Source organism: Clostridium gelidum, assembly GCF_019977655.1.
Lineage (GTDB): Bacteria > Bacillota > Clostridia > Clostridiales > Clostridiaceae > Clostridium > Clostridium gelidum.
Genome location: NZ_AP024849.1, coordinates 2,084,730 through 2,315,415, shown reverse-complemented (window position 1 = coordinate 2,315,415; position 230,686 = coordinate 2,084,730). Strand labels below are relative to the sequence as shown.

Annotated in this window: 198 protein-coding genes and 9 pseudogenes (1 of these 207 running past the window's edge); 45 read left to right on the top strand and 162 right to left on the bottom strand. The window is 28.7% G+C overall.

What is annotated here, in order from left to right:
- From sstT to psyc5s11_RS10200, 4 genes are all read left to right on the top strand, one after another.
- Positions 1 to 741 carry the 3' portion of a serine/threonine transporter SstT gene (sstT, locus tag psyc5s11_RS10215; protein WP_224037477.1) on the top strand. Its footprint begins 492 nt before the window's first position, so 741 of the gene's 1,233 nt are visible here — the last part of the coding sequence; its start codon lies off the left edge, out of view; the stop codon is at positions 739 to 741.
- 275 nt (positions 742 to 1,016) lie between these two features.
- Entirely contained in the window at positions 1,017 to 1,931 is a 915-nt protein-coding gene (locus tag psyc5s11_RS10210; protein WP_224037476.1) for an ABC transporter ATP-binding protein, read from the top strand.
- 13 nt (positions 1,932 to 1,944) lie between these two features.
- A complete protein-coding gene (locus tag psyc5s11_RS10205) occupies positions 1,945 to 2,949 on the top strand; it encodes an ABC transporter permease (protein WP_224038172.1) in 1,005 nt (334 codons plus the stop codon).
- 15 nt (positions 2,950 to 2,964) lie between these two features.
- A complete protein-coding gene (locus psyc5s11_RS10200; protein WP_224037475.1) occupies positions 2,965 to 3,753 on the top strand; it encodes a GDSL-type esterase/lipase family protein in 789 nt (262 codons plus the stop codon).
- 164 nt (positions 3,754 to 3,917) lie between these two features.
- Here the strand turns inward: psyc5s11_RS10200 and psyc5s11_RS10195 are convergent, their stop codons facing one another.
- The 17 genes from psyc5s11_RS10195 to psyc5s11_RS10115 form a co-directional block, all read right to left on the bottom strand.
- Positions 3,918 to 4,328, bottom strand: a complete 411-nt coding sequence (locus tag psyc5s11_RS10195) for a universal stress protein (protein ID WP_224037474.1) — start codon at positions 4,326 to 4,328, stop codon at positions 3,918 to 3,920.
- Positions 4,329 to 4,843: 515 nt separating this feature from the next.
- Complete coding sequence (locus psyc5s11_RS10190; RefSeq protein WP_224037473.1) at positions 4,844 to 5,887, bottom strand: cadherin-like beta sandwich domain-containing protein; 1,044 nt, start codon at positions 5,885 to 5,887, stop codon at positions 4,844 to 4,846.
- A gap of 861 nt (positions 5,888 to 6,748) precedes the next feature.
- Complete coding sequence (locus psyc5s11_RS10185; protein ID WP_224037472.1) at positions 6,749 to 7,579, bottom strand: hypothetical protein; 831 nt, start codon at positions 7,577 to 7,579, stop codon at positions 6,749 to 6,751.
- A 166-nt stretch (positions 7,580 to 7,745) separates the two neighbouring features.
- Entirely contained in the window at positions 7,746 to 9,212 is a 1,467-nt protein-coding gene (locus psyc5s11_RS10180) for a sensor histidine kinase (RefSeq protein ID WP_224037471.1), read from the bottom strand.
- A gap of 5 nt (positions 9,213 to 9,217) precedes the next feature.
- Positions 9,218 to 9,874 (bottom strand): response regulator transcription factor, encoded by a 657-nt coding sequence (locus psyc5s11_RS10175; protein WP_224037470.1) that lies wholly within the window; start codon positions 9,872 to 9,874, stop codon positions 9,218 to 9,220.
- Positions 9,875 to 10,130: 256 nt separating this feature from the next.
- Positions 10,131 to 10,709 carry a type 1 glutamine amidotransferase family protein gene (locus psyc5s11_RS10170; RefSeq protein WP_224037469.1) on the bottom strand — a complete coding sequence of 193 codons (579 nt, stop codon included), beginning with the start codon at positions 10,707 to 10,709 and terminating at the stop codon, positions 10,131 to 10,133.
- 46 nt (positions 10,710 to 10,755) lie between these two features.
- Positions 10,756 to 11,733, bottom strand: coding sequence for a helix-turn-helix transcriptional regulator (locus psyc5s11_RS10165; RefSeq protein ID WP_224037468.1), 978 nt, complete (start codon positions 11,731 to 11,733; stop codon positions 10,756 to 10,758).
- Between the two features lie 658 nt (positions 11,734 to 12,391).
- Entirely contained in the window at positions 12,392 to 13,465 is a 1,074-nt protein-coding gene (locus psyc5s11_RS10160; protein WP_224037467.1) for a galactose ABC transporter substrate-binding protein, read from the bottom strand.
- A gap of 68 nt (positions 13,466 to 13,533) precedes the next feature.
- The gene (locus psyc5s11_RS10155) at positions 13,534 to 13,767 is read right to left on the bottom strand and encodes a hypothetical protein (RefSeq protein ID WP_224037466.1); all 234 of its coding nucleotides are present in this window, start codon (positions 13,765 to 13,767) and stop codon (positions 13,534 to 13,536) included.
- Between the two features lie 185 nt (positions 13,768 to 13,952).
- A complete protein-coding gene (locus psyc5s11_RS10150) occupies positions 13,953 to 15,203 on the bottom strand; it encodes an efflux RND transporter periplasmic adaptor subunit (RefSeq protein WP_224037465.1) in 1,251 nt (416 codons plus the stop codon).
- On the bottom strand, positions 15,193 to 18,321 hold the full coding sequence (locus psyc5s11_RS10145; RefSeq protein WP_224037464.1) for an efflux RND transporter permease subunit: 3,129 nt from the start codon (positions 18,319 to 18,321) through the stop codon (positions 15,193 to 15,195). The genes psyc5s11_RS10150 and psyc5s11_RS10145 overlap by 11 nt, the downstream gene beginning before the upstream one ends.
- 424 nt (positions 18,322 to 18,745) lie before the next feature.
- A complete protein-coding gene (locus psyc5s11_RS10140) occupies positions 18,746 to 20,224 on the bottom strand; it encodes an ISLre2 family transposase (protein ID WP_224033258.1) in 1,479 nt (492 codons plus the stop codon).
- Between the two features lie 360 nt (positions 20,225 to 20,584).
- Positions 20,585 to 20,884 (bottom strand): hypothetical protein, encoded by a 300-nt coding sequence (locus psyc5s11_RS10135; RefSeq protein WP_224037463.1) that lies wholly within the window; start codon positions 20,882 to 20,884, stop codon positions 20,585 to 20,587.
- 241 nt (positions 20,885 to 21,125) lie between these two features.
- On the bottom strand, positions 21,126 to 21,497 hold the full coding sequence (locus tag psyc5s11_RS10130) for a carboxymuconolactone decarboxylase family protein (RefSeq protein WP_224037462.1): 372 nt from the start codon (positions 21,495 to 21,497) through the stop codon (positions 21,126 to 21,128).
- A 4-nt stretch (positions 21,498 to 21,501) separates the two neighbouring features.
- Positions 21,502 to 23,133: a thiamine pyrophosphate-binding protein gene (locus tag psyc5s11_RS10125; protein ID WP_224037461.1), complete on the bottom strand. Its 1,632-nt coding sequence runs from the start codon at positions 23,131 to 23,133 to the stop codon at positions 21,502 to 21,504.
- Between the two features lie 64 nt (positions 23,134 to 23,197).
- Complete coding sequence (locus psyc5s11_RS10120) at positions 23,198 to 25,138, bottom strand: NAD(P)/FAD-dependent oxidoreductase (protein WP_224037460.1); 1,941 nt, start codon at positions 25,136 to 25,138, stop codon at positions 23,198 to 23,200.
- A gap of 123 nt (positions 25,139 to 25,261) precedes the next feature.
- The gene (locus psyc5s11_RS10115) at positions 25,262 to 26,704 is read right to left on the bottom strand and encodes an ATP-binding protein (RefSeq protein ID WP_224037459.1); all 1,443 of its coding nucleotides are present in this window, start codon (positions 26,702 to 26,704) and stop codon (positions 25,262 to 25,264) included.
- Positions 26,705 to 27,183: 479 nt separating this feature from the next.
- Here psyc5s11_RS10115 and psyc5s11_RS10110 point away from each other — a divergent pair, with 479 nt between their 5' ends.
- Positions 27,184 to 28,923 (top strand): ATP-binding cassette domain-containing protein, encoded by a 1,740-nt coding sequence (locus tag psyc5s11_RS10110; protein WP_224037458.1) that lies wholly within the window; start codon positions 27,184 to 27,186, stop codon positions 28,921 to 28,923.
- Between the two features lie 152 nt (positions 28,924 to 29,075).
- Here psyc5s11_RS10110 and psyc5s11_RS10105 read toward each other — a convergent pair whose 3' ends face one another.
- From psyc5s11_RS10105 to psyc5s11_RS10075, 7 genes are all read right to left on the bottom strand, one after another.
- Positions 29,076 to 30,314: a GNAT family N-acetyltransferase gene (locus psyc5s11_RS10105; RefSeq protein WP_224037457.1), complete on the bottom strand. Its 1,239-nt coding sequence runs from the start codon at positions 30,312 to 30,314 to the stop codon at positions 29,076 to 29,078.
- 156 nt (positions 30,315 to 30,470) lie between these two features.
- Positions 30,471 to 31,589, bottom strand: coding sequence for a hypothetical protein (locus psyc5s11_RS10100; protein WP_224037456.1), 1,119 nt, complete (start codon positions 31,587 to 31,589; stop codon positions 30,471 to 30,473).
- A complete protein-coding gene (locus psyc5s11_RS10095; RefSeq protein ID WP_224037455.1) occupies positions 31,576 to 32,067 on the bottom strand; it encodes an RNA polymerase sigma factor in 492 nt (163 codons plus the stop codon). The genes psyc5s11_RS10100 and psyc5s11_RS10095 overlap by 14 nt, the downstream gene beginning before the upstream one ends.
- 163 nt (positions 32,068 to 32,230) lie before the next feature.
- Positions 32,231 to 33,394 carry a stalk domain-containing protein gene (locus psyc5s11_RS10090; protein WP_224037454.1) on the bottom strand — a complete coding sequence of 388 codons (1,164 nt, stop codon included), beginning with the start codon at positions 33,392 to 33,394 and terminating at the stop codon, positions 32,231 to 32,233.
- A 211-nt stretch (positions 33,395 to 33,605) separates the two neighbouring features.
- The gene (locus tag psyc5s11_RS10085) at positions 33,606 to 33,971 is read right to left on the bottom strand and encodes a hypothetical protein (protein ID WP_224037453.1); all 366 of its coding nucleotides are present in this window, start codon (positions 33,969 to 33,971) and stop codon (positions 33,606 to 33,608) included.
- Positions 33,972 to 34,115: 144 nt separating this feature from the next.
- Positions 34,116 to 35,894: an ABC transporter ATP-binding protein gene (locus psyc5s11_RS10080; protein ID WP_224037452.1), complete on the bottom strand. Its 1,779-nt coding sequence runs from the start codon at positions 35,892 to 35,894 to the stop codon at positions 34,116 to 34,118.
- Entirely contained in the window at positions 35,891 to 37,621 is a 1,731-nt protein-coding gene (locus tag psyc5s11_RS10075; RefSeq protein WP_224037451.1) for an ABC transporter ATP-binding protein, read from the bottom strand. Before psyc5s11_RS10075 ends, psyc5s11_RS10080 begins: the two co-directional genes overlap by 4 nt.
- 178 nt (positions 37,622 to 37,799) lie before the next feature.
- Here psyc5s11_RS10075 and psyc5s11_RS10070 point away from each other — a divergent pair, with 178 nt between their 5' ends.
- The 3 genes from psyc5s11_RS10070 (at position 37,800) to bcp (ending at position 40,182) form a co-directional block, all read left to right on the top strand.
- On the top strand, positions 37,800 to 38,627 hold the full coding sequence (locus psyc5s11_RS10070) for a MerR family transcriptional regulator (protein WP_224037450.1): 828 nt from the start codon (positions 37,800 to 37,802) through the stop codon (positions 38,625 to 38,627).
- A 344-nt stretch (positions 38,628 to 38,971) separates the two neighbouring features.
- Entirely contained in the window at positions 38,972 to 39,715 is a 744-nt protein-coding gene (gene yaaA / locus psyc5s11_RS10065; protein WP_224037449.1) for a peroxide stress protein YaaA, read from the top strand.
- Between the two features lie 14 nt (positions 39,716 to 39,729).
- On the top strand, positions 39,730 to 40,182 hold the full coding sequence (bcp, locus tag psyc5s11_RS10060; protein WP_224037448.1) for a thioredoxin-dependent thiol peroxidase: 453 nt from the start codon (positions 39,730 to 39,732) through the stop codon (positions 40,180 to 40,182).
- 196 nt (positions 40,183 to 40,378) lie between these two features.
- Here bcp and psyc5s11_RS10055 read toward each other — a convergent pair whose 3' ends face one another.
- The 3 genes from psyc5s11_RS10055 to psyc5s11_RS10045 form a co-directional block, all read right to left on the bottom strand.
- Positions 40,379 to 40,846, bottom strand: coding sequence for a hypothetical protein (locus tag psyc5s11_RS10055; RefSeq protein WP_224037447.1), 468 nt, complete (start codon positions 40,844 to 40,846; stop codon positions 40,379 to 40,381).
- Positions 40,847 to 40,869: 23 nt separating this feature from the next.
- Complete coding sequence (locus psyc5s11_RS10050; RefSeq protein ID WP_224037446.1) at positions 40,870 to 42,705, bottom strand: PAS domain-containing sensor histidine kinase; 1,836 nt, start codon at positions 42,703 to 42,705, stop codon at positions 40,870 to 40,872.
- A gap of 262 nt (positions 42,706 to 42,967) precedes the next feature.
- Positions 42,968 to 43,123, bottom strand: coding sequence for a hypothetical protein (locus psyc5s11_RS10045; RefSeq protein WP_224037445.1), 156 nt, complete (start codon positions 43,121 to 43,123; stop codon positions 42,968 to 42,970).
- A 194-nt stretch (positions 43,124 to 43,317) separates the two neighbouring features.
- Between psyc5s11_RS10045 and psyc5s11_RS10040 the strand changes: the two genes are divergently transcribed.
- The 3 genes from psyc5s11_RS10040 (at position 43,318) to psyc5s11_RS10030 (ending at position 45,657) form a co-directional block, all read left to right on the top strand.
- A complete protein-coding gene (locus tag psyc5s11_RS10040) occupies positions 43,318 to 43,764 on the top strand; it encodes a hypothetical protein (protein WP_224037444.1) in 447 nt (148 codons plus the stop codon).
- A gap of 242 nt (positions 43,765 to 44,006) precedes the next feature.
- On the top strand, positions 44,007 to 44,855 hold the full coding sequence (gene ablB / locus psyc5s11_RS10035) for a putative beta-lysine N-acetyltransferase (RefSeq protein ID WP_224037443.1): 849 nt from the start codon (positions 44,007 to 44,009) through the stop codon (positions 44,853 to 44,855).
- A gap of 85 nt (positions 44,856 to 44,940) precedes the next feature.
- Positions 44,941 to 45,657 carry a VCBS repeat-containing protein gene (locus psyc5s11_RS10030; RefSeq protein WP_224037442.1) on the top strand — a complete coding sequence of 239 codons (717 nt, stop codon included), beginning with the start codon at positions 44,941 to 44,943 and terminating at the stop codon, positions 45,655 to 45,657.
- Positions 45,658 to 45,828: 171 nt separating this feature from the next.
- On the opposite strand, the gene psyc5s11_RS10025 is transcribed toward psyc5s11_RS10030, so the two are convergent.
- A complete protein-coding gene (locus psyc5s11_RS10025) occupies positions 45,829 to 47,829 on the bottom strand; it encodes a 2-isopropylmalate synthase (protein ID WP_224037441.1) in 2,001 nt (666 codons plus the stop codon).
- 327 nt (positions 47,830 to 48,156) lie between these two features.
- Positions 48,157 to 49,890 carry a DEAD/DEAH box helicase family protein gene (locus psyc5s11_RS10020; protein ID WP_224037440.1) on the bottom strand — a complete coding sequence of 578 codons (1,734 nt, stop codon included), beginning with the start codon at positions 49,888 to 49,890 and terminating at the stop codon, positions 48,157 to 48,159.
- 500 nt (positions 49,891 to 50,390) lie between these two features.
- On the opposite strand from psyc5s11_RS10020, the gene psyc5s11_RS10015 reads away from it, so the two are divergent.
- Positions 50,391 to 51,590 carry an MFS transporter gene (locus tag psyc5s11_RS10015; RefSeq protein ID WP_224037439.1) on the top strand — a complete coding sequence of 400 codons (1,200 nt, stop codon included), beginning with the start codon at positions 50,391 to 50,393 and terminating at the stop codon, positions 51,588 to 51,590.
- Here the strand turns inward: psyc5s11_RS10015 and psyc5s11_RS10010 are convergent.
- The 5 genes from psyc5s11_RS10010 to psyc5s11_RS09990 form a co-directional block, all read right to left on the bottom strand.
- Positions 51,587 to 53,761 (bottom strand): methyl-accepting chemotaxis protein, encoded by a 2,175-nt coding sequence (locus psyc5s11_RS10010; RefSeq protein WP_224038171.1) that lies wholly within the window; start codon positions 53,759 to 53,761, stop codon positions 51,587 to 51,589. The genes psyc5s11_RS10015 and psyc5s11_RS10010 overlap by 4 nt on opposite strands.
- 314 nt (positions 53,762 to 54,075) lie before the next feature.
- The gene (locus psyc5s11_RS10005) at positions 54,076 to 55,002 is read right to left on the bottom strand and encodes a transglutaminase domain-containing protein (RefSeq protein WP_224037438.1); all 927 of its coding nucleotides are present in this window, start codon (positions 55,000 to 55,002) and stop codon (positions 54,076 to 54,078) included.
- Between the two features lie 241 nt (positions 55,003 to 55,243).
- A complete protein-coding gene (locus psyc5s11_RS10000; RefSeq protein ID WP_224037437.1) occupies positions 55,244 to 55,456 on the bottom strand; it encodes a 2-dehydropantoate 2-reductase in 213 nt (70 codons plus the stop codon).
- Positions 55,457 to 55,494: 38 nt separating this feature from the next.
- On the bottom strand, positions 55,495 to 55,758 hold the full coding sequence (locus psyc5s11_RS09995; protein WP_224037436.1) for a hypothetical protein: 264 nt from the start codon (positions 55,756 to 55,758) through the stop codon (positions 55,495 to 55,497).
- A gap of 78 nt (positions 55,759 to 55,836) precedes the next feature.
- The gene (locus tag psyc5s11_RS09990) at positions 55,837 to 56,187 is read right to left on the bottom strand and encodes a DUF5050 domain-containing protein (RefSeq protein WP_258712463.1); all 351 of its coding nucleotides are present in this window, start codon (positions 56,185 to 56,187) and stop codon (positions 55,837 to 55,839) included.
- A 166-nt stretch (positions 56,188 to 56,353) separates the two neighbouring features.
- Between psyc5s11_RS09990 and psyc5s11_RS09985 the strand changes: the two genes are divergently transcribed.
- Positions 56,354 to 56,533, top strand: coding sequence for a hypothetical protein (locus psyc5s11_RS09985; protein WP_224037435.1), 180 nt, complete (start codon positions 56,354 to 56,356; stop codon positions 56,531 to 56,533).
- 300 nt (positions 56,534 to 56,833) lie between these two features.
- Here the strand turns inward: psyc5s11_RS09985 and psyc5s11_RS09980 are convergent, their stop codons facing one another.
- Positions 56,834 to 58,279, bottom strand: coding sequence for a DEAD/DEAH box helicase (locus psyc5s11_RS09980; RefSeq protein ID WP_224037434.1), 1,446 nt, complete (start codon positions 58,277 to 58,279; stop codon positions 56,834 to 56,836).
- Positions 58,280 to 58,442: 163 nt separating this feature from the next.
- Here psyc5s11_RS09980 and psyc5s11_RS09975 point away from each other — a divergent pair, with 163 nt between their 5' ends.
- Both psyc5s11_RS09975 and psyc5s11_RS09970 read left to right on the top strand, forming a co-directional pair.
- Positions 58,443 to 58,625, top strand: coding sequence for a hypothetical protein (locus tag psyc5s11_RS09975; RefSeq protein ID WP_224037433.1), 183 nt, complete (start codon positions 58,443 to 58,445; stop codon positions 58,623 to 58,625).
- 93 nt (positions 58,626 to 58,718) lie between these two features.
- On the top strand, positions 58,719 to 59,009 hold the full coding sequence (locus psyc5s11_RS09970) for a hypothetical protein (protein ID WP_224037432.1): 291 nt from the start codon (positions 58,719 to 58,721) through the stop codon (positions 59,007 to 59,009).
- 165 nt (positions 59,010 to 59,174) lie between these two features.
- Here psyc5s11_RS09970 and psyc5s11_RS09965 read toward each other — a convergent pair whose 3' ends face one another.
- The gene (locus tag psyc5s11_RS09965) at positions 59,175 to 59,804 is read right to left on the bottom strand and encodes a histidine phosphatase family protein (protein WP_224037431.1); all 630 of its coding nucleotides are present in this window, start codon (positions 59,802 to 59,804) and stop codon (positions 59,175 to 59,177) included.
- Between the two features lie 55 nt (positions 59,805 to 59,859).
- Positions 59,860 to 59,940, bottom strand: a pseudogene (locus psyc5s11_RS09960) (transcriptional regulator); the annotation flags it as partial.
- A gap of 810 nt (positions 59,941 to 60,750) precedes the next feature.
- On the opposite strand from psyc5s11_RS09960, the gene psyc5s11_RS09955 reads away from it, so the two are divergent.
- Positions 60,751 to 61,149 (top strand): hypothetical protein, encoded by a 399-nt coding sequence (locus psyc5s11_RS09955; protein ID WP_224037430.1) that lies wholly within the window; start codon positions 60,751 to 60,753, stop codon positions 61,147 to 61,149.
- Positions 61,150 to 61,340: 191 nt separating this feature from the next.
- Here the strand turns inward: psyc5s11_RS09955 and psyc5s11_RS09950 are convergent.
- A pseudogene (locus psyc5s11_RS09950) lies at positions 61,341 to 61,493 on the bottom strand (DEAD/DEAH box helicase); the annotation flags it as partial.
- 376 nt (positions 61,494 to 61,869) lie between these two features.
- Between psyc5s11_RS09950 and psyc5s11_RS09945 the strand changes: the two are divergent.
- Entirely contained in the window at positions 61,870 to 62,763 is an 894-nt protein-coding gene (locus tag psyc5s11_RS09945; RefSeq protein WP_224037429.1) for a hypothetical protein, read from the top strand.
- 288 nt (positions 62,764 to 63,051) lie between these two features.
- Here psyc5s11_RS09945 and psyc5s11_RS09940 read toward each other — a convergent pair whose 3' ends face one another.
- From psyc5s11_RS09940 to psyc5s11_RS09925, 4 genes are all read right to left on the bottom strand, one after another.
- Entirely contained in the window at positions 63,052 to 64,464 is a 1,413-nt protein-coding gene (locus tag psyc5s11_RS09940; protein WP_224037428.1) for a DUF5050 domain-containing protein, read from the bottom strand.
- Between the two features lie 23 nt (positions 64,465 to 64,487).
- Positions 64,488 to 65,579: an N-acetylmuramoyl-L-alanine amidase family protein gene (locus psyc5s11_RS09935; RefSeq protein ID WP_224037427.1), complete on the bottom strand. Its 1,092-nt coding sequence runs from the start codon at positions 65,577 to 65,579 to the stop codon at positions 64,488 to 64,490.
- A gap of 184 nt (positions 65,580 to 65,763) precedes the next feature.
- Positions 65,764 to 66,600 carry a DUF4163 domain-containing protein gene (locus psyc5s11_RS09930; RefSeq protein WP_224037426.1) on the bottom strand — a complete coding sequence of 279 codons (837 nt, stop codon included), beginning with the start codon at positions 66,598 to 66,600 and terminating at the stop codon, positions 65,764 to 65,766.
- Positions 66,601 to 66,686: 86 nt separating this feature from the next.
- Positions 66,687 to 67,427 carry a hypothetical protein gene (locus tag psyc5s11_RS09925; RefSeq protein WP_224037425.1) on the bottom strand — a complete coding sequence of 247 codons (741 nt, stop codon included), beginning with the start codon at positions 67,425 to 67,427 and terminating at the stop codon, positions 66,687 to 66,689.
- A gap of 174 nt (positions 67,428 to 67,601) precedes the next feature.
- On the opposite strand from psyc5s11_RS09925, the pseudogene psyc5s11_RS09920 reads away from it, so the two are divergent.
- Positions 67,602 to 67,781, top strand: a pseudogene (locus psyc5s11_RS09920) (GIY-YIG nuclease family protein); the annotation flags it as partial.
- Between the two features lie 4 nt (positions 67,782 to 67,785).
- Here the strand turns inward: psyc5s11_RS09920 and psyc5s11_RS09915 are convergent.
- From psyc5s11_RS09915 to psyc5s11_RS09865, 11 genes are all read right to left on the bottom strand, one after another.
- The gene (locus psyc5s11_RS09915; protein ID WP_224037424.1) at positions 67,786 to 68,019 is read right to left on the bottom strand and encodes a hypothetical protein; all 234 of its coding nucleotides are present in this window, start codon (positions 68,017 to 68,019) and stop codon (positions 67,786 to 67,788) included.
- A 248-nt stretch (positions 68,020 to 68,267) separates the two neighbouring features.
- On the bottom strand, positions 68,268 to 69,815 hold the full coding sequence (locus psyc5s11_RS09910; RefSeq protein ID WP_224037423.1) for a rhomboid family protein: 1,548 nt from the start codon (positions 69,813 to 69,815) through the stop codon (positions 68,268 to 68,270).
- A gap of 265 nt (positions 69,816 to 70,080) precedes the next feature.
- Entirely contained in the window at positions 70,081 to 70,398 is a 318-nt protein-coding gene (locus tag psyc5s11_RS09905; RefSeq protein WP_224037422.1) for a nucleotide pyrophosphohydrolase, read from the bottom strand.
- Between the two features lie 508 nt (positions 70,399 to 70,906).
- The gene (locus psyc5s11_RS09900; protein WP_224037421.1) at positions 70,907 to 71,134 is read right to left on the bottom strand and encodes an acyl carrier protein; all 228 of its coding nucleotides are present in this window, start codon (positions 71,132 to 71,134) and stop codon (positions 70,907 to 70,909) included.
- A gap of 87 nt (positions 71,135 to 71,221) precedes the next feature.
- On the bottom strand, positions 71,222 to 72,727 hold the full coding sequence (locus tag psyc5s11_RS09895; RefSeq protein ID WP_224037420.1) for an amino acid adenylation domain-containing protein: 1,506 nt from the start codon (positions 72,725 to 72,727) through the stop codon (positions 71,222 to 71,224).
- Positions 72,728 to 72,802: 75 nt separating this feature from the next.
- Positions 72,803 to 74,152 (bottom strand): lipolytic protein G-D-S-L family, encoded by a 1,350-nt coding sequence (locus psyc5s11_RS09890; protein WP_224037419.1) that lies wholly within the window; start codon positions 74,150 to 74,152, stop codon positions 72,803 to 72,805.
- Positions 74,139 to 75,737 carry an MBOAT family O-acyltransferase gene (locus tag psyc5s11_RS09885; protein WP_224037418.1) on the bottom strand — a complete coding sequence of 533 codons (1,599 nt, stop codon included), beginning with the start codon at positions 75,735 to 75,737 and terminating at the stop codon, positions 74,139 to 74,141. The genes psyc5s11_RS09890 and psyc5s11_RS09885 overlap by 14 nt, the downstream gene beginning before the upstream one ends.
- A gap of 155 nt (positions 75,738 to 75,892) precedes the next feature.
- Complete coding sequence (locus psyc5s11_RS09880; RefSeq protein WP_224037417.1) at positions 75,893 to 77,149, bottom strand: right-handed parallel beta-helix repeat-containing protein; 1,257 nt, start codon at positions 77,147 to 77,149, stop codon at positions 75,893 to 75,895.
- A 773-nt stretch (positions 77,150 to 77,922) separates the two neighbouring features.
- Positions 77,923 to 78,675, bottom strand: a complete 753-nt coding sequence (locus tag psyc5s11_RS09875; RefSeq protein ID WP_224037416.1) for a C39 family peptidase — start codon at positions 78,673 to 78,675, stop codon at positions 77,923 to 77,925.
- A 436-nt stretch (positions 78,676 to 79,111) separates the two neighbouring features.
- The gene (locus psyc5s11_RS09870) at positions 79,112 to 79,804 is read right to left on the bottom strand and encodes a phosphoribosylanthranilate isomerase (RefSeq protein WP_224037415.1); all 693 of its coding nucleotides are present in this window, start codon (positions 79,802 to 79,804) and stop codon (positions 79,112 to 79,114) included.
- A gap of 4 nt (positions 79,805 to 79,808) precedes the next feature.
- The gene (locus tag psyc5s11_RS09865; protein ID WP_224037414.1) at positions 79,809 to 80,753 is read right to left on the bottom strand and encodes a PfkB family carbohydrate kinase; all 945 of its coding nucleotides are present in this window, start codon (positions 80,751 to 80,753) and stop codon (positions 79,809 to 79,811) included.
- Between the two features lie 317 nt (positions 80,754 to 81,070).
- Here psyc5s11_RS09865 and psyc5s11_RS09860 point away from each other — a divergent pair, with 317 nt between their 5' ends.
- The gene (locus tag psyc5s11_RS09860) at positions 81,071 to 83,224 is read left to right on the top strand and encodes a M6 family metalloprotease domain-containing protein (protein ID WP_224037413.1); all 2,154 of its coding nucleotides are present in this window, start codon (positions 81,071 to 81,073) and stop codon (positions 83,222 to 83,224) included.
- 193 nt (positions 83,225 to 83,417) lie between these two features.
- Here psyc5s11_RS09860 and psyc5s11_RS09855 read toward each other — a convergent pair whose 3' ends face one another.
- Both psyc5s11_RS09855 and psyc5s11_RS09850 read right to left on the bottom strand, forming a co-directional pair.
- On the bottom strand, positions 83,418 to 84,218 hold the full coding sequence (locus psyc5s11_RS09855; RefSeq protein ID WP_224037412.1) for a GH12 family glycosyl hydrolase domain-containing protein: 801 nt from the start codon (positions 84,216 to 84,218) through the stop codon (positions 83,418 to 83,420).
- 89 nt (positions 84,219 to 84,307) lie between these two features.
- Complete coding sequence (locus psyc5s11_RS09850) at positions 84,308 to 85,024, bottom strand: expansin EXLX1 family cellulose-binding protein (protein ID WP_224037411.1); 717 nt, start codon at positions 85,022 to 85,024, stop codon at positions 84,308 to 84,310.
- Between the two features lie 545 nt (positions 85,025 to 85,569).
- On the opposite strand from psyc5s11_RS09850, the gene psyc5s11_RS09845 reads away from it, so the two are divergent.
- Positions 85,570 to 88,749 carry a non-ribosomal peptide synthetase gene (locus psyc5s11_RS09845; protein WP_224037410.1) on the top strand — a complete coding sequence of 1,060 codons (3,180 nt, stop codon included), beginning with the start codon at positions 85,570 to 85,572 and terminating at the stop codon, positions 88,747 to 88,749.
- Positions 88,750 to 88,774: 25 nt separating this feature from the next.
- Here psyc5s11_RS09845 and psyc5s11_RS09840 read toward each other — a convergent pair whose 3' ends face one another.
- Positions 88,775 to 88,963 (bottom strand): hypothetical protein, encoded by a 189-nt coding sequence (locus tag psyc5s11_RS09840; protein ID WP_224037409.1) that lies wholly within the window; start codon positions 88,961 to 88,963, stop codon positions 88,775 to 88,777.
- Positions 88,964 to 89,491: 528 nt separating this feature from the next.
- Here psyc5s11_RS09840 and psyc5s11_RS09835 point away from each other — a divergent pair.
- Complete coding sequence (locus psyc5s11_RS09835) at positions 89,492 to 90,136, top strand: hypothetical protein (RefSeq protein WP_224037408.1); 645 nt, start codon at positions 89,492 to 89,494, stop codon at positions 90,134 to 90,136.
- A 105-nt stretch (positions 90,137 to 90,241) separates the two neighbouring features.
- Here the strand turns inward: psyc5s11_RS09835 and psyc5s11_RS09830 are convergent, their stop codons facing one another.
- Complete coding sequence (locus psyc5s11_RS09830; protein WP_224037407.1) at positions 90,242 to 91,120, bottom strand: C40 family peptidase; 879 nt, start codon at positions 91,118 to 91,120, stop codon at positions 90,242 to 90,244.
- A 351-nt stretch (positions 91,121 to 91,471) separates the two neighbouring features.
- Here psyc5s11_RS09830 and psyc5s11_RS09825 point away from each other — a divergent pair, with 351 nt between their 5' ends.
- Positions 91,472 to 92,077, top strand: coding sequence for a phage tail tip lysozyme (locus psyc5s11_RS09825; RefSeq protein WP_311196424.1), 606 nt, complete (start codon positions 91,472 to 91,474; stop codon positions 92,075 to 92,077).
- 252 nt (positions 92,078 to 92,329) lie between these two features.
- On the opposite strand, the gene psyc5s11_RS09815 is transcribed toward psyc5s11_RS09825, so the two are convergent.
- Together psyc5s11_RS09815 and psyc5s11_RS09810 are read right to left on the bottom strand one after the other, a co-directional pair.
- A complete protein-coding gene (locus tag psyc5s11_RS09815) occupies positions 92,330 to 92,896 on the bottom strand; it encodes a hypothetical protein (RefSeq protein ID WP_224037406.1) in 567 nt (188 codons plus the stop codon).
- A gap of 214 nt (positions 92,897 to 93,110) precedes the next feature.
- Positions 93,111 to 93,650, bottom strand: a complete 540-nt coding sequence (locus psyc5s11_RS09810) for a sigma-70 family RNA polymerase sigma factor (protein WP_224037405.1) — start codon at positions 93,648 to 93,650, stop codon at positions 93,111 to 93,113.
- Between the two features lie 795 nt (positions 93,651 to 94,445).
- Here psyc5s11_RS09810 and psyc5s11_RS09805 point away from each other — a divergent pair.
- Positions 94,446 to 94,979: a sigma-70 family RNA polymerase sigma factor gene (locus psyc5s11_RS09805; RefSeq protein WP_224037404.1), complete on the top strand. Its 534-nt coding sequence runs from the start codon at positions 94,446 to 94,448 to the stop codon at positions 94,977 to 94,979.
- A gap of 12 nt (positions 94,980 to 94,991) precedes the next feature.
- Positions 94,992 to 95,213, top strand: a complete 222-nt coding sequence (locus psyc5s11_RS09800) for a BhlA/UviB family holin-like peptide (protein ID WP_224038169.1) — start codon at positions 94,992 to 94,994, stop codon at positions 95,211 to 95,213.
- Between the two features lie 349 nt (positions 95,214 to 95,562).
- Here the strand turns inward: psyc5s11_RS09800 and psyc5s11_RS09795 are convergent, their stop codons facing one another.
- From psyc5s11_RS09795 to psyc5s11_RS09750, 10 genes are all read right to left on the bottom strand, one after another.
- The gene (locus tag psyc5s11_RS09795; RefSeq protein ID WP_224037403.1) at positions 95,563 to 95,943 is read right to left on the bottom strand and encodes a hypothetical protein; all 381 of its coding nucleotides are present in this window, start codon (positions 95,941 to 95,943) and stop codon (positions 95,563 to 95,565) included.
- A gap of 207 nt (positions 95,944 to 96,150) precedes the next feature.
- Positions 96,151 to 97,032 (bottom strand): DUF1002 domain-containing protein, encoded by an 882-nt coding sequence (locus psyc5s11_RS09790; protein WP_224037402.1) that lies wholly within the window; start codon positions 97,030 to 97,032, stop codon positions 96,151 to 96,153.
- Between the two features lie 308 nt (positions 97,033 to 97,340).
- Entirely contained in the window at positions 97,341 to 97,589 is a 249-nt protein-coding gene (locus tag psyc5s11_RS09785) for a hypothetical protein (RefSeq protein ID WP_224037401.1), read from the bottom strand.
- Between the two features lie 169 nt (positions 97,590 to 97,758).
- Positions 97,759 to 97,941 (bottom strand): hypothetical protein, encoded by a 183-nt coding sequence (locus psyc5s11_RS09780; protein ID WP_224037400.1) that lies wholly within the window; start codon positions 97,939 to 97,941, stop codon positions 97,759 to 97,761.
- Positions 97,942 to 97,957: 16 nt separating this feature from the next.
- Positions 97,958 to 98,302: a hypothetical protein gene (locus tag psyc5s11_RS09775; protein ID WP_224037399.1), complete on the bottom strand. Its 345-nt coding sequence runs from the start codon at positions 98,300 to 98,302 to the stop codon at positions 97,958 to 97,960.
- Between the two features lie 56 nt (positions 98,303 to 98,358).
- Positions 98,359 to 98,544 (bottom strand): hypothetical protein, encoded by a 186-nt coding sequence (locus tag psyc5s11_RS09770; protein ID WP_224037398.1) that lies wholly within the window; start codon positions 98,542 to 98,544, stop codon positions 98,359 to 98,361.
- Positions 98,545 to 98,802: 258 nt separating this feature from the next.
- Complete coding sequence (locus tag psyc5s11_RS09765; RefSeq protein WP_224037397.1) at positions 98,803 to 100,605, bottom strand: ABC transporter permease; 1,803 nt, start codon at positions 100,603 to 100,605, stop codon at positions 98,803 to 98,805.
- Positions 100,602 to 101,285, bottom strand: a complete 684-nt coding sequence (locus tag psyc5s11_RS09760) for an ABC transporter ATP-binding protein (protein ID WP_224037396.1) — start codon at positions 101,283 to 101,285, stop codon at positions 100,602 to 100,604. Before psyc5s11_RS09760 ends, psyc5s11_RS09765 begins: the two co-directional genes overlap by 4 nt.
- Positions 101,286 to 101,357: 72 nt before the next feature.
- Positions 101,358 to 102,395, bottom strand: a complete 1,038-nt coding sequence (locus psyc5s11_RS09755; protein WP_224037395.1) for a sensor histidine kinase — start codon at positions 102,393 to 102,395, stop codon at positions 101,358 to 101,360.
- Complete coding sequence (locus psyc5s11_RS09750) at positions 102,392 to 103,090, bottom strand: response regulator transcription factor (protein WP_224037394.1); 699 nt, start codon at positions 103,088 to 103,090, stop codon at positions 102,392 to 102,394. Before psyc5s11_RS09750 ends, psyc5s11_RS09755 begins: the two co-directional genes overlap by 4 nt.
- 210 nt (positions 103,091 to 103,300) lie before the next feature.
- On the opposite strand from psyc5s11_RS09750, the pseudogene psyc5s11_RS28290 reads away from it, so the two are divergent.
- Positions 103,301 to 103,444: pseudogene (locus tag psyc5s11_RS28290) on the top strand (IS3 family transposase); the annotation flags it as partial.
- Between the two features lie 334 nt (positions 103,445 to 103,778).
- Here the strand turns inward: psyc5s11_RS28290 and psyc5s11_RS09745 are convergent.
- The 6 genes from psyc5s11_RS09745 to psyc5s11_RS09720 all read right to left on the bottom strand — a co-directional run bounded on the left by psyc5s11_RS09745 (position 103,779) and on the right by psyc5s11_RS09720 (position 112,058).
- The gene (locus psyc5s11_RS09745) at positions 103,779 to 105,542 is read right to left on the bottom strand and encodes a glycosyl hydrolase family 28 protein (protein WP_224037393.1); all 1,764 of its coding nucleotides are present in this window, start codon (positions 105,540 to 105,542) and stop codon (positions 103,779 to 103,781) included.
- Positions 105,543 to 105,957: 415 nt separating this feature from the next.
- On the bottom strand, positions 105,958 to 106,308 hold the full coding sequence (locus psyc5s11_RS09740) for a PqqD family protein (protein ID WP_224038168.1): 351 nt from the start codon (positions 106,306 to 106,308) through the stop codon (positions 105,958 to 105,960).
- Complete coding sequence (locus psyc5s11_RS09735) at positions 106,295 to 108,211, bottom strand: OPT family oligopeptide transporter (protein WP_224037392.1); 1,917 nt, start codon at positions 108,209 to 108,211, stop codon at positions 106,295 to 106,297. Before psyc5s11_RS09735 ends, psyc5s11_RS09740 begins: the two co-directional genes overlap by 14 nt.
- 73 nt (positions 108,212 to 108,284) lie before the next feature.
- On the bottom strand, positions 108,285 to 109,742 hold the full coding sequence (locus tag psyc5s11_RS09730) for an aminoacyl-histidine dipeptidase (protein ID WP_224037391.1): 1,458 nt from the start codon (positions 109,740 to 109,742) through the stop codon (positions 108,285 to 108,287).
- A gap of 728 nt (positions 109,743 to 110,470) precedes the next feature.
- Positions 110,471 to 111,520 carry a hypothetical protein gene (locus tag psyc5s11_RS09725; protein ID WP_224037390.1) on the bottom strand — a complete coding sequence of 350 codons (1,050 nt, stop codon included), beginning with the start codon at positions 111,518 to 111,520 and terminating at the stop codon, positions 110,471 to 110,473.
- 262 nt (positions 111,521 to 111,782) lie between these two features.
- Entirely contained in the window at positions 111,783 to 112,058 is a 276-nt protein-coding gene (locus psyc5s11_RS09720; protein ID WP_224037389.1) for a transposase, read from the bottom strand.
- A gap of 608 nt (positions 112,059 to 112,666) precedes the next feature.
- Here psyc5s11_RS09720 and psyc5s11_RS09715 point away from each other — a divergent pair.
- Both psyc5s11_RS09715 and psyc5s11_RS09710 read left to right on the top strand, forming a co-directional pair.
- Positions 112,667 to 115,600 carry a bifunctional diguanylate cyclase/phosphodiesterase gene (locus psyc5s11_RS09715; protein ID WP_224037388.1) on the top strand — a complete coding sequence of 978 codons (2,934 nt, stop codon included), beginning with the start codon at positions 112,667 to 112,669 and terminating at the stop codon, positions 115,598 to 115,600.
- Positions 115,601 to 115,649: 49 nt separating this feature from the next.
- On the top strand, positions 115,650 to 117,377 hold the full coding sequence (locus psyc5s11_RS09710) for a sensor domain-containing diguanylate cyclase (protein ID WP_224037387.1): 1,728 nt from the start codon (positions 115,650 to 115,652) through the stop codon (positions 117,375 to 117,377).
- 238 nt (positions 117,378 to 117,615) lie between these two features.
- On the opposite strand, the gene psyc5s11_RS09705 is transcribed toward psyc5s11_RS09710, so the two are convergent.
- The 23 genes and pseudogenes from psyc5s11_RS09705 to psyc5s11_RS09595 all read right to left on the bottom strand — a co-directional run bounded on the left by psyc5s11_RS09705 (position 117,616) and on the right by psyc5s11_RS09595 (position 151,157).
- A complete protein-coding gene (locus psyc5s11_RS09705; RefSeq protein ID WP_224037386.1) occupies positions 117,616 to 118,578 on the bottom strand; it encodes an Rpn family recombination-promoting nuclease/putative transposase in 963 nt (320 codons plus the stop codon).
- 536 nt (positions 118,579 to 119,114) lie between these two features.
- Positions 119,115 to 120,242 carry a hypothetical protein gene (locus tag psyc5s11_RS09700; RefSeq protein WP_224037385.1) on the bottom strand — a complete coding sequence of 376 codons (1,128 nt, stop codon included), beginning with the start codon at positions 120,240 to 120,242 and terminating at the stop codon, positions 119,115 to 119,117.
- 221 nt (positions 120,243 to 120,463) lie between these two features.
- Positions 120,464 to 121,342 carry an AbaSI family restriction endonuclease gene (locus psyc5s11_RS09695; protein WP_224037384.1) on the bottom strand — a complete coding sequence of 293 codons (879 nt, stop codon included), beginning with the start codon at positions 121,340 to 121,342 and terminating at the stop codon, positions 120,464 to 120,466.
- A gap of 243 nt (positions 121,343 to 121,585) precedes the next feature.
- The gene (locus tag psyc5s11_RS09690; RefSeq protein ID WP_224037383.1) at positions 121,586 to 122,572 is read right to left on the bottom strand and encodes an RpnC/YadD family protein; all 987 of its coding nucleotides are present in this window, start codon (positions 122,570 to 122,572) and stop codon (positions 121,586 to 121,588) included.
- A 390-nt stretch (positions 122,573 to 122,962) separates the two neighbouring features.
- Positions 122,963 to 124,357 carry a hypothetical protein gene (locus psyc5s11_RS09685; RefSeq protein WP_224037382.1) on the bottom strand — a complete coding sequence of 465 codons (1,395 nt, stop codon included), beginning with the start codon at positions 124,355 to 124,357 and terminating at the stop codon, positions 122,963 to 122,965.
- 663 nt (positions 124,358 to 125,020) lie between these two features.
- The gene (locus psyc5s11_RS09680) at positions 125,021 to 126,271 is read right to left on the bottom strand and encodes a PDDEXK-like family protein (RefSeq protein ID WP_224037381.1); all 1,251 of its coding nucleotides are present in this window, start codon (positions 126,269 to 126,271) and stop codon (positions 125,021 to 125,023) included.
- 47 nt (positions 126,272 to 126,318) lie between these two features.
- Complete coding sequence (locus tag psyc5s11_RS09675; protein WP_224037380.1) at positions 126,319 to 127,254, bottom strand: hypothetical protein; 936 nt, start codon at positions 127,252 to 127,254, stop codon at positions 126,319 to 126,321.
- 83 nt (positions 127,255 to 127,337) lie between these two features.
- Positions 127,338 to 129,290 carry a DUF2075 domain-containing protein gene (locus tag psyc5s11_RS09670; RefSeq protein WP_224037379.1) on the bottom strand — a complete coding sequence of 651 codons (1,953 nt, stop codon included), beginning with the start codon at positions 129,288 to 129,290 and terminating at the stop codon, positions 127,338 to 127,340.
- Positions 129,291 to 129,427: 137 nt separating this feature from the next.
- Positions 129,428 to 129,745, bottom strand: a complete 318-nt coding sequence (locus psyc5s11_RS09665) for a nucleotide pyrophosphohydrolase (RefSeq protein WP_224038167.1) — start codon at positions 129,743 to 129,745, stop codon at positions 129,428 to 129,430.
- Positions 129,746 to 129,991: 246 nt separating this feature from the next.
- Positions 129,992 to 130,417, bottom strand: coding sequence for a DUF6892 domain-containing protein (locus tag psyc5s11_RS09660; RefSeq protein WP_224037378.1), 426 nt, complete (start codon positions 130,415 to 130,417; stop codon positions 129,992 to 129,994).
- A 40-nt stretch (positions 130,418 to 130,457) separates the two neighbouring features.
- Positions 130,458 to 130,811 carry a hypothetical protein gene (locus psyc5s11_RS09655; protein WP_224037377.1) on the bottom strand — a complete coding sequence of 118 codons (354 nt, stop codon included), beginning with the start codon at positions 130,809 to 130,811 and terminating at the stop codon, positions 130,458 to 130,460.
- 455 nt (positions 130,812 to 131,266) lie between these two features.
- Entirely contained in the window at positions 131,267 to 132,061 is a 795-nt protein-coding gene (locus tag psyc5s11_RS09650) for an Rpn family recombination-promoting nuclease/putative transposase (protein ID WP_224038166.1), read from the bottom strand.
- A gap of 348 nt (positions 132,062 to 132,409) precedes the next feature.
- Complete coding sequence (locus psyc5s11_RS09645) at positions 132,410 to 134,836, bottom strand: restriction endonuclease-like protein (RefSeq protein WP_224037376.1); 2,427 nt, start codon at positions 134,834 to 134,836, stop codon at positions 132,410 to 132,412.
- Positions 134,811 to 136,481 (bottom strand): McrB family protein, encoded by a 1,671-nt coding sequence (locus psyc5s11_RS09640; RefSeq protein ID WP_224037375.1) that lies wholly within the window; start codon positions 136,479 to 136,481, stop codon positions 134,811 to 134,813. Before psyc5s11_RS09640 ends, psyc5s11_RS09645 begins: the two co-directional genes overlap by 26 nt.
- A gap of 22 nt (positions 136,482 to 136,503) precedes the next feature.
- Entirely contained in the window at positions 136,504 to 137,139 is a 636-nt protein-coding gene (locus psyc5s11_RS09635; RefSeq protein ID WP_224037374.1) for a hypothetical protein, read from the bottom strand.
- Positions 137,140 to 137,285: 146 nt separating this feature from the next.
- Positions 137,286 to 138,464 carry a Wadjet anti-phage system protein JetD domain-containing protein gene (locus psyc5s11_RS09630; RefSeq protein ID WP_224037373.1) on the bottom strand — a complete coding sequence of 393 codons (1,179 nt, stop codon included), beginning with the start codon at positions 138,462 to 138,464 and terminating at the stop codon, positions 137,286 to 137,288.
- A complete protein-coding gene (locus psyc5s11_RS09625) occupies positions 138,451 to 141,717 on the bottom strand; it encodes an ATP-binding protein (RefSeq protein ID WP_224037372.1) in 3,267 nt (1,088 codons plus the stop codon). Before psyc5s11_RS09625 ends, psyc5s11_RS09630 begins: the two co-directional genes overlap by 14 nt.
- Positions 141,695 to 142,300: a DUF4194 domain-containing protein gene (locus psyc5s11_RS09620; protein WP_224037371.1), complete on the bottom strand. Its 606-nt coding sequence runs from the start codon at positions 142,298 to 142,300 to the stop codon at positions 141,695 to 141,697. Before psyc5s11_RS09620 ends, psyc5s11_RS09625 begins: the two co-directional genes overlap by 23 nt.
- A gap of 3 nt (positions 142,301 to 142,303) precedes the next feature.
- Positions 142,304 to 143,695 carry a Wadjet anti-phage system protein JetA family protein gene (locus tag psyc5s11_RS09615; protein ID WP_224037370.1) on the bottom strand — a complete coding sequence of 464 codons (1,392 nt, stop codon included), beginning with the start codon at positions 143,693 to 143,695 and terminating at the stop codon, positions 142,304 to 142,306.
- Positions 143,696 to 144,209: 514 nt separating this feature from the next.
- Positions 144,210 to 145,373 (bottom strand): annotated as a pseudogene (locus psyc5s11_RS09610) (IS4 family transposase).
- Between the two features lie 564 nt (positions 145,374 to 145,937).
- Entirely contained in the window at positions 145,938 to 148,115 is a 2,178-nt protein-coding gene (locus psyc5s11_RS09605) for a ComEC/Rec2 family competence protein (RefSeq protein WP_224037369.1), read from the bottom strand.
- A 345-nt stretch (positions 148,116 to 148,460) separates the two neighbouring features.
- Positions 148,461 to 150,446: an ATP-dependent nuclease gene (locus tag psyc5s11_RS09600; RefSeq protein ID WP_224037368.1), complete on the bottom strand. Its 1,986-nt coding sequence runs from the start codon at positions 150,444 to 150,446 to the stop codon at positions 148,461 to 148,463.
- Between the two features lie 540 nt (positions 150,447 to 150,986).
- Positions 150,987 to 151,157: a hypothetical protein gene (locus tag psyc5s11_RS09595; protein WP_224037367.1), complete on the bottom strand. Its 171-nt coding sequence runs from the start codon at positions 151,155 to 151,157 to the stop codon at positions 150,987 to 150,989.
- A gap of 8 nt (positions 151,158 to 151,165) precedes the next feature.
- On the opposite strand from psyc5s11_RS09595, the gene psyc5s11_RS09590 reads away from it, so the two are divergent.
- A complete protein-coding gene (locus tag psyc5s11_RS09590) occupies positions 151,166 to 151,399 on the top strand; it encodes a DDE-type integrase/transposase/recombinase (RefSeq protein WP_224037366.1) in 234 nt (77 codons plus the stop codon).
- The gene (locus psyc5s11_RS09585) at positions 151,386 to 151,808 is read left to right on the top strand and encodes an integrase core domain-containing protein (protein ID WP_224037365.1); all 423 of its coding nucleotides are present in this window, start codon (positions 151,386 to 151,388) and stop codon (positions 151,806 to 151,808) included. Before psyc5s11_RS09590 ends, psyc5s11_RS09585 begins: the two co-directional genes overlap by 14 nt.
- Positions 151,809 to 152,035: 227 nt before the next feature.
- Here psyc5s11_RS09585 and psyc5s11_RS09580 read toward each other — a convergent pair whose 3' ends face one another.
- The 10 genes from psyc5s11_RS09580 to psyc5s11_RS09535 all read right to left on the bottom strand — a co-directional run bounded on the left by psyc5s11_RS09580 (position 152,036) and on the right by psyc5s11_RS09535 (position 166,520).
- Positions 152,036 to 153,370: a hypothetical protein gene (locus tag psyc5s11_RS09580; protein ID WP_224037364.1), complete on the bottom strand. Its 1,335-nt coding sequence runs from the start codon at positions 153,368 to 153,370 to the stop codon at positions 152,036 to 152,038.
- 13 nt (positions 153,371 to 153,383) lie between these two features.
- On the bottom strand, positions 153,384 to 155,609 hold the full coding sequence (locus psyc5s11_RS09575; RefSeq protein ID WP_224037363.1) for an AAA family ATPase: 2,226 nt from the start codon (positions 155,607 to 155,609) through the stop codon (positions 153,384 to 153,386).
- A 260-nt stretch (positions 155,610 to 155,869) separates the two neighbouring features.
- Positions 155,870 to 157,699 (bottom strand): HNH endonuclease family protein, encoded by a 1,830-nt coding sequence (locus psyc5s11_RS09570; protein ID WP_224037362.1) that lies wholly within the window; start codon positions 157,697 to 157,699, stop codon positions 155,870 to 155,872.
- 390 nt (positions 157,700 to 158,089) lie between these two features.
- Entirely contained in the window at positions 158,090 to 158,911 is an 822-nt protein-coding gene (locus psyc5s11_RS09565; RefSeq protein ID WP_224037361.1) for a hypothetical protein, read from the bottom strand.
- Between the two features lie 4 nt (positions 158,912 to 158,915).
- On the bottom strand, positions 158,916 to 159,470 hold the full coding sequence (locus psyc5s11_RS09560; protein ID WP_224037360.1) for a hypothetical protein: 555 nt from the start codon (positions 159,468 to 159,470) through the stop codon (positions 158,916 to 158,918).
- A gap of 389 nt (positions 159,471 to 159,859) precedes the next feature.
- Positions 159,860 to 161,809 (bottom strand): DUF3732 domain-containing protein, encoded by a 1,950-nt coding sequence (locus tag psyc5s11_RS09555; RefSeq protein WP_224037359.1) that lies wholly within the window; start codon positions 161,807 to 161,809, stop codon positions 159,860 to 159,862.
- 10 nt (positions 161,810 to 161,819) lie between these two features.
- Positions 161,820 to 162,317 (bottom strand): three component ABC system middle component, encoded by a 498-nt coding sequence (locus psyc5s11_RS09550; RefSeq protein WP_224037358.1) that lies wholly within the window; start codon positions 162,315 to 162,317, stop codon positions 161,820 to 161,822.
- Complete coding sequence (locus psyc5s11_RS09545) at positions 162,314 to 163,450, bottom strand: ABC-three component system protein (protein ID WP_224037357.1); 1,137 nt, start codon at positions 163,448 to 163,450, stop codon at positions 162,314 to 162,316. The genes psyc5s11_RS09550 and psyc5s11_RS09545 overlap by 4 nt, the downstream gene beginning before the upstream one ends.
- Before the next feature lie 237 nt (positions 163,451 to 163,687).
- The gene (locus psyc5s11_RS09540; RefSeq protein WP_224037356.1) at positions 163,688 to 163,999 is read right to left on the bottom strand and encodes a nucleoside triphosphate pyrophosphohydrolase; all 312 of its coding nucleotides are present in this window, start codon (positions 163,997 to 163,999) and stop codon (positions 163,688 to 163,690) included.
- Positions 163,986 to 166,520: a DEAD/DEAH box helicase family protein gene (locus psyc5s11_RS09535; RefSeq protein ID WP_224037355.1), complete on the bottom strand. Its 2,535-nt coding sequence runs from the start codon at positions 166,518 to 166,520 to the stop codon at positions 163,986 to 163,988. Before psyc5s11_RS09535 ends, psyc5s11_RS09540 begins: the two co-directional genes overlap by 14 nt.
- A gap of 568 nt (positions 166,521 to 167,088) precedes the next feature.
- On the opposite strand from psyc5s11_RS09535, the gene psyc5s11_RS09530 reads away from it, so the two are divergent.
- Entirely contained in the window at positions 167,089 to 167,784 is a 696-nt protein-coding gene (locus psyc5s11_RS09530; RefSeq protein ID WP_224037354.1) for a M23 family metallopeptidase, read from the top strand.
- Positions 167,785 to 167,873: 89 nt separating this feature from the next.
- On the opposite strand, the gene psyc5s11_RS09525 is transcribed toward psyc5s11_RS09530, so the two are convergent.
- From psyc5s11_RS09525 to psyc5s11_RS09520, 3 genes and pseudogenes are all read right to left on the bottom strand, one after another.
- Positions 167,874 to 168,698 carry an EFR1 family ferrodoxin gene (locus psyc5s11_RS09525; RefSeq protein WP_224037353.1) on the bottom strand — a complete coding sequence of 275 codons (825 nt, stop codon included), beginning with the start codon at positions 168,696 to 168,698 and terminating at the stop codon, positions 167,874 to 167,876.
- A 306-nt stretch (positions 168,699 to 169,004) separates the two neighbouring features.
- The gene (locus psyc5s11_RS27850) at positions 169,005 to 169,190 is read right to left on the bottom strand and encodes a DUF4351 domain-containing protein (RefSeq protein WP_258712462.1); all 186 of its coding nucleotides are present in this window, start codon (positions 169,188 to 169,190) and stop codon (positions 169,005 to 169,007) included.
- Positions 169,170 to 169,928: pseudogene (locus psyc5s11_RS09520) on the bottom strand (Rpn family recombination-promoting nuclease/putative transposase); the annotation flags it as partial. The gene psyc5s11_RS27850 and the pseudogene psyc5s11_RS09520, both read right to left, overlap by 21 nt.
- Before the next feature lie 91 nt (positions 169,929 to 170,019).
- Here psyc5s11_RS09520 and psyc5s11_RS09515 point away from each other — a divergent pair.
- A complete protein-coding gene (locus psyc5s11_RS09515; protein WP_224037352.1) occupies positions 170,020 to 170,592 on the top strand; it encodes a Uma2 family endonuclease in 573 nt (190 codons plus the stop codon).
- Between the two features lie 489 nt (positions 170,593 to 171,081).
- Positions 171,082 to 171,561 carry a hypothetical protein gene (locus psyc5s11_RS09510; RefSeq protein WP_224037351.1) on the top strand — a complete coding sequence of 160 codons (480 nt, stop codon included), beginning with the start codon at positions 171,082 to 171,084 and terminating at the stop codon, positions 171,559 to 171,561.
- A gap of 189 nt (positions 171,562 to 171,750) precedes the next feature.
- On the opposite strand, the gene psyc5s11_RS09505 is transcribed toward psyc5s11_RS09510, so the two are convergent.
- The 5 genes from psyc5s11_RS09505 to psyc5s11_RS09485 all read right to left on the bottom strand — a co-directional run bounded on the left by psyc5s11_RS09505 (position 171,751) and on the right by psyc5s11_RS09485 (position 176,486).
- Positions 171,751 to 172,497, bottom strand: coding sequence for a GH25 family lysozyme (locus psyc5s11_RS09505; protein WP_311196422.1), 747 nt, complete (start codon positions 172,495 to 172,497; stop codon positions 171,751 to 171,753).
- A 282-nt stretch (positions 172,498 to 172,779) separates the two neighbouring features.
- A complete protein-coding gene (locus psyc5s11_RS09500; RefSeq protein ID WP_224037350.1) occupies positions 172,780 to 173,568 on the bottom strand; it encodes a tetratricopeptide repeat protein in 789 nt (262 codons plus the stop codon).
- 487 nt (positions 173,569 to 174,055) lie between these two features.
- On the bottom strand, positions 174,056 to 174,667 hold the full coding sequence (locus psyc5s11_RS09495) for a superoxide dismutase (protein WP_224037349.1): 612 nt from the start codon (positions 174,665 to 174,667) through the stop codon (positions 174,056 to 174,058).
- 290 nt (positions 174,668 to 174,957) lie between these two features.
- Positions 174,958 to 175,374, bottom strand: coding sequence for an acyl-CoA thioesterase (locus psyc5s11_RS09490; RefSeq protein WP_224037348.1), 417 nt, complete (start codon positions 175,372 to 175,374; stop codon positions 174,958 to 174,960).
- 98 nt (positions 175,375 to 175,472) lie between these two features.
- Positions 175,473 to 176,486 (bottom strand): pirin family protein, encoded by a 1,014-nt coding sequence (locus psyc5s11_RS09485; RefSeq protein ID WP_224037347.1) that lies wholly within the window; start codon positions 176,484 to 176,486, stop codon positions 175,473 to 175,475.
- 773 nt (positions 176,487 to 177,259) lie between these two features.
- On the opposite strand from psyc5s11_RS09485, the gene psyc5s11_RS09480 reads away from it, so the two are divergent.
- Entirely contained in the window at positions 177,260 to 177,787 is a 528-nt protein-coding gene (locus psyc5s11_RS09480; protein WP_224037346.1) for a hypothetical protein, read from the top strand.
- Between the two features lie 97 nt (positions 177,788 to 177,884).
- Here the strand turns inward: psyc5s11_RS09480 and psyc5s11_RS09475 are convergent, their stop codons facing one another.
- On the bottom strand, positions 177,885 to 179,261 hold the full coding sequence (locus psyc5s11_RS09475; protein WP_224037345.1) for an ATP-binding protein: 1,377 nt from the start codon (positions 179,259 to 179,261) through the stop codon (positions 177,885 to 177,887).
- 287 nt (positions 179,262 to 179,548) lie between these two features.
- Here psyc5s11_RS09475 and psyc5s11_RS09470 point away from each other — a divergent pair, with 287 nt between their 5' ends.
- The gene (locus tag psyc5s11_RS09470; RefSeq protein WP_224037344.1) at positions 179,549 to 179,761 is read left to right on the top strand and encodes a hypothetical protein; all 213 of its coding nucleotides are present in this window, start codon (positions 179,549 to 179,551) and stop codon (positions 179,759 to 179,761) included.
- A gap of 37 nt (positions 179,762 to 179,798) precedes the next feature.
- On the opposite strand, the gene psyc5s11_RS09465 is transcribed toward psyc5s11_RS09470, so the two are convergent.
- The 3 genes from psyc5s11_RS09465 to psyc5s11_RS09455 all read right to left on the bottom strand — a co-directional run bounded on the left by psyc5s11_RS09465 (position 179,799) and on the right by psyc5s11_RS09455 (position 182,611).
- Positions 179,799 to 180,380, bottom strand: a complete 582-nt coding sequence (locus tag psyc5s11_RS09465; RefSeq protein WP_224037343.1) for a retron system putative HNH endonuclease — start codon at positions 180,378 to 180,380, stop codon at positions 179,799 to 179,801.
- A complete protein-coding gene (locus psyc5s11_RS09460) occupies positions 180,367 to 181,524 on the bottom strand; it encodes an AAA family ATPase (RefSeq protein WP_224037342.1) in 1,158 nt (385 codons plus the stop codon). Before psyc5s11_RS09460 ends, psyc5s11_RS09465 begins: the two co-directional genes overlap by 14 nt.
- Before the next feature lie 376 nt (positions 181,525 to 181,900).
- A complete protein-coding gene (locus tag psyc5s11_RS09455) occupies positions 181,901 to 182,611 on the bottom strand; it encodes a hypothetical protein (RefSeq protein ID WP_224037341.1) in 711 nt (236 codons plus the stop codon).
- Between psyc5s11_RS09455 and psyc5s11_RS09450 the strand changes: the two genes are divergently transcribed.
- On the top strand, positions 182,596 to 182,811 hold the full coding sequence (locus psyc5s11_RS09450) for a DUF2922 domain-containing protein (protein WP_224037340.1): 216 nt from the start codon (positions 182,596 to 182,598) through the stop codon (positions 182,809 to 182,811). The two genes, psyc5s11_RS09455 and psyc5s11_RS09450, sit on opposite strands and share 16 nt — an antisense overlap.
- Positions 182,812 to 183,127: 316 nt before the next feature.
- On the opposite strand, the gene glgD is transcribed toward psyc5s11_RS09450, so the two are convergent.
- The 9 genes from glgD to psyc5s11_RS09405 all read right to left on the bottom strand — a co-directional run bounded on the left by glgD (position 183,128) and on the right by psyc5s11_RS09405 (position 189,184).
- Positions 183,128 to 184,273 carry a glucose-1-phosphate adenylyltransferase subunit GlgD gene (gene glgD / locus psyc5s11_RS09445; protein WP_224037339.1) on the bottom strand — a complete coding sequence of 382 codons (1,146 nt, stop codon included), beginning with the start codon at positions 184,271 to 184,273 and terminating at the stop codon, positions 183,128 to 183,130.
- On the bottom strand, positions 184,263 to 185,408 hold the full coding sequence (locus tag psyc5s11_RS09440) for a glucose-1-phosphate adenylyltransferase (RefSeq protein ID WP_224037338.1): 1,146 nt from the start codon (positions 185,406 to 185,408) through the stop codon (positions 184,263 to 184,265). Before psyc5s11_RS09440 ends, glgD begins: the two co-directional genes overlap by 11 nt.
- A 647-nt stretch (positions 185,409 to 186,055) precedes the next feature.
- Positions 186,056 to 186,187 (bottom strand): PDDEXK nuclease domain-containing protein, encoded by a 132-nt coding sequence (locus tag psyc5s11_RS09435; protein WP_375542007.1) that lies wholly within the window; start codon positions 186,185 to 186,187, stop codon positions 186,056 to 186,058.
- 108 nt (positions 186,188 to 186,295) lie between these two features.
- Positions 186,296 to 186,379, bottom strand: a complete 84-nt coding sequence (locus psyc5s11_RS09430) for a hypothetical protein (RefSeq protein WP_224038165.1) — start codon at positions 186,377 to 186,379, stop codon at positions 186,296 to 186,298.
- Positions 186,380 to 186,413: 34 nt separating this feature from the next.
- The gene (locus psyc5s11_RS09425; protein WP_224037337.1) at positions 186,414 to 186,575 is read right to left on the bottom strand and encodes a hypothetical protein; all 162 of its coding nucleotides are present in this window, start codon (positions 186,573 to 186,575) and stop codon (positions 186,414 to 186,416) included.
- Positions 186,576 to 186,590: 15 nt separating this feature from the next.
- Positions 186,591 to 186,836: a hypothetical protein gene (locus psyc5s11_RS09420; protein ID WP_224037336.1), complete on the bottom strand. Its 246-nt coding sequence runs from the start codon at positions 186,834 to 186,836 to the stop codon at positions 186,591 to 186,593.
- 238 nt (positions 186,837 to 187,074) lie between these two features.
- Positions 187,075 to 187,698: a class I SAM-dependent methyltransferase gene (locus psyc5s11_RS09415; protein WP_224037335.1), complete on the bottom strand. Its 624-nt coding sequence runs from the start codon at positions 187,696 to 187,698 to the stop codon at positions 187,075 to 187,077.
- 222 nt (positions 187,699 to 187,920) lie between these two features.
- The gene (locus psyc5s11_RS09410) at positions 187,921 to 188,469 is read right to left on the bottom strand and encodes a hypothetical protein (protein WP_224037334.1); all 549 of its coding nucleotides are present in this window, start codon (positions 188,467 to 188,469) and stop codon (positions 187,921 to 187,923) included.
- A 37-nt stretch (positions 188,470 to 188,506) separates the two neighbouring features.
- A complete protein-coding gene (locus psyc5s11_RS09405) occupies positions 188,507 to 189,184 on the bottom strand; it encodes a nuclease-related domain-containing protein (RefSeq protein ID WP_224037333.1) in 678 nt (225 codons plus the stop codon).
- 412 nt (positions 189,185 to 189,596) lie between these two features.
- On the opposite strand from psyc5s11_RS09405, the gene psyc5s11_RS09400 reads away from it, so the two are divergent.
- Positions 189,597 to 189,854 (top strand): hypothetical protein, encoded by a 258-nt coding sequence (locus psyc5s11_RS09400; protein ID WP_224037332.1) that lies wholly within the window; start codon positions 189,597 to 189,599, stop codon positions 189,852 to 189,854.
- 330 nt (positions 189,855 to 190,184) lie between these two features.
- Here psyc5s11_RS09400 and psyc5s11_RS09395 read toward each other — a convergent pair whose 3' ends face one another.
- From psyc5s11_RS09395 to psyc5s11_RS09340, 12 genes and pseudogenes are all read right to left on the bottom strand, one after another.
- Positions 190,185 to 190,409 carry a hypothetical protein gene (locus psyc5s11_RS09395; protein ID WP_224037331.1) on the bottom strand — a complete coding sequence of 75 codons (225 nt, stop codon included), beginning with the start codon at positions 190,407 to 190,409 and terminating at the stop codon, positions 190,185 to 190,187.
- Positions 190,410 to 191,028: 619 nt separating this feature from the next.
- Positions 191,029 to 191,376 (bottom strand): hypothetical protein, encoded by a 348-nt coding sequence (locus psyc5s11_RS09390; RefSeq protein ID WP_224037330.1) that lies wholly within the window; start codon positions 191,374 to 191,376, stop codon positions 191,029 to 191,031.
- Between the two features lie 85 nt (positions 191,377 to 191,461).
- Positions 191,462 to 192,070: a uridine kinase family protein gene (locus psyc5s11_RS09385; RefSeq protein ID WP_224037329.1), complete on the bottom strand. Its 609-nt coding sequence runs from the start codon at positions 192,068 to 192,070 to the stop codon at positions 191,462 to 191,464.
- A 167-nt stretch (positions 192,071 to 192,237) separates the two neighbouring features.
- Positions 192,238 to 192,789 (bottom strand): GNAT family N-acetyltransferase, encoded by a 552-nt coding sequence (locus psyc5s11_RS09380; protein WP_224037328.1) that lies wholly within the window; start codon positions 192,787 to 192,789, stop codon positions 192,238 to 192,240.
- 163 nt (positions 192,790 to 192,952) lie between these two features.
- Positions 192,953 to 193,846 carry an AraC family transcriptional regulator gene (locus psyc5s11_RS09375; RefSeq protein WP_224037327.1) on the bottom strand — a complete coding sequence of 298 codons (894 nt, stop codon included), beginning with the start codon at positions 193,844 to 193,846 and terminating at the stop codon, positions 192,953 to 192,955.
- A gap of 235 nt (positions 193,847 to 194,081) precedes the next feature.
- Positions 194,082 to 195,158, bottom strand: coding sequence for a HAMP domain-containing sensor histidine kinase (locus psyc5s11_RS09370; protein WP_224037326.1), 1,077 nt, complete (start codon positions 195,156 to 195,158; stop codon positions 194,082 to 194,084).
- A gap of 47 nt (positions 195,159 to 195,205) precedes the next feature.
- Complete coding sequence (locus psyc5s11_RS09365; protein WP_224038164.1) at positions 195,206 to 195,874, bottom strand: response regulator transcription factor; 669 nt, start codon at positions 195,872 to 195,874, stop codon at positions 195,206 to 195,208.
- A 39-nt stretch (positions 195,875 to 195,913) separates the two neighbouring features.
- The gene (locus psyc5s11_RS09360; RefSeq protein WP_224037325.1) at positions 195,914 to 196,282 is read right to left on the bottom strand and encodes an HsmA family protein; all 369 of its coding nucleotides are present in this window, start codon (positions 196,280 to 196,282) and stop codon (positions 195,914 to 195,916) included.
- Between the two features lie 382 nt (positions 196,283 to 196,664).
- A complete protein-coding gene (locus psyc5s11_RS09355) occupies positions 196,665 to 196,907 on the bottom strand; it encodes a hypothetical protein (protein WP_224037324.1) in 243 nt (80 codons plus the stop codon).
- A gap of 106 nt (positions 196,908 to 197,013) precedes the next feature.
- Entirely contained in the window at positions 197,014 to 197,250 is a 237-nt protein-coding gene (locus psyc5s11_RS09350; protein ID WP_224037323.1) for a peptide-methionine (R)-S-oxide reductase, read from the bottom strand.
- Between the two features lie 328 nt (positions 197,251 to 197,578).
- Positions 197,579 to 198,268: pseudogene (locus tag psyc5s11_RS09345) on the bottom strand (methyl-accepting chemotaxis protein); the annotation flags it as partial.
- Between the two features lies 1 nt (position 198,269).
- Entirely contained in the window at positions 198,270 to 200,303 is a 2,034-nt protein-coding gene (locus tag psyc5s11_RS09340; RefSeq protein ID WP_224037322.1) for a M13 family metallopeptidase, read from the bottom strand.
- Positions 200,304 to 200,595: 292 nt separating this feature from the next.
- Here psyc5s11_RS09340 and psyc5s11_RS09335 point away from each other — a divergent pair.
- Positions 200,596 to 200,904 (top strand): annotated as a pseudogene (locus psyc5s11_RS09335) (CAP domain-containing protein); the annotation flags it as partial.
- A 105-nt stretch (positions 200,905 to 201,009) separates the two neighbouring features.
- Here psyc5s11_RS09335 and psyc5s11_RS09330 read toward each other — a convergent pair.
- Both psyc5s11_RS09330 and psyc5s11_RS09325 read right to left on the bottom strand, forming a co-directional pair.
- Complete coding sequence (locus psyc5s11_RS09330; protein ID WP_224037321.1) at positions 201,010 to 201,747, bottom strand: MBL fold metallo-hydrolase; 738 nt, start codon at positions 201,745 to 201,747, stop codon at positions 201,010 to 201,012.
- A 153-nt stretch (positions 201,748 to 201,900) separates the two neighbouring features.
- Positions 201,901 to 202,764 (bottom strand): LysR family transcriptional regulator, encoded by an 864-nt coding sequence (locus psyc5s11_RS09325; protein ID WP_375541996.1) that lies wholly within the window; start codon positions 202,762 to 202,764, stop codon positions 201,901 to 201,903.
- A 181-nt stretch (positions 202,765 to 202,945) separates the two neighbouring features.
- On the opposite strand from psyc5s11_RS09325, the gene psyc5s11_RS09320 reads away from it, so the two are divergent.
- Positions 202,946 to 203,623: a DUF6198 family protein gene (locus psyc5s11_RS09320; protein ID WP_311196420.1), complete on the top strand. Its 678-nt coding sequence runs from the start codon at positions 202,946 to 202,948 to the stop codon at positions 203,621 to 203,623.
- A 388-nt stretch (positions 203,624 to 204,011) separates the two neighbouring features.
- Here psyc5s11_RS09320 and psyc5s11_RS09315 read toward each other — a convergent pair whose 3' ends face one another.
- The 3 genes from psyc5s11_RS09315 to psyc5s11_RS09305 all read right to left on the bottom strand — a co-directional run bounded on the left by psyc5s11_RS09315 (position 204,012) and on the right by psyc5s11_RS09305 (position 206,349).
- Positions 204,012 to 204,623, bottom strand: coding sequence for a hypothetical protein (locus psyc5s11_RS09315; protein WP_224037319.1), 612 nt, complete (start codon positions 204,621 to 204,623; stop codon positions 204,012 to 204,014).
- A gap of 105 nt (positions 204,624 to 204,728) precedes the next feature.
- Positions 204,729 to 205,181, bottom strand: a complete 453-nt coding sequence (gene msrB / locus psyc5s11_RS09310; RefSeq protein ID WP_224037318.1) for a peptide-methionine (R)-S-oxide reductase MsrB — start codon at positions 205,179 to 205,181, stop codon at positions 204,729 to 204,731.
- Between the two features lie 52 nt (positions 205,182 to 205,233).
- On the bottom strand, positions 205,234 to 206,349 hold the full coding sequence (locus psyc5s11_RS09305; protein WP_224037317.1) for a cation diffusion facilitator family transporter: 1,116 nt from the start codon (positions 206,347 to 206,349) through the stop codon (positions 205,234 to 205,236).
- 928 nt (positions 206,350 to 207,277) lie between these two features.
- Between psyc5s11_RS09305 and psyc5s11_RS09300 the strand changes: the two genes are divergently transcribed.
- Positions 207,278 to 207,928: a hypothetical protein gene (locus psyc5s11_RS09300; protein WP_224037316.1), complete on the top strand. Its 651-nt coding sequence runs from the start codon at positions 207,278 to 207,280 to the stop codon at positions 207,926 to 207,928.
- 101 nt (positions 207,929 to 208,029) lie between these two features.
- Here psyc5s11_RS09300 and psyc5s11_RS09295 read toward each other — a convergent pair whose 3' ends face one another.
- Positions 208,030 to 209,826 (bottom strand): J domain-containing protein, encoded by a 1,797-nt coding sequence (locus tag psyc5s11_RS09295; RefSeq protein ID WP_224037315.1) that lies wholly within the window; start codon positions 209,824 to 209,826, stop codon positions 208,030 to 208,032.
- Positions 209,826 to 211,520 (bottom strand): Hsp70 family protein, encoded by a 1,695-nt coding sequence (locus psyc5s11_RS09290; RefSeq protein ID WP_224037314.1) that lies wholly within the window; start codon positions 211,518 to 211,520, stop codon positions 209,826 to 209,828. Before psyc5s11_RS09290 ends, psyc5s11_RS09295 begins: the two co-directional genes overlap by 1 nt.
- Positions 211,521 to 211,684: 164 nt before the next feature.
- Here psyc5s11_RS09290 and psyc5s11_RS09285 point away from each other — a divergent pair, with 164 nt between their 5' ends.
- Positions 211,685 to 211,912, top strand: a complete 228-nt coding sequence (locus tag psyc5s11_RS09285; protein WP_311196444.1) for a Uma2 family endonuclease — start codon at positions 211,685 to 211,687, stop codon at positions 211,910 to 211,912.
- Positions 211,913 to 212,204: 292 nt separating this feature from the next.
- Here the strand turns inward: psyc5s11_RS09285 and psyc5s11_RS09280 are convergent, their stop codons facing one another.
- Both psyc5s11_RS09280 and psyc5s11_RS09275 read right to left on the bottom strand, forming a co-directional pair.
- On the bottom strand, positions 212,205 to 212,456 hold the full coding sequence (locus psyc5s11_RS09280; protein ID WP_224037313.1) for a type II toxin-antitoxin system RelE family toxin: 252 nt from the start codon (positions 212,454 to 212,456) through the stop codon (positions 212,205 to 212,207).
- Positions 212,449 to 212,700, bottom strand: a complete 252-nt coding sequence (locus psyc5s11_RS09275) for a hypothetical protein (RefSeq protein ID WP_224037312.1) — start codon at positions 212,698 to 212,700, stop codon at positions 212,449 to 212,451. The genes psyc5s11_RS09280 and psyc5s11_RS09275 overlap by 8 nt, the downstream gene beginning before the upstream one ends.
- A 219-nt stretch (positions 212,701 to 212,919) precedes the next feature.
- Here psyc5s11_RS09275 and psyc5s11_RS09270 point away from each other — a divergent pair, with 219 nt between their 5' ends.
- Positions 212,920 to 213,501 carry a Uma2 family endonuclease gene (locus tag psyc5s11_RS09270; protein WP_224037311.1) on the top strand — a complete coding sequence of 194 codons (582 nt, stop codon included), beginning with the start codon at positions 212,920 to 212,922 and terminating at the stop codon, positions 213,499 to 213,501.
- Positions 213,502 to 213,900: 399 nt separating this feature from the next.
- Here the strand turns inward: psyc5s11_RS09270 and pepF are convergent, their stop codons facing one another.
- The 7 genes from pepF to psyc5s11_RS09235 form a co-directional block, all read right to left on the bottom strand.
- Positions 213,901 to 215,709 carry an oligoendopeptidase F gene (pepF, locus tag psyc5s11_RS09265; RefSeq protein WP_224037310.1) on the bottom strand — a complete coding sequence of 603 codons (1,809 nt, stop codon included), beginning with the start codon at positions 215,707 to 215,709 and terminating at the stop codon, positions 213,901 to 213,903.
- A 28-nt stretch (positions 215,710 to 215,737) separates the two neighbouring features.
- Complete coding sequence (locus psyc5s11_RS09260; RefSeq protein ID WP_224037309.1) at positions 215,738 to 216,283, bottom strand: uroporphyrinogen decarboxylase/cobalamine-independent methonine synthase family protein; 546 nt, start codon at positions 216,281 to 216,283, stop codon at positions 215,738 to 215,740.
- A gap of 416 nt (positions 216,284 to 216,699) precedes the next feature.
- Positions 216,700 to 217,236, bottom strand: coding sequence for a VanZ family protein (locus tag psyc5s11_RS09255; RefSeq protein WP_224037308.1), 537 nt, complete (start codon positions 217,234 to 217,236; stop codon positions 216,700 to 216,702).
- A 280-nt stretch (positions 217,237 to 217,516) separates the two neighbouring features.
- Positions 217,517 to 218,620: a sensor histidine kinase gene (locus psyc5s11_RS09250; protein WP_224037307.1), complete on the bottom strand. Its 1,104-nt coding sequence runs from the start codon at positions 218,618 to 218,620 to the stop codon at positions 217,517 to 217,519.
- A complete protein-coding gene (locus psyc5s11_RS09245; protein ID WP_224037306.1) occupies positions 218,610 to 219,302 on the bottom strand; it encodes a response regulator transcription factor in 693 nt (230 codons plus the stop codon). The genes psyc5s11_RS09250 and psyc5s11_RS09245 overlap by 11 nt, the downstream gene beginning before the upstream one ends.
- Positions 219,303 to 219,473: 171 nt before the next feature.
- Positions 219,474 to 220,178, bottom strand: a complete 705-nt coding sequence (locus psyc5s11_RS09240; protein WP_224037305.1) for a M15 family metallopeptidase — start codon at positions 220,176 to 220,178, stop codon at positions 219,474 to 219,476.
- 310 nt (positions 220,179 to 220,488) lie between these two features.
- Complete coding sequence (locus psyc5s11_RS09235) at positions 220,489 to 221,076, bottom strand: acyl carrier protein phosphodiesterase (protein WP_224037304.1); 588 nt, start codon at positions 221,074 to 221,076, stop codon at positions 220,489 to 220,491.
- 217 nt (positions 221,077 to 221,293) lie between these two features.
- Here psyc5s11_RS09235 and psyc5s11_RS09230 point away from each other — a divergent pair, with 217 nt between their 5' ends.
- Complete coding sequence (locus psyc5s11_RS09230; RefSeq protein ID WP_224037303.1) at positions 221,294 to 221,869, top strand: hypothetical protein; 576 nt, start codon at positions 221,294 to 221,296, stop codon at positions 221,867 to 221,869.
- 268 nt (positions 221,870 to 222,137) lie between these two features.
- On the opposite strand, the gene psyc5s11_RS09225 is transcribed toward psyc5s11_RS09230, so the two are convergent.
- Both psyc5s11_RS09225 and psyc5s11_RS09220 read right to left on the bottom strand, forming a co-directional pair.
- Entirely contained in the window at positions 222,138 to 223,874 is a 1,737-nt protein-coding gene (locus psyc5s11_RS09225; RefSeq protein ID WP_224037302.1) for a methyl-accepting chemotaxis protein, read from the bottom strand.
- Between the two features lie 314 nt (positions 223,875 to 224,188).
- Positions 224,189 to 225,145 carry a ketopantoate reductase family protein gene (locus tag psyc5s11_RS09220; protein WP_224037301.1) on the bottom strand — a complete coding sequence of 319 codons (957 nt, stop codon included), beginning with the start codon at positions 225,143 to 225,145 and terminating at the stop codon, positions 224,189 to 224,191.
- Positions 225,146 to 225,305: 160 nt separating this feature from the next.
- Between psyc5s11_RS09220 and psyc5s11_RS09215 the strand changes: the two genes are divergently transcribed.
- Complete coding sequence (locus tag psyc5s11_RS09215; RefSeq protein ID WP_224037300.1) at positions 225,306 to 225,869, top strand: TetR/AcrR family transcriptional regulator; 564 nt, start codon at positions 225,306 to 225,308, stop codon at positions 225,867 to 225,869.
- A gap of 824 nt (positions 225,870 to 226,693) precedes the next feature.
- Here psyc5s11_RS09215 and psyc5s11_RS09210 read toward each other — a convergent pair.
- Positions 226,694 to 226,912 (bottom strand): hypothetical protein, encoded by a 219-nt coding sequence (locus psyc5s11_RS09210; protein WP_224037299.1) that lies wholly within the window; start codon positions 226,910 to 226,912, stop codon positions 226,694 to 226,696.
- Between the two features lie 280 nt (positions 226,913 to 227,192).
- Between psyc5s11_RS09210 and psyc5s11_RS09205 the strand changes: the two genes are divergently transcribed.
- Both psyc5s11_RS09205 and psyc5s11_RS09200 read left to right on the top strand, forming a co-directional pair.
- Positions 227,193 to 227,834 (top strand): MarR family winged helix-turn-helix transcriptional regulator, encoded by a 642-nt coding sequence (locus psyc5s11_RS09205; protein WP_224037298.1) that lies wholly within the window; start codon positions 227,193 to 227,195, stop codon positions 227,832 to 227,834.
- Positions 227,835 to 228,001: 167 nt separating this feature from the next.
- Entirely contained in the window at positions 228,002 to 229,384 is a 1,383-nt protein-coding gene (locus psyc5s11_RS09200; protein WP_224037297.1) for an MATE family efflux transporter, read from the top strand.
- A gap of 577 nt (positions 229,385 to 229,961) precedes the next feature.
- Here the strand turns inward: psyc5s11_RS09200 and psyc5s11_RS09195 are convergent.
- The gene (locus tag psyc5s11_RS09195) at positions 229,962 to 230,132 is read right to left on the bottom strand and encodes a hypothetical protein (RefSeq protein ID WP_224037296.1); all 171 of its coding nucleotides are present in this window, start codon (positions 230,130 to 230,132) and stop codon (positions 229,962 to 229,964) included.
- Positions 230,133 to 230,578: 446 nt separating this feature from the next.
- Positions 230,579 to 230,680, bottom strand: a pseudogene (locus psyc5s11_RS09190) (ClbS/DfsB family four-helix bundle protein); the annotation flags it as partial.
- Between the last annotated feature and the right edge of the window lie 6 nt (positions 230,681 to 230,686).

Here is a 230,686-nt window from a genome sequence, read left to right as displayed (position 1 = left end):
ACGAAAACAATGATTTCTAATTTTTCAGATGCAGTATCCCAAATAGTTAGATGGGTCATAAATTTTGCACCACTTGGAATCATGGGCCTTGTATTTGATGCTATTGCTACAAATGGGATTGGATCACTACTTAGTTATGGACAATTACTTGCAGTTTTGATTGGTTGCATGGTCTTTGTTGCTATTGTTGTCAATCCAATTATTGTGTTCTTAACTATTCGTCAAAACCCATTTCCACTTGTGTTTAAGTGTTTAAGAGAAAGTGGTATTACAGCATTCTTTACACGTAGCTCTGCTGCAAACATTCCAGTGAATATGAGTTTATGTGAAAAACTAGGTTTAGATAAGGATACATATTCAGTATCAATTCCATTAGGTTCTACAATCAATATGGCTGGTGCAGCTGTTACGATTTCTGTTTTGACTCTTGCAGCAGTTCATACACTTGGTATTCAAGTGGATATAGCTACAGCAATAATCCTTAGTGTATTATCAGCTGTATGTGCTTGTGGTGCTTCTGGTGTAGCTGGTGGTTCTCTATTACTAATTCCTCTAGCATGTAGTTTATTTGGTATCCCAAATGAAATTGCTATGAAGATAGTTGGTGTAGGATTTATAGTAGGTGTCCTGCAAGATTCTTGCGAAACAGCACTTAACTCATCAACAGACGTACTTTTCACAGCATCAGCTGAATTTGCTCAGTGGCGTAAAGAAGGAAAAGAAATCATCATTAATAAATAGCAAAATCAGCAAAAAGATTGAATGAAGGTTAAATCCTATCTTTCAATCTTTTTTTATTTACAATTTTTCTTTAGTTACCTATCATATTTGCATTAATAGATTAACTATTAGTCTTCTATTACATAATTAATTTTGCTCTCTTGAACATAATTCTCTATAAATGAAAGAAACTCATCTTTTGCCCTAGCATTAATAATATATTCATTCATATGAATATTATTTCCAGTATGTGTTATAATTCCAATATGAATTTTAAAATAAAAAGAAGGTGTATTATGGAAAATCAAGTACTGTTATTAGATAATGTTCATAAAACTATAAAAAATAAAGAGATTGTTAAAGGTATTAGCTTTTCAATAAACGCAGGTGAAATTTTAGGTTTTCTTGGCCCCAATGGTGCTGGAAAATCAACCACTTTAAGAATGATAGTTGGCCTTTCCTCTCCAACGCGTGGAATCATTACAATTGATGGTTATTCAATTACCAAAGACTATGTTAAAGCTATGTCTAAAGTTGGTTGTATTATAGAAGGACCAGATTTATACAATTATTTAAGTGGACTAGAAAATTTAAAAATGCTTTCTTCTATGAATAAAAATGTTACAAATGAAGATATTATGAAAGCAATAAAGCTTGTAGGAATGCAAAATAGAATAAATGATAAAGTCTCAACTTATTCTTTAGGGATGAAACAAAGGCTTGGACTTGCGCAAGCTCTTATACATAAACCAAAACTTCTTATATTGGATGAACCCACAAATGGCCTTGATCCTTCAGGGATTAATGAGTTTAGGCATATTATTCATAACCTTGCTAAAAAAGAAAATATTGCTGTTCTTATTTCTAGTCACTTGATATCTGAAGTTGAACTAATGTGTGATACAGTTGCAATAATAAAAAATGGTACTCTGCTTAAATATTCTTCAGTATCTGAACTTTTAAATAATCAAGACGTTTTCTTTGTATTAAGCGATAACCAAAGAGGCATTGAGATATTAAAAAACAAGTGGAATATCGATAGTTCCCTTAAAGATGATAAAATTATAGCAAAAGTTGATATATCTAAACTTGAAGAAATTAATTCTTCCTTTATAGAAGAAGGATTAATGATAAAATTCGTAAATACCAATCAAAAGACTTTAGAAGATTTATTTTTAACTCTTACGGAAGGAAATGATATTATCAGCTAAGGAGGCATACATGTTGTTAGATTTAGTAAAGAATGAAGTAAATAAAATCTTATCCAAAAGGAAAATGTTACTTGTTACTGTTATCATGTTAATTTTAGTTTTTTTATTTGCATATGGGCAAAATTATCAATACAAAAATACTTTAGATAAATATTTGAAAACTACTACTGAAAGCGGAGATATTCCTTGGCAATCGCTTCAAAAGCAACAAATACAAGATTTAAAAACTAGACTCAGTAGAATTGATACGCCTGAATCAAGTAAGGATTCTATTAATATTAGAATTCAACAAAATCAATATTATTTAGATAATAATATAAATCCAATTACTCCAAGTGCAACAAAATTTTCAATAAAATTAATGGAACAATCTATATCTGTTTTGCTTCCCTTATTGATAATTCTGTTGGCTAGTGATAGTGTGTGCGGAGAATTTTCTGCAAAAACTATAAAAGTACTATTAACTAGAGCTGTTCCCAGATGGAAGGTATTACTTAGTAAATATCTAGCACTTTTAATTTTATTTTCTATAGTAATTTTAGAAATGGCTGTACTTTCTATTTTTATTTCAGGATTATTTTTTAACAATTGGGGGTTTTACGAACCTGTAGCTACAGGGTTTAGCTCAGCTTCTGGAACCTTAGATATTTCAAATGTAATCAAAGTAACACAAATACAATACTTAGTTCTTGTATATTCCCTTGGATGGTTTGTATCAATTGTTGTTGGAACAATTTCATTTATGGTTTCTGTTTTAGCTCAAAATACAGCCACATCTATTGGAATAATGATGGCTACACTAGTTGGCGGTGGCTTCCTTAGATTGTTTTTAGCCGATTGGCCTGCAATAAAATACTTTTTTGCTATTAACTTAAGCTTACCTCAATATCTTACAGGTTCATACACACCTATAAGTGGAATGTCCTTAAATTTCAGTACTTTAGTACTTTTAACTTGGGGCATAGGTGCTTTTATTGTCAGTTTTGTTGTATTTATAAAGCGAGATATATTAGTTTAAAAGGAGGTAATTAAAATGTTCAAAAACCTAAAATGGAAATTGATTTTATTATTATCTATAGTTTCTACTATAACCTTAATTACTGGTTTTGTAGCAGCATTAAAAGTAAGCTCTCGCCCTCCCAAAGAGATAATAAATACTGAAACTGAAAAACCTAAAAGTGAAGAATTAGACCAAAATTATTACAATATATTAGTTCTTGGTGATTCTCTTGCCAAAGGAACTGGCGATGAAAAAGGCCTTGGGTTTTCAGGTTACTTCTCAGATTACTGGAAGACTAAAATTTCAAAGGAAATTAAAATAAATAACCTTGCAATAAACGGAGATGTATCTACTGGACTTGTTAGTGTAGTACAAGAACCTCAAACCTTAGCTAATATTAAAGGTTCAGATATGATATTTATATCTATAGGCGGTAATGAATTAAGCAAACTTAGAAATATTGATATAATTTCATCCACAATTAAAATAAAGGATATTGAAGATACCTATTTAACTAACTTAAAATCCATATTTAATGTAATTAGAACTAATAATCCATCAGCTATGGTGATTTTCATTGGATTATACAACCCTTTTGGGAATGCACTTACATCTGATAAGGTAAGTATTTTAAATGAATGGAATTTCCAAAGTCAGCAGCTTGTGTCACTAGATTCAAATGCACTTTTTATTCCAACTTATGATCTTTTCAAGTATAATGCAGAAAATTATTTAGCACCAGATAATTTTCATCCAAATAGTACTGGATATGAATCCATTTCGGGTAGAATAGTTGAAGCCTTAAAAAATTATAAACAATAAGTTTGTAATATATTTTTACATAAAAAAATAACCAAGTAAAAATCCACTTGGTTATTTTTGATATTCTAATATTCTTCTAATACTTTGTCTAGACGTATTATGAAGCTACTTATTTTTATATGTTTAAGTTGATTTATTTTTTGCGAAATTTTAAACCGTTTTTACTATTTAGGTAGAACTATTACGGTTGCTTTAGCATTTTTAATAACTTTACTTGTTACAGATCCAATCATTCTGACTAGTCCCTTTTTTGTAGATTTTGTCATTATTATTAGATCACAGTTTTCTTCTTCTGCCTTTTTTAATATCTGATCTGAAGCGTATCCAAAAATAGCAAATTTTTCAACTGTATATCCTTCTAATTCCATTGCTGCTTCATCTAAAACTAAGTTACTTTCTTCTCTCATATCCCACAAGTTTTCTTGCTTTAATAAGTCCTCAGCTACAATTACCTCTCTTACATTCATTAGTATAATTTCAATATCATTCTTATTAAAGTATTTTTTTATCCAATTAATAGAATGCGTGCTTCTTTCAGTAGTATCTAATGGAACTAAAATTTTTATTTTTTTCATCTTAAGCACATCCTTTCATAATTATAATTATGATTATAATTTATATATTCTATATATTATAACATGTTCCTGCTTTTTTTATTGAATTTTTGTTCTCCCAGTGGGTACTTCTGAAACACGAAGCAGACTAGGAGGATTGACAATTATGCTATAACCAGGAACAAAAGCCTCCAAGCATAACACTTTCAAAGGTCTACGGCGTGAAATTCGAACGCTTATTTTTCTCTTAATTAACATTATTATCCCTATGATATAAAAAGTTATTTTAGACAAAAAGAAAGAATGATCTATTATGGGAGTAATAAATCATTCTAATACTGGTTAATAATTATATTTAATAAGGGGTAAATAATATTTTAACTATCTTACAATCTATATATTACAGTATAAATATGTCATTATTATGACAAACTAAGAAATTTTAATACCTGCATTTTGAACCATTGATATTGAAAAGCTTACCCCCATGACAATCCAATTTTTGATTTTTACGAGAGGTAAGTTATATCCATAAATCACTTAATTTGTAATAGAGATCCTTTGAATCCATTAGATATTGTATTTAGATAATATGATTTTCCATTAGAATCATTCTTTATCCAACCTACTTGCATTGTTCCATTCTCATTCATGTAATACCATCTTCCATCTATCTTTTGCCAACCTGTTTGCTTTGATCCATCTGGGCCTATAAAATACCAGTCTGCTCCTATTAACTGCCAGCCTTCACTTAATGATGTATTGAGACTACTTGTAGTACCTGATGATGATATTGTACCGCTTGATTCTCTAGTAATCTTTAAATTATATTCTCTGTTATTACTATCATCATCTTTAATCTTAACTGTAATGGTATTTACACCTTCTGATAACGAAACTTTATCAGTCCAATCATCATTATCATATACTTCGTTTCCATTAATTTTAACAGTATAATCTGAATCTCCTGGCTTTGCTTCCACTTTTACACTACTTACTTTATTTTTAACATTTATATCATATGATGATTTCTTTTTATCAAAATTAAAATTAATGTCATCACCATCATATGATAATGACAAATCATCTAAGTAAATATCATCATTACTGTCATTACTGTCATTACTATCTTCCTTTTCTACCTTAAGGGTATATGTTTCCTTAAGAGTTGATCCATTATATGCTTTAAGTTTAAGTGTTACACTGCTTGAAATACTAATTTCTTCATCTAAATTTATTTTTGTACTTCCCTTGTAAATTTCAACTTTATCACAATCAGTTCCTAAATCAATATCATTAACCTTGATCTTTCTTACGTTGCTTCTAACTTTAGCATATAAGCTTGTTGGAGCTTTATCACTTATTTCACTTAACTTATACCGACTGTTATAACTGCTTTTAGTATATACTTTTACTGTATCGTCTTTATTTGTTTCCAAATTTACATCAGTAATATATCCTGAAGAACTAGCTGCATAAACAGTTGTTGTTCCAAAATTAAAAATGTTTGGCATCACTGTAGATGTTAAACCTAATACTAAAGCAATGGATACTGTTCTTTTAATATTTTTTTTATTCATTTTTACCCGTCCCCACTATTATTAATTTTATTTTTCTACTTCCAGACTCGTTAACTTTAATATATAGAATATTACATTAATTTCACTTATTAAAAAATCCTATTCCATTTTTACATATTCTCTCATTTCATTATACAGGAAAACATTCATTTGCATCTTAATTTAACCTTAATTTTAGCTATTATTATTCTTAATTTTAGTTTTAATTAAGGTTATTCTATTATATGATAGCCAAGTTTTATTATTCTTTCAATTACAGATAAAATTAAAGTACTTATTCCTATTTAAACTCTAGCTGGCATGAAATTCTATGAAGATTTGTCAACAAAAAAGAAGGAGAACCTCCCATATCTGGACTTGGTTCTCCATTATTACTTAAATGAATTATTAAGTTATTATTTTTTAAAGAAGTTAACTCATATACATGAGTTAACTAAGTTCTGTTAAATTTCATGTGCCTTATTTTATATTAATTGCGTTATCATAATACAAATCCGCAGATGATTTTGTTGCAAAGCTGCTTACTTTACCTGTATAACTATCAATATATACCCCTACTTTTTTATTGCCTCTGAAGATTTTTCTTTAATTTCCTTCTTGTCAGCATCACTTAATTTAGATGTCCCAGAAGTTTATTCCAATTGTAAAATAGTTGCAAACTTTAATTAATTTTAGTATATAATTTAAGTTTTTTATTTACAGTAGTAACAATAGAACTAAAAGTGATATTCTAAATTTTATATTCAGTGGCTTTTTTCATAAAAATGCTGAAAGTCTGGTTAGACAATCTCATAATACTTATAACTAAAGGAGAACCGCCCCTCTTATATTTGATTCTCCTACATTAATTAAATACATGCATTATTTTTTTAGATTAATCATGTTATCATAAATCAAACTCGCAGTTGATTTTGTTAAAAATTCGGTTACTTTACCTGTATGACTATCAATATATATCGCTACTTTTTTACTTGAATCACTTTCTTCTTGATAGAAAACTTGATAGAACTCATCATTATCTTCAACAAGTATACATTTAGGCTTTTGTAAATCACCTAGTTTATGTTCTTTAATGAAATTTTCTGCTGTATTTTTTAATTTTTCTTCACTAAGTGTTAACTTAGCTTTTGGTCTACTAGCATCATCCATATTAAGAGCTTTCTGAACAGATTCTATTTCCTTTGTGTTTTCATTGAACTCTACTGTATACATATTACCATCTTTATGAATCCATTTAGCTGTAATAACTCCATGTTTCAATTTTGCCACCTGATTTTTAAGTTCATTTACAACTTGGGGAATGTATGCTTTTTCTTCATTATACTCTTCAACAGAAATTTCCTTCTTATCATATTGCTCCTGTAATGATTTTTGTTCCTTTGCTTCTTCATCAATTAAAGTTGTTTCATTCATTATTGATGAACTATATTTAAGATCTTTATCTGCATCAACTGATATAGATAAATACTTCTTTAATGCTTCTAAAGATTTTTCTTTAATTTCTTTATTATCAGCATCACTTAATTTAGCATTATCTTGAGAAACTGCTGTAGCAGTTTCTTTGGAATAAACAACATTCTGTTTTATAGTATCTGCAAAAGCTCCTTTTATATTAATTTGATTAAATAAAGCACTGGTAGATGCTACTACTCCTACTGCTACCAATACTGCTGTTAATTTTTTTGAAAACATAATAATTCCTCCAATATTTTTATTTTATTAATTTTTAGTCTACATATATTTATATTTTTTTGATTGGCCTTAATTGTGTGTAAGTACTTACCACTCTTTAAGTATATAATTTAGATGTCCCAGAAGTTTATTCCAATTGTAAAATAGTTGTAAACTTTCATATATTTTAGTATATAGCTTTAATTTTTTTATTTACAGATGCAATAGAATTATTAAAAGTTATGGTTACTTCTGTCCCCTTGCCTAATTCACTATTTATTTTAATATCTGCATTATGAACTTCAGCTATTTTTTTACAGATCGATAGTCCAATACCTGCACCATTACTTTTTCTGGTCCTTGCTTTATCTACAACGTAGAAAGCCTGCCATATCTTATCCAAATGTTCTTTAGCCATACCTGAACCTGAATCAATTATTGATATAGAAGTTTTATTATTTAAATCACATACCTTTAAGTATATTTTAGAATTATTTCCAGATGCTTTTATAGCATTTTCCACTAAATTGCAGAGTGCCATCTCAATTAAATCTTTTTCTAAATCTAATATGCATTCCTCACCATCAATAATTAAATCTATATTCTTATCCTTAAGTTTAACAATCAGAGACTTTTGAACTTCATATATTATTCTCATTATCTTTTCAGGTGTTAATTTAAATTCCTGATTCTTTGTATAAATTAAATCCATCATTTTAAAGGCAATCTGTTCAAGTCTTTTACCTTCTTTGTAAATATAATCTGCCGCTTCGAAAAATAGTTTTTCATTATATTTCGATCCTCTTATTAAATTTGCATATCCAATTATTGAAGTTAAAGGAGTTTTAAGTTCATGGGTCAGATTATTTATAAAGGTTTCCTTTTCAACATTGGATAATTCCAACTCATTTATCTTATCTTCTACTGTCTGTGCCATAAGGTTAAAGTGATTTGAAAGAACATAAAATTCATCCTTTGATTTTATTCTTACCCGTTCAGAATACTGACCCAAAGATATTTTCTGAGTTGAGTCTATTAACGTATCTATTGGTTTTGTTATCAATCTACTAATAAAAAACATAAAAACAGCAAAAAGAGAGCAAATTAGAATATCTAATTTCATAAAAAGAGTATAATACTTCATCTTTTCAGTATATATGCTTGAAATATCTTTAGTATAATATATTTTTACTGGAACATTATAAACTTTAAGTAAACTGCTTACATATAAATACTGCTTGTTATCTAGTGTCCGGATAATGTACTTGATTGTTCCTAGAGAAAGATCTTCTAATTCCGCCTTTTCATCAGAATTAGGAAAATTCACATCTGAATATAGTATTTTATCTTGCTGATTTAAAATTTCTATCTCTCCCTGATATCCATCTTCATGGTCAATGGTGCTGTTATATTCACACATCAAAGTACTGATTGGCATATTTATGTCTGGAGAATAATCTGAATTAATCTTCTGCATAGATATAGAATTTATTCTCAATTGTGAAGAAATAAATCTTTGCTGTGCAATGCACTTATTAACTTCCTTTTCCATTACATCATTATGAAGTTTTTGTATCAATATAAATCCCGCAATATTTAATGTAAATATAAGCAATAGTAAAGAGAAAAGGTATATTTTCAGCCATAACTTCATATAATTTACTCCTCCAATCTGTATCCAATTTTATATACAGTTTTAATGTTATCTGAAATATCTAGCTTCTTTCTTATTTTTTGAATATGAGTATCTATTGTTCTTGTTTCTCCCATATATTCATATCCCCATATTTTTTCTAGTAAATATTCCCTTGATATAGCCATATTCTTATTTTTCACAAGCAAAACCATAAGTTCAAATTCCTTTAAAGTAAGCTCAATTGCCTCATCTTCCTTTTTTATAATCCTTTCTTCTTCATATATTTTCAAGTTCTTAAATTCTATACAATTACTATTTTTAGAATACCTCCTTAAAACTATTTCAATTCTTGCCAGTAGTTCAATTGTTTCAAAGGGCTTTACAATATAGTCCTCTGCACCAGATTTAAGCCCTGTTACCTTATCAGCTAGTCCATTTTTAGCTGTCAGAAATATTACTGGTATATTTAAATCCTTTATTTTTTCCATCAATTCAAAACCATCCATACTTGGCAACATAATATCCATAAGTACTAAATCAAAAGTTTCTTTTTTAAGCAAATCAAAAGCTTCCAATCCATCAAATACCTGCTTACTTTCATAACCAACCATGTTCAGGTTTATTTTTATCAAATTAGAAATAGCTTCATCATCTTCTACAATTAAAATATTTGTTTTCAATTATATTATCCTCCTACTGCATAACTTAATATCTTTAAGTAAATGTTTAATTTATATCTCCATTATATAACACAATTCCCAAATAAATTGCAAAATAGCTGTAAAATAGTTGTAAAATAGTTCTGCATCTAACTTTTGGCAAACAAAAAAAATTTACCCACTCTAAATTAGATAGGCAAATTTTTATTAATTATTATTTATTTTTATATTCCTTAACTAATTTATAAAAAGTTATTTTCAACGAAATTATATTGATTTATTTCTGATAGAACCCTACCTTGTTAAATTTATACCATTCATCAATTTTATCTACAGGTTTAACATTCAAATACAACATAATTTCCCTAGCGAATTCTAAAGCAGCCGTACCATTTGCAGTTATGATATCAGAACACTCCACTGCTTGTTTTTCAACAAAATTGCAATCGCCCTTGTAGTTTGGTGATTGTGACTTCATAAACTCTAAAGTGTTGCCTGAATGTTTTATATTATCCAAATATCCGTTCTCTGCCATAAAATTGGCAGCATTGCAGATTGCACCTACCGGAATATTATGTTTAGCGGCATACTCAACCACAGGCAAAATGGCATTGTTTTTCTGTTCCATCCAAGCGGATCCGCCAATCAAAAGCAACATAGCGAAATTTTTGTGGTAATCACTGACCGAATAATCAGGAAGGATTCGAAAACCTCCCATAGAAATTTTAGGTTCTTTGTCCAGACTTAAAGTTTTTACAATATAATCTGTTTCTGATTCATTGAGTTCTGAACAAATATAAGCACTTTCCCAATCTGCATATCCATCGAAAATAAACACAAGTATTTCTTTTTTCATTGTAACACGTCCTTTCTTAAGTATTGTACAACGAAAAAGATGACACCTATATGTCATCTTTATAGAGTTCATTTATTCTTTTTATTCTGGTTTTTATTGCGTCTTTTAGTTCAAGTGGTGCTATAACTTTAGCTTTGTCTTGTAGACTAAAAACTAAATTAGTAGTCCACTCTAAGTCAGAAACAGGAAATATAATCTGCCCCTTCTCTTCTTCACTGCTGCTCCTATGAAAAAACTTAGCATCTATCTTATCTGTTAAAAAGAATTCATTAGTAACATCATATTCTAGTATAACTTCAAACAATGATGCTTTGTCTTGTGGCGAAAACAAACCAATACCAAAATCTTTTCTAAAATCTATTTTTTCAACTGCCTTACAATTGAAACTTGCATCCATAATTTTAAAGTCAGCAATTCGATTTGCCTTAAACAAACGAAACTCCTGCTTATCCTCGCAAAAGGCGTATAAATACCAGTATGATTGCTTAAAAACAAGTTTATGAGGGTGAATAATTCTTGTTGAACGTGACCTCTTGGAGATATATTCTAGACAAACACAGTTTCGATTTTTAATTGCCTTATGCAAAACGGATACCTTTTCTTGTGTAATGCTGTCTTGAAACCAAGAGGACAAATCAATTACATAATCACTTTCTGAAAATACCGTACTTGTTTCTTCTGGAATTAGTTTCGCTATTAGATTTGTTAAATCGGTGCTTTCATCAATACTCATAAGTCCATTAAGTGCAGTAAAAACATTTTTCATATCAGTCTTGGAAAGAATATTACTTTTGAGTTTATAACCCTCAACGATGGCTACCCCTCCACCAATTCCTGAATATGTAACAATGGGAACTCCCGACGCGTTTAAAGTATCCAAATCCCGAAAAATTGTACGTTTGGAAACTTCAAACCTTTCCGCTAATTCTTGTATTGTAATCCTAGGCCTATTGGCAAGAACACTTAAAATTCCTAATAATCTATCAATTTTCAAGATAACACCCTTTCGCCATTCTACTACCACAACCTAAAGTAGCCAACAGATACATATAATTCTGCTATTGCATTTTTCGGATTTAATATTTATTCCTAATAAATGGACGCCTTTATCTCTTTGACCAGTTATAAAATGAAAAAAACACCTGCTTTATTTTGCAGATGCTTAAACCTTGATAATAATAATTCAACTATAGTGCTTAATTTTTATTAATAATTAAATTTCAAGCAATATACATAAAAGTTCTTCTACACAATTTCATAACCCTAATAGGTTTTTTTTGTCTTTTTTTCTGGTTCTGCTACTGAAGAAGCTATTGGACTCGTAACCTTCACTTCAGACTTTTTCTTCTTTTTTTCTTTATTTCTAGGACTTTTATCTCCCATAGTGACTACCTCCAATCTCTTTAGTATTATTATACTCTCTAATTTATATTACCGCTATCAGCCTTATAGCTGAAAAAACTCTTAAATCAGATTACAATCATTCTAAGGGTTCATTACATAACCCTACCTTACTTTTGCTAACCATAGAGACATATTTCTAGCACAAACGAGCCTATATGTTTAAACTTCCCACAAACTCTTTAGTCTGTATATGTTAATTTCACACAAGTATCTGATCTTTTATAAGGGAAACATTCTCGAACTTGCTACTATTTTTTATAAGAACATGAATCTGATTTTTATTGATTATTTAACTTACCTGTATATACATCATAAGGATATGGAATAATAATTTCTCTATTTTCAATCTGATAGTTTGTATTTTCTATGGGATTTAAATTATTATATAAGTTCATTCCAACATTATATAACACTTCAGCTAAAACATTCGAATCTTGAATAACAGTTCCGCTCATAGAACCTTTATCAATTAAATCAATAGCTTCTTGTAATCCATCAATTCCAACAACTGCTATATTTCTTGATTTGTCTCCTGTATTGTATCCATATTTTTGTAATGCTTCAATTGCACCTATTGCCATTGCATCGTTATTTGAAATTATTGCTTCAATTTGATCACTATATTTAAGAAACAAGCTCTCAATAGAATCTTTAGCTAAATCTTTATACCAACCAGCATTTATCGCTATAAGCTGCTCTGTTTTTATTCCCGAATCATTAATTGTTGAAATTGCATATTTACTTCTATCAACTACCTGTGGATCATTAGTGGGACCCTGCAGTAAAACATATTGCAGTACATTATCACGATTTTTATCTATATCCATCTTATTACTATTCCATAAATCAGCAATAATTTTACCTTCCGCTACGCCTGCTTTCTTAGAATCTGGTGTTACAAATGCTATCTTATTGTAGAGATTATATACATTTGATATTACATCTGTAGGAATATTCATTAATATTAATGGTTTGTTTTTGGTTTTAACTCTATTAATAACATCTGCTACAACATCTTGTTTATTATTTGATAAATATAATATAATCAGATCATAATTACTTTTGACAACAGAATCTAACATTTCATTTTGTACAGCTATATTATTTTTAGGATCAAAGAAAGTAAATTTAATGTTATTCTTATTATCTTTTGCAATATTTTCTAAACTTTCTGCAGTCTTCATGGTAAATGGATCATCCATTCTAAAAAATATTACTGCAGCATTTACTACATTTCTATTATTTGAGCTTAAATTCAGGCAAGCATATGTATTAATATTAGTAGTGCTTATTGATATAAAAATAATTAAAGTAACCATAGCCAATGAAACTGCTTTACTTACTATTTTCATTCTAACCTCCACTCTTATCCTTGTGTTAAATTATATTACTAATATTATATTGCCTAAATAGATAAAATTTATTCTATTCCTAATATACCATTTATCTCAAAGTTATAATCCATAACTCCTACATCTATCTTAAAACTATCAAGCTTGACTTCAGGTTCACTAGTACATATTGGTGCATTGTCTTCTCGCTTATTTAATTCAGTTTCTAATTGTCTAGTAAAATATAATTTCTTGTTAAAGAAAATTTTTATAATACTGTATTCATCATTCCAGAGATTATCTATATCTAATGAGAAAAGCACCTGCTTTATTCAGCAGATGCTTAAACCTTGATAAAAATAATTCAACTATAGTGCTTAATTTTTATTAGTAATTAAATTTCAAGCAATATACATAAAAGTTCTTCAACACAATTTCATAACCTTAATAGTTTTTTTGGTCTTTATTAATGGTTCTGCTGTTGAAGATATTGGCTTAGTTTAAATCCTTACTCCACCAAATTTACTTTTTCTCCATCACTTAATAAATTTTGTCCTTCTGTAATGACATCCAAACCTTCTTCTATACTGCTTGTTATTTCTGTAAATTTCTCATTTGAAATTCCAGTTTCAATAGATATTTTTTTAACCTGGCCATTATCCACTGTATAAAGATAATTCACACCATTTTCCATTTTAATTGTTTCATTTGGAACCATCAAAATGTTGCTTTTATTTTCAGCTGACAAAGATATTTTTGCAAACATACCTGATTTTATATCATCATTAGAATTATCAATTTTAACTTTGACAACATAGAAGTTGTTTTTAGAACTTGTATTTGGACTTATATTATCTATTACCCCGACTATTTTTTTATCTGGTAATGCATTTATATCAACTTGTACAGATTGCCCCACTTGAATCTGTGCAAGCATTTTGTCAGGAATATTTATTTCTGCTGTTAAATTACTATAATCTATAACAGTAACTGAACCTGACTGCCCACTAGCAAGTTGTCCTACTTCTACAGCTTTTTCTGACACAACCCCAGCTATTGGCGCAGTAATGGTAGCATTATTTATCTGATTTTGCACCGAATTAACTCCTGCTTGAGCTTGTTCTACTGCAGCTTCTGCAGCTTTTGTAGCTTGAGGTCCTGATTTACTCTTTAGCAGATTTAAGTTATCTTCAGCATTTTTCAAGTCTATAGTTATAGCATCATACTGTGCTTTTGAATCATCTAGCTCCTTTTTAGGTACTGCTTCTGCTGAATATAAAGTTTGTGTTCTGTCATAACTGTCTTTTACAGTATTATATTGAATTTGTAACTTTCCTACTAACTGTTCTGCTTGCAATAATTGCTGAGTGAATCCCGAGTCGCTTGTTCTTTCTAAGTTAGCACTAGCTGCACTCACTCCTGCTTGTGCCTGCTCCAGTTGTGCTGCATAATCTGTTGTCTCCAATGTAAATAATGTTTGACCTACACTAACCTTATCTCCAACATTTACATTTACAGTTGCAACTTTCCCTCCTGCTTTTGGTAAAACTATCACCTCTTTTGCAGGTTTTAGGTTACTTGCATATTCTATATTTGTTGAAATTGTTCCCGTTGTAACTTTTTGTGTTTTTACATTTTTAACATCTAGTTTTACTTCTACTTTATTGTTTTTACTAAAGATAGAAATACTACCCACAACAACAACTGCTAAAACTATCCCCACTATAATAAGCTTTTTCTTTGAAATCTTAAACTTCATTTGTGGTACCCCCTTCTAGACTTTGAACTTTTTTCTTTTTAAAAGAGATAACTCTTTTTAAATCATCCATTAATGTATAAATAACTGGTAATATAATCGGAGAAAGTACAGTTGACGTAACCATACCTCCAATAATTACTATAGCCATGCTCTTTTTCATTTCAGTTCCTTCACCAATAGATAGCGCAACAGGTAACATCGAAACAATCATCGTTGCGCTAGTCATTATAATTGGTCTTAACCTAGTGACACCAGATTCTATAAGAGCATCCCTTAAATTATGGCCTCTCTTCATAAGAGTATTTGTATAATCTATAAGTAATGTACCATTTTTTGATGCTAGACCTTCGAGCATAATTAATCCAATCATTGACATCAAGTTTAAAGTTTGTCCAGTTAAAGCTAATAAACCAAAGGCTCCTATAATAGCACAAGGTAGTGCCATCATTCTTATAAATGGAGTTAAAAATGATTCATAAAGTACTACTAAAATCATATAAACAAGGGCTAAAGATGCAATTAAAGCAAGTCCAAGAGAAGAAAAGCTCTCTGCCATTTGTTTTTGATTTCCGCCGAAGCTTATACTATAGCCACTGGGAATTGAAAGGGATTTTAATTTAGCATTAATATCATTTGTGACTTCTCCAAGAACTCTTCCTTGCAAGTTGGCTTCTACAGTGACCATATCCTGCTTATCTTCTCTCGATATAGAAGGATCACTATCTATTTTTTGAATTGACGCAACTTGACTTAGAGGAATTTGTTGTCCAAGTGTATTTGTAATTTTCAAAGACTTAAGGTCTTCTGCACTCTTTATTTGTCCATTTTCAAACTTAAGGGTTATATCATTTTCTTCATTATTTGATCTATAAACTCCCACATTGGTTCCTGCAAGTGCCATTCTAACAACACTACCTACATTTGCAGTAGAAAGATTATACTGAGTAGCTGCAAGACTGTCTATATTTACCCTAAGTTCGCTACTTCTTGCACTTGAAGAATTACTTATATCAATAACTCCTGGAACTGTATTTACTAACTTTTCAACTTCATTTGATAGTTCTTTTATAGTATCTGAATCATTTCCTTTTATCTTAATTGACACAGGCTTACTACTGCCACCAGATGAATTTGACTCTGATACATTAAAATCTACTCCAGACATCTTTGTCCCAAAAGCACGAACCTGACTTGCAAGTTCACTTTGACTTTTTTTACGTTCACCCTTAGGTACCAAGTTAACATAAATTTGAGCAGTAGCTTTATCTGTGCTCTGTTCCCCACTTTGTCCAATCATTGAAAAATAATTTTTTACTTCTTTCATTTCTTGTAAATATTTTTCTATCTCCAAAACTTTCTCATCTGTTTGTTTTAAGGTAGATCCTGGAGTAAGCTTCATATTAATGGTAACACTACTTTGGTCTGCAATAGGTATAAACTCTGATTTTATTAATCCCATTGGAATGAGTGCTACACTAAGCACAATCCCCGCAATAACAATGGCTAAAACTTTTTTCCTGTTATCTAAGAACCATATTAGAGATTTTTTATATGTTTCTATAAATTTTTCAAAAGAACCTTCCGTTTTAGCATTTATTCTAGTGAAAAAGTTATCTTTCACTTTTTTCACTTTCTTCTCTTTATTGTTTACATTTTTTAATAACCTTGAAGAAAGCATTGGTGTAATTGTAAAAGATACAATTAGCGAGAACATTGTAGCCGCAACAATTGTCAACCCAAATTCTCTAAACATCTGACCTATCATACCAGATACAAATGAAATAGGCGCAAATACAACAATATCACATAATGTGATTGCTACTGCTGCCATTCCTACTTCCCTGCGGCCTTCAATGGCTGCGTCTATTGGATTTTTCCCCATATCCATATGCCGCTGTATATTTTCTATAACAACGATAGAATCATCTACCAGTGTACCTACAACTAGAGATAAACCCATCAAGGATAACATATTCAATGTAAAGTGCATTTGATACATCATAAAAAATGTAGCAACCAGTGAAGTTGGAATCGCAACTAAAACCACTAAAGAAGAACGAAAACTACGGAAAAATAAATAAAGAACAATTGCAGTTATTATAATTCCTTCCATAAGGTTAGTCTTTATTTCAGTAAGAGAGGAAGTAATAAACGTAGTTGTATCCATTAGAATATTTACATCTGTACCCTTTGGAAGTGTTTTTTTAATATCTTGTAATTCTTTTTTTACAGAATCGGCAACTTCTACGACATTTGCATCACTTTGTTTTCCAATTATCATTGCCATAGTCTTTTCGCCACTAAATCTTGTTAATGTGGTTGCATCTGGAACTTCCAAATCAATCTTAGCAATATCACCAAGACGAATTGTTACTCCATTACCAGTAGGTATTAACAGATTTCTTGCAGCATCAATGGTGCTAAACTGGCCAACAATTCTAACAGATTGATCTAAGTTATCCTGTTTAATTACTCCACCTGGTATATTGACGTTTGCTCCTTGTAGTGTTCCCGTCAAAGCATCAATATTCACTCCATAATACTCCATAGCCGCCTTATCAATCTTTATCATCAATTGCTTTTTATCACTACCCATTAAGGAAATGCTTCCTACTCCAGGTATTTTTTCTAATCTTTGTTTTAAAATATCTGATTGATTGTAAAGCTCCTCATAACTGGCATTTCCATTTATTGAAACTGCCAGAATAGGTATGGCACTCATATCCATCTTAAACAAAGTAGGTTTATTTGCAGCTTTAGGAAGTGCAGCTGATGCATTTTCAACTGCTTTCTGAACATCTAAATATGCGGTGTTTATATTTGCACTCATTTTAAAAGTTATTGTAACTGTCCCATATCCTTCTCCTGCGCTGGAATTAAGAACATCAACACCGCTTATTCCTGATACCGCATCTTCAATTGGTTTTACAATATCTTTTTTAATATCTTCGGCACTAGCACCATTATATGTTGTCATTATGGATATGACAGGAATATTCATAGAAGGCATTAAATCTGCCCCCATGCTTTTATACCCCATAATACCAAGTCCAATGAATAAAATCACTGCCATCCACATGGCTGCTGGTCTTTTTACCGATATCTCAGTTATACTCATTTCTCTCCTCCTTTTTCCATGTCCTATAATTCTCTCTTGTTAACTAATTGATTCTTAATATTTAATTATATGAAAAGGAAACTACTTAGATAAATTTATAATTTATCTATATGCGTGATGTACCCAAATTAGGGTAAACCTTTATGTTCTATAAGGGTTATTCATCGTTGTCCATAAATATACATAAAAACTAATTTCCAATCACACTTCTCACACATTTCTTAAAGTTGTTCACATGAATAAAGACTATCCCTTAAACGTAGTTAATTAGGCATTTTAATTAATTATATCATAAATAATTATATTCTTGGATGTTATTAATCTGAAATGGTTGAGTCAAGTAAAAGTTGGCAAGAATTTTATTTAAATTATTATCCATTATTTTACATTGCATTTTTAAAATTTCCCTACCCATACTGTATATTTAACTATAACTAATATCACTAAATGATTTTAATCCACATAAATCACGTACTATTTTTCTACCTAACGTTGCGGCAGCTCCGCTATACGGAATTTGTGCACTATTGCACTTATATGCCTTACACTTATTAGATTCTTTATTCGCTTGAAATACTGTTAATGGTAGTTTTGCAACTACTGTATCAATAACATCATCAGAAATAATATTTCTGTAGATTTTATCTACAGTATCAAACAACCTATTACTAAATTTTTCAGATAATATTTTAGATAAATTATCTGCACCATTAATAGACCAGCTCATTTTTCTGCCCTTCATTCTTTGAGCTAATACATCACAAATATTATGTTCCATTGTGCCTAGATTCTTGTATTCCATGCCTTCCGGCGCCGTAGGCATGTTTATGTCACTTCTTAATTTATACGGTATTAATCCATCTCTATTGTGAACAAAGTAATCATATAATTCAGTAAGCTTCTTAAATGCAATATCTTTTTCGTTTGTAAGTATCATCATATTTACAATAGTTTCTAGACCTTCATCAATTTTACCTTCTCTAAATAGTTTTAGTAATTGCTTTTGAGCTCTTTTATCACTTACCTTACGTATAATCGCTTGGCCTACATGAAATGGATCTAGCTGAAAATGAATGTCTTCATCCTCACAAGTTGCTTTAATCCAATTTGCTCCATCACCGTTTAATATTCTAGTTTGAATTTCATCTACATTGTATTTTTCTGAAATTGTTGCGCTAGCAAGCTTTTTAAAGTGATTGGAATTGCTAAAGCTTGCACAAACAGTTTTATCAACAACCACATATTCTTTTTTGCTCCCTGGGCGTAAAGTCCAGCCAGTATATGATACTGCTAGTTTTAACTCTTTCTTTTTATTTTTCCCTTTTGGTCTATCATTACCTTGAAGATAGAGCCAAACTCCATCTTGCTCCTGAAACAATACTGGTACTTCCTTTTCGCCTTTTAATGCACCTTTGTCATTTAACTCAATTTTACGATTTTCTATTTCTTTAATCTTTTCCCCAAGTGTTTGAACTATGTTCCAAACGCCTTGAGCACTAATATCTTGATTACACATAGTTTTAATATTCTCAGATGTCTTTCTAAAAGAAACCTCCGTCACGTTAGTTAAAATAGTTTCTACGAGATTTATAGACACATTTCCTAAAGTGTCCATCCCTAAATACTCATCCAAAAGGTACTTAGTTGCTTTCTTACCATCTTCAAGTTTAAATTCATAAATGCGCCTAGAATACTCTACGTTCCCCATAATAGTCCTCAAACAAGTTTGCTTACGACCTTTATTACGGTAAACCTTGCTATCTCTTTCATTAAGTAGTTTTTCATCTAAAAATTCTAATATACTTTTTAAAGCATTACAAGCTTCGTCACAAGCATATTTATAAATTCTTTTCTCTAACTCCTTGAAAGTCATTCCTTTATCATTTAAACTTAATTCATACATAAATATAACTCCATTCTATTTAGTCTTAGCAACTTAATTATAATGGATAATTTATGTATTTGGGAGATGCTTTCGCATCTCCTTTTACTATTTATACAGTTTTTATTACTGTTTCTGCCTACTAAAATTATACTCTAACATCTGAAATATATATTATGTTTATATGAATCGTTTCTAATTTAAATATAGAAAATTAAAAAAAGGCAGTAAATTTATTTTTTATAAATTTACTGCCTAAAATCTAAAATTGCTTTTATTTTAAAGCTTGTACCTGTAAGTTATTGTTTCATTATTGATACTTCCTATTCTCTTCACAGTAATTGAAAGTTTTTTGACAAGTTCTGTTTTTAAAACTTAATTTTAAGATTGTGACACAAGTTTTCCAGTTACGGAGAAAACTCCATATTTTGTGTTGACAGCTGCTGATAACATATCATTATTTAAAGTTCCTTTAGCAGTGTACTGTATACTAGCTATTAAATTTCTAATTTGTCCTGAAAATTCAAAGCTATTACCATTAATTTTTCCATTATTGAAATTACTTTTAGATCCCATTCCTTCAAGTGAACCAGTTAAAGATTCATCCTTTATTATAAAGGTAATTCTTCCTTGTTGAATACCAAAAGGCGTTTTCATTGTTATATTATATATTTTTATCAATTTAATTACTCCCCTTTTTTATAAAGATTATTTATTATATATTTAGAATATGATAATTGTTAATTAGATTTCCTATAATATGATTGTTAATATTTAAATTTAATTTTCTAAAGGGGTAATCTTTAAATATTAAAGCATAAAAATAAGAGCTTACATTACATAAGCCCTTGCTAAACTAATATCTTATAACTATTAAATGATCGTATAAATTCATCAATATCATCTAAATTTCCTTTTAAATTTAGATTTTGCTATTTTTAAAAATTTCACCTGCAATGCCTAATGCACTGCAAGCTTTAGGAAATCCTGCATATGCTGCACATTGCAAAATAATTTCTAATATTTCTTCGGACTTTAATCCAGCTTTAAGTCCTGCTTTTATATGAAAATCTAATTGTTCAAATGCACCTTGTGTTATAAGAGAAGTTATAGTTACAACTTCTCTTGTTTTTAAATCCAAATTTGGTCGTGCATATATTTGACCAAAACCAAAAGAAATCATCTTTTCCAAAAAGTCAGGAAATATTTCTCCTACGGCTTTCACCATTTGTTCACCATTTGTATCTGTCATTTGTTTTAAAATATTAAGCCCATTTTCATAATCTTTATTCATTTTATTATCCCCTTTTCATAGTTGGTGGTATTTCATATGGATCAACCACAACTTCTATTATAATTGCCTCATTATGTAAATTTGAAATCTCTAAAGCTTCTTTTAATTCAAATTGATTACTACACTTATATGATTTTACGCCCATAGCCTCACCTAATTTTTTAATATCTAATGGTACATTATAAGTCGTTCCTACTGTTTTCCCAAAAAACTGTATCATAGCTTTCTCTGGCATATCTAATCTTCCATTATTTAATATTATAAAAGTAACTGGAATATTATAATTTGCTGCAGTTGATATTTCGTTCCCATGCATAAAAGTACATCCATCACCGGTTAAACAAATAATTCTAGAATTATAACTTGATAGTTGTGCTCCTATTGAATAACCAATAGCATGTCCCATAGCTCCAAATATATCATCAAAAAAGAATGTGCCTGGTTTTCTGATATTAAAATATCTTATTGCATAAAATGAATGACTTCCATCATCCCCAAAAACAATAGCATCATCTGGTAACTCCTTTCTTATTATTTCCATAGCATGAGCAGCTGAAATATAAGGGCCATTTTCATTAACATTATCTTCAAATTCATAATTTTCTTCTAATAAATTATACTTTTTTCTTATTCTGGCTCCGGCTTTGTCTAATACTAATTGCAAGTTTTCTTTAATATCACCAATAATAGGTAATGTTGGAACAAACAGTGATTTTTCTATAAATGTAGCATCATAATCTAACTGAATAACTTCTCTTGGATAATTATCTGATGATATCCCAACTAAAGACATATCGGATAGTTTACTTCCAATGACAATCATTAAGTCTATATCTTTTTTAATATATGTACTTGATCTTTCTGTGCCACCTAAACCTAAGGCACCAAGTGATAATGGATGATTTTCAATAAATGTTCCTTTGCCACCTGGAGTAGTCATAACTGGTATATTCCAATTTTCCGCTAAACTTTTAACTTCTTCATAAGCTAAACTTGAATGAATACCCTTACCTGCCAAAATCACAGGTTTTTTAGCATTATTAAGTTTATTAATAAATTCATCTAATCTTGAAGATATTAATTGAGTTCTATTATTCGGTAAATTCAGCTCAAACTCTTCAATTTGTTCATCAAGTATGTCCATTGGTATAGATAAATGAACGGGGCCCTTAACTCCCCAATATGCCTTTTCTAATGCATGTTGTAAGTATATTTTAAACTGATCAGCTCTTTCAACCCTAGCACTAAATTTAGTAACTGGCTCAAACATCTTAACTAAATCAGTACCAAAAATTGTAGAATCTTGCCCTATAGCTTTTCCCGCATTGTGCATAGATTGTTGTCCAGTAATAAATAATACTGGAACATGATAAGCTTTTGCTTGTCCTGCAGCAGTTAATAAGTTTGTACCGCCAGGACCTGAAGTTACAATAGCTACACCTAGTTTCTTGTTCATTAGAGAATAGCCAGCAGCCTCATAACCAGCACCACTTTCGTGTTTGCTTAAAATAAAATTAATATCTTGTTTATCTAATTCCATAATTAAAGATGCAAGGGGCCTTCCAGGTATTCCAAAAACATGACCAATTCCCCATTTTCTAAAATTTGATACTAAAATATATGCTATGCTTTTCATATACATATCTCCTTTACGAATTATATTTACATTCTAAACGGTGGTTTGTAAAATATTAACTAATTCATTCCAAGCTAAGTGCCGCAAAAAATCCCATATGTACAGCTGTACCGACTTTTCCAACTTTTTCGCAATCTCCTACTATTCTAGTTTTTATATGATATTTTGCTTTTATTTCTTCTGCCAGCTTATTGTTTTTTCTCATACCAAAAGCAGTAACTACATTGTCAGCTTTTATAAGTTCAGATGTACCATCATCTCTTTGCAGATAAACACCTTGATTATCAATTGATGTAACTTTACTATTTGTATAAGTTTTTACTCCTGCTTTAGCAAGCATAGGTATCAATGATGCTGAATTAACAAATATAGCATCCTTTGCAATCACATCTGCCATTTCTACAATTGTAACTTTTTTACCTCCTTCTGTAGAAAGTTCTAAAGCCATATCACAACCTGACAAGCCACCACCACATATCACAATATTTTCACCTTTTAATAGTTTCTTATTCTTATGTGCCTCAATTATATTAATAACATTGGATCCATCAATACCACGAATAGACATATAATCTGGAACTGCACCTGTACCTACAATGATTTTGTCACAGCTTGCTAATATTTCATCATCAGCTGAAACTTCCCGTCCAAGTTGCACGTCAACACCTAACTTTTTAAGTTGGATATCATACCAATCTATTAATCCACGAAGCTGACTCTTAAAAGCAGGAGTTGCAACAGCTGCTAGCTGTCCACCAATTACTTTCTCTTTCTCAAACAAAGTAACTTTATGTCCTTCAATTGAAGCAACGCGCGCGGCTTCTAAACCGGCTGGTCCTGCTCCTATCACTACAACATTTTTTTGAGCTTTAGCAGGTTTAATTTGAAAACGAACTTCATTGCAAACTTGTGGATTTACTGAACAGTTTAACTTAGTCTGTCTAATTGCTACACGTCCTAAACAATCATTACAACGAATACAAGGACGAACATCTTCACCCTTACCATTCATAAGCTTATTAGGCATTTCTGGATCTGCTATAAGAGGACGACCAAACATTGCAAAATCAGTATTTCCAGATTCTATTAATCTAACTGCTGTTTCAGGTGTATGATTTCCCGAGTTAAGTATTGGAATCTTAACAGATCTTCGAGCAGGTTCGCATAAATATTCCATACATGCATCACCTAAATATGCAGATGGAGAAACATAATCAATTGCGCCATTAGATCCTGCATCTATATCTATTGCATCTATCCCCGCCTCTTCTAGTAATTTAATAAGATGCATGCTGTCTTCAACAGTACGTCCACCTTCAAAACGATGATCAAGAGAAATACGGAATAATATTGGCATATCAAGTCCGACAGCATTACGAATTGATCGAATAATTTCTCTAGGAAAGCGGGCACGTTTTTCATCTGTTCCACCATACTCATCTTCACGTTTATTCCATATTGGTGACATAAACTGATCTATTAAATCTCCTGTATGACCATGTATTTCAATTGCATCAAAACCTGCATCTTTAACTAATTTTGCAGAAAAAGCAAACCTTTCCATAACATTTTGTATATCATCATAGCTCATAGGCCTGCAATTAACTTTTGGGTTAAATGTTGATGGTATAGGTGATGCTGACATTGGTGGTTCTCCATGTATGTTTGGAAAAGCATCACGTCCTGTACCACAACATAGTTGAGCAACTATTTTTGTTCCATATCTTTGAACGACTTCACATACAGTAGTAAGCTGAGGTATTACATATGTATGTTCTAATATACCTGAAAGAGATCCATTTGCAATATCCTGTGAAATAAACTGAGCTCCCATAATTATCATTCCAGCTCCGCCTCTTGCACGTTCTTCATAATAATCGATTTCACAATTTGAAATAGTACCATCAATATTAGAGACATTAATTCCAATGGGTGAAAAGACTATACGATTCTTAATTTCCATACTACCAATTTTAAATGGTGTAAATAACTTATTGTATTGCATAATAACTATCATTCCTTTCTTTATGCTTGCGACACAAAATTTATTGAAAGTAATTATTATTTAAATAATATGCCTAGACTATACTCAACTGTTTTTTACATATAATTTTTATAAATAATAATCTTAAAAATAAATATCAGAAAATTCAACATCAACAGCATTTACTAACCTATTATCAGAGGGTAGGAATACTTTATTTTCTTCACAATCTATGTCTTCTTTAATAGGTAATGTTATAGTAAATGTACTGCCAATTCCTAATTCACTATTTACTTCTATCTTACCATCCATAATAACTACTAAAGATTTTACAAGAGCTAAACCAATGCCACTACCTTCTGCTTGCCTTGAAAGATTATTTTCAACTTGTCCAAATCGTTCAAAAATCATCTTATGTTTATCCTTTGGAATTCCTATACCAGTATCACTAACAGCAATAGCTACTGTTTTATTCTTCTTATTTTCTTTAATATCAACAGTTATGTTTCCATCCTCTGGCGTAAACTTTATGGCATTTGACAAAAGATTCAAAATTATACGTTCATATTTTTCATCATCTATTGCAGTATTTTTACTACTGACGTTAGTTTTAAAATTCAATTTAATTTTCTTCTGGTCTGGATATACCCTTATAGATTCTGTAATTAATTTTGTTAAAAATACAATATCCACATTCTTTAAATTTAATTTAAACTGCTTTGAATTTAATCTTGTAATGTCTAACAAATTATTTACAAGTCTCAATTGTCTAAATGCATTTCGTTTTATACTTCCGATGAGGTTTATAACAGGCTGAGGAGTTTCATTAATATATACCTGTTCAATCAGTTGGATAGCTGAATAAATTACATTTATTGGTGTTTTAAATTCATGAGTAATAAGTGTTATAAATTCATCCTTCATAACAAGATCCTTTTCAAGAAGTTCTCTTTGTTTTTTTTCTGATTTATATAACAATTCTTGTTGCTTATTAATTTGGCGAGCTTGTCTCCTAAGTAATAATTCACGTTCTATGGCATCAACAACCGTAGTTAATGTCATTAAGAAAAATGGATTATGAAGTATAATAGCAGTCATAATACATATACTTCCAAGTAAATTATCATCATCCGAATAATGAAATGGTACTCCATAACAAGCACTATCGTAAAAACACTTATAATAATGATTACTTCCTATTAGTTGTATTGGCTGATTTTGCTTAAGGGTCAAACTAACCACATTTGTACCCATCTCTTCTTCACGAAATTGAATACCCGGTTTAATTCCAAACTTAGACATTGTTGCACTTATAGTTTCATCTCCAAGGATCTCTAGTAAATATCCATTTTCATCTGTAATAGTTATTAGCACAGGAGTACCCTCCAATGATTTAAGCATTTTATTACTAAAAAATCTTACAACATCCAAAATTTCCTTGTAGATATCTTTTTTTCTAGCTAACTCTAATTGCGACATAATATTTGGTGACATTTTAGGTTTATTAGTATCCAGTCCTAATTCTTCACATTTCTTTTTTGATTCTGTAATATAACTTGCTTCTTGCCCATATATATATTGAAACATTTATTTTTTCCCCCTTAAAAGAAAATCATAGTCATTTATGTATAATGATTCACTTTTTTACACAATTTCACTATTTAAGTATATCACTAAGTTATCTTTGTCGGAATACTTATTTCACTAAATTTTATAAGTAAAGCAATCTGATGGGAACTAGCATTTTCATTGCAAAGAATCATTTATTAAAATAAGAGTTCCTGTTGCAATTTCATTAAATATTTATAATCTATATCCTTAATAAATTTAGAAGGCAATAACAAAAACTTCACTATATATACATTTAGTGGAGTTATTATACTTGAAATGATTGAAATTAGTCGAAAAAAGTGTTATGCTTTAAGTAATAAACCAAAACAGAATATCGTTACTACATAATCTTTCCAATTTGAAAATTATGATTGGGAATGTTATATTTGGGAATATTACATATTGAAGAGCTTATTTATATAGGCTCTTTTCAAATGATAAAGAGAGGTAATAATATGATAAAAATTGATAACTTGTCCTACTCATTTCCGCAAAAAGATCTATATAATAAGATTTCATTTACTTTAGAAGATGATCAACATTGTGCTTTTATAGGAACAAGTGGTAGTGGAAAAAGTACACTGATAGATATAATTATGGATCCAGAAAGATATATGTTCGATGGAAAGCTTGAGATAGATCCAAATTGTAGAATTGGATATGTAAGTCAATTCTCACAATTAGACAAAACAAAAGAAATTACAGTTTTCGAATATTTGGGGGAAGATTTTATTAAGCTACAAAATGAAATAACATCTATTTGTACTGAAATGGAAACATCTTCAGATATTGATCCTTTACTAATAAAGTACCAACAAGCTTTAGACTCACTTGATGCGATAGGTGGAGATGATTTCGAAAGCAACCTTATTAAGAAACTAACTCTTGCAAACCTAATCAAGCTTAAAGATTTAATGGTATCTGAACTTAGTGGTGGAGAGTTTAAACTTATTCAAGTGGTTCGCGAAATGCTTCATAGTCCAGACTTAATGATTATGGATGAACCAGATGTGTTTTTAGACTTTGAAAACCTTAATTCTCTTAAAAATCTAATTAATTCTCACAAGGGAATAATGTTAATTATTACCCATAACAGATATCTACTTAATCATTGTTTTAACAAAATTATTCACCTTGAAAACATGGAGCTCCAAGAATTTGATGGAAGATACATTGATTATAACTTCTTATTACTTCAAACTAAAATCGAAATGCAAGAACTGTCTGCAGCTGATGATGAAGAAATTGAGAGAAACGAGCACATAATCAAGAAACTAAGAGATAGAGCAGAAATTACAGGTGAAACTTCTGCTGGAAGATATCTAAAAGGTAGAATGAAACTTCAAGAAAGATTAGAAGATCGTAGAATTAAAACACCATTTGTAGAGATTAAACAACCGAATATCCGTTTAGTTACTAATAATGAAATCGAAGAAACCATCGCTTTAAAAGTTAATGATTACACTGCTAGCTTTGATGAGATGCTTTTAGAAAATGTTAACTTCGAGATTAAATCTACTGATAAAGTAGCTCTTATAGGTTCAAATGGTACCGGAAAAACGACTTTACTACGAGATATATTTAAAAATACTCGTGATTCTATTGAAATAGATTCTGACATTGAAGTAGCTTATTTATCTCAACTTCAAGGAGAAATACTAAATACGTCTAATACAATACTTGAAGAATTCTTCGATGCAGGATTTGAGACTCGTGACCAAATTAAATCATATATTTCAAGCTATGGTTTTAACGAAGAAATCATAAACCAAAAGATAGAATCTTTATCTGGTGGAGAAAAGAATATACTTCAATTGGCTAAAGTTTCCGCAAGTAACGCAAACATGTTACTTCTTGATGAACCAACAAGCCATTTAGATACCTATTCACAAATAGCACTTGAAAAAGCCATAGAAAATTATAACGGTGCGATTTTAATGATTTCTCATGATTATTATTCTATAATAAACTGTGTGGATTATGTTTTAATGATTGAAAATAAGACAATTAGAAAAATGAGTATGCGAAAATTTAGAAAGATGATTTATGCGAAGTATTTTGATAAAGACTATTTAGAAATTGAACAAAAGAAAAGATCAGTTGAAACTAAAATAGAATTGGCTCTGCAAAATACTGATTTTGAGCTTGCAAAAGTTTTATCTGAAGAGTTAGAATCGCTGATTAAATTACTTTAAATCTTATATTTTTTTACTTAGGGGATTGAAATAAAATTGTAAATAAAGCCACAATATTAATGCACAACCTAAACAAGGTTGTGCATTAATATTTAATCCTATTGATTCTGATGATAGAACCAATTTTATATTTACTACTGTCCATTGTGTAATTAAAAATAATCTGAAAAGTATGGTTTTTCTACTGGTATTAACTGTTCTAAAACTCTCAGCATATAATATTCTGTTTGTATTCTTCCACATTCATAAAGATAAGTAGGACGCTTATATCCCATGATCATAGTTGTGAAGGTCTGAATATTCATTTCTACTAGATTAGCAGCATGAATATCATCAGTTTTTTCACACACCGTTTCTTCATCAATCCAGTAAACATTGAAAACTCCACTATTCCACTGCGCTACAGGATCATTTATTTTAAAGCTAAGTTTTAACTTTGGTAATTTGACTAAAAAAGGATATTTTAAAATAAATTCTTGTACATCTATAATCCTTGCCATGTAATATGGCTCAATGTTTTCAACCATCTCACTATCTTCAAATAAAAAAGCCATTGGTTCTCCAGAGTAATTATTCCCTTTTACTTCGCTTACCATAGAATAATGTGCACTTATGTAATTCCAAATTCCATCATGTGCTTCAGTATTTAAATAAACCATTTCCTTAATATGAAATGTATCATTCTTAACGTAATAAACTAGATAGCCAAGAGGCTTATGATTTTTGCTATAATAAATTGAAGCAATAATATTATCATTATCCCAACGCCAATATTCATCCCAAGCAAGTTCATCGCGAATCATTGCTCCATGACGCTGCATAGAAAAATAATCATGTACATTTGAAATATCCTCACACTTCAAATCTACACGTTCCATCATCCCTTCTGCTTGCTTTTTTTTAGGAAGCTGAGAATCTTTTATTGTAAAAGTTATTTTATCAGAAATGATTTCCCAGCCATGTTTTCTATAAAGAGGAATTGAGTACGGATATAAAAAAGAAATAAATTGTCCTTCTTCATACATATGCATAATAACCTGCTTTATCAGTGATCGAATTAAACCTTTGCCTGTATATTCAGGATACGTAGCAACTCCAGTAACTCCACCCATCTTACAAATATTATCATGAATATTTACTTTCATTGAGTATACTACAATCATTGAAGCTAGCTTGTCGTGGTAGAACCATCCAAGAACATAGGCATTTTTAAGAATAGGCATTTTCGCATGCATAATTTGTTCTTCTGTCCAACCAGTACGTAGAAGATCTTCCATTGTTATTTGAAATGCATAGCTTAATAGTCCATTAAACTGCTCTAAATCATCCTCTGTTAACTTTCTCATTTTAAAATCGCCATTTACTTCAATAAATTTTTCTGTATCTTCCATAAATCCTCCCTACTCTATAAAAAAAATTAGCATTAATCATTCCACTCATGAAAATAAAATATGCTTTGATTTTTTTTAATATCTTTCATATATTATATCTAAATGATTAGTTCAGTAACATATTTTTTCTAAGGCACATGAAAATAAATAATAAATTCATAAGATCATATCTAATATTGTTTTTTCATCAATGCCATTTTTAGCTGAAATTGAATATGACATACCATCCTTTTCCCAAATGGCTAAATTATATTCTTTACTTTTGTTTCCTTCCAAATTTACGTTTATTCCATTTACTTTGGATGTATTCCTAACTTGGTAAACATTATAATCTCCGCTTATATTATCAATGACTTTACCTGCCCTAAAAGTTATATTGTTATTACCATCATTATACTCTACTTGTATTATTTCATTTGCTATAACACTTATGTTTTCTATTTTAAATCCTTTAGGTAATATTTTCAATGGGTTTACTTTTAAATTTAATGATTTTTCAGCTTCATCTAATGTCTTATATTCTTGATTATAATTTACGGCATCCTCTATTCCAACTGATGCGCTTAAAACACTATTATCTGTATCATTTCCAGATATCTCATTTTGCATTATATCTCCTGCTGTTGTCTTTGATTCTGTGCTTGTTAGATTTTTATTTTCCTTATTATTAATATCTTCTTTTAGCTTTGTTTTTGATGAGATATTTGAATTTTCTATAGCTTTATCATTATTATTTTGTGATGCTTGACTTTTCTCTACCTCTGAGCTTGAGTTTGATTGTAAATTATCTTTTTCTTCTTGCTCAATTTTTGGGCTGATACTACTCTCTACTTTCACATAACTATCACCATTATTATAATTGTTTTGATCTAAGTCTTGATTTTTCTTATCATTGTTGCTAGGATTTTCTTTGCTATCCTTGTTATAAACAAATTCATTATCATCACTAATTTTTAAGCCATTATTTTCATCCTCATGACTTTCTACCGTTTCTTTCTTCTCTAAATCATTAGGTACATGTTTAAAAAGCATAGGATAATTTTTAACTACATTTAAGCATAAGACTACTGCAAAACATGCTGCTACCATCTGCATATTTCTTTTAAGGTTAGTGCATTTTTTTACTTTTGGTATAGTAGTTTTAACTTTCATATTTTCTTCTGCACTATTGTAATTTTCATTTATAGCCAAAACATTTTGGAGTATTCTTTTTTTCATATCATCATTCATTACTATTTTATTTATTTCTTCTTCATATTTCTTACTCAAAATCATACTCCTCCTTTAGTTCTTTTTTTAGTATGTTCCTGCCTCTGCTAAGTAATGATCTCACTGTTGCTTCTTTTCTATCTACTATTTTTGATATTTCAACTGTAGAATATCCTTCGTAATAATATAAATGAATAATCTCCTTATATTTTAGTGGGAGTTTTATAACCTGGTTTAAAACATTGCTGTCTTTATATTCATCATAATAAGGCATGTCCGATAATTCTACATGCTTTTTAAACCAGGCAGATTTCAATTTATTTTTGCATATATTTCTGGTAACACAAATAACCCAATGCTTTTTATGGTCCTCACTTTCAAATATATCTATATTTTTAAGCAGTTGTACAAAAACGTCTTGAACAGCATCTTCTGCATCATGAATATTTTTCATGTATGAATATGCAAGCCTCAGCAGCATATTCCCATAATGATCTAAATCTTGTGAAATAATTTCATCCGTACGCAATGAAACCTCTTTCATAAAAAACTCATCCTTCCATACAGTAGAACAATATATTAATAAAAATTTTGATTTAGTCCCAAAATAAACTCGTCCTTATCATTCTTATCTCTACTTATCTTACTTATTATTCAATTTTTTTGTAATATATAAGTTCTAATTAACTTACTTCATTTAATCATAATTAAAAAGTACTTTTTATTATATTAATTATATCGTCTTGTTTCATACCATCAGTTACCAAAATAGAATATGACATATTATTTGCACTCCAAACTGCAACTTTTATAAGCTTATCATCTCCTTTTAATTTAACCTTGCTACCATTTATATCTACAATATTATTAGTCTTATAGTTATTATAGTCACCACTTATATCCTCAGTTCCCTGTGCCATTCTAAATAAAATATCACTTTGTTTATTTATATAACAAATTTGAAATAAATTTCTTGATATAGTGTTTATATATTTGATATTATATTTACCTAATAATTCTTTTGGTACTGTAACTTTAAATTTTAGTGCTTTTTGAGCTTCATCTATAGTGTCAAAGCCCTCAATAGGATTTATTATATCATTATTAACATTGGCAGTTTGAGTCACTAAAATAGATGCAGGGTTACCATCCCATTTCCCGCTTTGATCCACTTTAAAGCCATCTGGAGTTACTGTACTTGCTGCCATTTCTCCATTATTTAATAAATAGTACCAATTACCATTGGTTGGAATCCAACCTCTTTGCATTATGCCATTATTATTCATAAAATACCACTTATTATTTATTAATTTCCATCCTTCTGATAACTCTCCATTAAGTGAATATATCCATTGTCCATCTTTATTTCTTACAAAAAAACTTTCTACTGTTTTTTCATCATTGAATAGAAAATTATACATATTGATTGGAACATATATAGTGTTATTATCCATTATAGGCTCTGCACCTAATTCATGCATCATAGTTAATCCTATAGCATTACTGCTTGAATAATAATAACCATCCGTTCCTATATAAACATTTGTTTTAATTTCACCATTATCTAAACTTACAATTTTATTGTCTTTATCTGCCTCAACTTTAAAACCAAGACTTTCTGCTGTAGTAGTAAGTGGAACCATAATCTTGCCTTTATATATTAAAACTCCATTTTTCCCAAGCTCAATATTCTTTCCGCATATTACTACTTTGTTAATATCTACATCCTTAGGTGCATAGTTTGATATTAGAAAAGCATCTTCAATAACCTCTGACTTGGATTTCTGAGTTTCTAAATCTGCTGCAAATACTGAAACAGACATTCCCATAATTGTTACTGCTGTTAATAAGCCTATCATTAATTTTTTCATAATATTATCTTCTCCTTCTAAATTGCATATTAATTTTAATATGCCTTATATTAGTAATACAATCCAACTCAGCAAAGTGTTGCAAAAAATTATAAAATTTACACAAAAAAATCTTAAAGTCATAAAAAAAGCAGCAGATTATCTTGTACTTATACAAAATAATCTACTGTTTCCAATTTTATATTTTATTAACTATTTATTAGAGTGTTTTTTATTTTAATAGAAAAACAACTAGAGGTAAAAATTGAATACCAAAGGCTGTTTTACTATTTCCTTTTTTCCTTAACTTTACTGAAAGAGCAATACATATTATGCAGATCAATGCAACTAAATAATCAAAAAATCGAAAAAATGGAACCATTATTTCATCAGTATTAGTAATAATAAGCTCATTCTCTGCCATAGAATTAATAAATCCCATAACATATAAGAAAAGATAAACTACTGATAAAATAATATTAAATACTATCCCTGCTTTATCAAGCATACTGTATTCTTTTACTCCTTTAATCTGATCTTGAAGACTAGCATTAGTAACAAATATGATTCCTACAATTACGAATAGATAAATTACCATTCTTCTCACCCCTTATCCTTTAAGTATTTCTTAAAACATATCAATCATCACTACTGATAAGGTTTCTCTATACTATTATTTTAGCATATTTGGTGATCTGCAAGGTTAATTTTTGTCTTAATATTAGTTAAAAACAAGTTAAACTTAAAGGAATTCTGAAGCAAATTGACTATTATACAGTTGTTCATAGAAGCCTTTTCTTTTCATTAAATCTTCATGATTTCCCTGTTCTATAATATTCCCTTCATTTATTACTAATATTAAATCAGCACTACGAATTGTTGAAAGCCTATGAGCAATTACGAAGCTAGTTCTATCCTTCATTACATTTTTCATAGCATTTTGAAGCATTAATTCTAATCTTGTATCCACTGAGCTTGTCGCTTCATCTAATATAAGAATTGCAGGATCTTTAATTATAGCTCTTGCTATAGTTAATAGCTGCTTTTCACCTTGTGAAATATTAGAAGCTTCTTCATTTAAAAACATATTATATCCCTCTGGAAGAGTCTTTATAAAATGATGTACATTAGCTATTTTAGCCGCCTCTATAATTTCTTCTTTGGTTGCTCCAAATCTTCCATATTCTATATTATCGTAAATAGTTCCATTATATAGCCATGTATCTTGAAGAACCATTCCAAATAATGAACGTAAATCTTCTCTCTTCATGTCTCTTGTATCTATTCCATCTATTTTTATTGATCCTCCCTGAATTTCGTAAAATCTCATCAAAAGATTGATCAAAGTAGTTTTACCTGCTCCTGTTGGTCCAACTATAGCTACCATTTGTCCACTTTTCACTTCTGCACTTAAATTCTCTATTAATAGTTTTTCTTTAGAATATCCAAATTTAACATTTTCAAAAATAACATTTCCCTTTGGATTTTCTAGTTTAATTGAATTTTCTTTATCTTGAACTTGTTCATCTTCATTTAATATTTCAAATACACGTTCGATTGCTGCAAAAGCTGATTGTATGGTAGAAGATAGCTGAGTTACTTGAGAAAGAGGTTGGTTTATTTGCCAAATGTAACGCACGAACGCCTGAAGATTACCTATGGTAATTATTCCACTCATGGCATAAATTGCACCCATAATACCAGTAACTGCAATTCCAAGGTATGTTATAAGAGATATAAGTGGTGACATTATACTTGATATAAATTGAGCTTTGAATCCAGTTGTGCAAAGTTCTTCGTTTATAGTTTTAAAATCTTTTATTGCATCATCTTGATTTCCATATAATTTTATTTCATTAAATCCAGTATACATCTCTTGGACTTTACCATTCAATTTTCCTAGTGCTCTTTGCTGACCATAAAATAAACTTTGTGATTTTGAAACTATAAATTTGGATACCAAATAACTTAATGGTATTATGACTATGGCAATTAAAGTCATATTAATATTAATGGTAAACATCATGATAATCGCTAGTGTTAATAATAAAACTCCATTAACTACTTGACTAAAACTTTGTTGAAGTGCATTAGATATAGCGTCTATATCATTTGTAATCCTACTTAATATATCTCCGTAACTATTTTTGTCAAAGTAACTCACTGGCAATTTTCTAATTTTATTTTGAACTGCATTTCTTAAATCTCTCATAGTATTTTGAATAGCATTAGTTAATAAGAGACTTGCTGCATATGTTGAGCCTGCACTAAATATATAAATAATAGCCAAATCTATAAGAACTCTTATAATATAGTTAAAATTAACTGAAGCCCCTGGAATTTTGTTCATTATGCTAATTGAATCAGTTTTAAGTTGTGTCAATACTAACCCTTCAATTATAGGTGAAATTGAAGTAAATATGGCTGAAACTATTACCAATAAAACTCCACCAATAAATGGTACTTTGTATGGTTTTACAAAAGGAGTAATTTTCTTTACATTTTCTTTAAACTTTTTCATTCTGCTAATTCCTCCTCTGTAAATTGAGATGCTGCAATTTCATAGTATATATTACAGGATTTTAATAATTCTCTATGAGTTCCTTGTCCTACTACTTCACCTTCATTTAATACTATAATCTTATCTGCATCCATAATAGAGCCTATTCTTTGAGCTACTATCAATACTACAGATTCTTTTGTTTCATTTTTTAATTTACTTCTTAAGCTTGCATCTGTCTTAAAATCTAAGGCTGAAAAACTATCATCAAAAATATAAATCTCAGGTTTTCTAACTACTGCTCTTGCAATTGATAGTCTCTGTTTTTGTCCACCCGATACATTAGTTCCACCTTCACTTATTATTTCATCGAATTTCTTAGGCTTATGTGAAATAAAATCATAAGCCTCTGATATTTTAGCGGAGTGTTCAACTTCAATATTATTAGCATTCTTTTTACCAAATTTAATATTACTGCCAATAGTCCCTGTAAATAATAATGTCTTTTGAGGGATGAACCCGATTTTTTTACGCAATGATTTCAACTCATAATCCCTTACATCTACTTCATCTATTTTTATACTACCTTCTGTAACATCATAAAACCTTGGGATTAAATTAATTAATGTGGACTTTCCACTACCAGTACTTCCTATAAAAGCAACTGTTTCCCCTTTTTTAGCTTTAAATGAAATATTCTTAAGTACAGGTTCTTCACCATCTGGATATGTAAAAGTAACTTTGTCAAATTCTATTTTCCCCTTAATTTTTGTATCATTAACACCTTGTTTAGGATTCTTTATAATTGGTTCCTCATCTAATAATTCTTGAATTCTATTAGCTGAAACTTGTGCCTTTGGATACATAATAAATACCATGGAAAATAACATAATAGAAAACATTGCATGAAACAAATAATCTATAAAGGCAGCTAATTGACCAACCTTAAGAGTTCCTACATTTATCATTTCACTTGAAATCCAAAATATTGCTATTATTGCTATGTTTAATAAAAAAAAGAATAATGGTTGAGAAACTGCCATAAGTTTATACAATTTTTTAGATATATTAGTATAACTATTATTTGTATCTTTAAATCTCTTTCTTTCATGTTCATCATTACCAAATGCTCTAATTACTCGTGTTCCAGTTAAATTCTCTCTTGAAATAAGATTTAATTTGTCCAAACTTTTTTGCTGGATTTCTGACATCGGCTCAGATAATTTAGCTATAAATATTACTCCTACTATTATAAATGGTACTGTTATAGCTAATACTAAAGTTAATGATAGGCTTGTTTTTAAAATCATAACTAAACTGACAATAAACATAATTGGTGTAAGCACTGCAGTTCTAAGCAATGTATTCACAAACTGTAGTAATTGGAACGCATCATTAGTTGTCCTTGTAATCATTGATGACACTCCAAACTTATCATATTCACTATGTGAAAATTCCTGAGTCTTTATAAAAATATCATTTCTTATATCTCGGGTCATGCTTGTAGAAATCTTTGCTGAGCAATACCCAAGCAATATAGTTCCCATGACACCAATTATAGAAATTACTATCATTATAAGTCCCATTTTTCTTACATATGATATATCATTATAAGCTATACCATTATCAATAATCTTAGCCATTATTGTTGGAATTCCAAGTTCAACTAAGGCAAATCCAAAAACTGATATTACATTTAAAGCAATAAGCACTTTGTAATTTTTCAGATATTTTAATATTAATTTCATTTTATTTTTATCTCCTTCTATATTCTTTTCAAGTATAATATAAGTTCAGTCATACTAAAAATAGATATTCAATCTCTTCAAACTAAACATTTTTTATATTGAATTATTATATCTATACTGCTATTATACAATCATAAGGTATACGGTAACCGTATAGTCAATAGGAGAATTAATTTATATGAATGAAGATTTTAAAAAGTATTTTATTACTGGAGAATTTGCTAAGCTATGTAATGTAAAAAAGCAAACTCTTTTTCACTATGATGATATTGGACTTTTTTCACCTGAAATAAAAGATGAAAATGGGTATAGATATTATTCTGTGCAGCAATTTGAAGTGTTTAACGTAATTCTTATTCTTAAGGAAATTGGAATGCCTTTAAAAGAAATTAAATATTATTTAGACAATAAAACTCCAGAGGCATTGATAGACTTATTTGAAAATAAAATAACTCAAGTTAATAAAGAAATGGAAAATCTTAAAAGAATTCGTAAATTCATGAAAAACAAAATTGATATAACTAAAAAAGCTTGTGTTATTGATTATTCTAAAATCACCTTAGAAATTTTAAATGAAGAGCATTTAGTGTTAAGCAGATTAATTGAAAATCTCAGTTATAAAGATTATTTGAAAGCTGTATCAGAGCATATGGATTATTGCAATGAACATCAATTAACTGCAGGGTATTCTATCAGTTTAATTATAAACAGGGACAATATTTTTAAAGGTGTTTCTGACAACTATTCTTACATCTATACCAAACTAGAGACTAATAGCAAAATCAAATCTACTTTCACCAGATCAAAAGGCTTGTATGCTGTAGCATATCATCAAGGCAGCTATACAACAATTGATAAAACCTATAAGAAACTTATAGTTTTTTTTAATTCAGCCAACTTGAAAATTGGCAAATATGCTTATGAAGAATATATTTTAGATGAGACAACAATGAAAGGTTTTGAGAATTATTTAACTCAAATTTTAGTGGAAATTGAAGGGCATTAAACATTAAAAATCAATGAACAAAAAGCCTCAACCCCTGATGTTTAATATAAATTGTTATATTGTTATCTTTTTAAATTGTGAAACATTTATCTTTAAACCCATATTCCTTTTTTTAAATATTTATTGGAAATTTTAAAACAATATTTCTTTTTAAAAAGGTTTATGGGTATATTTAAACTAATACCTAATAAATCTACATATGGGTATGATATACTAAAAGAGTAAGCAAATAATTGCTGTATGTCATTTTCGATGAACTAGAAGACCAAGCAATCGTTGTAAAATAATAATTTCAGATTAGATATGAAATAGATGGACAAACTTATTTATCATTTGGAGGAAATATGTTAAAAATTATTGTATCGCCAGCGAAAAAGATGAAAGTAAATACAGAATTTGAGATACATAATATGCCCTGTTTTTTAGATAAAACTAAATTTTTAATGAGATATATGCAAGGACTAAGTTATGATGAGGCTAAAAGCTTATGGACATGCAATGATAAGATTGCTGAATTAAGTTTTGAATACTACTTAAATATGAGAATTACAGAAAGACTCACACCAGCAATATTGTCATATGAAGGAATTCAATATAAGTATATGGCTCCAAATGTATTTGATATTGAACAATGGGACTACATTGAAAACCATTTGTATATTCTTTCTGGATTTTATGGATTACTTAAGCCACTTGACGGCATCGTGCCTTACCGCCTTGAAATGCAGTCTGCGGTCAAGCTTTCAGGCTATGGCGATTTATATGATTATTGGGGTGATAGCTTATACAATAAATTATATGAGGATACAGATATCGTATTGAATCTTGCATCCAAAGAGTATAGTAAATGCATTGAAAATTATCTGAGTGATAAAGTACAGTTCATATCAATTACGTTTGGCGAATATAAGGAAGGTAAAATTATAACCAAGGGAACCTTAGCAAAAATGGCTAGAGGAGAGATGGTTCGATACATGGCTGATGAAAAGATTGAGAATGTATCAGAAATAAAAAACTTTAACAGGCTTGGTTATCGATACAGGCCAGAAGTATCAAACAATAAAAACATGGTTTTCATAAAAGAATAGGAGGAATTATAATTATGCTAGAATTAGGAACAAAAGCACCAGAATTTACTTTATTAAATCAAGACGGGGAGGAAGTATCTCTCTCGGACTTTAAAGGGAAAAAAATTGTACTGTATTTTTATTCTAAAGATAATACCGCTGGATGTACCAAACAAGCATGCGGATTTGCAGAAATATATCCAGACTTTCTAGAAAAAGGTGCAGAAGTTATCGGAGTAAGTAAGGATTCTGTAGAATCCCACAAAAAGTTTGCAGATAAATATAATTTGAAATTTACACTGCTTTCAGATATGGATAAAAATGTTATTCAATCATACGATGTGTGGAAAGAAAAGAATATGTATGGTAAGAAATCCATGGGTGTTGTAAGAACCACATATTTGATAGATGAAGAAGGCATGATTACGAAAGCATTTACTAAGGTGAATGCTACAAAAAATCCTGCAGATATGTTAGAAAATATCTAGAGCATATAGAATTTCAATAAAATGTATTCTTTAAATTTTAAATATTTTTGATGCTTTTTTTCTATTATTTTATCACATTTACTTATATTTGAAGTGCAAAAAGGAATTGCTTTAGATTGGCAACTCCTTTTCGCAAACAATCTAAATTTCAAAAATACTTTTCTACATACTCTAAATTTTATAGATCTAAAATATTCTATGTAGCCTTCTTAATTTCTATTTTAATTATTATAGCTTTCAATAAAATAATAATTAATACAAATAATAATAGAGACGGAAGTCCATACAAGATTTTTAATTGAGCATTACTAGCTATATATTCAGTATCAACATTAAAGAAATAGTGAAGAGTAAATAAATCAATAATTTCGCATATAAATTCTATAATAATAGTACCAAAAGTTACTGTTATTGATTTTATAGTGCTAATTTTATTTATCACTATATTAGTAATTATAATCCCTACCATTGTTAGCAAAGTATGAACCCCACAATGTATAGGTAAAAGATTTATTCCACAAGCTAAAATAACCATAATTATAACTGATAAAAAGCACCTTTTTACATGAATTTTTGTTTGCGATAAAGTATAAAATGCCCAAGCAAAAAGTAAGCTTTCAGGAATCACTCTGCCAATTAAGAATAATAGTGACATTTCAAACATATTCTATAACGCTCCTTTCTGTATCAACTATCTTTAAAGCCCTCTATATATATATCAGACAATTCCATGTTAACTCGCTCGACTATATTATCTCTGATTTCTGTTTCAAGCTTTGTTTTACTGACTTGCTTTGAAGGTAAGACAACCGTAAATTCACTTCCATGACCCAATTCACTTTCAAGTTTAATTTCACCGCCATGGAGTTCAACAAAAGATTTAACTAGTGAAAGTCCTATACCAGTGCCTTCATTATTTCTTTTCAAAGTCTTGTCCACTTGTCTAAATCGTCCAAATATAAAATCTTTTTTATCAGCAGGTATTCCTATTCCTGTATCTTTAACTGATATGTAAACTTTATCTTTATTTTCTGTTATAACCACATATATACTGCCTCCTATATCTGTAAATTTCAATGCATTTGAAATTAAATTTAAAATTATTCTTTCTATTTTATCTCCATCAAAAGCAATAATCTTTTCCTCAGTATTAGTATCAAATATCAATTCTATACCATTATTTTCAGCATAAGGCACTATAGACATAACAATGGTTTCAACTACATATACAATGTCTTCATTTTGCATATTTGGAGCAATAAAACCAGAATCATATTTTACTATGTCTAATAAATTATTTACTAATCTAATTAATCTATAGCAATTTTGCTTCATTATGTGTAAATACTTTTTTCGATTTTTTACTATTTCTTCATCATTATATGTATTCATTAATTGCAATGATGAAAATATTACATTTAGAGGAGTCTTTAATTCGTGAGATATATTTGAAAAAAACTCAGTAATGAATTTATTTTGTTCCTGAGTTTCATTTAATAATTTTATGTTTTCTTTTACCTCCTTTTTTAATTCTTGCACTTCTTTTTCAGATGTAATATCTCTTACAATAGTTAGTATTACTGGTGTTTTTCCATAAACACAATATGTAGATGTATAATGAACATTAATAATTTTTCCGTCTTTATTTATTACCTTTCCTTCAAAAGATACATTAGATTTTTTATTTTGAATTATATCTAAACATCTTTCTTCTAATTTCATTTCGTCATCCACATCATATAAAGTAAACATAGGCTCTTCATTTATTTCTTCTAATGTGTTAACTCCAAATAATTTCAAAGCATTTTCATTAATATATAATATTCTTTCAGCATCATGAATTAATATTGAATAATATGAATATTTAATCAACAAATTGTAACAATCTTCATTTTTAAGTAAAATTTCTTCTATGTAGTTATGTTGTTTTACTTGTTGTTTTACTTGTTCTTTCAATTCTGCCTCTAATATTTCTCTTTGGTCACTTTCAAACCTTTTATATTCGCCTAAAATCCATGCAACCATAATGTAACCCATAGATAGCATTAAATCATTTTCAAAATATATATTTACTGTTAAGTGTGGAGCAAAAAATAAATCTATAAATAATACAATAAATGATGATATTGAAGCAACTATTACACCATATTTTTTACCTAGTGATATTGTAGATGAAATAATGCTAAATAGAAATAAGTATTTGTATTGACTTTGGTATGTATTTGATAACAATATTAAAACAGAAAGCATAATAATAAAAATACAATCTTCTACTATTTGGACACTTTTAATATCTCTAAATTTAAACATATATATATAAGAAAATGTCCAAAATAAAAAGATAACACTCAATAATATAGGCATAAGCACTATGTTATAGCCATTTAATATTAGATTCCCTATACCTTCTTTATTATTTATTTCATTAATACTTATTATTGAAATAAATAATAAAATGCCAAATTTTACAATAGCAATAGTTCCAAGTATGTTCCTGTATCTGTTATTGTTGATATTACTCACTTAATTCTCCTTTTACTTATGGTATAAAATTTTTTCAATTTATAATAAAGTTAATATGTTTTTTTATTTTATATTTACTTTTTCCTCGTAAAACAGTTTATCTCTAAATATATACTACGCTTTACTAACATAATATAATAAATAATATTATAAATCTACATCTTTTGCATAAGTTTGTACAATTCGACAAAAGACTAGTTACTAAAGTTATAATTTGGTAACTAGTCTCTTTAAATTCTCATTTCATTTAATATTTAGGATTTTATTCCTTTCCAACTATTCCACCTTTTTTTCCTTTGCCTTTATCTTTATTATTAGGAAAACCAATTTCTGAAACACCCTCAGTATTTACCTTATTTACATCTTCTATTTTTTTAGACACTAAATTTGTATTCGTTATAGTATTATTTAAAGACATATGAATCTCACTCCCTTAATTATGATTTTGTTTTGTAATAATATATTAACCAATATCATAAATTATAATCACTAGAAATATTACCAAAATAGCATCGATAAATTTTACAAATTGATTTAGCATTTGATTAAAGTTGCTAAATTAAAGGAATTTGGTAATTTTTGTATAATTGATTATATAAAGGGGGTAAGAGCATGATGGATTGGATACAAAAGTACTGGCAATTACTATTTGTTGGTACAATAAGTTGCATAGGTGGGATTGCTACACCTACTCTAGTGAAAATAATTGATGAAGCTTTGACAAAACTATTTAGGCTAATATCTGAAAAATTTCTTAAAGAAATAATAAGTTCATTGAAAAAATTCAATAGATGGGTAAAATTAAAATCAAAAATAATAAAGTATAATTTATTAAGTAATCATAGTTTTACAGAAGATGAATATAATATTTATAAAAAATTAAAGGATAAAAAGACTTTAACAGAAAATGAAAAAGACATACTTAATTACATGGAATCCAATGATGATATTTTTATTAACATAATTATACGTGAAATTAATAATAAATCAATAAATTATGATAATCTAAATTATGATGCATCTGTTAAATGTGATAAAAACGAAAGCTTCCATATGTGAATAATAAATATAGAGCTCTAGAAATAGGGTCCTTTTTTATGTAAAAATACTATACAGCTGTTTGGTTAATTTCTCTAACAAGCATTATTCAATACTTTTACCTTTACTTAACAGAATAATTAAAATAAAAGTGCACATAAATATATTTAGGGAATTATATAATCCAATAAATTTTTTAAGTATCAAGAAAAGGTACTTATGCAATTTCTATAAGTTATAAAAAAAGTAAAGGAAGTGTCTATATGCTTTTAGATTTACCAAAAATGGAAGAAATACAAATAAAGAATGGAAGTGCTAAAATTAAGTTTGATGAGTTCAATCAAAGAGTTAAAATTCTAAGTTTTAAAGGTGATTTGGAAGATTTAATGAATCAGCTTACAGTTTATGAAAACAAATGTACTATTGGCAAAATATTTTCTATAATTCCTAAAGAAGATATAGATGTCTATAAGTCCCAAGGTTTTATAATTGAAGCAAAGATTGATCAATTCCTTAATGGGCAGCCAGCGTATTTTTTATCTAAGTTTCTTACATCTAAGCGGAAAACCAGTATGCATTTGCCAGAAGAAGAAGAAGTACTCATTAGATCAAGAGAGTATATTAGTGAAGATTATATCAATCCAACCTATGAACAATACACAATTAGAGATGTAAGAAAAGAAGATGCTGATGAATTAGCTAAGCTGTATGATGAAGTATTTGAAACTTATCCTTCACCTTTGAATAACTCAACTTATATCCAGTTTGCCATGGACCATAATGTCTTTTTTAAAGTAGCCGTTTATGAAAATAAGATAGTAAGTGCTGCTTCTGCTGATACAGACCCAATTAATCTGAATGCAGAAATTACAGATTGTGCAACGAGTAAGTCATTTACGGGACATGGTCTTATTGGACGTTTAATTTTTGAGCTTGAAAAAGATTTGAAAACAAGGAACTATAAAGTACTTTATAGTACAGCTAGAGCTATTTCAACAGGTATGAATATTGTCTTTGCCAAACATGATTATGTATATGGAGGTAGACTTATAAATCATTGTCATATTTGTGGTCAGTTGGAAAATATGAATATATGGTGTAAGGTATTTTAACCATGGCTAAGACTAAAATCTGTAGCAGATTACCGCTTAATTCATAAACTATTTATGTGAAACACTATAATGTAAAGGAACAGTTATGTATAATAGTTTTTTCAGAGATGACATGACAGTCCAAAGTATCGTTTCCTTCTCAAGCGGAGATGTAAATGGTGATGGAATACCTGATAATGTGTATTTAACAGGTATAAAAACATCAGATAGTCCATTTACTCAAAACATTACCCTTGTAATACAGGATGGGAGAACAGGCAGATTTATTAGCATTCCTCTGAGTGACAATTTAGGATATAACCCAAGGCTTTTTTTAGGAGAATTTACTGGAGATGGTATCGATGATATCTTCATAAGTATTGATTCAGGTGGAAGTGGTGCAATAATGTATCATTACATTTATTCCTTTATAAATAATACTCCACGATTGATGTTTGATTTTAATTCATACACCGAGGAATATAACTATGAAGTTACTTATAAGGATAACTACAAGGCTCAGGTTATCAGTAGAAAAAATAATAAAAACTACATTATAGATATATCTACTAGTAGAGATGATGAGTATCTACATGAAATATATTACGAGAACGGTAAGCTGAAAAGTCCCATTAGCGGATTTGTAAATCCTTTAAGTGGCTTATATCCAGTAGATTTTGATTCAAATAATGTATATGAGCTGCTAGCTTATCAAAAGATAGCTGGAAGATATAACGCAGACTCTTTAGGCTATGTTTTAAATACCTTAAAGTGGAAAGATAATATGTTTATTTTAGATAATCAGTATGTAGCAATTTTTTAAATATTATGTGTGACTCCTGAAGAATTACAAAATACCCCTCATGTTGTGTAGTAGTTTCAACGTGAGGGGTATGTATGCTATTTTTTACAGCTCTTCATAAAATCTATTATTTCTTTATCCTTAGTATTAATAATTTAGCCAATATAATTATATATTACGAAGGTAAGTGTGTTAGCTATTTTGATTAGGTATATTATTTCTAAATTCTACTGGCGTCATTCCATATGCTTTTTTAAATAATCTCAAAAAGTGTTCTACATTTTGATATCCTACTTGCTCTGCAATATTCTCTACTGTCATCCCGCTTCCTTTTAATAAACTCTTTGCCTTATCCATTCTAATTTGCTTTACTATATCTCCAAATGTAATATTTGTGCTTTCCTTAATATATTTTGATAAGTAAGGCTTAGACAAATAAAATGTTTCTGAAAGTTTTTCTAATGTGACAGTCTTATAATTAGATTGAATATAGCTTAGTACTTCTGTCATTCTTTCATCGGATCTTTTCATATTTTTAATTTCTTCTAATTGATTGACTGCTACTGCTAAGGCTGCAATAGAAGAATTAATAATATCGGTTTCTATTCCCACTCCCCAATAAAGCCTATCATGACATTTTATTCCTACATAAGTGACTGCTTTTGAAGATGAACCTCTAGATAATGAATGTTCTGCATATACTTCTAGTTCATAATCAATTTGAAAATAAAGTTTTATTGCATTACTAACCGCATCTAATCTTCCATTTCCTTGAGCTGTTACACACTCTGTTTTCCCACCGTGGCAAATTGTAGTATCTGCTGTCATTTCTGTGCCTTGTCTAAAATGACATTCTGGAACTTGAAACACATGAGAGTTACGAATATATTTCTCTTCAAAAATCTTATAAATACCTTCAGGTGTTAATTCTTTATGAGCTTTATCTGATACATCCTTAACTGTATATCCAAAATCTTCTTGCATCTCTTTTGGAAGTGAAATTCCGAAATTCTTTTGTAATATATAAGCTACGCCACCCTTTCCCGATTGACTGTTAATACGGATAACATCAGAGTCATATTGACGTCCAACATCCATTGGATCAATAGGTAAATATGGAACATCCCAATTCTTACATTCTTTATTTTCACGCCATTTCATTCCCTTTGAAATAGCATCTTGATGTGAACCTGAAAAAGCAGTGAACACCAATTCACCAGCATAAGGCTGGCGCATACTTACTTGCATTCTAGTCAACTTTTCATAAGTTTCGCATATTTCAATCATATTTCTAAAGTTTAATTTAGGATCTACTCCATGAGAATAAAGATTCATAGCAACTGTAATTATATCTACATTACCTGTTCTCTCCCCATTTCCAAATAGAGTTCCTTCTACTCTATCAGCTCCTGCAAGTATGCCAAATTCTGCATCACTTACCCCAGACCCTCTATCATTATGTGGATGCAAACATAAAGTTACAGCTTCCCTATATTTTAAATTTTTATGAATATATTCAACCTGACACGCAAATACGTGTGGCATTGCATTTTCAACCGTAGTAGGAATATTAATAATTACCTTCTTTTCTTTTGTTGGTTTCCAAACATCTAAAACTGCATTACACACTTCTAGTGCATAATCTACTTCTGTTCCCGGAAAACTTTCTGGGCTATATTGAAATGAATAATTACCATTTTCTTCTTCTGCTATTTTTTTCAAAAGCTTGGCTCCATCTACAGCAAGCTTTTTAATTTCTTCCTTAGATTTGCCAAAGACTTGCTCTCTTTGAGCAACAGATACTGAGTTATATAAATGAATCACAGCATGTGGTGCTCCTTTAACTGCTTCAAAAGTTCTTTTAATAATATGTTTTCTGGACTGAGTTAATACCTGAATTGAAACATCTTCTGGAATCATGTTTTTCTCAATCAATGTTCTTATAAACTCATATTCTGTTTCAGAAGATGCTGGAAATCCTACTTCAATTTCCTTAAAACCTATCTTTACCAACATATTAAAGAATTCTAATTTTTCTTCTAAGCTCATAGGCTCAATTAATGCTTGGTTTCCATCACGTAAATCCACGCTGCACCATCTAGGAGCCTTATCTATATAATCTTTCTTTACCCAATCATGTGTCACTACTGGTGGCATAAAATACATTTTTTTATATTTTTGAAAATTTTCCATCCCTATCACTCTCCCAATATAAATATTTCATAAATAACATTCAAATAACATTTACAAACAAGTTCTCTATTATTATCTTTCATGTACCTAAACAATAATTTTCTGTAGTTTAATTTATGAAAATATTTCCTTTTGTTTTATGTAATATAGAATAACATACTTTAAATAGGAATTTTAGTGATAAATTTAATCACTTTCATTGATCTATTTTAACATTTTTTTATTTATTATGTTATCAAATTATGTAAATATCTATAATATATTAAGTGTTTAACGGAGTTTTTGTTCTCTCCTTTGGTACTTCTAAGACAGGTCGTGTTGAAGTTGCTATAAGGGTCTGTGCTCATTAGTTAGAACTGTTTTGGGAACTTGTTCAAATAATTGGTCAAGTGAGGATATTAATGAATTGTCTATATATTTATATCCTGGATTTACTTCATTCATATCAAAAATTTCCATAAGTCCATTAGCTATAGTATCATCCAATCGGGTTTGCAGCTGGTTCAAATCATCAATTACAATAATGTTTTTTCCTCTTGCAAAAGCTAAAGCACCTGTAACTATATCCATATCTGAAGCTTCGTCAAGAATCACATAATCAAAAATACACTTATTATCAATTGAATTTATAAAGAAATCTATTGCTGAAGTTACTATAGGATAGTTTCTTTTTTTCTTTAATGGTTCGCTTTCTCCTTCTCCTTTGGAAATGTTCATTTCTTCACTATTTTTAAAGCATTCATATAGACCGCACTTTAATATTTCCATTGATTTCTCTTTGATTTTTTCTATTTCACTGTCAATTTTACTCTTATCTAAATTATTCTTTATTAATTTTATTTCATCATCTATCCCATCAATTTTTAAATCATTATAAACTTCATTTAAAGCATTTTCTAATATTTCAAATTTAATATTATAGAAACTAAAATCCAAAATATTATATTTGAATATAAATATTATTTTTCGCCAAAAGCTGATATGTCCTTGCGTTTTAATAATCAAGCTATATTCTTCCTTAAAGGCTAAAATCTTCTCTTGGCTAAAGCTAAGCAGAGAATCTGGTATTTTAACTTTTTCGGTTCCAATAGCTTTTTCGAGATTAGTTTTTTCAGTTAATGAATAGTACTTTTGTATTTCTAAACTTTCAATTTTAGTTTGATTTTCCAATTTTTCAACTAACCCATTTTGAATACTGACCAAATCTGCTTTTTTATCAGATAGATTTTCACTCTCAAACTTGCTGCCGGAATTTCTAATAATCCACTGTTCACAATTATTTTGAAAACTGTTTGTTTCATTCTCTTTTAAATGATTCACAGTAAAATCAATATCTGATTGTTTAAGTATTTCTAGATATTTTAATACTGAAAAATCATCCTTAGTTACTATTGCTACACTTTTCCCCTCTAAAACAGCAGTTGCAGTAATATTTAAAATAACCTCAGTTCTGCTTGTTACAGATGAGCTCTCTATAATGTTTATTTGACTACTAAGAGCTTTTTCTACTGCTTCTTTTTGATTTAAATCAAACCCAAAGGGATATATTGCAAAATCAAAATCATCTCTTATTTCAATTGATTTTGGATTTAAATAATTTACAAGTGCACTGTTAGGATTTATCACAGATATATCTTCAAATATTTTACTTACTCCATTATAATCATTATATAAATCAAGCTGCTTTGAAATCTCTCTAAGATACCTAAAATTATTCTCTACAACAGGTTCAAAAAGTCCATTATCCTTAATATCTAATTGATCTCTTGAGTATAACTTACTGCTTCCATTTTCGAAAATAATTCTTATTTTATCAAATTCATCAAAAATTATTACCTTTAAAATATTTGACATTTGAACTTTATTTTCATATATTACAACATTCTTAATTTCAATAGGTTCACATTTTATACTAAGCTTAACTTGGCTATTATCATAAATATTACTTTCACCATTATTTAATTCCACTTCAATTTTATCATCTTCTATTTGATAACAGCCTGCTACCTCTTCTGTTTTATCTTCATCATTTATAAAAATTATACTATTTTCAATATTCAAAATAATTACTCCTCATGTTCTATTCTATACGTCTTAATTATCTTTTAATATCTCTTCAATCCTATTTTAAGCCTCTTTAAAATTTGATTCCAAACTAAAGCTTTCTCTGTATGTTTTACTGCTATATTAAACCCTTGTAAATTATAGTAACTTAAAACTATCTCATAACTGGTTTCTGAAGAGCTTACCAATTTTCATGTTTATTATAACATAAATTTACATAAAATATTTAAAGCTTAGATTTTCTATAAGCATAAAAATCTAAGCTTTAAACCATCTACATCCATGTCTACAACTTCAAATGCATATGAATTATTTTCTAAGCATAAAATAAAAACTTACATCACAGTATTTTAATAAGAACGAATGTAATTTAAACTTATAAACGTTATCATACGTAAATATGAGATTTAAAGCCTTTTTTGTAAATTTAACACCAGGAGGATTGTGCTAAAATTATAATAATTAGTACTATAAGATGAAGTCTGGAGTGAATAATTATGAGTTATATTCAAAAAGGTACCAAGGAATTTCGTTTAACAAGTATTGCGCTATTTGCTGGTGGCTTTAATACTTTTGCAATTTTATACTGTACTCAGCCATTAATGCCTTTTTTATCTAAAGAATTTGGTGTATCACCAATGACTGCAAGTTTATCACTATCGGTTACCACCTGTACTTTAGCAATAAGTATGCTGCTTTTTGGATCCATATCAGAGGTGTTAGGACGAAAACCAATTATGTGTTTTTCTCTTTTTGCCACATCCATACTAGCAGTATTATCTGCTTTTGTTCCTAATTTTAACTGTTTATTGATTTTAAGATGTTTACAAGGATTTGTTTTAGCAGGATTGCCTGCTATTGCTATGGCTTATATTAGTGAAGAAGTTGATAAATCGAGCTTAGGAATGGTGATGGGTTTATATATAAGCGGTAATTCAATTGGGGGAATGAGCGGGCGTATTATCATAGGCGTTATTACTGATTTCTTCAACTGGAGGTTAGCATTAGGATGTATTGGGCTTTTGGGACTTATGGCTAGTTTTCTATTTTGGTCAAAACTGCCTCCATCAAGACATTTTGAAGGAAGATCCTTTGAAGTTAAAAAGCTGATAAAATCTACTGTGAATCATTTAAAAAATCCTAAATTACTTTGCTTATTTTGTATTGGATTTTTAATTATGGGAAGTTTTGTTTCTTTGTATAATTATATTGGTTACCAATTAGTTGAGTCTCCATATAATCTTAGTCAAACCTTAGTCAGTTTTATTTTTGTCATTTATATAGTAGGAACTTTTAGTTCTACTTTTATGGGACGCTTAGCTGATAAACATGGACAACATAAAATTCTCTGCATTTCCTTGTTTATAATGCTTCTTGGTATATGTACAACTTTAAATATAAATTTATTTTTTAAAATTTTAGGGATAGCTCTTTTGACCTTTGGTTTTTTTGCAAGTCACTCAATTGTCAGCAGTTGGATTGGTAAACTGACCATGCATGATAAGGCACAAGCCTCTTCTCTTTATTTATTATTTTATTATGTTGGTTCTAGCGTAGGAGGAACTGCTGGTGGAAACTTTTGGTCTTCCTATGGATGGAGCGGTGTAGTTAGTATGATTTCAGCATTCTTAATAACTGCTTTATTAGTTTTATTTATTTTATCAGCAATTATAAACCATAACTCACCCCAAAATTAAATTTTAAATTTATTAACTTCTATATCTAAAAGTTCAGCCTTTTGTTTTAAGTCTTCTGATTCTTTTGAAACATCTGCAATTGCCTCTGTTTGAGTTTGAAGTGATGCTGTAACCTCTTCTGAGCAAGCTGCTGTTTCTTCTGTTATGGCTGCAATATTATTTATTGAATTAACCACATCTTCATTGCTTTTATTCATTTCATCAACAAATTCTCCCATATAATCAACTGAATTTGTTATAATATCAGTTGATTGTGCAATTTTATTAAAGGCTTCATTAACATCATTTACTGAAGTAAATTGTTCTTCTGAAACTGTCTTTACATCTTTCATAATATCTACATTCTTTAAAATATCGTTTTGAATATCTAAAATTATTTTTGATATATTCTTAGTAGATTCTGCTGATTCTACTGATAATTTCTGAATTTCCTCTGCCACTACTCCAAAACCTCTTCCATGTTCACCTGCTCTTGCGGCTTCTATAGAGGCATTTAAAGAAAGTAAATTAGTTTGCTGAGCAATATCATCAAGAGTTTGTACTATTGTTTCTATATTTTTAGATTTATTTCTTAATTGTTCTATATTCTCTTGAGTTTTCTCTACAATACTTACAGTAGTTTGAGCTTTTGTTTTTAAATCATCTACCTTTTGAATTCCACTCGCAATTGCCTTTGATGAGTTCACAGATTCTTTAATCATTAACTCAGTTTTTTCTTCTAATTCTTTAAATTTTTGACTCATCTGTTCTCCAAGTCTAGCACTTTCTTCAGCTGCATATGCTTGATTAGTTGCTCCTTCTGCTATTTCTTGTATTGTAATATTTATTTCTTTTGCTACATTTGTAGTTTCATCAGATTTATTTGTTAAAACAATTGAACTCTCTCTTATATCCTTAGTTAACTTCTTTGTATTATTCAATAAATTAGAAACTTTACTTATCATTTCATTAAAGCTTAAACTTAAACTTCCAATTTCATTTTTAGAATTAGTTGAAGATTTCACTGTAAAGTCTCCAGCAGATGCTGTCATCAATAACTCAGATATTTCAACTATAGGTTTTGAGATCTTCTTTGATATAACTAAAATTACTATAGCTGCAATAATTAGTATAATTAATCCTGCAATCATTGTACCTTGTATTACTTTATTTATAATAGCTTTTGCACTAGATTCTTTTTGAACTGTTACAACTGACCAGTTAGAAGATTTACCATCAAGTTTTATAGGTGTATATGAAGCATAATAATTTTCACCATTATCTTTAAATTTAGTACTACCATTATTTTCTGACATTACTTGTGATACTATAGCTTTATATCCATCTGCTATTTCTATTGGTTCCTCTTTTGTTTTTCCAGTACTATTATCAATGATTGTTGTTTTAGTTAAATTTTTATAATTATATGACTCTGCTATAACTTCATCATTAGGATGGGCAACTACTACACCCTCTCCATCTATTATAAAAGAATATCTTCCAGACTTTTCATCTGAATTTTCTTTTATTAATTCTTGTAAACTACTTAAATTAATATCTCCACCCATTACTCCATTGAATTTATCTCCATCAGTTAAAGGAATAAATATTGAAGTAACCGGCCTTTTACTTGTCATTGAATAATAGGATTTTGATACAAATGGTTCTGAATCATTTTTTGCTTTAACAAACCACCATCTATCTGACCTATCTGAATTTTCTCCTACTGACCTTCCTATTTGCATTCCTGTATCATTTTGAATATATAATAATTCAAAATATGGATTCCGTTTCACAGAATCTTTAAGTACTTTTACTTTAGTATTTGAATCTGCTGAACGTATATCGGAATTAAAAGCTAACTCTTCTGTAACCTTATATGCCGTGTCCACAAATGATGAAACATTTTTAGAAATAAGATTTGATATCATTTCATTTTTGTTGTTAATTTCACTATCATAGTTTTTTGATAAAATTATGCTAACACATATGATGATTCCTAAAGTCAAGACAATTGATATTGATAACATAACAAATAGTAATTCACTTTTTATAGTTCTTTTCATCAGAATATTTTTTATATTTTCATGTTTATCATTAGTTTTTCCAATAGTTTTATTTTTCTTTTCATCTTTTTCAATGTTGTTTTTTAATTTTTTTAGCATAATTATAAATTCATCCCCTAAATTCATCTTTTTCACACAATATTCTCTTGATTTATATATAAATTATAACATATTACTACATTTTTTTCAATTTTTCAACACTTTTATGTTGATTGATAAATTATTATAAAAAAGCCAGACATTTTAATTTACGTAAATATCTAGCTTTTTATAGTTTAGTACTATTCTATTATTATATTTATCCTCTTTTTATAACACTATTAATATTGAAATATATTCCTTATACATCATCGTTTTTATTTCATAAGTATATTGACATTAAGTAATATCTTTATTTTTTCTGCATATTTTTTAAGTGCCATAAAAAACACGTAGTTAAACTATTTAGCACTTGGATATTTTGAGGTATCCCAAGTATGGTCTGCACTTAGTTTACTATCTGTTATATTGAAATAATCGTATCTTAGAATATCTTTAGACGATACTGGGTCATCCCATGTAACATCTACATTTCGCCACTTATTGTCTATATAGACCATATTCCACGCATGAGCTTGTCCTTTACCTGTGCCTTCTACAACTATTGATTTGATTCCTGCAATAGTAAACATTTTTTGAGCAAGCAGCGAATATCCCTCACAAACTCCAGTATGCTTAATTAAAGTATTATATGGATCGTATATTTTATAAGACTCATCATACCGTGTATTGTTAACTATCCAGTCATGTATAGCAAGTTCTTTTTTTGACTGACTCATACTATCTGGAGCTATACGTGTAACTATTGCTCTTGCTTTTGCATCCAAATCGGCTTCCATTTCTGCTGTCATCTTATAAACACAATTAACCCTTACTTTTATGTTAGATGAACCCACTAAAGATGACGCCTGAATATTATAGCTAGATATATTATATGCTTCATATGGATTTGTATACTTTAAATTATCTAACTTATCTTTAATAGCATTACCTGCGCTGTTTATGTCTCCTTTATAATCTAAATCAAATGATGGGTTTTCTGCGCTTACATTATCTAGTATCTTTTGACCAAGATAATCTAAACCCGAGGCTTCTTTGCTTGCTGGAATATCGCTTGTACCTACCTCACTACTGTTTGGATTATATCCATCAGAATCAAAATAATAAGAAATTTTATCAATTAACCCCTGGTCAACTTTCCATGAATGTGCTTCTGCATACAACCATCCTGTAATATTATTTTTCCATTCTGAAATTGCTCCTATTGAATTTAATGATAATATTAAAGTTAGTATTAGTAAACTAATTATTAGTTTTAACTTTTTCATCTTCTGAACCTCCCTAATACATTCATCGTATATTATTCATATCCCTCTTATAATCCATTCTATTTGCTCATTATAGGCTATAATCTAATATGTTTCAATTATTTTTCATTTAATTCTTTTTTGTCACTAACTGATATCCTTTCAGCAAAAACAATCCCCTCTTCAGAACTATTAATTTAATTTTATTATTATCAATTAATATATACAACCAATCGTTATATTAGATAACATCTCTTCTGATTCATTTATAAGCTGTTCTAACACTTGCCATTTTAGGATGTACTATCATTTCTCCATTAATATTACTACATAATTTCAGTCCATTTTTTCTTATTGATTCTAGACGTTTACCTCTTACAAAAAAGTATACATCACCCAAATGCTTTGCAAATATACAGCCAATATATCCTCCAACTCCTACCATTCCAACAACGCAAACTTTTTTATTATGCATATTTAATTCCCCCTCTTTAAAACGATATTTCTTTTTAATCACATCCTATAAAGGATCCATTCATTTGTTCTTAAATTTAACCTTAGGTCACAAAGCCTTTTCATATTATCCTTTATAATTTCACATGTAAAAGTATAGGTGTAATCTCCACCTATTTTTTCCTTATCCCTTCTAACTAATCTTTCAATATTAATTACTTCTCCACCTTCATTATCATCTGCAATAGAGAAACATAGCGGTTTTACAATGCCTGCTCCGTCAGTCTTAGTAACTACTTGAATTGATTTATCTACTATGTTCATAATCGTTCACTCCTATTTCTATTTTTATTTTTTAATGGAGCGGAACTGTCAACATCCTGAGGATAGTTTTCTTTCTTGCTATTTTCTGTAAAACATGCCATCAAAAAATATTTTATCCTTTAGAATTGTTATGTTAGTTCCATACTCATTAGTAATTTTTTCTGATTTCCCTCCAATAGCTGGAATTTCATAAAGATTTTCATTGTCTAAATAATTTATATGATAAACATAATTATGACTTGCATTTATAAATATAGCTTTGTTATTAGATAATTTTGCTTTTCCAGTGCCATCTCCATTTATTTTATATAACTTATTACTATAGTATACAGTATCTTCGCATGCAGTCATAAATAAAGTTTCATCATCACAAATTTTTGTATTTTTATTGCCATCTAATTTCATTTTGTAGATAGATCTTGATTCTATTTTTTCATAAATTGCCTTACACTATTCATTTAATTAAATTGAAGTTACTCAAATTCTATATAAAATCTGCCAACATTTTTTTATGGTAAAAATTTAAAAGATAGAATATTCAAAATATTTAAAATATGATATAATAAGTTATAATATATAAAGGTGGTGTGTTTTTATGGAGAAATACGGAGAGCATGAAATAATCGTAATACAGAATAATGAAGATCAATACCCATATAAGGCAATTGCAAAAATAGGTGATAATGAAATAAAACACAAGGGACAAAGTGCGTCTGTAGCAATTGATTTAGTTAAGCAAAGCATTAATAAGTTAAAATCAAAACACATACTTTAGCTGTAGTGCATGGCTACTCCACTAAATAAATATTGGTATATTTAAAATATTAGGTATCTTATTTACATAAGAACCCTCGACTAATGTCGAGGGTTTTACCTTTTGAATTCCATAAAAAATCTAAACTTATCCTTTGTTTTTATAAATATGGTACATAATTGGCTTCTGAAGAGTTTTACATTTTCATATCTATACAAATCACATAGCTTGTACTTAGAAAATATTAATTCACTTTGACTGTAAAAGTGTTACCATTTTTAGCTTGCGCCTGTAGAAGAAACTAGAAACAGTTTCTTCTTGTTATATATCTACTTTACTCACTGTACGAAGTCTACCTTTTATAGGTGTTTTTTGTAACTCACAGAACACCCACTCCCCTTTATTATTTAATATTTCTACAAAGGTAGATATATCAAGTATATTGATGATTCCTATATCGTCTTTTGTCATGCCTTCAATATTGCAAAGTGTGCCTACAATATCTACCGCTCTCATCTTTGTTTTCTTACCTGCATTAATATGTAATTTCATAATCTCTTTACTAAGCGCAGCACCTTTTGTTTCTTTAATTTCAGGTCTTGTATTCATTTTCAAAGCAAATTCTTGTGTAAGATTATTTACAGTTTCCACTTTAGGTCTTTCCTTCAAAAGAATCTCTTTACCGATATATTCATGTATATCATTTAAATACTTACTTTCACTTTTTGTTACAAAAGTAATTGCTCTACCTGTTTTGCCTGCGCGTCCAGTTCTTCCTATCCTATGAACATAGCTTTCCTTGTCTTCAGGTATATCATAATTAATTACATGGGTTATATTATCTATATCTATCCCTCTAGCTGCAACATCTGTAGCTATTAGATATCTAAAATAACCCAGCTTAAAATTATTCATTACTCTTAATCTATCACTTTGTTCCATTCCACCATGTATTTTTCTACAAGTATATTGGAGCTTTGATAGCTCAGTATAAACTTCATCTACCTTTTGTTTTGTATTGCAGAATATCATACAGCTATCTGGATTTTCTAATATAGTTATATCACTTAAAAGTTCTATTTTATCCAATTCATTTACGTTATATCTTTCTTGGCATATATTATCTGCAGCATTATTTTGCGCCTCTATTTCAATATGTATAGGATCTTTCATATATTTGTTGCATAAAGTCTCTATGTCTTTTGGCATTGTTGCTGACAATAACATGGTCACACGTTCTTTTGATAAGTTTGTTATTATTGTTTCTATCTGCTCTACAAATCCCATATTAAGCATTTCATCAGCTTCATCTATTATAAGATACTTTATCTTAGATGTATCAAAGGTACCTTTTTCTAAATGATCTATAATACGACCAGGTGTACCGACTACTATATGTGTTTTTTGCTTAAGTTCCTTTTCTTGATCATAAAAAGGAGACTTCCCATAAATTGCAGCTACCTTAAGTCTTTTAAATCTACCTATATTAAAAATATCTTCTTTGACTTGGATAGCAAGTTCTCGTGTTGGCGTAAGCACTAATGCTTGAGGTTTATTTTCTTCCCAATCCACTAATTGGCAAATAGGAATAGCATATGCTGCAGTCTTTCCGCTTCCAGTTTGAGACTTTACTACTATATCCTTTTCCGTTAACGCAATTGGTATAACCTGTTTCTGAACTTTTGTAAACTCTTTGAAATTTAACATACTAATTGCTTTTAATAACTCGCTGCTTAACTTATAATCATTAAAATCTGCTTTTATCATTTGATCATCTCTTTTCCTATATTTTTTTACTATTATTGTTACAAATATACTTTTTTATACGATATTTTCTTTTTATCATTACAATCCATATACTAATATGCATACTAACCTTTTTATTATAGCATACCCATGTATTTCAATTACTTTAGGTACCTTATGGGAAATGATTGAGTTTCTAGCAGATTATTTCTTTAAAGCAGATATGGTAAATGGTGGACTTGAAGACACAGCAACAGATCTTCTTATAAAAATCTTTTTTGCCTTTATTACTTCGATAATATGGTATTATCGTAAAATGAAGAAAAAAGAAAATGAGCTTTCTAGATACAAAAAGGCTCAGCTTTAAATATAATTATTTTATTTATATATTTGTTATAGTATAATTAAAATATATTATCTAATAATTATCACCAAATGCTTATTTAAAGGAGATGTTAATATGAACACTTTAGAACAATTTAAATTTTATCCTCTTTTTTCTGAATTGGAAGGCGTAAAAAATATAACTGTCCATAATATCGATAAGAATTTAAACAAAAAAATTGAGGAGAACGATATTTGTATGGGTAATAGGCAAGTAGGATCAAGAAGTTATCATATTTTTTATTTTAAAAATGATAAATTTTCTCTTTATTATCATGGTGGTGGAACTGATTCATTATATAGTTCAGAGTCACTTGATGAAATATTAGAATACGCAAATAATCTTAAACCTGAAGACTTTGAATAATATTCACTCTTTCTAGTACTTACCAATCTTTATGTTTATATAGCATAAATTTGTATAAAATCATTAAAGCTGAGATTTTCATAAACGTGAAAATCTCAGCTTATTTACTTCTTCTATACTCTTAGACACTATCAAGTCCTCTATAATACTAAATTATATATTAATTTACCATCCTAATTTTTGTCCTTTTACTGTAAAATGACTATCATCATTTTTAAATTCTATATTAAAATTATTATTCTTGTCTACAGTTATCTTTGTTAAAGTGGCTTGGCCCATAACTTCTGTATTTACTTCTTCATCTTTAAAATAATACATTAAGGCCTTTAGTGTTATTCCATGAGCTACTACAAAAATAGTTTTTCCTCTGTTTTGCTCTATCAACTTATCCATAGTTTCACTTATTCTAGTTCTAACACATCCTAATGTTTCACCATTTGGAGCACATAAATTAACATCACCATTCATAATAAAATCAATATTCCATTCTGGATTTTCTTTCATAACTTCATCTGTTCTTCTACCTTCATAATCACCAAAGCACATTTCCATTAATCCATCATTTGTTATAACTTCTATGTTCTTTTCCCCTTTAATTATCTTAGCAGTATCTAATGCTCTTTCTATTGGACTTGAATATATAACATCAATATCTATATCTTTAATCCTGTCCCGAAGCTCCATAGCTCTAGCTATTCCAGTCTGTGTTAAAGGCGAGTTTCCTCTCCCCTGTAATCTTCTTTCAATATTCCATTCTGTTTGTCCATGCCTTGTTAGATATACTACAGTATTCATTAGTTGTTTTCTCCTCATATAATTAATTTTATAGTCATCATTTAATATTATAATTTTATTCTTTATCATCTATAAATTCAAATACTTCTTCTACTGATTTCCCAAATACCTTAGCAATATCCACTGCTAATTTTAAAGGGTGCTATAATTTTAATTACATCCTATAAATGATCCATTCATTTGTGCTTAAATTTAACCTTAGGTCACAAAGCATTTTCATATTATCCTTTATAATTTCACATGTAAAAGTATAGGTGTAATCTCCACATATTTTTTCATAAATTGCCTTACACTATTCATTGAAGATGGCATAAAATAATTAAAGCCGAGGTTTCCCAAACATAGAAAATATTAGCTTGTAAATATTTCCAATATAATACAGTAAAAAATGACTTTATAGACTTTTTCTTTCCTATAAGTTATCATATAAAAATAGTATTTTCATTAAATGAGAATACTATTTTTGATATTATACGAAAGAAGGAATAAACGTTGATTTAAAGGATTTTGACTATATTATTACTGACACAGAATTTGAAGCTTTTATGCTAGAATGTACGCTAATAATAGAGCTGAAACCTAGATACAATAGACTAATGAAAAATCCATTATCTTATACATATATAAAGATTGAATTAGGTGAAAAATATCCTAGTATAGAAATTTCTATCACTAATAGTCAAAATGAACATACCTTTATTTTGGTCCATATACAAATAAGAATGCTGCAGAAAAAGCTATTCAAATCATAAAGGATTTTTATAAAATAAATTGCAACTATACTTATAAAAATGGTACTTCATGTTTGAGCTACTCCTTAGACTTGTGTATTGGTATGTGCTTAGAATTAGCAGCTACAACTAAGCAATATGAAAATATCATCTGTAAAGTTATAGCATTACTTAATGATGCTGATAATACTTTACTCAAATAAATAGAAGAAAAGATGCTTATAGCTTCAGTAACCTACCTTACAAATAATCGAAAGACTATAAAATTTTCAGAAGAAAATAAAAATATAGTTATAATTGAATCTCTAAATGAGAATTTAATAAAGCTTTTTCTTATTAAGAAAAGCAACGTTCTTTTTTCCCAAACTTATAATATAAAAGATATTAATGTTAAACAACTAAATGAAATTATAAAAATAAGTATTATTCACTACTTTAAAGCTATTACTAGCTCTCCTATAGAAGTTAATAACGATGAAATAGACAAAACTCAAATAATACATAGCTATTTTCAAAGCAGTAGCTGTAATTATATTACAATTCCTGAAAACTTGGTTAATCTGGAGCGTAATTCAGAATTAGACGCATTAATAAACAAATTGCTAATTATTTAAGGCATTTGGAAGTTCATTATATCAAAAACAAAATGTAGTATACAAAAAACAACTTATGTCCTATCTATTTTTTCTAAAACATGCCATCAAATTTTCCATTTCCATTGAAGGTGTTACCTTCAAAAGAATCTCTTTGCCTATATATTCATATATATCATTTAAAAACTTACCTTCATTTTGTGTTACAAACGTAATTGCTCTACAAATCCCATATTAAGCATTTCATCCGCTTCATCTATTATAAGATACTTTATCTTTGATGTATCAAATGTACCTTTTTCTATGTGATCTATAATACGGCCAGGCGTACCAACTACTATATGTGTTTTTTGTTTAAGATCCTTGATATCTACAATTATTATACTTCACTCATGGACGTCACAGACTTAGCGTTAGTTTTTAAAAGTTATGTTTTTACAATACCAAAAATTAATGATAATAAAAGGAATCTTAACTAAAATACACTTATTAGGTATAAAGTCAATATTATTATTGCAAAGTGTACATTTTTAGGAATAAAAAGAATATTTTTGAACAAACAAATCAAATACACAAATTATTTGCGTTTAATACAGGATTTTGTATGTTTAGAGGGAAGAGTATTTACTTAATTTAAGTATTATGATAATATATATTTGGTTATGCATACCAAATAATACAAAAAATTTATTATTTTACAATATATATTTATAAAATTAATAAAAGAGGGGGAAATTAATTATGAAAACAAAAAAAATAACAAATATAATTTTATTATGTTGTATTTTTACTTCTAGTATAATTATACCAGTTTATGCTACAGATTCAGTTGGAAGTGCTAATAATATAGCTGCAACAACTACAACGGGTTCAGCGGTAACAGTAGCAACTCAATATAACACTAAAGAAAATGCTATTGCACTTAAGAGAAATACTAAGGAAGATTCTGTTACTTGGAAATCTAATCGAGTATCATATTCAAAAGTAATTGGAGAAGCTTGGTTTAAAGTATATCTTCCACAAGGAGAACAAGCTACTACTCTTTATACGGATAAAAATGTAACTGCAACTGTTATATCTGAAAGCAATCAAGAAATATTTAATGGACAGTACGGAAAAGGACATGCAATATCACAAAAAATGAACATTGAAACTTCAGGAACATATTATATAAAATTAACACCTGAGGATAATCAAATTCCTTATGATTTTTATATAATGGCTGGTGAACCTAATTATAAGAATGCAGAATATGAATGTACTGCTAATACTACCCTTAGATTAAGCGGAAGTACTGGAAAAACAAATACAGCATATTTTAATTTAAGTTCACAATCATCTATTCCAGATGGTGCACTTGTTAGACAAATAAATATTTATCCGGGAGGAAGAATGTCGCAATGGGTAGATGTTGATTTTTACTTAAAACCAGAATCGTATGCAACAATTAAATTGCCATATACATCAATTTTCTCACAAGATAATGTAGGTCAGGATTTTGGATTAATTAATGTAAAACAAAGTTGGTCAATTTATTTTAATAGAACATCTTCATACGTTAAATCAATAAACTCAGTAAATCCAACAATAAAACTTTGGTATTGTGCACCGGATTATACTTCAATATATGAATAAATTAAGAATAGATTTTTATAGTATATTCTAGAGGACTGTAGTCTAGTAGATAGTTTTGTTTTTACATAAAACTATCTACTATATTTTATGCAATAAAATAGGTATGCAGAAAACTACGTTTTACGTAGTTTTTTTGATTATAGCAAATTTAATTAGTAGAATAAGCTAAATACACACAAGTTACTTTAATTTAAAAAAGCTAGAATAGTATTAAAATTTAAAAATTTCAGTCATTCTTCCTTCACAAAGCCCCCCAGTGGGCAATGTCATCAACGTTCACTCCTATCTCTATTTTTTATAAAACAAACCATTAAAAAATATTTTATCCTTTAGAATTGTTATATTAGTTCCATACTCATTGGTGATTTTTTCAGATTTTCCTCCACTAGCTGGAATTTTATAAAGATTTTCATTGTCTGAATAATTTACATAATAAACATAATCAAAACTTGCATTTATAAATGTAACTTTATTATTAGATAATTTCGCTTTTCCAGTCCCATCTGCATTTATTTTATATAACTTATTATCATCTGACTTATTACTATAGTATACAGTATCTTCGCACACAGTCATAAATAAAGTTTCATCATCACAAATTTTTGTATTCTCACTTCCATCTAATTTCATTCTGTAGATTTTATATCCATCAGATATATTAGTGTAATAAATCCATTCATTACTTACAGTCATATCTTCTGTGCTAGTTAAATTAAGTTTTATTCTACAAGTACCATCTAAGGATATCTTGTATATATTATTTAAGTCAATTGAATGTGAGTTAGTTCTTTTAACATAATATATCCAATATCCTGTAACAAACATATTACCTGTTGGTTCATTTGCTATACATGTGTCTTCGGTTCCATCTTTTTTAACTTTATTTATACTATGATGAAAAGGATCCTTCCAATTGCTATAATAAATCCAACCATCTACAAGATTAAGATTCCATACTCTATTTGGAATTACTTTTGTATTATAGTTTAAATCACAAAAATCCTTCCTAGGCGGATCATTTTTCTTTATTTTATATAAATAATCAGGAGCTGCTCCATAAACATCTCCAACTCTGTTTATATAATATATATAATCATCATCTTCTACAGCCATTCCGTCATTTACAATATTACCTGATGAATTTGAAACCTTTGAATCATCATTTTTAGGAGCATTTGAACTGCTATAGCAGGTAAAATTAAAATTATATATTTTATCATAAGCACCATATGAGTTTTTCTCTATTCCACTAGATGAAGATTTATTTACAAAAATCATAACTTTGTAATTACCTTCAGTTAGCGGCTGACTATCTTCTATAATAAAATCATTGTATGCAATCATATCATTTGAATATCCATTAGTTAATTCTGTATATCCTTTATCATTATCCTTAGCTATAAATACTCTATACTGAACTGGATCATAGTTACCATAGTCGGAATAACCCCCATCATACTTGGAGGTCATATTAATTTTAACTGTGTCACCACTTATAACTGGATAATGGTCAACGCCTGCATATTCAACATATGGGTTATGCTTTTCAACTGATAAGCCTGAAATAGTGCCTAAATCTGTATGGGCAAAATCTGTACCTGATGTTTCGTCAGCTTTTACACTCGTGTTACATGATATAAGAATTAATCCTGCAATAATAACAACTGAAAAAAATCTATTAACAGCCTTTTTTGACTTCATATATATCTCCACCCCCATTCAATTTATGTATTAAAATATTTATTCACTGCTCTAAGGGATGCATCTGCAACTTTTTGACTGTTAATTCTATGCATCATCATCTTTGCATCACCATCATCAGTTAGAGCAATAGTTTCCATAAGTACTGCTGGGCACCATGCTGAGGATAAAACTGCAAGACTTTGTCTATCTTGAAGTGGATATGTATTAGTTTTTACAATGCTAGATACTTCCCTCATAAGAATACTCGCAAATTCTCTTCCTGGTTTTGGTGCAGTTGAATTATATAATACTGTAGTTCCTCTAAACATATAAACACATTGCATATTAACATCCAGTGGAAGTGAATTATTGTGAACACTGAAAAATAAATCTGCATTTAAAAGATTTGCTGGATCTGTTCTATTAAGTAATCCTACATTACTATCATCATCTCTGGTTATATATATACGATATCCTGATTTTATAAGATTTTCTTTTATTCTTTTAGATATATCCAAATTTAGCTGCTTTTCATAAGTAAAATTGGCTGTTGTTCCAAGCTCTGAGCCACCATGACCAGGATCAATAATTATTATTTTAGAATTGTCTTTAACTTTTTCTTCAAAAGTAACATCTATAAAAGTTGTAAATTCATATTTATTGTCTCCTAGGGACGAATATCTTCTTTTTACTAGATTTACTTTAATATCTATTTTCCCAGAAGTCTCAATATCAACTTTTGCTGTATTATTATCAAGTTTATCTAGCTTTATGTCCTTTATATACTTATTGTCTTTCAAAATTGAACTAAAGTTATCAGTTGAACCAGTAACATTAACTTGTGAAATGGTTATTTCTATCCTATTACCATTAATAGATTCAGAGTACTTGGGCTCTACTGTATATTTTCTAATATCTCCCACTTCAGACTCTGAGCATAAACATGAAATTGGAATTCCTAGAGCTCCTTTATGATTAATTTGATAATATTTAAAAGCATTCTGCTGCAAATCATAAACTTTACTATTGCTATCTTCACTTGTAGCAGTATTTTCTGCATTACAATAAGAAACAGGTAATATGAAAATACATGCTAATAACATTCCAAAGATCATATATATAAATTTTTTCATAAATATTTATCCTCACTACTTTTTTCTCTATACTATAAATAGATTTTGATTCTATTTTTCCGCAAATTGCTTTACACTATTCATTGAAGATGTTACATAAAATAATTAAAGCTGAGATTTCCTAAACATAGAAAATCTCAGCTTATAAATATTCCCAATAACAAACCATTTTTATACTAAAATATTAATTTAATTTTGAGAAATGTGTATGATCTTTAATCTTAATATATTTCCATATATCCTTATACTTAATTTCGAATTCTGCATGATCACCAAGTGCATGCATAACCCCTATGCTAATACCTAAAGAATCTTTAGTCATATAACTGAATTCACTCCCCATCTTATCCGATGGATCTGCAGTTAAAAGTGTTTTTTTCCAATCATCAAAAGTAACCATACTTATTTCAGACTTATATTCAGATTCATACTCACTATTCACAGCCTTAAACTTTCCATTAATAAGCATATTAACAAAATCATCATTAATATCTACAATATCATTTAGTCTCAATATCTTTGTATTTGTAATATCCAAATTAGTCGTATAAAAGAGATTACTTGGATGTGCAGCTCCTGAAACATTTCCTACACCAGAATAAATTATGCTAAGAAATTCTGGTTCCTGACAAACAATTTTATAATTTATATCAATGGTTACATCACCGTCTGCATCTTTATAATAATTGTTGCCCTTCAATGCATCATTTTTAATAATTTCATTTAATTCTTTCTGTTTTTCAGCGTCACTTAAATCTGTTATTTGAGGATAGTTTATCTTAGTTCCTTTATTATTATCATAAGTTTCACTTATTATTTTGTATGAACTTTCGGGAGACACCTTCAAATTATTTTGAGTATCATTTTCATTTACCTTATTATTTTCAATTTTAGAATTATCAGCAGAAATACTGTTATTTCCCATAACTGCTTTTGTAGAATCATCAGTCTTGATACTGCATGACAATGTTATTACCATTGTTCCTACAATTATTGATAAAACGCATAAATTTCTAAACATAATTTCCTCCTCTATAACCTCGTAGCAAGTTTAATCATTCTTCCTTCATAAAGACCCCTGTAGGTTCTTCTGGTTTACTTTTTAACTTAAGACTTAATTGCCATTCCATTATCTAAAACTAAAATAAATATTTCTTCAAATGATTCACACTCATCGCCATTAAACTCATACGCCTTATAAGTATTAATCAATTTATTAATTCCTTGTTCTGTCGTGCACAGCTCATCAAGTTCACTGCTCTTTTGATACAAAGTTAATACTGTGTGAATGGTACTCAAATACTTTTCTTCAATAAAAACTACTTTTTTTATATCTTTGTTTTCCTCCTTAAATTTCTTTAGCCTCTCATCACTTATATTTTTTAATAATACCTTTTTATTCTTTGCATGACTCTCCTTTGCTAAGTCTGGTCTCTTCTGATACTTTTTATACCACTCTTTCGAACTAACTATGCCTTCCTTATTATATAAATCTTTAAGTAACTCTAATTCATTTTTATTTACCTCAATAAATCTATATCCAGGAACATTTTCTCCAAACTCTTTTAAAATCTCATACTTACCATCTATATACTTTGCTAATATCCAATTATTTTGTATTACTTTTTCTGTGTGAGCTAAAAGACAATGCTTAGTTCCATGAGATACAAAATTCCAATGGTCTGATATCCTTAAACTTCCTTCTGGCTTATAGTCCCAAGTAATTTCTGGTACATTATAATAAGTTGAGCTATATGGACTTTTATTAATATAATCAAACTTATTAATTTCCTCTAATACTTCCTTTGGTGTTATCTTCGCGCTTTGAGGTAATAATATCTTTTTCATAACTATTCTCCTAACTACTTTATGTGAATAGTATTTGCATTTACCACTTAAATATTATAATACAGTAAGAAATGACTTTATAGACTTTTTCTTTCCTATAAGTTATCATATAAAAATAGTATTCTCATTAGATGAGAATACTATTTTTGATATTATACGAAAGAAGGAATAAACGTGGATTTAAAGGAAAAAGTAAGAGCTCTCCCATCAGTTCCAGGAGTGTATCTTATGAAAGATTCCCTTGGTATCATCATCTATGTAGGAAAATCAAAGAACTTAAAAAATAGAGTTGGTTCTTATTTTCAAAATATAAAATCTAGTACTCCAAAAGTTGAAAAGCTCATAAAAAATTTAACTTTTATCTTGTACAATATTTATAAGTTGCTTTTTTTGCTAATTTTACGCCAAGTGTAGACTTAACAAAGATATCAATCATTTTTTCTTTAGTAACTTTGATTTCTATATTTACATTATACCTCTTACATAATTTAGCTAAGTCACCCTTAGTTATATTAGAATCGTTCATATAAGTAACTGCATTTTTAACACTAGGCATAACCATTATACGTTTATATAATTCATCATTTGTCATTTGAGCACCTCCATTCTATCATTTGGTAATTTATCATATATAGATTATATCATAATTTTGTATTGTAATTAATATCTTCTACAATGTAAATGTATTCTTTAATTTTTGCTTAACAAAAAAGCACTGCACCAAATATATGAATTTAGTACAATGCTTATATATGGAAAATTATGTTTCCCCCGGTGGTACTTCTGAGACAGGTGGTGTTTAAGTTCTATTTAAAAGTAATGACGTGATTTACTTGCTAATTAATTAAGTGACGCAATACTTTTTAGTATAGCATCCATATTAGTATAATTAGCACCAAGTGATTTCGCCTTAAGTATCTCTCCTTTTGCTAAATCAAATTTTTTCATATTGTAATACACTATTCCTAAGAAATAATGCCCATCTTTGGGATCTAATTCTTCTAAGTCATTGGAATATTTAACAGCATCATCATATTTCTTTAAAAAGATATCTGAATTAACAATACATTTTAAAGTATATGTTTTTATTTGCTCAGATGGATTTAATTCCAAAATTTCCTTAGCATTTTTTTCAGCCTCTTTCCAATTTTGCGCTTTATTATCTTGCTCTAGTTGAGTTACCAATCTTATTGTTTTACTTTGAGTATTATTAAAGCCCCATAAAACTGTTGATGACGTTATTATAATCGCAAGTACTAAGTAAATATATTTATTTAAATACCATAACCTCTTTTTCGATTCATTGAATATTCCTGCTAACGTAAATCCTCCTATAAGCCCTCCCAAATGTGCAAAATTATCTATTCCAGATTTAGTAAATCCATAAAATAAGTTTATGAAAATTACTGCAACTATGTTGTATCCTAATCCAGACTTAAATAATGCAGGATTCTCTATACATATAAAAAGAACGGCTCCAAATAACCCAAAAATAGCTCCTGATGCCCCTGCTCCAGGATTTGAATTAAATGTGAAACTAAATATATTACCTAAAATTCCAGCTGCAAGATATATGGCTATAAATTTAGTCTTTCCTAGAATTCTTTCAGCAAGTATGCCGATTAAATATAATGAATAACAATTTAAAGCTACATGAATTATGTTCACATGTAAAAATATTGGTGTTATAAACCTCCAATATTCCCCTTGCAATATGTGGGCATTTTCTTTACTTCCAAAATTTAATAACAGTGTATTATAATCTATATCCGACTTCCATGAATATAACCCCATTAAAGCAAAGATTAAAATATTTAAAGCAACTAATATATAAGTTATTATTGGCTTTTTAGTCTTAAATTCAATCCTAGATTCCATTTTCTTTTTTTCTACAATTTCTTCAAAGTTTACATAAGAATTATCACTTTTCTTATATTCACTAAAATATTTCTTTAAATGTCCTTTTATTCCAAACTCATCTCTTTTGGTTTTAAAATGGCTCATTACACTTTGTTCTTCAAGGTTTACAACCATACTTCTTAAGTATTTTCTTCCTGTTACTTTATTAACTTGGTTTTCATCAATAATCTTGATTTTCTCTATTTGTGGGTCCTTTTCAAAAATAAATATTTCAAAAGAATATACAACAGTATTCTTCTTAGAACTTAAAAGACTTTCCTTCACATCTATAAAATGTTGTTTTATCTCTTCTTCTGAAATCAAGTCCCCATTAATTAACTTCAAAAAAATAATTGTACCAAAATAATCTTTTATCATTATATTATTTTTCTCATCTATTTTTATTTTATTTTCTTCATCATATAATGGCATAAAATCCTTATATTTAGTAAAACTCATCATCATTGCTTCTATATTATCTTTATACATACTATTCCCCTTACCCCTTTAACTGATTTTATAACCAGAATGTCGGCTTAACTTTTTAGTAGCTTGTAATAATTATATTAGTAACATGTTTCATAAAATCTCTTTTGCTAGCCTCATATACAATCATTTTCAGTTCCCCTTTTTATAAATGTGAAATGATCTTGGTTGCAGAAAAGTTCTGCATTTTGGCATAGCCACTCTTTTCATAGGTGCATAGCTGCTTTTTATAATTGTGAAAAGTTCCGAATTGCAGCATAGCTGCTCTTTACAGTTGTGTGTATTTTTTACTATTTCCTTTAGCTTTTTCAACTGGATATTTCTTTTCGTTCTTATCCATTTTGGAATTAATTATTTCTTCTAAATCCGCGCCTAAAGAATCAGCCATCTGTATACAATAAACCATAACATCTGCAAGTTCTTCTAATACACGCTCTTTATTAAAGTTTTTTTCATCCCATAAAAATTCTTCTAAAAGCTCTCCTGCTTCAATTGAAATTGCTTTTGATAAATTAGCAGGTGTATGAAATTTATTCCAATCTCTGTCATTTCTGAATTTTCTAATTCTATCTATTGTATCTTTCATAATTACCACTCTTTCTACGTTTTTCCATTATTTTATATTTATTATACCATATATAATAACTGATTTTACTACTTTTCTGTTCATAAAATTCACTTCCATGAAACTTAGTGGAAACACTGATTCACCCTGTTAATAGCAAGTTCAGTCATTCTTCCTTCACAAAGATCCCGGGGGTGCCTCTTAGACAGGTCGTGTTTAAGTTGCTATTCTTTTTAGGTACATGAAAATAAATAACAAGTCCAAAGTTGCCATGAATATTTTTCATCAGGCAAGGAGACGAATTGCCCTCATAGCGTGCCTATTAGGTCAATTTGCCGACGCAGCATGATGGAAAATGGGCACATTAGAAAAGAGTAGCTGTGCTACAATACGGAACTTTTCTGGCAAATGGACTTGTTATTTTTTTGATTGTGCCTTATTTCTTGCAAAGTATCGACTAGGTCTTACTGGAACAGTACTTCTACTTATACATTTTAGCTCTACGGTTTATTTTATTCTTTTATAATATTCATTCTTCCTGCAATCGCTGTATCATATTTAAAATTGCCTCTGCACTATTAAAATTTTCAGGAACTATTTCAATAGCAGGAATTTCAATGTCATATTCTTCATCAATTACATTAATAATCTCAATAATATCAAAGGAATCTAAAATCCCTTCATCAACCAAAGTTGTACATTCTCTAAAATTAACATCATCTCTAACACCTTTTAATAATTCAATCAACTTTTCCATAACAATTCTCCTTTATTATAATAATTGATATTAAATATATTATGTTGCAATAATAAAACTACATTTAATAAGTCATATATCATTATTTTATATAATCATTTTTAGCTTTGCACGATCAATTTTTCCATTCATATTAAGGGGCATACTTTCTCTCTTGTGATAAATATTTGGTATCATATAGCGTGGTAACTTCTGCTTTAAAAGCTGAGATAATATTTTAAGCTCTAAATTTCCTGTGTATACAGCAACAATTTGATCACTTTCCTTATTATATAAACAACAACACATATCAACGCCATCCAATGCACTCATTGCATTTTCTATTTCACCTAATTCTATGCGATTCCCCATGTGCTTAATTTGTAAATCTTTACGTGATACATATACCAATTCGCTGTTTTCATTCCAATAAACTAAATCACCTGTGCAATAAACTATCTCTGGATAACTATCATTTAATGGGTTTTGAATAAATACTTCTTTTGTTTTTTCTGGGTTATTATAATACCCACAAGCTAAGAAAGAACCACGAATTAATAATTCACCAATCTTGTCACATTCTTTAATAAGTTTTTTATTTTCATCTATAACTAAAGCATCTACATTGTCACATGGAACTCCTATTGGAATAGGTTCATCATCACTAAATTCTCTATCTATTGTATAATAAATTCCAATGTCTGTAATCTCAGTAGGCCCAAATAAATTTGCATAAGCTGCATGTGGAACATGTTTACGCCAAATATTAAGTTGTTTAGTAGGCATTGTTTCCCCTGCAAATAGAATCTTCTTCAAATTTGGTAACTGTACAACATCTAAAGCTCCTAAATTGGCAACTATGCTTAATGCCGATGGAACCCAGTAGATTGTATTGATTTCTTTTTCTTTTAGAAATTCCAATAGCTTCACTGGGAATGAGAACAACATTTTAGGAATAATATATAATGTTGCACCACTTTTAATTGTCGCAAATATATCTAATACAGACATACTAAAATAAAAGGGTGTTTGATTTCCAAAAATAGTATTTTCACTCAACATAAATGTTTTAACAACCCAATCTGCATAATCTACTACAGAACGATGACATACAACAACACCTTTAGGAATTCCTGTTGATCCACTTGTAAAAAGAATATACAAAGGATCAGTATCTATCATTTTCCTTCGTGCCATATCTAATTTTTCTTTATCCTGAGGTAACGAATATATTTCATCATACAATACTTTCACGCAGTCTGCTTCCATGAGAGAAAGAAACTTTTCTGTTTGATCATCATAAATTACAGCGGCTGGCTGCAAGGTTTTTAATATTATGTTAATGCGTTCCATTGGCATTTGTGAATCTAATGGAACATAGAAGCATCCAGAATATGCAACCCCCATAAATGCAGCAATATTTCTTGCATTCTTTTCCATATAAACAACAACTACTCTATGGGCACCAATTTTTCCAATCAAAAAACTTCCAATGCTTCTAGCTGCTTCAGCTAACTCATGATAAGTTAATTCATATTTATTATCTGAAAAAGCTGTTTTATTTGGAAATGCCTGTTCAGATTTTTCAAGATATGATAAAATACTTTTTTCCATACTACTTCCTCCATTTTTTATAAGTGAAACTTTTCAGTTGTAGTTCTATATTTCAGCTGAATTTAGTATAAATTCTTATTTTGAAATTTCTTCTTCATGATAACGAGTCAAATCATCATTATTAGCTCCAGATACCCTTGCATTAACCCGTATTTTATATTTCTTATATGCTGATGCATCAAAAGTAAAAGTTGGATTTACATCATAATCTCTTATAATATGTTTTTTACCTGTATCCATGTCTGTTAATACAAACTGATATTCTGGCACAACCTTGGTTCCATGACAAGAATCTGCTGTTAATTTTAGCTTGCTGCCACTTTTTAGAGAATTAAACCACGTAGCTGAAACAAAATTAATAGTTGCATAATATTCTTCTGGAGTATAAAAATATTTATTCAAATCATCCCCTTTCTCCCTCAATTTCAAGAAAGAAGTTAATGATTTAGAAAATGCTTCTGCCCCTTTGATATTAAGATGTTCTTTGTCACTAAAATAATCACCTTTTAGCATAAATAATTGAGGTTTAATTAAATTATAATCATAATATTCAATATTTAAGTCCTTCGCAATTTTAGCTATCTCCTTATTAAACTCAAAATAATTTTTTACTCTTTGTACTTCAAATACAGGAAGTGGTGGAGTTAAAAGAATTAATTTACAGTCATTTGCTTTGCATAACTCTGATATCTTTTTTAAGTATCCTACGTTTTTTTCTTGTATATCCTTAATATTTATGTTTTCAAAAGAAATTTTTAAGTTATCATAATCAATATATCCTTTTGAGTTATTAGGATTAGTTTTTACAGCTCCTCGTCCTATATACCCACTTTTATTGTTTGAAAAAGCTTCTACCTGCCCAGGTTCTGGATAATTAATATAGGAATCATCTAATTTTCCATCAAAGTTCTTTACTGCTTCTTGTGGAGACTTTACATCATATCCACGCCACGGAAACAATCTATCCAAATACAAACCATCCTGTGCGGAGGAATTGAAATAATATTGTGCCATATTAAATAATGATTTCATATATGGCGCAACTGAAAGGTATACTAATGGTTTTTCTTGCTTTGCCGTAAAATTATTCTGCTCAGTAGTTAAGATAATCAATTTCGGCTTTTGATAATCAAATAACTCTTTTAAAGAATAGTATGTCCCAATAAACATTTGGGAAGAAAATGCATAATCAAATGTTTTATAGCCTAATTCTTTATCCATTATATATGGATAAGTATCTCTTTGAGATAGTGAAGCACCAGCGAAAACTACATCCATGTTTTCTTTTTGTGAATACATTTCACGCATAGTCATTCTTGTATAGTTACCTTTTGGAACAAATATAAATGTCAAAGCATAATTTATCATAATAAATAATATTACAAATATAATTGCCCTAAACCATACAGCTTTAGAATTGTGCATACATAAAACCTCCCTGTAAGTTAGTAGCTGTAGCATCAAAATAAATAATAGCAAAAATTAAAACATATAATACTATCCATCTAAAAATTAAATTTTGCTCTGATAAAAATGTTCGGATTTTTATACCCATTTCTTGCATTACACTGACTACTATTAGAACAACAGTTGCTACAAATAGAACGTTGAAATCAAATTCTTTAAGTCCAAGTTTTAAAATTGTTCCATCCATTAATTGGTTAATATTAAAGTTCATTATTGTATTATTCAGCATATAAAGTGAGGCCTTTAAGCTACTTGCTCTATCAAAATACCAACCTAAATTTACAATAAAAAATGTCCTTAATATCCTAAATAAGTGGTATGAAAAGCATTCAGTATTTACTTTTGTTATTCCTCTTAACCATAGATAGAAAGGTTCTAAAATAGCGCTAAAAGCAATTATAATACCATTATATAATCCCCATGCCACGTAATGCCAATATGGTCCATGCCAAATCCCAACTACTAAAAACACAACCATATTGGAAATAGCAACTGGAATAATTTTTCCTGCTCTTCTTCCTATATGTTTATTTGCTGCTTTCGCTATTTTTGACATTCTCTTTGTAAGTGCCAGAGGATAAAAAATATAGTCTCTCATCCATGAACCTAATGTAATATGCCATCTGCGCCAAAATTCCGATAATGAAGTTGAAAAGTACGGACGTTTAAAATTTATAGACATATTGATTCCAAACAATTCAGCAATTCCCATTGCTACATCTATTCCACCTGAAAAATCAGCATATTGCTGCAATGAGTAAAATAATACTCCAAATATTGTAATGCCACCGCCATATTTATCATAATGATTAAATACTTCATTAACTACTGCAATTGCTCTATCGGCAATTATCATTTTCTTAAAAAGTCCCCATAAAATCAATTGCAATCCATATTCAAATTTTTTCAAATCAAATTTATGAGGCTCATACAACTGATTTGCTAATTTATCAAATCTATTAATAGGTCCTTGGACAATTTGAGGAAAGAAAGAAACAAATAATGCAAATTTAAACAAGTTTTTTTCTGCCTTATATTTGCCATTATACACATCAATCAAATATCCCATGGATTGAAATGTGTAAAATGATATACCAAGTGGTAACAATAACCCTAACTTAAAAGGCTCAATTCCATTTTTTGTTGCAAAATTAAATAATCCAGTAATATTTTCTGATAAAAAATTAAAGTATTTCAAAAATCCAAGAATTCCAAAATTAATTAGTAAAACGCACCAAAAAATTATTCTCTGTTTTTTCTTTGCGATGATTTTTATGTTTTTCTTATCTTGCGGCGTCAGAGCTTCCCTTTTTTCAATTAATTCCTTTTCCTTCTTATCATTAAGTTTGCTAATGAGTACTGTGCCAATCCAAACACTAAGTGTTGTACAGATTATATACCCAGTAAGCTTTATACCAGCAAATATATAAAAGACATAGCTGCCACTCAGTAAACATACCCATTGAAGCTTTTTAGGCAAAAAATAATATGCCGAAATCAATATAAATAAAAAAAGCCAAAAATTAAATTGCAAAAACGACATTGCTTCACATCCTTATTCAAATATACCATTCACTACTAAATACAACTTCATTATAATATATTATTTTGTCATTACTATGGCATATCCAGGTATAATATGAAAATTTTATATTATAATTATCCTTTAGAACTTGCTTTATAGGAGGAAGATTTCATTTAATTAAAGCACCCAAAACCTTTAAATATGGAATTATTAGTTGGCTTCATAAACGTTATTTTAGGCAATTCACCATTAGGACCTCTGTCTTTAGTTAGCTGACTTGCATCAATGCTTTGAAAATCATTTGCTGAAAGATTTTTATCCGCTTCGTTCCATGAATTATTTGTATTATTTTCTGCTGGAAGATTAGCATTATCTAATGAATTATCTTTATAAGAAAGATTATAATGTAGCACTTCCTTTATACCCGGAATATCAGTAGGATTACTTATGCTTGCGCATTCAAGCATAGTGAAGTTTCCTCTATTGTTGTTGTATGCAGTATTATTAGTCCAAGTTGCAGATTGCCCTGGTTGATGATTAGCGTAAAATCCATGTGCTCCGTTGTTCACAGAAAGACAATTCTTAACAGTATGAACTGGAGGCACAAAATCTATTGCTTTTTTTCCCCATCCACCAATCTTAAATCCATTAGAATCTCCTCCAGCATTCATATTAAATGCCCAACATGAATCAAAAGTATTAGCTCCTTTTGAAGTAATGCAATCATAGCCATCATCACTATTGTTCCACGAACGACATTCTTTAAATGTAACACCGTCTCCGTGAGCTCCAAAGCCATCTATATTCCCAATTGATGGTCCAACTCCTATATTATTATAAGAATCACATCTAATACATGATCCTGTTGCATGACCTGTAAAATAAAAACCAATTGCTTGATTATCAGAACATGTATCTTGATTAAAAACTATATTTTGTCCTTCAATTCTAAAACATTCTGATTGTTTCTGTATACCTACCGGAACTCCTGTCACTTTAATTGATTGAAAAGTAACGTCTTTTGCATCAGATGTTATATAAAAAGCGCACACACGTTTATCTGTTCCTATTTTTGAAAAATCAAATATTGGGACTTCAGTAGCATATCCTTTATATGTAATTCCACTTTTAGTAATTTCATTTACATAATTATAATTAGTATCTGAATCAACAATAGTGAAATTTTTATAAGTGCCACCACGTATATAAACAGTATCTCCATTAGCAGCTGTATCTTGGGCTTTAGCAAGACTTGCAAATGGTTTATCAAGGGTTCCAGGATTATTATCATTTCCATCAGTTGCTACATAATAACTTTTTGTGTTACCAACTGATGATTGATATGCCGATGCTAATGCACAAGCTGTCATTTCTGTACTCAACAAAATTGTCATAAAACATACACTAAATTTTTTTAATAAATTTTTCATCAGAACCTCCTAAAAACATTTTAAGAAAAATATATACTACCATATGATCATAATATTATATAAAGATTTTATTTTCAAATTAATCCTTATATGTATTCCATATATATAAACTAGAATCCATTTCCAATTCATGATAAATGCGTTTTGTGAAATTTATGTGAAATATATTGATTTAAATATATTCTTATTTAAAAGGGTAGATTAACTACATATAGTCAAATTAATTTTATTAATTTATGATAAGGCACAAGCCTATTTTCTTTATCAGTAATTATAAAGCATAACTCGTCTGAAGATAAAAAAATACATGTAAGTATGAAAATAGAGCAGCTTTTACACCACTCCATAAAATATAACTTCTTTTCCATCAATATTAGCTTTATATACAATGTCAGATTCATTTTCTTCATAATCTAATAAAATTAACCTATCCCAATCTATATTACTATTACCTCTCTAGATTTAATTTAAAATTACTAAAGCTGAAGTTTCATATAACTAAAACTTCAGCTTGTTTTTCATTTTAAATATTCAATCTCCCTATTAATTTATCTTTAAGTTTCTTATATTCCTCACTACCATTAGTAGGTAATCTTAATATTGGTATATTATATTTTTCTAAATATAATAAAAATCAGCATAATTTAATGGATTGGTTGCATATTTTAATTCTTTTTCATCTAACTTTGAAGTATCACGAATAAGCATATATAACTTCTTTATAGGCCTTTTTTATATTTTACATAAATTTGAAACCATTTATTTTCAAATTATTACTTTGAGTGTACTATTATGGCATAATTCCAATTAGCATTTCCGGCTTTCATTAAATCACTAGCTAAATAATATCTATCTTTTCCTTTTTCTTCTCCATTTTTATAATACATTCCCCAATTATTTGAGTCATAAGATTCAAAATATGTTTTTCCATCAACTATTCTATAGCCTTTAATTACAATAAAATGTCCTCCTTTATAGTCATAAAATCTTCCAACTCTTTGCTCTGAATTTGCATTGTATGGTAAGTAAGTTGTATCAATGCAAAGTATAGCTATATTACCTTGTTGTAGCGATTTTTTTAAAGAATTTTCATTTAAGTTTATTGTATTATATTTTGCACTATATAAATCAAAATAATTGGTAATATCATATGTAGTCCACCAATTGCCATTTTCTAAATAAGTTTCTCTTGCATCTTCAGCAGTTCCAGTGAAATTAGAATTAATCCATTTTAATGCCATTGTAGTGCAGGATGGTCCGCAATTATTATCTGAATATTCCCCAGTATATCCTTGATCAATATACCAATCATATGATTTGTTGTTGCTTATATATTCAGTTTGATTTGTTCCTAATCCCAAACTTGGATTTAATGCTTGTCCAACTTTAGTTGTTGCACTGTTTTGATTTAAACTATAGTCATTAAAATTTACCGTTTTAGCATATGCGGATTGACTAGGTACTATAAGTAATATTGATAAGATTAATAATATTACTATTCTCGAATAATTTTTTTTGTTTTTCATAAAATCCTCCTAAAATTATGTTACGTTAATCCAAACTATGCACAAATAATTATAGATAAATTTACCTTTCATTTGATTATTCTATACTTTTGATATATCTATAACTATTTAATAGTTTGTACCGTTTATAATCTCATAATATTTAAATTAATTAAATTGTTTTGGCTTTAAACACACAAATTCAAGCGTCAAAAGTTATTTTTTACTTATTATGGAAACAATATTTTCAAAAAGTTTTAAACCTATATTCATATGAACATAGGTTTAATCTCTTTTATTATTCTAAATCTGCACCATTTGATTCGATAATATGTTTATTTTAGATAATCAATATGTGGCAATTTTTTAAATACAAAGTTTGAATTAGTGATGAATAACAATAAAAAAGCCATCCCTTTATTTTTTCTATCATTCAGATGATAGATTCTATCTAGGTTTATAGCCATAATTCTTTTGATATTTTATCCGCTTTTTCACAGAATTCTCTTACTTTTGAAATATCTTTTTCCATTATGCCATCATTATATTTGTAGCTGGTTTTTGTTAAGGAATCTACCCCATAAGGTCTTACTTGCCTAATACATTCTTCTACGTTGTCAGGTCCAAGTCCACCCGCCATAATAACAGGAATATTCACGGATTTTATAATTTCTGCATCAATATTCCAATCATGAGTTAATCCACTTGCTCCGATGCCAGTATCAGCAGCTAATCCTGAATCCGTTAAAATATAGTCACAAAATTTCGCAAATTCTTTCGCTCTACCTACTGCTGCTGGTCCATCTACTAAAACAGCCTGCATCAACTCTACACCTTTGCATTCTTTATGTAGTCGATCAGCAAATGCTGCATCTGCTGTGAAATCCATTCCTGCAATATGGATAATATCTGGATTTAAACGTTTTGTAATAAACATCATTTCATCTGGATCTTTATTCAGCATAATGGCAACACATTTCACGCCTCTCTTTTTAGCTTCATTAAAAATACGATCTACAACATCAAATGGTACACGATGTGCTGGAACACCTCCACTTTGCATAGGTACCAAACCAATATGATCTGCACCAGCATCCATTGTTGCTACACTTTCATTATAATTCACTAAAGAATAAATTTGTTTTATCATTATTCTACACCTCTTTCAAATATTTCTTTGCTCTTTCTTCTATATTTCTGATATTCAACTCTGGAGAAACTGATTGCGCTACTTCTACTGTTAAACTTGATGCTGCTTGTGCCAGCTGTCCAATCTTTATAAGTGGTAGTTTATTCCCATACCAAAAACGTTCCCATATAATTGTAGCCATGCTGCAATCTCCAGCTCCATTTACACTAACAATGTGAGAAGGTAAAATGGGAACACACTCAACTTCCTCCTCTGTTGAACATAATATTCCTTTTGATCCCATAGAAATGAAAACATTTTTCACACCTTTTTGATTCAATATCTTAGCCGCTTCCTTCGCAGTCTCTTCATCCACAATATCAATACTTGTCAAAAAGCCTGCCTCTAATTCATTTGGTTTAAATGTATCAATTTTGTTTAATACGTTTTCAAACCTGTCCACTTTTGTAACTGAAACAGGATCCACAAAAATAGGCACAATGCAATGACTTACTAGCCATTCTATAGATTCTTTCGGAACATTTCCATCAATTACACAAATAGAAGCTTCATTAATAAAATCAATGCGCTTTTCAAAAAATTCAGGTGTCATATATTCTGTAATCTTCATATCATTTACGGCAGTAACCATATCTCCTTGATTATCTGTCACATATAAATAAATTGAACTTTTTGCATTTGGAATACATTCTGCGTAATCAAGTTTAATATTATGGGTTTTGCACTGATCAGAAAGGATTTTACCAAAATAATCATCACCATATACTCCCACTAGATAGGTAGGCACATCTAACTTTATCAAATTTTGAGCAATGTTTTGCCCAACTCCACCAACTGTCATCTGAATATCTCCAATGTTTGAATCTTTTTCTCTATAGACCTCTCCACTTAAGCCTGCTAAATCAAGATTTAAACCTCCCACAACTACTACATAATCTTCTGTTTTCATTTCAACACCTCCTTTACTTTGTATTTGAATTATAGCACCTTCTTTTTTTTTAAACAACAAATATTTACATCACAAACATTTATTTACAAAGTCTTATTTAACATCCCTTTCTTTTTACCATATAACGGAATTAATCACACTATAATAACGTTTTATTACTAAATATGTACATTTTAAGCTAAAAGTATTTATTTTACTTAAGAAATATGAGAGTATCAAATAGTTGCGCAACTACTATATAAAGGACATTATAATTCTAGAACAATAATGTTTTTTTAAGAAAGTTATAAAAAATGAAAATATAAGGAGTATTTATAATGGGAAAAATAATGAAATGTTTAACAGCCTCAGCTGCAGTAATATCTATGCTGAGTATTATGAGCGTAGGAGCATTAGCCGCACCCTATACTAACCAAAAACATGAATTAGTTCAGCCAGATGGCAGCACCGTCCAAGTTAAAATTACAGGAGATGAATATTATCAACAGGTTGAAAGTTTGGATGGATATACACTTTGTCGTGATAAAGATGGCTGGATCAGTTATGCAAGATTAAATACAGATGGAACAGATTACGTTTCTACTGGACAAGTTTACAAAACAAATGATATGTTTTCAGATATGAAACTTGCTAATCCTACTGACACTCTTAATGAATCAAAGGATAACCTTCAAAAACACTTAACAATAAATAAAGAAGCAATAAAAAATAAGGCTGCTGCAGTAAGAAAAAAGCTTCATGCAATAGATTTTAGCAGCGCTCCAGCAGTAACAAACAGCAAAAGCACTATAAATTTTAATGGATTTTCAGAGTCGAAAGTAACCACTTCAGGTGCAGCCGTAAGTAATATCAATCCTGATGGACTGTTAGATTCTAAAATAAGCGCTTCTTCTGTAAATAATGTAAATGGGTTAACAGTTTTAGTAGACTTTCCAGGTACTCCAAGTGCTATATCAAAATCAAACATAGAACAATTTTTTAATGGAGTAGGTTATACCGGCTTTAATAATAATGGATCTGTAAGAGATTATTATTATGATGTTTCTGGTGGAAAAGTTACATATACAAATAATGTAATAGGATTCTTTACAGCGAAACATCCAAAATCTTATTATGATGATATTAATGAAGAGACAGGATCATATGCTAAGTCAGATGAACTTGCTAATGAAGCTTTTGAGTGGTTAAAAACTTCAGGTTTTGATGCATCAAAGGTAACAACAGATTCAAATGGTTATGCAAAAGCTGTTAATCTTCTTTATGCAGGTACCGCTAGTGCAGGCTGGGCAAAAGGACTATGGCCACACCAATCTTGGTATGGTGGTTCAGGTAGTATAAATGGTGTTAAAATACAAAAATATGAAATGTCTGATATAGGAACTGATTTATCTATTTTTACTGTATGCCATGAAAGTGGACATATGATTTACGGATATCCAGATTTATATGATTACGATGGAGATTCACACGGTGCTGGTGCATATAGTTTAATGAGTGGTGTTCCAAACTACAAAAATCCAGCTCCACCAGATCCATATTGCAGAAATATAATATCAGGCTGGAATGCACCAATAAACATGAATTCATATGGTGCTGGTACTACATTTACTGCAGTAACTAATGAAAACGGAAACCAGTATTCATATAAATGGTTAGGTACTAACTCAAATGAATATTACCTTATAGACAATATTCAAAAAATCGGAAGATATGCTGATGTACCAGATGCAGGATTAGCTATTTATCATGTAGATACAAAAGGAGATAATTCTAAAAATAATATGACAGCTAGTAGTCATTATCTAGTATCTCTTGAGCAGGCAGATGGAAAATTTGATTTAGAAAAAAATAAAAATGGTGGAGATAGCGGAGATTTATTCAGAGCAGGATATAAAGATTCATTTGGTGATAGTACTGCTCCAAGTTCTAAATGGTGGAATGGGTCATCCTCTGGTTTAAAAATTTCACAAATTAGTGAATCAGGAAATGAGATGACATTTGTACAAGCAAGCTCAGGTACAACTCCAGATACAAGCGCAGGTAAAAATATAGCTGGACAAGCCACTGCATCAGCTTCTTATGTATCAGATTGGGAAAAAATAAGCGCATTAAATGATGGAGTTAATCCTTCAAGCTCTATTGATAAAAGTAGTGGTGTATATGGAAATTGGCCAAAAACTGGAACACAATGGGTTCAATATATCTTTGATAAAAATTTCTCTATATCAAGTACTGATGTATATTGGTTTAAAGACGGACAAGGAGTAGATGTACCAGCTTCATATAGAATAACCTATTGGGATGGACAAGCTTGGCAAGATGTTAAAAATCCAAAAGGTTTAGGTACAGAAATTAATAAATATAATACTACTACCTTTACTCCTGTATCAACTAATGCTATTGCAATTCAAATGGATTCAAATGGAAGCAGTTCAACAGGTATAATTGAATGGAAAGTAAACGGTAAATAAGATATCTATATAATAAATTTTATATTTTATTCTATCAATACGCAATTGTGACTGTCACTTAATCAAAATAAACTCTAAGGTATTTTTATTTTACCTTAGAGTTTATTTTGTCTTTAAGTATCGTTTAGGCTAAATTGATATTTTATAGTAAAAAAGTTGTTTTGTTTGTTTTTTAACCTTTTCTTTCATTTCTCTAATTAGATGTTACAGAAAAAGTATTTGTATTAAAATTATAACCTTTACCACCATTATAACTTGATGTAATTTCATATCCAAATTGTATATTATCGAATACAATATCTCCATACCATTTTGGTGTATTCTTAATCCAGGTAGCTATTGCCTTAATATCTACAGACCCTGAACTAATATTTCCATTAGTTCTTATAAATGAATAGACCATATTTCCTGTATTATTTGCTCCATTATTTCCTATATATACATTCCATATATGACCTCCTATAGATACATTTCTATAAGCCGGAATAGGACTACCTGCTGCATCCCACTTATATGAAATTGGATTTACTGCTCCATATTGATTCATCCATAACATAATTTCATGCTTATTCTTACTAGGATGATTAGGATCATAAGCATTAGGATCAGATAACCATACATCATAAGCAGTTTCCATAGCAGTTCCACTTGTAGGTACCGTAACATTGAAGTTACTTGTTGCTGTCTTTACAGCACTCAACTTCTTGTTTATTGCTTTTTCAACATGTGGATAAGACTTTATGCCTCCCGTATTAGGCTGCGCTGACCATGTTCCCCAATTACTATATGAGTTAGCCCAAATAGTTTGAGGGCCTACTTTATCCGGTGACCATACATCATTATTCAAGGTATATCCGCCATTAGACCAGGCACCATATTTTTCTGATGATGACCATACTGCAGCAGCATTTGCTTTATCATTAGGCCCAAATGCTGTTAACACTGATGTAAATAATAAAACTGATATTCCAACTTTTATAATTTTTTTCATCATTTTACTTACCTCCATTATTGTATTACTTACTTAACTTAAATAGCTTTATGTATTCTTTTTCCTATATCCTCATTTTCTCAAATTTTAATTTAGTCTGGTAGTTGAACATGTCCAGGAATAATATAGCCTGGAGAATCTCCGTTTTTAGGTAACGCTGTTATTGTGTCTGTAACCGATATTCCACGGATATCTGTTATTTTTATCTTAATAGAGCCTGTCCCCATATTGTTACCAAGGAAATGGTTATACGGCATCTTCTCCATATTAACCCAAGTGCTACCCTTTAGAAATTCCATTTTCACAACAGGATATTTATGATTTCTTACTTGAATAGCTGCCCAATATTGACTGCTACCTTCTTTGATACGATAAGAAAACATTCCAGTTATAGGTGCTTTCACTATGTGCCAATTAATATTTATCTTTCCAGCAGACATATTACCGATTTTAGCAAAAGAAGTTGGACAAAGATCCAAAGCTCCATTAGGTGCTTTAGGATATTCATCTGTAACATATACAGTAGTCTTTTTTCCAGTTGGTCCTTGTACCTCTAAATATGCACCAGCTAAAGCTGCATTGATTCCATTATAGTTAAGGTCAGTAGTATTTAATGCAGTAATTTCCATTGCAGACGGAATAGGATCTAGAAGTACTGCACCACCTGAATATCCAGAACTAGTATATGTAGCATAACCTGAGTGATTATCATTCCAAGCAGCAAAGGCTTGAATCGAGGAACAAAATAAAACATTCATAGTAACTACGGTTGTTAGAATTAACTTTCTTTTTAAACTATTCCTTTTCATAAAAAAACCTCACTTTCAAAATTTAAATTATATCTTACAATCTAGCTAAATATTTTGTCTAATTTCATATCATAATTATCTAAAATGTTGCATATTGTAACTATTCAGGCGATTACAATTACATCTTCCCATATTACTTAAATTAAATATATACTTTTTCCTTAAAACATACAAAATCAAGCATCAATAGCAAATATGCTTTATTTTTTCTAAAATACTGCCTTTACTACTAAAAATGTACAGTTTATGATAAAAATATTAACTTTTACTGAATAACAAATTAAAATTGTAATTTTTTTGATTACTATGTTGATGACATTGCCCTCGGAGGTCTTTGCACTGCTTGGGCGTGCTCGCTAAAAATTCTATATAATTACATTAGTGTATTTAAATATATTTTTATAATTAAATTGACAATTTTAGATTTTAGTGGGATACTTTTCCTTAAAGACAAAATCCCTTATTTGCTGCAGCAATAAAAAAATCAAATTTATGAATAAAATTACAACGAAATTAATCTATTAATAATATTAGAGGTGGAAATAATGAAGTATTGTATTAAAGAACATGAAATAAATTTTGGTAAGTTATTAAGTGAAAATGCAATGAATAATGAGGATGACGTTTGTTTTAGTTTTTATGAATATTCTGGAAACGAAAAACAAGTCCTTAAATTAACAAGAGCTGACTTAATTCAAAAATCATTATCTATAGCAGCTATGTTAAAAAGAAAAAATGCACAAAAAGGAGACCGCGTAATTATTTTTTCCACACAAACAGCTGATAATATACTATCAGTTTTAGGATCAGTATTGGCAGGAACAATATTTACAATAATTCCACCACCAACAGATTCTAATAAAATGATGAGATTTTTATCAGTTTTGGAATCTTGTAATCCTAAATTTATATTATGTGGAGATTTGATTGAAAATGAGGTTTATTCAATTTTAGAAAAATATAATTTATTAGAGGACTTACAAGTGATTAATCCTAAAAAATGCAATGAAGATAAAGATTTCATACCAGAAGAATTATCCTTAAATGATATTATATATATTCAGTATTCTTCGGGTTCAACTAGCGATCCCAAAGGGGTAATGGTATCTTATGGAAATATAATAAGCCTTGCTAATTTAAGTAAGGAATCTAGGCATAGTGAAAGGCTATTTGGTTGGGTTCCTTTCTTTCATAACCTAGGTCTTGCATATTTAATTTTTATCCCTGCATTAGATAAAGAATTTTCTGTTGGAATTATGTCACCAAATGCATTTCTTGAAAAACCTTCAAGATGGTTTGAAGCAATGAGTGACTTTAAAGCAGATAGTACCATTGCACCAAACTCAGTTTATGAATCTTATCCAAAGTTAGTACCTGCTAGTAAACTAAAGGGCATTAACTTATCAAATGTAAAGACATTCTTAAATGGTTCTGAGTTAGTTAACTATTCAACTATTAAAAAGTTTGCTGATTCATATAAAGAATTAGGAGTTACTACAAATAAATTCGTAATAGGATATGGTCTAGCAGAATCTACCTGTGGAATAACATCAGGCACTTATTATTCAGAATCTCAGAAAATAGAGATTGATTTTGATGAGTATCAAAATGGGAAATTGGCTTTAGCTAGTAACAATACTGCACGTAAAATTCAATTTGTAGGTAATGGAGAGGCTATAAAGGATATAATCATAAAAGTTGTAAATCCAACTACTCTTGAAGAATGTGAAGTAGATGAGTTCGGAGAATTATGGATACAAGGACCTTGTGTAGCTCAAGGTTATTATAATAATACTACTGCAACAAATGAGACCTTTAATGCGAAATTAAAGGGTTATGATGGAAATTTTCTTCGTACAGGAGATTTAGGTATTATAAAAAATAAAACCATATACATTACAGGACGTATAAAAGAACTTATTATTATTAATGGAGTAAACATATTACCAAATGATATTGCAATAAAACTAAAGGAGGAAATACCTAATTTAAATCATTCCTCTATAATTTCATTTTCAGTACTAAAGGAGGGCAAAGAAAAATTAATTATTATTCACGAGATATCTGAAAAGATAGCAAATGATAGCAATTTGAATGAATTAGTAGATAAAATAAATTCCTGTGTATCAAAACACTTTGAAATATCACCTTACCATGTTGGATTTATAAAAGAAGAAACACTTCCAAGGTCTGATAATGGGAAAATATCAATACTGAAGTCTGCTAATTTATATAGAGAAGGAAAATTGAATTTAATAAATTTAGGTGAAAAAGATAATTCTAGTAGAAATAATGAGGTTATAGAATATAGTACAGAAACAGAAAAGAAATTAGGTGATATTATTGATAAAGAATTTTCACATAAAGCTAGAAGTAATGATAACTTATTAAATTTAGGAATGGATTCCTTAGAAGTACTAGGTCTTACAACTAATATAGAAAATGTATTTTCTATAAATATTCCAATATCATTTATATACGATAATCCCACAATAAAAAAGATAGGGGACTATATTGATATAACTCTAAGTGGAGAAGATGTAACCATATTGGAGAAAGATAAAAATTATTTATATGATGAAGTTAAGTTAGATGAAAGTGTTTATGCTAAAAAGTATGAAACTGAAAATCCTCTTATGAAGAATGTTTTTATAACTGGGACTACTGGATTTGTTGGAGCATATTTGATTAACACCTTAATAATTGAAACTAAAGCAAAACTTTATTGTCATGTAAGAGCAAAAAATCAAGAAGATGGTTTTAGAAGATTAAAGGAAAATATGGAATACTACAAATTGTGGAAAGATGAGTATAAGGAAAATATTATTCCAGTAATGGGCTCTCTTGATAAACCATTATTAGGAATAGAAGAAGGAACATACAAACATCTTACTGAAATTATAGATACCGTATATCATAATGGAGCGCTACTTAACTTTGTATATCCATATGAGAAATTAAAAGATACTAATGTATCAGGAACAGTTAAAACTATTCAATTTGCTTGTGAAGGAAAACAAAAATACTATAACTATATATCTTCATATAGCGTTTTTGATAATCCAAGTCATTTTAATAGAATAGTATCAGAAGACGATCCGCTTTCAAGTTGTATAGGATATTACTTATCATATAGTGAAACTAAATGGGTATCTGAAAATATAATTCATATTGCAAGAGAAAGAGGATTAAGAGCAGCAATATATCGTCCAGGAGAAATCACTGGAGATAATAAAACTGGTATATGGAAGTATAGTGATTCAGTTAGTAGAACAATTAAATCTATGATTCAAACAAAAACATATCCAGATATAGATATGAAAATACACATGACTCAAGTAGATTATATAGCTGAAGCCATAATATATATTTCAAAACAAGGTAAATCATATGGAAAAGCATATAACTTATTAAATAGTGTTAATATATCTGTTAAAGAATTGGGAAATATAGTTAACGAATGTGGGTATGAAACTAAAAGTATAGATTATGCTACTTGGAAAGAAAATCTATTTAAATCAGATAATGAACATCCTTTAAAATTATTAGAATCGCTATTCCAAACAGTGAAAAGTAATCCAAATGAAAACTTTCAAATTAGAACTAGTACAATGGCTCCAATTCTAGAAACTAAAAATACTGATAATGCTTTGATAGGGACAAGCATTAAATGTGAACCTATGAATGCTGAGTTGATACGTAAATATTTAAAGAATTTTGTTTAAATCAGATGGACTTGTTACTTAATTATTATTTTGTAATGAGTCCTTTTTTCACTCTCATTTTAGCTACTTCTTCTATACTTAATCCTATTAATTTACTAATAGATTCATCATCCAACCCTAAATTAATAGCATTTTTAACAATTTCAATTTTATCTTGTTTTCTTGTTTCTTTCTCAACCTTTTCTTTCATTTCTTCCATGTTTTCTTTTTTCATTTATCTTTTTCTTTTCTTTAATCAAATTTTTTCACTGGCATCTGTTTCATGAAATTATGTAAATAAACTATTTCTTGTGATATTTTGTTCATGTTATTTTATTTTTAATCATAATACTTATATTATTAGCTTGTTCATTGTTTGTCCATATTTAAATCTACTTCGCAGACTATGTGTTTCTGCTATCTCTCAGCATTATCCACATATTTGGCTTTATTATAAATTTCCTATAGAAAAAATAAGACCTTACATACGCTTTAGATGTAAGATCTAAGATTATAAACTCCTTATATATTTATACAATGACTTAAAAGTTAATCCCCGGTAATTTTTTTAACTTTTTACATGTAATATGTGTATCAAATATATAAATTTATTATAATATTATATATATGATCTAATTAATAAAATTCATAATTTACTTGATTTCTATCTTAGTTCTTTCTAAATATAGAAATCTAATTTTGATGAACTAAATTTATTAGCATATATATGATTATTAATTTTTAAATTAAAGGAGTTTGAATTATGAAAAAAAAATTAGTTTTGACATTATGTTTAAGTTTAATTCTCATTTTAGTTGGTTGTAATAGTGATAAAAAAGCAAATGAATCTATACAAACTACTAATGGTAACCAAACTTTAGAAGATAGTTCAAAAGATATTAATAATCCAATACAATCTACTAATGAGCAAAATAGTGCTCATGAAAAAGAAGAAACATTAAAGTCTACTGAAACAGATCCAAATAAACAAGTAGTAAAAGATAAAAATAATGTCTCTCAAAAAATAACTAAAGTAAATAGTAAAGTTAAATTGCATGACGGCATTTATTTTGATAATAGGAGTTTCGGAGATAATATCCTAAAAAATTATTGTGAAGTTGTAATTTCTAATATAACTAATACTTCTTTTGATTTTACTGTTTATGAAGTAAATGAGTCAGATGGAAAAAAAGAAAATAAAAAAGTTATTTTCCTTACAAATACAGCAGTTTTTACAGGCGATGGAATGAAAGCTAGTTTTTATGGAAAGAATTATACTCTTGCCTTTACATTTCCAAATAATCATAATGCATATCCTGTTGTAACCGATATAGAGATATCTGGATTCAAACCATTAGAAGGTAAGACTTATGTTAATAATGGGATACCAGGACATGAATTCGGGTAAAAATAAATATTCAGCATATTTATTTTATAAAAAAGTCATCTAGATATTTTAATGTCTAGATGACTTTTTTCATTTAATTATTAAGTTAGAAATATTTTAACTTTATTAGCTGATTAGTGAAAGGAAAGTATTTCTGCCACACATACCATCTACAGATAAGCCATTAGCACTTTGGAACGAAGTTATTGCTGATTTAAGTCCTGAACCAAATGTTCCTGGATATTCTACTCCATTTGAATTATATCCTCTTAACATTACTAGAATTTCAGCTGCAGTAACCATGTATTGAGTTTCTCCACTCTTTACATAATGACTTCCTAAGGCATTACTTGACGCAGCACCCCAAATTCCATCTACAGCAATACCTGCATTATAATCTAAATTTAAAGCATGCTGTAAAACTTTAATACCTGCTTTTTTTGTTTCAGCACCTCTAGCGCCATCAGTATCAATATTACATCCAGCAAACCTGTTTGCTTGAACTTGTCCAGATTGAATAATTGTATTAACATCTGGTGTAGGAGTATCACTACCTTCATTATATCTAAGAATATAATTCCAAGGTTTATTATAATAGCTTCTAGTACAAATTTCTTTACCTGTTTGATCTCCAGCTGTTCCTCCTGTTGTTCCACCATTTTCATTTATGCTGGCATGAACAATTTGTCCATTTCCAATATACATTGCAGTATGTGAAGATGAATTTAGTAATACATCACCACGTTGTAATCCAGATCCATTTGACAATACTATGGATGATGTTACATCAGAGAAACCGCATTTAAGAAAAACACTCCTCATATTACCAGTATAAGTTGCACCATTGCTTTTTACTGGAACACCAGCAGTCTGCCATGCAGTAATAACGGCAGAAGAGCAATCGTAATCACCACGTTCTCCCCATCTATATGTTTGATCATATCCATGGCTGTTATCGTTCGCTAAGTTAATCATCCATTGTGTTGCTTCTTGAATTTTTCCCATATTATCATATCCTTTCAATTAATAATTAAAATAAATTTGTTAGCTAACTCATTTGCTTTACAAATACTTAAACAATTTCTCGTTTAATTTTGTAAACCTAAAATTAAAGATATGATTTTTTATGTTTCAAACAACATTAAATATTTAAGAAGAAAAAACAGATAAGATTTTATTACTTAATCTTATCTGCTATTTTCATCTATATATATATTAATTTTAGTTTGTACCTGGTAATTTTTACACAAGGGTCTGACCCCTTCAAGTTTACATATTTGAAAAATAAAACGTTATTATTAGTGAAAGTTATACAGCGCTGATAATTTTACAAATTATTTAAGGAGGTCATATAAAATGGCAAATAACATGAATGACAATGCAAAATATGTATATTCATTTTTTAAAAACAAAGGGTGGACAAGTAATTCTATTTGCGGAATGCTTGGAAATATGCAAGGAGAATCTGGGATTATCCCAGATATAAATGAAACCAGTGGTGGTGGTGGATACGGCTTAGTACAATGGACTCCCAAATCTGTTCTTACTACTTGGGCGAATCAAAATGGACTAGATTACAGAACTGTTGACACACAATGTAGAAGAATACAATGGGAACTTGAAAATAGTCAACAATTTTATTCAACAAAAGCGTATCCACTGACTTTTAAACAATTCATTAAAAGTACAAGCACTCCTACTTATTTAGCAAAGGTATTTATAAACAACTATGAAAGACCTGCTAATCCTAACCAACCTAAAAGAGGTGTTTGGGCTGAACAATGGTATAGTGCCCTTAGCGGAACTACTCCATCAGGTACTACCACATATACTGTTAAATCTGGTGATACTTTAAGTGGAATTGCTGCAAAATTTGGCGTTACAGTTGCTCAACTTCAAGCATGGAATGGAATTACAAACCCTAATCTCATTAAAGTAGGACAAGTTCTACGAGTAAAATAAATGATTTGTAAATTTTCACGACGTAACTAAAGCGTATATTCTAAATTTACTCCAGTTTCTATACATCATAGATATTAGATATACAAAACCTAATCGGCAGTAGTAGCAACAGCTACTGCCGATTTTTTTGTATTTAAGAATACCACAAATTTGACTTGTTGTTCCGGGAAGCTTTTAGCTATAAGTAGAAAAAAATAAACCTCCGTTGTAAAATTATAGAAGCTAATGCATGTCTTAACTATTCTAAAATAACTACCCATGAAAATAACCGGTTCTTGCTGAAACTACAACATAAGGTATTTCTAAACCTTCTTTTACAATATATGCTTGGTATAAATCATCTTTCAGATGTTCTAATCTAACAACTTTTTCCCCATATGTGTCATATAAATCTTTGCTAAATAGATTTTTCCAATCCCTTTGAACAGGTGCATTTAGAGTCATATAACTTGCAAAGCTCTCCAAGTCGTCAATATGACCTCCATTAGCTATATATTGCTTATATAACCCTTTAATATCAACTGTATTTAGGAAAGTTTTACTCCATTTTATTTTTTGTGCTTCTGGTTTATTTTCTTGACCACTAATAATATAATTTTTAATTTTTTCGGTAATATTTTCTTCTGAAGAAACCTTATCTTTTTTGCTATCGCCAGAAGATAACTGTTTTTCTTTAGAAGTATCACCATAGTTTCTGGTGACAGTTTGACTTGACTCATTATTATTATCTTCTAATTTATTTGTACTCTTAGGAGTATTTGATGAGCATGCCATTAAAAAAATTAAGAAAAATAATAAACAAAACTTTAATCTTTTCATTATAACCTCACTTTCATATCTAATATAATATGAATACATTAACAAAATAAATACAAACTTTGAATAATATTAATATAAAAAGTAATTGCTGAAATATAAGCGTCAAATAGTCTTGATCTTTATGATTAGTGATATTATTAATATAAAAAATAGGGTGTTAATTAAAAAATCAGTAATTCTAAACGTATACAAAATACAAATCATTAACTTTCTACTAAATAACATTTAGATACTCTCTTATTTTCGAAATAGCTCTAGTCCGATTTTCACATACAGCCTGTCTGCTTATTTTTAAGTCACAAGCAATCTCTGCATCACTCTTATCTCTTAAATATCGATTAATTAGAATAACCCTTTGTTTATCTGTTATTATTTTTTTAGAAAGAATTTCTCTTACTAAAAAGTTATCAAAGTTATTATCTTCTACTCCTCTATCTGGAATAATATCAATGCATATTTCTGAGTTCTGTTTTCCATTTATAATATTCTTTTTTAATAGGTTAATACTTCTGCTAATTAAGGCTTTATTTACATAAACTACAAATGTCCCCTCTTTTTCACTATCGAATTTACTTAGATCTATCTTATCTATTAATTGTATAAATTCGATTATCAAATCAGTTCTTGCTTCAACATATCTTAACTTATATTCATATTTTAGTATTATAGGCATAAATTTATCAATTAGTGATTGCATAGCATCTTTATTATTCATCTTTGCCAATTTTATTACATCATACATCTTAGTATTCATTCTTTTACCTCCTAATCATGAAAAATATGTTATTTGAAAGTTAATAACAAAATTCAAAGAAACTTTTTAAGGCAAAAAATATTTGATTTAGTAAGTATTTTACATATGATTTCTTGATTAATCCCCATTATTTTAACGTGGAATTTACTTTATATTTCTATATATCAAATAAATCTAGCGCAAAATTAATAATAATGTGTTAAAAGATGATATTAAATTTATATCTCTTGGCAATAATTAGTGCACAATGTATAAACATTGTTTTTAAAGAGTTTAGTAATATAAAAATTAGAGAATCATAATAGATATGTTTGAGCTATATAAAGAAAATGCTTATTAAATATTATTAACTCTCCTACCTAATATGACTTCTGTAACAATATTATATCGATTTATATCCAATAAATCGATATATTTGCCTTATTTGTAGTTATTCAAGCCTAAATTAAGCATTAAATCATATTATGCTCGATTTTTATGTATTCATAAATTGATCTCACTTCTTCTCACCTACTATAAAGCAGATCTACTAAATTCAAACTTTAACTCAAGTGTCCCCTGGCTATGGGGGCTTTTTTATTTGAAAATTTTATTTACATATCCAAAAATATTTTTTTTCCCCAATAGTGTTTTGAAAAAAAGCGCACAAAGAAGTTATTAATTAGAATGACTAATGCAATATGAGATTGCATTAGTTATTTTTTTACTTTTTTTTTAAATTTAGGTTTACACATTATGTAATAAATTGGTTTTAATAGGTAATTACAACTTTTAATAAAATTTAGGAGGTGCCAAATGCTTACAAATTTATTATTATCTAATATTACAACCTTCCATAACAATCAAGAAGTTTTTGGTGATATTTTGACTCACTTTAGCTCTAAGATTAAATACCTAACCTATAAACTAAAATATCCTGAAGCAGAAACAGATCTTACCATATATTTATATGAACTTTTAAAAGTAATAGATGAGCAAAAATTTAATACGGATAAAGATATATTAATGTACATTAATATATGTCTTAACAACAAGTCTATATCCTTATTTCATAAGATATCTAAAGATAAAGAGTCACTGAGTTTTACATCAGACACAGAAATATTAGATATAATTGACTGTAATGAAAAAAATGATGAATACTCAGATATCATTTTTAATGATTTAATATCATCACTAAATCCTAGGCAAAAGGAAATTATATTTTATAAGTTTTATTTGCAATTATCAGATATAGAAATTGCAAAGCTATTTAAAATATCAAGACAAGCTGTAAATAAATCTCAAAGAGCAGCTTTAAAAATCTTAAGAGAGAACTTATTAAACTAAAACGGAGGTGAGATTATGGATGAATTAATAAAAACCGCTGCAACTCAGGGGATTTGGGTATTACTTAGTTGTGTACTTATAGTATACATACTAAAAGCACAGGAAACTAGAGATTTAAAGCAAGAACAAAGAGAAAAAAGTTATCAGGAGATAATCAAGCAGCTTACAGACAAATTAAATACTTTAGATATAATAAATTCAACTATTAATGAAATTAAAAATAAAATCAATTAGATATTAGGTTTACCACAAGAAATTTATAGAAATTTTCTTAAATTGCTGCGTTACGCACAACTAATAGTTATTTCCAATTCCTTAAATAACATACGTACATTGGTTCGTTTTAGAATTAAAAATAACCTAGCATAATATCCATTTAAAGACATATGCTAGGTTTAATTTCTTTTATTATTCTAAATCTGCACCATTTGATTCAATAAAATCATCCATATAAACACAAATGGCATTCTAGAAATTAATAATTATGTTTCCCCTGTGAGTGTTTCTGAGGCAGGTCGTGTTGAAGTTGCTATTCTTTTTATTTCTTGCAAAGTATCGACTAGGTCTTACTGGAACAGTACTTCTACTTATTAACCTTTACAGCTCCTCTTCCTATATACCCACTTTTATTGTTTGAAAAAGCTTCTACCTGCCCAGGTTCTGGATAATTAATATAGTAATCATCTAATTTTCCATCAAAGTTCTTTACTGCTTCTTGTGGAGACTTTACATCATATCCACGCCACGGAAACAATCTGTCCAAATACAAACCATCCTGTGCGGAGGAACTTAAATAATATTGTGCCATATTAAATAATGATTTCATATATGGTGCAACTGAAAGGTATACTAATGGTTTTTCTTGCTTTGCCGTAAAATTATTCTGCTCAGTAGTTAAGATAATCATTTTAGGCTTTTGATAATCAAATAACTCTTTTAAAGAATAGTATGTCCTAATAAACATTTGGGAAGAAAATGCATAATCAAATGTTTTATAGGAGGAAAATTTCCTTTAATTAAAGCATAACTCGTCTGAAGATAAAAAAATACATGTAAGTATGAAAATAGAGTAGCTTTTACACCACTCCATAAAACCATTTATTTAATTGCTGTTTATGCTTAAGAATTTAATATTTGATAACTATTTATTAAATTATTCACCTTGCTAATTTTAGAATGCACCCTTTATTTCATTCAAAAACTTAGAAAACATTTCTTCTAATTTAGCGAAGAAACCTTTAGCCTTGTCACTATTTAATTTATCTTTCAATTGATTTGTCACATCATTTAATTGGTCTTTTAGATTGTTGTAGTTAAGGTCTAAGTCGTTTATTTTGCTCATTACAGCTTTTATGTTAGCTATATCTTCAGCTGATAAATCAGTTTTATATTCTTCAGTAGCCTTATCTACTATTTTATTTATTTCTTCTTTTGTCTTCGGTTTTTCTTTTATTACATCTTTTTTTATATTATTTATTAAGTTATTAGCATCATCTTGTCCAATCTTTTTTCCAATACCTCCAGTAGTAACTAATTCTTCATTTGCAGCTTCTTTTTTATTTTCATCAATCTTTTCTCCTGCACTACTATTTTCAAAGCCTTTTAATATTCCAGTAAGAGCAGCCGTTCCAGATACTTCAAAAGGTGCAGATGCTTTAACATTAGCATTTTCAATACCAGCTGTTATTAATGCATTTTTTATCATTCCATCATTAACCCAAGTAAGATTCTCAGTAGTTACCTTTAATCCACCTTTTTTGGTTGGCTCAACATAAGAACATGATATTGCTTTATTACCCAGCTCCGATTCTGATGCAATTTTCGCTAAATATGTATGTTCTTCTTTTGAGGTAATTTCTAGTATATTCGCATTATTTTTAGTTACTTCAAAGTATTTTAGCATTTCTTCTTTTTGTACATTGCTTAAGTCAGCTCCTAGGGTAACAGACTTAAACGAATCTGCAAATGCTGGAACTCCAGGAAGAGATGTTAAAAAAATACTTAAAGATAAAGATAATATGAGTCCTTTTGATATAAATGATTTAATTTTCATAATTTCTTGTCTCCTTTATTATGCTATGAATTTAATGTCAAAAAATTAATTTCATTTTTCTCGTATATTATAGCATAAAAATAATTAAGTTTTATTTATGATTATCTTACTTTTATATTAATATTTATCACCTATTTTCACCCTAATATTTTCATTTTGCTTTTCATCATTTGCTTACCTCTAACTATTTTTATTTACAATTTAACACAATTATTCTCTAGTGCTAGATTTTGTCAACCTTTTAGGCTTCCTCAATTCTATACTTTCCTATACATTGAAGAAAAGCACCTACAACCGTAAGTGCTTAACTATTTATATTCTAATTCTATGTTAATTAATTTTATTTTCTTACTACTACCTGTCAAGTTTGGAATTTCATCTTCACCGTATTTTATCCTTACTAAATCAGCTCTATAATTATCATATGAAGAATCTCCATATTCATATAAATATAATGCCAGTTCTTCATCTAAATAATATGAAATTATATCTTCTACACTATATTGCTTGCCTTTATATTCAAATATGCACTTCACCAACGTTCCATTTTTACCCATTTTTTCATCCTCCTTCCACCAATTATATTATCGTTTAACTAAATTGTAAACTTTTTTTCATATTTTCTTTTCACTATTCTTGAAACAATCTTTAAGTATTGCTGAACTTGATACTTCTGAAACAGGTCGTGTTGAAGTTGCTATTAGAAAAGTTACTATTATTTAGAAGTTAATTTTTCACTCTCATTTTAGCCACTTCTTCAATACTTAATCCTATTAATTTACTAATAGCTTCATCATCCAACCCTAAATTAATAGCATTTTTAACAATTTCAATTCTCTCTTGGTTTTTTGTTTCTTTTTTAACTTTTTCTTTAATTTCCTCTATCATAAAAGCATTATTTGCAACCATCTTCTCCACTCCTTCTTTATCCGATAGCTAATATTTCAACTGCATTATCTGATATAGTCTCATCAACATTATTTCCAATCCAATGTTTAAGTATCATTTTTTCTGTTATTTTTACTGCATTAGAATTAGAATCATCATTATAAAAACGATCAAAGCATTCTTTTGCTATATTGCTTCCACTGTTTGCATCTCCAATTTTCTGTCCATCTTGATAGATATTATAATTTTTAATGATATCATATTTATCAGGCTTTTCCCAAATCAATGTGGCTTTTTCATTTGTTATAGATTGTGAAATTATCTTTGGGTTTTTAGGTATTGATACATTTTGTACATAAGCTAAACATTTCCTAAATGTCAATAATCCTAATATATTATCATTAGAAAGTTGCTTCTTTTATTATGAAGATCTTCTAATTATTTCAATATAGAATCAGCAACTTGATACATGCTTTCTTCTGTAAACCAACGTCCATTTCCATTAGCTTCATGTAATTGCTTCATTTTATTTATAAGCTGATCATGTTTAATTATATGATCCTGTAATTCTTTTTTAGCATATTTGCTATTAAGAACCGCTTTAGGATTCTCTAATGTAACCACATGTTGGACCATTCCATAATCATTTTTATTCAATGGGAAGAAGAAGAGATTTTTCTGTGTAATATAAGAAAGAGATATTAAAGTTAGTAACAGAACAATGAAGAAAGGCAACGTGAGCGAATCTAGTGTAATAACACATGGGAAGAATGCTATACTAAAAAATGCTATACGACGGCTTTTTTTCTTTTGCCGTCGTATAGCAGAAAGTAGAGTATTCAGTCTAGTTTAATCTCTTTTCTGTTTTCATAAATAGAACCCTTACAGTTCATTAATTGTATCAGTTACCGCCATATTCCGAATCCGTTTTGACGGAGCATAGATCGCAGCGATAGCCGTAATCGCAATAACCAAAAGCACAATAATTATAGGTATAATAGGAATACTCCAAGTAGCGTAGTTAAAATGAGCAGTAATAAGATGGTCGTATAGTAACTTGTTAATGAACAGACCAACTACAACTCCAACAATACAACCTGATATAGAATAGGTAAACGCTTCGGCGGCTATCATTTTGGTAATCTGATGTTCGTCCATACCGACCGCGCGCATGGCTCCATATTGCTTTATTTTTGCGGATACACTCATGGAAATGCTGTTCATAATATTTAATACAGTAACCAAGGTGATAATTGCCAAAAATCCATATACAAAAAACATAAATGCCATATATACGCTGGTAGTCCGTTGGTCGCGTTGGTCACTAAACTTGTACTTTTCACCTACGACATTATGGATGGCTTCAACATTTCTGTCCGTCGCATCTTTTGTCGTCTGTATAAGAATAAGTGAATAGTCGGTTACTCCGGTAAGTCGAGTAAAAGTTTCCCCAGAAGTAATGAGTGTTATTTTCCCATTTGGAGTGCCGTTATCACTAAATGGGTTACATTTTAACAGCCCTGCGATTTCTACTTCCTTATTGCCTACTTGTATTTTACCGCCTATTGCTAAAGGATTATCCTTGTCCCAGATTGTAAGTACGTAATTACTGTCCCCATACACTTTTGAAATATCGCTGCCTTTTCTAAGTTGCTTATCTTTTGTAAGACAGTCCAAATCATAATCATCGTAGGAAATCATATCAATCATGTTTGTTTGAGAATTTACTTCTGCCGGAATATCAAGACAGCTCCTTCGGCCAAAAACATGTTTTACACCTGACATACCACTTATTTTATCAAGCAGTACACTGTCTATGGAATTTGAACTGTTATTACTATCAATGTTGATATCAGAAGTATCCGATGACTGTGGCATAATATAGCTTATAAACTCTATTAAGACTGAAAAGCTCAAAAACAGGATGATGCTAAGAGCAAATGAGCTTGTCATAAGTATTAAATTTTTCTTTGCCGATACTGCATGATGAATACCGAGGGCAGTTTCAATTTTTGAAAAACGGGTATTCAACGCATGGGTTGCATTTTTTGTGTTTTCTAAATTGCCTGATACTGCCGCTACAGGCGATACCTTTGCAGCTCGTTTTGCTGGAGAACTGGCGGCAATGAGTACTGTAACAACTCCCACAATTATTCCGCTGATAATGCCGGTTGGACTGACTTCCCAAAGGGGTATATCGGAGAACTCTACCGCGACAAGAAACCGTAGCCCAGCACATAATCCCCATGTGACTACAATCCCAAGTATCACACCTATTGGAACCGCAGTTTTGCACCAATTAAGAGCTTCCAGTTTGACAAAACGGATAATCTGTTGCCTGCTCATTCCAATGCAGCGCATCATTCCGAAAAACTTTGTCCTTTGGGCAACATTACTATTTATACTGCTTGAAATCATCAGCACCCCTGCAATCAGTATAAGCACAAACAGCACAGCAGCTATGGGATATAAACTTTGTGCCATTGAACTTTTACTAAGTTCTTGTAGCGATTGACTGACATGCTTATTCAGTAATCTTGTTGCCTCCATTCTAACACCCATATCTGCCATACTAAAAACAGCAGTTACCAAAAATACGGCAAATATAATACACAGAAGCGTCATGCGGTTCTGCCGTCTGTGTACTTTTGCAGAAATCGGAATTAGACTAAGATAACTTTTCATTCGCGGCACCTACCTAAATCGGTTAGTATGCCATCGGACACTTGTAGTATTCGATCTGCGGTCTGTGCGATACTTCGGTTATGGGTAATCATAACAATGGTCTGCTGATACTTTCTTGCAGCTTCTTTTAGCAAAGTAATCACTTCACTGCTGTTTTGCGTATCTAGATTACCCGTCGGCTCATCGGCAAGGATAAGCGACGGCCGCGTAATTAGCGCACGTCCTATTGCTACACGCTGTTGCTGTCCACCTGATAATTGACTGGGTAAATGGTGACGGCGTTCTTTCAAATTAAGCACCGTAAGTAGTTCCTCAAGATACTTTTTATCGGGCTTTTGATAATCAAGCAGTACGGGAAATGTGATGTTTTGCTCAACATTCAATTCTGGAATTAGATTAAAACTCTGAAAAATAAATCCAATATTTCTGCGCCGAAAGATCGTCAATCTACTATCTTTCATGGAAAAAACATCGTTACCGTCAATAAATACCTTGCCGGAAGTGGGCATATCAAGCGCACCTACCAGATTAAGAAGTGTACTCTTGCCGGAGCCGGATTCTCCGACTATTGCGACAAATTCACCTTTCGGAACGGAAAAGCTGATATTTTTTAATGCATGTACTGCAGCTTCACCGCTGCCATAGGTTTTAGAAATTGATTTAACTTCCAATAAATTCATAGTTTATCCACCTCTTTCTATCTTGATATTGAAATATTATCATGTCAATCTTACTGTTATATGACACTTACCCTACAATTTTGTAGGAATTAAAAAATTGATTGTAAAAGTAGTGCCAATACCAAATTCGCTATCAACCTCGATTGTTCCACTGTGTGCTTCAACAATAGCTTTTGCAAGGGGTAACCCAAGTCCGATACCTTGCGTATCTTTAGAAAAACGACTGCGATAAAATCTTTTGAAAATATGATGTAAATCCTCTGGGTGAATACCGCTTCCATTGTCTTTTATGATGACTTGAATAATAGACGCAAATTGTTTCCATTCAATATGAATAGCATTTCCTTTTTGCGTATGGTCAAAAGCGTTTTTAACAATATTACTGATTGATTCAATCAGCCAAGTACAGTCACATAATAAAGTAACGTCATCATCCCCGGACAGATATATTTCCTTTTCTTCCTGCTTGGCACGAAATGAAAAGTGCCTTTCTATACTGCCCATCATTTCAGATACATTTTCTTTAGCTTTTTCAATCACGATTGTTCCGGCATCGAGTTTTGTAATTTTCAAGAGGTTTTGCACCAGTATTTCTATTCTGTCAAGCTCCTGCTCTGAAAGATCAGTAAACTCTTTGATTGTCGGTAAACTCTTTGCTTCTTCTTGCATAATGCCATTATATATATTAAGTGCAGCAAGCGGAGTTTTTAACTGGTGAGAAATATCAGAAATGGTATCTTTCAAAAATTTTTTTGCTTTTCCCTCATTTTCAGCGTGGGCATTTAAAATGGAAACTACGGAATTCACTTCATGAAATAGTCTGTATAGCTCTCCTTCATCATTACATTCAATACGTGCATTTTGATTTCCAGAAATATATTCTTTGATTTGCGTTACAGCATTCTCCATGATTATATTTTGTTCCTTGAAATACCTATAACCTATTACCAATATCCAGATGCTCATGCACAAGGAACATACCAATATATACAATGCTGCATTTTTAAATTTGAAACCTATTAATGTAGCAGAAATCAAGGTAAAGGCTACTATAAGAAGCAATACCAAACAAAAAAGTTTTTTGATTTTCCCGTTTACCAATATTTTCATCGTACACCCCCAGTAGCAGCATTCCATTTATACCCCATACGCCGAACAGTCACTATTTTTTGAGGCTCACCCGGATTATCTTCGATTTTTGTACGCAGTCTGCGTATATATACGGTAATAGTATTGTTATCTATATAGTTTTCGTTGCAATCCCATAGTTTACTTAAAATCTGTTCAGGAGAAAGAACAATATCGGGATTTTCCATAAACAGGCATAACAATTTATACTCACTTGTTGTTAAGTCAAGTTGTTCTCCATTTTTATAGACTTGTCCTTTTAGCAGTTGTACGTTTATGCCATTAGAATTTAATTCGGTATCAGCTTGAACAAAATTGTCACTTCTGCGAAGCAACGCATTTATTCTCGACATAAACACCGCCAGTTTGAACGGCTTTGTTATATAATCGTCGCCACCAATATCAAGCCCCATTATGATATCAGTTTCTTCATCAGCAGCAGTAAGAAACATAATCGGCACCTTTGATGTTTTGCGAATTTTTTTGCATAAATCATAGCCGCAGCCATCGGGAAGCGACACGTCTAAAATCACCAAATCATATTTTTTATTTGCCCATAGTGCTTCTGATTCAAGAATTGTACGGGCAACATCTATTTCGTATCCTTGCTTTTTGATTGCAAAAGATAAACCATTAATTAAACTCAAATTATCTTCAACAAAGAAAATGTCTTTCAATTGTTTTCACCGTCCTTCATTTTCTGCGTGTATGTTCCCCGTTAACAGGCTTGTCCACGTCTTTGGAATAAGCCATAAACGGCTGAAATATATTCCATAACTTTATCATCCTCTCGTTTGCAAACAATATCACCATACATTATATACGGTTACCCGAACAACTACAAGAAACAAACCATGAATAATTAGGGCAACCGCATCTTAAACATTGATGAAAAATGGTTAGCAGATGTTAGTGAATTTAAGTTACTAAATGGATAGAAAGCTTACCTAAGTGCAATATTTGATTTAGCTGATAAGAGCATCGTCTCCTATGTGGTTGGTCATTCAAATAATAACCAATTCATGATAAGGCACAAGCCTTTTTTCTTTATTTACTATTTTATTATTTGAGTTCTAGCGTAGAAGGGACAGCTGGGGGAAGATTTTGATCTTCTTATAGACAGAGCGGCGTAGTTAGCATCATTTCATTATTTTTAGTTTTATTTACTTTATCAGCAATTATAAAGCATAACTCGTCTGAAGATAAAAAAATACATGTAAGTATGAAAATAGAGCAGCTTTTACACCACTCCATAAAACTATTTAGTTAATTTATTTTAATTAGTTGCTCTTTAGTATATTCATGATTATTTAATATTCTAGATGATCTTGGTTGCACTTCGTGCTTTTTTCATAAGTGCATATTTTATTTATTAACTTTCGTTGTTCCTTCAAACTTCAAGCCCGTACTATTTGTAATCTCCCATGGGTTAATTATAGAATCATCAAACTTTACATCTTTAAATGTACAATTTTCAGCATAATCTAATATTGCAGGTTTTGTTCCTTTAAAGGTTATATTATTAAATTTAATGTTATTATGACAACCATCTTTAAGTCCTTCAATTAAAATTGCATTACCAGAAGCTCCATCAACTGAACAATTTTCAATTGTAATATCATGAAATATAGGTGAAGCACTTACAGGGTCACTAGGTGAATCCCCATTATATTGACTAGTAAATATAAATGGCTGTCCACCAAGATCGGTTAAATTCTTCATTGCAGTATCTCTGAAAGTAATATTTCTAGCTCCACCACCAGTTCCTTGGCTAGATTTACAACGAAGTCCTGTTCCTGTTCCATTTAAAATATTGTCCTCAGCTAATATATTTTCTATCCAAGCTGCAGTATAACTGCCACATACTACTGCTCCATGGCCACGTCCAAAATAATTATCAAAAATCCAGATATCACCTGTTGGATTATTTTTAGAATCTTTTTCACCTTTTCCTGCATTAAATACAATATCATCATCTCCTGTATCAAGCACACTATCAACTACTATTAATCCGCGACCGCCTCCAAGACCTGTCCCATCTCCATTATTGCAATTAAAAGTTTCCAGCTTCACACCATTTAATACAACATTATTACTACTACTATTACTTTCTGTATGTTGCGAAGGATTACGAAGTGTCAATCCATCACCTATGTATAAATTAGTTACAGCTCCCATATCTAATAGATTTGATCGGGTTGAATAAGAGTCTTTTGGTGAAAATCCATACTTTTCAATGGCTTTTTTATACTGAGCAGCAGCAAGTATTCCATTCTGTGTAACAGTTTTCAAGCTGCTTTCCTTCGATAGAAAGAAACCATTTGGATCTTTTTCTTCCTTATTTTCCTTCCATCCATTTCCATCTATAACTCCCAAGCCAACTATTCGAATATTCTTCGATCCACTTTTTGTGTTAATTAGAGAAGAAGCCTTAGTTACCTTACTAGAATCACCATAAGGATAATCATCTGCATTTTCAGATCCTAATAAAGTTCCTTCTACTTTAAGTGTCATTTCACTCTTTAAAGAAATTGAACCAGTTTTAAAAACTTTTCCTTTTGGAATTAATACTTCTCCATCCTTACTACATTCATTTATTGCTTTTTGAATTTCCTTAGTATTAATTGTAGTTCCATCACCTTTTGCTCCAAAATCTTCTATATTAAATATCTTTAGAGTATCATCTGTTTTTAGGTTCACTGTTTGACTATCTTGAGATTCTTTTCCTTCATTATCTATAGAACGGATAGTAAAATGATATTCTGTATTTGGTTTAAGGTTTTTTACTGTGTAATTATGAACACTTATTTTTACTGCATTAGAATTAGAAGCATCATTATAAAAACGATCAAAGTATTCTTTTGCTATAGTGCTTCCACTGTTTGCATCTCCAATTTTCTGTCCATCTTGATAGATATTATAATTTTTAATGTTATCATATTTATCAGGCTTTTCCCAAATCAATGTGGCTTTTTCATTTGTTATAGATTGTGAAATTATCTTTGGGTTTTTAGGTATTGATACATTTTGTGCATAAGCTGAATATTTCTTAAATGTCAATAATCCTATTAATATTAAAATTACAGTAGCACTTAAAATAATTTTACTTTTTCTAAATTTCATTTTCATAAAAATATCCTCCACCCTAAAATGAGGCCATTATATAACGGCTGAATATAAATTAGTTGTTCTACTTCTTCTGAGACACGAAGTGTTGAAGTTACTAATATTTTATATTCACTTGTTTTACTCAAACATAAACTTTGGTCAATAGTTTTTTTATTAAGTCCTCTCTAGTACACAAAAGTACTCAATGGCTACCTCCATAATTATGTATTTATATATAATTATAGCCTTAATAGGATATTTTTTAAACAATATTAAATATTTTAAAAGAAAAACAGATAAGATTTTATTAATTCATCTAAAAATATTAATATTACCTAAAAAATAATAAAAACTGAGACTCTCTTAAATATAAGATAATCTCAGCTTTCAAAATATATTTTGATATTACAATTACAATATAACGCCAGCTTTTATATTACAAATTTATTCTTTCTACATAGTGACAATTAATGTCTATATGATTTAGGAATGGCAATAATCTTTCATAAAGTGGGTGAACTTTATCACCATACTTTGCTTCTAATCGTTCTCCTATATCTTTTACATTTTTCTTGCCATCTATCTGTAAAAATATCCAACTTCCATATTCATCTAAAGAAATTTTTTTATACTCTGGAATTCTGAATTTAAGTTTTCTAAAGAACTTTTGGATCTTATGGTCTTGCTTTTCAAGTATAGTCACAATATTATCTTTATCTAATTCATATTCTAATTTCCCAGATATTTTATATATGATGCTTAAAACATCTTCATTACTTTTCAATATTTTTTGCCTTACTTCTTAATATAGGCATTATTGTAGCTATTATTAAACCAACTAATATTATGACTGCCATTCCATTAGTAGCAGAAAATCCACTTGGTTCAGATACTTTTACAATATTTTGGTATATTATTCCTATAAGTCCTATTATAGAACCTCCAGCAACAAGTCCTGAAGATAAGCTTATACCATTAGAAACTTTAACTTCTTTTTCTTTTTCAGCTTTAGAAGTTTTTTCTATAAATGCCCTAACTAATGCTCCTATTAATATTATAGAAGTTGTAGCTATTGGTAAATAGAATCCTATAGCAACTGTCATTATTGGAAGTTTTAATAGGTATAGAACAATTCCCATAACAACACCTGTAATAACCATAACCCAAGGTAATTCACCTGACATTATACCAGCAGTTAAGGTTGACATTAAGTTAGCTTGTGGCAATGCAAATGGAACATTATCACCAGTCATAGCAAGTTGATTTGAAAGTAATAATATAGTACCTACAACTACTGCAACTCCAACTACTCCTGCTATAGCAAAGTATTTTTCCATTTCATTTTTGTCACCACCTACTATGAAAGTAACTTTTTGTGATTGTGAGTAACCTCCAGCTACAGCTATTGCAGTAACAATAAATGTACCAAATAAAAGTAATGATTTGTTACTTTCAGGATTTTTCCATCCCATTACAACAAATAATAAAGTTACAATAACTATAGAAGCTATAGTCATCCCTGATACAGGAAGGTTTGAAGTTCCTATAGTACCTGTTAAACGACCAGAAACTATAACAAATAGCAATGCTAAAAATAATGATAAAATAGAAACAAGTATTGCCATTATTATATTACCATCAGATGATACAAAACCACCTATAAAACCTAGTACTATACCACCAAGTAATATTATGTTTTCAACAGATGAGCTCTTACCACCATTTGAAGACTTAGCATTAAGAGTTTCTTTTATAGAAGATATTATAGTAGGAATAAGTTTTATAGCACCTATGAAACCACCAGAAAGCATCATACCAGCACCGATATATTTTACATAACTACCAGCTATATGTTTTACTTGCATAGCGTTTATAGAGACACTTGGATTATTCCATACAGCCGTCCCATCTGTTCCAAGACTTGAGAAATAGCCTATTAAAGGTATAATACCAAAGTTTGATAATATAGAACCTGCAAACATAGTTAACGAAACATCCAAACCAACTATGAATCCTATACCTAATAATAGAGGGTTAACTTCAACTTCAAATTTCCACTTATAAAAGGTTTCATTTACATAACTTATAACGTTGTTAGCTACATTCAAAAATGGACTTGTTATAACAGTAATAATTCCTCCTATGAAAAATCCAATTCCCATGAACTTCATTGATTCCCCAGCACCTTCTGAAGCAACAAGGGTTTCAGATATAGCCATTGATTCAGGATACATTAATTTCCCATGTTCTTCAACAATTAAGTAATTATAAACAAGAGAAGCTATTCCAATACCGAATAAAACTCCAGCTGAACCAACAATAAAACCTTCTAAGAAAGTAACTTTAGAACCTATTAAAAGAACTGCCGGCAATACGAATATTACACCACTAGCAACAGATTCCCCACCACTAGCCATACCTTGAACTAAGTTTTTGCCAAGTATACCTTTTTGCTTAGCAAATACAGCTATAAATGCAGAACCTATTATAGATCCTGGTATACCTGCAGCAACTGTAAGTCCTGATTTCATGCCTGAATAGGCCGTTGATGCTGCAAATAGAATTGTCATAATAATACCGATTATTAATACTACACTGTTTCCACCTGATTTAGATCCACTAGAAACGTAGGGAACATAGTCTTTACCAACTACACCACCATAAGCATCTTTAGATAGCTTTTTATCCATTAATATATTCCTCCACTATGTTTATTACTCTCCATCTTCTATTAGAAATAGATTATAAATATTTAAAATTAAATTATTTCACATTTTTTAATACTTTCAATAAGTATTCCCACATCCTCTGAACTGAAGCGATACTCATGTGTTCATTTGGAGTATGAACATCATATAGATTTGGTCCAAAAGAAATTGCATCTAATTCTCCAAATTTTTCTGCAAACAATCCACACTCAAGTCCAGCGTGTATTGCAGTTATATGAGGTTTCTTTCCGTACATTTTTTCATATACCTCTTCAAAAATCACTCTTATTTTTGAATCAGGATTATAAGACCATTCAGGATAACCACCTTCTGACGCAACACTTCCGCCATTTAGTTTAGCAGTTACAACTAATCTATTATATAATTCATTCTTTAAGCTTCTAACAGAACTTCTGATTGAACTTATAAATTCCATAGAATCATTATGAGTAGAAATTACTCCAAGGTTCAAGGAGCTTTCTACTAAACCTTTAATATCCATACTCATTGAGGTAACTCCATTTATAACTAAGTATAAGTAGTTAACTACATTATTAGTAGATTCTTTTGAAAGCATTTCTTCAATCATAGTAGGTAAAACTTCAAATTCTACTCTTACATCAGAATCTGATGCTCTCAATTCTGTTTTAAACAATTCTCCACACTCAGATATTTTTTTCTCTGCTAAAGCTTTATCCTCAGGTCTTACTAAAATAACAGCATCTGTTTCACGTGGAATAGCATTGTGTTTTGATCCACCGTTTAATGAACTAAGTCTAAAATCTATTTCGGATAAAATACACATAAGTATACGACCCATTAATTTATTAGAGTTTCCTCTTTCTTTATCTATTTCCATTCCAGAGTGGCCACCTTTTAGACCTCTTATTTTAATTATATATGGAACAAGGTTTCCATCTATTGCTTCCCATGCTGCAGGAATTGTTGTTTTAGCAGTAATTCCACCAGCACAACTCACGAGTAGCACGCCCTCTTCTTCAGAGTCTATGTTAATAAGTGTTCTTCCCTCTATATTTTTAGGATCTAATGCCATTGCTCCATACATTCCTGTTTCTTCAGAGGTAGTAACAAGTAATTCCATTGCTGGATGCTCATATTCATTAGAAGATAAAATTGCTAATCCCATTGCAACTGCAATTCCATTATCTGCTCCTAAAGTTGTGCCTGTTGCATATACCATATCATCAATTATTCTTAACTTTAGTGGATCTTTACTAAAATCATGCTCTATATCTATGTTTTTTTCACATACCATATCCATATGTCCCTGCAAAACAACAGCTGGACTATTCTCATACCCTGTTGTTGCCTTTTTCTTTATAACAACATTTAATGCAGAATCCTGAACACATTCTAAATTATGCTCCTTAGCAAAGGATACCAAATAATCACTAACTTCTTTTTCATTTCCAGATCCTCTTGGAATTTGTGATAGCTCTTCAAAGTATTTAAATACTTCAACTGGTTGTATGTCTTTAAGTATTTCTATCATTCTAATTACCATCCTCTCTTACTTTGCAATTATTTATAAATTCTTTCGCAAACGTTCTCACAATATACTACTATAAACTAAAACAAAAATCATATGCATAATATTATGTATTTCGCATAATTTAATATAAAATTCTGCTTATTTTCTATACTTTTATATAATTATATATAAAAAATTCAATTTCATATTACTATTGTTAAATTATCAACAAATTAACATCTTGAAGCAATTAAAATTTAATGAAATTCTAGTGATTCCAGAATAGTCCGTGTTAATTTCATGAAGATGATATAAAAAATTATCAAATGAAATTTACATGGGCTATATTTTCACAGACTAAATTCGTCATCCCACTTTTTTACCAACTAAGCATTGTTATTATTTCCACAAAAAATAACCCAACATATTCTATATTATTAGACATATGCTAGGTTACTTATTTTCATTTTCTAAGAAGTTTTTTTATACTCTAGCTACATTCCCTTTCCTCTTCAAGCATTTCAATTAAGTTTAATATAGCATGTTAATTACAAAGGCTTGAATATTATTATTCTTAAAGCGCCCATAAGAAAGTTTCTGCTTTGCAGTAATAATAGCCCATTTTAACTATCAAACTTTTATGCATTTTCATGTTGGAACTTTTCAATATTTTAATATTGACATTAACACCCAAATTTTTGATTTGCGAGTCATTTTAGTTTATCTGATAGATTTTTTGTGCGTGAAGTTTACTTGTTGTTATTAAATTCATTAAGTTTAAGCTTTAGGCCGTCATACATGTTCTTTTTTAAGTCAGTTTCTTTCTGAGCAAGTGTTTGAAGCTCTTTAATATATCCATTATATTTATTGAGATCAGCTTCAGTTTCAAATAGAATTTTGTCATTTTTTACTGTGTATTTTCCTTGAATGGAAAGCATAAAATCCATTATATTATCAATGTTATCCAAAATATCTCTTTCAACTTTTAAGTAATTATTTAACTTATCGCGAGTATCATTTTGTGATTTCTTAAAACCTTCTAACATACCGCTCTTAAATGATTTTGGTAATTCTAGTGTTGAAGCACTGGTGGCAAAATTCACGATAAGATCATTATATTCGGTTTCATGTTTGTCAAAAATTTTTCTGCAATCAGCTATTTTTTTCTTTGAATTATTGATTTCTTCAGTGCTGCCTAGAGCACTTGAACTTAATATGCTATGAAGTTCAAGTGAATCAATATTTTTAGATATATCATTTGAATGCTTTTGAAATTTTATAAAATAATCGTTTGTTAAATATAAAAACGGAGTCATATGTCCATATACTGTTTTGTCAAAGCTTTCTTCATTATTCTCTTTTTCGTTTACCACATTGTTACACATGGTGATAAATTTATCCTTTGCAGCTTTATTCAACTTATTTTCCTTTAAAGAATTTTCGGCGATAGTAGCTCCAGTTAATGAAAAAGAACCTAGAAGATAAATTATAGAAAATATTAAAATGAGTCCCTTTTTATTAAAAACTCGAGTTGATAATAAAAATAAAGTTGCTATAATGACTAGGCTAATTACAATAGTAGTGGTAGCATAGCCTGAAGCGTAAGGTGTATTAACGTAGTAGGACTTATCTCTGAAATTAATAAATGCTTTAAGGCATGATAATAAAAGACCAAGTGCAAAAAGCACTATAGAAAATATGAAGATAAAACCTTTCTTACTTTCATTTTTATTGACTTTAAATTCTAAGTTTTGATTTTCAGAAAGATTAGTATTGTTATAATTTTGTAAATTCGACAATTAAATATTCCACCCTTCAAAAATTGTTTGGCACATATCGTTATATAATACAATAAATTGCAGTAAATTGCAAATTGTTTATATAAAAGAAAATTATGGATTATAATTCTAATTGATTTTAAGATTACACCACTCTTATACTTCAATTTTATAATATAAACTTTCCGCATTCTTTGGCAATTCAAGTATTTCATTTCTTTTAATCAGATTAATATTTTTAATCTTCCCATACCACAATATGCCCCCATGATCACCAAATAAATTATGAGATTCTGCTAATTAAATTTGCTAATGGTTTATCATCTGTCTTTATCATTAAATGTATATGATTATCCATTAAGCAATAACAAATTAGTTGATAATTATGAGTACCATAGTAAAGTAATGCTTCCTCTATTACTGTTAAATAATATTGAAAATCTTCATCATCTCTAAAAATATCATTTCTGTGATTACCTCTTGCTGTAATGTGGTAAGCTGCACCTTCATACCATACTCTTTGGGTTGTAGTCATTATTTCACCTACTTCAATTTTCATTCATTATTATTGCCTTATTTAATTTGCTATACTCAAAAAAGCACTGCACTAAATATATGAATTTAGTACAATGCTTGTATATGGAAAATTATGTTTCCCCCGGGGGTACTTCTGAGACAGGTCGTGTTGAAGTTGCTACTGAAGCCCGAAGGGCTGAGTTTGCTATTAATCTAGATTTAAATATTTAATTCTAGATCTTTGTTCAACTATAATTCGAAAATTATTCTTTTTAGGAATTTCATTAATCCGATCACTTATCATATTATAATTTTCATTTTCAGTTATTATGATTAATATACGATAAGGTATATGATTTGTATATTCTGAATAATTCGTAACTTGTTCATAAGATGCAATAAAAAAAATCACAAGCTAGTAACAGTAAATTCCATATAATAAAATAAATATAGAAATAAGATTAAAATTCTAATAGATGATATATAACCATCTATTAGAATTTTTTTAAAACAAAAGGGAAAAATAGAAATAAATAGTGAAAAACGTTGAAAGAGGAAAACTTGAATGATAAAATATGAACTATATGCATAAGTGTGTAGAGAATAGAATTTGTTTTTATACTTAAATATAATTTTAGGGAGTGTTGATATATGAGGATAACTTTTAGGGTGAAATTGTTTCTTTTTTGTATATTCGTTATATTATTTACATCAATTCCAATAGCAATATCAACATACAATTATATGTATAATTTATTAAAAGCTGATTTGATATCAGATGGTAACAAACAAATGGTGGATATGGATAATGATGTTTCTGATATAATTAATAAAATGAAAAATGATGTAAAACTTTTAGCAAACAACGATGTTATAGAAAAAACGAATAACTCTATATCAGGGTCATTTAATATACCCAATACTGGAATTAACAAAAAATATTCAAATGAAATTATGGGCTTAGAGAGCTCAATTTATAATTATCTAGAACTTTATGGGAAAACTCATAGTGAGACAGAATATGTATGTCTAGGAACTAAGTGGGGTGGATATATTTCATGGCCAGATGGATTAAGCAACAGTGCTTATGATCCAAGGCAAAGACCATGGTATTCATTGGCTATGGAACATCCAGGCGAAGTAGTTATTTCAGATCCGCATAAGGTTGAAATTGATCAAAGTAATAATGTAGCTATAAGTGCTTGTACTACTATTAAAAATACTTCAGGAGATATTGTTGGAGCATTGGCAATTGATACAAGTTTAAATAAGTTATCAGAAATTGTGAGAAATACAAAGATTGGTGATAAGGGTTATATTTTTATTTTTTTAAAGGATGGCACAATGCTAGCCCATGCTAATTCAGAGCTTAATTTTAAAAATATGATTGAATTAGCGGATTCAGATATAAAAACAACCAATGATAAAAAGTTTTCTTTTCAAGATGTAAATAAACTATTGAATACAGATAATGACAGCTTTGAAACTGTTGTTGATGGAAATGAAGCTTTTGTTAATGTGTATACATCGCCTCAGACGGGATGGAAAATGGCAACAGTTACACCCAAAAGTGATCTTACAAGTAAAGTAAGTAAGGTAGAAAAAATAATATTCGGAATTACAATTTGTATATTAATACTGGGAATTGCTTTAACTTATGTTATTGTTCGAATTATGACAAATCCAATTAGAAAATTAACTCCTTTAATGGAGCTAGCTGGAAACGGAGATTTTTCAGTTAGAGCAGACATTAAAACTAAAGACGAATTTGGAAAATTAGGAAGCTCATTTAATTTGATGATAAAACAATTAAGTTCAAATTACGAAGAATTATCTGCTGTATATGAAGAACTAGTAGCGACAGAAGAAGAACTTAGAGCACAATATGATGAACTTCAATATAATGAAGAGGCTTTAAGAAATAGTGAAGATCGGTATAAGCTTGCACTAGAATGTGCAAATGATTCAATTTGGGAATGGAATTTATCTACAGGAAATTTTTATGCTTCTGATAGAATGATGGATATTACTGGTTACAAACTAAATCTAGTTAACAATATAACAGATTTTTTGCAACAATTAATTCATCCAGAGGATCTGCCAAAATTGTCGGAAGATTTAAAAAGACATATTAACAATGAGATATCAGCTCTTAATATTGAATATAGATTAAAAACTATTGATGGTTCTTATGTTTGGGTATTGTGCAAAGGTAAAACTGTAAGAGATTCAGATGGTAAGGCACTAACAATTTCAGGATCTATTTCTAATATTACTGAAAGAAAAATGTCAGAAGAGAAAATAAAATTCATGGCTTATTATGATTTGCTTACAAAACTTCCTAATGTAGTTTTATTCAAGGAAAAATTAAATGAACAATTAAAATTAAGAAACAATATTAATGTGCAAGGAGCAGTATTTTTAATAGATTTAGACAATTTTAAAAACATAAATGATTTGATGGGACATGATTATGGAGACGAATTACTTATATATTTAACAGGTGAGTTAGAAAAAATTGTAGATGAAAAATCTATTCTATTCAGATTTGGTGGAGACGAATTTATTATTCTTAAAACTTCAATTAAGGAAGAGGAAATATGTGGTTATTCAAACAAGTTATTATCTTTATTTAATAAGAGTTTTAAACTTGATAATAAGCAGATTTCTGTAACAGCTAGTATTGGAGTTATATTATATCCTAAACATGGAGTTGATTCAGGAACAATTATAAAAAATGTTGATTCAGCTATGTATGAGGCAAAAAAACTAGGGAAAAATAGATTTGAATTATACAGTCCAGAAATATATGCAAAATTAGAAAGAAAAACAACCATTGAGAGAATATTAAGAAGTGCAATTGATAATAATGAATTTACTATTAATTATCAACCACAATACTATGCTGAAAAAAACGAAATTTTTGGCTTTGAAGCTTTACTCAGATTAAATAGCAGGGAATTAGGATTTATATCTCCAGTTGAATTTATTCCAATTGCTGAAGAATCAGGATACATAACACAAATAAGTTTATGGGTTTTTAAAGAATCCTGTAAGCAAAGTGTAAAATTACTTAATAAAGGTTGTAAATTTAAAAGTATGAGCATTAATATATCATCTGTAGATTTAAGACAACCAAATTTTCTAGAAAATTTAAAGGAGATTATTGATGTAACAGGAATAGAACCTCAAATTATTGAACTTGAAATTACGGAAACAGTTCTTATGCAATCATTTAACTCAAGCATAAATGCATTAAATGAATTAATTGATATGGGAATAAGAATTGCACTTGATGATTTTGGAACAGGATATTCATCACTTAACTATTTAATGAAAATGCCAATAAGTACATTAAAAATAGATAAATCATTTATAGATGATATTGTTTCTAGCAGCAAAGAACAGTCAATTATCAACAATATAATTCAAATGGCACATACTATGGATTTGAAAGTTGTAGCTGAAGGCGTAGAGACGAAAGAACAATTTTTAATTATTAAAGATAAAAAATGTGACTATATTCAAGGTTATTACTTTAGTAAACCACTACCTGCAAGTGAAATTGAAGGATTATTTATATAATAAATTAATTTAATGTTCTTCTAGAGGAAGATACCAAAGGAGAGAAAAAATGAAAAAAATTGCCTATATTATAATATTTTTATTTTTATCAATAAGCATTTATTCATTTTTCCATATGAACAAAAGTAAAGATATACAAGCAATAAATGGAGTTATGTTTCTAAATGAATACAACTTTGAAGAAAGTGGAAATATTAATTTAGATGGACAGTGGGAAATATATGATAATGAATTATTAACTCCAAATCAATTAGAATATAGAACCCCTAGTCAATATCTAACAATACCAGGAAACTTAAAAACTCAATTGAGTGAAAACCATAAGGGATATATGACTTTAAGATTAAAAATTAGTGCACAAGAAGATATTGTATATGGACTTAGAACAAAAGGAGTATTATCTGCTTCAAAGGTTTGGGTTAATGGAGTATTGCAGGAGCAGGTTGGTAAAGTTGGGACAAGTTATGAAGATGAGAAAGCGATATATTTGCCAATTTATTCATATTTTACTTCAAAAGATGGTCAGATCGAAATAGTAATTCAAACATCAAACTACAGAGAGATTTTCCCAGAAGTTAAATCTATGGAATTTGGACTTAAGGATAGTATTATAAATGAATCAATATTTGACTTAGGGATAGATTTTATAATAATAGGTGGATTATTAGTTATAGAATTATTATTTTTATCTTTATATAAGCGTATGAAAAATAACAAATCATACTTATTATTTTCTATATTATGTTTATTTATACAATTAAGATGCTTATTTTTAAATGAAAGAATAATTGTTCATTTCTTTCCAAATATGCCGTTTGAATTATTAAGTAAAACAGCGGCACTAACATATTATTTGTGGATTCCTATATATGTATTTTTTATAAAGGAAGTATTTGGTGATATACCTAGAAGAACAATTATTACTTCACTAATTTTTTCTGTAACTTTTGCAAGTATATGCCTCGTAACTAACAATACATTTTATGATAAATTATCATATTATGGTGAGCTGGTTGTAATAATTATTGTAATTGATATATTAATATTTCTAATAAAGAAAGTTAGGAAATGTGAGGAAAATAGTAGTATATCTCTTATTGCATTTACCTGCTTAATTGTAACAGCTGCCAACGATATATTACTTAACAATGGTTTTTCTCATATCAATAGATATGTTTTCCAAATAGGAATGTTTATTTTTGTTCTTTTAGAAACATATTCTATAACAATAAATTATAATAATCAAATAAATAAAGTAAAAATGTTAAAAGAAGAAAATGAAATTATATATGAAAGATCAATCAGGGATAGTCTTACTAATTTATATAATAGGCAATATATTGAATCTATCTTAGATAATATAATAGATATGTATAATTCAGAAGGAATAGTCTTTACTTTAATGATGCTTGATATTGATTACTTTAAAAAAATTAATGACACTTATGGACATTTATGTGGTGATAAAGTTTTATTGTCAATTAGCAATGTTCTTATGAAGACTTTAAGAAATACAGATTATATTGGGCGATATGGAGGGGAAGAATTTATTGTTATGTTTCCTAGTACAGGAATAGATGAAGCAATAAAAATAGCAGAAAATATAAGAGTAAATATTGAAGAGCTTTCAGTGGATGGAGGAATAAAAGTTACTATAAGTGGTGGCTTATATGAAAACAAGGAAAATAGAAAATATACATGCATACAAAATGCAGATGAGCTATTATATTTAGCCAAAGAGAGGGGGAGAAATCGAATAGAAGTATCTAGAAATTAGAAATTTAGGTGACACAAATAAAAATTGCAATACCTATATAATTTTATATAAAACATAAAGGATAAGCGTAGGCATTAGACTACTTTTAATACATTGACAGCATTAGAAAGTTCAGTCATTCTTCCTACACAAAGACTCCTGGGGTGCTTCTTAGACAGGTCGTGTTGAAGTTGCTACTATTAGTTTAATTTGCTATAATCAAAAAACTACGTAAAAACGTAGTTTTCTACATACCTATTTAATTTCTTAATTTTTCAATTTCTTCTATCCTTAACCCTGTAGCTTTTGATATATTTTCTACATTCATGTTCATTGATAATAAATTTTTTGCTATTTCAATTTTATCTTCTTTAATAATTTCTTCTTCATTTTTTCTAACTTCTTTTTCAGTTTCTTTCCTAATCTTTTGTTTCATTTCCTCTATCATAAAAGCATTATTAGCAACCATCTTTTCCACTCCCTCTTTATTAGCTTCTAATATTTCAACTGCATTTTCCGCTATTGCTTCATCAACAGTATTTTTAATCCAATTTTTTAATATTATTTTTTCTCTATCCGTCAATCTATTAAATTTCAATGCCACAGCCTTTAATCTATTAAAAAATTCTAATGGCTCTACTTTTTGATCTAATAGAAATATTGCTGATGAAATATTATTATTACCAATTAGTTCTTCCTTAGTATATTGATGGTTTACATCAAATAATTCATACTTGAAATTTACTATATTCTCTCCAAATAATTCACTCTTATTTACTATATCTTTAAAATATCTTGGTGCAGTCCACGTCCTCTTGGCATTGTATAAAACAATAGGAACTACTGCTGGTACATTAAATCCTTTTTTATTTTTCTTATCTTCTTTATTTAAGTTTTTAATATACTCCCTAAGGATTTCATTTATGTAAAAGAATAATCGGAGTGGCATTCTATAATCTACACTTGATTGAAATTCTAGTAATATATAAAATATAACTTCTTTTCCATCAATGTTAGCTTTATATACAATGTCAGATTCATTTTCTTCATAATCTGATAATATGTATTCTTTATCAACTAAAACTAGATTCTCTTCATTTAAATCCTTAGCCCATGGTGCTTTAAGCATTTCTTTAACAAGATCTAAAAAAACTACTTTATTAGAATACAAATCTTTGTAAGACCGGTCATGTATATTATTCATGGCCTTTTTATAACCCATTCTCTTGCCTCCATTATAGCATAAATTTAGTTTTGAGTACTCAATTCTCTATATTATAATTATTTCCAATTTCATAAATAATATACGTACATAAGTTCTTTTTATATTTCTTTAGGTGTAGGGAATCTACATGTTTTTTGATTTTTCTTTCTCAATTCCTTTATCATTAAATATACATGATTATCCATTAAGCAATAGCAAATTAGCTGGTAATTATGATTACCATAGTAACTTAATGCTTCCTCTATCACTGCTCAATAATATTGAAAATCTTCATCATCTCTAAAAATATGATTTCTGTGATTACCTCTTGCTGTAATGTGGTTTAATTTCTTTTTTCGCAATTTACATTACCCTAAAATGTATTCTTTAATTTTTGCTTGACAAAAAAGCACTGCACCAAATATATAAATTTAGTACAATGCTTATATATGGAAAATTATATTTCCCTCGGGGGTGTTTCTGAGACAGGTCGTGTTGAAGTTGCTATTGCTTTCCACTTTATCACGTCTCAACTTTTTTTAAATATACTATACTTAAAAAATCACATCATTAATATCATCATTTACTTGATTAATATAATATTCTTTTACTGATTCTTGCCACTTATCATTATTTTTTTTAAATTTAATTCCTCTCTTACGTCCATTAAAGCTCCATACTCCAGATAGAGTGAAAATAACACCCAAATGACTGGCTAATTGAGCGTCTCCTACCTTCCATCCTAATGACTGAAAAAGATATTTACCAAGACCATCTTTTTCAGAACCATTGTTAATCTTTTCAATGTTATTTGCAAGATCTACCCATTCTTTACCTTCCATAAAATTATCTATCTTTTCTAAATCTGCTTTACTTATTACTATAGAGGTAATATCCTTAAATCCTTTAAATTTCCTTTTAACTACTATATTAAGTTTTTCATCAACCCTCCACCAAAAACTTTTTGCCTTCCCACCAAATGTCGTAGAATAAATCCACTCAATATCTGTAACAGCTTTATTAAAATTATCTTTCACAATTTTAATAGATTTCTCTTTTTTACCTACAGCTACATTAGACTGTTTTAAATGCTTACCATATGCCCATAAACCTCGGTCTAATTTCCAATAATCTATATTCAACTCAGTTAATAAATCTTTAAAGAACTCATTATATTTAAAATATTCATTCCAGTCATTTATCGCAAGATTAGAGATTTCTTTTCCCTCAGATATCATGAATTTATATGTTCTATAAACATGTTGGTCATAAAGCGGATATACTTCAGGATAAAAACAATGCACTACAAATATAGCCCAAATGAAGCCGAAACCCTTTCTAGATTCGAGTTCTGTTACAATGCTTGGCTTTTCTTTTGGAAACCCTAAGGGTACTTTGTTCTTTAATTCTTCTTGATTGTTTGAAACATAATTCCAAACATCATAGCCTACTGGTGTACTGTCTTTCCACCTCTTTGTATAATCATAAGAAAAGCCTTCTTTATCCTTGTAAGCACTTCCTTTTTCATCGATTCGTATACTTCCTGTTTTCCAGGCTCCCATTAGAGAAAACTTTTTGGTCTCCTCTCTACCCTCTACAACTAAATCATTATAAATTTGAGTTGGATATTTGATACTATCATAATTATCAATCCATTTTATTAAATCTTCTTTTAATATCAAAACTTATCACTTCTCTACATTTATTTATGAGGAGTACTTCTTTAAAAATTACTAGGAATTTTTTTAGATCTCGGAGGTCTCTCCTACAAAAGCACCTTAAAATATAATTCTCAAAAGAAATTAAATGAAAACAAATTAGAACTTTTAAAATTTATATATAATAATGCTTAACTATTTAGTTTGTAACAAAAAATATAACAGCATCTTAATGCTGTCATATTTTATGCTTTATTTCCTTTTAAAACTTGATCTATTGTTTTAACAGTATCTCCAGTTCTTTTCCAAACTGCTCTATTCTCATGTATTGTTGCTTCTTTGTCAAGTTCAAACACTCCTTTAAAACGATATAATACCATTCCTAATGAATCTTTTGCATAGGTAAAAACATAACGTATATTGCGCTTCTGATTAATCCATTTATCAACGAATTCTTTATTTTTTATGGAATCTTCATTCGTCTCATATATTATAGTTTCATTTTCAACTAATATATTTATCCATTCTTTTCGTGCATGCATTTTAGGGAACCATATAAATACATCATCATAAGTTGGATGATTTTCTCCGCCAGTCCATGAAGATTTATAGTAAATACCAAAGCACTTTAGCGCCTCTGTTTGTTTTCTAAATGCTGCATTATCTTCAAGTGAAATAAATCCTTTCTTAATATAACGTTCTGGTGAATATTCTTCTTCAATATCCCATGACTCAAACTCTGAATATTTCATTTTATTCTTAATTATGCTAATTATCTCATCACATTGTTTATGAATATCATCTATTCCTACAGTTACGTCTACTCTATAAATCTGACAACCAATAGCTTGTATTACATCTTTTTCACTTTGACTATCAGCTTTTACATGGGATTCTATTTTATGCTGTGCTTCATCAACCTCAATTCCAATATTAAATTGTGGTAAATATGCATCTAATAAAGCGCATCCATCATCTCTTATAACATATTGTTGTGTTATCATTTTTATATCAGTAGAATTAATACCATGCCAAATTCGTGTTAAAACATAATTTTCAAATCTTTTGTTATGTGTTCTTTGAAATTGTCTAGTAATAAATTCCGATTTACTTATTTCCCCCATTAACCTATACCTCATTTTCTTATAATTCTTATGTAACTAATATTATTTATTGCGGTTTCATAACATTCAGAACACAATTCTGAAATAGCTCCAATATTTTTAGGAACTTGTCTATGAAAAATAGGCGGATTAATCCTTTTAGCCAATTCATTATATTCAAAATTCATTTCTCTATTTTTGACTGTTAATACTAGGTTGGTTAAAGGCAGTAAATCCTATAAATTTACTGCCTGAAAATATCTATTATTCATTACTATGTTTAACTTTTTCTATCTCCTTTACTGAAACTCCAGTTAATTTACAAATTGTATCATAATCCATACCCATTTTTATAGCATTTTTAATTATCTCAATTTTTTCTTTCTCAATTCCTTGTTGTTCCACTAATGGATCATATAAAGTTTTAGTCATACGCTTTACCTCCTCTTCAATCTTTACATCTTTAAAATATCTACTATTTAAATATTCAATTAAGTTTTGTACTGTAAGAAGCATTATATGAAAATCTGATCCTTCTATTAATTTATCTTTAAACAACTCATCACAAGTGTATGCTATAAGTTTAGCACTTTCTATGGCTTCATATAAGTGTTCTTTTAATATTTCTTCTTTATTCTCTTTATTGCTGTCAATTATATTTTGCAATTCTTTTCTTAACTTGAAAAGTTGCAAAGGAATAAAAGGATACATTCCTTTTAATTTTAAATCATTAATATCATATTTCCAGTATTTGATCACTGGAACAGAGTATTCAATTTCTTGATTATTCGGGAAAATTATTGTCATATTTAGTACATCTTTAATATTTTTATTTTCTTCCATATATATTACTCTTTGCTTTGGAAAATATAAAACTGTTTTTTCATTTCCTTCAGTTCTTGCAACTTCTTTTGCATAATTAAATCCATATTCAAAAGTTCTTATCACCATATTATTATCATTTTTAATCTGAAACTCTATATGATAATAATGTCTTTTATTGTTAGCTCTTTCAGTAAATTTAGTCAAGAAATCTGCTCTAATTAAATCTATTGATGGAATTTCTTTATCTTCATAATTTTCTTTAGGAAATTCCTTATTTTTCATCGATATTTCAACTTCATCTTCCATAAAATTCTCATCAAATATTCCATTAAGCAATCTTAACAAAACACCATTTGAAGTTGTAAATAGAGCTTTTATAATCTCATCAAGTCTTATTCTTTCATTTCCTTCTGCCAATGCTCTCACTACTTTCTTCTAATTTTAAACTGTTTTTATGTATATTTCAATATAGAATAAATTTAGTTTGAGTACTCATTTCTCTATATTATAATTATTAACCTTATCTTCATATCTTATACGTACATTAGTTCGATAGTTCATAATATATTTTCACATAAAAATAAGAGTCTATATTATAAACTCTTATTTAAATCCAATCTTTTAACCATAGTTCATAGATTTCCTAATTGGATACACACATTTTTATACTAAATATTTTCTGCATCACACCCTAGGTTTTCTATTAAATTCTTCTCTAGAAAAATCATATAAACTCCCATAATGCTATACTATAATCATTTCCAATTTCTATCTATTTATTAAAATTTAATATTTCGTATTTTACTGTAAATATTATTAAATTACCCATTTATCAAAAAAATCCCAGTCCTTAATCTTACCGTCATTATAAAGTAAATCTAAATATATTCCATCACCTTTCCCTACTGTATAAATAGCCTTTGCAGAATTAAGTTTTTTACTAATTGATTTATCTTTCACTAAATTAAACATATTATTAATTCCAATCCCATATTCTTCAGAAACAAAGCCAACTAAATATATATCTATACAACTAGCTCCAATATCTTCACCATATAACTTTAGAATATTGTCTTTAATAATACTAGGCCACTCATTCTTTTTTGATTCAATAAGTTCATTAATAACATTATCAATTTTATAAGCCTCATAGCTTCTTTTCTCCCATGGTTTAAGTTTCTCAAACTCCCAATTATTTTCTTCAAGCTTGTTTAACATATTTTTAAGATTACAAACTGTAGGTATGACTTTTACAAATATGTTTCTTTGTCTGAAAACTATAGGTAAATCTATTTTTTTGTTAAAATTCATAGTTTCATGAATTTCCCCAGATGATATTCCCTTTTCATTAGAATTTGCCAGCAAATTATTTATATGGCTAGACATTTCCTCTTTTAGTCCAAGAACTCTTTCCTTGTCCTTTGATAAAGATACATCCTTTCCTCTTGATTGAAATTTACTTACTGGATTTATCTTTTGTGAATACTTACTTACAAATTCACAAATTCCTTGCAGTTCTTCTTCTAAAAACTTATCTGGATTCGCTAACATATATCCTACCTGCCAAAAATACATATCTATTAATTTCATAGGTGGATAATTTATACCATCTTTTTTAAATAACATTCTACATTTTTCAAAATCGCTTTCAAAATCATAATAAAAATCTACTAAATCCTTTATTGAATCCTCACACAATTTTGTGTTTTTAAATCCATGACTTTTCATAGCTTCCACAAAATATCTATCATAAGCTGGAACTATACCATAAACACCTAAAAGTATTTTAGATGCTAATGTATCCGTAACTGAGACTCTAGTTTCAATCCCATTAATTATTTTAATATTATCTTCATAAGCTTTTATAGTATCATCTATCAAGGTATTTAATCCTTCAATATCATCTTTATTAATTGGTAATCCTTGCATAGATGAGTAGTATTTTTTATATTTATCATTCATTACAACATTCTCGATAAAATATTTATGTATTCTATAATCTTTCTGTAATAAAAAAGTCCCGCCTCTCATCATTCCCCAACTAGCTAAATAAAAAGCTAATTGTAAACATGAATTGTCAAACAAATTCTCATCTGCTAGGTTTCCCTTATGTGCAATAAAAAAATTATTACAATGCTCCCATGACTTAAAACGATGATGTGTATCTCTAACAGATAACAAATGATATTTGGATATAATTTCGTATATCAATATATTCTCCCCCTCGTCAACTTATATTTTGATTATATCACCTATTATATTACATCACTTTGTATAATAAAGATTACTTTGAAAACTTCCCTTTTACCTCATAAAAATATTACTTATTTAATTTACTTTGTTTTTACTATTTATAAGTTTTTCGTTAAAATTCTTGCTTAGTGATAAATATAATTTTCTATAATCAAAAAACTATGTAAAAACGTAGTTTAATACATACCTATTTAATTTCTTTTTTCGCAATTTATATTAATCTAAAATGTATTATTTAATTTTTGCTTAACAAAAAAGCACTGCACCAAATATATAAATTTAGTACAATGCTTATATATGGAAAATTATGTTTCCCTTGGGGGTGATTCTGAGACAGGTCGTGTTGAAGTTGCTATCAAAATTTTAAAAATATCAGCTCTTTCTATTTTCTAAAAAACTACGAGAAATCTTCCTTTAATAACCTAATCTGATTTTTATTAAGTGTCTTCACTAACTCAAGTTTATCTTCATATTCTTTACTATAAAATACCTCACCAGATAATAAATTAATAAGCATCGCAATAACAGCACGATATAGTGCATCTTATACTAGCATCTTTAAGAACTTCTTTATATTTAAAATCATAAGTTTTGCAATGATACTCAAACAAAGCTTTATCATCACTTAGGTAATTGTTTCTCCACAGCTTTCTTTAAGTTAATTATAATCTCTGCAATCCTTTTTGCCTCTTTTACATAATTATCTTTAAGTTCAACGCAGTTAGCTGAAAAATGCTTAAAATCATATTTATATCCATTTGCATCCATTATATTTTCCCATAAAAGACTGACACTTGATGATCGTCTTATTTCTCCAAATACTTTTTCCAAAGCACTACTACACTTTTTGAATATTTCACTATGATTCTTTTCAATTTCTTCTTTATTAATAAAAGTTATTGATCCATCTTTATCTTTTTTAATAAAACAAAAGTAGTAATATAATGTGTCTGTAATTTCTATCCCTAGTATAAAATTAATTGCTTCAGCATCATGTGAATGATTTTCTTCTATCTTATAAATCTGTTTAGGAATTGAACTTCCCTTATAATAAGACTTTACTTCTTCTCTATCATATTTAATTAGATTAACTTCACTACTTATCAATAATTTATTTAATTCATCCATAAAATTCAAAAGAACTTCTGTCTTTACTTCATTTATGCTATTAGCTATAGTAATTGCTGCCATTAAATCATCGCCATTTTTAATAAGGTTCTTCATAGCTTCTGCCATTTTTTCTTCACCTACCAATTTTTGAATAAGATATAAATATTGTTTTATGAAATTGTAAGGAGCCATATTTTCATTAGTTGCAGCTAAACATGCCTTTAACCAATTTAATATATGAACCTTAAAAGTTATACATTTAAAATATCTCCTATCTATACCCTTTGCACTTTGATCTGACGGATCTTTTTCATTTAGAGTTAAATAATATATTAAATAATTAGAATTTATACCTTTTGAATACTCCTCATATCTAAAAAGCTGTTTATCTTGGTCTCTCGCATCAATTTTCATCTCAATTGCTATACACATTTTTTCACATTTAAGAAAAAAATCAATTCTTCCGTTTTCAAAAATCCATTCCCTTTCAACGGCCCAAGAATAAGTTAAAAAATTTTTAGATATCCCAATTTCTGCTAAGAATAGCTTAAGATATGTATCACCCATACCATGGATTCCTTTAGGATTTAATAAAGCATATATCATATTAGAATGGGTAAATACTTCATCTCTCTCAATATTTAATGTGGTAAAAATATTAAAGCCAATATCATTTTGTTTTTTGGCTAAGCTATTTGCTTTTATTATTTTATCTGCCTCTTTTATTAGGGTTGCTTCTCTAAGTAAGTTATTTTTATTCATGGCTTTTTAACTCCCTTTTATGAATTGAATTATTATAAAATATAACTTCAGCCTAATGAATCTTTATTTCCATTTAAAAATTCCTCCAAAGAAACAATGCATTCATCATATAAGCCATAGCCCATATATGATGCTTTTGCAATTTTAACACTTGCTATTTCACTTAACTCTTTATATTCATGTGATTGGATTATACTCTTTAGCTCACTTTCAAGGATACTTTTTGCCGGTTTGTGGTTTGCAAAGAAAAATATAAATTCTGGCTTAATTTCATTATTTATAGAAATATTCTTATCTATTCCTGAAATTAACCCTAATTCTACTTTTTGATTAAATATATCTTCTATTTCTTTATAGATTGTATCCATCTTTTGGGGTTCATTTACAAATCCATATATATCGTTAATATGTTTCTTAATACCCGAATCGCCTTTAACAGCAGCATCACCATATTTCATCTCAATAAATGCTAAACCTACGCTACTTTTCTTTCTAGCTTGAGATTTTGATAACCACTTAATTCCAACTATATCAAATCTACTTTTATTTTCAGAATCTGCATATTCAATATCGCAAATATAATAATCTGTATCGTTAGCAATTTTACTATAATTGTTTTCTCTAAGTATTAACTGCTGATATTCTCTTTCTAATTTTGGGTGCTTGCAAAACCATGTATCCATTTCATATTTAATAAATGGAATATTATCTATCCAGCCTTTATAATCATCATCCCTTAGATTTTTCAAAATATCTTTATATTTTGAAGAATCCTTTTTATTACAGTACTCTAAATTAAAATATACTTTATATTTACTTCTATCCTTAAAAATCTCGAACATATTTCCACCGCGATAATAAATATTTAACTTATTATCTCTTATTTCAAGACATAATGTGTCATCATCTTTAACAGCTTGTAAAAAGTCTTTTAGAATTCCTTCCTTTAAATCTTTTATGAAATCTGTATCTAATCCTCTCATACTTTTTTCCTCCAATTACAAAATATTACTCATAGTTATATTTTATCATAAAAAAGTAGAAGATTAATTCAATCTCCTATTTCTTATTTCATATATAATGAATTCTTCTGATTAACTAATACTCCATTTTCTTCAATTTCCTTTATTCCAATTTGACGGCTAAATGAATTTATTCTCTCTTTAAAGTAATTTCTAAGATTCTCATTCTCGCACCATATATAACATCCTTTAAGCCCTCTTGTCATAAGTATTCTATAAGTGTTTTTAATAAGCTGATCACTTATTTTAAGAGCTTTTTCCTTATCTTCTTTGTATAACTTTTTAACTCCATTTAAGCTCTTATCTGTTTTTGCTCTCTTAAAAAAGTCTGTTACAATCTTTCCATTTTCAAATCTTAAATCAGTTCCTATTATTACTCCAACATAATCAAATTCAAGACCTTGGCAGGTATGGATGCAGCCACATTCATTTACTGATTCTTTATCAATTGCCCAAGTTGAACTATTGCTTAAATTCCATTTCATTTTAAAATCATACTCTGGAAATTCTATATCATACTTACTATAATTTTCTTTCTTTTTAGTTGCCCACTCATAGCAATATCCTGCAGCTAATCTAGATTTATTATTTATTTGATTTTTTTCTTCTATGGCTTGTCTCATTTCACTTGGATTTTCAAATACTTTAAAATCAAAGTCAAATTCAAAGCCATCGAAATTACCAGTTTCTCTGATTTCTAACATATCATCAAGCCATGAAATATATCCATCAGACCCATTACACCTAAATTGAGATATAAGTTTTAATTTTCTAGCTTTAACATCTAAAACTTTTGCATGTTTTTCAATTTCTTCAATGCTGCCTATATCATCCATAGTAACCCTTTGATCATTATCAACAAAAAATATAGATACTTTAGCACTATTCATTATCTCTTTAATTTGATTTTCGCCCATATTTTTAAACATACCAGATTTAGCATTTAGCCTATGGGCTTCATCTACTACTAAAACATCAATTTCATTTTCTTCAGTTTCAGTATAAATTCCTGATCCATTAAATAAATTATTTATGTATTTTTGAGTATAATTACCTTTAAGCTTTTCACAATATACGTATCTTGGCGCAGCATTTTTAGTTACATACTGACAATTTAGATTCATGTTGCATATCTTAACTAAAAGATTAATTGCAAGAACAGATTTGCCTGTACCAGGCCCTCCCTCAACAATTATTGTCTTCTTAGTCCCATTTTTAATACAATCACGAACAGTTCTCATAATACTTTCAAACGCAACCTTTTGATCATCAATCATGATAAATTCTTCATTCCCATCAATCATAACCTTAAGTGCATCTTGAAGTGATTTTGAAGGTCTAATCTTGCCACCTTCAATATAATAAATACCCTTTCCTTGATCGGGCTTTTTCACATATTTACAGATAAATTCCCTAAGTTTTATAACATCACCCTTTGTATAAGCTGGCGCTTTATGTAACCAATTCTCATAAACCTGATTTTCAAGAGGATCATTTTCTTCTTTCTTTATATAATTATGTAAATAAGCACAAGGATGTAATTTTATATTGTTCTTTTCAACTGAATCATTATAATCTTCAATTAAGCTGGCATATGACCAAGCTTGGTAAGATGGATGTGATGTCCTTCTCTTACTTCTATTAATAACTGTTTTAACAATGGCATCTTCATCTGTTACTTCTTCTAATTCACTCCATTGCTTAAGTTCAACAATAATTACATTTTCTGTGTCTGTTTCATCAAGTCCAGTTAAAATAAAATCAACTCTCCTAGAAGTTGCAGGAATCCTATATTCAATTGCAACTCCACATTCATCTGGGATTTCATCAGTGCTAAGTGCCTTAAACATATAAAGCATAGAATTATCCCAAGCTCTGAATTCATTTTCTCTAGACTTTCCTATTTTATTCTTGTACTCTCTATCTATTAAAATACTAATTTCATCATTAGTAACATGTTTCATAAAATCTCTTTTGCTAGCCTCATATACAATCATTTTAAGTTCCCCTTTTTATAAATGTGAAATAATCTTGGTTGCAGAAAAGTTCTGCATTGTGGCATATCCACTCTTTTTATAGGTGATAAGATCCGTATTGCAGCATAGCTGCTCTTTTTAGAAGTGCATAGCTGCTTTTATAATTGTGTGTATTTCTTACTGTTACCTTTTGCTTTTTCAACAGGATATTTCTTTTCATTTTTATCCATTTTGCTATTTATAATATCTTCTAAATCAACACCTAAAGAATCAGCCATTTGTATACAATAAACCATAACATCTGCAAGTTCTTCTAATACATGTTCTTTATTATAATTTTTATCATCCCATAAAAATTCTTCTAAAAGCTCTCCTGCTTCAATTGAAATTGCTTTTGATAAATTAGCAGGTGTATGAAACTGGCTCCAATCTCTGTCATTTCTGAATTTTCTGATTCTATCTATTGTATCTTTCATGATTACCACTCTTTCTATGTTTTCCCAATATTTTATATTTATTATAACATATATAATAATTGATTTTACTACTTTTCTGTTCATAAAATTCACTTCCATGAAATTTAGTGGAAACACCGATTTGCTCTAATAATAGCAAGTTCAGTCAGTCTTCCTTCACAAAGATCCTGTGGGTGCTTCTAGATATGTCGTGTTTAAGTTGCTAAAAAATAACTCTAGGAATTTAATTTAAATCATTAATTTCTATTATAAAACTTCAATGCCCTCATCTTTCATAGGTTCAAGAATATCCTCATCAAGCATGCTTATGTATGTAACTGCTTTTAGTTTTTTCAATTTTTTATATCCTTCAATACTGTTAATCTCAAAATAATCATCTTCCCCATCCCAATCAGGACATATATAAAAATAGATTTCATTCCCTCCATCAAAACATATTTCTGTAACTTGATTCAAATCATTATCTTCAATTTTTAATATTTCGAAATATTCAGCAATTTCTTCAATCGGACTTTCATCTTCGTATATTTCAAATGTATCACAATATTTTTTCTTTAAAGTTTCTAGTTCATCACTAAATGATGTTTTTTTATCCAATAATGCATCTATAACTGCCAATTTAAAATTATAATCCTCAAATAATCCTGTTTTATCTTTATATTCATTTCTCATAATCCAGTCTCTCCTTTAAAATTACTATATAGTTTTTATTTTAATATACCACTGAACCTTTAGTTGGAATTTTCATATTTTTTTTATGTTCTTTAAAAATCTTAGAAACTGCAGTTACAGCAAAATAACCTACTTGATCATCTCCATTTGCCAGCTTGTTTTCATGCCATTCATATCTGCACTCTTTTATAATATTAACTTCTTTATTAGTAAAAACTTCCGATAAAATCTTATTTCTTTCTAGTGCTTCAATCGCTATTTCAATTAATCCATCATAGTCTAATAATTTAATAAGTTCATATTCTTTGTTTATATTTGCTCCAGAATACCCATAAGTAATTTTCTCTTTATCTATACTTACTAATTTATAATAAACTTCTATTCCTCTGCTCATAAATTCACTCCATTTTATTAAATTATTTTGGTAATGTTCGAACATAAATAATTTGTTGAAGCTCGAATTACAATAAATATGTTATAATCTCCAAACATCTATAAATTATTTAATTATCATTGTATTAATTTATTATATCATCCAGTTTATTACACCTCAAATAATTCTTTAATTTATTGCCTTAATACCTTAATTAAGTACTAAAAACACTAATACTATAAAATATTAGTGTTTTAATCTTAACTTGCTTTGTTATAAATTATATTTCTAGCAAGTTCAGTCATTCTTTCTTCACAAATACCCTTGGGAGTACTTTTGAAGTCCGAGGGCTGAGGTTGCTATTACCAACTCTAACGCAATTGTGATTATTAGGATTAGAAAAAGGCAGTAAACCTATTTTTTATAAATTTACTGCCTAAAATGAAATATTATAAAAACGATTATTATGTTCATAGTTAATTTTTTACTCTTATTTTAGCTACTTCTTCTACGCTTAATCCTGTTTTTAATGCTATTGTTTCATTATCTAAAATATCCATTAAATTTTTAGCAATTTCAATTTTGTCCTGTTTTCTAAGTTCTCTTTCTTGTTTTCTAGTTTCTTTCTCAACCTTTTCTTTCATTTCCTCTATCATAAAAGCATTATTAGCAACCATCTTTTCCACTCCTTCTTTATTAGTATCTAATATTTCAACTGCATTTTCTGCTATAGTTTCATCTACAGTATTTCTAATCCAATGTTTAAGTATCATTTTTTGCGTATCTGTCAATTTATTAAATTCAAGTGCTACAGCCTTTAATCTATCTAAAAATTCTAATGGCTCCACTTTCTGATCTAAAAGAAATATAGCTGATGTAATGTTATTATTTTTTATTAAGTCTTCTTTAGCATATTGATGATTTACATCAAAGAGTTCGTATTTGAAATTTACTATATTCTCTCCAAAAAGTTCGCTCTTATTTACTATATCTTTAAAATATCTTGGTGCATTCCATTCTCTAGTGGCATTATATAAAACAATTGGAATTACTGCAGGTACATTAAAACCCTTTTTGTTTTTCTTATCTTCCTTTTTTAAGTTTTTAATGTGTTCTCTAAGTATTTCATTTATGTAAAAAAATAATCTTAGTGGCATTCTATAATCCACACTTGATTGAAATTCTAATAGTGTATAAAAGATAACTTCTTTACCATCAATATTTGCTCTATATACAATGTCTGCTTCATTTTCTTCGTAATCTGATAATATGTATTCTTTATCAACTAGAACTAAGTTTTCTTCTTTTAAATCCTTAGCCCATGGTGCTTTAGCATTTCCTTAACTAAATCTAAAAACACTTCTTTATGTGAGTATAAATCCTTGTAAGACCTGTCATGTATATTATTTATGGCCCTTCTATGACCCATTCTATTTCCTCAATTATAGCATAAATTTAGTTTTGAATACTCAATTCTCTATACTATAATTATTTCCAATTTTATAAATAATATACGCACATTTGTTCGTCAACCTATGCTATATTTTTGCATGAAAAATAAGAGTCCGAAATGAACTCTTATTTAAATACAATCTTTATTAAACATAGTTTACGGTTTCTTAATTGGATACACACATTTTTATATTAAATATTTTCTGCATTACACCCCTAGGTTTTCTATTAAATTCTTCCCTAGAAAAATCATATGAACTCCCATTGTGCTCTACACTTATTTTGTCATCTTTTATACGAATCTTCATTCCTTCTATGGAAAAACCCTCAATGCTACTGTTCTTATTTATATTCCCATCAATTTCTGTCTCAGTAAAAGAGCTGATCCGCTTTAATTCTTGCCATAATCTATATTCTTCTTTCGATTTAATGCAAAGTTCAGTTACGACTCCAGCATTATTAAGTAAGAATTCTGTAGTATATATCACCTTTAGAACTTGATAGCCTTTTACTTCAATTTTTCTGTTTAACTGCTTCCATTCTTCTATTTTGAAAATATAGTAGTCTTCTTCAGAATCATTTGGGATTTCCTTAATCTTATTTCTTTTCACAACTTTTATATCAACTATCTTGCCATAATAGTTTATACCAGCATAACCAACAAATTGTTTCTTTGATTGTGCCAATGCTACAAATTTAATATTATGCTCTGCTAGATTTATATTGCTGCATTTAGTGTGATAAAACTTGCCTTTTAGATTTATTTCAAATTGCTCTTTATTTCTTAAAGCTCCAACAAGAACTGTTCTATCTTTAAAGTATTCATCTTTTATATAATTATCGCGTCCTAATGATTCTAATGATCTTTCAAAGGTTGAGTAAGATGATTCATTTATTAATTTATCTAAAAACTCTTCCATAAGTACTGTAGTTGATGGAAGAAAGGGAATCCCACCTATATTTACTTCTTCTATACTCTTGTAGAAGTCATGATTTTTGTATTCTTGCTCAGCTTTATATGGAAATAGTACAAAGGCTCCAAAAATACAGTTATCGTAGACTTGCGTTTTATTATTTTTATATACTATGGCATCCCTGTATCTGTGCATTGTATTTATATCCTCTTCCTTAGGTCCAATGCCACCATAATTTTTCTGATATTCCTTTGATGTCTCTATCTTATATTTTGCATCAAATACAAATTCGTATGCCTTATCACTACCTATTTTATTTATAGCTAATAAATTATCTGGCTTTTGTGTTATTGTTTTGCTTCCAACATTTCTAGAATCTGCTTTACTGGATTTAATGGAGTTATAGCAGACTTTGAAGGTTTCTTTTGTTTTTGTATTTTCATATACTAATGTTGAAGTTACACCTTTTTTTAGTGAAACAAATATTCCATCTCTATTAACTGTTATAAAGTCTGAACTTATTAGCTTATATCTCTTTCTAAGTAATGAATTTATTTTTATAAAGCACCAATACTCATATAGTAAACTAAGTTCTTTCATTGATAAGGAAAATATATTGCTATTAATGCTAAGTCCCTTTTGCAGCATTAAATAATATTTATAAATTTCTCTATATCCACTTGCCATATTAAAAACTAAGGATATGGATGTATTTCTATAGTCGCTCTCTACATCTTTTAGAAATGAAGTTTTTAGTTTAGTGTTTATTGCTTTTTTCATGGTGCTTAATTTATTTATAATATGATCATCTTTTTTCCAAGGTGTGGCACAATAAGTTCTTATGAAACTATCTATCTTTTCAATTATCTTTATTAAAATAAACTTTAGAAATCTATTTTCCTTTGTGTCTAATGTTACTTTTTTTGTTACTTGCAACGCCTCTGTTGGTAGGTATATGCCATCTACATTCTTTAATAAATGTGGTCTTTTCTCTAGCCATTTTATTGTATCCATGCTTGTATTTTTTAGGCTTTGATATTTACATACCCTACTATCCTTTATTAACTCATGATGAGGTTTTGATAATACTATAGTGATGGATTTCATTAAGTTTTCATAAACATAGTTTAGTATGCTGTAAAACTCAGTATAGCTATTTGATTTTTTATTATTTATTTCTGTGCTTAGATAAGTTCTACTTAAAAATCCATAAGCTAAATTATATATTTCCTCATTAACATCTTTTAATATAGCTTTATAATCTTCTTTATAATCAATTTTACTAGGCAATACTTCTATAATTATTTTCATATGAGTATTTCCATTGACCATTACATAAAGATCAGAATAACCTATATCTCCTCTGAAATTAATTATCCCACTTATGATATTTCCACCTCTACCTGTGGGTGTTACTTTATTTCTTATATTGGGATTTTCATGATAAAACTCTATGGTAGTTTTGTTTTTTCTTTCAATTACTAATTCATAATTAGTGTATTCCTTAAAGTAAAGACACTTATTAATATCTTCTACAAATTCTTTACCTTCTACCATAATAGTAAGTGATTTTGACTCACCACATCCAATAGTTTCTTTGTTTCCCTTAATAGAAAAATAAACTTCTTCTGTCTCAATAAATAATAGCTCAGAATCATTGCCAGAAGGTTGTGAATCCATCTCTTAAGAACCTCCTGATCATATACATAATTTTTTGACTACTTAATTTATATTTACTCGTTTCAGATTCTTTTTCCATAGCTCTAATTTGCTCATCTTCAATATATCCATCATTTTTGTATTTGGTGTTATTTAAAACATTAAATAATTCTACTAATATATCTAGGACTTCCCCACCACTACCACTTATTTTAGGGAGTATCTTTTGAACAATAGAATAATCCATGGCTTGATCAAATGAGAATAACTGATTCTTTACAGCATAGATAACATAAAATACTATTTCATCACGTACTCTATAGGCAAAATGTTGTTGGTACTTTTCAAGTATCTTGTTTATTAGAATTAATTTATCTATAACCTTTGTTGCTATTTCTTTTTCATCTTTGCATTCAGATATTTTTAGGTATTGCGATTTTAAAAAGTCATTATGATATTTTTTCGGTGAAAGCTCATCAAGATATACTTGTTCAAAATTGTATTTTAAATCTACCGTATTGAATTCTATAGTATTAGCTCTATCTAATACTTTTTTACTAAAAGGAAAGGTGGTCTCGTCCATATTTACAGTACCGATTATATATAGATTCTGTGGAATATAAACATCACCATATTTATCATAGGCTCTTTCATCTTTTCCAAATTGAGCTCTGCTTAACAATTTTTGAGTAATAATTTCATCATCATTTATTTTTCTTGTTTCCATAGATGAAAGAATATCACTGAAATAATATTCAACTCTTGCTAAATTCATTTCATCAAGACATAAAAAATAAGGTTTGTCCAAATGCTGCATGGCTTCATAGGCAGCATCAATAATAATACCTGGAACAAATTTATTTTCAATATTTCTGTAACCTAATAAATCTGTTGCATCTGACCAATCTGGTCTAACAGGTATTAATTTAAATCTTTCATTATTTGTATTAGCACCAACTGCTTCAGCAAATAACTCTACTATTTTACTCTTTCCAGTACCTGAAATACCTGAGAGAATAACAAAAGGTTTGGTTATTAAACTAAGATAAAAATTGGCGATTAAGTCTTTTTCATAATAAAAACCTTTGCTTGTTATGTAGTCATAAATATATGTAACTTCTGCATTAATATTATTTATTGTTGCAAATTCATTATCTAAATCATCTTCTAAAATTACTTCATCCTCTAATTCCTCATCTTCTAGTTTACTCTTTGATTTAGGAATTAATTCAAGTATAAAAGTATCTATTTTATCACCTTTATAGAAATCTATATATTCCTGATATTCTGCTGGAATTGTTGAAGGTTTCTTATCATTTTCTTTTTCATATTGAACAATATAGTCATAACTTACTTCTAGTTTTTCCTTTAAAAGTTCTAGCAAAGCTTTATTACTATATCTAAGCTGCATTGTAATTCCAGCTTTCACTTCAGACTTACGCAATGAAACCAATGCTGGAAACTCCTTTTGATTTATAAATAGCTTTACATTTATACTTTTTACTAAAGCTAGCTTATCTGATATGTTACTTTGAAAAACTTTATGATATCTCGCTGGTATTGTCGTTCCATATTTAAAAGTGCTTTTATCTACCGTTTTTCTGCCTAAAAAATTCTCATTTGAGCCATTTATATCAATCCATGAATCTTGTTTATTTTTCTCCATTTATTACACCTACTTTGATTTATCATATGGTAATTATATCACTATTATCTAAACATATGGCAAATACTCCACAAATAAACCAACCTTCTCTCTTAAGCCTTTCCTTTAACTTTACCTCATCTTGTTCTTTTAATAGAAATTCATATAAGTTCTCATCAAATTCTATATCTGTCCACAATCCATCATCATCACATAACATGCAAGATAATTCATAATAACTATTAACATATAAATAATAGTTACAATATAATTCATTCATGATAATATCTTTTACAATCGAAGGATTATTTTTGCAAATTTTATAGATAGCATTAAGTACCATATAACTTTCACTTAAATCTAAATCCATATCTTCTTTTATTTTAACTATCAGCAAATTATAATCTTCATCCTTGTATTTTTCTATAGAATAATCATTATTTATACTAAATTCCATATACGAATCTTTATAATCACTAGCTAATTTGTAGCAGAATATTTCATCAAATGAAGTTGATAATAAATACCTTCTTTTAGCCATCAAATTATTAAATGCCGCTTCCTCATTTTCTCCACAAGAAATACCTATAACCTGTAAATTTTCTATATCCGGTACATCTGATTCTGTATTGGGTTGATATGTGTAGCCTTCATCTGTTAGGAATATGTAATTGTTCATAGTCTACCTCCTCATGATAATTGATCGGATCTTATCACAAAGAAGTAGATCTTTCAACTTTATGGTTTTAACTTATTTAAATAAATTAACAATTCCTTCGCCAAATTCTTGTTCTCCATATTGGTATTTCAGAAATTCAAAGAATTTTAGAAAATTATTTCCTGTTCTAGTTTTTTATTCAGTTTAAGCATCATAGATAGAACATCACTATATTCCTTATACTCATCATTTTCTAATAATCTATTAATTTCGATTATATCATTAGTTGTAAGAGGTTTAGCATAATCAATATTTTGAAGCAAAGTTTCGCTATCCATATTTAATGCTTTAAATTGTATTTTAGTTTTGTTTATTAAATGAACTAGAATTTTAAAACCACCTGCATCAATATCTCCAAAGTGATAGTAATTTATATTAGGATTTTGTTCATATATTTTAGAAAGAAACTTTTGACGAACTTTATTATGATAACCACCTAAATAAATAACACCACATTCTTCATTATAATTATTAAAGGAAGTCAAGTTTTCAATTGTTACCAATTTATCACTGCAAACCTTAATTTCATTTATATTTTCTATGTCCTTTGAGCTTATAGCTATTCCCCCTATAAAATCATTAGCACTTATGTTACTATTTTTCAGTTTTAAATCTATGTTACCTTTAAAATAAACATAAGTGTAATTATCTATAATATTATAAGTTGGAATTTCGTCTTCTGAAAAATCTTTAATTATTTTAATTACGCGACTTTCAATATGAGCATATTTTTTTGAATCTCCATATACTTTAATAGAAAAATTTCTTTTAAATATTTCATTTTCTTCTCTTAAAACATTATCTATACCTTTTAAAATATCATTACATTGCTCTATATTTTCAATATCCAAATACTTTTTTATTGATAAGTTTTTTTCTATTTTTTCTTCGGCAAACAGAGTAAATCTACCAAGTAAATCGTCTCTTTCACTATATTGTTTAAGTAGTGTAATTAAATCTTTTTCCTTATGCTTTTTCTCTTTTCTTTTTAAATATTTATATATGCCTTCTACACTGCTTTCAAGTAGTTGGACTTTATCTATAATGTGGCTATTATAGCCTTCTGTCCTATGAATTTTTATAAAGTTTTCTTTTTCTAATTGCTCGCATGCAATATCGATTTCTTCTTTGTATTTATAATTGTATTCATCAAAATATTCTTTAAGATTTTTATTATTAAATTTAAAATAAATTTTATTATCTCTTGTAATTTCACCTTTATAAATTTTACTACTTTCATATGAATCTATTAATTTATCTAATAATAATTGTTTATAATTTTTCATCTATAATATCCTCATTATTATTTATCAGATTTTCAACATAGCTGAATTTATCATCTTTCATAGCTATAATTACAGTGTTTACATAAGGCGTTATGACCTCAATCTTTTGTGGTGGTGCACCTATTATAAGTTGTAAATTCTTTAACTCTTTATAAAATTCCATCATAGCCATAATTCTTTGTTCATCCATTTTATCAAAAGCTTCATCAAATAATATTAAACCTATAGATTCAGATGATAATAATGCCCCTTTATAAAGTTGCAAAAATGAAGCTGCCATTGCAACATAAAACGGTGTCTGTGTTTCTCCTCCACTTTTTTCTCTACAAACTTTAGAAAATAGTGCTGTGCTTTCATCATTATATTTAATCTCAATGTCATAACTCATATAATTTCTATAATCAGTAAGCTTCATGAGTTCACTTTCAGTATTTTCATCATTCAATGTCAACTTTTCAAACAATTCATTTAATAATTCTTTATGTTTATTTTCATATGAAGTTGAAAATAAAGTAAACCCTTCACCTATATTTTCATTGTCCATTATCATATCATAATATTCTTTATTTTCTTTACTTTTACCTACTTTAAACTCATAATGCTCATTTCCAAAAGCAACATTTTTGAGTCCACTATTTAATGATTTAATTTCTCTTCTTGCAACACTAATATTTTCCTGTATCTTAGATAAGAAATGTTCTTTAAATTCCTCTTCTGCATTTCTTTTTGCATTTTTAACATTTTCCTCATATTCTACAATTTTACTTTTCTCAAGAAGAGCCAATTCTTCAAAAAATCTATCTATCTTATTAACTCCAATTTCTGCTCCAAAATCATACGAATTATTATAAAACACCTGCAACTCTTTTAGTCTCTCTCCGCATTTATCACACATAGTTTTAGTTCTCATTTTACTTAAATTAAAGTTGTTTTTTATAATATCAGATGATTTATTTTCTCTTTCTTTATTAAATCTTTCAATTCCCTCTTGTTCTAATGAACCTATTTCCTTCCTATGTTCTTCCTTATCTAATATCTTAATTTCTAAATATGATTTTTTTTGAGAGAGAATATCTTCATCTTTATTTAATAGACTTTTATTTCCTATAATCTCATCTTCTAAAGTTTTTTTATTGTCTTTAAGATTTTTTATTTCTTTTTGAACTTCTTCTAGCTTCATTTGTATGTCCATATAAGTATTATTTTTTTGTAGTTCTTTTATTTCTTCTTGTAATTTTTTAATACTTATTTCTAGATTGGCTACAATTTTTATAACATCACATTTTTCAATTAAACTATCAAATTTAAGTTTATCTATTAATCCAATTGCCTTACTTGCATTATTAACATCTTCTTTTAAAATGTTTATTTCTTCTAAAACTAATTTCAAAGTTTCTTTTGCCTGTTCTAATTGATATTTATAAGCATCTGCTCCTATGTATGGAGTTTTATAAATCTTAGGATTTATAGCCCTTGCAACATTATTTTTATAGATCATACAAGTGCTGGTTATAGATGTTCTATATTTCTTTAATTCTGAAACATCCGTGCATCTTATAACTTTACCTAAAATCATATTAATATATCTCTTAGCATCAGTGCTTTTTGATGTAACAACTTCTGCTAAAGAATTTTCTAGGGTTTCATCATATATTTCAAGTCCTTTTGCATTAATTATACCAACTGAATGTAACCCCTTAGATTTACTTAATCTTTCATAAATCTTTAATACTGTATCAAAATCCTCTTCATCAACTAAAAAGTAAAACCTTTGAGAATTTAAATATCCCTCAACTGCATTTTTCCAAATTGGATCTGTAATTTCTAATAATTCACATAATATTTTAGGCACTACTTCCTTACCTAGTTTCTTAGTTTCATTTATAATACTTTCTTTAAGCACAACTACATCTCTGTCATATTGAAGATTTCTCTTTTCAAGTTCAGAAATCTTATTTTCTAAATCTTTTCTAGAATTTTCTTTTTGTTTTAAATCTAAATCCTTTTCTGCCCTAATCTGTACTTTACTTTCTTTGACCCTACTTACGATTTTCTCAATATCCATGGAAGAAATTTTATACTCTTCTAAGTCATCTTCACATAAATCATTCATTTTCTTATAATAATCCAATATAATATCTTTTTCTTCTATTATATTGCTCAAATCTTTAATATAACTTTTTTGTTGATTAAACTGTTTTAGGAAATCTTCTTTCTTAATTTTTTCGTCTCTAAGCTTATTATTCTCTGAATCTAGATTACTTTTAAGACCTTCTAGCGCCTTGTATTCTGAATTTGAATATAAATCAACTTGAAATTTGTTTCCTATATCATTTTTCCTGCTTATTTCATCATCAATATTATTTTTATCATTATTTAAAGATTTAATTTTAACTTCTAATGTATTTATAGATTTAATTTTTTCTTCTATTTCTTCCTTTAAGCTTTCCTCTTCTGCTAATAAAACAATGTACTCATGGAGTTTTATTGTTTTAGAATGATTTTCATAAGTTTCAAATTCGCTTTGTATTTCTTTTAATTTTGTTATTTTAACTTTTACTTCATTTAACACTTCTTCAAACTCTTTAAAAGTCCTAATATTTTCACGTAATTCTTCTATATTTATTTGTTTTTCTTCTAATATATATGTATATACAAAATCTTTAACATTAGAAATAGGTTTAAAAGCTAAAGACTTTGGAAGCAACTCAAAAAATCTTTCATTTAACTTTCCAAGTCTATTAGCAAAATCTTTTCTCGCATCTTTTGCTATATAAGTACTTTGAAGTTTTAAATCTTTACCATATATTTTGAAATTTGAAATATCAACGGGTTCATCATCAATAATAAAGTTTATATCTGCTATTCTTTTTTTTTCGGCTCTATACCATAATATTTTTTTAGATGTTTCTGAAGCTGAATCTATTACAGCACCAATCACCAAATAATTATTTTTACTTTCCTCATAAAATTCTAAAGCAACATGTGCAGTTACATTCCCAACTCTTTCATATTCATTATTTTCTTTACCAGTCTTAAATCTTACATATCCCTCTAATTCTCTTTTAGACGATTCATTTGCAGCTTTATTAAAATTAGTTGTAGAACATGTTAATATAAATTGTATGGCATCTAAAATAGTTGACTTTCCAGCACCATTTTCGCCAGATATAAGAGTTGAATTCTTAAGAGGTATTGTTTCATTTTCAAAAGCATGCCAATTTACAAGCTTAATCGCCGTTAATTTCTTCATCTTCAATAACTCCTTTCCTCTTATATGTATCTAATTTTTCATAAATAGAATTTATATTTTCTCCTCTAACAATCATTTGAATAGTTGGATAAACTATAATTCTTGAATCACTTAATGTCATATCTTTATCTAAAGTTTCTATGATATTAAATCTTTTTAATGTTCTTAAAGCTTGTCTAAGCAGAGTTTTATCCATAGCTTTATCCTTGAAACCAAGAGCTATAAATCTATTTTGAAGTTCATCAATTTCTATTGTAATAAATTGAGATAATGAAAGTTCTTGCATCTTTTCTACATATAAAATTCTAAGAATTAATAAAGTTATACTTTCAATAAGCTTTAATTGAACTCTGTTAATCCCAAATTTATTTATAAGCTGAACAGCTTTTATTGATTTATTAATTTCAAGCTCATATCCTAATGGCTCAAAATATTCATTTATTGCATCCCCATATCTTTCAATAAAGTAATAATCTTTCTTGGTATCTTCCTTTTGCTTACAAAGCAAACAGATGCTAAGTAATTTATTACAAACCCTTTTAAATTCTCCCTTTTCATTAATAGATAATGTATCGTATATCAAAAGTTACTTCCTCCAAATTTCAAAATTCTTAAATGAAAATCCATTTTTAATTACAATTGTCTTCCCACGCTTTATGAAATATTTTGATAAAATATTATTTCCATATATCCTTATATAAATTACCTTTATAAAATCATCTATTGTATCGATTTCTATTTCACTTGCATTCATATTTTGTCTGTCACCTAAAAAATCATTTACTATTTCATTTATATTCTTTTGAGAATATTTACTTTTTTGTTTTTCCTTAAATTCTTCAAGTCTTCGCTTTCTGTCTTCCTCTGAAATTGCTTGTTTTTTCATTTTACTTGGTATAAATGATTTCTTTCCTTCATTTGCAATATACAAAGATGCTTCATCAATATATCCATAAGAATACAGTGTAAATATATCTGTAATTTCTTCTAAATAATCACTAGATAAATTTAATTCTAACTCTCTATATTCTTTACTTACATACTCTAATATTCCTTTCAAAAGACCAGTACTATCTTTAGAATTATTAAGTAAAAACTTTGCCCTCGTAACTGCTGCTCTAATATATTTAGAGTTTTTTGAATCTATATCATGCATAATATCATCTAAATTATCAAATGCATCTACTATATTGTGAATTATATCTTTAACCTTCTCTATTCCCTCTTCTAAAGATTCAAGGTCTTCATCTTCCCTAAAAAATTCACCAGCTACATTTAAAAATTCTATACTATTTAAATTTCCATTAAGTTTTTCAATTATTTTAGGTCTATACTTTGAAATATTTTCTGATGTTTTTAATCTATGATATGATTTATCAATTACTTCACTTGTATAGTTACCAAAGAATTCTTCCATAATTTCTTCCGGTGTCTTCTGCTTTGTTAATCTATCCATATATACTTTTATGCTAGAATTTAATTTCTTCAAGCCGCTTATAATTCCTTTAGTATTTTCAAATACATGTTTTATTACAACACCTGGTTTTGCTTCAGAATGAAGCATACTATAAATGCTAATAATATTCCCTTGATATTCTAAAGTTTCCTTATTAACTATTTTTATAAAAGATTCCAATATTGTAATTGCATAATCATTAAAATTAATAATCTGCTTATAATCATTAGTTGTTTCAGAATAAATCCAACCGCACTCAATTAGCCTTCTTATTAAAGAATTCGATTTATCTCTATTATTTGCTATTTGCTCATCTTCATCATTTATAATTTCATAGTTAGAATAATTTAAATAATCTTCAATTTCATCTACTAATATTTCTTTGTCAATTCCATAAGACAACCCATTTTGCACACTTGAATATATTATTGAAATTATTCTCATGTATAACATTTTATTTGGACTTGCAAGTAATGAAAAAAAGTTTTCTGGAACTATTTTGAAAATGTCAATTTCTTTCATATATTCTCCTTAGATTAATTTTTTCCTTATTATACACTAATTTTATATTTAGCTATTTTATACTTTTATTTATAATTATAACATTTATTTTTAGTTCTTTGCTATTTGAATTTAGGCACATGAAAATTAAAAACTACACCCTTTTAAGATGTAGTTTAATAACTTAATTGAATTATTTGTTTTTTTCTACTTGTCCACAATTATGTTTACCTATTTAATTTCTTTTTCTCTCAATTTACATTAAACTAAATGTATTCTTTAAATTTTACTTAACAAAAAAGCACTGTACTTAATATATGAATTTAGTACAATGCTTGTATACGGAAAATCTTGTTTCCCCCAGGGGCAATATCATCAACTTAGCATTTTTTCTATAGCCCGAATGAGAATTATTCAGGCTATAGTTTTTCATATATATCCATATATGGATTATCAAAATGCGATTTCAAGTAAAAAAATGTATAAGCACCCCTCCCAATCAAATGGTGATTTTTATTTGGAAATAGTTATTTTATTAGCTATTTCTCTTAGCATTCAATTTATGTTTATTTATTCCAGCATAAGGCTTTCTAGGATTGCTTCGTCCTGGTCTAATAGGAACTAAATTTGAAACAATCTCATCTAACATATAGGTATACATTTTTCTTCTCTTATCATCATCATCTTCTACTGCGATTTTTATCATATATTCTCTAAAAGTTCCTACCAATATATTCATATTAACCTTATACTCATACTTTAGGTTTTCTTTTTTATTCTCTTTAACTACTTTATTTGAATCATTTCGCAAATCTTCAACCATATTGAAGAGTAACATTTGTGCATAGAAATCTTGTTCTATAATCAAACGGCTTTTTCCTGATATATTTTCAATATTAAGCTTATTTTTCATGACGTCATAAGCTAATTCACTTCCCCAGCGTTTATAATATAACTCTCCAATTTCTTTAGTGGACATAGTAGAGTTCTCTATATTAGTTACTAAATATTCAACCTCACCAGTAGATAATGTAATTCTCACCATACGAACGCGAAGCTTTTGTAACGTCTTTGCCATTTCTCTTTTTATAGGATCATTTAGACCATATATCCTACTCGGAGTTAGACTTATGTCTATTATTTCGTCATCTGTTTTAAGTTAACGTTGTTCCTTACCAAATGTAGTTGATGGTAATCTAAATAGATATTTAATTTTTGTTCCCATTAAAGTTAATAACAAATCGATTGATATATAGCCTCTATCAAATATTGTTATAACATTAGTTTTATCGCCTAAAATATCAAGCATAGAATTTAAGTTATTTTTTGCAAGTGCTCTCTCTCCATCAGTTCTTTTGCTAAGAACTGCATTAATCATAATATTATTCTCAACATCATAAATCCCAGATGCTATCGCTCTCGCTATAGTTCGATGAATAGATTGACCTGTAGATTTGCAATCATATTCTTCTTGAAGTTCCTTAGTATTAGGTATTTCAATAGAACTGCCATCTATTGCTGTTACTAAATATCCTTTATATTTTTTTATTTCGGCCTGTTCATAAATATGTCTAACATAGTCCTTATTTAATTCAACAAAAACCTCAGGATTTAAGTTACGACGTTGCTTTGACAAAGCTTGCTTACTAACTGTATTTTCACGTTTCTCTATTTCTTTGAAATAATTATTTAACTCCATTGTTGTTGTTTTGCCTTTCTTTGCTAGAATAAATCTAGTTAAATCTTCAAATGGCATCTTTCTATTTCTTGTAAATGACATTTCATTTAATTTTCCAATAATCTTTATTCTAGGCGTTTTAATATTTTCAAATGTTTCTAATATTCTATCATAAGATATCATTAATAATACTCTTTTATCATTAGTTTTATAATTATAATAATACAGATTTTCACTGAATATTAAAGTGCAATATGGAGTTAAGTAATTATTTATGTTTTCTTAAGTTTATGACATTGCCGCTGGGGGTACTTCTGAAGTCCGAAGGGATGAGGTTTCTCAAATTTTATATAAAAATCAAATATATTCTGTAACAAAAACTCCACTAGATATACATTTAGTGGAGGCTTGTACTTAGAAATTTTTGTTCTCCCTGCGGGTACTTTTGAAACACTAAGAGTTAAAGTTGCTAACCATGTACACTATCCTTTATAGACAGCTTTAAGATTGTCGGCATACTGAATAAATTTATTCTCTTATTAACGAATATTAAAAAAATAATCTATATACCGTAATATAATTACGCTATTCAATTATTTTATTAAATAAGTGAATAAATGGGCTCTTGTAATAGTAGTTATTATTCGATTCTATTACTTTCCATAGCTTTAAGTTCATAAAACTAACTATTTTCACACTAGAACTACTTACATTTTTTTCTCCTATCACTAATAGTTCTAGGAAACTTTTATGATCCCATTTATTTTCTGATAATCCATCTAACGATAATATGTGCCATTTGGAATTCAATATATAATTATCAAACAAATATTCGCAACGATCTATGTTTGAGCACTTAGGTTTGTTAGATTTTATAGTTTCATTGATGTTTTTAATATATTCCTCAAAGTTTATCTTTCTATTAATTAAAAGAACAAACATAGTGTCCTTTGGTTCATTTTTATTTGAAGGTAAATAAAAAATGTTAAAATTTGAAATGATTTTTTCTATAAATAAATTCCAAACATAATCAGAAATTAATTTTGAAGGATATCCAGTTTCTTTTTCTAAATACTCAGCAAGAAAATCTCTTTCTAAATTCAACATAAATGTGGAACTATCACTGGTTATATTTTTTCTTATAATTGAAGATATTAATATATCCTTTTGACAAATATCATTTATAATTTCTGAAAACTCACTTTTTTTAGGTTTACGATATACATTTTCCCATCCAATATTTCTCCTATCGTGACTATCATAAGTCAGCATTTCACCCTTAGAATAACCATATTCAAAAATCTGCTTAATTTGTTTTTCAGTTAAATACCTCGAATCATTTAACGCTAATCTTCTAATATCATCTAAAGATAAAAATGGTGAACAATATGGCTTACTTCCTTTTTTTCTATTGTTATGTATTGTATCTAATTTCTTTTTAAGCCATTTTAGATGTTTATCTATTTCTCTTTCACTTAAATATGTCAATATTTTACTATCATTAACGATATGCTGTTCAAGTTGAATTATTGGTATAGGAGAACTATATGCTGATCGGATACAAGGTGGTGGATTAATTTTCATTCCATTTCTTTTTATTTCTACACTTACACCTTTAGAATCCATACTACATAAATAATTCTTTTGACAGCAATCATTCCTAGATGTCGACTCATTAAGACTTATAAAATCACATTTTTTTTGTTGAGTGCAAGCTACTGCTGTTGACCAACGTGTAATAGCATCCCTAACTTTCATCCTTGGTAATCCATATTGCCCGTTAGCACTAAAAATAGTTAATTTAGGTCTTATAGATTGAATAACCTCATCATATTTTATTTCTTTTTCAATATACATATAGCTGCCATGGTGGGCTGCCTTATAAATATCCGATACTAAATCATTTGGTCTCTTAGCCATTAAATACAACCAATTTTGAATGTCGCCTGGGAAAAGAATTGATACCCACCTAGATCCAATCCATGCTTCTACTTTTAGAACTATACTAGTGTCGTTTAAAAGCGGATTTCCAAAAAATTCCGGTTCAATTTTAAATTTTTTTGACCATCCGTCAATAATTTCAGTACTTTCTGGATCCTCCTTTTCAATATTTACTGAAAGTTCGTCATTCTCCTTGGATAAATTTCTTTTTATTAAGTAATGATTTGTTCTATCATATAATCCTCTCAAAGATATATTAATATTATCTTCATCATTGTATTCTTCTGAATTCTCTATTAACCAATTTAAAGGAGTTGGATAATTTTCTATTAAAAAACGTTTATCTTTATTTGACAGTAATTCTTCATATATTTTATATGCAGGAGATAAAACTCTAATCCTCAAACCCTGAACAGGAGAATAAATAAAATCTTCTACTGGAGAAAATAGAATTGTTCCTTTACTTTTTAATTCAGCTTCTAAATCTTCAGCACGTTGTATTGATTCTTGTATTCTTTTGCCAAACAGCCATGTATTTTTTTTAAATGCTGGAGTATACGGAGACCAATACTCCTTTATTTTAATTTTATTATCTAAATTTATAAATCCCCCAATATGGTCTAAATCAAAATGTGACGTTATTGCTAAATCTATTTCATAAATCTTTTTATCCAACAAATACTTTTCTATCTGCTTTTTCTCTTTGCCTGCATCTATAACGCATATCCAGCTTTTTTTCTCAGTTCCAGTATTCCACTTAATAATACTGCAATCTCCATGTCCGACATTTAAAAACTCAATGTTTAATTTTGAATTCTGCATAGTATCCATGCTTTTTTATCTCACTTTCACATTTTCTTTTGAAATAGAATAATTTCATCATTATTAATTATTTTATTAACTTTCTATATATGTTACTATCTGATTTCCCTCAATTTCCTTCACTCCAATTTGACGACAAAAAGTAAGTTCAGTCATTTTTCCTTCACAAATACCCCTGGAGTGTTTCTGAGACACTGAGTTTCAAAGTTGCTATTATAGAATTCATTAATTATATCTATTGCTAATTCTTTCATAAGTTTCATCTCTCTTCTATAATATATAAAGTTTTAATTATTAGCTAAATAGAAATATATATGTTTCTAATATGCATAATTTATTTATTGACTATTTTTTTCTATTAGCAAAATATTCAATTGTATCAAGAAAATCTAAAATGCTTTTGAATGCATTATGAGTTTCTTTTTCAACATAAATGGATAATGGTATTTTACTAGCATATAAATATCCATACAAATTATGTCCTCTTATATTTTTCTTTAGCCAATCAATATTTTCTAGTGGTTTTTGAATGATGGTATCATATTGTGTTTCAAAATTAGAAATTAAATTAGGATATTTAGCGTTTTTATCATTAAAATATTCGATATGATTTTGTTTATATTTAATTAAAGCTTGTTTTAAAGATTGCTCCATTCTTACTCGTGTAACAAAAGCCCTCTCGCTAATCAATAAGTCTAAATCAATAAAGTATCCTTCCATTGAACTGTATTCTGTAACATAAATATTTTTCTTTACAATATCTAAATAAGTGGTTTCTATATTTTCTCTCATCTGGTTTATTATCTTTTCTTTGACTTTATCTCTATCCATTGTATCTGCATCTCTAATAATAGCAAAATCAGATTTCATAGTTGTTTTGTTTAAAAACCTAAGCGTTGCGTAGGTTTCTATGTTCTGACATGATTTTGTATCTATAATGAGAATTTTATTAAAATCTACATTGTAATATTTATTTATTATTTCTTTTAATGCTGCTAAATCGTCCTTTCCTTCCAAGAAGAGAATAAAATCTGTATGTAATATATCTTGACTTGCATAACCTAACTCGTTTAGTATAACTTTCAACTCAGCTTTTTCTATAATAGTTTCGTACTTATCCAAATCTATTTTTACACTTCTCACTTCATCTGTACTAAACTCTTTTAGCATTACAGGAGAATGTGTTGTAAAAATCACTTGGTTAGATTCAGAAATTCTCCATAAAGTATTTGCCATTGATTTTTGTAATTCAGGATGTAAATACAATTCAGGTTCTTCAATTATGAACATGCAATATTTACCCATCATCTTTTGATAAGATTGAAGTAGAGACAAAATATAAATACTTCTTATTCCAGCGCCAACATTTGCTAAATCGATTTCTGTTTCTAGCATAGGATCAAATATTTTCGTTGCTAGAGTAAATGATTTTTCAATGCTACTTGTAGCTTGAATAGATATTTTGTAATCAGAACGATAGTTTTTTTGAAAATTTTCTGTAATGCTTTTTGTAACTTGCTCCGAATGTTGGTCTGTTTTATAATTAACTAATTTTTCAAGTTCACTAATACTTAACTCTTCAATTTTTTTGCTATAAATATTTTGCATACATTTTATTTTACAATCTCTTGAAAAACAATTCTTACATGTTAATTCATTTCCATTATGTATTTTATTTATCATTATATTGTTAAATATATTAGCAGTAAGAGTTTTGCTTTTTCCAGTTGCTTCTTCCGAAAAGTTTCTATCGTCATCAATAAATGCTACATTAGGTAGAATTGGTATTATATCTTTAGTTTCCTTGCCATTAATATAGTAATTCACTTTGCAATCATATTTACTGGATTTTAGGCAAATAGTAATTTCATTCTTGATAATGAAGTATTTTTCTTTTAAAGTTTTCATCCATATTTTTTGAAACTCTTCATTATTGGTAGGATCTTCTTCTAATTTTGTGACAGCAACTTCTTCTCTTGCTATTTTATAATCGCCAAATGCTTTTTCTGCCCAAATAGTATCATTCTTTACTTTATTATATTCAGCTGCTGAGGATGGTACTTTAAGAAAACCTACTTTGCTATCATAAAACATAGTTTTTAAATAGTCATCAGATAAACTAAAAGAGATTTCAATTTCTAGACTTGCTGAACCTTTATAAAAATCATTTTCAGCTAAAGCTAAATCTCCATAAAAAGCTCTAATCGCATTTATTATTGCACTCTTGCCTGCATTGTTTTTTCCAATTAAAATCAATGCATTTTTTATATCTTCTATAGTTTGTTTTTTAATCGATCTAAAGTTCTCAATATGAATTTTGGATATTCTCATTCAACATCCCCCTATTAATTTAACTTTTAATGAATCTCATCTTCCAATTTTATACATTATAAATATATTCAAAACACACTATCATTCATAGATAGTCTATCCTCATCATACCACAATTTTACATATTATTCTTTATTTTTCCTAATTATCTCCTATTATTTTCTTAGAACTATAAATGAGTATTTTTGCATCCATTAATTAACAACACGGTAAATTTAGTACTTATGATGTCTTTAAAATTTAGAGTTCACTTAGTATAGACAATGCCTAAACCATTGATTTTACTTGTAATATAAATAAATGTTAGTAAATTTGCTCATTTATAGCTTAGAATTACCACTTAATTTAACTGTTATCAATCCAATTATTTTAAAAAGTACCCAACTACACCCTTATCAAGACCTAATTTAAAAATTTAATTTGTTCGAAATTTTCTCTTACTTTTGTTTCGTCTAAATTTAATATCACGGCTGTTGAGGTATCATTTAAAATATAACCATTAAAATATTTTGATAATAATTCCTGTTATTCCATTAAATCTCAAAATTCAAAATTTTCAAGTTCATATGATAATGAATTTAATTCATCCTGCAAATCAAAATCCATGCTCCAACTCCACACAGATAATAATTGAAAAGAATCTAATTTTACACCCGCACGATTTATTCTTTCAAAAACAATAGCGACATGTTCTTTGTCATCAGTTTCCATTAATTCATATGGTACCTACAAAGAAGAATCATCCTACAACATTTATTGCAGATGGACCTAATCAAGTTTGGACCTGGGATATTACATATTTAAACACTTTTACTAGCGGTATCTATTATAAACTGTACATGATTATTGATATTTATAGTAGAAAATTTGTAGGATTTGAAATTTGGCCAGAAGAAAGCGGTGAATTAGCTGGTGATCTCATTGAAAGAGCAATAGTAATTGAAAAAAATTAGAGATAAACCGCTAGTACTCCATTCTGATAACGGAGCTCCTATGAAGTCTTATACATTAAAAGCGAAATTAGAGGTTCTGGGAGTATTATCATCATACTCTAGACCTAGAGTAAGCAATGACAACCCATTTTCAGAAGCTCAATTTAGAACTTTGAAATACAGATCTAATTATCCACAGGATGGCTTTAAAACAATAGATGAGGCAAGAGAATGGGTATCAAAATTTGTGGATTGGTTTAATAATAAGCATTATAACAGTGGATTAAATTTCTTAACACCAAACAGCAGACATAATGGCGAAGACAATACAATAATGGCGCATAGAACTAAAGTCTATGAGTCGGCTATACAACTACATCCTCAAAGATTTAACAAAGGAATTAGAAATTGGAAGTTACCGGGACGATAAAAAAACACATAGTTAAACTAATTCGCATTTTTTTATAGAAAGTACGCTAATAGCGAGATGCTTGTACTTGGCAATTTACTGGTACTCAAAGTTGGTGCGGAAGAAGCTTGCGACTGAAGTTGCTTAAATATCAAAAAAATAGGTAGAAAACTTCCACCTATTAAACTTCAATGATAATAATAAATACTCCCTTTATGCTGTAGCAAGCATGATTTCACTCTATACATTTATTTCAATACTATTTTTTTTAATTGTTCAATTAAATCAGTATCTGAATCATCTAAAAACTTTAATTGTTTTACAATATCTCTCCTAAATTTAGCAAGAGGTTCATCATTAATTTTTGATCTATCCTTTGTATATCCAATTAAAAATTCTTTTAACGAGTCCTCTGTAACTTCTGAATTTTTAAATCTGTCTTTTAATATGTCATCTATATGTTTATCTGAATACGCTATTTTTTTATGAATTAATTCATTCACTTGATTTATATGATAATTATACTGAAGTTCTAATTTAAACATTTTTAAATAATTCTCCACCTTGTCATGGATTTTATTTATTTTTATTTCTATTGGTTTGTCCACTTCTATTATTGCTGAAAACTGTGCATAGCTATCAAAACTTTCTTCATACGGATTTAAATCGTCAAGTAAAAATTCTTTCTTACCTTTTAAAGATGAATTGCATATATGACATACAGGTATTAAATTGTATGCAGACATCGAAAAATACGGATATTTATATTTAGGAAAAAAATGATCAAGTTCGCCTCTTATTTGTGACATAGAAGTATATATGGGAGTAATATAATGCCTATTGCAATATGGACATACTCTTATACCACTAATTAAAACAAACATATATGCATTCCATATTCCCAAAAACGTTTTACTCTTAAAGTTATTTAGCGTTATCTCTAAATCTAACACTTCACCTAACTTTTCTAACTTGTTTTTGAAAATATCGATGTCCAATTCTTTATCTAACTCTGAAATAATTTCAGATGATTGCTGTGGAAAAATACTTTTCAAAAGATTAATCATACTATCATGTACTACTCGTTCCTGTTCTTTAATAACAAATCTCTTTCCATCGCTCTTTGCTTTAATTCTCCCCTTTTCTTTTCCATATTCTATTATAGTATTTACAAGGCTACAGTTAATAAATTCATTGTAGCCAAATTTGTTAAATAATAATTTTCTATAAATTTTATGTTCACCTTTTTCTTTTATTTGATTTCTGTTATCTCGCTCATAAAACGTAAATTTATATTCTATCAAAGCCTTAATCTCATTACTAATTTCATCATGAAAATCTTTTAACTCTTTTACATTACCTATTGCAATAGTCTTCCACTTCTTCAAACATAGGTCTATGAATTCATTATGTTTCTGTTGAATTGTATCCAATTTATACTTTTTTCCATTCTTTTGATTGAAGTCATCTAAATCCTCTTTTATAAATGCAACATTCCAATCTATTAATTTGGGCTTTATAAATTTTTCAAAATAATTTTTATGTAATTTCTTAGTTTCTTCTGTTAAATTCAACTGTATCATAAACTCATCCCCATTATCTCTCATTTCTTTGAATTATATATTTAATTAATGATTTTTGATCTTCAATAGATAATCTCTCAAATTCATTTTTAAGTTCATCCAATTTGGGGCTATCGCTTTTTTTATCGCTATTCATATATAATTTACTTAATGCTTGGTCATATTTTTCCTGCAAAAGTCCTTTTATAAATTTTTCTCCTATAATATTTATTAACTTTCTGCATTTTTTTAATTCTTCCTTTTTATCCTCAATTGTAAAACTGTTATTTCCATTTAATATTTCATTTAATTTTTCCTCAGTTTTTTTTATTTTCTCTAATGCAAATTTACCTATAATACCGAAATTACTTCCTTCTAGATAAAACCCACTTCTATAAAGATCATAGATATTTGATCCAAATGTATCGTTGTTCTCTTTATCATTATTGTTATTTTCAGCTTCTGGAAGAAAAATAACATTACTTTTAGGAATATCTGAAAGCATAATTGGTGAATGAGTTGTTATAATTAGTTGCATTCTATAATTAGCATATATATCATGTAAAAAATCAAGTAATGATTTAATATACTTTTGTTGCCATTCTGGATGAAATGTAATATCTGCCTCATCTATCAATATAATTAAATCATCTATTGTATCTCTTTCTTTAACTCTTCTTGTTTGTCCATCTATAAGTGAATAAAATCTAGCAAATAAACTTATTAAATTATTTTCTCCACTACTTACTCCCCATGAGAATTCTAAATAATTAAAGCTCTTTGCTGTATCTCTATATGATTTATAAAATTCCTTAAGACTCAATTGATTAGATATATATTTGAATTCTTCATTTTCACTCTTCTTATTAATTTTTATAATAAAATGATTATATTTATGATTATATTTCATGTACTTCTCCATATCTAACTTTAGCCATTTATTAAAATTGGATATACATTTCATATAAGCTTTAATTTCCCCTTGCTCAATTGACAATATTTTCATCCTACTAACTTCGGCTAAAATCCGACCACAAAAATTATACATTACATCAAATATCTCATAAGTATTATTTATTTCTTTTATGTTTCTTTGTATTTGCCTTTTTCCAAATTCTTTAAGAATTCCTTCTTTTATATTTATACTAACCATCTTATATTGCTCATCTTGATTTCCACCATCTGTACTTTGGATAATCCTACTCATAAACTCAGTAAATATGCCTTTAATTAAATTGACTCCGAATTTTTTCTTAGCATATACTTCTTCTTGTCCTTGTATTCTTGATTTATCATCTATTAATTTTTCAAAGAAATTATCAACTTTCCATATATTTTTAGCCAAATTAACTTCTATTTTTTCTTTTTCTGCTAATTCGTTAATTTTATTGTCAGCATTTAAAATAAAATCATCTCTAAAATTATTTACATCAATTTTATTATAAAGTCTCTCTAATACCGGCCTTAAATCTGAAAAGCTTACATTTACTTCTTTGGGCAAATCAAAAGATATATATTTATCACTATTACTATAATCATATATAAATTGTATTTGTCTATAAAAATCTTCATGAAAAAAAACTACATTAGGATCAACTGCTGATACATCTATAGAATGATTTGATAATTTCTTATATGCATCACTTCGAATTAGACCTTTAGTTGATATATCTTTTATAGAACCTCTTATGTTTTCATAATGCGCTTCTTCAAATATGTTAGAATGATATATAAAACAACTATTTTTTAAATCATAATTATTTAATTGATATATTCCATTTTCTCCGTAAAAACACTCCCAATGGTTTATCCAATATAACCTTTTATTATTATCTTCTACTAAATAATACTCTACATCATAATTATTAAAATATTTAATATGTTTTTTTTCTATATTTAAATATACTGTCTCGCTTTGTTTTGAATCCATAGTATAATAAATCGTAATATTCTCGTTTTCTAGAAAACAAGCTATTCCTTCGAATTTGTTTTCCAAATTTACTTGAGCAATATTTTTAAAAATTATTTCTAATAAAGTGCTTTTTCCTGCTCCATTTTTTCCAACAACTGCAGTCAATTCAGTTAATCTTTCTTCATTTGAATTATCTCTATTAAAAAAACCTTCTATGTAATCCTCGTTCTGTGTATAAGTAATAATATTTGATTCATAATCATATTCAAATCTATGTTTCGAACTAAAATTAAATCCTCTTTTGTTAAAACATTTATAATCATTTATCCATAAGTATAATAATTGCATTCTATAATTTCTCCCTATTCTCATTTTATTTTATTATATTATATTACAAATTATAATCTAATTGTATTTAAATAGATATTCATATAAATTATTCTTAATTAATCATTTACTAAGTGAGAAATGTATATTAGCAAATTTATTTTCCCACACTTTTCCCACACAAGTTCTAAATAAAAATAATCGCTATAATTCACCATATAATTCAAGTAGCTATTTATCTAACCTGACATGTAATTATAATAATTTATAAACACTTATATTTAGTTATTTACAAAATCAATTGCATATTTCTCTAATAGCACTTCTCTATCATGAATCACAATAAAATAATCAATATTTTTTCTTATAGATTTAATTTCTTCTATTGTTGTACTTATTTTTTTACATTCAAGAGCAATTTTTAAACCTCTAAATAAAATATCTATATCAAATCCAACAACTGTTTTTTCTTTTATATTATTTATATGCGCTTCTATTTCTACAATAAGCTCATTAGTTGTTTTGACTTGATTAAAACCTAGCTTATCACATATGTAATATATATCAACTTTTTCCGATTTATTTATACATAGCAATATTGAGTTGAAAATTTTTTCAAAATCATTTTTACTAATTCTATACTTATTATGGGGATGACTGTAATAATGTACTTGCAATTGATTTACTACATCGCCTAAATCTTCAATTGATTTAACTTTTTTCTCTGTTAAATACCTTATAAATTCAAATTTTCTATTTCTAAACATTTCATATATTTCATTGCTTTTTTTCTTAAAAAAGCTTAACCTATTCTTTTTAGCTAATACCTTAGGCATTAGTTCTTCAGTAAGCCATCTATAAGCAATTTCTGCATTCCAATTTTCTCTTTCACCAATACAATCCATTCCTCTATTATCTAGATCCTCTACAAACTCCCATGTAATAGTTTTATCTTTCGCTGCTAACTCAGAGTACAAAACAATATCTTCATCAAATTCAGAATTAAAAAATGCATGATAACCAACGTTATATTTATCATGTTTTTTATCTGTATATACTTTTATATAGAATCCATTTCTATCAAAGATATGCCATTTCGAATTGCCTCTATCAACATCATGTTTAAATGCAAAATTCACTAGTTGTCTCCATTGTTCATTAGTTAATGTAATTAGCTTGTAATTATTCCGCCTTTTTGAGATTGGAAATTTGTGTGTCATTAATATATTCTCTATATTATTAATAAATTCTATATACTTCTCTGCATACGAATCTATAACTTGGCAGAATGTATATATATCTTCACTTGACAATTTCAATTTATTATTCCCTATATGAATAACAGCATTGTCTAAACTTCTTGTATCTTCATTTCCTTCAATACCTTTTTCAAATTCAACAAATGCTCTTGTACCATATTTAGGATCAGTATACAATCCACTAAATAGCTCTGTTACTATTGTCTTATTATCTAGTAATACCATACATCCTCTAACTTTTAGTGTTTTAAGGTAGATTATACATCTTGTTTCAGTATTGTTGTATTTAGGCATAATAGCCTCTAAACCAATTCGCTTTACATATTTCTTATAGATCGGCTCATTATCTATTTCATAAACTTCTTCAACATCTTCAAAATCTATATTCTCATTAGATACAAAGTTAATAATATTCTCTAGTATTTCTTCTCTTTTTTTCTTATCATTTTCTTCATCAAAATGAGCTTTTACCATTGATATATTTTTTTCATAGTTTCTTGTTTTTTTTAGTTTTTCTATTCTTTGTTCTATTTTTGAAACATTATCTCTTACCAATCGAAGATAATGCAGCCTAGCATTTAAATCTAATTCCTTATCACTCTTTCGTCTATTCTCATATTTACTTGTAGGCACAAGATTAAAAAGGCTATCTAATTCAAAATCTGCATCAAGCGCACACTCTTCAATAACTCTTTTTAAATCATCTTTTCGATTTTTATAGCTTGCTGGAATTATATGATCAAGTTCCATGTCTTTATATTCTAGGGGATTATTAGTGTAAAAACACTTATGCTTATATACGTCCCACATTGCTTGCCTAATAAATTCATCATCCTTTTTAACTTTCTTCATTTTCACACCTCAAGTAACTAAAATAATATATTCTAAGATGGCCTTCACGCACCTTCATTTATAAATATATAAACAAAATATTTAAACGTTAAGAATCTCAATTGTATCCATTAACATATGAATTATATTATTATCAAACTCCATCGTAAGTATTACTGATTATTTATAACTTTCATGATTTTAGCTATTCTTTCTTTGTATTATTCTACATCTAAGTTCCCATAAAAATTCTTACGTGTTCTTAATCATACATCTCCTCATATCGAATTGGTAACGCAATATTATATGTAAACGCGCCTAAAAAGCATATCTTTTTAGGTGCTTTATATAGTAACCGTTGCTATGGAGTTGCAATTATGCCTGCTTATGTAATCAAGAAAAACATTCCCTTTATAATTTTATTACAGAATTTGCGAGTCTTCTTTCTCCACCGACTCCTGTAGTATAATATCTCTGCTCAATACCAAATAGTAATTTCTTTAAGTCATTTTCATTTGTAATAATAAATTTAGTATTATGTTCATTACACTCTAGGTCTTCGCAATACTCGCCTACATAACTAAAAATGCTCTTTTTTTCTTCTTGTGAGAATTTTTCTAATGTATCCATTGCCATGGCTATACGTTTTCTGTTTGATATTTTTACTTTATCAGCATTGAATTCAGTTTCTAGTTGAATAAAGTCATTTTGTAAAAATCCCTCTGTTTCTTCTTTTGTGGCTTCTTTGTATAATGTATCAATTCCTTTAAAAATACTAATAATTGAAGGCAACTTTTTAAAATACAAAGTATCTGATTCTTTTATGTAAATAGCATCAGCAAAACTGTTTATTACAATTATTGGATCACATTCTATCCTAGTAGGCGCACCTGATAATGAGAAGTATTTTTTACGAAGTAATTGGCTAGATGATAATTTTTGGAAATAATATATTCCTGTCTGAAAAGAACACAAATACTCAATTTTGCTGTAATCTTTTACTGGAATTTGGTTGTAATCAGTTGAAATAAAAGTTTTTTTCAAGAAGTCAATGCAATATTCTTTCTCCGAAAAAATCTCTATTGCAAACCACTCATCTTCATCAAGTTTATAGTCTACATCGTATTTAATTGGATTGTCTAAATAGTCTGTCAGTTCAAAAATTTCTTCATCAGAAATTACTTTGAAAAATTCTCCTTTTCTGCCCTTGGTTTTTGCAACTAAATGATTCATTTTATTACCTCTCTTCATCTATAAATGTAAAATTATTAATTCGCTTTAGATTTGGAAAACTTAGTTTAGATGGATTTTTTAGTTCCTTTCTAGTTATCATAAAAATCTTAATATCTGTATATGTCGTTATATAATAAAAATTGTACCCAAAAATTAGAAACAAAGGGTTGAAATAAAGTGTTTGGGAAAGGAATGTAAAAACAAATAGAATAACAAAAATAAAGATTAAAGTGTCGCAATGTGGAACACTTAACGCTACAAAGAAATAACCCAAATAGCTTGGTAAAAAAGCATTATTAGCTTGTTCGATTTCTTTAATTACTGGTACTTCATTTTCTGCTTCAATACTGTCACTGTCTAACCATTTTGCTATATATAAACTAAACAGTGTTAATAATAGAGGTATTGAAAAATATATCAAATATGAAACAAAATCGGGTAGTTGTACTAAAAAAGGATAAATTTTACTTAACAGAAAGCGTTCCTTAACCAAATACACCACAATTATTAGCGATGTTGCGTTAAACGTAAGAAAAAATCTAAACAATAAATTCATCATATAAGTCCACCTCCTATTTCAATCGAGAGTTACTATGTCTAGTGTAGATGTTCTTTATTAAATTTACGAATAGCTATTTAAAGCCCTCATTCAAGAATGTAAAATTCTTTATAAATAGTAAAATTTAATAAAATAGGCTCTCCAGCAGACCTTAAATACTTATTATTATTTTCTAACATCGTCATTTTATATAACTTTGTAAATTTAAATTTTACATTTTATGTTTAAGTTCGTGTTACAATAATCAGATTTTCTACTTTATGTTTGCATTTATTTTTACAATATAATTCTTATACCTCGATACTAACACCAAATTTTTCTTTGATTTCTCTAACTAAAGAGTCTCTTATTTTCTATATATTAGTGTTCCAAAAACAATACGCCATAAATTAGATTAAGGCCTTATCATCCCTCCAAATTCGTCTAGTATATTTTATAAAGTTAGCCTTTTCAAGTTCGCCTTGCATTGTTGTTGAATTAACGTGATCTACTACTATCAATTGAGGTTTGATTCCAGTATCTTTATAAATTTCTTCAATTTCATCAAACATAACTTTGTACATTTGTGTTACTGCTTGTTTATCTTTTTCACTTTCAAACTTAGTTTTTTTATTGTCAACTAATGCATCTTGAGGAAAATATACTTGGCTTGGTTGATCGAAAAACATTATTAATGGCATAGGTGATTTGTTTCCTTGTGATGCAAAATAGCGAAGAAGACTAAGAAAAAGTGCAATATGACACGATACCCAATTCGCTCCACTTCCCATTTCGCTTAAAGTAACTTTTTCCCCTTGATATTTACCAAATAAAGCAAGTTCGAATTCATCCAAATTAAAGGCAAGTTTATATTTTTTAAATTCCTCTTCAAAATCTAATTTGCCTTTTAAATTATTCATATTTTTATCTATATTTCTTTTTGCTGATTCCTTTAGTATTTCAAGGTTAAACTCACCCAATGTTTTGCTACAATTAGTAATTTTTTCTTGAATATCAGTAATTTCGGTATCAATTGAACTAAAAAGACCTTTATTAATTGTCTCGATAAAAATTTGAATTTGTATTTTACTATACGTTAGTTTATTTTCTAATCCAAATCTGACATTATTAGATAAATATTCTCTTTCAATAGTTTTAATCTGTATCCACAGTTTTCTAATTTCCTTTATAATTTTTTCTTTTTGTTCTATTAATTTTCTTTTTTCTTCAAAAAAATTATTAGTACTCAGTCCTATTAAACTCATTTCATTGGATATCCATGATGTTGCTTCTTGAACTTTTTTCGATATCTTATTTATATCAGTGCATTCTCCATTACATAATGGACAAATATAATTATTAACATTGTTTATTGATAACTCCGATTTTTGTTGTAGTATTTCTAACGATGAACTATATCCTTTACTATTTTGACCTGCCAATTCTAATTTTGAAATTCTACTTTCTAATATAACTTTTTGGTCATTTAATTCTTCTACTTCTTCATTTAATTGGCCATGTCTAATTACCATTTGATTAGAAGAATAAGTATCATCATTAATTGTTGGCAAATCAGTTGCTAATTGTATTAGTTGCTTCAATGTCATATTTTTATCTAGTACTTTTCCAATCAATGCATAATAATCTTTAAATTTATTTAATAAATTGTTACGTGTATCTTCTTTAATTTTTTCGTTACTCACCTGATTAGCTACAAGCTTTTTCAAGTCTTTTTTATATCCATTTAGTAACATAAGTGTGGAATAGTATTCTTGTCCGACCATCCCTGCGAAAATTGGAAATTGTTGAATAACATCCTTTTTCTTTTGATAATCATCAAATCTATAAAAAAGTGCAAATTTACTAGCCATCAAATTTTGATGTTGAAACATATATGATGTCATATGCCTCAAAGAAGCTTTTTCTTTTGTATCATCACCATCTTCATTAAAATTAGTAACATTTAATCCCAAAACCTTTTCAATTTGCTTTTGCACATTTTTATAATCACAAAATTTTTCTTCCACAAGGAAATCTTTAGTAATTGACTCATGTGTTACACCGTCATCTATATGCGAAAAATACATTCTTTTCCTTTCAGTAAAATTACTCTTTCGTGCAATTATATATCTATGAGAGTTAATAACAATAATTATTGAGAATATAGTTGCAAAATCAGTAATCTTTCCTTTAGGAATTGTACATCGAGAACTGCATAAACAATAATCAATAATTTCTACCAATGCACTTTTGCCTGTTTTTGATTCGCCAGTAATTATATTAACGCCTTCTTTAAAATCTACGTACTTTTTATCATTTTCTTCATTTAATAAAATAATTGATTCTATATGACTTTTCATACTATTTCACCTACGCTTCCCATTTGATTTCCAGAAAATCCTCAAATTCTATCAGCTCTATTTTAGTTAAAATTTCACCTAAATAATATGCTGATTTAAAATATTCACGAATTAAATAAGGCGACTTTTTATATTCAAATTTCTCTAATAAACTTAGTTTACTGCCATTAAAAAATATTTTATGTTGATTAGATAGAACTATAATAGATTGCTTAGTAATTTCTATATAATCATCAAACATATCTATTATCTGATTTAAGCAAAACTTTGTATTCAACTTAATTCCATAATCTTTAAAGTCATCTTCTTTACTAAATATAGAATACAGTGTACTATTAGACCTTGCACTATTTAGTTTATCTCTCGAATCCTTGTACATAACAATAGGCAAAATATAAAAAGCCGTTTTCATATCCATATCTTTTTTATACCCAGTCATAAAACTCTGAATAACCTTACTAAGGAAAATAGGATTGTAAATTAATGTTTCAATATGTGTTATACTCATTTTTTATCACCTACATACCATCTTAACTCTCCTTCATCTACAATAATATGTATGACTCCGGCTTGAAAAAAACTTCTATTATTACTAACACCATTTAAATTTCTAGTGTCCAATTCCATAGCATCAAAATACAGTTTCTGAGACTTAGGCATCAAACGATTATCATCATTTTGGCATTCTACCTTATAACTTTTCCTTCTAAAATTTAGTGTTTTAGTTAAATCTCCTTTATAATCATTTAAGTCTTTAGATTTAACTGTATTATTATTGAAATAACCTATAATTGTTTTATATGTCCTACAATAATTATTAATTGCATCAGCTACTTCATCTTTCAAATCGATATTATTAATTTCTTCAACAAATCTTTTGCACTTTATAGTATTATTTTCATCTTGAGTTACTTCATAATTCTCAAATTCCATTGGAAGAGGTATATTACTATCTACTGCAAATCTTTTAGAATATTCTTTAAAAATAGTATCAAATTCTTTATAGGAAATTGTCCAATCTTTAGCTTTAATAGGTATTGTTAATAAAATTCCTATTAAAGAAGCAACAAATTCTTCCATTATAATTTTTTCCGAAAGAAATTTAAAGGTAGTTAGCTCATACTTATTAATAATTGTTTTTATTGTTTCTTGCTTTGAAAGAATTTTAAATCTATTTAAAACACCTTTCAATTTATTAATTTCGTGTTTACTGTTGAAAATCTTATTATATGTATTTCTAAAACTTTCCTCCTTGTCCCTCGGTTTTACTCCAATATTTTTGAATGTATCATATTTATTGTTTTCATCTTGTATCTCCCAGTCTTTAAATACAGAGTTATCAGATAAATTAGCTGTAGTGAATAAAATAAATTCATCTATATTTTTATATTCATCAAAATTATTGTACCAATTCCAAACTGTGTTCCAAATCTCATCACTACGGTCAGAAATACTTTTAGACTCTAAATGATGTTTTACTTCTATTTGCTCAGAATTGCCTTTTGCTGAAATTTTAGTAACATCACCTAAATTTTCTATAACTACTGTATCATTTTCTTTCATTTCTAGGCATTTTATTAGCCCAATATAAGTTTGATATATGAACCCAAGTGTTTTTAAAGTATTATCATTTGTTGCCATGAACTCACCTCCAATTTTAATATCCTATAGTTATAGCTAGTTTCAAAAATTCTTTCAATCTTTCTTTAAATATAGACTGAAATTCTTCTAGTAGGTTTATTCCTTCATTTAATAATCACCAATCAACTTCTTTTTTTGAAAACGAAATATTCGTTACTCAAATAAGATCACTTCCTTGATAAACCTAAGTTAAAATTTATTTTTATTAAATAGAATTTAATATAATCATTTTTAACCCTATTCCAAAACCCTCTCCAAAACAACCCCCTCAAAAAATCCCCCACGTTCCTCTTTCTTCACCCTCCTCTTCTCAAACAATTCCTCTTCCGTATATCCCAAACTACCAGCAAGTCCCACCAATACCTCTAAAACATCCGCTAATTCCTCTAAATTCTTATCTTCCAAATATTCATTAACTTCTTCCATCAACTTCTCTTCAAGTAATTTCCCATACTCTTCTTTTCCTGCTATATGTATATCAAACTTCTTCCCACTTTTCTCTATTACCTGTGGAATTAAATCCCTCACTAATTTGTTATAAACCTTCATTTTTCTTTCCCAACCTTTCCTTATAATACTTTCTTGTTCTATAATCAATAACATCTTTAAATTGCTTTATAAAGCTAACATTATCCTTAAATTCCTCTAATTTTTCATTTAAACAATAAAATTCATCCTTCAAATAAAAGAATTCAGGCGCACTTGATAAAAAAGCTTTTTCAGGGTTATTTTTAGCTAAAGTTATAAATCCAGTTTTGCCCCAACCTTTATAGTTTTCACTAGATTTATGTTGAGTTAAATCTATATAATTAGAACCTTTTTCATAAAATCCTTTAAAGCTTTCATAAACATCATCTTCTGAAAGGCTAAATTTCATCTTTCCTTCATTATAAAAACCTAAAAGAATAGGCATTTTATAGCTTTTAGTCATAACAGTTGCTTCAATCATTTTAATAAATTCATGACCAATTGTTCCAACTAATAAACTTTCTTCCTCTGTAACCTCTCCAATTTCCTCTAAAAACCAAAGATAATCTCTAAACACATTACTCTTAGAATTTAAAAGCTTAAAAAGTTCATCATCAAAATAAGTATAAAACTGTACCCTACTTGGTCTTTCCTGTATATATTCCTTGATTCTGTAGTATTCCTCTACAACAAATCTAGGAACACTTAACTGAGACCCCTTAATAACAATATCCTTAAGCTCAGTAAACTTCTTTTCAGCTTCTGATTGCTTTTTAAATATATCTACAATTCTAAAATCAAAATCCACAATACAATCCTGTGGGTAATCCTCTGGTTTTGGATTAAAATTCCCTTTTGACTTTGAAGCATAGTCCTTTATATTCCCAGTTAAGAAGAAAGGAATCAAATTTGCCTTCTTATAATTCCCTATAAAGTCTAACACATTTAAGTATTCCTTACCCTTACTTTTTCTAAGTCCACGCCCTAGCTGTTGCAAAAATACTGTTGGCGATTCTGTCGGTCTTAAAAACATAACTAAATCAACCTCTGGCACATCAAGCCCTTCATTAAACATATCCACAGAAAATATTACATTGATTTCCCCAAGCTTTAGTTTTTCAAGAGCTTCTTTTCTTTCCATAGAAAATTCACTTTTTTCTCCACTATAAACTGCGCAAGCTTTAATATTATTTTCCAGGAAATATTTAGCCATATATTCTGCATGACTACGACTTGTGCAAAATCCTAAAGCTCTTTCACTTCTATATTTCTCATAATGCTTTAAGATAACTTCTGCTCTCTTATTAATCATTAAAGCTTCTTCAAGACTTTTCTCATCATATTTCCCATTCTTAAATATTATGTTCTCATAATCAGTTTCATCATATACTCCATAATATCTAAAAGGTACTAAAAATCCTTTATCAATAGCTCCTTTTAAACGAAGCTCATAAACCACATTATAATCACAAAGTGCAAAAACATCTTTATTATCAAGTCTTTCAGGCGTAGCTGTAAGTCCCAAAAGAAATTTAGGTGTAAAATAATCCAAAACCTTTTGATAATTACCTGCTACAGCATGATGAAATTCATCCATTATTATGTAATCAAATTCATCTTTCTTAAAATACTCCTCATTCAAATACTTACTTTGACCTAAAGTTTGAACTGATGCAAATAAGATATCCTTATCCTTATTTTTTTCTATCCCATTAAAAATTCCTGTTTTATCCTTAGGTCTAATAATTTTAAAGGTAGCTTCAGCTTGCTTTAAGATTTCCTCCCTATGAGCCACAAATAAAACTTTCTTAAACTCTAAAGAATCAAAAGCCCCTAAATACGTCTTACCTATGCCAGTCGCAGCAACAACTATCACCTTATCTAAACCCTCAGCTCTTGCTTTCTTAAGTTCATATAATGCCTCAATTTGTGCTTCCTTAGGTCTTATAAGGTCAATTATACTATGATCCTTTTCCTCACTTTTTTCTATATCATAATAAACCTTAGGCTTTTTCCAGCTTTCAGAATACTTTTTCATTTCTGCTTCATCTATAATTATTGAATTATTAAGAAACAGCTCCTCAAAAGTTCCTTTAAAGCTGTTATAATCCACATCATTTGCTTCTTTCTCCAATCTATAATTCCATTCAATTCCACTAGTTAAAGCAGACCTAGAAATATTAGAAGAGCCTACAAAAATATCTCCACCCGTTTCATAGTCAACTATGTAAGCTTTAGGATGGAAAGATCTTTTACGCTCCTTGTAAAATCTCAAATCCACATCATCACCAAATATATCCTTTAACATATAAAGTGCCTGTGGCTGAGTTATATTTAAATAATTCCCTGTAAGTATCCTTATGGGAATGTTCTTTTCTTTTATAAGTTTTAAATCTTCCGAAAGTATATGTACTCCTGATTCCATTAGAAAGGCTACTATTATATCTATACTTCTAGCTTTCTTGAAAGATTCTCTTAAGTAATCAACAAAATGATCTGTGTTTCCTGTAATACAATTACTTTTTGTTATTATACCTTTAGACGTAATATCATCAAAGCTTAAATAATTATCCTGCTGTAGTAATTCTTTTGTCTCATCCATTATTATAGCTTCCCTTCTCATTCGAGTTAGGCACATAAAAAATATCATACCAAAAGTGTGCCTTTATTCCCATAAAATACTATTATTACTTAATATTCTATATAAAATACAAAATTCCTTCTTGTATAACATCTGCAATGCAATATATTATATGTGAGCATAAAAATAGGAGCTTAAAACTAAACTCCTCTCTAAACCACTGATGTTTCCTATAAATTGTTATATACTTATATTTCCAAACACACTTTTAGTTAAAAACATAAAATACTAGTTACGTAAGTTTTGTAACTAATCTTTCAACTTTTAATTTTCAGTTTATATATTTCTTTAGATCTTCAATAGACTCCATATCAAATATCTCCGTACCAATAGTTTCAAGTTTTTCCTCTGGTAAATTGATTCTTTTCTACTTAATCACCATTTCCTTCACCACAATTTTAATCATTTAATGAATTATTCCACTCCATATGATACTATTATTTAGAGGGGTTTGAAAATGTGAGTTACAATGTGGAATGGAAAAAGGCACGGAAATGTTGGTAAAGAATGGATGGATAGGAGGTATGAGATGATTGAAGCGCGTGAGCCCATAATTGTAGAGTTTCCTTTGAGGGGAGAATGGCTCTCTCCTAACACTCCAGGGACAAAAATTCCAAGTCACGGAACAGACCAGTTAGGAACAAGATATGCTTATGACTTTATACAAGTGGATTGGGAAAGAAAGGGCTTGCCCGCCTATCGCGTTAGCTTGGCGCAATATCTTCTTTTTGGTGTTCCCTTAAATGAATATTATTGCTTTGGCCAAGAAGTATATGCACCTTGCGATGGGATCATTGTCAAATCCGAGGACGGTTATAAAGAACGAGGACGAACGAATTTGCTTTTAGATATGTCTAATGCTTATAAAAATGCTCATTATTTTGATCCGAAAAAAGACGACATACAATCAGTTGCTGGCAACTACATCATTATGGAATGTGGCGACCATGTATATGCTGGGTTAGTCCATCTTCAAACAGGGTCTATTCAGGTTTCAGTTGGCCAGATTGTAAAGAAAGGTGAAGTTATTGGTAAAGTGGGTCATTCAGGCAATTCTTTTGCTCCACATTTGCATTTTCAGCTTATGGATAGCAGTGACATATCTACTGCAAACGGATTGCCTTGTGCTTTTGAACAATATGAAGTATTCCAAGATGGAGAGTGGCAAAAAGTAGTAAATGGTATTCCCACAGATAAAGATAGGATAAGGTTTGGTTCCTTTTAAGGAAAATGAAACTTCATCCTCTTCCCATATTTTTTCCTTCTTATTATATTTGGAATATAATACACATACTTTTAATCTTAAATTAAAATTCAATTTTTGTTTTCTTGAACAAACTTTATCATTTCCTTATGAGTAATATCAGGATGAAAGTATCTAGGCTTATCCAATAGTTTACCCTTAAACATTATTGCCTGATTAGGACAATACTGTATACAAGCCATACATCTTTGGCAATTATGTTGAAATTCCGGCTTATTATTTTTCATTACAATATTTTTAACAGAACATACTTTAATGCAAATACTACAACCATTACATTTCTCATTGGCACTAAATTCTTTATCCCAAGGTCTTGTATCCTCTACAATTTTACTTGAGGTTAGTATATGGGGCATCTTATAAAGAAGATAACTACTCTTTTCAATCTCTTCTTTTTCACCTTTTACATCTACAGCAATTTGAATAGACTTATTTTCCTGATCTTTTAATGATTGCTTAAGTTTCTCTCCTTTACTAACAATTAAATTATAATACCATGCAACAATATAGTTACTAGATACTATCATTGACTTACCATAGTTTAATTTCTTCCCCTTATTTTCTAATTCCCTTTTTAGAAATTCCAAACTGTAACCAATGTTGCCCCCTGCTGTTACTACTGAAAAAATATAGTTTGTGTTATCTAAATTTAATTTTCTAACAAAACTCGTAACAATTGTTGGCATTTCACCATAATAACAAGGAAATATAAATCCAACTTTGGAACTTTCAACTTTAATTTCATTCTCCTTTTTTTCTATTAACTCCTTAGCAATAGATTTTATCTCTACTTCTCCTACTAACTCACTAGCAATTTTACTTGCCACAGCTAACGCTGTTCCTGTTCCACTAAATACATAAATTGTTGTTTCCATTTACATACACTACCTTTCAAATAAAATGTTTGTTCGAAAAAAACTACTTTTCTCTTTTTTTCTCGATCACTACAATTTACTTAGACATTAACCATATTATTATTACATTACCATATAATAATTTGTGTAACAAATATTCACTATTAGACATTAATACAAAAACAAGTTTAAAAATATTCAAAATACCCCTAACCCCTGATGTTTCCTATAAATTGTTATATACTTATATCCTTAAACACACTTTTAGTTAAAAATATAAAAGACTAGTTACGTAAGTTTTGTAACTAATCTTTCAACTTTTAATTTTCAGTTTATATATTTCTTTAGATCCTCAATAGACTCCATATCAAATATCTCCATACCAATAGTTTCAAGTTTTTCCTCTGGTAAAGTCATAATTTTATTTTTATATTCATCAGGAAGTATTTTAAACTTTTTTGTTAGTTGCATAATCAAAAGCTCTGATTTACCTTCTTTGTTAGCTCCATTCAATCTATTTTGTTCATCCATAATAGCAAGTTCTCTTAAGTCAATTAATCTTCTAAGCTCTTTATCTGAACTTATATCATATAATACATCCATTGCTTCTTTTATTTCACCATCAGTTTTCGCCATATCATGAATCTCCTCTCCACTTGGATTTGCTAAAAAAGTTAACCATCTATGAAGTTTATCATTATAATCTTTATGTGCTATATTAAATTTAGGTAATTCAATAAAAATAATTTCACATAAATCACATAGCATTTTTTTGGTTTTTTTATTATGATAAAGATAATTATTTATAAAGTTATCTTCATCTAGATAATTAAAATTTAAAATGTTTATGGTAATAGTTCTACTCAAAGCTGAATAATCTTCACCTTTTTTTAGCTGACTTAATATCATTTTAGATAAGTAGAATATAGTTCGCTTAATCATATTATACTGGTTTATAAGCTGAATTTCCACATTAAGTAGAGAACCAAAATCTATGATTTTGTGTGAATCACTTACTCAGCGAACACATGTGAGTCGAGTTTCCTTTATATTCATTTGAGTTTCAGTAATTACGTGTAGGTCTAAAATACTTAACTTCTCACTAGTTAAAAGTGTTACATCCAATTGTTTTTCTTCAAAAGATACCTCTTTAATTTTATCTAATCCATCAAGTTCAAGTACTGCATTTAAAAAATGAATTAATATATGCTTATCCGACTCACATTCGCTCGCATAAAATTCTTTCTTTATTTATAGAATTAACTCTTAATTAATGCTATTATTTTATTAAAAGATTATGAGAGTTAAATTAGGCAATAATATAAATGAAGGAGGTTTATTCATGTTAATAGATCCAATCAAAACTTATACTTATACAGATTATCTCACCTTTGATGAAAATGAAAGAATAGAGATAATAGAAGGAGAAATTATTAATATGAGCCCAGCTCCAAGTAGAATACACCAAGAAATAATAACTGCAATTTTAATGGAATTAGGAAATTACATTAAAAACAATAATGGTCCTTGTAAAGTTTATCCTGCACCCTTTGATGTAATACTTAAAAATAATGATGAAGACTTAGTTAATAGTAAAAATATAGTTCAGCCCGACATATCTGTTATTTGTGATAAAAGTAAATTAACTGATAAAGGTTGCACTGGATCACCTGATATGATTGTTGAAGTTGTATCTCCTGGGAGTCCTAGAAATGATTATATAAGAAAATTGAATTTATATGAAAAATTTAAGGTTAAAGAATATTGGATTATTAATCCTATCAAAAAGAATATATTAGTTTATGTATTAACTGAAAATGGATATGATGCTCCTACATCTTATACCTTTAATGATAAAGTTAATGTAAACATTTATGATAACCTAGAAATCGACTTTAATTCTATTGATCTATAATCATTATTTTTTAATTCTAAACTAATTAGGACTACCTAAAATGGTAGTCCTAAATTAGCACCATTCTCCTTTATATATTCGTTGTGAAATCTCTTCAATCCCTGATGTTTCCTATAAATATTTATATATTTTCATATTTACATAGCAAACTATTTTTCTTTAAACATATGTACCTTTAAAAATATATTCCTATAAACATGTTTTCCTATAAACATATTTTCCTAGAAATATTTAAACCTATTTTTATTTTAATATAGTTTCATATAAATCTATAAATCTATAAATCTATAAATATATAAATCTATAAATCTATAAAAAAATTTTAATATTTTCCTATTAAAGTATTTATATATTTTCAATATCTTTATATATCTTATATGAAGGGTAATTAAATCTATTGCAAGTAGTGACCTTCATCCCGCTATAATTGCTGCATATTTATAGAAGATATCACGAGAAAATTAAAGTATAGAGAGGAAGGGAATATTAATGAACATGGCTATAAAAAATTCAAAAAGCAAAGGTGAAATTAAGGATGATTTTTCTACTAATGAAAATGAGTCAGCAGATATATTTACTTTCTCTGAAGGAGAGCTTAAATTAGAAGGAACTCTTTTAAAGTCATTTTCTTTTGACTCTGAGGAAGAACCTATTGAGCAATCTATAAGTTCTCCAAGCGCTTTAATCACACCTCCATCAAATTTAACTTCTAATAAAAGCACCTTTGATTCTGATAATAAAAAAGAAAATTTAGATCATAGAACCTTAAAAGCTAATCCAAATGGCAGAACTCCGTCTATTGATGGTGAAGCTTTTGATATGGTGAGATCTTATACCTTAAGGCGCTCTACTATAAGAATCTTAAGTAAAATCAAAGTCATTCATAGTGATGATAATATTTATTTAAATACCATTGTTGATGAAGCTATTTGTTATTATTATGAATATATTAAAAATAATAATGAATAAACCTACAAAAATCAATTAAGATTTCCGTAGGTTTCATGGTGGAGGCGAAGCGCATGGAATCCCTGTCTAAAAAATCCACATCATTTATTTAACAGCCACCCCATTACTATCAAATTTATATCCATAAATATCGTTATCATGAATCATTTCGCCATTTGAATAAAAACAATAATCCTTTTCCATCGTCCTTTATTCATCCTGTTTCCAATCGTAAATCATCCAACCATCAGCATCAAATAAATACCACTTTCCATCTATGAATTCCCATGATTCTTTAGTATAACTTCCGTCCATATGCTTATACCACCATTTATTATTCTCATTTTTCCAAGTTCCGAGTGTAATACCTATGCTTTTAAGCAAAACATCTTCCGTAAATGAATTTACATCACATTTTCCACGTGCTCCAAGAATTTCTCCATTTTCAGTATATTGATGACCTATTCTAAATGCAAAAAAATTAGAAGGCAGGTTCCAGGGATCATTATTATAATTTGCTTCCCAAAAAGGATAATCTTTTATAATGTTTTGTATATCTTCTAAATTAGATATAAAGCTTGTATAAGAATAAATGCCTAGTTGAAATGGGCATAATTCCTTAAATGCCTTCATAAATCTAATTACAAAATCACATAATCCTTCAAATTCAGTTTCAATATCTAACATAGGAATCAGATCCCACTCATAATCTTTAATCTTCTTATAAAAGTTTTCTGCCTGTGCTTCTGGAGAGCTTGTGCTAACTAAAAAATGATATGCTCCAACCTTTAAGCCATTTGTTTTACATTCATTATAAAAACCTTCCATTTTGCTATCTTGAAAGGTTTTGCCCTCTGTAGCTTTTACATAAACATACTCAACACCATCTGCTGCAGCTTGGCTAAAATCAATATTCCCATTATTATTTGATATATCTATTCCCTTAATATATCCCATTTTTTCCTCACCACCCTAAAAGTTTCTTTTCAAGCTCCTTATAATCATATTTCCTTGATTCAAAGTTAATAAATCTAAGGTTTGGTTTTTCCCGAGTACACGATAACTTAACAGCTTCACAATCACCAAATTCCATTTCTTCATAGGTTTTAGGATACCATTATTTCAAAGAATATATTCTTTACTGCATCTGGAGCTTTAGTAAAGAAATCTGTAGCTTCATTAACAGCGAAAAATGTTACAAAAATTGATGTAGCTTAAAAGTAAAAAGGGACTCGTTACTTAATTATTATTTTGTAACGAGTCCTTTTCCATATATTCTCCTGCCTTCTTTGAAAAATAATTTTCATACTGACTCTTACTTGCCTTACTAAAATATTCTTTTGCTAATTCTGGTTCATTTAATTTTAGATAGGTCATTCCAAGAAAATAATTATATTCTATATCATAAGTAAATTTGTCATAAACAAGAGTAGATTTTTTCAAACTAAAAATCACTTTTCTCCTTTTTTCTTTATTAACATAGGCTTCTATATACCTTAAAGCTTCCTTTTGATTTCCTTTTACTGTTTCAAAATAGGCTCTAATAGGATAAGCTTCTTCTGGATTGAAAAGTTCTACTGCTTTTTCATAATATTCTATAGCTGCATGTACATTTTCTTCTAAAAGTATTAAACTGCTTGCCCTTAAAAAAAAGTATCCCCACTTTATATTTTCATCACAGCTCTTTAAATCCATTTTATCTAAACAGCTTTCCACTTCATAAAAATCACCTTTTCTATGGTGACAAACTGAGATATTATATAGCATCGCATTTACTATTTTTGTATTTCTCCCATGCTTTTTCATAGTTTTCTTAAAACTTTCAATTGCCTTATTATATTCACCTTTATATAATGAATTCAAATTATTCATACCTCTTGTGAACACAAATAACAGAGCACTAATAACTACACCAAAATAAATTATTATCCAATCCTTTAGTTCCATATGAATCCTACTAACTCTAAGTATTGCTCCTAAAATTGCACCGCATAATAACATAAGAATAAGCTTAAAATATTTATTCATTTTTCTCTCTTCTCCCATAAAGCATTACATGAAATTTTGATTTTTTTACATATTATGTTCATTTATATCAAGTGTAACACTCTCTAATACTTTTTGATCAGTGAATTGATAGTGGTATAAATTTCTTTCCATCAATTTCTTCTAAATGTTTAGTTGTGTCACTCCACTCATATGTGAATCCATTATCAATTAAGTCCTGCAATTTTGTTTTTCCAGGTTCAATCGAAAGATCATCATATGGAAAATTTATTCTAAATCAAATGAAAATTCAATCGTAGAATGTTCAATAATATCAATATTTTCTATATATATTTTACCACAAAAGCATATTTTTTACTGTACAATCCATATTTTTTTCATATAGAAACGGGAGAATATAATATTTCACCTTCATGTTCTTTAATTATAAATTTAATTTGTAATTTTAACAAACCGAAAAAAGTCTACCTGAATATATATCCAAGTAGACTTCTTTATAAAATAAATTTTATTTCACTGCTTCTTCATATAATTTATTAGCAAAATCCCAATTAACAACACTCCACCATGCTCCAACATAATCTGGTCTTTTGTTTTGGTATTTTAAATAGTATGCATGTTCCCAAACATCTAATGTTAATACTGGTTTCAATCCTTCACTAACTGGAGTATCTTGATTTGCAGTAGATACAACTTCTAACTCCTTATCCTTGTTAACTACTAGCCAGGCCCATCCACTACCAAATCTTGTAGCAGCAGCTTTTGCAAAAGCTTCTTTAAATGCATCGAAACTTCCAAATTTTGCATTTATAGCTTCTAATAGAGCTCCTTTTTCCTGCCCTCCATTTGGGGATAATAACTTCCAGAATAGAGAATGATTAAAGTGTCCTCCTCCATTATTTCTAACAGCAGTTCTTATATCTGCTGGAACACTCTCTAAATCCTTAACCAATTCTTCAACTGATTTGTCTTGAAGTTCTGGATAATTTTCAAGTGCTGCATTTAAGTTATTTACATAAGTTGCATGATGTTTTGAATGATGTATTGTCATTGTAGTTTCATCTATATATGGCTCTAACGCATTATATTTATATTCTAATTGTGGTAATTCATGTTTCATTTCCTCTACCTCCAAACATTTATTTTCTATGTTTCAATATTAACACAGTTGATAACAATAATCAATAGTATTTGATAACGATTTGAAATTAATATCAGATTTTTACTCTTTTCATCTCCAAAAATCCACCCACTATAATTTTAGCTTCCAATAATGGAAATTTAACAGCTCTATTCAATATAAATTTATTATAACAGAATAAATCATTATAGCTCAGAATGGCATTTATTAACTTATTAAAACAAAAAAACCTCGAGAAATCGAGGTTTTTTATGTATTTCAACTTCTTTTTATGTGTGTAAGGATTGTAATTTTTCAAATATTTTTGGATGATTTTTTTTTATATTAATTATCTTAAAACTTTTGCTTACAAATACATGTAAAGTGCTTCCTTTAGCAATCTCTTTTTGATCCTTTTCTCTAATTACTGAATAATTAAATTCTACTTTAATTGGTGTTAATTCCTTAACCCAAGTTTTAATAATTAATTCATCCTCATATTTTGCTCCAATAATATATTTGCAACTGCTCTCAGCTAAAGGTATCAATATACCTTCTTCTTCCATTTCGCTATAACTCATTTTACTTCCTTTTATAAAATCTGTTCTACCTGCTTCAAACCAAATTAAATAATTAGAGTGATGCACTATCCCCATTTGATCTGTTTCTGCATACCTTACTACAATTTTTGTTTCGCTAATATACAATTAATACACTCCTTTTTAGGCAAACTGCCATGTAATCTAAATCGTGATGTTTTTATCTTACTATCCAATTAAATTAATTGTGAAGCTCCTTATAAATATTATCTATATTCTATTTTACCATCAGGATATTGTGCAAATCTTCCTTTTTCTCTTGGATGAACAAAATCATCACGTTCCCATGGCCATCCTCCAAATCCAGTGCTTCTATAATCAGCAAAAGCATCCTTAATTTCTTTATCAGATGTCATTACAAAAGGTCCATAACTTACAACAGGTTCTCCAATTGGTTCTCCCTCTAAAAGCAGTAGATAGCTTTCCACTTTACCATTCTTTATTTCTATTATTTCATCTCCTGCAAGTTTTACACTATGATAAACTTCAACACTTGTTTCATTAATATTTATTTTATCTCCTTCATAGAAGTAAACAGTTCTGTTTAATGTAGAAGATACTTTAGGAAGCTCTATACTAGCCTCAGGTTCCATGCGAATAAGCCAGATTCCTACATTGTTATCCTTTTTCCTTGCCCATGAATTAGGCGAAGAATCCAAACTTTTAGTACCATTATAAGAGCCTGAAATCAGCCTTATAGTACTTGTTTTACCTGCATCATTTTTAGATTGTATAACTGGTATATCTTCTGCCCAAAGCATTTTATAATGTGGTTCTACAAATTTATCTTTTCTAGGTAGATTGACCCAAATCTGAAACAATTCTAATGGATTATTTTTTTCTGTATTGATTAAAGGAAACATTTCTGTATGATTACAGCCTTTGCCAGCAGTAAGCCACTGCACATCCCCAGCTCCATATCTACCTGTAGCACCTGCTGAATCTGCATGATCAACATATCCATCTAACACTATTGTAACTGTTTCAAAACCTCTATGTGGATGTTGTGGAAATCCTGGAATAGTATCACCGTGATACATATTAAAGCCATTTATTCCCTGAAAGTCATTGCCAATATTCCTACCTTCTAGAGAGGCATTTGGTCCCATTTCATTATTTCCATTTGGATAAGCATCCTTATGATGTGCACAAAATATAAAAGGATCATTTGTCCTCCATTGAGAAGTTAATTTATTTATTTCAAGTACATTTTTCTTCATTATCTTGACCTCCTTAAACACCTATTGTCTGTACCTATGCTATTAACTCTATCTTAATTAACAATTCAAAAATTATTAATTAATAATCATTATCTATTGATTTGATTGTATCATAACTTTTCTTACTTGTATATTTTTTTAGGATATTTCAAAGCTTTTCAAAGATTTTCTTTAGCTACTATATTAAAAAGTTGATTATTTAATTCTGGAGGCTCTTGTTCCTAAACATCAATGGCTACACCTGAAATTTTTTCATTCCTAATTGCTTCAATTAAATCAAGTTCATTGATAATAGCACCATTGAAGTATTTATAATACAAGCTTGTGGCTTCACAAGTTCTAATGTGGACTTATGAATTTAAATATTCTTCATAACCTAATCCTTCATTTTATCCATTTTTTATATTCTCTATATTTTGCATACATAAATTATAGCAAAAAGCCCCAAAACCCTGATGTTTCCTATAAATTGTTATATTGTTATCTTTTTATATTGTTGTATTCTTAACTTTTTTCCTTTTTAAATTGTAAAACATTTATCTTTAAAAACATATTCCTTTTTTTAAATATTTATTGGAAACTTTAAAACATTATTTCTTTTTTAAAAGGTTTCTTTAAATCTTTAAAAACATATTTCTTTTTTCAAAGGTTTATGGATTTATTTAAAAAAATTTTTATTTTTTCCTTTTTAACCATTTATATTTTTCTAAAACTTTATATATATTAATTGAAGCTATTATTTATTCTAAATATATTTTAAGGGGGACGCAACAATGAGTTTAACTACAAATAAATCAAAAAGTAAAGATAAAATCAAAGATGATTTTTGCGTTAATGAAGTCGAATCAAAAGAAATATTTAATTTTTCTGAGGGTGAACTAAAAATAGAAGGTACTCTTTTAAAATCATTTTCCTTTGACTCTGAAGATGAACTAATGGAGATTCCTATAACAGCTCAGAACTTTTCGGAAGCTGGTGAAATAGATTTAAATCTTAATAAAAATCCCATTGTTAATCTTGTGAGTAAATCAAATCCAACTGATGATAAAAGCTGCCAAAGCCATGATAATAAAAATGATATTTTAGATAACAGAACCTTAAAAGCTAATCCAAATGGCAGGACTCCACCAGTTAATGGGGAAGTATATGATATGATAAGAACTTATACCTTAAGACGCTCTACTGTAAGAATCTTAAGCAAAATTAAAGTTATTCATAATGATGACAATGTTTATTTAAATACTATTGTTGATGAGGCTATTCGTTATTATTATGAATATCTTGAAGGTACAAATAAGTGAATTATTTTAAGTATCAAAAATCCCCCCATAGTCTCAATTAAAACAATCGAAACTATGGGGAGATTATTAAAATCATAGTTTAGCAATAATACTACAACTAAATATTTTTAATATCTTCAAAATTGAATCGTGGAAATAAATATATAGGAATAGTATAAATTTTATGAGCAATCCCACCTTCAGTTAATCCTTTAAGATAAATAGCAAAATTTATCTTCCCATTATTTAACGACTTGGTTATAGTTTTTCCTGAGTTTTTTCCTGATTTAACTTCTATACCATAAACATAACCATTTTCTCTATTCCTATAAACAAAATCTAATTCTCCATCACCATATACAGCAAACATTGGTACTGTCGATATTTTATCTAATAAACATTGATAAACAAAAGTTTCATTCAGCATCCCATTAGCTTCCGATAATAATACATTAGATTTGTTCATAACATAATTTGCCATTCCCATATCCCCTAAAAAATATCTTTGCCGTTTTTTTATGTTAGTAAAATCAAATTCTACTAATTTATCGCAGTCTTTAACAAACTTTGATGTATAAAACCATTGCAGAGCTCTATTGCAATTTTCTTTATTTATATTACTTGAATATTGCTTTACTATAATTTGCTGCAATTCTTCTGCATAACTTCCTGAGCTAAAACCTTTTTTATTATTTGCAAGTATTTGAACTATTGCATTTATACAGTCTTCAAACATTCTAGCATTTAATATATCCCCATCAAAATATCTTGCAGATTCTTCACAAAACACTCTTAATAATTTTCTAAATAAATCGTCTATATTTTCTATTCCATTTTTCAAGTATTCACAAACTATTTCTGGATATCCACCTACAATGCAATAGTCTTCATATTTATTATAAATCAATTCATAATTACTTTTCTCAGATTTTCCATATAGATCCAAGGATTCATAAACCTCGATTAAATTAATAGCATTAATGAATTCTACGAAAGATAAGGGTTTTATTTCAAGAAAATCCACGTCACCCATAGGAGACCAAAATTCCTTTTGCATTACAACTCTGCCTAAATAACTTCCTGTCATAATAAAATGAGTTTTAAATTTTCTAGCAAATTGTCTTATCATATTATATATTTTATATGATTCCTGAATCTCATCTATTATTATTACACATTCTCTGTCGTCTTTAAATTTCTTGGAAAATCGTTTAAACATTTCCTTTAAAGAATTAGTACTTTCTCTATCAAGCTGTCCACTTAAACGTTCTTTTTTTATTTCATCATAAATCGAAAGTAAATCTTCTCCACTTTCTTCCAACAAATTAATGTAAATTATATCTTTATAATTCTCATGGCCAAACTTTTTTACTAAATAAGTCTTTCCAACCTGTCTTGCACCTTCTACTAATAATACTTTATTAGTATGGTTATTTTTCCATTCTAATAATTTATTATAAGCATCACGTTTTAAATATATTAACTTTTCTTCCATACTATCACTTCCTACCTTAGCATATTATATTTTTATTATTAGCTGGTCTAATTATATACTTCTTCATACTTTCATAATAAGCTTGTTCCCTTATATATCTCAATCCTTAATCATTTCCCCATTTGAATAGAGATAATAATCCTTCCCCTCCGCAATATTCTATATTAAATATGAAATTCCTTCTTGTATAGCATTGAGCGTATAACATTTGATACCTCATTATAGCCTATAGTTATTATTTATTTCCTATCAGACATTAATACAAAAACAAGTTGAAAAATGTTCAAATGCACCACTTAAAAGCTAATCCAAATGGCAGGACTCCACCTGTTAATGGCGAAATATATGATATGATAAGAACTTATACCTTAAGACGCTCTACTATAAGAATCTTAAGTAAAATCAAAGTCATTCATAGTGATGATAATATTTATTTAAATACCATTGTTGACGAAGCTATTCGTTATTATTATGAATATCTTAAAAATAATAATAAATAAACCACCTACTAAGCTTACAGTTCCATATACAACTTAATCAAACTTGGAAAATTATGACATCATTTAAAAAGAACTGTAAATACTCATTATATTCTTCATAATTTTCCCTATAAACCTCTAAGATATCTATTAAAGCCTTTCTAGCTTCTTTTAATTCATAGCTATTTAAGTTTAAAGTATCTATTGTATAATTTGCTCTTAAATATTCATTGCTATTTTTATGATTACTTTTAGGTATTATCTCTCCACTCGCAATACTATAATAAAAATAATCATTTGGATTCTCTATAACTGGGTTTATAAATTTATCATCATAATTATTCTTTTTATAAATTCCACAGCTATTTTTTTCATTACACGAAACTAAAATATTATCATAATATTGAAATTCTTTAGGGAATAAATCTCTTGGCTTTATATGTTCTACATGACCATTATCATTTGTATATATTCTTTTTTCACAATAAGGACAATATTCTTCTTGCTCTATAACTAATATATTTTCTTTAATTTTATTTCTAATATCATCCTTATTATAATCTGTCCACGATTTAGGAGTATATTTTTTCTTATATTCTAATAAAAAGTCTGGTTCTTGCCTTTTATTAACCTTTAGCATTCTTTTTGTTCCTAACTGATATATCTAATCTTATTCTCATAATATCTTTATCTAAATCCCCTAAATACGTTCTTAAATAATCAAATAAATTTTTAAATTTTTCTGTATCATATAAATTTTTATTTAAAAGTTCATATATTTTATTTAACTTATTAGTGATATCTTCATTTCTTAAACTATCTAATTTCATAGTTGTACTTAAAATATCTCCTATACTCTTTCCATAAGTTTCACTTAAATTATTATTAGCAATTAATTTAATACCATTATCATCTTTGGTCATTACTCTTAACTCATCAGATGTTATATTTCCAATTACATGGGGTGAATGAGTTGCTATAATTAATTGATTATTATTACCAATGCTTTTATATACATCAATTATCTTTCTTTGCCATTGTGGATGAAGTGATATTTCTGGTTCATCAATTAATATTATAGAGTTATTAACTTCTAAGAACTTTAGTGACAATGCTCTTAAGAATAATTGTTTTTCTCCTGATGATAAACCTGTAATATCAAATTCCTTACCTAAGCTATTTCTAAATATAGGTTTTGTCTCACTGGTTTCAGATAGCCCTATTAATTTCACATCTAAACTCATGATAGAAAAAATACTATTTATATCATCACAAACCGTATCTATAACTTCTCCTATAGTTTTATTTCTGTTTTTAAATATTTCTTTATTTATTTTAGTTGCTATAAATGAGGGTATGTTTTGAGTCATACTTTGATCAACTATATTTTGAAAATATGGTGTAAAATTTAATGTATTGTCAACTTTATTAACCTTTTCAAAATTTATTTCTGTTGGCATATATACAACTTTAGGGTCAGTGGATCTATCTCCTAATTCATAAGCAACCTCTGGACTTAACATTCCAATTTCATTATTCTCTAGCTTCACCGTTGCTGTATATAATGCCGGAGTTAGTTCCACTTTATTATCTCCTACTTCTTCATAACCACGTTCATCTATTTCAAATGAATCATAAATGCACTTTAATAAAGTAGTCTTACCAGAACCATTTTCACCAATAATAACAATAGTATCTAATATTTTTCCATTATTATCTTTAAAATCTATTTCTAACTTATTAAATATTTCATGATTATTAAACTTGATTTTTTCTAATTTCATCCTATATCACCTCTCTTGTCTTTACGATAAATTTCATATAGCCGTTCCTAAAAATATTTTTTATATCTCTATTATACCCTAGCTTTATAATATAAATATAGTATGTTCTCAATATTTCTTAACCAAATCCAATTCTACCAAAAAGTGCACACCCCAACAAAAAAAATGCACACCCCTAATTCCAAAGACATTAGTGGTGTGCATTTCTTCCATTCAAAGCTAAAAACTAACTCTAAAACTTAAAATTTTATACTAAGGTTTATCCCAGAAACAACAAAAGCCCTTGAAATCAAGGGTTTTACATTGTATCACAATTCAAGTGATTATTTGGTGGAGGCGAAGCCCGTGGAATTCCTGTCTAAAAAATCCACATCATTTATTTAACAGCCACCCCATTACTATCAAAACTATACCCATATACACACACATCATGAATCATTTCACCATTTGAATAAAAACAATAATCCTTTCCATCGTCCTTTATCCATCCTGTTTCCATAGCTCCATTATTATCTAAGTGATACCACTTAGAGTCAATTTTAACGCATCCTGTCTGCATTACACCCTCTTCATTAAAATAATACCATTTGCAAGATTTCTTATCATAACACCAGCCTATTTTCATAGCACCATCATTACAATCCCCAAAGTAATACCAATTGCAGCCATCCTTTTTCCAATCGTAAATCATCCAGCCTTTAGCATCAAATAAATACCATTTCCCATTAATGAATTCCCATGAATCTTTGGTATAAGTTTCATCTTCATGCTTATAAAGCCACTTATTATTTTCATTTATCCAAGTTCCTGGAGTAGCTACGGTTTTAAGCAAAACATCTTGGGTAAAGGAATTTACATCAACTTTCCCACTTATTCCTGATATAGCTCCAGTTTCAATATATTGATGCCCAATTCTATTTGTAAAAAAATTCGAAGGCAAATTACAGGGATCATTATTATAATTTGCTTCCCATAGGGGGTAATCTTTTATAATGTTTTGTATAGCTTCTAAATTAGATATAAAGCTTGTATAAGAATAAATGCCTAATTGAAATGGACATAATTCCTTAAATGCATTTATTATCAATGACCTTTATAACTGAAAATGGATTAAAAAGCAATTTTAGCATCAGCGGAGTTAAACCTACTCTTACTCCAGCTGAGGTAAATACCTTAATGGATACCATTATTTCAAAGAATATATTCTTTACTGCATCTGGATCTTTAGTAAAAAAATCTGTAGCCTCATTAACAGCGAAAAATGTTACAAAAATTGATGTAGCTTAAAAGTAAAAAGGGACTCGTTACTTAATTATTATTTTGTAACGAGTCCCTTCTTTGTTTTTATATAAAGATTTATTTAAACATTATTTGCAAAAATAAGAGCTTACAGCAATATATCTTCTTCTTCATCTATTATATTCCACGCTATTATTTTTTTGCTATAATAAAAAATAAATCGATTAAAGTTTCCATCCTTAGAACCATTGGCACAAATATTATACATAAAATAGCCCTCGGCATTCCTGTAGAGGGTTTCATTTGTGGAGGCGAAGTCTGACCTTTGAAATCCACTAATCAATCTTGTCCTATATTAACACTTTCATACGTTTTTCCTATTAACAATATCATTTGTTACATGGCTATCTTTTTTGATAATAATGGGATTAGTATCAGCTCCAATTATACGTACACCCTCATCCACAATTACATTCTTATCTAAAATAGCATTTTTTATATATGCATTTTTCTTTATGTTAGCACTTGCCATAATAATGGATTGTTCAATTACGGCAGATTCAGAAATTTTACATCTTCTTGAAATCAGTGAATCTACGACGGTTCCATCAACTATAGAACCTGAAGCAAAATGACTATTATTTACAACAGAATTTTGTGCATAATAAGTCGGAACCTCATTTGCCAATTTTGTATATATTTTTTGATTTGAATATAGTAAAGAATTAAATTTACTTGGCTTAAGCATGTCCATATTAGCACGATAATATGATGGAATATCATAAATATTACTTAAATAACCTGTATATTCATAATTCATACAAGATACATTATTTATTTTTTCTCTAAGAATTTTGATTATGCTTTCTACTTTTTTATCATAATTTTCTAATACTTCTATAATCCATTCCGTTCTTACAATAAAAATATCCATACATACGTTGTACTTTTCTGTTGGTTCTAATTCTTCCTCGCAGCTATTTCTAAGTGAAATATTCCCATCAGATTCTAAATTAATTAATAAATTGTCACAAGAAATATTTTCAGAAGTAACACGTTTATAAACTACAGTCATACTACGATTGTTTTGTTTATGAATTTTAATAATTGGCTTCAAATCTATATTGCATAGCATTTTACTCCCCATAATTACAGTAATTTCTGAACTTGATTTTCGTAAATAGTCCACCACATGGGAAACAAAACCTTGTTCCGATTCACCTTCTTGATTCTTCTTATTAAAATGCATAATAAATTTGTTTCTAAGAGAATCTAAACCCCATTCTTTTCCTCCATTAATATGATCAAATACTGATTGCATATCATCTTCGTTCATCAAAAGAAATAGCGCTTGAATATTTGCGTTTATAACATTTGATAACTGAAAATCAAGCAAACGGTATTTGCAATCAAATGGAAGCATTGCCAGTGGACGATGAGCTATTAAATCATTTAGCTCTCCATGACAATTTAAATTATCAATTATCCCACTTACTCTGTTAGTATTCATTTGAAACCACCCCTATCACTTCTGAATTACCAACAACAAATATTTCTTCTTCGGAATATACTGTTGCATTGTCACCTATCACTGCATTTTCTCCAATTATTGCATTCTTAATGAAAACATTTTTTCCAATTGTTGCACCAGGCATAATGATACTTTTTTCTATTTTGCTTCCTTCCTTAACACGTACATCCGTAGAGAGAATTGAATCTTTAACTTCTCCTGCAACATAACATCCATCAACGATTAAAGAATTTTTAATAACTGCCGTTTCAGTGAAAAAATGCGGCGGAGAAATTGTATTTTTAGAATAAATTCTCCAATTATGATTGCGCATATCTAAATCATTTTCTATATTGATGAATTCCATATTAGCTTCCCAAAGGGAATCAATTGTTCCAACATCTTTCCAATACCCATCAAAACGATAGGCATATACGTTTTCTCCCGAATCTAGATAGGATGGAATTACATGTTGTCCAAAGTCAATCATTTGACCATCTTTGGAATAGCTGTTAATTAAAACTGTTCGAAGCCTTTGCCAATCAAAAATATAAATTCCCATTGAGGCCAAATTATTTTTTGGTTCTTCTGGTTTTTCTTCAAACTCTATAATACGAGAGTTTTCGTCAGTATTCATAATTCCAAAACGAGAGGCTTCATTAATTGGCACTTCAATTACTGCAACAGTTAGAGACGCATTTTTTTCTTTGTGGAAGTCTAACATTTCTTCGTAATTCATTTTATATATGTGATCACCTGATAAAACCAAAATGTATTCCGGATTGACTTGGTCGATATAAGCAATATTCTGGTATATAGCATGTGCAGTACCTTGAAACCACTTTTCCCCATCTGAACTAGAAAAAGGTTGCAAAATTGTCAAACCAGAATCAATACCATCAAACCCCCAACTAGAACCATTTCCTAAATGCCTGTTTAAAGCTAAAGGTTGATATTGCGTTACAACACCTACCTCTTTTATTCCTGAGTTTGTACAATTACTTAAAGTAAAGTCTATAATTCGGTATCTACCACCAAACGGTACTGCTGGTTTTGCAATATGCTTAGTTAATGCACCTAAACGCGTTCCTTGCCCACCAGCTAGTATCATAGCTAACATCTCTGTTTTCATCATAATATTAGGTGAATAAATCACCTTCCCCCCTTCCATAAATCTTATATAAAAATAATACTTTCATTGACATTATCTGCATGAATAAATTCTAGGCGTTTGTAGTTCATTCTCTTCAGATATGTAATAAACTTGCTGATTAAATCCTTAAAGCTATATAGTTTTTCATCAATATGTTGTTTCGATGCCCTACTTGAACTTCATATATATTCATAATAAATTGATGGATTGTGAGACACAGTAATCATAATTTATGAAACCGATTTCAGAAAACTAACTACAAAAATGCATCTCTGGTATGGACTCAAGCTTTTAATTTTTCATCTAAGTTTTCCTCATGAATACACTCCTTAAATAATTGTTAACTAATCATAATCCCTCCTTGTTATATAAATTTTCAAAAAAGTAAACGTATTCAAGATATTGTAAGAAATTACTATTTCATTTATGTTTATAATTATATAATAGCCTAATTAAATTTAATTGTCAAGATTCTATAGCCTCAATCACACGTCTTCCATGACCTTTTTCAATTGTTCTATATATTCCTAATTGTCCACTTTATACTTTTGTTTCAAATCCCTTAAGACTTTCATTTATATCTTTAATTTCAAGTTTACCTTCTTTCTCTAAAAGATTAAACTATTCCTTTACTTCATCTTCTTGTTTGCACAAAGAATAACACCAACACTTGGTTTTTCGTTTTGTTTTTTATGTTCTCTATCAAGAGCCTCCAAATAGAAATTCATTTTTCCTAAATGTTCAGGTTTGAAAGTTCCAATCTTTAATTCAAAAGCTTACAATTAAGGAAAGCACCGCCTATTGCAGCATTTAACTACAGTAGGCGGTGCTTACTATAAAATAAATTCATTTTCTATTAAATTTAGATATTACAACAATTTAATCAAATTCTTATAAAATTTATTAACCTCATAATCCTGTAATCCAGAAACTTGTCCATCTCCAAGCTCAATAACAAGCCATTCCCCATCGCTTTTTTTCGCTAAATCAATTGTGAAGAATATTGCTTCTTAGATTTTTAAGTTTTCCTAAAATTTCGTCTATGAATTTAGGATATTCATTTACTCCTTTGCCATCCCTATACCCTATAGTGCAAACTACTTTATAATTAAAAACATTAAGTCCAATTGCAATATTAATTGTAAACATATCATTATTCCAACTCTAAAAATAGTAAATGATTCTTGCTGCTATCCAATTATAAAAAATGTATATTATTATAATATCCATTGATATTTTTCTTTTAACTTTTAACTGTAAAAAGACATCAAATGCTATCATAACCATTTCTATAGCTATAAATATTGCAATAAATAAATAGAAATTAACATGAAAAAAATCATAAGATATTGGTAATAAACCGCCTATAAGTAATTTAATCCATTGACTTAATTTATTTAAATTTTTCATAACAGAATTCCACCTAACAATACACAAATTTTCTTTACGGATATATTTTACCACAAAATCATATTTTTTAATAAAAAACAAGAACTTACTTTCGAAATAACCACTATCTAGCTGTCTTTGCAATTCTCTTTTAGAATATCTTTCTTTTATTTATCTTAAGAAAGAATAAATTGCTACATGAGCTGTGTTTCCTGTAATACAATTACTTTTTGTAATTATGCCTTTAGACGTAATATCATCAAAACTTAACTACAAATTCCAATGCCTTTTTTTCATTACCATATCTCATAATACATTCTTCCTTGCAATGCTCAATTTCAAACTCTCCAAAATAATATTTTACATTTTCATCATCAAAGAATCTCTTATATCCGCATTCTGTTAAATAAAAATTCTTTTCTATCTCTTCGCCATTCCCTGATCCATAATTTATATCATTCACAGAATTAACTCTAGCAATTAAATAACCATTGGATTTCAATACTCTTTTTATTTCTTTCACTATAATCTTAGTGGTATCATCATTAAAATAATGTAATGATAAATCTGCTATTATTACTTCAATACTTTCATCTTCAAAAGGTAATGTCTTTGAAATATCAATTTTCATTGCTTCTACTATTGGAATATATTTATTTACTATACTTAATGCTTCTTCTGAATAGTCACAAGCAATAACCTTATATCCTCTTTCCATTAAATATAAGCTGTCTCCTCCTGAGCCACACCCTAAATCAATTATTGATTTCTCCTTAGATTTATCTAAAATATATTTGTACTTATCAAGCCACAAATCATAAATTGGTTTCTTTTCTTTTTTACTTTCATATATATTATTCCAATACTGTTTATTACCATCCATTATTATTCCTCTTATCTATTATAAATACTTTCTTAATTAAAAACCGCCATTAACTTTATATAAATACCCTCTCATGCCGCATTCTTGGCGCATATTCTGAAGAATATATATGGTACTATGGTTCACCATATTTATGGTGAACCATATATATTCTCGTATAATGTAGTTAAGAAATGTAATACATCCTTGGTGTAGTTTCATCACATGCAACATATCCATCTTTTAAATTGCTAATTGACTATTAAAAGAACCTAAACTTAAACAATATCCTATTTTTAATAATTCAGCTGTTATTGCATTAAATAGCTTCATTACCTGGCACTCATAATAATAATTTTCTCCATACTCTTTTAAATAATCTTTATCTAGCATTTCTGGTTTGTATTCTTCATCTATTATATTCCACGCTATTATTCTTTTGATATTATAAAAAACAAATCTATTAGAGTTTCCATCCTTAGAACCATTGTCTAATGATTCTGGAATTTCTTCAATGTTATTCTCTTTAATAAGCTTATATATATGTTTAATAGTGTTATAAGGTAACGCAAATTCTTTAAACTTAACTTCAATACTTTCAGTCTCATATTCCCTATAAATCAAGTTCCCATTCCTATATATAGTAATACTAAAGCCATCATCATCTCCAATACAGCACTCTCCAGCATTTCCTAGTCTATACTCAAATATAATTTCAGTTTCTAACATTTTATCAAAATGATCGACTTCCATATCATATTTTTTCACGTTACAATCAATATTTAATTCCAAATCTATCACCACCCTAACAGCCTATGATTGCATAGTACTAATTTTGCTTGCCACTATATTGTGCCTCTTCTTTAACACAAGTATATGGCTTTAATTCATAATATAATTCAATAATCTTTCCTGATTCAAATATTTTAGGTGAATTATTTATTAGTTTTTCTATAGTTCTATTTAACTCATATCTATTGATTACTTTAACTTTCTCTGAAGTTACTACCATTTTCTTTATAGTACATCTTTCACTAAAAACTATTATAGATTTTATAATCTTTTCATCTATCTGCAATAATTTTATTAAATATTTAATATGAGTGTTGTTTTGAAATATTGGACTATAGAACTTTTCTTTATGACCATTTGGTAGTGTCTGCATCCAATATTTGCTCTTCTCATCACCAAATATCCAGCCACTATAATTTTTCGATTCTAAAACATAAATTCCAGTTTCATGTATATATATTAAATCAACCTCTGTTGTTTCTCCATTTCCTTTTGGCAAATAAACATTTGTAAGTATCCTATGATCACCTTTTATTTTTTCTAACTTATTAAATGATAAATACTCACCATATTTTCCTTTATCCATCCTAACTCCAAAATAATTATTTCCTGACTCTTTTTTATAATTACTTTTATCATATCTACTCTTTTTCAAGCCATAATTTATGCAAAATCCTAAAATAAAAATAATAAAAATCCCCAGAATATTGCCCATTCTCTACATACTCCCATAAATTCATATTAAACTAAATATATCTATTATAATAATGTAATCAAAGATAATATATTTTATTTTTTCATCTTCAAGTTTTTAAGACTACTCATAAATTCATTCTACAATTGCCAATTAATAATATTTATATAAGTATCTTACTACAATTACCTTTTAACTTATAGCAGTATATGTTATTTTTACTATATTTAATTTATTATATCTTCATCTTTTCATAAGGCAGATAAAATAATTTTAAGCTCTTTTATTATCTTATTTACTTAAAATATTATATTAAATAAGATAATAGAAAAAATTAAGAATAGAAGTCGTTAATAATAATATTTCTATTTCTTTCATATCCATTATATGGTATTATTGATTTGTAAATTACGATAAGTTATTAGGAGGTCTTATGGTTAGTCTTAATAGAAAATCTATATTAGAATTTTTAGTTGGTGCTTTACTAGCTATGGCAGGAGGCTCTTGTTTTAGTATACTTAGGGAATACCAAACTACTTATAAATTTCTGTTTATAATTAGATATATTATTATATTTGTAAGTTTTTCTTCTATTCCTATAGTTAATAAAAAGTTTTCAGATACTAAGTATTATAAATTTATTATTATATTTCTAATTATTTTAAATATAATTTTAACAGTTATTGAATAATTATTTTATTTAGAAATCTTCTACATTACCATACATACTGTTCGTTTTCTCTTATTATATCTTTATGGTTCTTTAGTCATTATTTTGATATAGATAAATATGCACTCCATCACTAGTGTTCACACGGACTTTCAATGCTAAGTTATATGAGTGCAATAAAATGATGCATAATTTATGCCTCATTTTATATTTTTCTAGTTAAATTTTAATAAACAAGTTCAAATCTTACATCAGTAGCTACCCAATGAGATCCTGTTGTAGTATTAATCATTTTTTCCCCTTAAGTATTATATATTACTTTTTAAATCAATAAATTTTCTATATGGTTTTTCATAATTCCCTCGCTAGAAAACAATTCAAAACTCTTTTACCTGTTCTAGAATTAATTACAAAATCTACCCATCCTCCTGGTGGATCATATTCTCCTGCCCCATAAATACGTTCACCATCAAAATTATTGACTAATACCCCATCTATTCCTAATATCTCAGCTGTCCACAACTGAGATCCATACTTGTTAAAACATAATATATTAGATTCAGTTGCAACGAACAAAAATTTTTCATAAGGATATAAATAACCAAAATAGCCACTTATGCTAGTTTTTATGTCATTTTGATTGTCAATATCTATTAAATAGAATGACTGAGCAAATCCTATAGCAATATAATTTTCCCAAATAATAGCATTCCTAAAACGAGCCGCATATTCATGGTAAAGATTTATAATTTAACATAGCCTCCTGGAGGAAAATTTATTCTAAATCAAATGAAAATTCAATCGTAGAATGTTCAGTAATATCAATATTTTCTATATATATTTTATCAATTACAGCTTCAAAACTTTTGCCATTACAACCTAATTCATCAAGTGCTTTATCAAATTCAATCTGTTGATGTAATCTGCCGACAGTTAAGTGAGGACAATACGTTGCTTTCCTAAAGTAACGTTTATCATTTAATTAAAAGTGATTCAACTTTAAAGAAAAGTAAAAATATATATGAAATCACCTTAAAAGAAGCTAAGACTAAGGGTATGCATCAATCTGACTCAAAAGCTGACAATTAATACAAGCACCGCCTATTGTAGCATTTAACTACAGTAGGCGATGCTTACTATAAATGGAAATTTCTTATTCATTAATTACTTAACATGCTTAAGTACAATCCCATCCTTAAATTGTGGTAATTTTATTCTCATTCTCCAGTCCTTCTAAATGCTCTCCTGCCTTCTTTGAAAAATAATTTTCATACTGACTCTTACTTGCCTTACTAAAATATTCTTTTGCCAATTGTGGTTCATTTAATTTTAGATAGGTCATTCCAAGAAAATAATTATTTTCTATATCATAAGTAAATTTGTCATAAACAAGAGTCGATTTTTTTAAACTAAAAATCACTTTTCTCCTTTTTTCTTTATTAATATAAGTTTCTATATACCTTAAAGCTTCTTTTTGATTTCCTTTCACTGCTTCAAAATAACCTCTAATAGGATAAGCTTCTTCTGGATTTAAAAGTTCCACTGCCTTTTCATAATATTCTATAGCTGCCTGTACATTTTCTTCTAAAAGTATTAAGCTGTTTGCCCTTTAAAAAAGTATCCCCACTTTATATTGTCATCATTGTAGTGTCAAGTATTAAATCACATTTATTCCTAATATCTAATTCTGCAAAATAATGCTCTTCCATAGGAATCCATTTATTTAGAAAATCCTGCAGTTTTTCTTTGCCGTTACGTTTTAGGATTCGCTCGTATTGTACCTTTGAATCAACAGTTATAAAAATTTTATAATTATAATAATTTCTTAATTTAGGATGAAGACTATAACTTCCTTCAACTATAGTTAAGTTCTTTGGTTCAACTTTGATATGCTGACTAAACTCCCCTATATTACACAGATATTGCCTATATGTAACAGACGTATCGTTTTGCAGAGGCTGTAATATTTCCTCCTCAAACCTTTCATAGTGAACATTCTCGCCAGCCTTTCTTAACCTTTCTGCAGTTTTCATCTCAAAAGGCAGGAAAAAATCATCCATATGAAAAATGTTACAATCAAACTGCTCTTTAAGCAGTGACACCAAAGTACTCTTACCTCCACCACATCTTCCATCAATGGCTATTACTAACTTTTCATTATCTTTTAATAAATTTTTAATTACATCAAATACATCTTTATATTCATTATAAATTAGTGGCTTAAGTTCCTTCCTCATTGTTCCCTCCAACATTTAAAATCTGGCTAATTCAATGTTTAGCTCTAATTCCTCTTTTATCTCACGAATAAGTGCTGCTTCTCTTAATTTGTGAGTACAATTACTTAATCTTCATTTCCCTCTTTAATAATTCCATATTCAACAAGCATAAGGTACTCCTCCTACATTTAGTTCCAATCACTTTTAAGTGTGGCGTAATATGCCATATCACATATTCCTGTATTATTTATACCACCTTTACGTTTTATGCCTTCAAACTTCATTCCACATTTACTCATTACTTTTCCCGAGCCTGGATTATTAGTATCATGCTTAGCTTCAATTCTATTCACTTGAACTTCTTGAAAAAAGAAATCTATTAAAGCTTTAAATGATTCTGACATAATTCCTTGCTTCCAATAATTTTTGCCAATACAATATCCTATTTCAACAGCTTCTATATCTAAATCAATGTTTACTACACCAATACTTCCAATGACTTCTTTAGTATCTTTTAATTCAATACCCCATTGATAGTTATTTTCTGACTCTGATTCCTTTATCCAAAGATTAATTACAGATTTCGATGCTTCAACATCCTTATGTGTTGGCCATGTTAAAAATTTTGTTACCATATCATCGCTTGCCCAATTTTCATACATGTCCATTGCATCATCAGTTGTGAATTTCCTTAATATTAATCTTTCAGTTTCAATAGTTTTAGTACCTAAATTCTTCATTTTCTTACGCCTCCAAGCTTCTCTCTTATCCCATTTTCTGCTTTTCTTTGTACCTATATTATATATTTTTTTAATCTATAATTTCTACATCTATTTTAATATTTGCCATAATCATATCTTTATAGCTACAACTTCTATAAATAGAATGTTTGTTCGCATCATATTATGATACTCTCTTTACAGGAATCCACAATTCACAAAATAAGCCTGGCTCGCCATTATCAGGATAAATTTCATAATCAGTGTCTTCTGTTTGTTCATAATCAGACTGTGGTAAAAATTCTTTAAAAAATCTACTCCACATTTCACTGATACAATCACCATTATTACCGTAACATTTAAAAACTACGTATGTTGCTGAATCAATTTCCCATATACGGTAATCTTTTTTCAACATTGCTTCTTCATTATCTATGTCAGTATCTTCATCAATAATTACTCCAATTCCATAATCAAAAGTTGTTTCATTTTCTTTAGTAGGGCTGCATAGACCGTATAAATCTTTTTTGCCATCTCGTCTCATATTTCTGATTTCATCTATGAAATGTTTTTTATGACATTCACCCCAAAAATCAGGAATATCATGGTTACCTGCCTCATTAATAATTTCATTATTAAATGATCGTGCCTTTGCAATAAATCTTTGTTTGTTAGTTTCTTCAATCCTATAATTCATAGTGTTTCCGCCTTCCAATATAATTTTAATAACTAAAGGGTTAAAAAGACAGAGTTGAGTTCCTTTTCTTCTAGCTAACTTTGGTGATACACCGTGAAATCTCGAAAAAGCCTTTGCAAAACTTTCAGGAGTTTCATAACCATACTTAAATGCAACATCTATAATTTTACTGTCAGTTAGCTGTAATTCTTGTCCTGCTAGTGACAATCTTCTGTTACGAATGTACTCATTAGCTGTCATTCCAGCCATTAAGCTAAATATTCTATGAAAGTTATAACACGACATATTCACTTCTTTTGCTACATTCTCGTAATTAATTTTTTCAAGGAGATGTCTCTCCATATAATCAATTGCACATTGTAACGACTTTCCAAAACTCATCTATCACTTCCACTTTCACTATGTATTATAGGATTCCTTGTTAAAATATTCCTGTCCTAGTTTGCAAAGTTTTGTCTTTTATTTTTTCTTTAGTTTTCTTTTGTATTTCATTTAATGTATCTATGTTTTGTTGCAGTTCTAAAAATAATGCACTTTCTTCCTTGAAGTATTGACTTTGTTTTGCCTCTTCAACTAATTCCTTTTCTATTTAAATTAGATTTATATTATTTATTTTTTATAAAGGTATCTTAACCTCCATAATAGTTCCTTCTAGAACTTCACTCCTACAGTTTATAGTGCCTCCAAGAAGCTCAACTATCCTTTTCACAATAGAAAGACCAAGTCCACTTCCTTGCTTTTTATGAGATTCCTCACACTGATAGAATTTATCAAAAATCTTTTGTTGCTTGCCTATGCTGATTCCTTTTCCTTCATTTTTAATAGTTATAGTTAAAAATTGTTCATCCACTTTTCCGATAATCCCAATAGTACTATTTTCTGGTGAATATTTAATTGCATTGTCAATAAGATTAGACCATATCTGCATTAGAAGGTCTGAATCATTTTGAATAATAAGCTCCTGAAACTCCAGTTCATATTCTCTTGTTTTATCTGACCACTTTTCAGATAACATGATTATGCACTTACGAATCTGTTCATCTACACGTACTTTATCCTTTTTTACAACTATCTGCTGATTATCAAGTCTTGACATTCTAAGCATATTTTCACATAAATGAGATAACCTTATTGATTCTTTATTGACTAGCAAAAGATATTCCTGCTGTTCTTCTCTTGAAAGCCCCTCCTCCAGTAATATTTCTGTAAATCCAGTTATTGCAGCAACTGGAGTCTGCAATTCATGAGATACATTACTTATAAAATCCTTTCTTATATACTCCATTCCCTTAAGTTCCTTAGCCATTTTATTGAAATTTATAGCAAGTTCATCAATTTCGTTGGTAAATTCATATTCTCCACGTCTTTTTTCATTTCTTTCAATATTAATTCCAAAATCTCCATCAGCCACCTTTTTTGCTGCATCACTAATTTGTGAAAGAGGTTTTGTAAGATGCAAAGAACCAAACCAAAACATAACTCCTCCAAAGATCATTGTAAGAAGACATACAAGTAAAGATATAATAAGGACCACAACCATTGTAATTTCTCCATTATAAAACAACTTCATTCCAGCTAAAACAATGCTATAGGAAATTACACATGCAGTACATAAGGTAGCGATAAAAACTCCTGAAAAATAAATTCTAAGAGAAGTTCTAAATTTTCTATTCTTAATTTTCTTTTTTCCCATATTAACTCTACCTTTCCTGCTTTTAAATCAGCTCTATATCTCTGTTTCTAATAAGTTGCTTTATAGCCTAAACCTCTTATGGTAATAATCTTAAAAGTAGAATAATTCTCAAATTTTCTTCTTAGCTTTTTTATATGAGAATCTATAGTTCTCTCATCAACTTCAGAATCCATTCCCCATATTTCATCCATCAATTCAAGTCTGGTGAATATTTTATTTGGATTACTTAGAAGTTTAAAAAGCAGATAAAATTCCTTTGGTGGAATATCAAAAACATCATTTCCTATTTTTATATTCAAAGCATCATAATCAAGGATAGTATCTCCTATGACTAATTTCTTTTCATTTGCAATCTGTGCACGGCGAAGCAGGGCATTTACTCTAAGAATCATTTCCTTCATATTAATTGGTTTAATCATATAATCATCAGTTCCAGCCTTAAACCCTTTTTCCATATCTTCCAATTGACTTTTAGCTGTTACCATAAGAATAGGAATTGTATTATGCACACTTCTAAGTTCTCTTGTGAGCTCATAGCCATCCATGTTAGGCATCATAATATCGCATATAATTAAATCTATATGTTCTCCGTCCATTATCTCAAGAGCTTCTTCGCCATCAAAAGATTGAAAAGTTTTAAAATTCTCCTGCTTCAACTTTGCACACATCATTTTGTTAATAGTTTTATCATCTTCAACCACCAATACTGAAAACATCTGTATCACTGCTTTCTTTATTTTATATTTAATTCTATTTTACATTCTTACACCAAAAATTGCACCAGATAAATAAGGTATTAACCAAATAATCCAAACTAATATACTGAATTTATGAAAATTAGCTTTTGCCTCTTCATTATTCTTTACTATTACAACTGTTGCCCACACTGCATGGAAGGCCATTAATAAAATTGCTAATCCTCCTGTTACTCCATGAAAGTTAAGTTCAAATCCATTTCCTGCTATTTTACCCATTAAAGTTGTGCCAATTGTATCAAAAATTAAACCAAACCAAAATATAGCTAAATGCCATTTTTTAAGTTGCCCTTGTATTTTTTCACTCCATACCCCAATTGAATAAAAAATTAATGCTGAAGTAATAGCTATTATTGCATACACTAACATAAAAATTCCTCCTTATCATTTAAAAAATAAATTTATTATTTAACGTTAGTATACTATCCATTTATGACCTCAATATGACCTTTTTCTCACCAAGAAAAACTTTATTCATTGGCGAATTTATATTTATTCCTTAAATAATTTCCGTTTCATTCTGATTTTATTCTATTGTAGTTTTTTTATCATACAGTAAAGATCTAATTCTAACAACGAAGCTACTTCAAATTTAAACCACAAAAAAATATCTTCCAATTCTAAAACTGAGGAAGATATTTCAGATTATAGATTTTCAAGAACTAATCGTTGTTGCAGGACTCCCCCTGTTGATGGCGAAGTTTATGATATGGTCAAGTGTTATCCTTTAAGGCGATCAACTGTTAGAATCTTAAGTAAAATTAAAGTGCTCTATTATTCCTGCAATTGAAATTGGTAATTTTTCTTGGGTTTTGAAAGATAATAATTTAGAATCTAAAATTCCTAGACAGAAACCATCCCCAATTAGCTCATTTAAAACCTTTACTTTAAAAGTATCCTTCTGTTGTATTCCAGAGTAGTTTACAAAAGTCTTAACTCCATCTTCATCTTCTTCACTTCTTACTTTTAACTTGTTTCTACCAAATAAAAACATATTCTCCTTCTCCTTTAATCACTAATAGATACTATTATAATGTATTAATTTTGCACCGTCAAAAGTTTGGAACCTGCTAAAAAATAATTATATATATTATTTCCTCTTAAATATCTAGTTCATCTAAATATTCTTCATAACCTAATTCCATCATTTTATCCATAGGAATAAATTTAAGTGCAGCTGAATTAATGCAATATCTTAACTCTCCTGTTTCTTCTGGCCCATCATTAAAATTATTAAATGGTGCTTCTGTAGCATTTTCCTTAGTTACTCTATATTGTATTTCTGTTAAATTTTCTTTTAATTCTTCCACTGACTTTTTTACATATTTCTTATCCATTGTATTACCTCCATAAAACATATTATAAATATAATTCTTAATAGGTATAAATTCATAACAATAGCAAATTGTACTTTTGTTAATGCATTTTTTATATTCTCCATATTTTGCATATTATCTAGTTTTTCCAAATTGCCTAGGTCTGTTTATAGTAATTGAAAATCTCTTAAATATTTCTTTTATGGAACTGCGATATATTAAAAAAATAACTATATATCTTCTATAAGAATACATTAATCATATCTATAAATATTTGTAAAGAATGATAAATTTCTGTACAAAAAAAAGACCTAATTGTCAGGTCTTCTTAAATTTTAAATCTTAAATCTTAAATCTTAAATTTTGAAATTTCTTGTTTTAGTCTATCAGAATTTTCTTTTGATATTAATGCTTCTTCTGATAAACTATTAGACTTATTACTAATTTTTGAAACTTTAGTTGCAATATCCGTTGTACCACCTGCTCCTTCATTAGCAGCAATTGCTACTCCATCTATAGTCTTTAGCACATCACTTAAAGATGCCAAAAGTTGTTCTGAAGTTGCACTGAATTCTGATACAAGATTATCAACGAATTCTGCATCTTTACTATATTCATCTGCAACTGTGAGCACAGTTGCAGAATCATTTGCTACATCTGTATCCATAAATGTTAATAAATTATTTGAATTTTCCGAAAGATCTTTTACAGAATTTGTTACTTTATGTGTTATATTTTGAATTTCTATTACAGTATCTTTTGATTGTTCTGCAAGTTTTCTTATCTCTTCAGCTACAACTGAAAATCCTTTTCCTGCTTCTCCAGCTCTTGCAGCTTCAATTGCAGCATTTAAAACAAGAAGATTAGTTTGTGAAGTTATCTCCATTATAGATTCTGAAAGTATACTTATCTTATCTACAATCTTTGATGATTCTATAGCCTTTTCTAAATTTGCTTTTGTAATTATAAATATTTCGTTAGATTTTTCTTTAGAAACTAGTACATTTTGTTTTGTATCTGTTGCTCTTTTATTTATTTCATTACCAGATTTTCAATCTATCCTCTGGCTTAACATACATTTTATCTCCGTCTTTAATTCCATAAGTTTCATAGAATTTATCAAATTGTGATGAAACTATATTATTTCTTACTTTTTTAGGTGAATGTACATCATATTGAAGTGCGTAATCTGCATATTCCTTTGTACTAATATCACGCCATATAGTTGCATTACTTTCAAAGAATGCTTTATAATCTGGATTAGACTTTTTACTTAAAATATCTAATGCACAAGCCATACCTCCAATATCAGCTATATTTTCACCTACAGTAAGATCTCCATTAACCTTCTTACCATCAGCTACTTTCACTTGACTATAAAACTCCCTTACTTTCTTTGTTTTTTCTTGGAATTTACTATAATCTTCTTGTGTCCACCAATTATTTAAATTACCATCAGCATCAAATTTAGCACCTGTATTATCAAATGCGTGACTTATTTCATGTCCTATAACAGTTCCAATCCCACCTAAATTCTTTTCTTTACTGGCATTAGCATCATAAAATGGTGCTTGAAGAATTCCTGCCGGAATTGTTATTGTATTTGTTGTTGGACTATAACAAGCGTCAATTGTTTGTGGTGACATTGCAAATTTTGTCTTATCTACTGGATTATTTAACTCACTTATTTCTTTTTCATAAGCAAACTTACTTAAATTTTCAACATTCTCCCAAAGAGAACCACCATCTTCATAAGATCTAATTTGTAATTTTGAGTAATCCTCCCATTTATCTGGATATGCAATTTGAACATTAAGTTTATTTAATTTTTCAATTGCTTTTGCCTTAGTTGTATCACTCATCCAGTCCAAATTTTTAATCCTATTCTTATAAGTCTCTATAACTTGATTAGTCATATCTTTAACATCATTTTTAACTTTATCAGAGAAATATTTTTGAATATATATTTTTCCAAAAGGATTTGCTAAAGCAGAATTAACCATATCAATAGCTTTTTCCTCTTTAGAAATGTCTCCTTTTGATCCTAAATATGCATTTTGGTATTCAGTTACTGCCTTTTCAAAAGCTTCGCCTAAATATGGAGCTGTGCTTTTTATATTTTCAACTTCAATATAATCTTTAATCATTGGTAAATTTTCTTCTGTATATATATCATTTAAAGCTTTAAACCATTTTGGCTCTGTTAATACTATTTTATTAGCATTATCTAATTTAAAGTTTTTCATAATAGTTTTAATATTTAAATTTGGTGCTAAAGCATCAAGCTGATCTAAAGTATAAACATTATATTGCTTATCTATAGCATTATCATCTTTTGATACTTCTTCTTTACCTGTTATTGATGTTGCCAGCATATTCTCAACTTTAAATAAATTATCTATTTTTGCTTTTGCCTGTTCCTCAGTATAACCACTTAAAGTTAAAATTTTAGTATAATAATTTTCTGCTAACCCTTTTATTCTTTTGCTATTTTCTGTTGGCTTAACATATTCATCTGAATCACCTAAACTAAGGGATGCTGGTCCAATATAAAGAGCTTTCTTATTTGCATCCTTAAGGTCTGCGAAACAATTAAATGTCAGCAAAGGACTACCTACTTTTGAATCTATCTTTAAATTTGAAATATCTTTTACAGACTTAATATTATTTAATTCCCCAATCATTTCCTTTATTGGTTCTATTCCTTGCTTATTTCTAGCCTCCATATTTAAAGTATTCTTATATAAATTAATTATCTTCTTTTCATCACTATTATCAGAATAACTTTTTTCATTTGTTATTAAGCCGGCAATTATTTCCTTTTTTTGTTCTGTTAGTGACTTATAAACTTCCATACCTGCTGAATTAGATACTTGTCCCTCATCTATCTTCGCAGTATTTAACCACTCTTTATTTACTGCATTATAAAAATCATCTTGAAGTCTTATAGAATTTGCAACTTGTGTAACATTTGTATTAGCTACCTCAGCTGCTTTAACACTGGTTCCTTGTCCAATGAATATTGAACAGATTAATGCAGCTGCAATAATCACCCTTATTTTAGATTTCTTCATTAAAAGTCATCTCCACTTCTTCAAAAAATTCATATTGTTTAGCTTTATTATACACATTGTGAATTATTTTACAATCACTCCAATATTAATTTAATCTTAAATTTTTTAAATATTTATATCATATTAAAATTCATGAGTAATTATTTATAGGGGGCTAGCCTTTGCACTGCAGGGTTTTGAATGATATCACGGCGAATAATAGAATATACAAGAACACACTAAAGAGATTTTGTGCCTATTTCATTGTCCAAGCACAAATACTATAGAAAGCAACAAAGTTACAAGCAATGCTTCTACAAGTGCAAATTCAGTTGATGTACAGGGGTTACCTAATTTACCAACAAAGCATCCAATAACTGTACAATCCTCTCCTGAGCAAAAAATTCTTGAATTAATGAATGCAAAAAGAACCGAAGCTGGTCTTGTACCACTTACTATTGATAATACATTAGTACAAGTAGCAAGATATAAGAGTAACAATATGATACAAAATAACTTCTTTAATCACACAAATCCAGATGGCACTAAGTGGACAAACTGGTTACAAACAATAGGATATAAATATACTACAACAGGCGAAAAATTGCCTGTTCAAAATTATTTTTGCTTACCTTTTACCATAAAATAAGAGCCTACTTTACGTAAACTCTTAACCATAGATTTAAAACATATCTTATATATACTTACCGTATCTTGTGATAATTTTTCAGCAATTTGCCAATTCTGATATACGCTTATTTACATTGTGATTATATATTCCACCATGATAACAAATTACTGTTTCAATATCATATTTCATTAATTTTTGTATAGACTTCACACTTAGTTCAGTATCAAAATTATAATCTTGATTTCCTCTTAGAAGAATTCCATCATTAACGCAAAAAACATCTCCAGCAATTAATATCTTCCAATGTTTAAAGTATAAGCAGATATGTCCAGGAGTATGACCTGGTGTATGAATAACAGTTATTCCACCGCAATAAGGTAGTTCTTGTCCATCGGTCAAAGTTTCATCTATATTTACTTTATTATTTTGAAAACCTGCTTTTAGCATCTTGTATGCTACTTTCATATTATCAGGTAAATTTTCCAAGTTACTTTCAAGCTTAGCAAGTTTAACAGGAGACTTTTCACCATTTATATATGCTTTTTCTTCCTCATGAGAAAAAGTTTTAATGTTTTCAGGTACCTTATTTAAAATTTCTAAAACATTTCCTATATGGTCAATATCTTGATGAGTAAAAATTATTGTGTTCAATTTGCTAAATTGCAGTCCTTCTTTCTCAATTGCTTCATAAATTTGATTAAACAGACCAGGAAAACCCGTATCAATTAAAATTAATGAATCATTATTTAAAATCAATGTTGGATAAATTATAGTTGTTTTTCCCATTGTATCAGATAATATTTCAAGCATATAAATTCCATTTTCAATTTTCATTTACTATTATCCTCCTAAAAATTAGAATATAAAATACATTTTTTCTCTTACTTTCTTAATCATTAAACTACGTTGCCAATTATAATACAATACTTGATTTTTTTGTAATTTTATGGTATAGTACATGTATAAATTACGATTTTTTTAATATTATTATAGTCCTTCCTCACATACATGCTTAAAGAAAGAGTCCGAAGCTTTTGAGTGGTATCTATTTTTCATTCTGGCTATATAAAAATAACTTTTCCAATCTGGTTTAATTATTGGAATTGCTTTTACATTTATGTATTGAATAGAATACATCTTAGGAAGAATTGCTATTCCAAAATTTTGAGCTACAAGTCCTACAATTAAGCTGTCTTCTTCAACTTCATATGAAACCTTAGGATACTCTCCTATTTTTTCAAACAATCCATCTATTACAGGCCTTAATCCGCTACTTTTAGAAAATATAATTTGCTTATATGGTATTGTTTCTTTTAAATTCAGTTCTTTATATTTGGCTAATGGATGATCATATGGTACTACTGCACACATTTCTTGTTTTTTTATTGGTACAAATTCAACCTCTGTTTCATCTTCCATTTTTGAACAAAACCCAACATCATAAATTCCACTCTTTAATCCTTCTACAATATCCTTAGTCACTCCTGTATCAAACTTAAAATCTATATCTTTATCTTTATTTATATCTAAAAAATCATGAGTTGCTTTTGGAATATCTTTTATGGCAAGTGGCTTTATCATAGCTAAACTTATGGTTCCTCCACCTTCACTTATGTTTTGAAAAGAATTCACACTCACATCTAACATATTAATGATTTTATTTACATCATCATAAAACATTTTTCCATATTTATTTAATATAATATTTCGTCCCTCTTTTTCAAATAATCTCACACCTAATTCTTCTTCTAACGAGGCCATAGCATGACTTAATCCTGGCTGCGTTATTTTTAATTTTTCAGCTGTTTTTCCATAATGCTCTAATTGTGCTAAGGTAACAAAATATCTCAAATGATATAAATTCAATTTTTTCAAATCCCTTCTAAAATATTATTTATTCTTATATATTAACACATGCATAAAATGAATGGATTTCTATAAAATAAATCATTAGAATTTATGGAAAATGTCTTATATAATTAATGAGTATTTAATTACAGTTATTTTTATCCTAATGAAAGAAGGCTTGTTTATGAAAAAAATTAGAATTCCCGGAGAGCTGGCACTATTTACAGCAGTAATTATCAATAGCCTTGGTATTGCATTGATGACAAAAAGTAATTTCGGTATATCTTCTATTTCTTCTGTTCCTTATGTCTTTAGCCAAGCTTTTTCTATTTTGAGCTTTGGAACATGGAATTATACTTTTCAAACAATTTTAGTAATATCTTTAATGCTTTTAAATAAAAAATTTAACTTAAGTTATAGTTTTTCTTTTTTAATGGGACTTGCTTTTGGGAAAATGATAGATGTTCATGAATTATGGATTTGTTTCTTACCAGATTCTTTAGCTTATCATATTGTTTATTTTATCATAAGCTTTTTTATACTAGCATTGGGAATATGCTTATCAAATAATAGCATGCTGCCAATTATACCTACTGATACATTTCCACGAGACTTATCAGTTATTTTAAACAAACCATATAAATATATCAAAACAACCTTTGATTTGTGTTGTTTAACTACAACAGCTGTAATTTCATTATTTATACTTCATAAAGCTGTCGGTATTGGTGTTGGTACAGTTATATGTGCACTTACTACTGGAAAAACTGTTTCAATTGTTCAAGCTTTTTTTGATAAGCATATAAGTTTTTACAGATTTACCTTATTAAATAGTCCGAAAAATAATGATTTAAGTATCTAAATATCTAAAATAACTCCATTTATTAAACAACAACTTCAAATATATTTTTATCTTCTATAGAATATCCACTGCTGTTATATTGTTTATTTTCACTGAAAATAAGAGCTTACTTTACGTAAACTCTTATTAAAATTCCAAGATTTTATTTTTAAACATTTAAGTTTCAAACGAATCATTATTTAAAATCAATGTTGGATAAATTATAGTTTTTTTCCCATTCTATCAGATAATATTTCAAGCATATAAATTCCATTTTCAATTTTCATTTACTATTATCCTCCTTAAAATTAGAATTTAAAATATAGTTTCTTATAAATTCCGTATTTTATATATATTATCTTTAATAGCTCTATTCAAGATAAATTTATTATAACAAAATAAATAATTATTACTCAGAACAACATTTATTAACTATTTCTTTAATTTCTACAGCTGGTTCACTCCCTGATAAAACAACCAATTGCTCAATATAATTATTATTAAAAATCTGGCAGTAAAAATCTTTTCTCATCTCATCTACATCTTCATAATTTTCCTCAAACTTTTGAAGCAAAGCTTCTTCATCAAGACCAGTTTTATCTATAAAATAATATAAGTTTAATTTATTTACATACTCATCTAACCTCTTAAGATTATCTTTATTTATAACAAAACCAACATTGTAATCTCTATCGGTTTTCTTAGCTCCTTTTTTAATAGTTACTCCACAGACAGATACCTCAGGTATTTTCTTTGTTTCAATTTTTTTATATGCTACTCTGGTAAAATCTAAGTGCTCTATTATTTCTGCAATTGAAATTGGGAATTTTTCTTGGGTTTTGAAAGATAATAACTTAGAATCTAAAATTCCTAAACAGAAACCATCCCCAATTAGCTCATTTAAAACCTTTACTTTAAAAATATCCTTCTGTTTTATTCCAGAGTAGTTTACGAAAGTCTTAACTCCATCTTCATCTTCTTCACTTCTTACTTTTAACTTATTTCTACCAAATAAAAACATATTCTCCTTCTCCTTTAATCACTAATAGATACTATTATAATGTATTAATTTTGCACCGTCAAAAGTTTGGAACCTGCTAAAAATAATTATATATATTATTTCCTCTTAAATATCTAGTTCATCTAAATATTCTTCATAACCTAATTCCTTCATTTTATCCATAGGAATAAATTTAAGTGCAGCTGAATTAATGCAATATCTTAACCCTCCTGTTTCTTCTGGCCCATCATTAAATACGTGCCCTAAGTGGGCATCACCGATATTACTTCTTACCTCTGTTCGTACCATACCATGATTTTCATCTTTTTTTTCTTTAATAACTTTTCTTGTTATAGGCTTTGAAAAGGCAGGCCATCCACAACCCGAATCAAACTTGAACGAAGACATAAATAACGGCTCTCCTGTTGTTATATCTACATATATTCCTTTTTCATAAAAGCTATTGTACTCATTATTAAATGGTGCTTCTGTAGCATTTTCCTTAGTTACTCTATATTGTATTTCTGTTAAATTTTCTTTTAATTCTTCCACTGACTTTTTTACATATTTCTTATCCATTGTATTACCTCCATAAAACATATTATAAATATAATTCCTCATTTAATTAATTTTAGTCACTATAATCAGTATCATACGTGATCATAAATGTAAAATCATTATATTTTTCTTTCAGTTCTTTCTCTATATTGCTTCTAATTCCTTCTGCATTATCTGCTGTAAGATCTATTACGACATCAAAAGTCACAAGCTTTCTTTCTTCCATTATATATAATGCATGTATCTCTAACAAGTATTCATAAGACATTACTATTTTTTTGATATCTTCAGACATTTCAGAAATACCACCATCCGAGTTTACAATATAAATACCTATGGTCAAAAATGTATCATATTTTTTCATTATGGCTGATTGAATTGTTTTTGTAAGTACAAATATCTGCTTTCCAGTTGCATTTTCATCTACTTCTATATGTATTGAACCAATCATTTTAACTGGTCCATAATTATTAAGTAACAAATCATAAGCCCCTTTTACACCATCGTGACTCATAACGTCTTCCTTTATGGATTTAGTCAATGTACTGCTTGGCCTCTTACCAAGTATTTCATCTAAAGAATCCATTATCATCTCTATTCCAGATTTTATGATAACAACAGCAATAATTACACCAACATATCCATCTATTGTTACATTAAAAATAATTGATATGAGAATAGAAATTAGCGTTGCCGTAGAAATAAGCGCATCAAATAATGCATCAGCGCCTGACGCAATAAGAGCTTTGGAATTAACATTATTTCCAGTTTTTTTTACATAACGCCCAAGCAGATATTTTACAACTATTCCTACTAATACAATAACAACTGTTACTTTTGAATAAGAAACTTCTTCTGGATTGAAAATTCTCTCTCCAGAAGAAATAAAAGAACTTATTCCTGCTGCAAGTACAATGGCTGCAACTACTATTGAAGTAATATATTCCATCCGTCCATATCCATAAGGATGTTTCTTATCTGCTGGTTTCGCAGCCAGTTTTGTTCCAACTATAGTTAATACAGAAGATAATGCATCGCTTAAATTATTGATTGCATCCAATATAATTGCAACTGAGTTTGATGCAAGTCCAATTATTCCTTTAAATATAGCAAGCAGAACATTAGACACTATACCAATACCACTGGTTTTCATGATCTGCTTTTCACGTTGTGACTGATATTCATTCATAAAATTTTATGCCTCCAACTATTTTTATTTATTTTTCTTTACTAAGTATAACACCACTTATTACTTCATCAATACTCTTTTCTTTATTTAAATTAGATTTATATCATTTGCTTTTTATAAAGGTTTTACCTCCATAATAGTTCCTTATATAACATCTGGGATGCAATATATTATATGTGAGCACAAAAAAATCATTAAATTTCTAAATCTAATGATTTCTCAAGCTATTTTAATTCATCAATATTTTTCTTATATATATTCAATAACCTATAAACAACAAAATATAATGAATACTAATATTTTTTATTAATACTCATTATATTTTTTATAAGTAAAATAATTTACTATAGTAGATAAACATATTAAACATGCAGGATAGATATTTCCTATAAAATGCGTCGAAATTATTATTTCAGAAAAAGGCCTACTGCTAAAATACTGATCATAAATGAATTTATTTATAGTTAATTTGTTATAAACCCATGGTGTTAAAATTATTATAAAACTTAAAATAAAAATTAAATTACCATAATACTTTTTGTATACATTGTTTTTATAAAAGCAATATATACAATACAACATAAGTATAAATGTAATATATAGATAATTTAATGGATATGAAAATCCAATACTTTGTTCAACACTAAATAAATAAAATATCCCAATACTATAATAAAGTATATTTAATATAGACAATATAAATGTAATACGCCTTAAAACTGTGTTAAACTTTTTTATACTAACACTTCCTCTATACTATTAATCATCACTATCTTGCTTTAAACTTAAACATGCAGTACTATACTAGTATATATTTTTTTACCAACTAATTCAATATAAGTAAAATATAAATTCATCGTCTCTACTTTATTACTCATATTGTAAATATAATAAATTTCATTTTAAAATAGTAAAAGGAGGACATACAGTGAAAAAACTAAAATTTACTGGATTAATAATCTTATTTATATTATCAATTACAGCTATTGGATGTAAATCACAAGATAAACCTAAAACTGCAGCTAACAACAATACTGTAGAAACAAATAGAAATAATACTGAAAATGATACTTCTAAGAAATATCAGAATACTCCAGAAGCACAAAAAATTCTTGAAGCAAATCAAGAAGAAGATAAAGAAAAAGATAATACTAAAATAGATAAGAGCTATAAAGAAGTAGATAAATCTACATTAGATTATAATACAACCTCTTCTTCTAGTACCTATTGCGAAACTGAAGATAGCTTTGTTGGTAGTAATGCAGATATTGCACCTATAGATAATAAGAAATATAAAGAAATATTAAAAGATTATACTTATGCATGTGAAGTAAATCCAACAAATGTAACTTATGAAAACGCAATTAAACTTGCTAAAAGCGTGCTACCTGATGATATAAAAGAAATACGAAAGAAATATGACAGCTCTACAACTAAAACTTATATAGTGTACTCATCCAGACAAGGTAACTTTGTATTAGGACTTGCATATCCTTATAGCGATACTGATAACTTTATTCCTAGTTCCGACAAAGATATTGTTGTTGGAATAGATTATATGAAGGAAATACTTGAATAAAGACTATTGTTAATGGGAGTGATATATGTGGAAAATATTCACATATAATAAAAGCATGTGAAACGCAAGATCGTAATTCTTTAATAAAAACATCATTTTTTTTATGTTTTAGTACTTGCAGCTGACGATGAATCAATAAATCCATTATCTATAAAATCATACCCTGAATAATCTGAAGCATATTCTTCTTTAATCCTGTCCCCTATTTCTTTATCTATATAGCACATATCTCCATTAATTTCATATTTACCCTTTTTATCAATGGTTTTATCACTTAACTTTGGATTTGCAAAAATGTATAAATATTTACCTGATTCTGATGTACCTATATATATTTGACTAAGAACCTTATCACGTAATCCTTTTTCATCTAACTCACTATCTGAAAATATAATTCTATTTTCAAATGGTTCTGACATTTTATAATATTCTATTGGCTTAACATTACTTAAATTTTCTGCCATATAAATTTTCATCTTAGAATCCAGAATTTGTTTCTTAATATCAATTTTATTTTCTTTATTGTTATCTTCACACTTTTTTTTATTTTGGCTATTGCTATTATCAACATTAACTGAATATATATAATTAAGTCCGCTTACAATACATATTATTATACAACTAATTACATATTTAATAATAGTAGATATAATTTTACTTTTCTTATTAGATATTTTTTTCGTAGTAATTTCCTTTTTAACTATTTCCTCTACCATAAAATTATCTTTATTAAATCTTATTTTTATAACATGCTTCCCTTTTAAAATTGCTTCTATGTTTTTTAAATATTTTTTTATTGTTTTATTATTCCGATCAATATATAGCAGCTTTTCAAAATTCTCTCTTGCCATTATTAAATCATCATTATAGTAATAGCAATATGCAATATGATTTAATGCTAATTTATCATTATTATTATAAGACAAATACACCTTTAAATATGATATTGCTTCACTAAAGCTTTTATATGTAACTAAAATGATTGCAATACGTAATGCACTGCCTAAGTCATAATTATTTATTTCAAAAGCTGATTTATACAATTGTAATGCTTTTTCTATATCGTTAAGCTCATAGTTATAATCTCCCATTAGTCTTAACAGCTCAGCATCGTGACTAAATAAAGAATTTGCATTTTTTAAATGCTTATATGCTTTGGCATACTTCTTATCTTTTAAGGCTTCCTCTGCCCGTTGCCTTTCATATAAATACTCATCTGCAATTTCTGGATTTATTGACCTTATATAATCATATTTAAGCTTATTTGGTACTTTAAGATTTTTTAAGAACTCATCAACTATAAGTGCAGAATGTTTGTTACATAACTTTATTTCATTTTTGCTCCAGGTAAAATTATCATTTAGCTTTGTCCATATTTCCGCTGGTAAATATTTATTTTTACTTAAAAAATTAAATATCTTATCTTCTATAATTGGGAAACCATTTACATTCCAAATTACATCAGAGTTTAATAAATCTTCCCATGCTGCTAAATCTGTTCTTAAATACATATCATTATATATTTCATTTAATCTATTTAAAAACTGCTTTATTTGTTCATTTAAATCAATCTTTGTATCTTGTCTTTCATGGTAGATTTCATTAATATCTAAATTTAATTTAAATATTATTTGTTCATTTGAATAACTTTCAGATTTGTTCTCCTCATTCTTATTGATTTTTACTTCATTAATAATATTTTTATCCAAATTGTCATTAATAAATTCTTGATTTTTCTTTGCATATTTTACAGCTGCATCATATGCTTCTCTAAGATTTTGATATCCTTCTGCATCATCTTCTGGATTATAGATTTTGAGTAGTTTTGCATAAGCTTTTTTTATTGTTCTTAAATCGCTATCATATGAAACCTTTAATACATTCCACCAATTCATCATTAATAATATGTCTCCAATTCATCTAATCTTTCAGCAAACAATTTTACATTCTTTTCAATTAGCCTTGGGTCTTGAGTTGATAATATTCTTTCAAATTCACTTAATAAGTTTGAAATATACTCACGCTTATCACCTAGCGCTTCTTCATATAATCTTTCACCTCTTGCAAGTAACAATCTATTTTCTGTTCTATCTCTTGGATGAATTTTTATATTTTCAAGTACCAGCATACGTTTTTTTATTTCTTCTTCTGTCATTGACCCTGGAGAATTTTCGATTATTAAAGTCTCTTTAATTCCTGTACTTTTTATAATAGCTTCTACTTCTAATAATCCATTTATATCATATGTATATCTTAAATCAACCATCTGCTCACCAGCTTTGCCTTTTGGAACTGATACAGTAAGCTCTCCAAGTGTTATATTATTTTCCACTCTCCTGCTTTCTCCTTGATATACTTTGATAGAAATTTTAGTTTGATTATCACTTATGGTTACCAAATTTTCAATCTTACTTATTGGAACTGGAGAATTTCTTTCAATTATAGGGAGAAAATATCCCGACTCATACTTTTCACCATCCACACGCTTCGCTACTTCTACTCCAAGTGTATATGGACATACATCTGTTAATATTAATTCTTTAAGATCTGAATTCTTTTCTTTTAAAGCTGCTTGAACTGATGCTCCAAGAGCTACAGCCTCATCTGGATTTATATTTGAATATGGTAATTTATTAAACATTTTACTAACTACATTTCTTACTAAAGGCACCCTTGTGCTTCCACCGATTAAAATTACTGCTTCAATTTCTGATGGGGATATATTAGCATCTCTTAAGGCTCTTTCTACTGGATGTCGTAATCTTAATATTAAGTCCGCTGCCAATCTTTCAAATTTACTTCTGTCTAATTCTGTTTCAAATGTTTTTTCATCTACACGTAAGGTCATAGTTGCCTTTTCTTTATCTGATAGTGCCTTTTTACATAATTCTGCTTGTTTGAATATAGCTGATACTTGTTTCTTATTTAATTCTTTTAAATCCAGTTTATTTGTTTCCATAAAATGGTCTACAAGAAGTTTATTGAAATCTTCTCCACCCAAAAAATTATCTCCTGCTATGGACTTAACCTCCATAACCCCTTCAAATAATTCAAGTATTGAAATATCAAAAGTTCCTCCACCTAAATCAAATACTAAGAATTGTGTATCATCTTTTTCTTGATGGAGTCCATAAGCCACCGCTGCAGCTGTTGGTTCACTAATCAGCCTTTCAACTTTAAGACCCGCAAGCTCACCAGCCCTTTTAGTTGCTTTACGCTGAGCATCATTAAAATAAGCTGGAACACTTATGACTGCCTCCACAATTACTTCTCCTAAATAGCTTTCCGCATCTTCCCTTAATCTTTTTAAAATAAATGAAGACAATTCTTCTGGTGTAAATGTATAAGAGCCAAGCTTGTAATTTTTAGTTGATCCCATAAATCTTTTAAAATTAGCTACTGTGCATTCTGGATGTGTAATAAGTCTTTCTTTAGCTACATCACCAACTAAAATTTCATTATTTTCATCAACACTAATTACTGATGGTGTCAAATTTTTGTTTAAAACATTAGGTATAATCCTTGCTCTCCCCTCCTTCCAAACAGCAACCAAACTGTTTGTAGTTCCCAAATCAATACCAATAATAGACATATACTTCCTCCCCATATAAAGGACATAAAAAATAATTAGTAAGTATCCCAAAAAAACTTTACATACCTTGCATATTTAACTTACTATTTTACTTTTTACATTCATAGACTAAACTTTTAGAACTTATTCAAAATTATACCACATAAGTATGAATAGCCCAATAGATTAATACTATAAGCAACGATTATGTAATAAAATTAAATCTATATGAAAATTTTAAAGTTAATGAATATTGGCTTGTAAACCCTATTAAAAAAAATGTGTTAGTTTACGTATTAATTGAAAATGGATATGATGCTCCTATAACTTGCACATCTACTGATATAGTTAAAGTAAATATCTATGATAATCTTGAAATAGACTTTAATTCTATTTCACCTTCAAAATCCTGAGCAGACTTAAGCTCAAATATTTCTATATATATTAATTATATAGTTGTTACTGAAATGATGTTTATTTTCAGTCATTATTATTTTCTCTTATATATTTTAAAGTATTTCTTTAATTAAAATCATCATTGATTTTGTGTTGATACCTCTCAGCCCGCATTTTGGGAAAAAGAATAAATGCTTAGGATTTTTAAATGTGCATATTCTGAAATACATTCTGACTATATTTTAGCACAAAAAAATAAGAGTTTATATTATCAACTCTTATCCTTACATTGTTTTTAAATTACAACAACTATTTATAAATCTGACCTCTATTTCCAATATCAATAACTACAACTATTAATTCATTATCATTTTTTTCAAATATAACCCTAAAGTCACTCACTCTTAGTCTATATATTTCATCCAGGCCCTTTAATTTCTTTATATCGCCTTCTGGAAGTTCAACAATTGCTTTAATGAGTCTTTTCTGAGTATCTTTATCTTGTTTTTTAATAAATTTCTCTGCTTTTTTAGTTAATTTTATATTGTAATTATTACTCATTTAAATTTAACTCTCTTATTATATTTTCTAAAGGAATTGCTTCTTCTTTTATATCTTTATATTCTTGATATAGTTTAATCTCATCTTCCGTTGGTTCATCTTCATCTATTTGTGACCACTTCTTTTGTGAATCTTTATATTTTTTTTGTTTTATATATTCATAAAAATCCAATACTTCTGCTAAAAGCAATATATCTTCTTCTTTATTTAACTTATCTATTATTTCTTTAGCTAATGGGCTCATTAAACCACTCCCTTTAATGTGTTTATAAGTATAGTATATCATATTAGCATACTATCTAAACAGATTTTAATTTAGAAATGTTTGATAATTTTATAAGTTAATTTTTTTAAATATTTATAGTCTATCCCCTGATGTGATATACTATTTTTATAATAATAGAGAATTTATATTTATTCCAAAATACCATAGAATAATTTAAAAGAAGGAGATGTGATATTAATGGCTATAAATCCAATAGATAATAAAACCTATACTTATGCTGATTATTTAAAATTTACTGATGATGAACCAGTAGAAATAATAGATGGGAGGATTTCAGCAATATCACCAGCTCCAAGTAGAATACATCAAGAAATAATAATGGAAATTGCTTATGAACTTAAAAATTACATTAAATCTAACGATGGTCCTTGCAAAGTTTATCCTGCACCCTTTGATGTAATATTAAAAAAAGATAATGAAGATATACGATATAGCCAAAATATAATTCAACCCGACATATCAGTTATATGTGATAAAAATAAATTAACTGATAAGGGTTGCACTGGTTCACCTGATATGATTGTAGAAGTTGTATCTCCTTTTAATCCTAGAAATTATTATATAAAAAAATTAAGTTTATATGAGGAATTTAAAGTTCGTGAATATTGGATTGTAAATCCCATGGAGGAAAACATACTAGTATATACTTTAACACTTGATGGTTATGGTGCTCCTAAAATGTATACTTTTAGTGACAAAATTAAAGTCAATATTTATGATAATTTAGAAATTGATTTTAAATCACTTAATCTAAACTAATAGAAATTAAATATTTAAGCAATTAAAAAACACCACGCATTTCTTAAAATATAATGCACAAGAATATTTTCTTCACTCCTAGCGGAGCTTTAGTGAAAAAATCTGCTGCTAACTTTACTCAAAAGAATGTTACAAAAATTGCTGTAGTTTAAAAAAATAAGATAGACTACACTAAGTCTATCCTTATACAATAACTTCAACTATTACTTTTTCTTCTATCAATTTAACCATTTCATCAGTATTTATTCTATTTTCTTCTTTATTTTCATTAGAATAAAAGACCCAGCAAAATCCACTTTTTTAGATTCTACTGGGTTTTATGGCTTAGATTTACTAACTTTGCTTTGGTGTATTCTTTCTAAATAAACTCTTTATTAATAAAATTATCTTTAAATAAAGTTAATCTTCAATTTCTTCTGTTAGCTTAACTATTTCATCAATTATATTACCAATATACTCAATAGTATCAAGAAGTGGCTTATCTGTAGTTATATCTACTCCAGCCATTTTTGCAAGTTCTACTGGTGTTTTGGTTGAACCTGCTGTAAGTACTGCTCTCCAATCCTCTATAGCTGGCTTACCTTCTTCTAATATTCTCTTGCTGACTTCTGTTGCTATAGTAAGTCCCGCACTATAAGTATAAGAATAAAGGCCCATATAATAATGAGGCTGTCTCATCCAGGTTAATTCTGCTCCATCAATTATTTTTACGTCATCTCCCCAGAACTTTTCAAGTACTTCTTTCTTTATTTTACTAAGAGTTGAAGCTTGAACACTTCCCCCATCGTCAATTATTCTGTATACTTCTCTTTGATAAGCTGCTTCTAAAAGATGAGTTACAAAATTATGATAATAAGTATGACCAATCATAGAAGATAAAACCCATCTTCTAAACCTTTTATCTTCATTACTCTTTAAAAGGTAATTTGCCATAAGAAGCTCATTAATTGTTGATGGTGCTTCTACAAAATATCCAGATACATTTACATCAAATATATTTTGACTTTTATTACATAGATTAAAGTGACCTGCATGCCCAAGTTCATGAGCTAAGGTAAATACCTCTGCCATTTTTTCACTCCAAGATAACAATATGAAGGAATGACTTCCATAAGGACTTTCACAGAATCCTCCTGTAGATTTTCCCTTGTTTTGCGCAAAATCAATCCATCTATCATCATAAGCTTTTTTTACCATTTCCAAGTAATCATCACCCAATATAGCTAGAGCATCTTCAATGTACTTTTTAGACTCTTCTATAGTTACATTAGGATCATATTCTGGATCAACTGCAATCTTCAAATCTGCAAAAGTCATTTCATCAAGTTTATGTATTTTTTTAAGCAGTTTTGCATACTTTCTCATATGAGGTGCCAATTTTTCAGTTATAAGGTCTATCTGTCTATTATAAAGTTCTCTATCAACCTTTTGAGGGAATAATAAACTATCTATAACTGAGTCAAAACCTCTTAAGCCAGCCATACTTTTTTCTTTTTGCACTTGAAGCTGATAAGCTGTTGCTGTAGTATATTGATATTCTCCTAATTTATCAGAAAATGCTTTAAAAGCAGCCCTTCGAACTTTTGTATCATTTTCATATTCATATTCATTTTCAAAAAGTCCATAACCAAGAGGATATTCCTTTTCATCTACAGTAAAGCTCTTAAAATCCATATCTGAATGCTTAGCTTGCTCATAAATTTTATAAGGTCCTCCCAAAGTCCCAGATAAAGCTGCTAATACTCTTTCTACTTCTGGATGAAGCGCATGGATCTTTTCTCTTTTTTTATCTTTTAAATAATTACTGTTTTCTTTTGATTCACTTATTGCATTATCTAAAACTTCATCAGTAGCTTGAATTATTTCACTTTCTATAAAGCTTAATTTACTTTCAATATCAGATATTATATTCATTATTTTAGAATACTTATCTTGATTTTCATTATTTGCATAATCCACTGAAACCGAAAGCTCTACATAAGAACTTGTAAGATACCTAAATTGATATAATTTTCTTAGCTCATCTAAACATTTATTAATCTTATTTGCAGTATTCAATTTACCTTTATAATATTTTTCTATTTTCAAAGAAAGCTCTTTCATTTCTTTTACCGCTGATTGAAAATTTTCGTCTGTAGCATAAATAGCAGATAAATCCCAAGTAAGTTCTGGATCTACATCTTTTCTATCCTTAAGAATTTTTACCATTAACACCGCTCCTTTCATATTATGTTTATTACAATTTATATTTTATATCTTTTGGAGCGTTCAGTCTACTTGAGTTACATATTAAGTTAATGTATTCTTGAGCTTCATGGATACATTCAATTATATAATCTTTATCCTCTAGTACAGAAGATTTTGTTGTGATTAGACCTAATACAACTTTCTTATCTTTACTTACATATTGAAGTGGTTTAAAATCTCCAGAACGTTCATCATCAAATTCTAAATAAAATGCATTTACATTTTTACTAGCAAAAAGGTCTTTTGCTACACGGTCATAACTTCCTTGGCAAGCCCATGTAGAATGAAAATTCCCACGGCAGATATGTGTATTAATTATTAGATCATCGGGCTTGTCTAAAGTGGCAAGATTATTAATTCGGATTAGTTTTTCAATAATTTGCTGTAAACCTTCTTCATCAGTTCCAATGATAAAACAAGCATTTGGATCAACACACACTCCCCATGTACAATCGTCAAATTGGATATTTGTACAACCTGCTGCATATAAATCTTGTATTACTTTTTTGTAGCCTTTCGCAATATCTTGAATCAACTCTTCCTCATTTGGGTAAATTGATTTCGTTTTTTCTAAATTCTCCGTCTGTTATAACCTGAAGTCCAACTACTTTCTTTACCTTGAAAAATACAAAAAAATGTGTATTCGATATAGTTTTTAGCTACATCAAATACACATTTTAATCTTTATGTTATATTGAATAATACAATATATCTAAAATATTTAGAATAACATTCATTTCCTTGTATTATAGAACTCTACTCACTAATAATATGTTAAACATATATGCACATACTTCTACTATTTATAATCTCGATATATAGTGGTTCTAGTATAGTTTGCCGTTACTCATGGTAGAGTTTGTAAAATATGAGAAGTGAAGTTCCTTGAGAAAGAACTTCACTTCTTATTTTTTCCATATAAACTTTTATTTATAGTTCACTAGTGGTATGTTAAGATTCCATTCTAAATATCCATAGTTTGTTGATTTTTAGTAAAAAAAGAATTGAAATCATTAAGATAGTTCCTGTTAATGCAATTATGTTTATAAATTTTTGTGACTTAACACTATTTTTAAATGCTTTTCCAATTCCTTTATATATAATTAATCCAATTAATCCACCTAAAGTATTATTAATTATATCCGTAATATCAGAAGCCCCAATATTCAAAATATATTGTAATACTTCACATATTAAACTAATTAAGAAAAATAAGAAAAGTTTTTTTAAAGTACTCCATCTTTTAAATAAAATCCCTGCATATATACCAAGCGGTACAAAAATTACTACATTCATAATCATTTCACCAAAAGCAATTTTACCATTTAACATTAAAGGTTCACTAAACGGAATTAAGTTTATATTTCTCATATTTCTCAAAGAAGGTAATCGTACATTGAATTTAAATATTATAATCCAAAATAATGCAATCAAATAAATCATAAATAATACATTAGTTAACTTCTTTGTTTTATTATTATCTTTCATATTGTTCCTCCTAAATATAATACCTTTTTAGGTATAAGGCACATGAAAATAAATAACAAGTCCAAAAAATGCCATGAATATTTTTCATCAGGCAAGGAAGTAAAGTGCCATCATAGCGAGCCTATTATGGCATTTTACTGACGCAGGATGATGGAAAATAGGCTGGCAGATGGACTTGTTATTTTTTTGATTGTGCCTAAGCAAGAGTTATTTTATAATTCCACAATTGCATAATTTCATAATTAAATTATTATATTCTTTAACATTTCCAAGTTTATGCTTATTTAACTGGCAGTCTAACCTCAAATATAGTTCTATCATTGTCACTATAGGCTGATATTATTCCCTGGTGTAGCTCTATAATATTCTTTGTAATAGCTAGCCCCAGTCCAGACCCACCTATATCGCTACTTCTTGATTTTTCTACCCTATAGAATCTGTCAAAAATTTGTGGTAAATCTATTGATGGGATTGACTGCCCATAATTTATAACTTGAACTACTGCCATATTTTCTTCAAACTTTGTTGTTACATCAACGTAAAAACCATCTTTTCCATACTTAATTGCATTAGATAGTAAATTTTCAAATGCGCGAACTAACTTTCCTGCATCTGCATTTACTATTAACTTCTCCTCTGAAAAATTAATTCTATATTGCATATCTGCATGCTTAAATTGATATTCAAAACCTGCAACTACTTGACCTAGTAATTCTACTAAATCAATATCAGCTTTATATAAATTAATAGTATTATTTTGCATTTTAGTAAGTTCAAATAAATCGTTAATAAGTACATTTAATCCTTTTGCTTTTTCAAAGGCTATACTCGCATAATATCTAAGCCTTACTTCATCTTCATACTTATCATTATCTATAATTTCTAAATAACCTATTATAGAAGTTAGTGGAGTTCTTAAATCATGAGAAACATTTGTTATCAAATCACTTTTAGTTTTTTGAGCTTTTCTTTCCTCTACTGTTATCTCTTTAAGCTGCTTTGAGATGTTATTTATATTTTCCACTAAATTTTTAATATCACCTTTTGATTTAACTTCTATTAGTCTATCCAAGTCGCCACTCGCCATTATTTCAGTTTCATCTATAATAGCTGCAAGGCTTTTAGATTTTCTATATGTTATAAGCAGGTATATCCCCGCAAATAATGCTATTCCAATGATTATATAAGTATGCTTTCCAAAAATATTATCGTTAATAATTCTCCAAAACTTAAAAATATAATTAACAAGCTGAATTTTGGTGTTTAAATATAAATAAATTAATATATTACTACCTATATCCAAAATTACATAAGTTAATAATGCTACACCTAATACATCTGCTAAGGATGATAACCAGTATTTATAGAATCTTTTATTTTTCAATCTTATAGCCAACCCCCCATAAAGTATGAATTATCTTATTTCCTTCCATATATTGTTCTATTTTATCCCTAAGTCTACTCATATGAACCATGACAGTATTATTGGCTTGAAAATACTTCTCTTTCCATACTCTTTCAAAAATTTCTTCTGCACTAAAAACTCTTCCTCTATTTGTAGCCAATAAGTATAATATCTCAAATTCTCTTGCGGTTAAATCTACTTGATTATCCTCCACTGTTACCATATGCTTACTTTTATCTATAACCATAGACTCAATTCTTATTTGATTTTCTGAAGTTTGCATTTTAATATTTAAAAAATATGTTCTTCTAAGTAATGCTCTTATTCTAACTGTAAGTTCTAATTGATTAAAAGGCTTGCATACATAGTCATCTGCACCAGTCATAATCCCTTGAATCTTATCCATATCTTCTGCTTTTGCACTTAACATCAGAATTGGTATGTTATAATTTTCTCTTACTTTTCTGCAAACCTCTAGCCCATCAATATCTGGCATCATTATATCCAAAACTATTAAATGAATTTCTTCCTTATGCAATATATCTAAAGCTTCCATGCCACAACTTGCCTTAAAGACACTGTATCCTTCATTTTTTAAATTTATTTCTAACAAATCTCTTATTTCTTTTTCATCATCTACTACAAGAATATTATTATTCATTTATTCCTCCAAATTTATTATCATTTTTCTAAGGCACATGAAAGAAAATAACAAGTCCAAAATGCCATGAATATTTTTCATCAGGCAAGGAGGTGGATTGTGCTCATAGCGAGCCTATTAGTACGATCTACCGACGCGGGATGATGGAAAATAGGCTGGCAGACGGACCTGTTATTTTTTTGATTGTGCCAAGTATTCCTCTAATGTGATTTTGTTATCATAAATATACTTAGCAGCTTCTTTCCCAACATATCTAATATGCCAAGGTTCATATTCAATACTTGTTATATCTTGCTTTCCATAAGGATATCTTATAATAAAACCAAACTTATAGCAATTTTCTGCAAGCCAGTCTGCTTCTTTTGTTCCTTTTACAAAATTGCTGCTTTTATTGGTAAGATCAATGCATAACCCTGTTTGATGTTCACTAAATCCAGGTTTAGCTACATATGCATCTGCAAGCTTCTTTCCCTCTGATTTTATTCTGCTAGTATAAACATCGTTTTGTGATTTATATGATCTGTAACCTGAATTACCAAGTAATATAATTCCGTCCTGTTTAGCTGCATGTACTAATTCTTCTATAGGCTTTGCAATAATTCCTGCTACATATTTTTCTTCTTGGTTGACTCCAGTGGCAAATGATATATTTGGCGTAGTTAATCCTTCGGGCTTGTAATCTTTACTTAAACCATGCTCTATATTTACTAGCACCAGCTCTTTCTTTCTACTCGTGTTATTTAGATTTAATAACTTATATTTTTCATTTAAAGCAAGTCCAATTTTATTAAGGTTTATGCCCTTTAATTCTGCAGCATACCATAATGTACAAATTACTATAACAAATATCAAAATCTTTTTGAATACACGTCTCATACTCTCTACTCCTCTTCTAACAACATAATCTAATTGTATAAGATTCACCTTACGACACTTATAAGAAATTCTTACGAAATCTTAAGTTTTTAATTTTGTATAGGGTGTTTGTCATAAAACACATACAATAAGTTGATATAATCTGAATTTCCATCAAGAATTTTTATAGGTAAAAAATAAAAAGTCCATTCTCTGGACTTTTTACTATAATGCAAATTTATTATTAATTAATATCATGCTCAAGTAGTGTAGGTAGTGAAGTATACGGAAAATGAGTAGTAAATACACCATGTACATCTTTTTATAGCTGCTAAAGCATTCTTTTAAGTTTATCTGCATATTCAATTGCATCAGGATAAAAAGATTTAAAGTCGCTTTCAAGGCTTTCATAATTATTAATAAGTTCATCTATAGGCTTTGCTAAGGGGTGTCTTGTATCAGAAAATCTTTTAGCAATCCGCTCTACGGTTCTTTCGATACCAATTATATCTCTATAGGAAAGAAGCCAGTTTTCTTCTATTATAAAAGGCATTCTATTTATTAATTTATTAGGCAGGCAATAAGAAAACTTTTTAAGTATATTATAAAAGTCATCTGTATATTCTTCTAATGCTATTAAAGAATAATCATGCCAATTTTTAGCTAAAAAATGATCATAGAATATATCAATCAATACCCCTCCGAGGCGTCTATTGGTGCTGGAAATCCTTTTTCTACTCCTTAAAAAATCTGGATGTGAATCCGTAAACGTATCGAGTTTTTTATGCATAAAAATCCCCTGCTTTATGGAGTATTCAAATTCATTTTCCAAAGCCTTATTAACGAAATCCCCTAGAAAATTTCCTAGCATATTTTCTTCACTATTATCTGAAAGATATATATGAGCTAAATAATTCATTTTTTCTCCTTCTAACTTCCATAGTATTTAGGAAATTCTTATGTTGTATGATTAGTTAATGCTATTATAGCACTTATTTATGATATATTTCACCGTAACATAAGAGATACATTATTGTTTCTTGCCCCCCTATCTTTAAAAATAACACTTCTGAGATTAGCTAATATACTGTTAGTAATGAGACTTGTATTTGTATTAATATATAAAGGAGCATTATATGTATAATAACTTATTTTCCTATTGTCCTTACTACATGAATCAAGCTTTTCCCGCATCTTTCAATGCAAATTGGAGAAATACCGCACAAAAATTTGCAGCTGTTAGTGGTACCGTTATAAGAATTGAAGATTTTTACCCAGAGCAAGATAATGAATCAGCAGGCTGTTATAAATTAATATCACTAGAAAGCGTAGACAGAGGTCCAGTAAATTTTGTGATATCCCCAGGAACTTACTTTGTCGATCATACAGTGATAGAAGTAGGCGATGACGTAACTGGATTTTACGATGCAAATGCACCTACACTTCTTATTTATCCTCCTCAATATCCTGCAATTGTTATATCAAAAGATATAGGATATCAAAATGTTACTGTAGACTATTTTAACAATGAACTTATAAGCAGCGATGGAAATTTAAAACTAAATACTGACCAATCTACTGAGATGATTCTGACAAATGATCAGCTTTTTAGCAGATATCCTGGAAATAGAAACCTTATTGTTGTCTATGGCCCTACAACAAAGAGCATACCTGCCCAAACTACTCCATATAAAATCATTGTTCTTTGCTAAATTAAGATATTTTATATGCTTATAATTTGCTTATATCATATTTTTCTATAAAAAAGGATGGCCTTTAAATTCTAAAATATTGTCTGAAGGCTTCCTCTTTTCTTTTTGATTTGTCAAAGTCATGGGTGGATTTAACTTGTATATTCATTCAAAGATAGCAATTGTAGAATCAGTATCATTTTTTTTCAGGTATTGAAGCTTAAATTGAGTATTTGTGATTTTGATTAAATAATAAAGAGTGAGATTCCCCTCACTCTTTATATTAATCTCATATCTTAAATTTACAAACTTCCGCTTTCAACTTTTCTACATTTTCCTGCGCTTTTAATGCTTCCTGCCTCATTTTATTAGACTTATTATTTACTTCCTGTATTCTAGTTGCTATATCTAGAGTTCCTTCAGCTCCTTCACTTGCTGCTTGTGCTACTCCATCAATAGTTTTTAAAATTTCCTGAACTGATGTAAGCAACGTTTCTGTAGTTTCATTTAAATCTGTAGAAAAATCTTTATAATATAATGCATTATTATTATAATCTTTACTTGTTTGAACTAAAGTATCATAGTCTTTTAAAATTCTATTTTCAATGAAGTTTAACATATTATTAGAATTTGAGGTTAAATCTCCAACTGAAGACAATATGATTCCAGTAGTGCTTTGTATTTTATTTATAGTTTCACTCGACTGCTCTGCAAGTTTTCTTATTTCATCTGCTACCACACTAAACCCTTTTCCAGCTTCTCCAGCTCTTGCCGCTTCTATAGATGCATTTAATGCAAGCAAATTTGTTTGAGAAGTTATTTGGAGTATTGAATCTGCTAAAATATTTATTTGATCTACTGCTTTTGCTTTTTCAATAGATTCTTTTAATGCTTTTTCTGCTTCCTTAAACATTTTCTCTGTTTCTTTTTTGTTATTTTCTGATGCGATCATAATATTTGTAGCTTTTTCACTTATTTCTATAGCTTTTCCAAGACCTTCTTGTGATTTTTCTGCAACAGAGTTAACCGATCTTTCAATCTCTTGCGAAGTTGCTGACATCTCTTCTGCAGACGCTACTGTTTCTTCCATACTTGCTGAAAGTTCTTCTGTAGTTGCAGATACATCATCTATATCATTATCTAGTTCATCTACACTATTTTTAACATTTAAAACTGTATTTTCAATACTATAAGATTCATTATTTATATTTAAAATCAATTCTCTAAGCGACTTTTGTGTTTGACTGATAGCTTGTGCAATCTTACCACTTTCATCTTGACTTCTCAGAATTTTTTTTGGAACTTCCGCCGAAAAATCACCAGTAGCTAAAATATTTAGATGATTCACACAAATTTCTAATGGTTTTGTAATACTCTTTGAAATAATATAAACCACTATACTGCAAATTAAAGCACTGATTACAACTAATAATATTAATACATACCTCAAATTGTTACTGTATTGATTTAATAATTGATTAGACTCTTCTTCCGATATACCAATAAATAATATACCAATATTTTCTCCTGTTTTTGAAAATATAGGTTTATATGTTGTAGAATAATTCTTATTTAAAATTTTAGCTTTTCCAATATATTCTTTCCCGTTAATCATATCATTATAAGCACTGCTTTCTTTACCCAAATTTGTACCAACGGCTCTTTCACCATTTTCATTTTTAATATTTGTTGCTATTCTTTTAAAATCATCACCCTTTTTAATAAATATTGTGGCCACATCTCCAGTATCATTAAGAATTGCATCTACCATTTTAAAGTTTCCTTCTAAATTATTACCATTTTCATCTACTAGTTTCCCATCTAAAATAGATAAATTCCCATAGTATTCCTCCATATAATATGTAGCTGCATTAATATCCCCAGTCATTTTTTTATTCAATAATTCACCCTGCATTGTTTTCATTCCATTTGAAGCTAGTCTAAAAGAAAAATAACCAATTCCACTAGAAACTAAAACAAATAAGATACAAAAATATACAATTAGTTTAAATTTAATACTTTTCATAAATATCACCCCTGTCATTATTTTATATCTTAAAAAATCATATCTACCAATTATTGCTATAACTTAAAACCATATTTTAATACATATAGAGAACATCTGTTATTTTAAATATATATGTACTATATTAAATAATAATTACTATAATAATACATCATTCGCATTTTTTTGACAATATTTCAAGTTATTTAATTCTTCTTGATAAGTTCTGAATTGTGCTTAAAATGAATTTTATTTTCAAATAAATAGGAATACTCAAAACTCTTATTGCTCTAAGTATTCCTATTTTTCTATTTGTACATTTTAATATAGTGCTACTATTCTCTACAAATAGGTGAGTCTAAAGATTCAAGCCGAGGAAGAGATATCCCTAGTCTACATGCTTCAGCAAGGGTATCGCGTACAAATATCACATTACTTTCAGCTTTTAGATTTTCACTTCCACTAGCACTTCTCATTATTTCTCTAGGTAAATTCCCTTTAGCTAATGCTAATTTCATTGCAAAAGCCACAAGTCCTGAAGGTAAATTTACTGCAATATTTGTTATTATACTAACCTTAGATCCTTTAGCTCTCATAAGTGGTATGAGTTCCCTTAATATTAAAGCAAATTCTTTAAGGGCACTTGCAGAATCAAATAGATTATTTAAAGAACCTACTTTTGAGGCTGCAACCATTAAGCTTGCGTTAGTAATAAAGTGAAACCATAACCAATTACGCATATCTTTCTTTTCAGATATACCAAAACCTGCATTTTTAAATAATCTACTCACTATATCATATCTGTTTTTATCAGTAGTATTATCAATGAATCCCATAAAGATGCTTTTAAAAAAACCACCATCTAATGTGTTTTGATTTATAAAAGATCCACCAGCTCCAGGAAATCCAAAAACAACTTGTTCCTTTGGAATTGATCCAATTGAATTTAAAGGTTCATCCATAATATTATTAAATATTAAAACTGTTGAATTATTAACAAGTGGTTCTAACCAATTTATTATATTACTTAATTGATTATGATTTACGCTAATCATAATCAAATCAAAATCATGGCTTGATGATAGTTCTTCTATCATTTTAATTTTCCAAGCTTTATTTACTGAGTCACCCTTTTTATTCTTTCTACCATCTAATATTTTTAAATTGACTATATCTCCATATTGACTTATTCTACCTGGACGAACATAAAATGTTACATCATTACCTGCTTGTTCTAAAGCCCATCCATATTGTGTTGAAATTACTCCTCTGCCTATAATTAATATTTTCATTATATTACCTCCTATTATACATATGTTGTTTAAAATGCATGTGTATGTTAATATAATATTAAATTACTCATAAAGCTACAACCAATAGATTTTTAGCTGTGTTGTGTAAACAACATTTTATTAAATCTGTAGCTTTAACAAAGGAGATTAATGATAAATTATGAATGAAAAAGACCCAAGAGCAATTAGAACAAAAAATTTGATTAAAGAAGCTTTTGTCAAATTACTTGAGGAAAAAGACTTTAAATACATAACAATTAAAGATATTACAACAAAGGCAACTATAAATAGAGCAACCTTTTATGCTCACTATTTAGATAAGTATATTTTACTAGAAGAACTGGTTATAGGTTGCTTTGAAGAAATGTTACCAAAAGAAATTTTAAGGGCCACAGATTTAAATGAAGATATTATAAAAGAATTTATTTTATTCCTATATGATTACAATATCAGCTTTTATCAAAAGCGTAAGATTGATTCTACATCAATTGCTTCTACTGTAGATAATTTATTAAAAGATAAAATAGATAATCTTATTGAGAAAATATTAAAAGATATGGCAGGTAGAGATGAGTTAGATTGTAAAGACACAAATATATTAGTTAAACTAATTTCCTCATCAATATTTAGTTGTGCTAAGTATTGCTATTTTAATAAAAATAATAAAGAATACAATATTGAAAAAACACTGAGCTTTATTATGAATGGGATAAAAGCCATTTAATAAAATCATTTTCTATTTACGATAGAGTTCTCCGTATTAGTGGAAAGTTATATAGTTTTTGGTGCACCTCTTTTTTTATTATTGTGCAATAAAAAAATCGCAAATTCAACTTGAATAATGCGATTTTACAATCCTCTATTTATTTTTATCGATTTATAATGTTTAAAAAAATTAAATTAATTTTAATAATTCTAAAAATATCATCTTTCTATATTTCAGCAATCACCCTACAAGGAAGCCCTGAAAATTCGCTCATATTTACTGGGAAAGTATATACTGTAAATTGTTTGTCAGCTGCTTTCTCGAGAAGTAGATCTAAGTTATCTAGATTCTCAATAATAAATACTCCTCTATCAGCACAATACGTAGATGATTAGCTGGTTTTGTGCCCCATTCATATCTATCCCTATAAAATTCACTTCTCTATTTATAAGAGCATTAATTAATTCATCAGATAATTCAATATTTGTTGAAAAGTATTCTTTTGGTCCATATCCAAGTTGCTTTAATATTCCTGAGTATAACTCGTTCTTCCTTCCACATCAACAAGATTTTTATTGAATTGCTATTATGCAATTCAATCTTTATTAAGTGCTATATTTCTAGTTTTGTTTATTTTAATGTTGCTATTTCAAGATGGATTATTCTTAATATTACTATTAATCTCGTTTACTTATTTCATCTGTTATTAATGATTTTGAAATATACATCGCCTTTATTATGCTCTTAAGACGAGTGTGATGAGAGGTACCCACTTCAACTTATTCTTACGCGTTTTTAAACAACAGATCACCCCCTTTTTTAAATCATAATATTTCTAAAAATTATAGGGATACTAACTCATTTGTTTCGGGATTTATTAAAAAAAATGGGGTCTCCTTTGGTGGTCCTGCAACAGTTATTACTGCTTTTTCTTTTATTATTTCCAATCTATCTTTTTCTATTGAGTTATTTGTTAGTATAGCTTCCCTAGTACCTGTCCCGCATCCAATTATTATTCCAATGAGATTTATAATAACAATTAAAGTGAGTATTTCTTTCATAAATAAAAATCTCCTCCAAACAATAAACATTGTTTATAGTTATTGTCTGGAATTTAAATATAAATTATTCGCGTTTGAAAAAAAGTTCAAATTTTAAAGAACATGTTTTTTTATTTACTACGTCCTTTATTTTTAGTGAGAGAGCGACATAAATTCTATGTGGAAAAATTATTATGAAGGTACCTTTTAAAAACTGTTGACAAATTAATAAGGTACCTGTATTATTTAATCATAAGGTACCTTACAAAATACTTGATACCAATAAATGGAGGAATTTAAAATGAATGAAGATAAAATCGACTTAATAGAAGAATTTGTACGCATCCAGTGGTTATTTCACCGATACCATCAGCAAAATCATACGCATCATGGCCCTATGGGTGATCCAACTAGAGGGCAAGGCAGAGTATTAACTATCCTTAAGATGCAGCCTGAAATTAGCCAAAAAGATTTATCGTACTTGCTAGACATGAGGCCCCAATCCTTGGGAGAGATTCTTTCTAAGTTGGAGAAGAGTGGATACATAACTCGTACACCATCGGAAACTGACCGACGAGTTATGAATATTAAGCTCACGGAAGAGGGAATCGAGACAATCGGTACAACTGAGCAGGAATTCAGCTTTGACAAACTGTTTGAATGTTTGAACGAACAAGAACAAAATAATTTGAGCGGTTATCTTAGGCGTATCATCGAAATGCTTGAATCTCAGATTGGTGGCGAACAGCCCGAACCCGTTTTCGACCCGCGCCAACGTGGAGTCAATCAGTTTGACGATCGTTTAAAAATGGCTCGGAATCATCACGAAAAGATGCCTTTTGGTCGACATCCTGGTTACATGCCATTCGAGCATCGTCCCGGAATGAACCTAGGACACGAAGAACATCCTGCCCCATCACCAAAAAAAACTGACGAAGAATAAGAATTATGCAATTCCATCATCATAACACCCCGTTGAGAAATCCATGGGGGTAGACAAGACGATGATGGACATCGCTTTGACTAGCTTAAATTTGACCATTTATTTTTGGAATAAATTAAAATTACAACATAATACTTATAATTCTAAGTTTACGAGGAGGATTTTTTATGAACCAAACAGATTCAAATACTTATTATTTTGAAAACTCACCTATCTGGAAAGCAATTGCGCATATGTCGTTACCGATGATGCTCGGAATGTGCTTGGGTGTAGTCTATTCCTTAGTAGATACTTTTTTTATCGGAAAACTTAACCAGACGCAGATGTTATCGGCGGTAGCATTAGCTTTGCCCTTTATGACTATTCAAATGGCAATCGGAAATGTTTTTGGAGTCGGAGGCGGTACGTATATTTCACGCTTATTGGGTGAAAAAAAGCATGATGAAGCAAAAACTGTTTCTTCCGTGACGTTCTATTTTAGTTTAATTGCAGGTTTACTATTTATAATTATTTGCTTCCCTATCCTCCATCCAATGCTGCAGTTGTTGGGTGCTCAAGGTGATACAATGCAGCCAACCAGGGAGTTTATTCTGGTATTATTGATGGGAAGTCCTATTGTAATTGCAAATTTTGCTTTGGGGGAAGTCGTCCGTGCAGAAGGTGCTTCCAAAGAATCAATGTATGGAATGACCATCAGTGTTATTATCAATATCATACTTGACCCTATTCTAATTTTTTCGTGCCATATGGGAGTGGCGGGAGCGGCTATGGGCACCGTTGTGGGTAACATTTGTGCAGTACTTTACTATGTTTTTTATCTGCAAAAGAAAAGCCTGTTTCTGACTGTATCCCCAAAGGCCTTCAAACCCAATCTAGAGGTCACTGGCGGGATCTTTAAAATTGGAATAACCGTGCTTATACAAAGTTTATTTATGATTGTTTCAACACTTTTGCTCAATAACTTTTCCATCCAGTATGGAGATTACGCAGTTGCCGCGTTTGGAATTTCCATGAGGGTGGCACAGATTTCTGATTTCATCGGTATGGGTTTATTCATGGGAGTTATACCTCTAATTGCGTATTCTTTTACAGCGGGAAATATCAAAAGGATGAAAAAAATCATCCAAACAACCTCGTTGTATATTACCGTTTTAACTCTTATCATAACCGTGATAATTATGATTTTCCGCACACAGGTGATTGAATTTTTCAGCAAAGACCCACAGGTCATCCATGTTGGAGTCATTACATTAGCGGCATTTTTAATATCTTCCTTGTTCGTCAGCCTCTCAGGACTTTTCATAGGAATATTTCAGGGAACAGGTAGAGAAAAAGAAGCTTCTATCTTGTCCATGGTGGAAGGAGTGTTATTAATTCCAACCATGATAGCCGGAAATATCTTTTGGGGTTTGTATGGTGTAATTTGGTCAATAACTATAGCTCAAGTTATTACATGTATAATCGGATTTGGACTGTGGATTCGCTTTACAAAAGATCCTTCAATGAAAGATCCAGCCCTAAAAGCACAGAATAACTTTGTTATAAATTAGAGGTGTGGTGATTGGAATGAAACCATTCATCTGAATTCTATATTATGTGAAATAGGTATCAATAAAATGTTAATTATCATTTATCGATACCTATTTTTTTATGTAACCTATGAGAACTTATAGCCCTAGAAGGTTCTCCAAATTAAAAAATAAAATCAGACCAAATATTTCTACTTAATCTGATTTTATTTAATAATCTACGTGCAATTTAGGCATCTATACTCTGCTATATTATATTTATTTTGATGATAATGAAAAAATAATTCCAGATAAAACATATCCTAAAGGGAATAATATAAATATAATTCCTAAAATTATTGAGCTTGTATTAAATAAAGGTTTTTATGCACTATTTTTCGTTTCCATCTGTTTCGGGTATATTTTATTCATTGCTATGCCTGTACCACCGATAATTATTAAGCATGTTCCTATAAAACAAATAAGAACGATAATACTTCCAATTATAGCCGCAATAAATGGTAGAAAAATTAAAAAGACCATCACATCACATCCCTTATAATTTATTCAAAATCAATACTCCCGCAATCAAATAACACAAAGTTATCGAAATGCCCACTCACATATGTATAGCTGAAAGCAACAAATAACCAACTTTTATTTTTTTATCAGATGTATCAAAACGTTTGTTCATCTTCATACCTTTATATCCTCGTATTATTGCAATAACAGCCAAAAATAGAGCCATTATAAGTGCTAAAAGAATAAGCGCGTTTACTAATGATATCATCTTTCTCTCCCCCTTTTCCTTAAAGATTACTTTTAATTCGAATTGATATATCTCCACAGTATATAAATGATCTGTAATTTACATTTTTATACCTTTTTCATCTAATTCGCTTAAAATGATATCAACCTTTTTATCTAACTGTTTATTTCTTTAAATAATACTATTATAATGGCAACTAATAGAGCAAAATTAGTGATGGCAGCCTATAATAGTATGAATGTTGATTTCATCAAAAATATCCTTTCTATATTTGTAATTAGTTCTTATTTACCATTATGCATTAATTATAACATATTTTGTTAATACCGCATTATTCAATTTTCAAAGAACAGGTTCTTTTATTTACTACGTCAAATCTACACCCTCTGCATTAGTATAATTATTTATATATATCTCTTATACACTTTCAAATATATTACGCAACAAAAAAATCACATTATTCAATTTCAAAGGAATAATGCGATTTTCCACTTTCGTATTTTTGTTCTGAAGGACTTGAATGGTGCAACAGTACTGATATGAGGCCACTTCCATATTGCCCAATTAGACAAATC

Excerpts from the sequence above, each read along its gene's own strand:
- psyc5s11_RS09900 (WP_224037421.1), bottom strand. The coding sequence starts at position 71,134 with ATGGAAAAGTTGATTGAATTATTAAAAGGTGTTAGAGATGATGTTAAT.
- psyc5s11_RS10210 (WP_224037476.1), top strand. The coding sequence starts at position 1,017 with ATGGAAAATCAAGTACTGTTATTAGATAATGTTCATAAAACTATAAAA.
- psyc5s11_RS09275 (WP_224037312.1), bottom strand. The coding sequence starts at position 212,700 with ATGAGCCCATTAGCTAAAGAAATAATAGATAAGTTAAATAAAGAAGAA.
- psyc5s11_RS10125 (WP_224037461.1), bottom strand. The coding sequence starts at position 23,133 with ATGAAAAGCATAGCATATATTTTAGTATCAAATTTTAGAAAATGGGGA.
- psyc5s11_RS09830 (WP_224037407.1), bottom strand. The coding sequence starts at position 91,120 with ATGGGAAAAATTCAAGAAGCAACACAATGGATGATTAACTTAGCGAAC.
- psyc5s11_RS09205 (WP_224037298.1), top strand. The coding sequence starts at position 227,193 with ATGAATGAAGATAAAATCGACTTAATAGAAGAATTTGTACGCATCCAG.
- psyc5s11_RS09425 (WP_224037337.1), bottom strand. The coding sequence starts at position 186,575 with ATGTTTACAATTAATATTGCAATTGGACTTAATGTTTTTAATTATAAA.
- psyc5s11_RS09805 (WP_224037404.1), top strand. The coding sequence starts at position 94,446 with ATGCTTACAAATTTATTATTATCTAATATTACAACCTTCCATAACAAT.
- psyc5s11_RS09485 (WP_224037347.1), bottom strand. The coding sequence starts at position 176,486 with ATGAAGAAAAATGTACTTGAAATAAATAAATTAACTTCTCAATGGAGG.
- psyc5s11_RS09385 (WP_224037329.1), bottom strand. The coding sequence starts at position 192,070 with ATGAGGAAGGAACTTAAGCCACTAATTTATAATGAATATAAAGATGTA.
- psyc5s11_RS10045 (WP_224037445.1), bottom strand. The coding sequence starts at position 43,123 with ATGTCTTTAAATAATACTATAACGAATACAAATTTAGTGTCTAAAAAA.
- psyc5s11_RS10010 (WP_224038171.1), bottom strand. The coding sequence starts at position 53,761 with ATGAATTTAGGGGATGAATTTATAATTATGCTAAAAAAATTAAAAAAC.
- psyc5s11_RS10130 (WP_224037462.1), bottom strand. The coding sequence starts at position 21,497 with ATGAATAAAGATTATGAAAATGGGCTTAATATTTTAAAACAAATGACA.
- psyc5s11_RS09910 (WP_224037423.1), bottom strand. The coding sequence starts at position 69,815 with ATGTATAAAGATAATATAGAAGCAATGATGATGAGTTTTACTAAATAT.
- psyc5s11_RS09935 (WP_224037427.1), bottom strand. The coding sequence starts at position 65,579 with ATGAAAAAATTTATATATATGATCTTTGGAATGTTATTAGCATGTATT.
- psyc5s11_RS09665 (WP_224038167.1), bottom strand. The coding sequence starts at position 129,745 with ATGAAAGATACAATAGATAGAATCAGAAAATTCAGAAATGACAGAGAT.
- psyc5s11_RS09220 (WP_224037301.1), bottom strand. The coding sequence starts at position 225,145 with ATGAAAATATTAATTATAGGCAGAGGAGTAATTTCAACACAATATGGA.
- psyc5s11_RS10110 (WP_224037458.1), top strand. The coding sequence starts at position 27,184 with ATGATAAAAATTGATAACTTGTCCTACTCATTTCCGCAAAAAGATCTA.
- psyc5s11_RS09710 (WP_224037387.1), top strand. The coding sequence starts at position 115,650 with ATGAAAAAAATTGCCTATATTATAATATTTTTATTTTTATCAATAAGC.
- psyc5s11_RS09535 (WP_224037355.1), bottom strand. The coding sequence starts at position 166,520 with ATGGATGAGACAAAAGAATTACTACAGCAGGATAATTATTTAAGCTTT.
- psyc5s11_RS09415 (WP_224037335.1), bottom strand. The coding sequence starts at position 187,698 with ATGGATGGTAATAAACAGTATTGGAATAATATATATGAAAGTAAAAAA.
- psyc5s11_RS09730 (WP_224037391.1), bottom strand. The coding sequence starts at position 109,742 with ATGATAGAAATACTTAAAGACATACAACCAGTTGAAGTATTTAAATAC.
- psyc5s11_RS09615 (WP_224037370.1), bottom strand. The coding sequence starts at position 143,695 with ATGAAAGAAATTGACATTTTCAAAATAGTTCCAGAAAACTTTTTTTCA.
- msrB (WP_224037318.1), bottom strand. The coding sequence starts at position 205,181 with ATGGATAAGAAATATGTAAAAAAGTCAGTGGAAGAATTAAAAGAAAAT.
- psyc5s11_RS09905 (WP_224037422.1), bottom strand. The coding sequence starts at position 70,398 with ATGAAAGATACAATAGATAGAATTAGAAAATTCAGAAATGACAGAGAT.
- psyc5s11_RS09995 (WP_224037436.1), bottom strand. The coding sequence starts at position 55,758 with ATGAACATAGTAGATAAATCAATTCAAGTAGTTACTAAGACTGACGGA.
- psyc5s11_RS10100 (WP_224037456.1), bottom strand. The coding sequence starts at position 31,589 with ATGATTTTGAGTAAGAAATATGAAGAAGAAATAAATAAAATAGTAATG.
- psyc5s11_RS09655 (WP_224037377.1), bottom strand. The coding sequence starts at position 130,811 with ATGAGCAGAGGAATAGAAGTTTATTATAAATTAGTAAGTATAGATAAA.
- psyc5s11_RS10000 (WP_224037437.1), bottom strand. The coding sequence starts at position 55,456 with ATGCATAATAAAAAAGTTTGCGTTGTTGGAATGGTAGGAGTTGGAGGA.
- psyc5s11_RS09760 (WP_224037396.1), bottom strand. The coding sequence starts at position 101,285 with ATGAATTTATTGGAAGTTAAATCAATTTCTAAAACCTATGGCAGCGGT.
- psyc5s11_RS09600 (WP_224037368.1), bottom strand. The coding sequence starts at position 150,446 with ATGAGAATATCCAAAATTCATATTGAGAACTTTAGATCGATTAAAAAA.
- psyc5s11_RS09895 (WP_224037420.1), bottom strand. The coding sequence starts at position 72,727 with ATGGAAAAAAGTATTTTATCATATCTTGAAAAATCTGAACAGGCATTT.
- psyc5s11_RS09540 (WP_224037356.1), bottom strand. The coding sequence starts at position 163,999 with ATGAAGGTTTATAACAAATTAGTGAGGGATTTAATTCCACAGGTAATA.
- psyc5s11_RS10080 (WP_224037452.1), bottom strand. The coding sequence starts at position 35,894 with ATGAAAAAGTTTAAAGAAAATGTAAAGAAAATTACTCCTTTTGTAAAA.
- psyc5s11_RS09625 (WP_224037372.1), bottom strand. The coding sequence starts at position 141,717 with ATGAAGAAATTAACGGCGATTAAGCTTGTAAATTGGCATGCTTTTGAA.
- psyc5s11_RS09470 (WP_224037344.1), top strand. The coding sequence starts at position 179,549 with ATGCACCACTTAAAAGCTAATCCAAATGGCAGGACTCCACCTGTTAAT.
- psyc5s11_RS09200 (WP_224037297.1), top strand. The coding sequence starts at position 228,002 with ATGAACCAAACAGATTCAAATACTTATTATTTTGAAAACTCACCTATC.
- psyc5s11_RS09225 (WP_224037302.1), bottom strand. The coding sequence starts at position 223,874 with ATGAAAAGTATTAAATTTAAACTAATTGTATATTTTTGTATCTTATTT.
- psyc5s11_RS09245 (WP_224037306.1), bottom strand. The coding sequence starts at position 219,302 with ATGAATAATAATATTCTTGTAGTAGATGATGAAAAAGAAATAAGAGAT.
- psyc5s11_RS09735 (WP_224037392.1), bottom strand. The coding sequence starts at position 108,211 with ATGGATAAAAAGCTATCTAAAGATGCTTATGGTGGTGTAGTTGGTAAA.
- psyc5s11_RS09825 (WP_311196424.1), top strand. The coding sequence starts at position 91,472 with ATGGCAAATAACATGAATGACAATGCAAAATATGTATATTCATTTTTT.
- psyc5s11_RS09630 (WP_224037373.1), bottom strand. The coding sequence starts at position 138,464 with ATGAAAAATTATAAACAATTATTATTAGATAAATTAATAGATTCATAT.
- psyc5s11_RS09550 (WP_224037358.1), bottom strand. The coding sequence starts at position 162,317 with ATGAGTATAACACATATTGAAACATTAATTTACAATCCTATTTTCCTT.
- psyc5s11_RS09555 (WP_224037359.1), bottom strand. The coding sequence starts at position 161,809 with ATGAAAAGTCATATAGAATCAATTATTTTATTAAATGAAGAAAATGAT.
- psyc5s11_RS09350 (WP_224037323.1), bottom strand. The coding sequence starts at position 197,250 with ATGGATAAGAAATATGTAAAAAAGTCAGTGGAAGAATTAAAAGAAAAT.
- psyc5s11_RS10090 (WP_224037454.1), bottom strand. The coding sequence starts at position 33,394 with ATGAAAAAATTAATGATAGGCTTATTAACAGCAGTAACAATTATGGGA.
- psyc5s11_RS10005 (WP_224037438.1), bottom strand. The coding sequence starts at position 55,002 with ATGAAAAAGTTAAAACTAATAATTAGTTTACTAATACTAACTTTAATA.
- psyc5s11_RS09575 (WP_224037363.1), bottom strand. The coding sequence starts at position 155,609 with ATGCAATTATTATACTTATGGATAAATGATTATAAATGTTTTAACAAA.
- psyc5s11_RS09295 (WP_224037315.1), bottom strand. The coding sequence starts at position 209,826 with ATGATGAATTGGTGGAATGTATTAAAGGTTTCATATGATAGCGATTTA.
- psyc5s11_RS09675 (WP_224037380.1), bottom strand. The coding sequence starts at position 127,254 with ATGAGAGGATTAGATACAGATTTCATAAAAGATTTAAAGGAAGGAATT.
- psyc5s11_RS10195 (WP_224037474.1), bottom strand. The coding sequence starts at position 4,328 with ATGAAAAAAATAAAAATTTTAGTTCCATTAGATACTACTGAAAGAAGC.
- psyc5s11_RS09340 (WP_224037322.1), bottom strand. The coding sequence starts at position 200,303 with ATGAAGAAATCTAAAATAAGGGTGATTATTGCAGCTGCATTAATCTGT.
- psyc5s11_RS09635 (WP_224037374.1), bottom strand. The coding sequence starts at position 137,139 with ATGAACAATTACATATTCCTAACAGATGAAGGCTACACATATCAACCC.
- psyc5s11_RS09570 (WP_224037362.1), bottom strand. The coding sequence starts at position 157,699 with ATGAAGAAAGTTAAAAAGGATGATGAATTTATTAGGCAAGCAATGTGG.
- psyc5s11_RS10190 (WP_224037473.1), bottom strand. The coding sequence starts at position 5,887 with ATGAATAAAAAAAATATTAAAAGAACAGTATCCATTGCTTTAGTATTA.
- psyc5s11_RS09465 (WP_224037343.1), bottom strand. The coding sequence starts at position 180,380 with ATGCTAAAGGTTAATAAAAGGCAAGAACCAGACTTTTTATTAGAATAT.
- psyc5s11_RS10140 (WP_224033258.1), bottom strand. The coding sequence starts at position 20,224 with ATGTATGAATTAAGTTTAAATGATAAAGGAATGACTTTCAAGGAGTTA.
- psyc5s11_RS10095 (WP_224037455.1), bottom strand. The coding sequence starts at position 32,067 with ATGAAAGAGGTTTCATTGCGTACGGATGAAATTATTTCACAAGATTTA.
- psyc5s11_RS10075 (WP_224037451.1), bottom strand. The coding sequence starts at position 37,621 with ATGAAATTAATATTAAAATATCTGAAAAATTACAAAGTGCTTATTGCT.
- psyc5s11_RS09270 (WP_224037311.1), top strand. The coding sequence starts at position 212,920 with ATGGCTATAAATCCAATAGATAATAAAACCTATACTTATGCTGATTAT.
- psyc5s11_RS09500 (WP_224037350.1), bottom strand. The coding sequence starts at position 173,568 with ATGAATAAATATTTTAAGCTTATTCTTATGTTATTATGCGGTGCAATT.
- psyc5s11_RS09885 (WP_224037418.1), bottom strand. The coding sequence starts at position 75,737 with ATGTCGTTTTTGCAATTTAATTTTTGGCTTTTTTTATTTATATTGATT.
- psyc5s11_RS09670 (WP_224037379.1), bottom strand. The coding sequence starts at position 129,290 with ATGATTGTATATGAGGCTAGCAAAAGAGATTTTATGAAACATGTTACT.
- psyc5s11_RS09680 (WP_224037381.1), bottom strand. The coding sequence starts at position 126,271 with ATGAATAAAAATAACTTACTTAGAGAAGCAACCCTAATAAAAGAGGCA.
- psyc5s11_RS09915 (WP_224037424.1), bottom strand. The coding sequence starts at position 68,019 with ATGACAAATGATGAATTATATAAACGTATAATGGTTATGCCTAGTGTT.
- psyc5s11_RS09505 (WP_311196422.1), bottom strand. The coding sequence starts at position 172,497 with ATGGGATATATTAAGGGAATAGATATATCAAATAATAATGGGAATATT.
- psyc5s11_RS09315 (WP_224037319.1), bottom strand. The coding sequence starts at position 204,623 with ATGTTTTTATTTGGTAGAAATAAGTTAAAAGTAAGAAGTGAAGAAGAT.
- psyc5s11_RS09695 (WP_224037384.1), bottom strand. The coding sequence starts at position 121,342 with ATGGGGGAAATAAGTAAATCGGAATTTATTACTAGACAATTTCAAAGA.
- psyc5s11_RS09645 (WP_224037376.1), bottom strand. The coding sequence starts at position 134,836 with ATGGATTCACAACCTTCTGGCAATGATTCTGAGCTATTATTTATTGAG.
- psyc5s11_RS09985 (WP_224037435.1), top strand. The coding sequence starts at position 56,354 with ATGGAGAAATACGGAGAGCATGAAATAATCGTAATACAGAATAATGAA.
- psyc5s11_RS09795 (WP_224037403.1), bottom strand. The coding sequence starts at position 95,943 with ATGTTTATTAGGACATACTATTCTTTAAAAGAGTTATTTGATTATCAA.
- psyc5s11_RS09745 (WP_224037393.1), bottom strand. The coding sequence starts at position 105,542 with ATGAAAATGAAATTTAGAAAAAGTAAAATTATTTTAAGTGCTACTGTA.
- psyc5s11_RS09835 (WP_224037408.1), top strand. The coding sequence starts at position 89,492 with ATGAAAAAAAAATTAGTTTTGACATTATGTTTAAGTTTAATTCTCATT.
- psyc5s11_RS09195 (WP_224037296.1), bottom strand. The coding sequence starts at position 230,132 with ATGATATCATTAGTAAACGCGCTTATTCTTTTAGCACTTATAATGGCT.
- psyc5s11_RS09560 (WP_224037360.1), bottom strand. The coding sequence starts at position 159,470 with ATGATGAATTTATTGTTTAGATTTTTTCTTACGTTTAACGCAACATCG.
- psyc5s11_RS10085 (WP_224037453.1), bottom strand. The coding sequence starts at position 33,971 with ATGGTAATTTATCTATTCGTAATTGTAGGAATCATATTTGTTACTAAT.
- psyc5s11_RS09925 (WP_224037425.1), bottom strand. The coding sequence starts at position 67,427 with ATGAAAAAGATATTATTACCTCAAAGCGCGAAGATAACACCAAAGGAA.
- psyc5s11_RS09230 (WP_224037303.1), top strand. The coding sequence starts at position 221,294 with ATGTATAATAACTTATTTTCCTATTGTCCTTACTACATGAATCAAGCT.
- psyc5s11_RS09755 (WP_224037395.1), bottom strand. The coding sequence starts at position 102,395 with ATGAAAATATTGGTAAACGGGAAAATCAAAAAACTTTTTTGTTTGGTA.
- psyc5s11_RS09865 (WP_224037414.1), bottom strand. The coding sequence starts at position 80,753 with ATGAAAACAGAAGATTATGTAGTAGTTGTGGGAGGTTTAAATCTTGAT.
- psyc5s11_RS09605 (WP_224037369.1), bottom strand. The coding sequence starts at position 148,115 with ATGCAGAATTCAAAATTAAACATTGAGTTTTTAAATGTCGGACATGGA.
- psyc5s11_RS09440 (WP_224037338.1), bottom strand. The coding sequence starts at position 185,408 with ATGATGAAAACAGAGATGTTAGCTATGATACTAGCTGGTGGGCAAGGA.
- psyc5s11_RS09590 (WP_224037366.1), top strand. The coding sequence starts at position 151,166 with ATGGTACCTACAAAGAAGAATCATCCTACAACATTTATTGCAGATGGA.
- psyc5s11_RS09360 (WP_224037325.1), bottom strand. The coding sequence starts at position 196,282 with ATGTTAGTGTATGCAATAATAGCTATTACTTCAGCATTAATTTTTTAT.
- psyc5s11_RS09515 (WP_224037352.1), top strand. The coding sequence starts at position 170,020 with ATGTTAATAGATCCAATCAAAACTTATACTTATACAGATTATCTCACC.
- psyc5s11_RS10025 (WP_224037441.1), bottom strand. The coding sequence starts at position 47,829 with ATGGAAAATTTTCAAAAATATAAAAAAATGTATTTTATGCCACCAGTA.
- psyc5s11_RS09855 (WP_224037412.1), bottom strand. The coding sequence starts at position 84,218 with ATGATGAAAAAAATTATAAAAGTTGGAATATCAGTTTTATTATTTACA.
- psyc5s11_RS09280 (WP_224037313.1), bottom strand. The coding sequence starts at position 212,456 with ATGAGTAATAATTACAATATAAAATTAACTAAAAAAGCAGAGAAATTT.
- psyc5s11_RS09240 (WP_224037305.1), bottom strand. The coding sequence starts at position 220,178 with ATGAGACGTGTATTCAAAAAGATTTTGATATTTGTTATAGTAATTTGT.
- psyc5s11_RS10105 (WP_224037457.1), bottom strand. The coding sequence starts at position 30,314 with ATGGAAGATACAGAAAAATTTATTGAAGTAAATGGCGATTTTAAAATG.
- psyc5s11_RS09595 (WP_224037367.1), bottom strand. The coding sequence starts at position 151,157 with ATGGAAACTGATGACAAAGAACATGTCGCTATTGTTTTTGAAAGAATA.
- psyc5s11_RS10040 (WP_224037444.1), top strand. The coding sequence starts at position 43,318 with ATGATGGATTGGATACAAAAGTACTGGCAATTACTATTTGTTGGTACA.
- psyc5s11_RS10030 (WP_224037442.1), top strand. The coding sequence starts at position 44,941 with ATGTATAATAGTTTTTTCAGAGATGACATGACAGTCCAAAGTATCGTT.
- psyc5s11_RS09580 (WP_224037364.1), bottom strand. The coding sequence starts at position 153,370 with ATGATACAGTTGAATTTAACAGAAGAAACTAAGAAATTACATAAAAAT.
- psyc5s11_RS10170 (WP_224037469.1), bottom strand. The coding sequence starts at position 10,709 with ATGAAAAAAGAAATACTTGTGTTTATTTTCGATGGATATGCAGATTGG.
- psyc5s11_RS09870 (WP_224037415.1), bottom strand. The coding sequence starts at position 79,804 with ATGATAAAACAAATTTATTCTTTAGTGAATTATAATGAAAGTGTAGCA.
- psyc5s11_RS10015 (WP_224037439.1), top strand. The coding sequence starts at position 50,391 with ATGAGTTATATTCAAAAAGGTACCAAGGAATTTCGTTTAACAAGTATT.
- psyc5s11_RS09840 (WP_224037409.1), bottom strand. The coding sequence starts at position 88,963 with ATGAAAAAAGAAAACATGGAAGAAATGAAAGAAAAGGTTGAGAAAGAA.
- psyc5s11_RS09525 (WP_224037353.1), bottom strand. The coding sequence starts at position 168,698 with ATGGAAACAACAATTTATGTATTTAGTGGAACAGGAACAGCGTTAGCT.
- psyc5s11_RS09420 (WP_224037336.1), bottom strand. The coding sequence starts at position 186,836 with ATGAAAAATTTAAATAAATTAAGTCAATGGATTAAATTACTTATAGGC.
- psyc5s11_RS09715 (WP_224037388.1), top strand. The coding sequence starts at position 112,667 with ATGAGGATAACTTTTAGGGTGAAATTGTTTCTTTTTTGTATATTCGTT.
- psyc5s11_RS10145 (WP_224037464.1), bottom strand. The coding sequence starts at position 18,321 with ATGAGTATAACTGAGATATCGGTAAAAAGACCAGCAGCCATGTGGATG.
- yaaA (WP_224037449.1), top strand. The coding sequence starts at position 38,972 with ATGTTAAAAATTATTGTATCGCCAGCGAAAAAGATGAAAGTAAATACA.
- psyc5s11_RS09365 (WP_224038164.1), bottom strand. The coding sequence starts at position 195,874 with ATGTTTTCAGTATTGGTGGTTGAAGATGATAAAACTATTAACAAAATG.
- psyc5s11_RS09215 (WP_224037300.1), top strand. The coding sequence starts at position 225,306 with ATGAATGAAAAAGACCCAAGAGCAATTAGAACAAAAAATTTGATTAAA.
- psyc5s11_RS10120 (WP_224037460.1), bottom strand. The coding sequence starts at position 25,138 with ATGCAATACAATAAGTTATTTACACCATTTAAAATTGGTAGTATGGAA.
- psyc5s11_RS09355 (WP_224037324.1), bottom strand. The coding sequence starts at position 196,907 with ATGTTTTTATTTGGTAGAAACAAGTTAAAAGTAAGAAGTGAAGAAGAT.
- psyc5s11_RS09640 (WP_224037375.1), bottom strand. The coding sequence starts at position 136,481 with ATGGAGAAAAATAAACAAGATTCATGGATTGATATAAATGGCTCAAAT.
- psyc5s11_RS09945 (WP_224037429.1), top strand. The coding sequence starts at position 61,870 with ATGAAAACAAAAAAAATAACAAATATAATTTTATTATGTTGTATTTTT.
- psyc5s11_RS09790 (WP_224037402.1), bottom strand. The coding sequence starts at position 97,032 with ATGAAAATTAAATCATTTATATCAAAAGGACTCATATTATCTTTATCT.
- ablB (WP_224037443.1), top strand. The coding sequence starts at position 44,007 with ATGCTTTTAGATTTACCAAAAATGGAAGAAATACAAATAAAGAATGGA.
- psyc5s11_RS10070 (WP_224037450.1), top strand. The coding sequence starts at position 37,800 with ATGAATGAAGATTTTAAAAAGTATTTTATTACTGGAGAATTTGCTAAG.
- glgD (WP_224037339.1), bottom strand. The coding sequence starts at position 184,273 with ATGAATACTAACAGAGTAAGTGGGATAATTGATAATTTAAATTGTCAT.
- psyc5s11_RS09565 (WP_224037361.1), bottom strand. The coding sequence starts at position 158,911 with ATGAATCATTTAGTTGCAAAAACCAAGGGCAGAAAAGGAGAATTTTTC.
- psyc5s11_RS10185 (WP_224037472.1), bottom strand. The coding sequence starts at position 7,579 with ATGTTTTCAAAAAAATTAACAGCAGTATTGGTAGCAGTAGGAGTAGTA.
- psyc5s11_RS09975 (WP_224037433.1), top strand. The coding sequence starts at position 58,443 with ATGATTGAGTTTCTAGCAGATTATTTCTTTAAAGCAGATATGGTAAAT.
- psyc5s11_RS09890 (WP_224037419.1), bottom strand. The coding sequence starts at position 74,152 with ATGCACAATTCTAAAGCTGTATGGTTTAGGGCAATTATATTTGTAATA.
- psyc5s11_RS09210 (WP_224037299.1), bottom strand. The coding sequence starts at position 226,912 with ATGAAAGAAATACTCACTTTAATTGTTATTATAAATCTCATTGGAATA.
- psyc5s11_RS09405 (WP_224037333.1), bottom strand. The coding sequence starts at position 189,184 with ATGGGCAATATTCTGGGGATTTTTATTATTTTTATTTTAGGATTTTGC.
- psyc5s11_RS10115 (WP_224037459.1), bottom strand. The coding sequence starts at position 26,704 with ATGTTTCAATATATATATGGGCAAGAAGCAAGTTATATTACAGAATCA.
- psyc5s11_RS09400 (WP_224037332.1), top strand. The coding sequence starts at position 189,597 with ATGGTTAGTCTTAATAGAAAATCTATATTAGAATTTTTAGTTGGTGCT.
- psyc5s11_RS09545 (WP_224037357.1), bottom strand. The coding sequence starts at position 163,450 with ATGGCAACAAATGATAATACTTTAAAAACACTTGGGTTCATATATCAA.
- psyc5s11_RS09705 (WP_224037386.1), bottom strand. The coding sequence starts at position 118,578 with ATGGGTTATAAAAAGGCCATGAATAATATACATGACCGGTCTTACAAA.
- psyc5s11_RS09860 (WP_224037413.1), top strand. The coding sequence starts at position 81,071 with ATGGGAAAAATAATGAAATGTTTAACAGCCTCAGCTGCAGTAATATCT.
- psyc5s11_RS10055 (WP_224037447.1), bottom strand. The coding sequence starts at position 40,846 with ATGTTTGAAATGTCACTATTATTCTTAATTGGCAGAGTGATTCCTGAA.
- psyc5s11_RS09810 (WP_224037405.1), bottom strand. The coding sequence starts at position 93,650 with ATGAATACTAAGATGTATGATGTAATAAAATTGGCAAAGATGAATAAT.
- psyc5s11_RS09850 (WP_224037411.1), bottom strand. The coding sequence starts at position 85,024 with ATGAAAAGGAATAGTTTAAAAAGAAAGTTAATTCTAACAACCGTAGTT.
- psyc5s11_RS09475 (WP_224037345.1), bottom strand. The coding sequence starts at position 179,261 with ATGGAAGAAAAGTTAATATATTTAAAACGTGATGCTTATAATAAATTA.
- psyc5s11_RS09970 (WP_224037432.1), top strand. The coding sequence starts at position 58,719 with ATGAACACTTTAGAACAATTTAAATTTTATCCTCTTTTTTCTGAATTG.
- psyc5s11_RS09780 (WP_224037400.1), bottom strand. The coding sequence starts at position 97,941 with ATGGTTGCAAATAATGCTTTTATGATAGAGGAAATTAAAGAAAAAGTT.
- psyc5s11_RS09450 (WP_224037340.1), top strand. The coding sequence starts at position 182,596 with ATGCATTTATTATCAATGACCTTTATAACTGAAAATGGATTAAAAAGC.
- psyc5s11_RS09930 (WP_224037426.1), bottom strand. The coding sequence starts at position 66,600 with ATGTTTAGAAATTTATGCGTTTTATCAATAATTGTAGGAACAATGGTA.
- psyc5s11_RS09955 (WP_224037430.1), top strand. The coding sequence starts at position 60,751 with ATGCTTATAGCTTCAGTAACCTACCTTACAAATAATCGAAAGACTATA.
- psyc5s11_RS09785 (WP_224037401.1), bottom strand. The coding sequence starts at position 97,589 with ATGGGTAAAAATGGAACGTTGGTGAAGTGCATATTTGAATATAAAGGC.
- psyc5s11_RS09375 (WP_224037327.1), bottom strand. The coding sequence starts at position 193,846 with ATGAGTTTTGGAAAGTCGTTACAATGTGCAATTGATTATATGGAGAGA.
- psyc5s11_RS09290 (WP_224037314.1), bottom strand. The coding sequence starts at position 211,520 with ATGTCTATTATTGGTATTGATTTGGGAACTACAAACAGTTTGGTTGCT.
- pepF (WP_224037310.1), bottom strand. The coding sequence starts at position 215,709 with ATGGTAAAAATTCTTAAGGATAGAAAAGATGTAGATCCAGAACTTACT.
- psyc5s11_RS09370 (WP_224037326.1), bottom strand. The coding sequence starts at position 195,158 with ATGGGAAAAAAGAAAATTAAGAATAGAAAATTTAGAACTTCTCTTAGA.
- psyc5s11_RS09980 (WP_224037434.1), bottom strand. The coding sequence starts at position 58,279 with ATGATAAAAGCAGATTTTAATGATTATAAGTTAAGCAGCGAGTTATTA.
- psyc5s11_RS09480 (WP_224037346.1), top strand. The coding sequence starts at position 177,260 with ATGAGTTTAACTACAAATAAATCAAAAAGTAAAGATAAAATCAAAGAT.
- psyc5s11_RS09880 (WP_224037417.1), bottom strand. The coding sequence starts at position 77,149 with ATGAAAAATTTATTAAAAAAATTTAGTGTATGTTTTATGACAATTTTG.
- psyc5s11_RS09815 (WP_224037406.1), bottom strand. The coding sequence starts at position 92,896 with ATGAAAAGATTAAAGTTTTGTTTATTATTTTTCTTAATTTTTTTAATG.
- psyc5s11_RS10150 (WP_224037465.1), bottom strand. The coding sequence starts at position 15,203 with ATGAAGTTTAAGATTTCAAAGAAAAAGCTTATTATAGTGGGGATAGTT.
- psyc5s11_RS09530 (WP_224037354.1), top strand. The coding sequence starts at position 167,089 with ATGATTGAAGCGCGTGAGCCCATAATTGTAGAGTTTCCTTTGAGGGGA.
- psyc5s11_RS09510 (WP_224037351.1), top strand. The coding sequence starts at position 171,082 with ATGAACATGGCTATAAAAAATTCAAAAAGCAAAGGTGAAATTAAGGAT.
- psyc5s11_RS09720 (WP_224037389.1), bottom strand. The coding sequence starts at position 112,058 with ATGAAAATTGAAGTAGGTGAAATAATGACTACAACCCAAAGAGTATGG.
- psyc5s11_RS09320 (WP_311196420.1), top strand. The coding sequence starts at position 202,946 with ATGAAAAAAATTAGAATTCCCGGAGAGCTGGCACTATTTACAGCAGTA.
- psyc5s11_RS09235 (WP_224037304.1), bottom strand. The coding sequence starts at position 221,076 with ATGAATTATTTAGCTCATATATATCTTTCAGATAATAGTGAAGAAAAT.
- bcp (WP_224037448.1), top strand. The coding sequence starts at position 39,730 with ATGCTAGAATTAGGAACAAAAGCACCAGAATTTACTTTATTAAATCAA.
- psyc5s11_RS09380 (WP_224037328.1), bottom strand. The coding sequence starts at position 192,789 with ATGAAGAATTTAGGTACTAAAACTATTGAAACTGAAAGATTAATATTA.
- psyc5s11_RS10180 (WP_224037471.1), bottom strand. The coding sequence starts at position 9,212 with ATGAAGTTATGGCTGAAAATATACCTTTTCTCTTTACTATTGCTTATA.
- psyc5s11_RS09765 (WP_224037397.1), bottom strand. The coding sequence starts at position 100,605 with ATGAAAAGTTATCTTAGTCTAATTCCGATTTCTGCAAAAGTACACAGA.
- psyc5s11_RS09940 (WP_224037428.1), bottom strand. The coding sequence starts at position 64,464 with ATGAAGTCAAAAAAGGCTGTTAATAGATTTTTTTCAGTTGTTATTATT.
- psyc5s11_RS10200 (WP_224037475.1), top strand. The coding sequence starts at position 2,965 with ATGTTCAAAAACCTAAAATGGAAATTGATTTTATTATTATCTATAGTT.
- psyc5s11_RS09305 (WP_224037317.1), bottom strand. The coding sequence starts at position 206,349 with ATGAATGAATATCAGTCACAACGTGAAAAGCAGATCATGAAAACCAGT.
- psyc5s11_RS10160 (WP_224037467.1), bottom strand. The coding sequence starts at position 13,465 with ATGAAAATAGTAAGTAAAGCAGTTTCATTGGCTATGGTTACTTTAATT.
- psyc5s11_RS09255 (WP_224037308.1), bottom strand. The coding sequence starts at position 217,236 with ATGAAAGATAATAATAAAACAAAGAAGTTAACTAATGTATTATTTATG.
- psyc5s11_RS09875 (WP_224037416.1), bottom strand. The coding sequence starts at position 78,675 with ATGAAAAACAAAAAAAATTATTCGAGAATAGTAATATTATTAATCTTA.
- psyc5s11_RS09845 (WP_224037410.1), top strand. The coding sequence starts at position 85,570 with ATGAAGTATTGTATTAAAGAACATGAAATAAATTTTGGTAAGTTATTA.
- psyc5s11_RS09660 (WP_224037378.1), bottom strand. The coding sequence starts at position 130,417 with ATGAGAAATGAATATAAAGATAAAACAGGATTATTTGAGGATTATAAT.
- psyc5s11_RS09460 (WP_224037342.1), bottom strand. The coding sequence starts at position 181,524 with ATGAAATTAGAAAAAATCAAGTTTAATAATCATGAAATATTTAATAAG.
- psyc5s11_RS09965 (WP_224037431.1), bottom strand. The coding sequence starts at position 59,804 with ATGAATACTGTAGTATATCTAACAAGGCATGGACAAACAGAATGGAAT.
- psyc5s11_RS09495 (WP_224037349.1), bottom strand. The coding sequence starts at position 174,667 with ATGAAACATGAATTACCACAATTAGAATATAAATATAATGCGTTAGAG.
- psyc5s11_RS09330 (WP_224037321.1), bottom strand. The coding sequence starts at position 201,747 with ATGAAAATTGAAAATGGAATTTATATGCTTGAAATATTATCTGATACA.